Below are 182,246 nucleotides of genomic sequence, written 5' to 3' on the forward strand. Positions count from 1 at the left end.
TTTCGTCGCGCGCTACGAACAGCTCTACGGCCGCGGCGCCGCGCTGCGCGGCGCGCGCCTCGAGATGGTCACGTTCCGCTGCCGCTCCTCGGCGACTTCGCTGAAGCCGAAACTGGTGGCATCCAAGGACCTCACCGAAGTGATACCGGCCGACGCCCAGACCGGCACCCGCGACATCTACTGGGCGGAATGGAAGAAGCTGGCGCCGACGCCGATCTTCAACGGCTACAAGCTGAAACCCGGCAATGCCATCGTCGGGCCCTGCGTGGTCGAAACCACCACGACCTCGATGGTCGTGCATCCGAACCAGCGCATCGCCGTCGATGCGCTGGGCAATTTCTTGATCGATCCCAACTGGGTTTGAGGGGAGACACACCATGCCACGTATCAGCGAAATGACCGATGTCGATTTCAACGGCATCGAAAACCCCTACGTGCCGCCGAAAGAGCTGCGCATTTCTCCCAAGCTGAAACTGCACCGAGCCTGGGACGAGAATGTCGACCCGGTGACCTATGAAGTCATCCGCCACAACCTGTGGCAGATCAACGAAGAGCACGGCGCCACCATCCAGCGCCTGTCGGGCTCGCCGGTGGCGATGTATGCGCTCGATCTCAATCCCTCGATCCTGACCGAGGACGCCGAGTTCGTGTACTTCGGCCCCTACATGCAATACATGTCCGGCGTCACCGACACCCAGGTCAAGTGGACCATGGAGTTCCGCTCCGACAACCCCGGCATCAATGAAGGCGACATGTTCATCGCCAACGATCCATGGGTGGGCGCCGCCCACCAGCAGGACGTCATGCTGTTGTGCCCGGTGTTCTGGGAAGGCGAGCTGTTCTGCTGGGTGACCAACTGCCTGCACCAGTACGACATCGGCGGCATCACGCCCGGCAGCTTCTGCCCGTCGGCCGAATCGGTGTACGAGGAAGGCATCATGCTGCCGCCCCTCAAGATCATCGAGAACTACGAGATCCGCCGCGACATCGAGGCGGTCTACCTGCGCGCGTCGCGCAAGCCGCAGCTGGTGGCGCTGGATTTCCGTGCGCAGGTGGCCGGCAACACCACCGCGCGCGATCGCGTGCTGGAACTCATCAAGCGCTACGGTGCGTCGACGGTCAAGGGCGTGATGAAGCGCGTCATCGACAATTCCGAGAAGTCCTACCTCGAGAAGATGGCGCGCCTGCCCGATGGCGAATGGTACGACCGCACCTACATCGAAGCCTGCCGGCCCGGCGATCGCCGCACCCACCGCGTGGTGCTGGGCATGCGCAAGGAAGGCACCAAGCTGACTTTCTTCAACGACGGCTCGGCCGCGCAGGAAGGCGCCATGAACGCCACCTACTCCGGCTGGCGCGGATCGATCATGGTCGCGATAAACGAGCTGTTGTGCTGGGACCAGTACTTCGCCTGCGGCGGCGCGCTGCGTCATGTCGAGTTCGACCCCACGCCGGGTACGCTCAACTGCGCGAACTTCCCGGCCTCGGTGTCGACCGCGCCGATCCAATCCATGGAGATCTCGCTCTATCCCGCCTACAACGTCATCTCCAAGATGATCTACCCCGACCAGGAGCTGCGCCGCGACATCATGTGCATCGGCGGCACCAGCCAGTGGCCGGCGACCCTGTTCCGCGGCACCGACCAATGGGGTGAGCGTTACGGTTACCTGCTGGTCGACCCGATAGGCGGCGCCATCGGCGCATTCTCGATGGCCGACGGCATCAACACCGGCGGCCAGGCGCGCACGCCCATCTGCCAGTTGCCGAACATCGAGCACACCGAGCAGAGCTTCCCGGTGCTGTTCCTGTATCGCAAGGAGTTGCCGGATTCCGGCGGCGCCGGCCAGTATCGCGGCGGCCTGTCGGCGGAGTCATGTTTCATACCGCACAACACCGACTTCATCACCCAGGACACCCTGTCGTCGGGCAATGCCACGCCGACTTCGCCCGGCATGATGGGTGGCTACCCGTCCACCACCAATGCCTACACCTTCCTGCGCGAGACCAATATCTTCGACAGCATCCAGCGTCGCACCATGCCGGGCGACACCTCGGAGATCAGCGGTCGCGAGGAAGTACTGCAACTGCGCCAGGAAAATTTCCAGCAGCATGCGGCCGACGTCTACGCGGTGCGCTGGACCGGTGGCGGCGGCTTCGGCGATCCCTTCGACAGGGCGCCTGCCGACATCGAGAAGGATCTCGAGGATTACGCCGTCACGCCTGAAGCCGCGCGCAGCATCTACGGTGCGGTGCTCGATGCTGACGGCAATGTCGACATCGAAGCAACCGCCGCCGAGCGCGCGCGCATCCGTCGTGGCCGTTTGAACGGCGGCGCCGGCAAGCGCCGTCCGGGCGAGCTGGTGTTCCAGGCCAGCCCGCTGCTCGATGCACGCCGTGACGGCCAGGGTCAGTACTGGGCATGCAGCAAGTGCTCGGCCGAACTCGGTCCGCTCAGCGACAACTACAAGCATCACTGCATTCGTGAGGACAACCCGGTGTCGAGCTCCAATCCCCTGATTGGCGACCCGGCGCGTTACATCGACGACGCGGTGAGTTTCCGGCAGTTCTTCTGCACCGGCTGCGGCGCGCTCATCGACAACGAGATTGCCGTCAGCAGCGATAGTCTCTTGCACGACGTGGTGCCGGCGTTGTGAATGTGCGAATGAATTCGCACCTACAAGGACCTTTGTAGGTGCGAACTTGTTCGCACGTTCACCCCACCCATTGCCCACAGGAACCCCGCCATGAACTACGAATGCATCACCGTCACGAAAGCCGAGCATGTCACGCGCATCACCTTGAACCGCCCGGCGGTGATGAACGCCATCAACCAGCGCATGCACGATGAACTGCAGGCGGCGTTCGACGACTTCGCGCGCGACGACAGCCAGTACCTCGGCGTGGTGTCGGGCGCCGGCGAGCGCGCGTTCTGCGCCGGCAGCGATCTGAAATCGATCGCGGCTGAAGGCAAGATGCACGTCTATCCACGCAGCGGCTATGCCGGCCTCATCGAACGCTTCGATCTGGACAAGCCGCTGATCGCGGCGGTCGATGGCGTGGCGGTCGGTGGCGGCTTCGAAGTGGCGCTGGCCTGCGACATTATCGTCGCCACGCGTCGCTCACGTTTCGGCCTGCCGGAACCGCTGGTGGGCGCGGTGGCGCTCGGTGGCGGCATGCATCGCCTCGCCCGCCAGGTCGGGCTCAAGCAGGCGATGGGCATGATCCTGAGCGCCGACATGATCGGCGCCGAGCAAGGCTATCGCATGGGCTTCGTCACCGAGCTGGTCGATCACGATGAGCTCGAGGACAGCGTTGCGTCCTGGTGTCAGCGCATCCTGCGCTGCGCACCGCTCGCGATCCGGGCTTCCAAGCACACCGTGATGCGCGGTCTGGACGAAACCAGTCTTGAACTCGCCATGGCCCACCAGCCCGACTACCCGGCCTTCAAGGCCTGGTACGAATCCAGCGATCGCATCGAAGGCGCAGCGGCGTTTGCGGAAAAGCGCCCGCCGGATTGGAAGGGGCGCTGAAGGATTCAGCATCACGCAAAAATGAGCGCGGTTTCCTTTGTGGGTCAGACTTCAGGAAGCTCTGAATAAGCGTAGCGAGCATGCTCGCGCGCTAGGAGCCGCGCAGCGACGAGACATATCAGATAGATAGGCGAGGGGCGGCGCGACCCGGCCAGCAGCGGTAGCTTTTAGGTTCCCCGGCACTACGGGCCGGCGCTCTTACGTGCCTGTCAGACTGAAGTCTGACCCACAAGCGTGCCTGTCAGACTGAAGTCTGACCCACAAGCGTGCCTGTCAGACTGAAGTCTGACCCACAAGCGTGCCTGTCAGACTGAAGTCTGACCCACAAGGCTTAGCAGCTACAGGGAATCCTGCACGCGGTGATGTAATCGCCGCAATCCCAGCCACACCGCCACGGCGATCACGGGAATGCTGAGCGCCACCGCCACCTCCGGCGCGATCTTCACACCATAAGCATGAGCGCCCTTGGCCAGGTAACCGACCAGGCCGCTGCCGTAGTAGGTGACGGCCGCCACGGATAGTCCTTCCACCGCGCTCTGCAGCAGGAGCTGCGCGTGTTGACGGCGGTTCATGGCGTCGAGCAGATCCTTGCTGCTCTGCTGCTGCTCGATTTCGACGCGCGTGCGCAACAGGTTCGAGACCCGCGAGATGCGTTCCGACAAGGCCTGTTGGCGTCGCGCCGCCCACGCGCAGGTCTGCATGGCCGGCAACAGCCGCCGCTCCATGAATTCGCGCAGGGTCTGCAGGTTGGCGGTGCGCTCCTCGCGCAGCTCGTCGATGCGTCTTTGCACGAGTTCGAAGTAGGCGGCGCTGGCCGAAAAGCGCGCGTGGGTACGCGCGTACAGGCCTTCGACATCGGCCGCCAGTTGCGTGAGCTGACGCAGGAGCTCCGGTTCGCCCTCGGCGCTGGCGCTGCGTATGCGTTCCGCGACCGCCGCCAGGTCGCGTTCGGCGGTGGCCAGTGCCGCGCTCACCTCGCGCGCGGCGGGCATGCCGAGCAGCGCCATCATGCGGTAGGTCTCGACTTCCACCACGCGCTGCACGAGCCGTCCGAGCCGTCGTGGCGTCATGTCTTGGGCCACGATCACCCACCGCCCGAAACCGCCGTCACGCAGGCGGAAATCGGTGTAGACCGTGGCGGCCGCTTCCATCGCCGAACAGCCGACCAGGGTGTCGTCATCGAGCTCATGGCGCACGATGGCGGGCAACGCCGCATCGCTGGCGCGGGCCGGCAACACCAGCACATGCAAGCCGATGAGCCAGCGGCCGGGCAGTTCGGCCAGCCACTGGGGCGGCAGTTCGGCGAGCGGCGAGACGCTGAAATTGGCGGCGTCCTCCGGCAGTTCGCGCCAGAAGGTATAGGTCTGGAATTCGGTGTGCTTCTCCCAGCGCAGCTGCACGCCGCCGACATCGAGACTCAAGTGATTGGCATCGTCCGCCGGCAGCGGCAGGTGACGGTCACGCAGCAGCTGGCATAGATGCGCATGCGTATGGGAAGCATCGGCATCGGTCATGCCGATGTGAGTGAGCAACAGTGGCGCGGTCAGCCGCTCATAGGGCCGCGCATGTACCTCGTGGTGCAAGGCCTCGCGCTGGGGATGGACGTGCTTCATGGCGCACAAGCATGGCGCAAGGCGTGTCGCTTGTGTAGGTGCGAATTCATTCGCACATTGGTTTATGCCTTACGAAGCGGCCCCCGGACCCAGAATGTCCGTGATTCGCACCTACTTCAACCGCGCCTCCTTGGCGCGATGGAAGCCGTGGCAGGTGACGCAGGTCGAGGCGAGCTTGCCTTCACCGGCATCGCCGCTGCCATGGCAGGTGCGGCAACTGTCGATGCCGGGCAGCATCACGTCGGCGCTGGTGTCGGACTTATTGGCGTTGGCGTGACAGTCGGTGCAGGCCTGGGTGTCGTGCTGCTTGTGACTGAAATTGGCGCCCGGCAGCCAGGCCTTGGGAATGCGCACCGGGTCGATGTGCCACGCCTCGGCGCCGTTGCCCTTGCCAGTCGGCGTGACCGTATGGCACTTGCCGCAGGTGGTATAGGCCAGCATCTCGGCGGTGGTCATCTCGGCATTGCGCGCCGCCCACGACAGGGCGTCCTGCTTCTCCGCTTCGCTGATCGGCTGGCCCGGCAGGCGGCGCGCCTGCACGCCGCCCGGCGCGAAGGCATTCGGATAGCCGCCGCGCAGCGCCCAGGCCTGGAAATAATCGCTGACGCCGTCGACCGCGGCCTTCAGGTCGCCGTGCGGCACTTCGCGCACCACGTCACCGGGAATGTTGAGCTGGTGACATTCGTGGCAGTTGTTCTCGAAGCTCACCGGCTGCATGCGACCGCCGCCGGGCTCGGTCTGGTGACAGTCGGCGCATTGCAGCTTCACCGTGCCGCGCGTCGGGCTCTCCACGCCCTTGGCATCGAGATGGCCCTGGTGGGAGAACTCGATGCCGGGCGTCTCGCGCAGCGCCTTGCTGTCGGACAGCGCCACGCGCACCGACATCGGCTTGCCGTCGACCTGGTGCACGAGCGTCGGGCGGAATTCCGGGTGGTCTTCGCCGAAATTTCGCACGTCGATGAGCGTGGTGTCCTTGACCTTGTCCTTCAGGTCGCGGTGGCAAGTCACGCACAGGCTCTCGTCGTGACGCACCAGCGAGCTCTTGCCGGTGTGTTCGTGATGACAGGACGCACAGCGTTGGCCCTTGAACAGACCGGTCTTCAGGATCTCGGTGTCGACATGGTGCGGCGTGTTCTGGTGGCAATCCAGGCACGCGCCATTGCGTGTCGGCACGAAGGGAATGGTGTGACAGGAATTGCAGTTCACGCCGAAGTGCGCATGGGCGTCGCTGACCGCGCCGCTCTGCCAGGCGTGATCGGAGGGTAACAAGGGCAGCGCCCGCAGCCACTTGCCGGCGCTCGGCACGGTGGCCGAGATGATCGGCACCAGCAGGAACAGCGCCAGGATGAGGGTGGCCGCGGCCAGCGCCGCCGGGCGCTTGGAGAGGCCCGCGGCGCCGAGGTCGAGACGCGCGCGCTTCAACAGCGCCGCTTCCATCTCGCGGCCGCGGGTCGAGGTGTCCTCGCTAATCTCCAGCGCGAGGTTGCAGCCCGCCGCCTCGCCCACGCGCAGGATGTGCCCGCCGAGTTCGATACGATCGCCGGCCGTCAGCACCGCCGACTGCACGACGTCGCCGTTGTAATGAAAGCCCGCCGCCAGGTGCGATTGCAGGCGCACCTTGCCGTCCTGGCCTTCGATGAGCTCGGCATGGGCCAAGGCCACGCGCAGGTTCGACAGGTGGATGTCCTGATCGGTGCCGCGGCCTATCTTGAGACGCGAGCCGCTGAGCGGCACCTCGTGCAGCGTGTCGTTGAGCTTGCCCTTGTGGGAGACGTAACGGACCAGGATGCGCATCGTCGCCTACCAGTAGAAGAACACGGCGACCACGTGGCAGAACAACGCGGCCACAAGACCAATCGAAAGCGGCACGTGGAGATAGAGCCAGAACGCGAGGCGCGACTGCAGCTGGATGTCACGCTGGATGCGTTCGACCATGGCGCGCTTGCGGGTGATGAGTTCGAACAGGCGCGTGATCTTCTCGAGACGCTCGGGCCCGCCGCCATCGGCGATCATGTGCTCGGCGAGGAAGGAGATCGCGGTGGCGTCCTGGTTCTCGAGGTTTTGCAGCTGCGGCACGCCGCGCGCGACGCGCGCTTCGATCTTCTGTCGCACCGCGTCGAGGCTCTTGTTGATACCGGCGCTGGCCGAGCGTCGCGCCGGGTCACCGAACAGCTGCTCGAAGACCGAGCCACCGAGCACGGTTTCCTCGATCGACTGCAGCACCACCTTGTGTGCTTCCTTGTCGACCTCGTCGGCGAGCGTCAGGCATTCGCGGTCGAGCTCGGCGACTTCCGAGATCATCGCTTCGCGGGTCAGGCCGGCGCGGTTGACCGCCAGTTCGCGCGGATAACCGACATACACGTACAGGCCATAGAAGCCGCTCAGCACCACCAGCACGGTCAGCACGTAGGTCAGCGAGTGCACGTTCCAACCCAGTTGGAAACCGCTGTGCAGGGTGACGATGACGAGCAGGGACGCGCCGAGATAGATATGCGCCGACAGCCAGCCGACCAGGCGCCCGGTCGTACCGGAATAGCGGCGCTTGCGCACGCCGAACCATGCCAGCCAGCCGATCAGCGCGGCGCCCAGCGTGCCCAGCGTGTAGCCCAGCCAGGTGCCGCCGTTGGGCGGCTCGTGCGGTTGATGCAGGCCGTAGACCACGATTGCCAGCGCGCACAGCCCGGCGGCGACCTTGAGGTAGAAGAAGTTGCGGTAACTGACGTAGGACTCGTGCATGGCGGCGCCAGGGTTCAGAGGGGATTGCGCACGTTCAACGCGCGGCTCATCGCGCGATGGCCATGAATTCGGCGGGACTGACGCGTATCGCCGCGCCGGTCGGGCAGGCTCTCACGCAGGCCGGGCCGCCCGACTGGTCCTTGCACATGTCGCACTTGACCGCCTTCTTGGGCAGCGTCTTGTCTTCGCTGTGGAATTCCTCGCCCGGCGCCGGCCCCTGGCCGAACAGCAGCCACTTCCACAACGATGGCTTCTCGGTCTCGCCCTTGACCGCCATCTGGATCACGCCATAGGGACAGTTCTGTTCGCAGTTACCGCAGCCTATGCAGTTGTCGGCGATGTAGACCTCGCCTTCGGGCGTGCGGTGAATGGCATCCGGCGGACACTCCTTCATGCAATGCGGGTGTTCGCAATGACGGCACGAGGTCGGCACGTGCACGCTGGCGAAACTCGGGCCGGCGCGGCGGTCCAGCAGTGACGTGCCCTTGTGCGTATCGGCGCAGGCTTTTTCGCAGTTGTCGCAGCCGACGCACAGCGATTCGTCGATCAGCAGGACGTCGGTCGCTTCGCCGATGCCCTGCGCGACCAGGAATTCGATCATGTTGCCGGCATTGGCCTTGACGCCACGCAGGCGTGCGCTCGCCGACAGGCGCGCCTGCGCCTTGGCCTTCAGATCCGCCTCGAGATCGGGGAAGCAGGCCAAAAGTTCGCGGAACACCACGCCCGGCAATTCGATGGTCTCGGTGGCGACCGCCGCGCGCACCGTGGCGGTACGCGGCGAATCGGTCAGCAAGGCCAGCTCACCGACGTAGTTGCCGGACGGCAGGTAGGCGATGACGATTTCACGCCCGCCGATCTCGTGGGCGATGGTGACCGAGCCCGAGCGCACCAGGTGCAGCGATTCGGCCGCGTCGCCTTCCTTGAACAAGGCGTCACCCGGCGCGAACTGGCGGATGCGTGCGGTGTGCGCGACTTCGATGAGATCGTCTTCCGGCACGTCCGGCGCGATGTGCATGCGGATGGCGCGCAGCAGGAAGGTCTCGTCGACCGTGCGGCGCACCGCTTCGACCGACTGGATGAGCTTGTTCATCGAACGCCTGGGCGTTTCGATCAGCACGCAGTCGTGACCGGCGACGATGGTGGCGGCGCGACGCCGGCCGGAAATCAGGCTCATCTCGCCGAAGAACTTGCCGACCCCGAGCTCGACCGTGTGCGAAGGATCCTCGGGATCGATCTGGATGTGCACCGAGCCGCGCAATATCGAAAAGAAGGTGTTGGTGTAGTCGTTGATCTGCACCACCACTTCGCCCGGCGTCGGCGTGCGGATGTCGGAGTCGAGCAGGAATTCGCGCAGCTGCAACGGCGTCAAGCCGGCGAACAGCGGAATGTTGGAACGGATCTGCACGATCGCGAGGTTGACCTTGGTCAGACCCGGCACGCCGGCGAACTTGGCGCGCAACAGGCCTTCGTCGGCCGGCTCGACGTCACGCCCGCAGATGAACTCGACGACTTCGTAGCCCTGGTTGATGCACTGCTTGATCAGCGGGTAACCGGCCAGCGCACCGATGATGTAGAGCCCCGGCACGTTGGATTCGTAGCGCGGCGACACCGATGGCACGGCCGCCGGATCGTCGCTCGGGAAGACCACGCCGCAACTTTCGACGAAGGCGCGCGGCGGCAAGGCGCCGAGACGCGCGACGATGCGATCGCACAGCACTTCGCTGACGCCGTCCTTGGTCTTGACTTCCAAGCGCAGACGTTTGCGCGACGGATGGCCATCGTCGAGCGCGCTCACGCTCTTGGGGCTGGCGTTGTACATGCAATCGAGCTGGCCGCTCTCGATACCGCGCATGATGTCGCGCAGGTTGCCTTCCTTGGCGCGCGTGAACTCGTCACGGCGGTTGAGAATGATGACGCTGTTGTTGACGGCCAGCGCCAGCGCGTTTTCGATGGCGGCGTCACCGGCGCCCACCACCACGATGGTCTCGCCCGAGTAGGCCTCGGGATCGTCGAGCTGGTACTGCACCTCGGGCAGGGTGTCGCCCGGCACTTCCATGCGTCGCAGGTTGCCCTGCAGGCCGATACCCAGCACCACGTGCTCGGCGCGCACTTCGCTGCCGTCGGCGAGCTTCAAGCGGAACTTGCCCTGCTCGCCTTCAATCGCCACCACTTCCGAGCGATAGCGCACGTTGGCACCGGACTTTTCCAGCCCCTGCTGCCAGGTCTTCAAGATACGTTCGCGCGTGCCGGCCTCGAAACTGATGGCGGCGCGCAAGGGCAGCTGGCCGGGTTCGGCCATCACGTGCTTGCCCTTCTGGTAACGGTAGATGGTGTTGGCGAGCTGCGGCGCGGCTTCCAGCAGGACGTGCGAAGTGCCGGTTTCGGCGGCGCGGGCGGCGGCGCTCAAACCGCCCGGCCCGGCGCCGACGATGGCGATGGTGTAACGTTCGCTGGCCATGCCCGCCTACTTGAGCGCGGCCGCGAGGTTCTGCATCTCGCCGCTGAAGCGTGCTGGCTGGTAGGCGTTCTGATCGGCTAGTACGGTATAGAGCACCTTGATCTGGGCGGCGATGGCGCCGGCCTGGCTTTCGCTCCACTGCTTGGCGTCGGTGAGGCTGTCGGCCAGCGCATGTACGCCCATCACCGCCTGCTCGGCCGCGGCGAAATCGCGATAGTCACCGGCCACGCCGCCCTTCACCAGCGAATCTAGAATGGCGAGCGTTTCATCCTTGCTGAAGTTGTGCGCGCGCACCGCGCCATCGACTTTCTTGACCAGCTCTTTCAAGGCATTGGCGGCGCTCATGGTCGCTTCGCGCGTGTCGGTACTGGCCTTGTGCAAGGCGAGCAGCGACTTGTGCAAGTCTTCCGCCAGCGCCGGTTCAATGGCCCGGGTCAGGTACAGCAACATCAGCACGTGGGCATCGTTGATGCGCGGCACGCCGGGCGGCAGGCCGGTGGTCTCGCGCGGCGCCCAGCGCGGTTCGTTCATGGCGTGATGGCAGGCGTGGCAGTCGAAGAACGCGAACTCCGGCAGCGGCCCCTTGCCAGCCCATTTGTCGCTGGTGAAGAGCTCGAAAGTACGCGCGGCCGCGGCGGTCTGGCCGATCGCCCACACCTGCACGTGGGGCGCGAGATGCTTGCGCTCGCGGTAATCGGCGTCGACACGGTAATGCGCCGGCTGCAACAGGGTATAGGTGTCGAGTTCGAAGGACAGGCGCGGATGGCCGGCGCCCATCAGGCGATGGTTGGCGAACTTGTCCTGGGTGCCGAGATGGCAGGCCAGGCACAGGTTGGCGCGCGTCACCGGTTCTTCGGTGCGCACCATGCCGGCGCGGATGTTGTCTTCGCGGCTGGCTTCGCCGGTGACATGCTGGCCCAGCCACTTGGACGCCGGGCCGTGGCAGGATTCGCAACCGACGCCATCGGACAACTGGAAACGCTTGCCGCGCACTTCGGCGGGCACGAAGGTCGCGTGACAGGTGAGACACTCCGGCGCGTTGGCGGCATTGTCGATGCCGAGATTGCGCGCGATGCGCTGGCCCTTGTCTTCGATCAGCACGCGGTAGGCTTTCGAATGGGCATCGTCACGATGCCAGCTCAAGAACTCGGTCTGGCTGATGCGCGCATCGCCGACCGGGCGGCCGGCGCCGTGGCAGGTGGAACCGGCGCAGGTCACGACGCCGAGGTATTTCGGCGGACCGTCGGGGCTTTCTTCTGCGTACACCGTCAGCGCGCCCAGGCTCAGCAACAGCGTGAGCGCCACGCCCATGCCGCGCAGCGGCGCTCGCGTGGAAAGCCGTGACAAAAATGTTGCTGAACGCCTCATTACTTCAATCCCGTGCGCATTGCGCAATTACCTGGCCACGATGGCGGCGAGCTCGTCGAGCGCGGCGACAAATGTCTTGGCACGATAGCTCCGCTCGTCACCGACGGCGGCATATACCCCATCGAGTGCGTGACTGGCGCGCTGGTATTGCTCAGCGCTCAAGCCCTGTTGTTCGTAGTCGGCCGCGATCAAGGTCGCAAGCGCCATGGCGAGGCTTTCCGCCGCGCCGTAGGCCAGCGGCTGTTCGGCGCGGGCTTCGGCGAACAGGGCGCGCGTCACCGCCGCAAGGTCGCCGCTCTGCTCGCGCCGCGCGTTCATGGCATTAGCGAGCGTTGCCAGCCGAGCTTTAAGTTTTTCGATGGTGGCGTCGCGCTTGGCCGTGTCGAACAGCGCGCCCTGCAGCGCATGGCTGTCTTCGCGCAGGGCCACGACTTCACCCGGCGCGGCGAGCGTCGCCAGCGCGCGCAGCACCACCAGCGGCGCGTCGTTGAGACTGAGCGCGCCCGGCGCGGCGCCGGCACGCGGCTTGTGATCCGCGTCGACGGCTATCGGCCGATGGCAGGTCTGGCAATCGTAGTTGGCCAGCTCCGGGAACATGCCCTGCGCATGCGCGCTCTTGACCTGCGACAACAGCTGCCCGGCCGCATGCAGTTGCCCCGCCGCCCACAGCTCGAGATGCGAAGCCATGGGCTTGCGGCGCTTGTAATCGGCGTCCGCCAGGAAGTGGTATGGCTGCAGGCTGCCATAGGTGTCGAGTTCGAAACGCAGGCGCGGATGACCGGCGCCGTACAGGGTGTGACCGAGCATGCGCTTGTCGTCGCCCTGGTGGCAGGACAGGCACAGGGCGGCACGCGGCGCGGCCTGGTCGGTCGGGTACATGCCCGCCGCGACGTTGCCGGCGTGCTGCGCGGTGGGCTGCACGTGGGCCGACAGGAACTGGCCACCCGGACCATGACAGGATTCACAGCCGACGCCATTTTCGAGGCTGAACTTCGGCCCGCGCTGCGCGGCCGGCACGTAGGTGGTATGACAGGTGAGGCACTGCGGCGCCTGGGTCGCGTCGTCGATACCGAGCTTGTTGGCGATGGCGCGCCCGGCGTCGCTGGTCAGGGACGTGAAAGCCTTGGCGTGTTTGTCGTGGGCCTGCCAGATCAGACGTTCCTTCATCGACACCGTGGCGTTGCGCCAGGCCTCGGGCGAGGCATGACATTCGCTCGAGCCGCAGGTCTCGACACCGACGAAGCGCGCCTCGCGGTCGGCAGGCAAGCTCGGCAGTGCCTCGCCCGCCCGCGCCGGCATTGCCGCCAGCAATACGAGCAGCGCGAGGGCGCCACACTCACGCGCGATGCGAGCTCTCGATTTTGCTTCGGCCACCATGTTCAGAATTTCAGGCGCAACTCGGCACGAATGCCGGCCAGGTCTTGTTCGTGTTCACGGACACCGTAGATGGCGTCGGTGCGGAAGATCCAGGCTTTCGATAGCGGCCGCTGGTAGCGCGCGCCGAAGGCCAGCTGGTGGCCCTTGGCGATGCGATCCGGATCGTTGTCGCGACCGAGCGGATTCAGGCCCGCCACTTCGAACACCACCTGCTGATCGAGATTGAACAGGTATTCCACGCCGATGGCGCCGCCATAGGTATCGTTGGCGGTGTCGTCGAGTTTCGGAAAACCGGTCAGGCCGTCGGTCTCGAAGTTGATGCCGGTGTTCTTGAGCACGCCGCCGGCGCCGAAGTCGCGCGCCAGCGACTGCGGCTTCTTGGAACCGACGAAGAAGTTGGCGTAGGGCACCAGCGTCAGCGGCTTGTGCGTGATCAGCGAGTTCTCCATCAGGAACAGCCAGCCATCGGCGGTCTTGGCGAAGCCCGGTCCCGGGTCCTGGTTGAAGTTGTAGATCACGCGCAGCGAGTTGGAGACCTTGCCGAACCAGCGCTTGGTCACCGCCGCCGTGAGGTTGTGATAGCTGAAGTCGGCGCCGAAGGGATTGCGCGTATCGTCGGTGTAGCCGTAACCCGCCTCGATGTACATGGCGCGGGTTTCGATGAAGACCGCGGTGCCATAGATGTTGACGCCGTGATCGTCCTGCAGCTTGCCCTTCAACTGCGACTTGGTCGTCACCCGGTCGGCGCCGCCGAAAAAGGTGATGTCCATGTTGGAGATGTCGAGCAGGCGGCTGTTGAGGGCCGGCAGCGTGATGGCGCCGCCGAGGATGGCGTCGTCCATCCAGATGCCGTTCTGCAGCACCATGGGCGTCAGGCCAATGGCGATCGGAATATCGTGCAGGTTGTATTCGTCGGTGATGCCGGCCGCGATCTGGCCCAGATCGCCTTCGAAGAACAGCGACTCGGGCGTGGCATCGAGCAGGATCTCGTGATCGCCGAAGCGGTCGCGCTGGTTGCCGCCGAATTCGACGCGCGTCACGCGGCCGACCTTGTTGCGGTCCAGCGGGCGCAGGAAGGCGTGAATGCGCTCGGTGGCGGTGAGGCGCAGATCGATATCGAGATTGAGGCGCGCCGCCATGTTGGCGGTGTCGACCTTGCCGTTGTCGTTGTAGGCGGTGCCGAGGCGGAAATCGCCGTAGACCAACAGCTGCGGCCGCGCCGGGTTCTTGTCGCCGAAGATGGTGATGCCGTTGCCTATCGGGCCCGACTGGTACATGGGGTAACCCCATTCAATCGGCGGGCGCGGGCCGATGACGGCACGCTTGTTGCCGTAGATGGCGAGCTGCGCCTCGACATCGTAGGGTTTGTCGGCATAGCTCGGATCGGGGCCGAACAATTCACGGCTGACCTCGGCGGCCTGCGCCTCGGGCGACATCTCCACCGGCTTTTTCGCTTCGTGGTCCTTGCCGTGGACTTCACCGCCCGCCGGTTCCGGCACCGCCGGCAGGCTGGGGCGCTCGGGTTCGGCGCTGCGACGCGGCAGTTCGGCGTGGGCACTCGCGCCGGCCACGCAGGCGACGAGCGCCATGGCGAGCGCCTTCACGCGCAGCGCTCCAGGAGTGTACTGACGGCTGCTCATTTGACTTCGAACTCCGCCGCCTGCGGATGAATGTCGATCATCCATTCGTTGATCGATTGCTCCATGTCGACGGTCGCGCCGACGAACTTCATGAAATAGATCGGCTCGGCGCGGCTGCGCATGCGCGACTGGATCTTGTACTTGCCAGGCTTGCTCAAGGCCGACGCCGGGATCGTGTAATTCACGTCACGCGCGGCGAGCGGCGGCAGGCTGCGGCCTTCCATGCGGATGAACGGCGGATGGTTGAGCACCGTGGTGGGCACGCCCGGCGGACGGATGTGCGGGATCTGGTCGATATCGAAGTTGACCGGCAGGTACATCTCGCGGTCCGTGCCCTTGACGTTGGTGGTCAGGAACTTGGTCTGCAGGTTGAACAGCTGCTTGTCGAACGGCACCTTGCCCTGCGCCACTTCCAGCGAGTGGATGTCGGCCATGTCGCCATTGCCGTCGACGTAACCCGATTCCCACACGCGCTGGCCATCGGGATCGATGACCGCGACGTTGAACCACAGCTCGGGCTGCGCGCCCAGCGAACCGGATGGCAGGTTGTGGCCCTTATCGACGTTGGTGACGGTGTAATGCAGCTTGAGCTTGCTGCCGGCCTTGAGGTCGCTGTCGAAGAACGGCCCGTCGATCTTCATGGAGTTTTCCATGATCTCGATGCGCGAACGCTTCTTGTCGTTGAGCAGTTTTTCGTTCAGGGAAACGACGTAACGTGCTTCCTCGCGATCGGCGCGCTTGCTCCACTCGGCGGGAAATTCCGCCGAGACTTCGCCCTTCTCGACCTTGTCTTCCCAGGCCGGATCGCCCCACGGCGCGCGGTAATCGAACTTCAGCCAGTCCTTGATAGACCAGCGCTGCGCGCGCGGATTGAAGGGGAAGATGCCGGGGTGGGCAATCGGATAGCCGGGCCCGAACATCATGTGATTGGAATGCTTCTGCTTGGGGTCGCCGACGGTCTGGCCGTTGACCACCGCAATCGGCCAGCTTTCGTAGCCGGCCTCGGCTTCGCCCGGGACCTTGCCCATGTGGCACTGCTGGCAGGTGATGCCTTCCTTGGCGGCCGGCGCGCCGCGGTACTGCTCCCACACCACTTCGAGCTTGATGCCGGGATGCACCGCCACCTGGTGGCAGGACACGCAGAATTCACTCTTGGAGATCTGATCGAACTTGATGGGCGAGGCGTGGATGGGCGTGCCGGGCAGGCCGGGCGCGGTCGACACGCCGTACTCCGCGGGCTTGCTCACCACCTCGCCGTAGTTGCTGCCGACGCCGCTGTTATAGATCGGCGCGTTGATGTCTCCGGGCTCGATATGGCGCTCGCCGTTGACCTTGCCGAACTGCGTCGAGACGCGATGACAGGTGACGCAGGTGATGCCTTCGCGCGAGATGGCCGAGCGCTCCCACAGCGGCGCTTCGCGAGCTTCGCCCATCTGTGTCCCTATCTGTTGATGGCAGCGCACGCAGAAGGTGCCGATGGTGCCCGAGGCCAGGTCGTTGATGGCCTGCTCGAACTTGTGGAACATGGGGGAGATGGACGCGTAGGCGTGGTTGGACACCGCCCATTCCCAGAACACCTTGGGATGACAGCCGGCGCACGCGGTCGCCGACGGGTATTGCGACTCGGCGAATACCGCCGCATGCGGATCCTCGGCTGCGGCGACCCCGGTCACCAACGACAGCCACACACAGCATCCTGCCACCCACGAGTAAATTCGACCGCGCAACCCCTGCACCCTCACTACGGTTTGGGCGGCACGGCAATCGTCCTTGTCAGTGCCCCCCAAGGCGCCGGCATGCCGTGACCCGCTCGCAAGAATCCCGATTAACTGTCGGGACTTGGAGATTAAAGCTTATGTGATTCGAGCGGAATCATCCAGCCCGAATTATGGTAGCGGCCAACCTCCCATGCCGCTGTAGGCCGAATCCTTCGTGGCTGGGCGGCGGGGTGCGACGCCGCCCTCGCCCTCAGTTGTAGCCGGCCGCCTTGAGCTCGCGACGACGTCGATGCAGCACCGGCTCGGTATAGCCATTGGGCTGATGGACGCCGCCGAACACCAGTTCGCAGGCCGCCTGGAAGGCCACCGACTCGTCAAAGTTGGCCGACATCGGCTTGTAGCCCGGCTCGCCGGCGTTCTGGCGGTCGACCACCACCGCCATGCGTTTGAAGGTCTCGAGCACGTGACGGCGCCGTACGTAGTCGTGGCGCAGCCAGTTGGCGATGTGCTGGCTGGAGATGCGCAGGGTCGCGCGGTCTTCCATCAGCCCGACGTCGTGGATGTCCGGCACCTTGGAGCAGCCGATGCCGAGGTCGATCCAGCGCACCACGTAGCCAAGGATGCCCTGGCAGTTGTTGTCGAGTTCGGCCTGCACCTGCTCGCGGGTCAGCGGCGTGTCACCGAGCAGCGGGATGGTCAGGATGTCGTCGAGGCGCGCGCGCGGGCGCTTCTTCAGTTCGTCCTGCACCTGCCACACGTTGATGCGGTGGTAGTGCATGGCATGCAGGGTGGCCGCGGTCGACGACGGCACCCAGGCGATGGTCGCGCCGGCCTTGAGATGGGCGTCCTTGGTCTCGACCATTTCCTTCATGAGGTCGGGCTTGGCCCACATGCCCTTGCCGATCTGCGCCTTGCCCTGCAGACCGCAGGCCAGGCCGATATCGACGTTCCAGTTCTCGTAGGCCTTGATCCAGGTTTCCTGCTTCATCGCCTCCTTGCGCACCATCACGCCCGCTTCCATGGAGGTGTGGATTTCGTCGCCGGTGCGGTCGAGGAAGCCGGTATTGATGAAGATGATGCGATCCTTGGCCGCGCGTATGCATTCCTTGAGGTTGACGGTGGTGCGCCGCTCTTCGTCCATGATGCCGATCTTGAGGGTGTGGCGCGCCAGGCCGAGCTTGTCCTCGACGCGATCGAAAACTTCGCAGGCGAACGCCACTTCCTCGGGCCCGTGCATCTTGGGTTTGACGATGTACATGGAGCCGGCGCGCGTGTTGCGCAACGTGCCTAGACCACGCAGATCGTAGAGCGCGATGGTGGCGGTGATGACCGCGTCGAGGATGCCTTCCGGCACTTCCTCGCCCTTCAAGAGCACCGCTTCGTTGGTCATGAGATGGCCGACATTGCGCACCAGCAGCAGCGCACGGCCGTGCAAGGTCAAGGGCTGACCCTTGGGATCGAGAAACTGGAGATCGGGCGCCAGCGTGCGGGTGACCTGCTTGCCGCCCTTCTCGAAGGTGTCGGTCAGGGTGCCCTTCATGAGGCCCAGCCAGTTGCGATAGACCTCGGCCTTGTCGGCGCCGTCGGCGGCGGCCACCGAATCCTCGCAGTCCTGGATGGTGGTGACGGCCGACTCCAGCACCAGGTCCTTGATGTGCGCGGCGTCGGTCACGCCGACCGGATGTTCGGCGTCGATCTGGATGATGATGTGCAGACCATTGTTACGCAGCAGCACTTCATGCGGCGCATCGACCGTGCCGTTGTAACCGGCGAAGCGCTCGGGATGCGAGAGACCGACCGTCTCGCCGTTGCCCATCACCACCGCCAACTGCCCGTTGACGACCTTGTAGGCCTTGGCATGGGCGTGGGAACCGTCGGCCAATGGCGCGGCCTGGTCCAGCAGCGCGCGACCGTAGGCGATGACCTTGGCACCGCGCACCGGGTTGTAGCCGCCGGCGCGCTGCGCGCCATCGGCCTCGGCGATCACGTCCGAGCCGTAGAGCGCATCGTACAGCGAGCCCCAGCGCGCGTTGGTGGCGTTCAAGGCGTAGCGCGCATTCTTGACCGGCACCACCAGCTGCGGCCCGGCCATGGTCGCGATCTCGGCATCGATATCAACCGGGTTGACGCTGAAGTCCGGCCCTTCCGGCAGCAGGTAACCGATCTTTTCCAGGAATTTCTTGTACTGCGCATGGTCGTGCGGCGCATCGCAACGGGACTGGTGCCAGGTATCGATCGACGCCTGCAGCTTGTAGCGCTTGAGCAGCAGGATGTTGTTCTTGGGCGCGAGCTCGGTGATGACGTCCTCGAGCATGGTCCAGAACGCGGCGGGCTGGATATCGAGGCCCGGCAGCACCTCGTTGATGACGAGGTCGTAGAGCGGCGTGGCGATTTCCATGCGCCCGTTGTTGACCGGCGTATGGGTGGCAAGGGCGGCGGGCGCGGCGCCGGTGCGCGGGCTGGAGGATTCGATGCTGGCAGCGGTCATGGCGGTGTTCGTCGTGTTGCGAAGGGAGTGCAAAGGATACCCGGAGTCGCCGTTCATTGCTTCCCGGCGCGGGCGGAAATGCGGCATGCGGCGCGGCGCGGGCCGCCCCGGACTAGGAGCGCGGCGGCGGTTTCTCGAAGCGGCGCTCGCTGTCCCTTGACGCTCACCAGGCTCAGGCTGTCGATGGTCAGGCGGTCGCGTCCCTCGCGCTTGGAACGGTACAGCGCTTCGTCGGCGCGACGGATGACATCCTGCGCCGAGGCGCGATGGCCGCGCGGATGGAACACCGACACGCCGATGCTGGCACTGATGTGGTTGTTGCCGATGTGGATCTCGCGAATGAGGCCGAGCAGGCGCTCGCCGTATTCGCGCGCCGCCAGCGCGTCGGCATGCGGCATGACGATCAGGAACTCCTCGCCGCCGTAGCGCCCCACCACGTCGGCGCCGCGCACCGATTCGGCGAGCGTCTGCGAGACTTCTTCCAGCACGTGGTCGCCCAACTGGTGGCCGTAGGTGTCGTTGAGCTGCTTGAAGTTGTCGATGTCCACCATCACCGTCGCGATGGGAAACTCGTAGCGCTGGCTCTGATGCAGCAACTGCTCGAGTAATTCGATGGCGGTGCTGTGGTTGTAGAGCCCCGTCAGGCTGTCGCGCACCGCCAGTTCGAGCAGTTCGCGATTGCGCTCTTCGAGTTCGCGCGTGCGGCTCTTGACCATGTCTTCGAGATTGGCGTTGAGCGCGGCGAGATCGGCATTGACCGCGGCGATGTGGGTCTCGCGGGCGCGCTGCAGCTTCCACAGGCGCTCCGACAGGCCGATGGCGAGCGCCACGAATTCACCCAGCGCGCCAAAGTAGACACCGTTGGCCGTCCACTCGGTGGTGGCGATGAGACCGACCACGTCAAGCAGCGTGACGCTCATGCCGAACATGAAGGCCAGCCAGCCGAACAGCAGGTAGCCGGCGATGCGGTCGCCGGCACGCCAGGCCTGCACGCAGCCCCACAGTGCCACCGGGCCCAACACCGCGCTGGTCACCATCATCACCGAGACGCCGAGCGCGCCGTGGTGAAACACGTGCAGCGCCATGCCCGCCGCGCTCGCGAGCGCGCCGAGCGCGTACCACGGTTCACTGGCGGGCGTCACTTCGGGCAGGTTGAGGAAAGTACGCGCGAACAGGGTGCCGGTGACATTGGTCAAGGCCAGCAGCGCGGCCGGCAGGACCTGCTGGGCCAGCGGTGCGTTCGGCCACAGGAACTGCATGGCGTAACCGTCGACCGCGCACAACAGCAGCACGAACGCCACGAGGTACTGGCAGTAATAGGCGTAGGCGACGTTGTGCACCAGCGCGAACAGGGTCAGCGCGCACAGCGCCAAGCCGATCATGAAACCCACGAAAGCGCCGCGCAGGTAATTTTCCGAGGTGCTGTCGGCGCGAAACGTCGCGCTGTCCATCAACTCGATGGGCAGGGAAATCGCGCCGGTTTCGCTGCGCGCCCGCAGGTAATAGGTCACCGTCTCACCCGCCTTGACGTCGAGCAGGAAGGCAAATCCGCGATAGGCGATGGGCCGCGTGCTGAAGGGGTGGTTGTCGCCGGTCGCGACGTGACTGCTACGGCCCGAGGCGTCGACGGCATAGACATCGACGTCGTCGATCAAGGGACGCGGCAGCACCAGCACCGGCGGTGCGCTGTTCGCCGATGTGTAGCGGATGACGAAACGCAGCCACACCTCGGCGTGAGTGAAACCGAAATTGGTGTCGCGACGCGTGGCGGGAATGAACTCGGCGTCGTGGCGACCGGCGAGCACGGCGTCGACGTTCAGCGCGCGCGCGCCGTCGACCAGCACGGCGTAGCGGCCGTCCATGGCGAGATGTCCGGCACTGTCGGCGGGCCACGTCAGCGGCGACAGCGCGCCCGCCCAGGCTTGGCTGACCAGCAGCAACAAGCCGAGCACGAGCAGCCGTCGCCAAGCCGGAACGCGGCCGGCGTTGGAGGTGTAGCGATGCATCTTGTTATGTCACCGGGGACAGCAGTGGTTGGGCTGGCCGCGGTTTATTGTTTAATTTGTGGCCCTAGGGTAAGGCCCGCCCCTCGGAGCGTCCAGTGCAAAGACGCGGCGCTAATGTTCCGGCGCGTATTCGATATATTCGCTATTCCCCGATAGACGGTTCTTGGCCGCGCGACATCGGCGCTAGAGTGCGCGCTGCCCGAGTGCCGCCCATGCACGTGCATGGCCTCGGGTCACCTCCCGCCAACACAAGGAATTCGCCATGATGAGAACGCTCACCGCCGCCCTGCTCATTGCGCTCACGGCCACCGCCGTGGCCGCCGAGCGCAACTCCGCGCCCGACTATCGCGCCCGCGGCAAACAGGCGCTCGATGTCATCACCGGCGGCACCACCGCCCAGGCGCTGGCCGGCGTCGCCGAAACCTCGCCCGATCTCGCGCAGTGGATCACCGACTTCGCCTACGGTCAGGTGGTGTCACGCCCGCAGCTCGACCTGTGCACGCGTGAACTGGTGACGGTGGCCTCGTTGACCACCCAGGGTTTTGCCCAGCGCCAATTGACCGCCCACGTCAACGGCGCCCTGAACGCCGGCTGCAAACCGGAAGCAGTGGTGGAAGTGGTGACGCAGATGGCCGTGTATGCCGGCTTCCCGGCGGCCTTGAATGGTCTGGCGGTGGTGAAGGACGTGTTCGCCGAGAGGAACATCACGCCCGAGCAGGCGAAGCAGCCGTGAAGGCAGTCGCACCGGCATTTGCGGTATGTGAGGTCCTTGTGGGTCAGACTTCAGTCTGACACCTTGAACCTTTCTCTGAAGGCTGTGATTGGATGTCAGACTGAAGTCTGACCCACAATCGATGGCGAGGCGGCCGCAGGAGCGGCCGCCTCGCCAAGAACCTACGCCGCGCGACGCATCTCCTCGCGCAGCTTGTCGGTGGCAGCCTCGTCAACCTTCATGGTCTTGGCATCGACTACCACGCCGTAGTGTTTGCGCGCGGCGTCGACCGAAATGTATTCGTCGAGCACGTCATCCAGCACGCTGGCGACGCTGCGTTCGAGGGCGCTGCCCCAGCCGCCGCCGCCGGTTGATTCGAACATGAAGGTTTCGCCGTAGCTGAACGGCACGCTCGCCAGCAGCGGGCTCTTCCAACCGCCCTTGCCATCGAGACCGCCGATCACTTCGCGCGAACCGTCGGCGTGGATCTTGATCTGGCGTTGCACGTCGGAACGCGCGCCGCCGTTCACACCGGGACTGCCTTCGAGCGTGCGCGCCGATTCCATCGACAGTTCGCCATCGGCGAGGTAACGCACCTTGAACACCGCGCCGAGACCGCCGCGGAAACGCCCGGGGCCGCCGCTGTCGGTGCGCAGTTCGAAAGCCTCGTAGGCAATCGGGAACAAGAGCTCGGCGGTTTCCGCCGGCATGTTCATGCAGTTGCCGAGCGCGTCTTCGGTCACGTTCATGCCATCGCCATAGGGCGTGCCGCCCCAGCCGCCGGCCGGCAGATCGGAGAACACGCTGCTGGCGCCGTCGGGCGCCACCACCGACGACACGAACCAGTTGCACTCGGCGTTGGTCGAGCCGGTGACCTTGTCGGGGCAGGCCTTGGCCAGCGCCTGCCAGATGGCGCTCGTGATCTTCGAAGAGGTGAGCGTGGTGCAGCCGATGGTCGGCGCCGGCCACTTGGCGTTCAGCCAGCAGTCTTCCGGCAGCTTGATGGTGATCGGGTTGAACATGCCCTGGTTCTGCGGCGCGTGGGGCGCGAGGAAGAACTGCAGCGAATAGAGCGTGGCCGAGGCGGTGTTCGCATAGGGCGAATTGATCGCGCCCTTGACCACGCCCGGCGTGCCGCTGAAGTCGACCGTGATGTCGGTGCCCTTGATGATGAGCTTGACCTTGATCGGGATCGGCTTGTCGGAATGGCCGTCGGTATCGGCGTATTCCTCGGCCTCGTATTCACCGTCGGGCATGTCGGCAATCGACTTGCGCACGATCCTCTCGGTGTACTCCTGCAGCTGTTTCATGGCCGCCTTCAAGGTCGCCATGCCGTACTTCTCGGCGGCGCGTTCCATTTCCTGGGTGGCGGCCTTGAGCGCGCCGACGTGGGCCTGGGTGTCACCCTTCACGTAGAACGGCGTGCGCGTGTTGTTCAAGATGATGGCCAGGAGGTCTTCGCGCACCTTGCCCGCCTCGAACAGCTTCAAGGGCGGCAGGCGCAGGCCTTCACCGGCGATGTGGGTGCCGCCGAACGCCTGGCCACCGGCCGCGCCGCCACCGAGATCCATCCAGTGTCCGCGGCTGACGGCGAAGGCGATGATGTCGCCGTCGAAGAAGATCGGCGACAGGAAGGTGATGTCGTTGATGTGCGTGCCGCCCTTGTAGGGGTCGTTCAACACGTAGACATCGCCGGGCTGCATGGTCTCGAGCGGATACTGCGCGACGATGGCCTCGGCGCTGAACTTCATCGCCGCGAGATGTATCGGGCAGTTGGCGGCCTGCGACAACAGCTTGCACTCGTAGTCGTAGATGGCATTCGAGAAATCGACCATGTCGGCGAGAATGGGCGAGAACGAAGCGCGCTTCAGCACCGTCGACATGCGCTCACTGGCGTATTCGAAAATGCTGCGCAGAACTTCGAAGGTCACCGGGTCGACCTTGGTCTGCTCGATGACGGCGGTATCAACTTTTACTTTCTTATCCATCGAAGACTCCTTCAGTCGGTATCACGACTGTTCAGGACAGTGAGATCATCATGTTGCCGTAAGCGTCGATGGTGCCGGAAGCGTTCGGCGGCAGCACGGCGCATGCGTGTTCGAATTCGACGATACAGGGGCCCTGGACCGTGGCGCCCTCGGCCAAGGCATGGCCGTCGTAGATGTTACTCTCGTGCCAGGCACGGTCAAAATAGACCTGGCGGCGGCCCTTGATGGGGTCACGCCCGGCGGCCTCGGGCTTCTTCACCGGCGGCCGCGCGGTCTTGCCGACCACGGTCACGCCGAGCGCCACGATGGCCGGCGCGAAGTCGTCGGAACTGACACCGAACTCCATCTCGTGGCACTTGTGGAAGGCGGTCGCTATGGCCGGCAGGTCGGCCGCCGTCAGGGTGCCCGACGGGATGGGCGTCTCCACCTCGTAGCTCTGGCCGACGTAACGCATCTGCGCCGAGCGGGTGAGCTTGATGTCGGCGGCCTTGAGGCCGTCGGCCTCGAGCAGCGCCAGGGCGTCCTTCTCGAGCTGCGCAAACATGCGGTTGATGGTCGCGACATCGGCGTCGGCCACCGGCGAGAAATAGAAGAGCTCGAGGTCGTGGCGCAAGTCCATGGCGGTGGCGCCGAAGGCCGACGCCACACCGGCCTCGGCCGGCACGATGATGCGCGGGATGTTCATCGAATCGGCGACGAAGCAGGCGTGCATGGCGCCGGCGCCGCCGAAACTGGCGAGGATGAAGTCACGCGGGTCACGACCGCGCGCGACGATGACCTTCTTCACCGCCTGCGCCATGTTCTCGCAGCCGATGCGGATCATGCCGTCGGCGGTCTCGATGGCCGACAGGCCGAATTCCTCGGCGAGGCGCTCCATGGCGGCCTCGGCGCCGGCCTTGTCGAGCTGCATCTTGCCGCCCAGCGTCGGCTCGATGCGGCCGAGCAGCAGGTTGGCATCGGTGATGGTCGGCAGCTTGCCGCCGCGGCCGTAGCACACCGGGCCCGGCTCGGAGCCGGCGCTGTGCGGCCCGACGCGCAGCGAACCGCCCTCGTCCACCCAGCCTATCGAGCCACCGCCGGCGCCGACGCTGTGGATGTCGAGCATCGGCACGATGACCGGGATCTCCCACTCGATTTCGTGGTCGCGCGTGACCAGGCCCTTGCCGTTCTCGACGATCGACACGTCGAAGCTGGTGCCGCCGACGTCGGTATGGATGATATTGGGGCAATCGCCCTTCAGCTCGGAGAGATAGGCCGCGTAGGCCACGCCGCCGGCCGGGCCGGATTCAATCAGCTCCTCGGGATGCAGCTTGGCGTAGTCGACGCCGGTGATGCCGCCGCTGGACTTCAAAATCATGAGACGGCCGATGAAGCCGGCCTCCTTCAAGCTCGCCTCGAGGCGGTTGAAATAGCGCTCCATGACCGGAATGGTGGCGGCGCGAATGGCGGTGGTGGCGAAACGGCCATGTTCGCGGAACACCGGTCGCGTGTCGGCCGAGGTCACGCAGTAGATGCCGGGATTGACCTCCAGCACGATGTCGCGCATCTGGTTCTCGTGCGCGGCGTTGACATAGGAATTGATGAAAGCGATCGCCACCGACTTGATGTCGGCAGCCTTGATCTTCTCGGCGATGGCCAGCGCCTTGGCGCGGTCCAGCGGCCGCACCGGCTTGCCCTTGGCATCCATGCGCTCGTCGATGGTGTAGCGGAAGCGGCGCTTGATGATGGGCTTGGGCTTTTGCTGGTAGGGGTCGTACAGCGCTTCGCGATGCTGGCGCCCGATCTCGATGGTGTCGCGAAAACCGTCGGTGGTGATCATCGCCGCTTCCGGGTAGTCACGCGTGATCAGCGCATTGGTGGCGGTGGTGGTGCCATGCATGAGATGGGAAATGCTGGACGGCTCGATGCCGGCTTCGCGGATCGCGTTCAGCACGCCGACCGCGCGGTCGTGCTTGGTGGTGAGGACCTTGGAAGTCAACTGGCGGCTGCTGCCATCCTCCCAGGCGAAAAGGTCCGTGAACGTTCCACCGACATCAATACCAACACGCCACATGTGACAGCACCCTCCACCGGCCCGTGCGCCGGCCAACGTTATCGAAATATTCCGCGCGGCGAGTGCCGCGCGTGGCGCCATGATAGCGGTAACGGCGCGCCGCGCGCGAACACTGGCGGACGGACATAAACCTGTGATTCCCCACGGTTTGCCGATCAATGTTAAAAGTGTACATTGACGCCAGCCACGGCCCGCAGGGGGATGCCAGACCGCCATGAGAATCAAAGCGCCCACGCTGGAAGACATCGCGCTAATCGCCGAACAATACGGCCTCAACCTGTCGGACGACGACCTCCTGTCCTTCCAGGGTCTCATGCAGGGCTCGCTGGCCGCCTACGAACGCATCGACGACATCGTCGAACCCAAGCCGCCGGTGGCCCATGCGCGCGGCGCGGCGTGGCGCCCCGAGCCGGCCGATAATCCGCTCAATGCCTGGTACTACCGCTGCGCCATCAAGGGCGCCAAGAGCGGCAAGCTCAAGGGTCGCACCGTCGCCATCAAGGACAACATCTGCGTGGCCGGCGTGCCGATGATGAACGGCACCGCGGTGCTGGAAGGTTACGTGCCTGACATCGATGCCACGCTGGTGACGCGTATTCTCGACGCGGGCGGCGAGATCGCCGGCAAGGCAGTATGCGAAAGCCTGTGCTTCTCCGGCGCCAGCCATACCTGCGACACGCCGCCGGTGTTGAATCCGCACAACGTCGCGCGCAGCACCGGTGGCTCGTCCAGCGGCAGCGCGGCGCTGGTCGCGAGCGGCGCGGTGGACATGGCCATCGGCGGCGACCAGGGCGGCTCGATACGCATGCCGTCCGCCTGGTGTGGCATCTACGGGCTCAAGCCCACCCATGGCCTGGTGCCCTACACCGGTGCCTTCCCCATCGAGATCACGCTCGACCACCTCGGCCCGATGACGCGCAGCGTCACCGATTGTGCGACCTTGCTCGAGGTCATCGCCGGTGAAGACGGCATGGATCCGCGCCAGCGCAACGTGCGCGTCGATCGCTACACGCGCGCCCTGACCGGCGATGTCACCGATCTCCGCATCGGCGTGGTGAGCGAAGGTTTCGCCTGGCCGGGCAGCTCGGAAGCCGACAGCGACAACGCCGTGCGCGAATCGGCGGAGCTGTTCAAGCAGCTCGGCGCGGTGGTGGACGAGGTCTCCATTCCCATGCATCGCGACGGCCTTGCCATCTGGAACGGCATCGCCATCGAGGGCGCCACCGCCCTCATGGTCAAGGGCAACAGCATGGGCACCAACTGGAAGGGCTATTACAACGTCGGCCTGCTCGACAGCTTCGCGCGCGGCCGCCTGTCGCGGCCGAACGATCTTTCCGAAACCACCAAGGTCGTGATGCTGCTCGGCCAGTACATGCAGGACCACTACCACGGCCGCTACTACGCCAAGGCGCAGAACCTCGGCTGGAAGCTGCGCGAAGCCTACAACGCGCTGCTCGCCGACTACGACCTGCTGCTGATGCCGACCATGCCGATGAAAGCGACGCCCATCCCGGACAAGCACTGCCCGCGCGAGGAATACGTCGCACGCGCGCTCGAGATGCTGAACAACACCGCGCCCTTCGACGTCACCGGCCATCCGGCCATGAGCGTGCCCTGCGCGATGTCCAATGGTCTGCCCATCGGCATGATGCTGATCGGCCGCCACTTCGACGAGAGCACCATCCTGCGCGCGGCACACGCTTTCGAATCGACCGGCTGCTACACGATTTAATTCATTCCCAAGGAACAGGCATGAGCGACCATCATCGCCACGACGACGACCACGATCACCACGGCGATCATCATCACCCGCACGGCAACCGGCCACTGACCGATCCGGAACTGCGCGTGAAGGCACTGGAGCAGGTGTTGGCCGAAAAAGGCCTCATCGATCCGATCGCGGTCGATGAACTCATCGACACCTACGAGACCAAGGTCGGCCCGCACAACGGCGCGCGCGTGGTCGCCAAGGCGTGGGTCGACCGCGACTACAAGCAGCGCCTGCTCAGCAACGGCACGGCCGCCATCGCCGAGCTCGGCTATTCCGGCATCCAGGGCGAGGACATGGTGGTGGTCGAAAACACCGACACCGTGCACAACGTGCTGGTGTGCACGCTGTGCTCCTGCTATCCGTGGCCGACCCTCGGCCTGCCGCCGGCCTGGTACAAGGCCGCGCCCTATCGCTCGCGCGTGATCAGCGACCCGCGCGGCGTGCTGAAAGAATTCGGCGTCAAGCTCGACGACGACGTGGAAGTGCGGGTGTGGGACAGCACCGCGGAGCTGCGCTACATGGTGCTGCCGCAACGTCCGGCCGGTACCGAGCGCATGAGTGAAGAAGAACTGGCGGCGCTGGTCACGCGCGACTCCATGATAGGCGTCGCCAAGCTGGCGCCGCCCAAGCGTTGAGGCCCGGCCATGAACGGCATACACGATCTCGGCGGCATGCACGGCTTCGGGCCGGTCAATCCCGAAAAGGACGAGCCGGTCTTTCATCATGACTGGGAAGCGCGCGTGTTCGGCCTGTTCGCGCCGCTGTCGGCGACCGGCGCGTTCAACGTCGACGAATTCCGCCACGCCATCGAACGCATGGGCGCGGCCAACTACCTGCAGTCGTCCTATTACGAACACTGGCTGCACGGGTTTGAAACGCTAGCCATGGAAAAAGGCATCCTCACCGCCGAGGAACTGCGCACCGGCCACGCCATCGGTGAGTCGCCCAAGGCGACACCAGCCCTCGCACCGGAAGCGGTGCCGAAAATCGTGCTCATCGGCTCCAGCGTGCGCGTCGACATGGATGTCAAACCCAAGTTCAAGGAAGGCGACATGGTGGTGGTGAAGAACATGAACCCGGTCGGTCACACGCGCCTGCCGCGCTATTGTCGCGACAAGCTCGGCTGCATAGACCGCGACCACGGCGTGTTCCTGTTTCCCGATACCCACGCCCACGGCAAGGGCGAGAAGCCCCAGCATTGCTACAGCGTGTACTTCAGCGCGCAGGAACTGTGGGGCCCGAAGGCCTCGCGCAACGATTCGGTGTACGTCGACCTGTTCGACGATTACCTGATGCCGGCATGAGCGGCGCGTCAGCAGGCGTCCCGCCGGTACGGGACATCCCCCTGGTGCCGACCAACGCCGAGCAGGAAATCGTTTTCAATTTTCCGTGGGAAGCTAAGGCCTTTGCGCTGGTCGTGCACCTGTTCCAGCAGGGCCATTACACCTGGGCCGAGTGGACCGAGCAGTTGAGCAGCGAGATCAAGGCCGCCGGCGCCGAAGACGACGGCAGCCAGTATTATCTCCTGTGGCTGTCGGCCGCCGAGAAGCTGGTGGCCAACAAGGCGCTGGCCGGCGCCGGCGAGATCCGCGGCCGCAAGGTGGCGCTGGAAATGGCCCAGGGCGGGCCGGTCGAGCACGGCAAGGGCGAAAAGAAAAAGGACAAACACAGGAAGCACGATTGAAGCGCCGTGCCAATCCACCGCCGCAAGACATGACCGACAACATCCTCATCGAAACCGTAGACGCGCTCGACCAGGGCGCGGTCCCCGACTGGATCAGCGAGCACGTGCGCCGCTACCAGGAGAGCGGCGGGCGTGAAGGTCATCAGTGGGATTCAACGGCGGTCGGCGGTCAGGGTCTCGTACCTTGCCTGTTGTTGAAGACCGTCGGGCGCAAGTCGGGCAAGACCTATATCCATCCGCTGTTGTACGGCAGCGATGGCGACGCGTTCGTGATCGTCGGCTCCAAGGGCGGCTCGGAAAGCCATCCGCAGTGGTATCACAACCTCCTCGCCACGCCGGATGTCGAAGTGCAGGTCGGGCCGGAAGTCTTCAAGGCGCGCGCGGTGCTGGCCACCGGCGCCGAGCACGAGCGCCTGTGGCAACTCATGACCCGCCACTATCCCGCCTATCGCGACTACCAGGCGCGTACCACCCGCGTCATTCCGCTGTTCCGGCTGGAACGGCGGTAAGCGCCGCGCGGCTTCGTCACACCACCACGAAATCCAGCGCCGACAGCGCGCTCGCGGCCGGATGGCCGCCGTGGCCGTCGAACAAGGTCGCGAAGTGCAGCGGCGCAGCGTTGCCGCTGCCATCGATGTCGTAGCAGAGCGCGCCCGTACGGGTGTTGTAGTTGATGTAGTCGTTGGCGTCGCGCGCGAGGCCGTTGCTGCTCTCGCGGTAATTGACGGCGGCGAGCGCACCGGGCGTGAACAGGCGGGTGAACAGCGCATTGTCGAGACGCAACGTGTCATCGACGCCGCGGAAGTCGAGTACCTGGTCGATACCGCTCACGGCCGTCTTGTCGAATACGAACACATCCTTGCCGCTGCCGCCCGTCAGTTTGTCGGCGCCCATGCCGCCGTTCAGGATGTCGTTGCCCGCCGCGCCCAGCAAGGCGTCGCCGCCCTTGCCGCCGGCGAGACTGTTGGCACCGGCATTACCGCTCAGGCGGTCACCGTAATTCGAACCCGTGAGGTTCTCGATGGCCGTCAAGGTATCGATGCCCGCGCCCTGGGTGTTCTGGGCGACGCCGATGGCGAGGCTCACCACCACCCGCGCGCTGGCGACACCGTAGTCGGCGATATCGCTGGACGCGCCGCCGAGCAGGCGATCGTTGCCGGCGCCCCCTGACAAGAGATCCTTGCCGGCGCCGCCGTCCAACACGTCATTGCCGGCCGCGCCGTAGAGCTTGTCGGCGCCGCCGAGACCGGTGATGTGGTTGGCCAGGGCGTTGCCTATCACGCGGTCGGCCGCCGCCGTCGCCTTGGCGTTTTCGAATTCGCCGTAGAACCAGCGCAGGTTGGGCGGATCGCTGCCGACCAGGTCGAGCTTGGTGAAGTCGGTGAGGCTCATGGCCACCCCGACCAGGTGGGCGGCGCCACTGATGGTCGTACCCAGGTGCAGGTAGGCGCCGCTTTCGAACAGCGAGAGATCGATGGTGTCCTTGCCGCCTCGATCGAAATAGACGCGGTAGCCCGCGGTGCCGGCGGTGAGGGTGTCGTTACCGGTGGTGGTGGTGCCGCTGCCATTGGTTTGCGTGCCGAGTCCTTCGCCATAGGCCTGTTGCAGGGCGATCACGTCGAGGATCATCGGCGTGTGGGCTTCCTGGAAGAAGTTGCCGTCGTCGTAGGACATGATGGAATAATATTCCTTGTACATGTCCTGCGCGGTGGCGGTGCGAAAGCCGAGCTTGTCGAAACCGAGCGTGCGCGTGGCGGCGTAATCAGCGGTGATGACGGGCGCGCCATTGACGAAATCGCTGTGGGGATGGGCGAGGCCCAGCGAGTGCAGCAGTTCGTGCATTAGCGTGGTACGCGCCGGCGAGGCGAGACCGAAAGTGGTGTCGGAAAGGAAGCTGGCGTTGATGAAGACGTCACCGGCCGCGCCCTGGTAACCGAGCGTGCCATCGCCATCACCGTCGGCGAGCCCCACCCAGTCGACGTCGGCGCGGCTGATCAGCGAGATGTTGATGTCCGACAGGTTGGCCGCGCCGACGTCGGCGGGCGACACCACGGTATCGGCGCCGCGGGTGTCGATGTCGCCGCGCCAGTCGAAGCTGATGTTGGCGAACTGCGTGATGATGGCCAGCGTCTGCTCGACGCTGCTCGCCATCGTACCGCCCTGCGGAACGGCCGTGCTCCAATTCACCTCGGCGGCCGCGACGCTGTAGATGTCGGGATAGAAATCCGCGCTGGCTTGTTCGGCCGCGGTGAAGGCATCGGACAGCGATACGCGCACCGTGCCGCTGACGATGTAGTTGCCGGCGCCCACGGCATCGAAGTTGAACAACGCGCGCGTGATGGCGGTGGTGGGCGTGTAGGTTATGAACAAGGCCATGAGTAACGCGCTCGCCGCCGGGCGGATGAAGTCGTGAAGCGTGTCGTCGGCACGCGGCGCGGGACACGCCGCACCGACGGCGCTGTTCTAGACCACGATGAAATCGCTCGCCGCCAGCAGCAGCGCGCCATGGCCGCCCTGCCCATCGAAGAGCGTGGCGAACTGCACCGGCGCAGCGCTGCCGGTGCCGTCGGCGTCGTAGGACAAGGCGCCGGTACGGGTGTTGTAGTTGATGAAGTCGTTGGCGTCGTGCGCGAGTCCGTTGCTGCTCTCGTGGTAGTTGCCGGCGCGCAGCGCGCCTTCGGCGAGGCGCGTGAACAGGCGGTTGTCGAGGCGCAGCACGTCATCGGCGCTGCTGAAATCCAGGACCTGATCGATGCTGCCAAGCGCCGATTTGTCGAAACACGAAGGTGTCCTGGTCGCGGCCGCCGCTGAGCTTGTCGGCGCCCGCGCCGCCGTTCAGCGTGTCGTCGCCGGCCCCACCCCGCAGCGTGTCGAGGCCCTTGCCGCCCGACAGCGTGTTGGCCTCGGCGCTGCCGATCAGGCGATCGTTGAAATTCGAACCGATGAGGCTTTCGACGCCGTTGAGGGTGTCCGTGCCCGCGCCCAGGGTGTCCTGTGCGGCGACGAGATTGAGGTTCACCGTCACCTTCGAGCCGGCGTTGGCATAGTCGGCGGTGTCGTTGCCGATGCCACCCAGCAGTCGGTCGCTGCCCTTGCCACCGGACAGCAGATCGGAACCCGTGCCGCCGGTCAGGATGTCGTTGCCGTTCTCGCCATACAGTTTGTCGGCGCCGTCCATGCCGAAGATCTGATTGGCGCGGCCGTTGCCGACGATGCGGTCGGCGGCGGCCGAGCCGGTCGCGTGCTCGAACTCGCCGTAGAACCAGCGCAGGTTCAAGGGATCGCCACGATCCGCGCTCATGAGCGTGTATTCGTTGAGTGACATCGCCACGCCGACCAGGTGCGCGGCGCCGGTGATGGTGGTGCCCATGTGCAGGTAGGCGCCGGCGGTGAACGCCGACAGGTCGATGGTGTCGTTACCGCCCCTGTCGAAGTAGACCCGGTAACCGGCGGTGCCGGCGAGGATGGTGTCGTTACCGGTGGTCGACGTGCCGCTGCCATTGGTCTGCGTGCCCGGGCCTTCGCCATAGGCCTGCTGCAGGGCGATGACGTCGAGGATCATCGGCGTGTGCGCTTCCTCGAACGGGTTCTCGTCGTCGTAGGACATGATCGAGAAATACTCGCGATACATGTCCTGCGCTGAATCGATCTGGAAGCCGAGCTTGTCGAAGCCGAGCCTGTGGGTCTGGGCGTATTCGCCGGTGATGATCAGTACGCCGTTGATGATGTCGCTGTGCGGATGGGACATGCCGAGCGAGTGCATCAACTCGTGCATGAGTATGGTGCGGCTCGGCGAACCCACGCCGAAACCCGCATCGCTGAGAAAGGCCTTGTTCATGTAGACGTCGCCGGCCGCACCTTCGTATTCGAAGATGTCGTCGGAGCCGACGCCCGAGATGCCGACCCAGCCGACGATGTTGCGACGAACCAGCGAGATGTTGATATCGGACAGGTGCGCCGCGCCGACGTCGGCGGGGTTGATGACCTTGTCGGCGCCGATCGATTCGATCTCGCCCAGCCAGCGGAAATCGAGATTGGCGAATTGCGCCATGACCTCCAGCGTCTGTTCGACATTGCTGGCGAGCGTGGTGCCGGTCGGCAGGGCCGCCGCGTTCCAGTTCACGCGCGCGCCGTCGGCGCTGTAGAGGTCGGGGTAGAAGCCGAGTTTTTCGGCTTCGGCAGCCACGAAGGAATCGGACAGGGAAACGCGGATCGGGCCACGCAGCCGGAATTCGTCCAGCCCCATCACGTCGAAATCGAACAAGGCCTTGGTGATGGTGGTGGTGGGCGTGTAAGGAACGATCTTAGCCATGGTGTTTCACGAATATTCCGTTATGGAGAACAGTACGCAAGCGGCCGGAAAGGCCGGCAGGCGCGCCACATGGTCCAAGCGAGTGTAGCGTATTATGCGCCGCACCCGGCTCGGAACGGTCGGCCACACCCACCATCAATTCATGGCATTGAGAGCGACACCCCATAATTTCCATGAGACTCAGCCCCTCGCTCACCCCGGTGCTGGTCGGCATCGGCGTCACCTCCCGCCGCGAAGATGATTGGACGGCTGCCCTCGAACCCATGGACCTCATGTTGGAGGCCGTGCAAGCGGCCGGCATCGACGCCGGCAGCGCTGAACTCGTGGCCGGCACGCAATATATCGGCGTGCCGCGTGGGCGCTGGAGCTATCGCAATCCGGCCGGCGAGCTGGCCCGCGCCATTGGCGCCCGCCACGCCACCACGGTGCTGGCCAGCGTCGGGGTATTGCAGCAGAGCCTGATTGGCGAGGCCTGCGCGCGCATTGCCCGTGGCGAAGCCCATACCACGCTGCTGGCCGGCGCCGACGCCGGCTATCGCTTGTTGCGCGCGCAGTTGGTCGGCACGCAGGCCACGGAACGGTCACAGGACGACGCGCCGGACATCTACCTGGCGCCCAAGGAAGAGCTGTTTCATGCCGTCGAATCGCAGGCCGGCTTTGAAATGCCGGTCGGCCTGTATGCCATTCTCGAGAGCGCCTATCGCGCCCGCCACGGCTGGTCGGTGGCCGCGCACCGCGAGCGCGTGGCGCGCATGCTGGCCGAATTCAGCGCCATCGCCGCCGCCAATCCCCACGCCTGGACACGCACCGTGCAAAGCGTCGAGGCCATCCGCGACGCCGGCCCACGCAACCCCATGCAGGCCTTCCCCTATACGCGCGCCCATTGCTCGACCTGGAATGTCGATCAGGCGGCGGCGCTGTTGTTCTGTTCCGAAGCGCGCGCGCTGGAACTCGGCATTCCTCGCGCGCGCTGGATCTACCCGCTGGCGAGCGTCGAATCGAATCACATGATGACGGTCAGCGCGCGCGCCGACCTGACGCGCTGCATCGGCGCGCGCGTGGCCGGCGCGGCGGCGCTCGCCGCCGCCGACCTGGCCATCGACGACGTGCCGCTGCTCGAACTCTACAGCTGCTTTCCGATCGCGGTCGAAACCTATGCCGAGGCGCTCGGCATCGCGGACTCAAGGCCGCTCACGCTCACCGGCGGCATGCCCTTCGCCGGCGGCCCGTTCAACAACTACGTGTTCCAGGCGAGCTGTCGCGCCGCCGAGTTGTTACGTGCGCGCGGCAACGGTAGTGCATTGGTCAGCAGCGTGTCCGGCATGTTGACCAAGCAGGGCTTCGGCTTGTGGGCAACAGCGCCGGGGCCGCGCGGTTTCGTGCACGCCGATGTCAGCGCCGCGGTCGCCGCCGAGGCGCGCACCGTCGAGGTGCTCGACACTTTTCACGGCGCGGTCAAGGTCGCGGGCTACACCGTGCTGCGCGGTCGTGACCAGGGCGCGCGCGGCGTGGCCTTGGTCGACACCGCCAACGGCGCGCGCGTGCTGACCCGCAGCGACGACGCGGCGCTGATCGCACGTCTCGAATGCGACGAGTACGTCGGCCGCGTGATGCAGGTCGAAGGCACGCTGCTCAAGGAGCAGTCGGCGTGAGCGCCGCGGCCCGCACGCCGGTCCTGGTCGGCGTGGGCATTGCCACGCGCCGCGAAGACGACCCGCGTCGCGCGCTGGAACCGCTGGACCTCATGCAGGAGGCGGTCGCCGCCGCGGGCCGCGACTGCGGCCAGCCGGCAGCGCTCGCCGGCGTCACGCGCATCGCCGTGCCGCGCGGGCGCTGGCAGTACCGCAATCCGGCCGGCGAAATTGCGCGACACATCGGCGCGAACCAGGTCACCACGGTGCTCTCCACCGTCGGCGTGCTGCAGCAGACCCTGCTCGGCGACGCCTGCGCGGCCATCGCGCGTGGCGAGGCCCACACCACGCTCGTGACCGGCGCCGACGCCGGCTATCGGCTGCTGCGCGCGCAGCTGGCCGGTATCGAATTGCGTGATCGCGAGCAGCACGACGAACCCGATGTGTTCATCGCGCCCAAGGACGAGCTGCGCCACCCGCTGGAACTGCGCGCCGGCCTCAAGATGCCTGTCGGTCTGTACGCGATGCTGGAGAGCGCCTTTCGCGCGCGCCATGGCTGGCGCGTCGATGAGCATCGCGATCTCCTGGCAGCACTCTACGCGCGCTTCAGCGCGACGGCCGCCGCCAATCCCCATGCCTGGCATCGCGAAGCCTGGTCGGCCGCCGACATTCGCGATGCCGGCGCGCGCAATCCCATGCAAGCCTTTCCCTATACACGGCGACATGTGTCGACCTGGAATGTCGACCAGGCCGCCGCGCTGTTGTTCTGTTCCGTCGAACGCGCGACGGCGCTGGGCATTCCGGCGTCGCACTGGGTCTACCCGCTGGCCAGCAGCGAGTCGAACCACATGGTGCCGGTGTCGGCGCGCGCCGACCTGTCGCGCTGTGCGGGCGCGGGCATCGCCGGGCGCGCGGTGCTCGAGCCCTTCGGGCTCAACGCGCAGGACATCGGCCTCATCGAGTTCTACAGCTGCTTTCCGGTCGCGGTGGAAACCTATGCGGAAGCACTGTCGGTGCCGCTGTCGCGCTCGCTCACGGTGACCGGCGGCATGCCCTTTGCCGGCGGGCCGTACAACAACTACGTGCTGCAGGCGACGGCGCGCAGCGCCGAATTGCTGCGCCAACGCGCCGACGGCATGGCGCTGGTGGGCAGCGTATCGGGCGTGTTGACCAAGCAGGGCTTCGGCCTGTGGTCGCGCCGCCCATCGCCGATGTCCTTCTTGCACGTCGATGTGAGCGGCGAAGTGGCGGCGGCGATGGCCACCGTCGAGGTGCGCGCGCACTATACCGGCAGCGCCGAGCTTGCCGGCTACACCGTGCTGCACGGGCGCGACAGCCGGCCACGCGGCGTGGCGCTGCTGAACACCCCCGCCGGACAACGCGTGCTCGCCAGCACCGACGACGCGGCGCTCGTCGCCGCCATGCAAAGCGAGGAATGGGTCGGACGCCGCTGCGAGGTCGACGGCGAGCGTCTCAAACTCCCGTCCGCGTGACGTGGGTCAAGCGCCGACCACGGCCCGCCATGCAGGCTAAGCGCCCATTCCAACGACTGGCCCAGGAGACTTTGCCGTGGCAGGTGAATACGACGTCGCTAGACAATGCATCGCCCAGGCGCTGGACACCGCCGAGCAGGATCGCGGCATGAGTCCGCAATCCATGGCCGATGCGCTGCTCGCCACCCTGCTCGGCCACATGCTCAAGGGCCGCACGCGCAAGGATCTCATGAGCTTCATCGAATTCCAGATCGAAGCCAGCGGCGAGGACGAATTCGTCATCACGCGTGGCTGTTGAGCGCTTGCGCAGTGGTTTGTGCATTTCATTGTGGGTCAGACTTCAGTCTGACACTCACACGGCGCCTGCGGTCACAAGTGTCAGACTGAAGTCTGACCACGATCCACCTACAGGCAACTGCCTCGCCAGCCACTCGCTGATGTCACGGTTCGCGCGCTTGGCGATGGCCGTGCCTGGTGTCAGGCCATCGAAGCCGTGCGGCGCGCCGGGATAGACGTGCAGTTCCACCCGCCACGCCGGCATGGCGTAGACGGTTGGCGTAGTCGATGTCCTCATCGGCGAAGCCGTCCAGCGCGCCGACCGAGATGAAGGTCGGCGGCAGGCCGCCGAGATCGGTGGCGCGCGCGGCGGCCGCATAGCAGGGCACCGCGTCCCCTTTCAAGTCCCCGAGGTAACTGTCCCAGCCATAGCGATTGGCCGCCGGCGGCCACACCGGGTCGTTCCATTGGCTGGATACCGTCACCTGGCGGTCATCGATCATGGGATAGATCAGCGCCTGGAAGGCAACCGGCAGTTCACCGCGATCGCGGGCCAGGAGCGCGAGGCCCGCCGCTAGGCCGGCACCGGCGCTGGCGCCGCCGATGCCGATGCGCGTCGCATCGATACCGAGGCGCGCGGCGTTGGCGTGCAGCCACTGCAAGCCCGCGTAGCAATCCTCCAGCGGTGCCGGGTAGGGGTTTTCCGGCGCCAATCGATATTCCACCGAGGCGCCCACGCAGCCGAGGTGCGGACACCAGCGGTCGAAGCGCAGGTCGTCACCGACATTGGTGCCGAGGACGAGGCCGCCGCCATGCATCCAGTAGATGCATGGCAGGAGCCCGTCGGCCTTGCGCTCGCGATGCACGCGCACACTGACCGGCGCTCGCGCCGGCACGGCGTAGTCGCGTCGTTCGACGGCATCGGACAGCGGCGGCACGGGCTGCGCCGCGCGGCGCCCCTCGCCGCGGGCAGCGTGGCGTCGGACAGCTCACCGAGGCGCAGATCGAGCGCCGCCAGCGCCGCCGCCACTTGCGCGTCGACGAGTGGCGTGACATCGAGCGTGCTGGACATGCGGGCGCCTCGGCGTGGGGGTCGAAGCGCCATTATCGAGGCTGATCGCGCCACGCGGAATCAGCCATACGGAGAATGACGCGCTGCCTAGACGCCGTCGACCTTGGCGGCGAACTGCGCGAGGTCGATGTTCTCGCCGAGCATCAGATCGGTGCGCTTCATGAACTTCGGCTGGATGAACCACACCAGCAACGGCAGCACGATCAGCGACAGCAGCATGTTGATGAGCATCACCGCCACCAGCAGGATGCCCATGTCCGCCATGAATTTCAGATCCGAGAGGAAATACCACGGCAGGATGCCGACCAGCATGATGCTCGAGGTGAACATGATGGCCTTGCCGGTGGTGGTCATGGCGGCGTTGATGGCCTTCTTCACGTCATGGCCGTGGGCGGAATATTCCTCGACGATGCGCGACAACAGGTAGATGCCGTAGTCGATACCGACACCGACGCCCATCACCGCCACGATGCCGGCATTGACGTCGAGACCGACGCCCAGCATCTGCATGGCGGCCACCAGGTAGATGTTGGAGAGGTTGACCGGGATCAACAGGATGATGGCCGCCACCAGCGAACGATAGGCGCAGATGGCGAGCACCATCACCGCCAGGTTCACCATCACCATGATGATGGTGTGATAGCGCTCGACGACGTTGTTCATGGCCTGCTGCAGCGAGATCACGCCGGTCGCGAGGCGCACCTTGAAGTCGGGGTGGTCTTCACCGACCGCCGCCACCGCGCGGCGCGCGGCATCGAGCGCGGCGTCCACCGTTTCCTGCTTGTTGTCCTTGTACCAGGCCGACACCGTCGAATGCTGGAAAGTGAAATTGGCGACGTGCCCGAAGTTGATGGTGTTGGTGCCGAGCTGGGTGGCGAAGCCCACCGAGTGCACGGTGTCCGGGTCGAGATTGAACTGCGCCCACTTGGGATTGCCGCCGGCCACCAGGCGCGTGGTTTCGGACATGTAATCGGTGAACGACAGGGTCGCGCGCGGCGGCATCGTGGCATCGGCTTCCAGCGCGCGCTGCAGCTCGGTGCGCACTTTCACCGCGTCGGGTTGCAGGGCCACGCGGTAGTCGATGTTGTCGGTCTTGGACTCCAGCACGATCTCCAGCGTATTGGAGCCCGGGAAATGCGCATTGACCGCGCGCACGCCGGTGTTGAATTCGGAATCCGGCCACAACAGGTTGCTGCCCTCGACCGGGTTGCCAATCTTGATCTGGCTGCCGAGGTAGCCGGCATAGGCGCTGATGAGGATCACCACCAGCGCCGTCCAGCGCGCGGAGGGTCCGAAGGTCAGACGCGACATGCGATGGAGTAATCGATCCTGCAGCAGGTGGATGCCGGACTCATTGTCCTTGCCGCCGATGATTTCCTCCATGTTGCGCGGCACCGGCAGGTAGGACAGCAGGATGGCGCACATGAACACGCCGGTCGGAATGATCCACAGCGCCCACATGCCGCAGAAGATCGCGTGGTTGATCATGGTGCGTATCGGCGCGATGGCGATGAACACGATGCCGCACACGTCGGTCATGATGCCCAGCACCGAGGGCGCCATCATGAGGCCCATGGTGACCTCGGCGGCCTTGACCCGATCCTTGAGGTGCATCAGCACTTCGTAGTAGCGCTCGATGAACTGCACGCAGTGCGAAAACGAACGCGCCACCAGCAGCAAGGGCACGATCATGAGCAAGGGTTCGATGGGCCTTCCCAGCCAGCCGATGAAACCGAAGCCCCACAGGCCCGCCGCCAGCGTGCACACGATGGGCGTCACCACGCCGGCGATGTTGCGCATGTAGAAGACCAGCGCCAGCACCAACGCGCCGACCGTCACACCGAAGATGGCGTAGGTCTGCTTCTGCAGCTTGTAGACCCAGGCGGTCAGCACCGGCTGCCCGACCAGGTAGACGTCATGATTCTCGTCGCGCGCCGCCTCGACCAGCTTCTGCACGTAGGCGAAGGACTCACCGTATTCGATGGTGTCTTGAAACGCGGCGTTGATCAGCGTCGCGCTCTCGTCCGGCGAGATGAAGTAGGCGCGCGCGTTGATGGACATGTTCACGCGCCGCTTGAAGTCCAGCATCTCGGCGTCGGTGTTCGGCACCCAGTCGTTCATCACCGGCTTGGAGTCGACGCCCTCGGAGGTGGCCTCGGCATAGCGCAGCTTCTCGGTCGCGATGGAAATGATCTGGTCGTGATCGATGCTCGGCGCCTTGTCGATGTCGCGCGTCAGGTTCCACACCTTGTGCAACGTATCGGAGTGGTAGATGTCGCCGTTCTTGCGCTTGACCATGATGGCCATGGTCATCGGGTTGCCGAAGGTCGGATGGGCCAGGTAGAGCTTGACGAAGGGGTCGTCCATCGGCAGCAGGTCTTTGAACACGGTCTTGATCTGGACCGTGGGCAGACCGCCCATGAAGACCAGGGTGAGGATCACGAAGGCAATGCTGACCGCGCCACGGCGCGCCATGATCCAATGGGCAAGACGGAAATTCATGGACGATGAGCCTCTGGCGGGACGTGGGCGGGAACTGTCATGGAACCTGTCGCGGCCGGCACCATAACCGGTCTACCGCCATTTTTCGAGCCGCGACAACTTCGTTTACACATACCTTCCTGTATGGAGCGCAGCGCGTCGCGAACGCGGTCTGGCGTTGCGGCGCCCGGAGCCCTGCGCTTATGCTCGATTCAACTCGACACATGCAACAGGGGAGCTCGGTATGAAAGTCGGTGTGTTTTCCATCCTGCCCGATGCGCTTGCCGATCCGGCGCGGGTCGCCCGTCACGCGGAAGATCTTGGCTTCGCGTCGTACTGGGTGCCCGATCACACCGTGCTGCCGGTCACCTACTCGGTGTCCTATCCCGGCAATCCCCATCCCGACACCGAACCCGATCCCGATTACCTGTGGCAGATGCCCGACCCTTTGATTGCGCTGATGCGTGCCGCCACCGCCACCACCCGCATCGAAGTGGGCACCGCCGTGCTGCTGGTGCCGGAACGCCATCCGCTGCACCTCGCCAAGGAAATCGCCTCGCTCGACAGCTTCAGCGGCGGCCGCTTCCACTTCGGCATCGGCGCCGGCTGGAACCGCGAAGAGGCGGAGCTGTTCGGCTGCGACTTCGACCACCGCTGGACGCAGGTGCGTGAAGCAATTGAAGTCATGAAGTCGTGCTGGACCGCCGACCAATCGGAGTTCCATGGCAAGTATTACGAGGTCGCGCCGGTGCGCTGCTATCCCAAGCCCGCCCAGCGTCCGCATCCGCCCATCTACCTCGGCAGCATCATGTTCAACGACGAATGGGCCAAGCGCGTGTTCCAGCGCATCGTGCGCTACGGCGACGGCTGGTTGCCGGTCGCCAACAGCGTGGCGCAGGTGGCGGACGGTCGGGCGCAGCTGCGCGAGCTTGCGCAGCAGGCCGGCCGCGATCCCGACACGATCCGTGTGACGGTGTTGGGCGCGACAGGACAATGGCGCAAACGACGACATATCGATGAATTCGAACGCATCGGCGCGGAGCAGGTGGTGATCTGGCTCAATACGCGCAGCGCCGACGAGCAATGTCGCGAGCTCGACGAACTCGCGGCCACGCTGCTCGCCTGACGGACGCGCCGGCGACCGGGCAAGGCGATGCTGGAGATGCTCTACAACCACGATGCCGGCCTCATCAGCGCCGGCCTCGCGCTCGGCATGCTGGCGGCATTGGAACTCGGCTACCGGCTCGGCCGGCCCCAGGCCCTGACCACCAGTGATGCGCTGCGCACCCACATCAACTCGGTGCAGGGCTCGTTGCTCGGGCTGTTGGCCTTGATCATGGGCTTTACATTCGCGGTGGCCCTGCAGCATTACGACGCGCGCAGCGTGGCGGTGGTCACCGAGGCCAACGCCATCGGCACCACCTGGTTGCGCACCGCGCTGGTGGCCGAGCCCGAACGCGGCGAACTGCGCACGCTGCTACGCCGCTACGTCGATACGCGCGTCGATGAAGGGCATGAAGCGCTGTCCCAGGGCACCGCTCGCAATGCCAGCCTCGGCGCCGGCAGCGAGCTGCAGGACGCCCTGTGGCAGACCGTCGCGCGGGTGGTCGCCAAGGATCAGAATCCGGTCACTGCCGGCCTGTTCGTCGCCGCGCTCAATGACAGCATCGATGCCTTCGGCAGCCGCAATGCCCACCTTTCGCGACATGTGCCGGAAGTGGTGCTGTGGATCCTGTTCGCAACCTTTGGCGTGACCGCCGGCGTGCTCGGCTACAGTGCCGGCATCGCCGCCCATCGCCCGCCGCTCGCCAGCATGCTGCTGGTGGCGCTGATCGTGCTCGTGACCTATCTCATCATCGATCTCGACCGGCCGCGCCGTGGCCTCATACAAGTGAGCCAGGCGCCGATGCTGGAACTGCGGGCAGTGATGGGGGATGCGGCGAAACCGCACTGAGCATTACGTGTGGGTGAAGATTTTTTTCGCGCATTCAGTGCCTGCGTTGACTGCGCAGGCCTGCCAATCAATGTGCGAATAAATTCGCGCCTGCAATCGAAAAGCACGCCAGATCATCCGTGCAGGAGCAGCCCCATGCCACCCGCCGACAGTCCGCGTCCACCGTTACCACCCTTCGACCTCGCCACCGATGCCGGCCGATGATCATCCCGGCCTGACGGCGCTCGGGCTCTGAACGAAAAACATCGGCGCTTGACCGGGATCATCATGCGACCGGCGCCTTGCCACGAAGCTCAGCGCACACCAACACCGGAGCACCGACCTCGTCGCGGTCGAGCATGAACGCACACGTCGACAGGGATTTCGCGCATCGCATCGACCCCGCTTTCGCGGATTTGGCGGGCCGCTGTTTCAACTGGGACGATCTCGAGCAACACCCATGGCCGGCCGCGGGCCTGTGGCCCGACGGCACGATTGCCTACGTCAATCCGGCCTGGTCCGTATTCGCCCATGCCAACGGTGGTGGCAGCGCGGTGGACAGCCACTGGAGCCTCGGCGCCAATTACTTCGCCGCCATCTCCGACAGCCTGCGGCCGTTCTTCACCGACCTGCTGGAGAACGCGCCGACCACCCAGCAATCGCTCGCGCCCTACACCCACGAATACGAATGCTCGAGCGCCGATGAATTCCGTCGCTTCGCGCTGCAGATCTTCGCCTTGCCCGACAAGCGTGGCTACATGCTCGTACACTCGCTGCTGGTCGCCGCGCCGCACAGCATAACCACGCATCCGATTGCGGCCCCGGACCTCCAGCACTACGAAACCGAAGACGGCGTCATCAAGCAATGCGCGCATTGCCGTCGCGTCGAGCGTCGCAGCCGCGTCGGGCATTGGGACTGGGTGCCGGCCTGGATCAAACATCCGCCGGCGTGCATCTCCCACACCATCTGCGCGCTGTGCGACGCCTTCTATTACTCACACCTCGGCTCGCGCCGACGCGACTGAGCCAACCCGCTCACGCCGCGCGCAGGCGCGCGATCATGCCGCGCAACAGCTCGGCGTCGTGCTCGTTGCGCACCGGAATGCTGAACTCCACGTTGCTGACCAGGCCGCCATAGCGGCGCGCCAACAGCTCGGCGATGTCGTCATAGGTCGCCACGCAGGCGTACTCGTTCAGCACCTCGTCGGAAATGTAACTCGGCATTTGTTCCCAGCGCTGCGCGCGCGACAGGTGCTTGAGTTCGTCCGCCAGGTCGCCCAGACCATGGGCGGCGAACGCCGCGCGGTAGGCCGGGGTGGACGCATAGAACGCCACCCGCGCGCGCACGTCGCGGATACGTTCGGCGAGGGTTTCGGCATCGGGCGCGGTGGCGATGAGCGGCTTGATGCTGAGCGCGAAGTCATCCAGCTTGCGGCCGCGCCGCGCCGCGCCGGCACGCACGGCCGGCCACATCACTTCGCGGATGTAGTGCGGCGTGCATACCGGGTGCGGACGCAGGCCATCGGCCACCTCGCCCGCCACCTGGCACATGTAAGGGTTGACCGCCGCCACGTGGATGGGAATGTCGGGGTGTTCCAGCGGGCCGGGGTCGAACAGCGGCACCGACAGGTTGATTCGATAATGCCGCCCCTCGAAGCGCGGTTGGCGGCCGTGCTGCCAGCCCGCCCACACCGCGCGCACGGCCTCGACATATTCGCGCATCCATGGCCCGGGCGCCGACCACGCCATGCCGTAACGACGTTCGATATGCGCGCGCACCTGGGTGCCGAGCCCCAGCGTGAAGCGGCCGCCGGACAATTTCTGCAAGGTCCAGGCGCTCATGGCGGTGACGGTGGGACTGCGCGGAAAGGCGATCGCGACCGCCGTGCCGATGCCGAGCGTGGTGGTGGCCTGCGCGGCGAGCGCCATCACCACGTAGGGATCGTGCTTGGTCTCCTCGAACATGAGATTGTCGTAGCCCAGCGCTTCCACCAGGCGCGCATCGCCGGCGACGGCGTGGATGTCGAACGGCGTACCCGGCTCGCGTAGTCCCGGGTCGACCTTGCCGAGCGGCAGCAGGGTTTCGAGTTTCATGGGCGCCCTCCTGTATGAGCGGCCATTGTAGGTGCGATTTCAAGTGCAGGTTCCAGACCGGCATGGACACCACGTAGCCACGGCGCGGCGCGAATAAATTCGCACCGGCGGATGGGCTTCGCGATAATGCCCGCCATGCGCTGTTTCCGCCGATTACTCGTGGCTGTGACCCTGGCCCTGCTGGGCAAGCCGCCCGCCGCCCACGCCCTCGAACTGCGCATGCTCATGTCGTGGGATGAAAGCTACCCGGTAGTACGGCAGATGGCCGAACGCTACGCGCGCAAGGTCGACGAGGCATCGGGCGGCGAAGTGACGTTCACCCTCACCGGGCCGGACAGCATCCCGGCCTTCGAACAATTGCCGCCGGTGTCGCTGGGTATTTTCGATCTGCTGTTCACCCACGGCGCCTTTCATCTCGACGTCACCGGCATCGGCCTCGCGCTTGACGCCATCGAAGCCGATCCCGGCACCTTGCACAGCGCCGGCCTGTGGGACGCGGTCGACGCGGCTTATCAGAGGCACGGACTGAAACTGCTCGCGATCCCGGTGGCGAGCAGCGGCTACCAGGTATTCCTGCGCGAACCGCTGACCGCGAGCTGCTCACTGGCAGGCCGCACCATACGTGCCGCGCCCGCCTACGAACATTTGCTCGAAAGCCTGGGCGCGCGGCCGGTGTCGCTGCCCATCGCGGCGGTGCACGACGCGCTGCGCGACAAGACCATCGATGGCGTGGCGTGGTCGACCATCGGCGCGGCGCAATTCAAGTGGTATGAAGTCAACCGCTACATCATGCGCCCGACGTTCGGCGTCGCCAGCCACCTGTTGCTGATGAACCTCGACACGTGGCGGAACCTGCCGCTCGATCTGCAGCGACTGCTGCTCGAACAGGGCGCCAAGCTCGAGCAGAAGGCCGTCACGAGGCTCAAGAAAGTGGCGGCCGCTGAAATGAACGATTTGAACGTCACCGGCATGCAGATCACCTCGCTGTGCGACAAGGGCGCGCGCCAGGTGAAACGCGAATGGGCGCGCGGCGTGTGGGCGCTGGCCGGCGAAAACCCGGGCGACGAAGTGCGCGAGCTGCATGCGCTGGCCTTGAAAGCCGGCGTCACGCCGCCGGACGATGAGGCAGCGGCGCGGCACGACGAGCCGCCGGCCGCCGCGCCCGGCAGCGACAACGCCGGCCCTGCGCCGGCCACGGAGGTCTCACCTTGAACAGCCCCGCGCCGACCACGCCCGCCTACGTCGGCTTCATCATGCGCTGCGTGGCGAGCATCATCGATACGGTGCTGGTGATTGCCATCATCGTACCGCTCGGCTGGTCACAACTGCGCTCGGCCTTTGACCCCGCGCGCCCGCTCAGCATGCAGGGCGACGGCCTGTTGGGCTTCCTGGTCAACTGGGTTCTGCTGCCGGCCGCGGTGGTGTTGTTCTGGCGTTTTCGCGGCGGCACGCCGGGCAAGATGGCAATCGGCGCCGAAATAGTCGACGCCGACACGCTGGGACCAGCGAGCAACGTGCAACTGGTGGTGCGCTATCTCGGTTACTTCGTTTCCACGCTGGTGTTCGGCCTCGGCTTCCTGTGGATAGCCTGGGACAGCCGCAAGCAGGGTTGGCACGACAAGCTCGCCCGCACGGTGGTGATCAAGCGGCGACAAACGGCCCCACCATGACTGCTTTACCTGTGGGTCAGACTTCAGTCTGACATTGCGAATCGACGGCGCGCGAGCGCCCCGGCCGGCCGGACGGAGGCCGGCCCAAAGGCACCTACAAGTGAGCATTCAGCACCGCCAGGAAATCGCTGCCGTAGCGTTCGAGCTTGGCCTGGCCGACGCCGGTGATGTTGAGCATCGCGCTCAAGGTGCTGGGGCGACGCGTGGCCATTTCCTTCAAGGTCCGATCGTGGAATACCACGTAGGGCGGCACGCCGTCGGCGTCGGCCAGGCGTTTGCGACAGGCGCGTAGCTGATCCCACAGCGCTTCGTCCTCGGGCGCCAGGGGCACCTCGCCGGCGACAGCGGCGGCCTTGCGCCGTGGCATCTTGGCGACCGCGATGTCTTCACGCAGGAACAAGCGCGTCTCGCCGCGCAGCAGCGCGCGCGCATCCGCTTCCAGGCGCAGCGCGCCGAAGCGCTCGACGTCCGCCACCAGCACGCCGCGCACCATCAACTGGCGCAACACCGAGCGCCAGTGCAGCACGCTGTGCTCGCTGCCGATGCCGAACGTGCTGAGCTCGCTGTGCTGATGCTGGCGCACCTTGTCGTTGTCGACGCCGCGCAATACGTCGATGACATGCGCGGCGCCGAAACGTTGACCGGTGCGGTAGACACAGGACAAGAGCTTGCGCGCATCCTCGGTGGCGTCGAAGGTGGCCGGCGGCTCCAGGCAATTGTCGCAATTGCCGCAGGGCTCGCCATGGCTTTCGCCGAAATACTCGAGCAGCGGCAAACGTCGACAGCTGGTCGCCTCGCACCAGCCGAGCAGTGCATCGAGCTTGTGCCGCTCGACGCGCTTGTGCTCTTCGCTGGACGGTGATTCGTCGACCATCTGGCGCAGGCGCACCACGTCCTGCAGGCCGTACACCATCCACGCCTCGGCCGCTTCGCCGTCGCGCCCGGCGCGACCGGTCTCCTGGTAGTAGGACTCCACGCTCTTGGGCAGATCGAGATGCGCCACGAAGCGCACATCGGGCTTGTCTATGCCCATGCCGAAGGCGATGGTGGCGACCATGACGAGGCCGTCTTCGCGCAGGAAGCGCGTCTGGTTGTGTGCGCGCAGCTGCGCATCGAGGCCGGCGTGATAAGGCAGCGCATTGAAGCCCGCCGCGCACAGCGCGTCGGCGGTCTCCTCGACCTTGCGACGCGTCATGCAGTAGACGATGCCGGCCTGGCCGCGGAACTGGGCGAGAAAGCTCTCGAACTGCGTGCGCGCATTGCCGCGCGCGCGCACCGTGTAGCGGATGTTGGGACGATCGAAGCCGCCGATGAACCAGTGCGGCGCTTCGAGGCCGAGTCGCGCGGCGATGTCGGCGCGCGTGCGTTCGTCGGCGGTGGCGGTCAGTGCCATGCGCGGCACGCCGGGAAAGTGTTCGGCTAGCGCGCCGAGCTCCAGGTAGTCCTGACGGAAATCGTGTCCCCACTGCGAGACGCAATGGGCTTCGTCGATGGCGATGAGGCAAATGCTGGCGGCGCGCAAGGCTTCCACCGTGCGCGCTTGCAACACCCGCTCCGGCGCCACGTACAGCAAGCGCAACTGGCCATCGCGCAGACGCCGCAGCACCGCCGCCTGTTCGGCGCTGCCCATGCTGGAGTTCAAGCAGGCCGCCGCCACGCCCAGGCGTTCGAGCGCCGCGACCTGGTCCTGCATGAGGGCGATGAGCGGCGACACCACCAGCGCGCAGCCGCCGCTCACCAGGGGCGGGATCTGGTAGCACAGCGATTTGCCGCCGCCGGTCGGCATCAACACCACGCAGTCGACGCCGTTCAGTGCGCAGCCGATGGCCTCGCCCTGGTGGCCGCGAAACGCCGAGTAACCGTAGGTGTCCTTGAGGACGGCGAGCGCGCGTCTCAGCATGGCGGGCGCGGAAATTCTGGGAGCGTCATGGAATCGGCAACGGGCGGCAACATCGGCGCTCATGGTACACGCCCGGCCGCCGCGCGGGGGCGTTCGCACGCGCCCGCTTCGATGGTTTAATCTCCCCGCCACAACGGTCAACCAAGCCAGGGGATTTCAATGCAACGTTTGCACAACAAGGTCGCCGTGATCACCGGCGGCACCGGCGGTATCGGTCTCGCCTCGGCCAAGCTGTTCGCCGCCGAAGGCGCCCAGGTGGTGCTGGTCGATCTGGACCAGGCGGCGCTCGATCGCGCGGTCGCCGAGATCGGCGCCGAGCGCGCCATGGGCGTGGCGGCCGACGTCACCGACCCGGCGCAGGTCGAAGGCTACGTCAAGGCCACGCTCGCCAAGCACGGTCGCCTCGACGTGTTCTTCAACAATGCCGGCATCGAAGGCGCGGTCGGGCCGATCACCGATTACCCGCTCGAGATGTTCGACAAGGTCATGGCCGTCAACGTGCGCGGTGTGTTCCTGGGCCTGAAGTACGCCATCCCGGCCATGGCCAAGAGCGGCGGCGGCAGCATCGTCATCACCTCGTCGCTGGGCGGCCTGCGCGGCGTGCCGAAGATCGGCGCCTACATCGCCTCCAAGCACGCGGTGGTGGGGCTCATGAAGTCGGCGGCGCTGGAATGCGCGGCGCTCAAGATCCGCGTCAACACCATCAATCCCTCGCCGATCGCCACGCGCATGATCGAATCGCTGGAAGCGGGCTATGCGCCGGGCGCGACGGAACTGGTACGCAAGAAGATGGAAGCCGGCGTGCCGCTGCGACGCTACGGCCAGCCCGAGGAAGTGGCGCATCTCGCGCTGTTCCTGGCCAGCGACGAGTCAGCCTACATCACCGGCAACAGCTATCCCATCGACGGCGGCATGTCGGCGGCTTGAGCGGCGCGCCATGAGCGGCACGGCGGCCCCGCCCTTCGAACTCGCGGCGCAACTGCGCGCCGACTGCCATGTGCTGGGTCGCCTGCCGCTCAGCCACGTGCTGCTGCTCGACAAGCGTGAAGTGCCGTGGTTCATCCTGGTGCCGGAGACTGCGGTCATCGAGCTGTGCGACCTCGGCGCGGATGAGCAGGCGCAGCTGCAGCGCGAGGTGAACGCAATATCGCGCCTGCTGCGCGCGCGCTTCACGGTCACGAAATTGAACGTGGCCGCGATCGGCAACATCGTCTCGCAGCTGCATGTGCATGTGATCGGCCGCCATGCCGCGGATCCCTGGTGGCCGAACGTCGCCTGGGGCCAGGCCAGCGCCGGCGGCTACACGGCGGCCGAGGTCAGCGCCATCGCGCAATGCCTGGCGTCCGAGCTCGGCGCCGATTATCGAAGCCTCTGAGGGTCATCGCCATGGGCGACGTCGTTCCATTCCGGCCCGCGCCGAAGAAGAAAAAGGGCGAAGGCCGAACGCTGTGCAAGAGCGGCTTCCACAAGTGGGCCATCGACCAGGCCAAGCAGTTCGATGTGAAACAGGGCAAGCTCGTCACCATCAAGCGCTGCGTGCGCTGCGGGGAAACGAAGACTGTGCTGGCCTGACCGATAGCTGCCACATCATCCTGTAGGTGCGAATTCATTCGCACTTCGGGGGGGGCGGGCCTACCCGGAAGGAGGTGCGAATGAATTCGCACCTACAGGTCACTCCCGGTAGGCCTCCATCGGCGGACAGCTGCATACCACGTGCTTGTCGCCATAGACGTTGTCGATGCGCGACACCGGCGGCCAGTACTTGTCTTCGTTCTGCACTTCCATGGGAAAGAACGCCTCGGCCTTGCTGTAGGGCCGCCGCCATTGTTCGTCAATCAGCAGTTGATGATGATGGGGCGCGTTCCTGAGCAGGTTGTCGTCACGGTCCGCGCGACCTTCGGCGACCGCCGCGATCTCGCCACGGATACGTATCATGGCTTCGCAGAAGCGATCGAGCTCGCGCAGGCTTTCGCTCTCGGTCGGTTCGATCATGAGCGTGTCGGCGACCGGGAAGGACATGGTCGGCGCATGGAAACCGTAATCGGCGAGACGCTTGGCGACATCGTCCACGCTGATGCCGGTGGCGGCCTTGATGGCGCGCAGGTCGATGATGCACTCGTGCGCGACCATGCCGTTGCGACCGGTGTACAGCACCGGGAAATGATCCTTCAAGCGCGTCGCCACGTAGTTGGCCGCGAGGATCGCGACCATGGTCGCGCGTTTGAGGCCGCTCGCGCCCATCATCGCGATATAGGCCCACGAGATGGAGAGGATGCTCGCCGAGCCCCACGGCGCCGCCGATACCGCGCCGATGGTGCCGGCCGCGCCGGCATAGGGGTTCACACCGCCCACCACCGGGTGATCGGGCAGGTAAGGCGCGAGATGTGCCTTCACACCTATCGGCCCCATGCCCGGCCCGCCGCCGCCGTGGGGAATGGCGAAAGTCTTGTGCAGGTTGATGTGCATGACATCGGCGCCGATCTCCGCCGGCCGACAGATGCCGACCAGCGCATTGAAGTTGGCGCCGTCCATGTACACCTGCCCGCCGTGGGCGTGCACGATGTCACACAGCTCGATGATCGAGGGCTCGAACACACCGTGGGTGGAGGGATAGGTGATCATGAGACAGGCCAAGTCCGCGGCGTGCAGCGCGGCCTTGGCACGCAGGTCGTCGAGATCGACATTGCCGTTGTCGTCGCATTCCACCACTACCACGCGCAGGCCGGCCATGGCCGCGCTGGCCGGGTTGGTGCCATGCGCCGAGGCCGGGATCAGGCACACGTTGCGCGCGCCCTCGCCGCGCAACTCGTGGTATTTGCGGATCACCAGCAGCCCGGCGTACTCGCCCTGCGAACCGGCATTGGGCTGCAGGGAAAACGCCGCGAAGCCGGTCAGGTCCACCAGCATCGCGTTCAACTCTTCGAACAGGCGCTGGTAGCCCTGCGCCTGGTCCAGCGGCGCGAAGGGATGCAGGTCGGCGAACTCGCGATAGGACAAGGCCTGCATCTCGACCGCCGCGTTGAGCTTCATGGTGCATGAGCCGAGCGGAATCATGGCGCGGTCGAGGGCGATGTCGCGTCGCGCCAGGCGGCGCATGTAACGCATCATTTCCGTTTCGGAGTGATGACGCTCGAACACCGGGTGCGTGAGGATGGCGCTCGCGCGGCGCAAGGCCGGCGGGATGCATTCGTCCAGCGTGGCGTCGATGGCCTTGAAATCGAGCTCGTCGCCATCGTCGCGGCTGAACACCCGCCACAGCGCCCGTACCGCCGCACGGTTGATGGTTTCGTCGAAGGCGATGCCGAGATGATCGGCATCGACCACGCGCAGGTTGATGCCCGCTTCGCGGGCGCGCGCCGCGAAGTGCCGGGCGCGATTGGGCACGTGCAGGGTGACGGTGTCGAAGAAGGCCGGGTTGACGATGTCGTAGCCGAGACGTGCGAGGCCGTGCACCAGGATCTGCAGCAGGCGGTGCACGCGCCCGGCGATCAGCGCAAGGCCCTTGGGGCCGTGATACACCGCGTAGAAACCGGCAATCACCGCCAGCAGCACCTGCGCGGTGCAGATGTTGCTGGTGGCCTTCTCGCGGCGGATGTGCTGTTCGCGCGTCTGCAAGGCCATGCGCAGCGCCATGCGGCCGTCGCGATCGCGCGATACGCCGATGATGCGGCCCGGCATGGAGCGCACGAAACGCTCGCGGGTGGCGAAGAACGCGGCATGCGGTCCGCCGTAGCCCATCGGCACGCCGAAGCGCTGCGCGCTGCCGACCACGATGTCGGCATCCATTTCGCCGGGCGGCTTCAACATCACCAGGCTCAGCAGATCGCTGGCCACCGTCACCAGCATGCCACGCGCGTGCGCATCGGCGATGAAAGCGCCGTAGTCGACCAGCGCGCCGCCGGAGCCCGGGTACTGAACGAGCGCGCCGAAATACTCGCCGTTGGCGAGCAGCGCAGGTGCGTCGCCCACCACCACCTCGAATTCGAAATGGCGCGCGCGGGTCTTCACCACCGCGATGGTCTGCGGATGACAATCGGCATCGACCAGGAAGCGCGGCGATTTGTTCTTGGCCAGACGATGCGCCATGGCCATGGCCTCGGCGGCGGCGGTCGCCTCGTCGAGCATGGACGCGTTCGCGACCTCCATGCCGGTCAGGTCGATGACCATCTGCTGGTAGTTGAGCAAGGCTTCCAGGCGGCCCTGGCTGATCTCGGCCTGGTAAGGCGTGTAGGCCGTATACCAGCCGGGGTTCTCCAGCACGTTGCGCTTGATGACCTCCGGCATGAGCGTGCCGTAGTAGCCCATGCCGATCATCGAGATGTTGACGCGGTTGCGCTCGCGCATGGCACGCAGGTGATTCAAGATGGCGCGCTCGCTGACCGTTTCGGTCAAGGCCAGCGGGCTCTTCGACACGATGCTGTCCGGCACCGCGCGCTCCACCAGCTGCTCGAGCGAATCGAGGCCGAGACTCGCCAGCATGCGGGTGACGTCGGCCTCGGTCGGGCCGACATGGCGGCGGATGAAGTCACCGCGGGATTCGAGTTCGTAGAGGGACGGGTTGGCGGTCATGGCGAAAGCCCTGTAGGTGCGAATTCATTCGCACATTGAACGGAGCGGCACGCGCTCACTGCATCAGCCTGCAAGCGCGAGTGAATTCGCACCTACAGAGCAACAATGGTCAGCCTACAACTCGGCGATGTAGGCCTGGTAGGCATTGCTGTCCATGAGGCGCTCGAGCAGGCTGGCGTCGTCGAGCTTGACGCGCAGCAGCCAACCGTCGCCGAGCGGCGCGCTGTTGACGAGTTCCGGCGCGTCGGCCAGTTGCTCGTTGACCGCCAGCACCGTGCCGCCGACCGCGAGCTTCACTTCGCCGACCGCCTTCACCGATTCGATCACCACCAGGTTGGTGTCGCCGTCGAGATGGCTGCCAACTTCCGGCAGCTCCACGAACACGATGTCGCCGAGCTGCTCCTGGGCGTAGTCGGTGATGCCGACGGTCACGCTGCCGTCGTCTTCGACACGCAGCCATTCATGTTCCTGGGTGTACTTGGTGACGTTCATGGATGAGGGTCTGCGGTTGGATGGAAGATGGATCAGGCGCGCTTGTAGCGATGCGGCACGAACGGCAGCGCCACCACGTCGAGCTCGTGGCGGGTGTCGCGTATGGTGACCGTGAGCGTGGTGCCGGGCGTTGCCAGCGCGCGCTCGACATAGCCCATCGCGACCGGCGCATCGAGGGTCGGGCCGAAGCCGCCGGAGGTCACGCGCCCGACCACGCGTCCGCTGGCGTCATGGAGTTCGGCGCCGGCGCGCACCGGCACGCGGCCGCGCATGGCGAGGCCGACACGCGCGCGCGCCGCGCCATGGCGCGCTTCGTCGAGGATGCGCAGGTGACCGGGAAAATGCGCGGCGTGTGGCGCCGCGCCGAGGTATTTGCGCGCGATGGTCCAGTTGAGGCCGGCCTCGGCGGGCGAGGTGGTGGCATCGATGTCGGTGCCCGACAGGCACAGGCCGGCTTCGAGCCGCAGCGAATCGCGCGCGCCCAGGCCGCAGGGTTCGACGCCGGGCTGGGCCAGCAGCAGGCGCGCGAGATCCTCGGCGGCGGCGGCGGCGACCGCGATCTCGAAGCCATCCTCGCCGGTGTAACCGCAGCGATGCACCAGCACCGCCATGCCGCCGATGGCGGATCTGCAGCCCTGCATGAAGTTGAGCGCCGCCGCCGCCGGGCACAGCGCCGCCATGACGCCGGCCGCGGCCGGCCCCTGCAGGGCCAACAGCGCCTGGTCGTCCTGCATCGTCAGCTCGACCGCGTCGCCGAGTGCGCGCTGCAGGTGCTCGAAATCGCTGTGCTTGTAGGCCGCGTTCACCACCAGGTGCAGACGATCGGCGAAGCGCGTGATCATGAGGTCGTCGATGATGCCGCCGGCCTCGTTGGTCAACAGCGAGTAGCGTTGCTGGCCGCTCGCCAGGCCGACGACATCACCCGGCACCAGGCGCTCCAGCGCGCCGGGCTCGCCGCGCAGGCTCACCTGCCCCATGTGCGAGACATCGAACAGGCCGGCGTGGCTGCGGGTGTGGAGGTGTTCGTGCTTGATGCCGCCGGCATATTGCACGGGCATGGCATAGCCCGCGAAAGGCACCAGTCGCGCGCCGAGTTGCACATGCAGGTTGTATAGCGGTGTTTGTTTCAGAGATTGCCCGGGTGCGCTCATCGCCGCCCCCCGCAGCGCGCCAAGCTTCGCTTGCACGCGCCGAATCGATACCAGAACATGCGCGCACTATCGCACAAGCTCAGGCCCGATGGTACCCGCGGGTAGCGCGTCGGCCATGTCTTGCAACCCGCCTCTCGAGGAGCGCCCCATGAGCCTACGACTGATCGGCGCGGGTGTCGGCCGCACCGGCACCCTGTCACTGCGCGCCGCGCTGGAAACCCTGCTCGGTCCGCCCTGCTACCACATGTTCGAGGTGCGCGAGCATCCCGAGCACATTCCGCTGTGGCATGCCGCGGCGCGCGGCGAAGCGCTCGACTGGCAAGGCCTGTTGGGTGGCTACCAGGCGGCGGTCGACTGGCCGGCCTCGGCGTTCTGGCCCGAGATCAGCGCGGCGTTTCCCGACGCCATCATCCTGCTCTCGACACGCTCTGCCGAAAGCTGGTGGAAGAGCGCTTCCGAGACCATCTTTCCGGCCACGCTGAGCGCGCCCGACAGCGCGTGGCGACGCATGATCGACGCGATGTTCGCCAATCGTTTCACCACCGCCATCGATGACAAGGACGCCAGCATCGCCGCCTTCGAAGCGCACAACCGCAAAGTGCGCGAGCTGGCGCCGCCCGCGCGGCTGGTGGAATGGCAAGCCGGCGATGGCTGGGCGCCCTTGTGCAAGGCGCTAGGCGTGCCGATCCCGGACCTGCCGTTTCCGCACGTGAACTCCACCGAGGAATTCCGCGAGAAGGTCTTGAAGTCTTCCCGCTGACGACCGGCGCCGGCGCGACGCAATCCCCCGGCGCGCCTTTGCGCGCGGCCCACGGCGCGCCGTTTCCGGCTAGAATCCGCGCTCGTTTACCTGCCCCATTGCGCCTGCCATTCGACCATGAACGATTGCCAACCCGGACAACGCTGGATCAGTAACACCGAGCCGGAGCTCGGCCTCGGCATGGTGTTCGAGGTCGCCAACCGTCGTGTCATCATCAATTTCCCGGCCGCCGATGACCGTCGCACCTACGCGCTGGACAATTCACCGCTGATCCGCGTGCTGTACCGCGCCGGCGACCGCATACGCGGCGAAGACGGCACCGAGTTCATCGTCACCGAGGTCAAGTTCGTCAATGGCTGCGCCTTCTACATCGGCATCAATGCCGAGGGCGGCGACATGAGCATGCACGAGATCGATCTCGACAGCTTCGTGCAGTTCAATCGCCCGCTCGATCGACTGTTCATCGGCCAGGTCGACAAGGCCGCGCGCTTTCGTCTGCGCGCCCAGACCCTCGCCCATCATCATCGCCACCAGGTGTCACCGGCCTATGGCCTGCTCGGCGCGCGCGTGCAGCCCTTGCCGCACCAGTTCTACATCGCCGACGAAGTATCGGGCCGCCACGCGCCGCGCGTGCTGCTGGCCGATGAAGTGGGCCTCGGCAAGACCATAGAGGCGGGCCTCATCCTGCATCGGCAATGGCTGTCGGGGCGCGTCGCGCGCGCGCTGGTGGTGGTGCCGGACAACCTCGTGCACCAGTGGCTGGTGGAAATGCTCCGACGCTTCAACCTGCGCTTCTCGATCCTGGACGAGGAGATCTGCGACGAACTGGCGGACTCCGGCGAAGGCAATCCTTTCGAGTCGGCGCAGCTGGTGCTGACCAGCCTGTCGTTCCTGGTCGGCGACCCGGAACGCCACGCCCAGGCCTGCGCCGCCGGCTGGGATCTGCTGGTGGTCGACGAAGCCCATCACCTGGCCTGGACGCCGGCCGCGGTGAGCCCGGCCTACGCGGCCGTCGCCGCGCTCGCCGAACGCGTTCCCTCGCTGCTGTTGCTGACCGCCACGCCGGAGCAGCTGGGCGTGGAAGGGCATTTCGCGCGCCTGCGCCTGCTCGACCCGCACCGCTACGATGACCTGGAGCGCTACCTCGCCGAGGAAAAACACTACGAGGCGGTCAGCGAGTTGGTGCGTGAACTGCGCGAAGGCGACGGCGTCGCCGGCGGCGCGGTGATGGACGAAGTGGCGCGCTACCTCGGCGCCGAACGCGTGGCCGAACTCGAGTCCGAGCTCGCGCGTGACCGCGACACCGGCACCCAGCGCATCGTGCGCGAACTGCTCGACCACCATGGCACCGGCCGCGTGCTGTTCCGCAATTGCCGTGACAACATCGCCGGCTTCCCCGAGCGCCGGCTCAATCTCCACGAGCTCGACATGCCGACGGTGTACCGTGAACGCGCCGCCCAGGCGTCGCTCGCCGCGCAGCTCATACCCGAGCAGGGCTTGGGCGAAGACTGGCTCGCCTTCGACCCGCGCGCCGAGTGGCTGGCGGGCTGGCTCGCGCAACACCGGCGCGACAAGACCCTGGTGATCTGCGCGCGCGCCGATACCGCGCAAACCCTCGAAGCGTGGCTGCGGCTGCGCAAGGGCGTGCGCTCGGCGGTCTTCCATGAAGGCCTCGATCTGGTCGCGCGCGATCGCGCCGCCGCCTATTTCGCCGACACCGAGGAAGACGCCCAACTGCTGGTGTGCTCCGAGATCGGCAGCGAAGGACGCAATTTCCAGTTCGCGCGCCACCTCGTGCTGTTCGACATCCCGGAGAATCCCGATCTCATCGAACAACGCATCGGCCGACTGGACCGCATCGGCCAGCGCTTCGCGGTCGAGATCCACGTGCCGATGTTTCGCGACTCGGCGCAAAGCGTGCTGGTGCGCTGGCTGCACGAGGGCATCGACGCCTTCGAACACATCTGCCCGGCGGGCCCGGCGCTGCTGGCCGAGTTCCGCGCACCGCTGGAAGCGTGCATGGCCGCGCCGGCGGACGCGGCGGCGCTGACCGCGCTGCTGGCCGGCACCCGCGCGCGCAGCGATGAAATCCGCCAGGTGCTGTCGCGCGGCCGCGATCGACTGCTGGAATTGAATTCCTTCGATCGCGCGCGCGCCGAGGTGGTGCTGGCCAGCGTGTCCGAGGCCGAACGCGCCGATGAACTGCGCGACTACATGGACCACGTGTTCAGCGAATTCGGTGTCGAGCACGAGGACAACGGCGAGCACAGCCTGGTGCTGCAGCCCGGCGATCACATGAGCTGCACCGAGTTCCCGGGCCTGCCGGAAGGCGGCCTGACGGTGACCTTCGATCGTACCCAGGCGCTGGGTCGTGACGACATGCATTTCCTGTCGTGGGAGCACCCGATGGTGGCCGGCAGCATGGACATGGTGCTGGGCGGCGATTTCGGCAACGCCAGTTTCGGCGTGATCAAGGTCGCCGGCGTCGCGCCCGGCAGCCTGTTCATCGAATCCCAGTTCGTGGTGGTGTGCCCGGCCCCGCGCGGCTTGAACGTGCAGCGCTTCCTGCCGCGCTCCAGCCTGCGCGTGGTGGTCGACGGCGCCGGCGAAGATGTCAGTGCCAGGCGCGACGCGGCCTGGTTCGACGCCGCGGTGCGCGACGTGCCGAGCGCCACCGCGCTCAAGGTGGTGACGCGCATGCGCGAACAGGTGACCACGCTCACCGATCACGCCACGCATTTCGCCGAAGTCCAGCAGGAGCAGCTGGTGGGCGTCGCGCTCGAAGCGATGAACGCGCAGCTCGAAGCCGAGACCGCGCGCATGCAGCGCCTCGCCAAGGTCAACCCCAACATTCGCGCCGAGGAAGTCAGCGTGCTCGAGGACACCCGCGAGCAGCTCGCGCGTTACCTCAAGGGCGCACAGCTGAAGCTCGACGCGGTGCGCGTGGTGGTGGCGACCTGAGATTATCGACGCCTCGGCAGCGGGAAATTGTGAGTGAGGTTTCGACCTGACCACATTGGAGGCGCAACCACGCCGGGCGTCGTTCGTCAGACTGAAGTCTGACCCACAGGAAGAGACGAGTCGCCCTCGTCCCGTTAGAATGACTGCCCCGTTTCCGCCCGAGCCCGGTCATGACCGATCTCACCGCCATGCGCGCCGCCCACGGCCCGCGCATCTTCGACAACATCCGCGTGCTCGACTTCACCGCCATCATCGCCGGCGCCTATTGCACGCGCATGCTCGCCGACCTCGGCGCCGACGTGCTGAAGATCGAACCCCCGGGTGGCGAGTTGATGCGTCACATCGGCCCCATGCGCGGCGAATACAGCACCGTGTTCGCGGCCTTGAACAGCGGCAAGCGCAGCTTGAAGCTCGATCTCAAGCAGGCGTCCGCGGCGCAGCTGTGCAAGCGCCTGGTGACGAACTACGACGTGGTGGTGGAGAACTTCAGCCCCGGCGTCATGCAGCGCCTGGGTCTCGATTACGCGGCGCTGCGCGAACACAACCCGCAGCTCGTGATGTGCTCCATCTCCGGCTACGGCCAGGACGGCCCGCAATCGGGGCTGCCGGCCTTCGCGCCCATCGTGCAGGCGCTGTCGGGCTATGAACTGGTCTACCAGACCAGCCAGCCGGGTCTCGCGCGCCCGCTCAACATGGGTCCGCCGGTCGGCGACACCACCGCCGCGCTGCAGGCGTTCGGCGCGATCAACGCGGCGCTCTATTACCGTCAACGCAGCGGCGCCGGCCAATACATCGATATCGCCATGATGGACAGCATGCTGTCCTCCATGCACCGCGATTTCCAAATCGCCTTCAATCCCGATCCCAACCTGCGCGTGTACGGCCCGCTGGAGACGCGCAATGGCTTCATCATCGCCATGCCGGCCACCCAGCCGCAGTTCGAAAAGCTGACGCGCGCCATCGGCCGTCCCGACATGCTGGACGATCCGCGCTTCGCCACCCAGCGCTCGCGCTTCGATCATTACAACGACATCATGGCCTTGACCGAGGCGTGGACGCGCACGCGCACCGCCGACGAAGCGCTGCGCGCCCTGACCGCCGCCGACGTGCCCTGCGCGCGCTACCGGCGCATTGCCGACCTCGCCGACGACCCGCAGCTCGCGCATCGCCACATGATGGCGGAAGTCAGCGATGGCGCCGGCCCGCTCAAGGTGCCGAACGCGCCCTTCCTGTTTTCGGAAACCCATGCGGCGGTACGTCCGCAGGTCGCCGACCTCGGCGCGCACAATGACAGGGTGCTGCGCGAGGAACTGAAGCTCGGCGACGACGACATCGCGGCGCTCACCGCCAGCGGCGCCTTCGGGCGCTGATCGAATGCCAGGAGGCCGACGATGAAGTCACTCGATCTGAAAGATCCCGATCTCTACCTGCACGGCGTGCCCTACGCGCTCATCGCCGACATGCGCCGCGCCGCGCCGCTGCATTGGAACCCGGAAAGCGACGGCGCCGGCTTCTGGTCGGTGCTGCGCTACGACGACATCGTGGCGATTTCCAAGGACCCCGAGACGTTTTCCTCGGCTTACGCCAATGGCGGTCATCGCATATTCAATGAAAACGAACGCGGCGTGGCGGAACTCGGCGAAGCCGGCATCGGCATTCCGTTCATCTCCACCGATCCGCCCCTGCATCGCTGGTACCGCGCGGCGGTGCTGCCCGGTCTGAAACTCGGCCGCGTACGCGAAATGGGCGATCGATTGCGCGCACGCATCGCGCATCTCATCGATGGCCTGCAAGGTCACACCGGCGAGTTCGATTTCGTCGAGCGCATCGCCGCGCCCTTCCCGCTCATGACCCTCGCCGAATTGTTTGGCGTGCCGGTGGACGACATCGACAAGCTCTACAACTGGTCGAACGCGATGGTCGGCGAGGACGATCCGAGCTTGCGCGTGTCACCGGCGCAGATGGCCGACACCCTCGGCGAAATGCTCGACTACGCCAATTTCATTTTCGATGCGCGCAGGAAGGAGCCGCAGGACGACATCCTGTCCATGCTTGCTCACGGCCAGTTGAACGGCGAACCGATCAGCCGCGCCGATTTCCTCGGCACTTTCATCCTGCTGCTGGTCGGCGGCAACGAGACCACGCGCAATTCCATTGCCCATGGCATGGTGGCCTTCACCGAGAACCGCGAGCAATGGCGGCGCCTGCGCGACAATCGCGCGCTGATGCCGGGCGCGGTGCGCGAAATCGTGCGCTACGCGAGCCCGGTGTTCCACATGCGTCGCACCGCCACGCGCGACACCGTGGTCAATGGCCAGGCCGTTGCGCGCGGCGACAAGGTGGTGCTGTGGTACATGGCCGGTAATCGCGACGAGCTGGCGTTCGACGAGCCCGAGCGTTTCGACATCGAACGCGCGGGCCCGCTGCACGTCGGCTTCGGCACCGGTGAACACACCTGTCTCGGCAACCGCCTCGCGGAAGTGCAGATAGGCCTCATGTTCGACGCCCTGCTCGAGCGCATGCCCGGCTTGCGCATCTGCGGTCCCGGCCGCCGCATGCGGTCGAATTTCATCAACGGCTACCTGCACCTGCCGGCCACGCTCGGCTGAAGCGGCACATCACAGCGAGCCACACCTAGGAAGTCCCCACGTCATGAGAATTCTCGTCCTCTCGGTCCTCAGCCTGCTGCTCGCCGCCTGCGTGAACCTCGGCGGCAACAACGTCGCGCGCGTCACCACCGATTACGCGGCGACGGTCAAGAAAGTCGGCCTGTTGTGCCTGGTCGATGACCAGGTCAACGTGAGCTATCTCACCTCCTCGGCGCAGGAGAGCTTCTTTTCGCGCGCCACGCTGCCAGGCTGGGATGTCGACGCGCAGGTGTCCGCCATCATGACGCCCAACATGAAGCGCAAGGGCTTCGAGGTCATTGCCATCCCGCGCAACGACGAACTGCTGGGCCTCTACGACTCCGACTTCAGCTACGCCAGGACCGAGCGCATCCACGAGCAACTGGCGGCGGTGGCGAAATCCCTCGGCCTCGACATGGTGGTGGTGGTGGCGCGCAACGTCGACGCCGACCGGGTCACCAAGACCAACCAGAAGATCCGCGGTTATGGCCTGCAGAAGGCCTTCGACACCGGCGCGTTCGCCTATGGCAGCATCTATGTCGAAGCCTACGACACGCGCAAGTTCTTCGTGGTCGGCAAGGCCACCGGCTTCCAGTCGGCGCCGCTGCCGGAGGGGCTGTGGCAGGGCAGTTTCGAAACCGCCAGGGGCGAGACCACCATTGCGGCGCAAGCGCAGGATGAAATCGTCAAGATATTGAAGAAGGTGCTGGGCGACGCGGTGGCGATCGCGGCGCAGGAGGCTGGCGTCTAGCGCGCCACCCCACCGACCACGGACCCCCTCGCCGCGCCGGCCGCGGCCCCGCTTCCTCTCCGCCACGGGCTGCTATATAGATGGCACAGCCATCAACGCAGGGGAGAGGTCATGAGCTACATCGACGTGGTCGACAAGGTCGAGGTCCCGCGGCCGGCGCGCTATTACACGCCGCCCGCTTTCGTCACCGTTTCCGGCATTCCGCTGGCCTACCGCCGCCAGGGCCAGGGCGAAGCCGTGGTACTGCTGCACGGCGCCGGCTTCACACGCATGTGGATCCCGCTCTACCAGATGATGGCGGAGCGCTGCGACTTCATCGCGCCCGAACAACCGGGCTTCGGCGAGACACCGATGCCGAAGTGGTTTCGCACATTCGACGACCTGACCCTGCTCTACGACGAGCTGTTCGATCGGCTCGGTCTCGAGCGCATCCATCTCATCGGCTTTTCGATGGGCGGCTGGGCGGCCGCCGAGTTCGCCTCGTTCTATCCGAAACGCCTGAAGTCGCTGGCGCTGATCACGCCGGTCGGCCTGCGCCTGCCGGACAATCCCGGTGTCGACATCTTCCAGTTGCCACCGGCCGAACTCATGGACCGCCTGTTCGAAGACAAGGCGGTGATGATGGACTTCTTGCCCGACCCGGACGACTTCGAGGAAGGCATACACCTGTACTCGGAATTCGCGGCTGCCGCGCGTCTCATGTGGGCGCCCCGCTACAACCTCGCACTCGAGAGACGCCTGCAACGCCTGGACTGCCCGACGCTGGTGGTCGGCGCCGACAACGATCGCCTGGTGCCGAATGAAATGTCCGACCGCTACGCCGAAGTGCTGCCCAACTGCCGGCTGTTGCGCCTGCCCGGCACTGGACACGAACCCTGTCTCGAACGTCCACGACAACTGGCCGACGCCCTGCTCGGCCTGGTCGAGGAGGCCAAGTGATGAACAAGCTGCGCTTTTATTTCTTTCATCTCATGCCCTATCCGCACATTCCGCCGAGCACGGAATTCGCGTCGAGCTGGGTGAGCCTGTCGAACAAGCATTACGACCCGCAGCGCGGGCGCTTGCTGTACAACGAGTACATCGAGCAGCTGGTGGCGGCCGAGAAGCATGGCTTCGACGGCGTCGGCGTGAACGAGCATCACGCCAATTTCTACGGCACCATGCCCTCGCCCAACATCATCGCGGCGATGCTGGTGCAGCGCACCAGCCACATTCCCATCGGCGTGATCGGCAATGCCATTCCCCTGCACGGCAACCCGCTGCGGGTGGCCGAGGAGATCGCGATGCTCGACGTGATCTCGGGCGGGCGCATCATCTCCGGCTTCGTGCGCGGCATCGGCTGCGAATACTTCAACAACGGCGTGACGCCGGCCGATTCGGTCGAACGCTTCGACGAAGCGCACGATCTCATCATCAAGGCCTGGACCGACGACGGGCCCTTCACCTGGCAGGGCGATCATTTCTACGTGCCCAATGCCAACATCATTCCCAAGCCCATCCAGCAGCCGCATCCCCCGATCTGGATCCCGGGCCAGGGCTCGCTGGAAACGCTCAAGTTCGTCGCACGCCACCATTACACCTACATGATGGTGTTCTCGCCGCTGTGGTTCACGAAGATGGCGTTCGACGGTCTGCGCGAGGAATGTCATCGCCTCGGCTACGACGCGCCCAAGAGCATGTTCAACGCCTGCGTGCCGACCTACGTGGCCGAGACCGACGAGCAGGCGCACCGCGAGGCGAAGGCGCACTTGTCATGGGTGTTCAACACCGGTCTCAAGATCCCCGACCAGTTGTTCTTTCCGCCGGGCTACATGAGCACCAAGTCGTTCCGCAATTTTGTCGGCCTGCTCAAGAAGGGCAAGGTCAAACCCCAGGCGCAGTTGAGTTACGACGAGCTCATCAAGGATCGCTACATCATCGTCGGCTCGCCGGAGACGGTGAAGAACCAGCTCGGCGAGTACTGCGATGAAGTGGGCGCCGGCGGCATCCTCGCGGTGGGCTCGTCCTATGGCCCGATGCCGAACTGGATGGTGATGAAGAACATGCAGATCTTCGCCGAGGAAGTCATGCCTGAATTCCGCGAGGCGGACGGCAAACCCGATCACCTGCGCGCCGAGCCGCCGGCGCCGGCCACCCACGCCGAATTCGCCGCGCGCTTCGGACGGCCGCCGGAGTCGGCGCGCTCGCTGGTGACAGGGGGCGGCAACCAGCTGGTCGAACATCGCCTCGCGCACCTGCCGGAGATCATCGACAGCACCATGGCCAGGCCCGGCGACGACGAACGGCCCGCCTCGGCGGGCTGAGCGCCCGCGCCTTCACGGCCACACGTCGCGTGGCCGTGAAGGACAGGCTTGCCGGTGAGCGCCAGGCATGGTCTGGTAGCGACGCCTGTCTACATGTCGGGGGACCGTGATGCGTGATTACGATGTCATCATCGTCGGCGCGGGCGTCGGCGGCAGCGCGCTGGCGGCCAACCTCGCCGCTGCCGGCCTCGACGTCGAGCTGCTCGAACGCGAGGCGGCGTTCACCGACAGGGTACGCGGCGAATGGATGGCGCCGTGGGGCGTGGCCGAGGCGAAGGCGCTCGGACTGTACGATCTGCTGATGGCCAATGGCGGCCATCACCTCGAACGTTCCATCACCTACGACGAGCTCATTGCGCCGGCCGACGCGCTGGCCGCGGCACAACCGCTGGCCGCGCTGCACCCGGCAGCGCCCGGGCCCTTGTGCATGGAGCACGTGACCATGCAGAACACGCTGCTGCGACATGCTCGCGCCGGCGGCGCCAAGGTCAGGCGCGGCGTGTCGGCCTTGCGCGTGCGCGCGGGGGCAGCGCCGCGCGTTGAATTCACCCACGATGGCGCCCGTCATGAACACGGCTGCCGACTGCTGGTGGGCGCCGATGGGCGCAGTTCCAGCGTGCGCCGCCAGCTCGGCCTCACGCTCGACGAGGCGCCGGTGGATCACTTGATATCGGGCTTGCTGGTGACCGGCGCCGACGCCTGGCCGGCCGACACCCAGGCACTGGGCAAGGCCGGTGAAGTGATGTTCCTGATCTTTCCCCAGGGCCACGGCAAGGTGCGCCTGTACGTCGAATACGCGCTGGAACATCGTGGCCGATTCACGGGCGAGGCAGGCGCGCGCAACCTGCTCGCGGCGCTGGATACCACGGTGCTGCCGGGCGGCGATGCCTTGAGTCGCGCCACGCCGGCGGGCCCATGCAAAGCTTATCCCAGCCAGTTCGCACAACTGGCGGCGCCCTATTGCGAGGGCGCGGTGCTGCTGGGCGACGCCGCCGGCTTCACCGATCCGATACTCGGGCAGGGCTTGTCGGTGACGCTGCGCGACGCGCGCATGGTGCGCGACATCCTGTTGGCCAGCGACGACTGGCGGCCCCAGGCATTCGCGAGCTACGGGCAGACGCGCCATGAAGGCACGCGACGCATCGCCCAGGCCACGCGCTTCGCGGCGCGCCTGTTCGCGCGTTTCGACGCCGATGGCGTCGGCGCGAGGGCCCGCGCCCTCGCCCGCATGCATCGCGACCCCGGGCTTCGAGCCCTGCTCGCCAGCGCCTATCTCGGCCCCGAACAGTTGCCTGCCGAGATCTTCAGCGAGGCTTTCCAGGAGGCGCTGTTCGCGCCCTGAATCCTGCTCCTCGACGAGTACGGGGCGCCTGCGGCGCTCCGTACTCGTGCTCTCCCCGATCTCAGGCCTGGACGCGGCTGGTGTCGGTCATCACCACCGCGGTGGGGTTGATGCGCGTCAGGTTGGCGGGCACCGAGGCGGCCAGCCCGGCCAGCAGCGCGGCGGTCAGGGCGACCTTCAGCAAGGTGGTCGAAGTGGTCTTGAGGGCGTTGACGGTGCTGGTGGTCATGGCAGGTCTCCAGGTTTGCGATGTGTTTGTTGCCCGGCGCCGGCCCTTCGATGAGGGGCGACTGCCGACCTTGGAGCGCATTCTATTGTTGCCAATTACCACCGATAAGCCGGTAGCATTGGAAGACTGAATTGCAGAATCAACAACAATGGAAGACATCCTCACCCTGCGCCTGTTTCTCGCCATCGCCGACACCGCGAGCTTCACCCACGCCGCGCGCCGCCTGGCCCTGACCCCGGCGGTGGCCTCACGCAAGCTCGCCGCGCTCGAAGCCGAACTCGGTCAGCGCCTGTTCCTGCGCTCGACACGCAAGGTCAGCCTCACCGAGCACGGCGCGTTTCTGCGCCAGCACGCGCAACGCGTGGTCGACGCCGTGGACGAGGCCAGCGAGGCGATGCGCGGCGCGCTGGCGCGGCCGGCCGGCCGCCTGCGCATCAGCTGTCGCGCGGGCCTGGGGGGTTATTTCATCGTGCCCCACATCGGCGAATTCCGTGCGCTCTATCCCGAGGTCACCATCGGTCTCGAACTCATCCACGATCGCCAGGCCGATCTCATGGCCACCGGCTGCGACGTGGCGGTGACCATCGGGCACCTGCAGGACTCCAACCTGGTGGCGCGGCGCGTGGCCGAAACCGACTCGCACATCTATGCGAGTCCCGACTACCTCGCCCGCCACGGCACGCCCGCCACCGCCCAGGACCTGGAACAGCACGCCTGCCTGACCATGTCGGCGGTGACCGGCAACACCGTGTGGCGCCTGTCCAAGGGCGGCGTGCGCTACGACCTGCCGCTACGCTCGCCAATCGCCATCGACGACGCCGACTCGGTGTTGAGCTGCGCCTGCGCCGGCCTCGGCATCGTGCTGCTCGCGGACTGGTTCACCGAGGCCGCGATGCGGCGCGGCGAACTGGTGCGCATCCTCGACGACTACCAGGTGGAACCGCGCGGCACACCCATCAGCCTGCTCTACCAGAGTCGCAGCTACGTACCGCTCAAGGTGCGCGCGTTCATGGATTTCTACGCCGACAAGGCCGCGCACATGTTCAGCGCGGCGCCTTGAACCGGGCGCGGGCGACGACGCTCACCCGCTCATGCGTACGCTGATATTGAGGCCGACGACGCCGAGCGTGATGACGCCGATGGATATGAGCTTGGCCAGCGTGGCCGGCTCCTTGAACCAGGCGATGCCAATCACGGTGATGAGCGTCATGCCGAGCGCCGACCAGATGGCATAGGCGACACTGATGTCGATGTGGCGCACGGCCAGGGTCAACAGACCGATGCTCGCGCCATAGCACACGAACACCGTGACGGATGGCAGCGGATGTTGAAAGCCGTTCGACAGCTTCATGGCGGTGGTGCCGGTCACTTCGAACACGATGGCGAGAACGAGATAGAACCAGGACATGAGAGTCTCCGCAGCGTGCCGTGGGTGTTCGCGGCTCAAGGCCGACGCGCGATGAATCGCCCTTGCGCCAGCTTGCCTGCCTCGGCGAGATCGCGCAGAAACGCCATCTCGGTGCCGATGGCGGCCAGTGCCTCGTGGTCGAAAGCGAGGATGCGCAAGGCATCGTAGCCAAGCTGCATGCTCACCATGTCCATGTACAAGGACGTGTAGCGTGCGAAGCGCCCGGTGTCTTCGGCGCAGATTCGTTGACAGCCGGCGGCGTCGAGCAAGGCCGCGTAGCCCGCAACGCTCTCGAGGTTGGGAAAGCTCATGAACGACAACAGGCGTGCGCGCTCTGTCGATGACATCGGCACCGCGCCCGCCACCCAGTCGGTAAAGGCGATGACGCCGCCAGGCTTGACGATGCGCACCGCCTCGGCAATCAGGCGCGGCTTGTCCAGCACGTAACACCAGGCGTCTTCGCCCCACACGAAATCCGCGCCGTGATCGGGCAGGCCGCTGGCGCAGACATCGGCGTGCACGAAGTCGATGCGATCATCCAGCCCCTCGGCGCGGGACCGGTCGCGGCCGCGTGCGATGACGGCGGCGGTGGCGTCGACACCGATCATGGACGTCACGCCCCGCATGCGCACCAACAGGCGCATGCCGGCGCCATTGCAGCAACACAGGTCGACACCGCGCTGTCCCGCGCCGATGCCGGCCTGCTGCGCGAGTTCGAGCGAGGACTGCATGCCGCCGATGTGGATCTGCTGGCCCATCAGCAGCTCCCACAGGTCACCTTCCGCGCCGCTGTACACCGCGCGCACCGTATCGAGACTCACACCACCCTGCTCGTTCACTTGGCCCCCCTGTTACACACCCGCACACGACAGTTGGCAGTCTACTGAAAAGCCATGCTCGCTTCGCGAGGCGCGGTGAGCTGCCCTCGACACAAAAAAAGGGGGCGCCCCTCGCGGGACGCCCCCTTTGGAATCGCGTGGCTCAGGCGCTGTAAGCGCGTTCGCCGTGGCTGGTGGTATCCAGACCTTCGCGTTCCTCGTCTTCCGGTACACGCAGACCGACCAGGAGATCCGCCACCTTGAAAGAGATGAAGGCGGCGACCGCGGTCCAGCCGACGGTGATCAACACACCCTTGGCCTGGATGAGAACCTGGGTCATGACCGCATTGGAGCCGACCGATGCGGTCACCCAATCGGTGACGAGACCCGGACCACCGAGGGCCTGGTTGTTGAACACGCCGGTCAAGAGCGCACCGAGAATGCCGCCGAGGCCGTGCACACCGAACACGTCGAGTGCATCGTCCGCGCCGATCAGCTTCTTCAGGCCCGTCACACCCCAGAAGCACACCACGCCCGCCGCGAGGCCGATGATGATGGCGCCCATCAGGCCGACGTTACCGCAGGCCGGGGTGATGGCGACCAGGCCGGCCACCGCGCCCGAAGCCGCGCCCAGCATCGAGGGATGCTTGCGCAGCGCCCATTCCACCAAGGTCCAGCTCACGCAGGCGGCGGCCGTGGCGGAGAAGGTGTTGAGGAACGCAAGCGCCGCGAAGTTGCCCGCTTCCAGCGCCGAACCGGCGTTGAAACCGAACCAGCCGACCCACAGCAGCGAGGCGCCGATCATGGTCAGCACCAGGTTGTGGGGCGGCATCGCTTCCTTACCGTAGCCGACGCGCTTGCCGATCATGATGGCGCCGATCAGGCCCGCCACGCCGGCATTGATGTGCACCACCGTGCCGCCGGCGAAATCGAGCGCGCCCATCTGCCAGATGAGACCGGCCTTGGCGTTCATCGCATCGACCACGTCAGGCGCGGTGTAGGCGTCGGGCCCCATCCAGAACCACACCATGTGCGCTATCGGCAGGTAGCCGATGGTGAACCACAGCACCATGAAGATCAGCGCCGCCGAGAACTTCATGCGCTCGGCAAACGCACCGACGATGAGACACACCGTGATGGCGGCGAATGTGCCCTGGAACGCGACGAACACGATCTCGGGAATCACCACGCCCTTGCTGAAGGTCGCGGCATTGGCGAACGCACCGGTGGCCGGGTCGAACACGCCGTTCAGGAACAGGCGCGACATGCCGCCCAGGTAGGCGTTGCCCTCGGTGAAGGCCAGGGAGTAGCCGTACAGGCACCACAACACCACCAGCAGCGAGAAGCCCACCATCACCTGCATGAGAATGGACAGGATGTTCTTCGAGCGCACCAAGCCGCCGTAGAACAAGGCCAGGCCGGGCACGGCCATCATGATCACCAGCAAGGTCGAAACCAGCATCCAGGCGACGTCGCCCTTGTTGGGCGTCGGCGGCGGTGCGGCAGCGGCCGCGTCTTCGGCGCCGGCCACGAAAGGCAGAAACATGAACGCGAGCATGACCAGGAGCGACACCAGGGTGCGGCCATGGCCGAGCTCACGCTTCCCGAGGAGCAAAGCAAGGTTGTTGTTGCGGTTCATGACGATTCCAGTTGTTTAGACGATGAAGGAGGACCGGGAAACGAAGCTCACAATGCGTCCGGACCGGACTCGCCGGTACGAATGCGTATGGCCTGGCTGAGATCGGTGACGAACAACTTGCCGTCGCCAATCTTGCCGGTGCGTGCGACCTTGCAGATCGCATCGATGGCACGACTGACCTGGGCATCGTCGAGGGCTATCTCGAGTTTGACCTTGGGCAGGAAGTCGACCTGGTATTCGGCGCCTCGATAGAGCTCGGTGTGGCCGCGCTGGCGACCAAAGCCCTTGACCTCGGTGACGGTCAGGCCCTGCACGCCGACGTCGGCAAGTGCGAGGCGAACTTCATCGAGCTTGAATGGCTTGATGACGGCGGTGATGAGTTTCATGCACTGAACTCCTTTGGTGAGCGCTAGCGTTTGTCACCGAGGCGTTTGCAGCATGTATGCCAAGCGCATTCACTAAAGCATTTCAATCATTTAGAGTCTCGGCACCCAAGGGGCAACAAAGTCACGCACCAGATCGGGGCGCGGCGGGCGGGCGTGGACGAGAATGGCGCACCGGATTGAAGCGCATCCGCGCCATGCCGCCACGCGCGCGAGAGCCGGCCTGACAACTGGCATGACATGAACTCGCTCAAGCGACGCAAGTCGCAGCGACAAGCAGAATTTCCGCGGAGAAAGCGCATGTTTCGAACGATTACGCGGGTCGCGCTCGCGACCCTTGCCGTGCTGCCGCTGGCGGTGGCCGGCGACGCCATGGCCGCGCCGGACGCCGACCCGGTCGCGCTGCTGGCCGAGATGCAACGCGCGCTGGTGCCGAGCGTCGCCCAGTTCAGTCGCGTGCATGTCACAGCGCGCAGCGATCAGCCGGGCGGCGGCAGCAAGGATTGGGATGCCTTGGTCATCCGTCAGCGCGACGAGCAGGGGCCGCGCACGGCCTTCAGCCTGACCAAGCCGGCCAACCTGAAAGGCGTGGGCATGCTGACGGCGCCCCATCCGCGCAAGCCCGGCCTGGGCCTGTGGCTGGTCACCTCGGAGGAGCGACGCGCGGTGGAGTACTCACCACTGGAAGCCGATCGCCAGTTCCTGAGCACGCGCTTCAATTTCGACGACGTCGCCCTCACCAACCGCGAGACCCAACCGCCGATATTGCTGGGCAGTGAACAGGACAGTACGCATGGCGAGATGTGGAAGATTGAAACGCGCCCGCTGCTCGACCGCTATTACTCGCGCATGCTGACCTGGCTGGACGCCGACACCTACCTGCCGGTCAAACGCGAGTACTACGATCGCGCCGGCAAGCTGTGGAAAGTGGTGAGCTGGGAAACGAAAAAGATTGACGGCATTCCGACCGTGACTTCCATAGAACTGCACGATCTGCAGTCACGGGACACCGCCAGCTGGCGGGTGCAGGCCGTCGCCTATCACCATGACGCCCTGGCCAAGCGGGTGCTGAGCCCGATCGGCATGGGCGAAGTCCAGGCGCATCCGTTCTGGAGTCAGCTCGACGAACTCGCCCACGCCCAGGCCTCGCACGCGCCGTGACGACAGCGGCGGCGCGCGCATCGCATCGCGCACGGCGCGCCGCGTGTCTCGGTTACCGGCCGAAGACGCTGGTGACCAGTTCCGAATCGAGATATTCGCGCACGTGGGCGACCTTGTTGTCGCGCACCGTAACCACGATGCAATAGTTGTTGTTGTACGGCCGACCGTCCTTGGCGCTCGCTTCGCCGCGCGCTTCGATCACCACCCGATCGCCTTCCGCGGTCGCGGTGTCGACGTGCACCTTGATGCCGTCGGCCAGCACCTCGCCGAGCGGCGCGAACAGCTTGGCGACGAGCTCTTCCTTGCCGCGGAAAGTGCCGGCGAAACGGTGCGAGCCGAAGAACGTCCAGGTCACGTCATCGGCGAGGCGCGACATGAATCCATCGATATCGCCCTTGGTAACCGCGCCCCAGGTGTCCAGCACCAGTTGTTTGTTTGCTTCGACGCTCATCGCCCGCTCCCCTCGTCATGGTTGAAAGGCGGAACCATACCAGCGCGCTGCCGTGCCGCCCAGTGATCACCACGCGCTGGGCGACTCGCATTCGCGGGATCGAGGGCTTAAGATGCCGCCCGTCGACCAAGAGATTCGCCGATCCCGCCCAGCGATGCGCCTGCTCCTCCTGCTGCTCGGTTCACTGGCGCTGGGCCAGCCCCATGCCGAGACGCCGACCGTCCCCTACGAAAGCGAATACCAGGCCGCGCGCAAGACCTATCGCGCCCACCGCTACCAAGACTCGGCGCGCATGCTCGAAGCGCTATTGAAAGCCCATCCCGACTGCGCGCGCTGCGCGCACCTGTTGGGCAAGAGCTATGGCCGTCTTGCGCAACGCGCCAACTGGCTGTCGGCGATGGATCTCGCGCGCAAGACCTGCAGCGCGTTCGAGCTCGCGGTGCGGCTCGACCCCAAGGACGAAGGCGCGCTCGAGGATCTGATCCGCTATTACCGCGCCGCGCCTGAATTCCTCGGTGGCGGCGCCGACAAGGCGCGGGTGATGGAACAGCGCTTGAAGGGCCTCAAGGCCGGGCAGTGAGTGAGACTGTCAGCGCGAATGTCAGACTGAAGGGGGGGGGGGGGGGGTTCTGAGGCCTGACCCACAGGCTCATCGCATCAATTGTGGGTCGGACTTCAGTCTGACATTCCGCCTGCACATCGAACCCATCATTCAACGCTTCATGCCCACACCCAGGTTCTGCACCACCATCACCTCGATGAGATGGGGGCCGGGCGTCGCCATCGCTTTCGCGAACGCGCTTTCGAATTCGGCGACGGTTTCAACCTTGCACGCATCGACCTGCATGCCCTCGGCGATGCTGACCCAGTCGATCACCGGGTTGGCGAGGTCGAGCATCGACAGCGTCTTGGCATTGGGCTCGCCGGCCTTGAGGCGCACCAGTTCCACGTTGAGAATGGCGTAGCTGCTGTTGTTGAGCAGCACCACGGTGACGTCGCTGCGTTCGCGCGCCATGCTCCACAGAGACTGCACGGTATACATGGCGCTGCCGTCGGCCTGGAAAGCCACGACCTTGCGATCGGGGCAGGCTACCGACGCGCCGAAACTGACCGGCAGGCCCTGGCCGATGGAACCACCGGTGATCGCCAGCCAGTCATGGGCCGGCGCACCCTGGGTACGCAGGAAAAGTTCGAGTCCGCAGGTGATGCCTTCATCGGAAATGATGGCGTTGTCGGGCAGGCCGGCGCTGATCACATCGCCGATCGCGGCCGGGCTCAGCTCGCCATCGATGAGCGTGGGCTTGATGCGCGCTTGCCGCGGACAGTCCGCGGTCGTCACGCGCTTGGCGAGGGCGGCCACCGCGGCCGGGATGTCGTCATGCACGCCGGCCAGCGCAATCATCCTGCACTCGGGCGGCGCCAACAGGCTCGCCACGCCCGGATAGGCGAAGAACGCCACCGGCTCCTGGGCGCCGATCAGGATCATCTGTTCGAAGTCCTTCAGGAATTCGATGGCCTGTTCGGCGAAATAGGGGATGCGCGCCAGCGGCACGCGCCCGGCGCCGCGCTGCAGGCGCACGGGGAAGGTCTCGCACAGCAGCGTGGCATTGCAGCCGGCGGCGATGCGCCCGATCACTTCCAGCGGCGCTTCACGCATGGCGCCGCCGCCAATGACGATAGCTGTGCGACGACCATTGGCCAAGGCCGCAGCGACTTCATCGATGACACTCGACGCAACCGCGGCGAGGCCCTCGGGCGCGAGACGGTCATAGGATTTGTGCGCCGGCTCCCAGGCGTGGTTGGCGGGCACGATCAAGGTCGCGATGCGTCCGGCGCCACCGCGCGCGGCCTGCACCGCTTCGGCGCCGGCCAGTGCCAGGTCTTCGGCGGATGCCGAGGTGCGCACCCATTCCGATTGCAGGCGCGCATGGCCCGGCACGTCGGAAGTGAGGGGCGCGTTGTACTGGTGATGCCATACCGCGTGATCGCCGACGATGTTCACCACCGCCGAATGCGCCTTGCTGGCGTTGTGCAGGTTGGCCATGCCATTGGCATAACCCGGCGCGAGATGCAGCAAGGTGATGGCGGGCTTGCCGGCCATGCGCGCATAGCCGTCGGCGGCACCCGTCACCACGCCCTCGAACAGGCACAGGATGGGACGCACGGCATCGGTCTTGCCGATGGCGGTGACGAGGTGCATCTCCGACGTGCCCGGGTTGGCGAAGCACACTTCGATGCCGGCTTCGACCAGGGTATCGAGCAAGGTATGGGCGCCGTTCATGAATGCTCCTCGTGTACGTGTGGCGACCGTCCACGAGCGGACAGTCGCTGCCAAGGCCGCATGTTACGTTGCGCTGATCGTGCTCTGCAATTCATGATGCGCAGGGCCGAACGATGCCCTGCATCCTCGTCCTGCCATCGAGTGCGCCGCGTCGCGCGGCCGGGAGCAAACCATGAAGCGGCATCTGCAATTGCTGGCCGACTACCACGTGTGGGCCTTGGAGACACTTTACGAAGCGCTGCTGCCGCTCGACGACACGCGCTATCGCGCCGACCGCGGCCTGTTTTTCTACAGCATCCACGGCACGCTCAATCACCTGCTGGTGGCCGACAGCGTGTGGTTCGGGCGCTTCATCGGCCAGCCGTTCAGCGTCAGCGGTCTGGATGCGGAACTCGAGAGCGATCGCGAGAAACTCGAGCAGCGCCTGTGCGGGCACAGCGCCAACTGGCGCGCGTGGCTGGCCGCGCGCAGCGATGCCGAATTGGTGGCGCCGCTGGTCTACAGCAACATGTCGGGCACGCGCTTCGAACAGGAAACCGCCACGCTGCTGCTGCACGTGTTCAATCACGCCACCCATCACCGCGGTCAGATCTCGGCGGCGCTGACCGCCTATGGCATCGATGCCCCGGAAATGGACCTGATCTGGTACCTGAGGCGTGGGCCCTCGCCGCTAGGCTGAGCGTCTACTCCGCCGGCACGGTCGCCATCAAGGTCGCGCAATCCGGGCCGTAGCGCCGCTCGACGCTGTGGAAATTCTTCCAGTCGGAGTTCATGAGCTTGGTCATTTCTCCCGCCGAGCGCGCCATGAGATCGTCCAGGGATTTGCGTCCGACCAGCTTGATGCCCTCGTTGAAAGCCCGCTCGCCGGCGCCGTACACCTCTTCGTATTCCTTCATCGGCTTGACGTTCACGGCATTGAAATAGAACGCCGCGCAGGTCGCGAAGCGCGCGGCCTGGTCTTGCGCCGCGGAGGGCGTCTCGGCGGCCGCCCCCATGGCAAACGTCAACAGCGTGAGCGCGCAGAGCGCACGCGAAATGGACAGGGTCATGGCCTTACCTTCATCAATCATCGAGCTTGAAGGCGAGCTTGCTCGGCTCGCCGCGTTGCAGTGCGTCGACATGCTCGGCCAGCGTGATCATCGAGATCAAGTCGTGACCGGCGTCGAGGCGCGCACGCACCACGGTCTCGCGCGCCTCGATGGCGCGCGCGGCGGCGAGGAGCGCGCGAAATTCGGCGGCGCTGGCGACGATGAGACCGTCGTCGTCACCCACCACGATGTCGCCGGGCTTGACCGCCACGCCACCGCACACCACCGGTACCTGCAGGGCGCCGAGTTCACGGATGGTGCCGGACATCGGACACAGGCCGCGCGCGTAGACCGGCAAGGCCAGCTTGCGCAGCGTGCTGACATCGCGCACCGGGCCGTCGACGATGATGCCGGCGAGGCCGCGACGGGCCGCTTCCATGGAGAACAATTCGCCGACCACCGCGCGACTGCTGCCCTGCGTGTCGACAACGAGCACCTCGCCGGGCACGGCGGCATCGAGCGCGCGGATCACCGCCAGGAAGTCCTCGTGGCAACGCACGGTGCGCGCCACGCCCACCAGCTTCACGCCGGTATTGATGGCACGCAGCCCGACGTCCATCACGCGCAGCGCTTTGTCGGCGTCGGCCAGCGATGCGCAATCGAGTTCCAGCAGGGCTTGTCTGAGTTCGGCATCCATCACTGTCGTGCTCCGCGCAAAGTGTCGAGCAATTGCCGCGCACCGGCGGCGAATATGGCGATGTCCGCACTGGCGGACACCAGCGTAAAGCCGTCGCGGATGTGCGACAGCAAGAATTCCGGCGTGGCGCCGTGGATGCCCACCGGCATGCCATGGGCGTGACACACGTCGCGGATGTGCCGGATGGCGTCCAGCACTTCCTTGTCCTGCACGCGGCCAATCTTGTTGAAGCTCGCCGACAGGTCGTAGGGCCCGATGAACACCGCATCGACGCCTTCCACCTTGCAGATCTCCTCGATGTTCTCCACCGCGTCGACGTGCTCGGCGAGCACGATGACGGACGTCGCGTCGTTGGCGCGCGCCACGTAGTCCTCGGCGTTCAGGCCGTACATGCTGGCGCGCGACAGGCCGAAGCCGCGGCTGCCCATGGGCGCAAACTTGGCGTAGCTCACGATCAGGCGCGCATAGGCGGCGGAATTGACCTGCGGCACGATGATGCCGGCCGCGCCGGCGTCGAGCGCGCGCTTGATCGATATCTCGTCACCGCGCGACAGGCGCACCACGCACGGCGTGTTGCCGGCGGTCTGCACCATGCGCTGCACCGCCGGCGGCGCCAGCGGCGCATGTTCGGTCTCGATGAACAACCAGTCGTAACCGATGTGGCACAGCGCCTCGACCACCTCCGGCGCTTCGAGGGTGACGATGGTGCCGAGCAACACCTCGCCGGCGCGCAGTCGTTGACGGAAATTGAAATTCATTGCGCTTGCGCTCCGGGTGGCGGCCAGGCGGTCGACGTTCAGGGTGCGGCGACTCGGCTCAGCCCTTGATCTTGAACGTCTCCTGCCAGTGCATGCCCTTCGAATCCTCGACCTCGGCGCGGATCTCGCTCACGCCCTCGGGACGGAAGAAGAAGCGGAAGCTCGGATCCTCGCTCACCGAAAAGCCGGTCTCGGCGGTCATCAAGAGCTTGTCGCCCTCGTAGAGCTTGATGGTCTTGACGTAGTGCTCGGGGCGAATGAGCTGGGTCTTCTGATCCTTCTGCATGCCGGTGACATTGGGATGACTCAGGAGAAACTGGCCGATCATGAGATCGCCATGGGCGTCGTCGCTGACGGCGCGGAATTTCATTTCGCCGATGTGCGCCATGGCCTTTTCGAAGTCGCTGGCGGCCGGCGCCGAACAGCCGCCCTGGGCCTTGACGAAGTTTGTGACCAGGTGATGCTCGCCGGTGTTGAGCACCGCCACCGCGCGGATGTTGGTGTACTGGTCGACGCGCACGCGCAGCGCGAGATCGGCGCGCCCCGAGGCCGGCGTCAGGTGGAAGATGCCGGCCAGCGGCTGCGGATTGTTTTCGACGAAGACGTAGATGTCCTTGATGTAGCGCGCCTCGGTCTGGGCAATGCCGGCGCTGATCGAAACCGGCGTGAAGGCCGCGTCCTCGGAGCGATAGGGCGTCTTCATGTCGATGATGGCGCGCCCTTCGGTGAGCGGCGTGTCACCGAAATAATGGGGCTTGAGCAGCGTCGCCCAGACGTCGACGGCGGACTGCGCGTCACCTTCCGCGGCAATACCGCCGACCGGTGCGCATAGCGCGACGAACAGCAGCAACAATGGAATGAATCGAACCATGGCAACTTCTCCGACCGCCTCGGCATGGCAAGCACACCGCTGGTGAAATCATAGCGCAGGACGGTGGCGGCCTGCCTTGGCGCTCATTCGAAATGTCGATAGCCGCGTGCTGTCGGCGTGAGGTCTCGTCCTTGCGCGTCCACGCAATGCACGCCACTGCCCGCCGTGACGTGGCCTATCTCGGTCAGCGGCACGGCGAGCTGCCGGGCCAAGCCATGCGCGGCGGGCAGCGCGGCCGGCGGGATGCACAGCGCCAGCTCGTAATCATCGCCCCCTGACAGCGCGAACTCGCGCGCGCGCTCGGCGCCGACCGCCGCCAGCAGGGCGGGCGACACTGGCAGGCATGACACATCGACCGCCGCGCCACGGCCGCTGTGGCGCATGACGTGGCCGAGGTCGGCGAGCAAGCCATCGGAGACATCGATGGCGGCATGCGCCAGGGCGCGCAGGCCCTGGCCCAGCGCCAGACGCGGCGTCGGCCACAGGAAGCGCGCGAGCAAGGGATGCTCGGCGCGCGCCGCCGGATCGGCCAGCGCCAGGTCGAGCCCCGCGCGCGCATCGCCCAAGGTGCCGGATACCGCGATGACGTCACCGGTTTGCGCGCCACGGCGGCTGAGCGCGGGACCAGCGACGCTGCCCAGCACCTGCAGGCTCAGGGTCAAGGGACCGCGCGTGGTGTCGCCGCCGACCAGGCTGACACCGGCCGCGCCCAGGGCGCCGGCCAGGCCGCGCGCAAAGGCCGCCAGCCACGCTTCGTCGAGTTCGGGCAAGGTCAGCGCGAGGGTGGCGTAGCGCGGCCGTGCGCCCATCGCCGCCATGTCGCTCAGGTTGACGGCCGCGAGCCGGTGCGCCACCGCGTCGGCGCGCAGGCCGCGCGGAAAATGCACGCCGTCGACCAGGGTATCGACCGCCACGACCACGTGCTCGCCCGGCGGCCACGCCAGCACCGCGGCATCGTCGCCGATGCCGATGATGACGTCAGGAGAGGGGATGTCGAGCGGGGCGAAGTAGCGCGCGATGAGATCGAACTCATCCATGGCGGCGCGCCTTCAGCGCTTCACGGCTGCTGCGATGCGCCGACTTCCACACCGCGCGCGGTGTGCGCAAGGCGATCGAGCACGCCGTTGACGTAACGATGACCTTCGACGGTGCCGAACATCTTGCACAGTTCGACGCCTTCGTTGATCACGACGCGATAGGGGATCTCGAGGCAGTAGCGCATTTCGTAGGCGCCGATCAGCAACACGCTGCGCTCGACCGGGTCGAGCTGCGGCCATTCGCGATCGAGAAACGGCGAGAGGTCGGCTTTCAGGGTATCGAAATGACGCGGCACTTCACTCACGAGGTCGGTGAAGTAATCCATGTCGACGCTGACCAGTTCGCGATCGGAGACGAACTCCTTGACGATGTCGCGCGGTTCCTGGCCGGCCATCTGCCACTGGTAGAGGGCCTGCACGGCGCAGCGCCGCGCACGCACTCGTCCATGGTTGGGGCCGCCGCTGGCTTTGCTCACAGCTGGCGCATCAACGAGATCATTTCGATGGCGGTGACGGCAGACTCCGCGCCCTTGTTGCCGGCCTTGGTGCCGGCGCGCTCGATGGCCTGCTCGATGTTGTCGACCGTCAGCACGCCGAAGATCACCGGCACGCCGGTGTCGGTGGCGACCGCGCCCAGGCCGCGCGAACAGGCGCCGGCGACATGATCGAAATGCGCGGTCGCGCCGCGAATCACCGCGCCGAGCGCGATCACCGCATCGTACTTGCCGGACTTGGCGAGCTTGGCCGCCACCACCGGGATCTCGAACGCGCCGGGGGTACGCGTGACGGTGACGTCGGCCGGCGCCACGCCGTGACGACGCAGCGTGTCGAGGCACCCCGCTTCCAGCGCTTCGACGATGAAGCCGTTGAAACGCGCGCTGATGATCGCCACGCGCATCTTGCCTTCCGCCACCAGGCGGCCTTCGATGATGGTCACGTCCTGCATCGTTCTTTACCTTTTTCCTGAGAGTGTCGCCGCGCGGGCCGGCTTATTTGACGTATTCGACGACTTCGAGGCCGAAGCCGGAAATCGCATGGTATTTGCGCCGATTGCTCATGACGCGCATCTTGCGCACGCCGGCGTCCGCCAGGATCTGCGCGCCGAGGCCGATCTGGCGCCAGTCCATGGCCGGGTTCTCGCGACGCGGCACCGCGCCGTCCTCGCCCTCGTTGTAGAGCCGGACCTGGTGCACCAGTTCGCGATTGGTGACCTGGTTGTTGAGCACCACGATCACGCCCTCGCCCGCCGACGCCACGCGCTGCATGGCATCGCGCAGCGGCCAGCCGGCGTCCTTGCGCAGGCTCGCCGTCAGGTCCTCGAAAGGATTGTAGATGTGCACGCGCACCAGCGTCGGCCGTTCCGGATCGATATCGCCCTTGACCATCGCCATGTGCAGATCGCCATGGATGGCGTCCTCGTAGGCGAGCAGGCGGAAATCGCCGAACTCGGTCGGGATCACCGAATCGGCCACGCGCTCGACGGTCTTTTCGTTGGCGATGCGGAAATGGATGAGGTCGGCGATGGTGCCAATCTTGAGATTGTGTTCCTCGGCGATGCGTTCGAGATCGGGGCGCCGCGCCATGGTGCCGTCGTCGTTGAGGATCTCGACGATCACGGCGGCCGGCTCGAGCCCCGCCAGGCGCGAGAAGTCGCAGCCCGCCTCGGTGTGACCGGCGCGCGTCAGCACGCCGCCCGACTGCGCCATCAGCGGAAAGATGTGGCCGGGCTGGGTGAGATCCGAAGGCTGCGCATCCTTCTTCACCGCCGCCTGCACGGTGCGCGCGCGGTCGGCGGCCGAGATACCGGTGGTGACGCCTTCGGCCGCTTCGATGGACAAGGTGAAGTTGGTGCGATGGGTGTAACGGGTGTCCTGCACCATCAACGGCAGGTTCAGGCGCCGGCAGCGGTCTTCGGTCAGGGTCAGGCAGATGAGGCCACGACCGAACTTGGTCATGAAGTTGATCGTCTCCGGCGTGCAATGCTCGGCGGCAATGATGAAGTCGCCTTCGTTTTCGCGATCTTCATCGTCCATGATGATGATCATGCGGCCAGCCCGAAGTTCGTCGATCAATTCCTGTGTGCTGCTGAGTGCCATGGTGGGTCGCCGGAGTCGCTGCTCGTGAATGGGCTGCCGATTATAAACATTTCGGCCCGCGCGGGGCGGGCCGTGGGCGCGAGGCGAAAGGCCTACCGGATCAGGTGGTGGGGCCGCCGCCGAAGCCGGCCTCGGCCAGGCTCGCGAGCGTGATGCCGCCGCCGGCCGGGGCTTGGGTCTTGCTGAGCATGCGCTCGATGTAGCGAGCTATGAGATCGACTTCTATGTTGACCGCGGCGCCGGCGCTCAAGGCGCCAAGGGTGGTGCGTTCCAGGGTGTGGGGAATGGTCAGCACCTCGAAGGTGTCGCCGTCCACGCCGTTGACGGTGAGGCTCACGCCATCGATGGCCACCGAGCCTTTGAAGGCCAGGTAGTGGGCAAGCTCGCCCGGCACCCGCACCACCCAGCGGATGTAGTCGTTCAAGGTCTCGCGCCGGACCACCGTGCCGATGCCGTCGATATGGCCGCTGACCAGGTGGCCGCCGAGGCGGTCGGTGAGGCGCAGGGCTTTTTCCAGGTTGACCGCATCGCCCACCTGGCGCGCGCCGAGCGTGGTGCGGGCCAGGGTCTCGGTGGAGACGTCGACGGCGAAATGTCGCGCGCCGAACTCGACCACCGTCAGGCACGGGCCGGACACCGCGATCGAATCGCCGAGCGCCACATCGCTCAAATCGAGACCGGCCGAATCGATGGCCATGCGCATGGCGTCGCCGCGACGGGCCAATTGGGTGATGCGACCTACGGTGGCGACGATACCTGTGAACATGATTCTTCCATCAAGGGCATGTGAGAACGACGCGCAGATCATCTCCGATCCGCTCGCAGGCGACCATAGGCAGGGTCAGCGCATCGGCCAGCAGCGCCGGTGACGGTACTTCCAGCGCGGCGCGCGCCGTCAAGCCCAGGATCTTGGGCGCGATGTACAGCGTGAGCTCGTCGAAACAGCGCGCACTGATGAAGGCGCCCGCCAGCCGCGGCCCCGATTCCACCAGCAGTTCGTTGATCTCGAGTGCGCCGAGGCGCGCCACCAGGGCATCAAGATCGATGCGCCCGTCGATGAGCGGCAAGGCCTCGACGCGCGCGCCGGCCGCGCGCAGCGGCGCGGCCTCGGGCAAGGCCTGTTCACCGCAGAAGAGCCAGGTTTCGCCGTCCAGGCCGAGCAGACGCGCGTCGGGCGGCGTGCGCAGGTAACGGTCGAGCACGATGCGATGCGGCTGGCGGCCGTGCATCTCGAAGCGTGGGTCACGCACGTTGAGCGAAGGATCGTCCGCCAGCAGTGTGCCAATCCCGGTCACTATCGCGCAGGACTCCGCGCGCAGGCGCTGCACGTCGGCGCGCGAGGCCTCGCTCGTGATCCATTGACTGCTGCCGTCGGCGAGCGCCGCCGCACCGTCGATGCTCATGCCGAGCTTGATGCGCACGCGCGGTCGGCCGCTGCGCATGCGCTGGAAGAAGCCACGGTTGAGTTCGGCCGCGGCGCGCGCGCCGACGCCGCCCAGCACCTCGATGCCGGCCGCGCGCAGGCGCGCCGCGCCGGCGCCCGCCACGCGCGGATTCGGATCGTCCATCGCGTACACCACGCGCGCCACGCCGGCCGCGATCAGGGCTTCGCTGCAGGCCGGCGTGCGGCCGTGGTGATTGCAGGGTTCGAGGCTCACGTAGGCGGTCGCGCCGCGCGCGGAGTCGCCGGCCCGGGCCAGTGCATCGGCTTCGGCATGCGGCCCGCCGGCGCGACGGTGATGGCCTTCCGCCAGCACCACGCCGTTTTTCACCAGCACGCAGCCGACGCAAGGATTGGGCGAGGTGGAATACTGGCCGAGCGCGGCGAGCGCCACGGCGCGCGCCATGAAATGTTCGTCGTCGTGAGCGGTCATGCGCGTAGCGACAGCGAGCGCCGGCGCTCAGCCGGGCTTCTTGGCGTTCTCGGCCTGCAACAGATCGAGCTGCTGTTCACGCAGATCGGGCGGCAGTTCGTTTTCCAGCCGTTCGATTTCCTCGAGGAAGGCCTTGACGTCCTCGAAGCTGCGATACACCGAGGCGAAGCGCACGTAGGCCACCTGGTCGAGACTGCGCAGCGCGTCCATCACCAGTTCGCCGATGCGTACCGAATCGATTTCACGCTCGCCGCTTTCGCGGATCTGGCGCTTGACGTCGTTGATGGCACTTTCCACGCGCTCCATCGCGACCGGGCGTTTCTCCAGCGCCTTCAGAAAGCCGCTGCGCAGCTTGTCTTCGTTGAAAGTCTCGCGCCGACCGTCGCTCTTGATGATGCGCGGCAGGCTGAGCTCGGCGGTTTCATAAGTGGTGAAGCGCGCCTTGCAGCTAACGCATTCACGGCGACGGCGGATTTGATCGCCCTCGCCGAGCAGGCGCGAATCAATCACGCGCGTGTCGACGTGGGTACAGAACGGACAATGCATGGCGTTCGCTCTCCCTGTGCCTGCTGGCTGGCCGCGCGCGTGGCGCTCAGGCCGCGTACACCGGATGGCGCCCGCATAGTTCGGTGACCTGGCCGCGCACGCGCGCGATCACTGTCGCATCGTCGATGTGATCGAGCACATCGCACATCCATCCCGCCAGCTGCCGCGCTTCGTCGGCCTGCATGCCGCGCGTGGTCATGGCCGGCGTGCCGACGCGGATGCCGCTGGTCACGAACGGCGACTGCGGGTCGTTGGGTACCGCGTTCTTGTTGACCGTGATGTGTGCGCTGCCGAGCGCCGCGTCGGCGGCCTTGCCGGTCAGGCCCTTGCTTACCAGGTCGACCAGGAACAGGTGGTTGTCGGTACCGCCCGACACCACGTTGAAGCCGCGCGACAGGAAGGTCTCGGCCATGGTCCGGGCATTGACCAGGACCTGCGCCTGGTAGGCACGGAACTCGGGTTCCATGGCTTCCTTGAAGGCCACCGCCTTGGCCGCGATGACATGCATCAGCGGGCCGCCCTGGATGCCGGGGAACACCGCCGAGCTGACTTTCTTTTCCAGCGCCTCGTTGCCACGCCCGAGGATGAGGCCGCTGCGCGGGCCGCGCAGGGTCTTGTGCGTGGTGCTGGTGGTGAGATCGGCAATCTGCACCGGGCTCGGATAGAGGCCGGCCGCCACCAGGCCAGCGACGTGGGCCATGTCCGCCACCAGGTAGGCGCCGACCTCGTCGGCTATCTCGCGGAACTTGGCCCAGTCGAGGATGCGCGAATAGGCCGAGAAGCCGGTCATGATCATGCGCGGCTTGTGCTCGCGGGCGAGACGCGCGACCTGGTCGTAATCGATGTAACCGGTGGCCGGGTCCAGGCCGTACTGGGTGGCGTGGTAGGTCTTGCCGGAAAAATTGACCGCCGCGCCGTGGGTCAGGTGGCCGCCGTGGGCCAGGCTCATGCCCAGCACGCCGTCGCCGGCCTCGAGCATCGCGAGGTAGACCGCGCCGTTGGCCTGCGAGCCGGAATGCGGCTGGACGTTGGCATAGCTCGCGCCGAACAGCGCCTTGGCGCGTTCGATGGCGAGGTTCTCGACCACGTCGACGTGTTCGCAACCGCCGTAATAGCGCTTGCCCGGGTAGCCCTCGGCGTACTTGTTGGTGAGCACGGTGCCAGCCGCCGCCAGCACCCTGGGACTGGCATGGTTCTCCGAAGCGATGAGTTCGATATGGGTTTCCTGTCGGGTCTTTTCCGCCTCGAGGGCGCGCCACAGTTCATCGTCGAAACCGGCAATCGACATATCGCGGGAAAACATGCTCGGGAGACCCTCTTGAGATGAAATGCTGCATGGCCATCGGGCAACTCTCACGGGCCCCGCGCCTGCTGCGCGATTATCGACGAATAGCGCCGGCTGCACAATCAAAAATCATTGAATTTACTGGATTTATAGCGACGCCGTGGGCGCTGGCAGACAAGCCGCCGGGGACTGAAGATCCGGCACCGGCGGCCGCTAAGGCATTCCATGCAGATTCATCCCCATGGCGAGCTCACGAAAGGCGAGGAAAACGGCGAGAAACGCTTTCTGGTTTTGAACCGTGATCGTCTCCGCCGAGTCCAGGCCTCACTCACGCCGCGTCAGCGCGATTTCCTCGAAGTCCTGCCGCTGCTGTTCCACATCAACCACCCGCTGTTGCCGGGCTACGTGTCCAAGGACACGCCTGCCGGCATCAACGACTACGGGCCGACCGAGCCGACGCTGCGCGCCGCCAAGCGCATGGTGCGATCATTCGATTACGACCGCCGCTCGGCGGTGCGCTTTCCGATCCGCGCCCTTTACATGATGGGCAGCCCGGGCACCATCGCCTACACGCGCCACAGCGATCTGGATATGTGGCTGTGTCACGACCCGGAGCTGCCGCCCGCCGCGGTCGAACTCATCGCCGAAAAAGCGCGCCGCATCGAACTGTTCGCCGCCGAGATCGGCCTCGAGGTGCACTTCTTCGTGCTCGACGCCGAGCGCTTCCGCAGCGGCGAGATGCTGTCGTTGTCCGATGAATCGAGCGGCTCTTCGCAGCACTCGCTGCTGCTCGACGAGTTCTATCGCTCGAGCCTGCTGGTGGCCGGCCTGCGGCCGCTGTGGTGGCGCGTGCCGTCACGCTTCGAACACCAGTACGACGACTACGTGCGCGAAGCCGTCGCCGCGCGTCAACTCGACCCGCGCGACTACATCGATTTCGGCGGCCTGCCCAGCATTCCGGTCGAGGAGTTCTTCGGCGCCGCGGTATGGCAGCTGTACAAGAGCATCAAGTCGCCCTACAAATCGGTGCTGAAGCTGCTGCTGATGGAAGCCTATGCGGCGGAGTTTCCCAACACCACTTTGTTGAGTCAGCGCTACAAGCAGAGCGTCGAATCCGAGCACGTCAATCTCGACAGCCTCGACCCCTACATACTCATGTACACCAAGGTCGAAGAGCACCTCATGGCGCGCAACGACCCGGTGCGGCTCGACGTGCTGCGTCGCAGCTTCTACATCAAGGCCAACCTGCGCCTGTCGACACGCGGGCCGCTGGCCGCCGAAGACTGGCGCGCCGATGTGCTGAACTACATGGTGCAATCCTGGGGCTGGAGCTGGGAGCAGGTATCGCGCCTCGACCAGCGCGAGGAATGGCGCATCGACACCGCCGTCGAGGAACGCCGCGACCTCATCAACACCCTCAAGGACAGCTACGCGATGCTGTCGCAGTTCGCCCGTGAACAGGCCAATGACCACAAGATCAGCGGTCACGACCTGCATGTGCTCGGTCGCCAGCTGTACGCGGCCTTCGAGAAGAAGCCGGCCAAGATCGAAGTGGTGACACGCGGCATCTGCAGCAATCCGCAGGAAGCGAGCCTGTCGCTGCACGAGGTCAAGCTCGGCGACACCGGCACGGTGTGGATGTTGTTCACCGGCATGGTGCGGCCGGCCGAAGTGCAGTTCCGGCGGCCCTTGAAGCGTTGCGCATCGGCGGCGGAGATCCTGATCTGGTGCCACATGAATCGCCTGAGCGATCCGGCCACCACCTGGCATGTGTTCACGCAGACCACCGATTTGTCGGCACTGGAGATCAAGCGCGTCAACGAAGCGCTGGCCACCAACCTGCATGCCGCCGACGAAGTCGATGGCGATGACGGCCTGCGCGCGCGACCGCGCATCTCGCGCGTGATCCTGATGGTCAACGTCGGCGTGTCGACGTTCTCTTCGAATGCCGCCGGCGTGCTGACCAGCAACCGTACCGATGCCTTCCAGTTCGGCGCGCGGCGCATGAACCTGGTGCGCACCATCGACCTGGTGTTCGTCACCAGTTGGTCGGAAACCTTCACCTATCACTACGAAGGCAACGGCGCGGTGCTGGAAGCGCTGGCCGAATGCCTGCAATGGGCCAACGTCGAGAACCACGAAACCGGCGTGCCACCCATCGAGGCGCACTGTTTCACCTCCGACTACGCCGCCCAGATCGCCGAGCGCGTGGCGCAGACCTTCAGCACTGCCTATCGTTTCCTGATCCGTCACGCCGCCGACGCCACGCCGCATTTCGTGCTCGAAATCGATGACCAGCTGCATCACATCCGCATGAGCAACGGCAAACCGCGCATCGAAGTGCACGGTGGCCAGGTGGTGCTGTTGCGGGCCCTCGGTGATGCCAGCAACGATCGCTTCAACACCGTGCACTTCGACGGCGAATGCGCGCATGCCGGCGTGCTGCCCCACATCTATCCGCACAATCGCGCGGGAAGACTGCAGGTGTTTGCGCGTCAACGTGGCCAGTTCGCCGACATCTTCATCATCGACGAGCGCGGCCTGCTGCTGGTGCATCGCCAGGAATGTCACAACATGGCGGCGCTCCTGCACCACTACCGGCGTTTTCTCGATACCGCCCTGCCGCGCTGCAGTTTCGACGGCAGCAGCGGCGTGACGCTGGACGAGCTGGCCGTCGATACCGTGGAGATCCTCGCCGGCGGCGCGGGGGTGCAGTTGAAGCCCTATACCGATCAGCCGTTGGCCGGCAGTCCTTACCTGTCGATCCAGGTGCTGGCCGACGCCGACGTGCACGGCCACCAGCAGTTCACCATCCATGCCAACCATCGCGAGTTCTCGACCTGGGAACACGGCGGCTCGCTGTTCGTGCAGGTCGCCGAGTTCGTGCTGTCACAGCGCAAAGCCGGCGAGATCTATCCGATCTACATCACCGATCTCGACCTCTCGCCGCGCTTTCGCAAGCAGATCGGCATCGAGTCGTTGCGACCCTTCGATCTGCTCAACTACAAGAAGCGCATCGAGTACCAGTTGACCCGCGCCATGCTGCGCGACGTGGCCGGCGCCACGCCCAACGTCGCCCTCGCCTCCTGAACCGCCGCGCCTCGCGCGCGGCGGACGATGCAGTAGAATGGCGCCCGATTCGAATCGAGTGGACGCCTTCCTTGGGAAAAGCAGACAAATTCTTTCGCCGCGCCGAACAGTTGCTGGAGCGCCTCGAGCGCCTGGTGCCGACGCCGCAGGACGATGACCTCGACGATGCCGTTGCCTGGCGCTGGCGTAAATCCAACGGCGGCGCCGGTCGCCTGGAAGCCATCCGTCGTTTCAACAAGGTGCGCCTCGCCGATCTGCTGCACATCGAGCGACAGAAGGAAGCGCTGGAACGCAATACCCGCCAGTTCCTGGCCGGACTACCCGCCAACAATGCCTTGATGTGGGGCCCGCGCGGCACCGGCAAATCGTCGCTGGTCAAGGCGCTCCTGAACGACTACGCCAATGCCGGACTGCGCCTGGTGGAAGTCGACCGGCTGGATCTCGTCGACCTGCCCGACTTCGTCGACCGTCTGCACGACAGCCGTGGACGCTATGTCATCTACTGCGACGATCTTTCCTTCGACGACAACGACGCCACCTACCGCGCGCTGAAGACCGTGCTCGATGGCTCGGTGCTCGATACGCCGGACAACATCATCATCTACGCCACCTCCAACCGCCGTCACCTGATGCCCGAGCACCAGTCCGACAACCAGGGCGCGCGCATCATCGACGGCGAACTGCACCAGGCGGAGGCGGTGGAGGAAAAGATTTCACTGTCGGAACGCTTCGGCCTGTGGCTGTCGTTCCACCCCTTGAGCCAGGATCGCTACCTCGACATCGCCGAGCATTGGCTGCGCGCCTTCAAAGCCGATCTTTCCGACCTCGCCACCGCGCGTGCCGCCGCGCTGCAATGGGCGCTGCTGCACGGCTCGCGCAGCGGCCGCGCCGCGCACCAGTTCGCACGCGACTATGCCGGCCAGCAGGCGCTGGAGCAGCGGCGATGACCGTGGCGCCGCCGGCCGAACTTGCCGCGGTGCGCGCCGGCGCGCGCTGCCTGGCGACGATGGCGGACGTGCATCGCGCCTGCGATGCGATGGCCGCCAACATCACCGCGCGTCTCGCGAGCGCCAATCCGCTGTTGCTGTGCGTGATGACCGGCGGCGCCATGCCGCTTGGCCTGTTGCTCGAACGCCTGGATTTTCCCCTGCAGGTCGATTACGTGCACTTGACGCGCTACGGCCTCGCCACCAGCGGCGGTGACATCACCTGGATCAAACGTCCGCCCGCGACCATCCGCGGCCGCAGCGTATTGGTGGTGGATGACATCCTCGATCACGGCCTGACCTTGGCCGCGCTGATCGACGAATGCCGCGCACAGGGCGCGGCCGAAGTGCTGAGCGCGGTGCTGGTGACCAAGACCATCGACAACCGCGCCGGTCTTGCCGCCGCGGATTTCTCGGCGCTGACCCTGCCGGACGAATACCTGTTCGGGTGCGGCATGGACTACAAGAGTTACCTGCGCAACGCGCCGGGCATCTACGCGGTGGGAGCAGGCGCATGAAACTCGGCATCATCGGCGGCAGCGGGCTGTACGACCTGCCGGGACTCGCCGACGTCAATCACGTCAAGGTCATCACGGCCTGGGGCGCACCGTCGGCGGCGCTGACGCGCGGCCGCCTGCACGGCGTGGATCTCGTGTTCCTGCCGCGACACGGCAGCAATCACCATCTGCCGCCGCATCTCATCAACTACCGCGCCAACGTCGCGGCGCTGGCCGATGCGGGCGTCACGGCCATCATCGCGACCGCGGCGGTGGGCGGCATCGAGCACGCCGCCGGCACCGGCGTCATCGTCGTGCCCGAGCAGGTGGTCGACTACACCTACGGGCGTGAGCACACCTATTCCGACGGCAGCCAGCCGCACCCGCAGCACGTCGACTTCAGCGACCCCTACACGCCGCGCCTGCGCGCAGACTTGCTCTCCGCCGCCGGCGATGCCGGCATCGCCGTGCGCGCATCGGGTGTGTACGCCGCGACCCAGGGACCGCGTCTCGAAAGCGCCGCCGAGATCGACCGACTGGAACGCGACGGCTGCACCATCGTCGGCATGACCGGCATGCCGGAAGCGGCGCTGGCGCGCGAGCTCGGTATCGATTACGCGAACATTTCGCTGGTGGTCAATCCCGCGGCCGGTCGCGCCAAGGGCGAGATCACGATGGCGGATATCGAGCGCGAGCTCGGACTCGGCATGGGCAGGATCCGCGGCGTCATCGCGGCGCTGGCGGCGCGGCTGGGCAAGGCCTGAAGGTTTCTGTTCATTGTGGGTCAGACTTCAGTCTGACGCCTCAGCTTCAATGTCCGACTGAAGTCGGACCCACAATTCAACCATCAATCCGGCTCCGTCACCGCACCACCGTCGTCCTGCCCGGCACCCTCATCCAGCGGCTCGTCGCTGCCGGCGCCGGCGGCCGGATCTTCCTCGGGCAGATCGAACGGCACGACCTGTACCAGCACGCCGAACAAGGGATGATCGAAGTAATGCAGTTCGCGCAGCTTCATGCCACGTGAGGCCTTGAGCCTGACCGGCGTGCCGTCATGGTCGTAGATGAAATCGATGTCGACGCTCATCTGGCGCGCCACTTTGACCATCACCGTGCCCTCGATACGCGGCGTCAGCGCCACCGCCGCCGTTGAATCGCCCTCGCCGCCCTGGCGGGTCAAGGTCGAACCGCGGGTGTCGACATCGGACAGGTGCACGCGCTTGGCGCCGGCCACACCGAAGCTCGGCTGACGCCATGCGGCCGACAGCAAGGGCGCGTATTCACGACTGTTGCGCAGTCGCCGCTCGACATCGTTGAGGCCGCGTTCATTGCGCTCGAGGGCCTTGAACGCTATCGGCCCGGCGCCCTGGGGGGTCTGCGTGTCGCCGGGCTCGTCGCCCATGGCCGGCAGGTCGGTGATCAAGTCCATGCTGTCGCTGAAGTCCGGCAGTTCGGTCATGGCCGGCCATTGTTCACCGCCCGCGGCCGACTCGACGTTGTGCCGGAACACCACCACCTCGACCTGGTACCAGCGCGCGGCCGCCAGTCCCGGCGCCGCCAGCAACACGCACAGCAGCAGCGCGCGCAGCATCACCTCAGGCCGCCGCCTGTTTGCGCGCGAGACGTTCAAACACGCTCTTGAGCTCGGTGAAGCGTGACTCGGCATCGGGCAGTTCCTTGGTTATGCGCAGTTTCTCGCCGCCATCCAGGCGGTAGGCGCGGTCGCGTTGAATGAGTTCGATGATGCGGATGGGCTCGACGTTGGGCTTGGGGTGAAACTCGATGCGACCGCCGCGGCTGCCGAGATCGATGCGGCGGATGCCCAGGGCTTCGGCTTCGAGTTTGAAAGACGTCACGCGGAACAGGTTGTCCACCGGTTCGCCGAACAGGCCGAAACGATCGATGAGCTCCTCGCGCAGGTCATCGAGCTCCGCCACCGTGCGCGCGCTGGCAACGCGCTTGTAGAGAATGAGGCGCGTGTGCACGTCGGGCAGGTAATCGTCGGGCAGCAGGGCCGGCACATGCAGCTCGACCTCGGTGCGCGCATCCATGGCTTCGTCCAGATCGATGCCGCGGCCACTCTTGAGCGCCGCCACCGTGCGATTGAGCAATTCGCTGTAGAGGCCGAAGCCGATCTCCTGGATCTGCCCGCTCTGCTCCTCGCCGAGGATCTCGCCGGCGCCGCGGATCTCGAGATCGTGCGTGGCGAGGGTGAAGCCGACGCCGAGATCTTCCAGCGACTCGATGGCTTCCAGGCGCTTGACCGCGTCGGCGGTGATCTCCTTGCGATGCGGAATGACGAGATAGGCGTAGGCGCGGTGATGCGAACGGCCGACGCGTCCGCGCAGTTGGTAGAGCTGCGCGAGGCCAAACTTGTCGGCGCGGTTGATGATCATGGTATTGGCGTTCGGCACGTCGATACCGGTCTCGATGATGGTGGTGCACAACAGCACGTTGCAGCGGCCATGGTAGAAGTCGAGCATCACGTGCTCGAGCTCGCTTTCGCGCATCTGGCCATGGGCCACGGCGATACGCGCCTCGGGCGCTATCCGCGCGACGGTCTCCGCCATCTCCTGGATGTTCTCCACTTCGTTATGCACGAAGTAGACCTGCCCGCCGCGGCCGATCTCGCGCAGGATGGCTTCACGCAGCAGCGCATCCGACCACTCGCGCACGAAGGTCTTGATGGCCAGGCGCCGCGACGGCGCGGTGGCGATGATCGACAGCTCGCGGGTGCCGGACAAGGCCATGTTGAGGGTACGCGGGATCGGCGTGGCGGTGAGCGTGAGGATGTCGATGTCGGCGCGCAGCGCCTTGATCTTCTCCTTCTGTCGCACGCCGAAGCGATGCTCTTCGTCGATGATCAAGAGGCCCAGCCGCTTGAACTTGATGTCCTTGCCGAGCAGCTTGTGGGTGCCGACCACGATGTCGACGGTGCCGTCGGCGATGCCGGCGAGCGTGGCCTTGGTTTCCTTGCTGTCACTGAAGCGCGACAGCTGACCGACCCTGACCGGCCAGTCGGCGAAGCGGTCCTTCAGCGACTCGTAGTGCTGGCGCGCGAGCAGCGTGGTCGGCACCAGGATTGCGACCTGGTGGCCATCGTTGACGGCGATGAAGGCGGCGCGCATCGCCACTTCGGTCTTGCCGAAGCCGACGTCGCCGCAGACCAGGCGGTCCATCGGTTGTTCGCGCTGCATGTCCGCCAGCACGCCGGCGATGGCGTTCAGCTGGTCCGGCGTCTCCTCGAACGGGAAGCCCGCTTCGAAAGCCGCGAAACCGGCGCGATCGAGCTTGAAGGCATGGCCCTTGCGCGCCGCGCGACGGGCATGGATTTCCAGCAGTTCGGCGGCGACGTCGCGGATCTTCTCGTGAGCCTTGCGCCGCGCCTTCTCCCATTGGCCGCTGCCGAGTTTGTGCAGCGGCGCGTGGTCGGGGTCGACGCCGGAGTAGCGGCTGATGCGATCGAGCGCGCTGACCGGCACGTAGAGATTGTCGCCGTCGGCGTATTCGATCTTGATGAACTCGTTGGTGACGCCGCCGACGGTCAGCACTTCCAGCCGCACGTAGCGGCCGACGCCATGCTGTTCATGCACCACCGGCGCACCGGGACGCAGTTCGGTGAGGTTGCGGATCACCGCTTCCTGGTCGGTGCTGGCGCGTCGCCGACGCCGCTGTGCCGCGCGTTCGCCGAACAGCTGCCCTTCGGTCAACAGCGACAGGCGTGGCTCGTCGAGCTCGGCGCCGTCGTGCAAGGCCGCGACCGCGATGCCGACCGGCGCATCGGAAGCCAGGAATTCCTGCCACGAATCAAGGCGCGCGGCCGGAACGGCTGCTGCTGGAACAGTTCCAGCATGCTCTCGCGACGGCCCAATGAATCGGCCAGCAGCAATACGCGCCCGTCGCAGCGCGCGATGTGATCGGTCAGCAGGGCGAAGGGCGCGGCGGCGCGCGCGTCTATCGGCACGCGCACCGGCGTACGGGTGGCGAACTCGAGCCCAGCCGCATCGTCGGACGACAAGCCGCTGACCTCGACGCAGGCATGGGCCATCAAACCTTGCAGCAGTTCGGCGGGCTCGGCGAACAGGCGCGCCGGTTTGACCAGCGGCCGTTCGACGTCATGACGCAGCTGTTCATAGCGCTCGGCCACCGCCTCGCCGAAGCGCTCACCCATCGCTTGCGCTGATTCGTCCAGTATCACCAGCGTGTCGCGCGGCAGATAATCAGCGATGAGATCGAGCTGGTCGAAGAACAGCGGCAGGTAGTATTCGATGCCGGCCGGCGCGAGGCCTTCACCGACATCCTGGTAGACCGGGCAGTCCTGCGGCTTGCCTTCGAATTCCACGCGCCAGGCGCGGCGGAATTCACGCGTCGCCGCTTCGTCCAGCGGAAACTCGCGCGCCGGCAGCACGGCGATGGAGTCGACTTCGTCGGTCGAGCGTTGGGTCTCGAGATCGAACAGGCGCAGCGTTTCTATCTCGTCGTCGAACAGGTCGATGCGGAACGGCGAGTCGGTGCCCATCGGGAAGACATCGATCACCGCGCCGCGCACCGCGAAATCTCCGTGCTCGGCGACTTGCGACTGCGCGCGGTAGCCGGCCGCGTCGAGGCGGCGACGGAATGCATCGCGGTCGAGTTTCTCGCCGCGCCGGAGATGGAACGCGCGGCCCTCCAGCCAGGCGCGCGGCGGCAGGCGGTGCAAGGCGGTCTGCACCGCGACAATCACCACGCCGCGTTGCAGGCTCGGTAATGCCGACAAGGTGGCGATGCGCTCGGAGGTGATGTCCTGGTAGGGACTGAAGCGGTCGTAAGGCAGGGTTTCCCAGTCGGGCAGATTGAAGCGCGGCAGGTCCGGCGCGAAAAATCCAATCTCGTGTTCGTAGCGCGCCGCCGCCGCGGCGTCCGCCGCCACCACCAGCACCGGTCCGCGATGCGCGGCGGCCGTGGTGGCAATGGCGAGCGCTCGCGCGCCGCCGTAGAGACGTGACCAGTGGGCAATGCGTCCCGCTGCCGGCGCGACGGCCGCCGTCAGCGGACTCAGGCGTGCGGGCGTGTCAGCCATGACGTCGGGCAGCGGCGATTTCGGCGTTGATGGCCGCCAGCGCCGCCAGCGGATCGGGCGCCTGGGTGACCGGCCGTCCAACCACGAGGAAGGATGCCCCGGCGCCGATGGCGGCGCCGGGCGTCGCCACCCGCACCTGGTCGTCGACGCCGCTGCTGGCCGGCCGTACGCCGGGCGTCACGAGCTTGAACGCGGCGCCGCGCTCGGCGCGCAGCTGGGCTATCTCGAGCGGCGAACACACCACGCCGTCGAGACCGGCGGCTTCGGTCAAGGCCGCGAGGCGCGAGACCTGCGCGGCGATGGTGCCGGCCACGCCGACGCCGTGCAGCGTCGGCTCGTCGAAACTGGTCAACACCGTGACCGCAATCAACAGCGGCCGTTGGGCATCATCGCCGAGCGCGGTACGCGCCGCGCGCATCATCGCTTCGCCGCCGGCGGCGTGCACGTTCATCATCCACACGCCGAGATCGGCGGCGGCACGGCAGGCACCCGCCACGGTGTTGGGGATGTCATGGAATTTCAGATCGAGAAACACCGCGAAGCCGCGCGTCACGAGCTTGCGCACCACCTCGGGGCCCGCACGGGTGAACAACTCCTTGCCGACCTTCACGCGGCACTGCGCCGGGTCCAGTTGATCGGCGAGCGCCAGCGCGGCGCCGGCATCGGCGTAATCGAGGGCAACGATGAGAGGCTTGTCTTGATCTGTCATGAGTCGAATTCTGGAATGAGGCCGGCGTGCACGGCGGCCGACCGACGCGTAGAGTGCTATTCGCCCTCGATACCGTGTATGGGCTTGACCGAGTTCCACGATTTGCAGCTCGGGCAATGCCAATGCAGCGAACGGCCCTTGAAGCCGCACTTGCCGCACATGTAGTTCAATTTCTGCTCGATGAGCCGCGAGGTGACTTCCTTCAGCAGGGTGAGGCTCTCGTGCGCTTCGCCTTCGGCGGTGGCCAGCGAATAGCCAATCAGCCTGTCGATGCCGCGCACCGTCGGGCGCTGTTTCAATTCATCGACCATGCGCTGCTTGGCCGCATCGACACCGTCCAGTTCGCGCAGCATTTCGGCCAGCATCAACACTGGCGTGACACCGGTGCGCAGGGTGCCGAGACGTTCGAGGTAGGCAACCAGTTCGGGCGTGCGGTCGAGCGTGCGATAACACTCGACCAGCGGCACGATGGCTTCCGAGATGAATGCCACGTTTTGCGTTTCGATGCGCTGCAGGTGACGGATGGCAGCCTCGTAGGCGCCGGCCGTCATGGCGAGACGCGCCTGCATGAGGCTCGCGCGCACGCATTTGTCATCGACCGCCAGCGCCTGGCGCAGGCGCGCGCTGGCTTCCTCGACATCACCCTCGGCGAGCAGCGCATCGGCCTGCTCGCACAGGAAATGGGCGCGCCGGTCGCGCAGATCGGTATTGCCGAGCTTTTCCAGGCGTTGGGTGTATTCGAGCGCCTTGTCCCAGTCGCGCTCCTGCTGGTAGATGTCGACCAGGTGATCGATGGCCTGGCGCTGGTGGGCGCCGCTCTCCAGCAATTCCTTGAACAGGCTCTCGGCGCGATCGAGAAGACCCGAGCGCATGTAATCGAGACCGAGTTCGAGCAGCGCGAGCGCACGCTGGTCGAATTCGAGACTGGGTCTCGCCACGATGTTCTGATGGATGCGTATGGCCCTGTCGACTTCGCCGCGACGCCGGAACAGGTTGCCGAGCGCGAGATGGGTCTCGACCGTTTCGCTCTCGACCTCGATGGCCTTGATGAAGACTTCGATGGCCTTGTCGGGACGGTCATTGAGCAGGAAATTGAGACCGCGGATGTAATCCGAGGACAGACCGCCGCTGCTGCCCCGCCCGCGCGTGCCGCGCCGCCCACCGGCGTCACGCCGGCCTATCAGCCACCCCGACAGCGCCGCCACCGGCAGCAGGCATACCACCAGGCCGAAAAGGTACTCAGGGGACATCTTTGGCTGAAATCGCGCGCAGGCTCGCCAGTTCGCGGCCCGCGATCTGCTGACGGCGCTTCAAGCGGCGGATCTCCGCCTTGAGGCGCAGCACGGTGCTTGCCGTCACCAGCGCGCCCAGCAGCACGCCCGCCACCAGCGAAGCGACCACCACCAGCGACAACTCCACCGTGACCGTGCCGGCAAAATAGTCGAGCACGATGTCCTGCTTGTTGCGGATGTGAAATGCGAGGCCGGCCAGGGCCACCAGCACGGCAACCAAGAGATAGATGAGGCGCGTCATGTCAGGATTGATCCCGCCCCGGGGCGCGGGTCCTCGAGTTCAAGGGCAAACGGACACGCATCGGAGACGCGGCCGCGCGACCGCGGCGATGAGGGCGCGGAGCTACGACTCGTCGTCGTAATCGTCCAACAGGTCATTGTCGCCATCGGTATCCGGATCGTAGTCGCGTGCGAGCTTGATCTCGGGCGCGGTTTCGGCGCCCAGGTTGACACGCTCACGCAGCTCCTTGCCCGGTTTGAAGTGCGGCACATACTTGGCCGGCAGGGATACCGGATCGCCGGACTTGGGATTGCGTCCCACGCGCGGCGGCCGGTAGTGCAGAGAGAAACTTCCAAAGCCACGAATTTCTATGCGCTCGCCGGTTGCCAGGGTCTGGCCCATGTGTTCGAGCATGGTCTTGACGGCCAACTCAACGTCACGATAGCCCAGCTGCGACTGTTTGCGCACCAACGATTCGATCAGTTCAGACTTCGTCATTATTGTTCTCTGTTTTCCTGCGGTCAGGACGCGCGTTCCTCCGGGTCGAGGAACGCGCGCGCAACGACTATCGGTCGAGCTGCTCCTTCAGCAGATCGCCAAGCGTCGTGCGAGTGCCGTCGTTGTCGGCACTGTATTCCTGCAGAGCGGCCTGCTCTTCCTCGCTCTCCTTGGCTTTGATCGACAGGTTGACGACGCGACGCTTGCGGTCGACGCCGACAATCAGCGCTTCCACTTCTTCGCCTTCGCGCAACACCTTGCGCGCATCGTCGACCGGGTCGATGGAGATCTCGGAGGCACGCAGCGAGCCTTCGACACCCTCGGCCAGATCGATGGTCGCGCCCTTGGCATCGACCGCGACAATCTTGCCGGTCACGATCACACCCTTGCCATGCTGGGCGAGGTAGGTCGAGAACGGATCCTGCGCGAGCTGCTTGACGCCCAGCGAAATACGTTCGCGTTCGGCATCCACCGCCAGCACCACGGTTTCCAGTTCGTCGCCCTTCTTGTAGTTGCGCACCACTTCTTCGCCGGGCAGGTCCCACGACAGATCCGACAGGTGCACGAGACCGTCGATGCCGCCGTCCAGGCCGATGAAGATGCCAAAGTCGGTGATCGACTTGATCTTGCCGACCACGCGCTCACCCTTGTTGTGGGTGGCGGCGAATTCTTCCCAGGGATTGGAACGGCACTGCTTCATGCCGAGCGAGATACGGCGACGCTCTTCGTCGATGTCGAGCACCATGACTTCGACTTCTTCGCCGAGGTGCACGACCTTGGACGGATGCACGTTCTTGTTGGTCCAGTCCATTTCGGACACGTGCACCAAGCCTTCCACGCCCTCTTCGATCTCGACGAAGCAGCCGTAGTCGGCGATGTTCGAGACCTTGCCGAACAGGCGCGAATGCTCGGGATAGCGGCGCGCGATATCGACCCACGGATCGTCGCCGAGCTGCTTGAGGCCGAGCGACACGCGCTGACGATCGCGATCGAACTTCAGCACCTTCACTTCGATCTCGTCGCCGATATTGACCACTTCGGACGGATGCTTGACGCGGCGCCAGGCCATGTCGGTGATGTGCAGCAGGCCATCGATGCCGCCGAGGTCGATGAACGCACCGTAGTCGGTGAGATTCTTGACCAGGCCCTTGATGGTCGCGCCTTCGTTCAGGCCCTCGAGCAGCGCTTCGCGCTCGGCCGAGTTCTCGCTCTCCACCACCGCGCGGCGCGAAACCACCACGTTGTTGCGGCGACGGTCGACCTTGATGACCTTGAATTCGAGCGGCTTGCCTTCGAGGTAGCTGGTGTCGCGCACCGGGCGCACGTCGACCAGCGAGCCGGGCAGGAAGGCGCGGATGGTGCTGATGTCGACGGTGAAACCGCCCTTGACCTTGTCGCTGATGATACCGATGACGGTTTCGTTGGTTTCGCAGGCCTTCTCGAGTTCTTCCCAGGCCTTGGCACGCTTGGCCTTGTCGCGCGACAGGCGGGTTTCGCCATAGCCGTCTTCGACCGCGTCCAGGGCGACGTCGATCTCGTCGCCTACCTTGACGTCAACGTCACCGGCATTGTTGCGAAACTGTTCGAGCGGAATGACACCCTCGGACTTGAGTCCGGCATTCACGACCACGAAATCCGAACGGATCTCGACGATGATGCCCTTGACGATGGTGCCGGGCCGCATCTTGGCAGCGACCTGACTCTCTTCAAATAATTCTGCGAAACTTTCCGCCATATGTTTGTTTAAACGAAAGCCTGACGCGCCACAGCCATCTCGGCTGGGCTTCTTGCAGACCTTTCCGTCTCCTAGCTGTGTGTTGTTGATCGGATGGGCTGAAACCCGGCGTGTCGCTCAGGACGTTGCGCCGCTGGCCAGGCCCGCTTCCCGCACCAGACGTTTGACATGCAGGACCACGGCGGCGATATCGCTATCGGTCGTATCGAGAATGATGGCGTCGGTTGCTGGCTTAAGAGGGGAGATGGAACGCTGTTCGTCGCGACGATCCCGCTCGGCGATGTCCCCTAAAAGCTGCGGGAGGTTAACACCCATTCCTTTTTCATTCAATTGCTTGTAGCGCCTCTGGGCGCGTTCCTCGACACTCGCCGTGAGGTAGATCTTGAGGTCGGCGGCGGGAAACACCACGGTGCCCATGTCGCGTCCGTCGGCGACCAGTCCGGGGCCTGGGCGAAGGCATGCTGGCGAGCGAGCAGTGCCGCGCGCACCGGCCCCAGGGCCGCCACCTGCGAGGCGCGCGCGCCGGCTTCCTCGCTGCGGATGAGGTCGGTGACGTCCCGGCCTTCGAGCAGCACGCGGGTATCGCCCTCGCCTTCGACGAACTCGACCGGCAGGCAAGCGGCCAGCGCGGCGACCGCCTCGGCATCGTCGAGGGCCACGCCACGGCCCTGGGCGAAATGCGCCGTGACGCGATAAAGCGCCCCGGAATCAAGCAGATGCCAGCCGAGCCAGGCGGTGATGAGGCGCGCCAGCGTGCCCTTGCCGGTGCCGCTCGGGCCGTCGATGGTGATGACGGGCGCGACGCCGGCCGCCATCAGGGCGCAATCCTGAGACCGCAGGCGCGGGCCGCAGCTACGAAGGTCGGAAAAGAAGTCGCGATGTTGGCGGCGTTGCGTATGGTGATGGGGCCGGCAGCGCGCAGCGCCGCGACCGCAAAGGCCATGGCGATGCGGTGGTCGCCCTGGGCATCGATCTCGCCGCCCTGCAGGGCGCCGCCGTCGATGGCGATGCCGTCGTCGTACACCTCGGTGCGGATGCCGAGCGCATTGAGACCTTCGGCCATGACCGCGATGCGGTCGCTTTCCTTGTGACGCAGTTCCTCGGCGCCGCGCAGCACGGTGCGGCCCTCGGCGCAGGCGGCGGCGATGAAGATCGCCGGGAATTCGTCGATGGCGAGCGGTACGGCGGCCTGCGGAATGTCGATACCGCGCAATGCCGAGCCATGCACGGTCAGATCGGCGACCGGCTCGCTGCCGACCCGGCGCGGCGCGCCATGATCGATGCGCGCCCCCATCGCCGCCATGATGTCGAGCACGCCGGTACGGGTCGGGTTGACGCCCACCGCCGGCATGGTCAGGCGGCTGCCGGGTGCGATGGCGGCGCCGACGATGAAGAACGCTGCCGAGGAGATGTCGGCCGGCACGGCAATGTCGAAAGCCTTGAGGCGCTGGCCGCCGCGCAGGCTGACGGTGCCGCCGTGGCTGTCGAGTTCCACGCCGCAGGCGCGCAGCATGAGTTCGGTGTGGTCGCGGGTCGGCGCGGGCTCGGTCACGCGCGTCACGCCGTCGGCATAGAGGCCGGCCAGCAATACCGCCGATTTGACCTGGGCGCTGGCGACCGGCAGCTGGTAATCAATGGCCGTCAGATGTCCACCGCCAGCCAGGCTCACCGGCGGCGTGCCACCCTCGGCGGTGGTGAGGCGCGCGCCCATGCGGTTCAAGGGTTCCGCCACGCGTCGCATCGGACGGCGACTCAGGGACGGGTCGCCGGTCAAGGTGGCGGGCAGTCCGGCGCCGGCCAGGATGCCGCACAAAAGGCGCATCGAGGTACCGGAATTGCCGAGGTAGAGCGGCGCCGCCGGTGCGCGCAAGCCGTCGACGCCGACACCGTGCACGGTCAGTCGCCCGTCACCGTGATTGTCGACCGTGACGCCGAGCGCGCGAAACGCGTCCATGGTCGCGAGCACGTCTTCGCCGAGCAGGCAATCCGACACCTGGCACACGCCATCGGCCAGTGCGCCGAACATCACCGCGCGATGGGAAACGGACTTGTCGCCAGGAATGACGATGCTGCCGGTCAGCGCGCCCCCGGGCGCGACGATGAGATCATTGGCGACGTGCATTGGCTTCCGGTACTACGCAGCGATCGCGCGCCTGTTTGGCGCGCTTGAAGGATAGTTCGAGGGTCGCGCCATCGCCGTCGCGCAACGCCTGCATCAGGCGTTCGAGACGCGCCGCGTAGGCGCCACAGATAGTCAGCAGCGCATCGCGATTGGCGAGCGCGATGTCGCGCCACATCTCGGGATTGCTGGAGGCGATACGGGTGAAATCACGAAAGCCGCCGGCCGCGAAGGCAAAGATGTCGTCGGCATCGGAGGCTTCCGCCAGCAGGTCGACCAGGGTGAAGGCCAGCATGTGCGGCAGATGCGAAGTGGCGGCCAGCACGCGATCATGATCGGTCACCGACATCTGCGTCACGCGCGCGCCGGTGGCCTGCCACATCGATTGCACGGTGGCGAGGGCTTGGGCATCGGTGTCGGCCTCCGGCGTCAGGATCACTCGGTGCCCGACGTAGAGTTCCGCGAACGCCGCCTGCGCGCCGCTGTGCTCGGTGCCGGCAATCGGATGGCCGGGCACGAAGCGCGAGAATTGCGCGCCGAGCGCGGCGCGCGCCGCCGCCACCACGCTGGCCTTGGTGCTGCCGACGTCGGTGACGATGGCGTGGGGCTCGAGCGCCGGCGCGATGCGCGCGAGGATGTCGGCGGTCGAGCCCAGGGTCGCGCCGATCACGACCATGTCGGCATCGGCGACCGCCTGGGCCGCGTCCTGGCTGTAGCTGTCGATGACGCCGAGGGCGACCGCCTGCTCGAGATTGGCAATACCGCGCCCGACGCCGACCACGCGTTCGACCTTGCCCGCCTTGCGCAACGCGCAGGCCAGCGAGCCACCGATCAGGCCAACGCCGATCACCACCAGCTTGGAAATCATGCTGTCACCTTAAAGAACCGCGCAGCGCTCAGAGAATGGCGCGCGGATAACTGCCGAGCAACTTGAACAGGCTTGCGCGACTTTCGATCTCGGCCAGCGCCGCCGCCACCACCGGGTCGTCGCTGTGGCCCAGGAGGTCGACGAAAAAAAGATAGTCCCAGACGCCATTGCGGGCGGGACGCGATTCGATGCGCGTCATGCTGATGCCGCGCTCGGCCAGCACGCTCAGGATCGCATGCAGGGCGCCCGCCTTGTTGGGCAGGCCGAACATCACGCTCGTGACGTCGTCGCCACTGTCACGCGGAATGGTGCGCCCCAGCACCGCGAAGCGCGTGGTGTTGTGCGGAAAATCCTCGATATTGGCCGCCAGCGCGGTCAAGCCGTAGCGCAGTCCGGCGTCGACGCTCGCGATCGCGGCGCTGCCGCTTTCGGCGCGCGCACGCTGCGCGGCGGCGGCGTTGGAACTCAAGGCGATGCGCTCGGCGCCGGGAAGATGCAGATCGAGCCAGCCGCGACATTGCGCAAGGGCCTGCTCATGGGCGTACACGCGCTGCACTTCCTGCAGGCTGGCGACCGTGCTCAACAGCTGGTGATGCACGGCCAGCACGATCTCGGCGCAGATGCGCAAGGACGATTCGGCCAGGCAATCGAGCGTCTGGTTGATCGAACCACCGACCGAATTTTCTATCGGCACCACGCCGTAGTCACAGGCGCGCGCCTCGACTTCACGAAACACTTCGCCAACGCTGGTGCTCGCCACCGGCTCGATGGCGCCGCCGAAATGCTTCATCACCGCGGCGTGGGTATAGGTGCCTTCGGGGCCGAGATAGGCGACCCGCAAGGCATGTTCCAGCGACAGACAGGTGGAGATGATCTCGCGCATCACGCGCACCAGGTCCTCGTCCGGCAACGGGCCGGGATTGGACTGAAGCAGGCGGCGCAGGATGCGCGCTTCGCGCTCGGGGCGGTAGAACTCGGTGGCGGTACCGCTGGCGCGTTTGACCTCGCCGACTTCCATGGTCAGCGCCGCGCGGCGATTGAGCAATTGCAGTAGCTCGTCGTCGACCGCGTCTATCATGACGCGCAATTCGCCTATGCGCTGTTCGGTCGACATGCCTGACTCAATCCATGAGCCGTGGCGCAAGGCTGCGACGCCAACGCGCGGGCTTTCGCTTGGACGGGGTCACGCCAGCCGCGCCCTCGCGCGCTATTCGGTGGCGGCGCCGTCGGCGCCGTCGCTGCTGTCGTCGTCGGCAATGCCATCATCGCCGTCCACGCTCTCGCCGTTGTCGAGTTCACCGCCGTCGGCGGCGATGCCGGCGAGATCGGCAATCTGTTCAACGCCGACCAAGGCCTCCCCCTCGGCCAGCGCGATCAGGCGCACGCCCTGGGTGTTGCGGCCGATCACCGAGATGCCGGCGACCGGCGTGCGCACCAGGGTGCCCTTGTCGCTGATGAGCATGATTTCGTCGTCATCGGACACCGCCACAGCGCCGATCACCGAACCATTGCGCTCACTTTCCTGGATGGCGATGACACCGAGGCCACCACGGCCCTTGACCGGGAATTCCTCGAAGCGCGTGCGCTTGCCGTAGCCCTTGGTGGTCGCGATCAGCACCGTGCCGTCGCCTTCCATCGAGATCAGCGCAATCACTTCCTGGCTTTCACCCAGGGTGATACCCCGCACGCCGCGCGCCAGCCGCCCCATGGGCCGCACATGGCGCTCGGAGAAACGCACCGCCTTGCCGGCGCTGCTGACCAGCATGAGATCCGCCGCACCTTGCGTGAGCGCCACGCCCACCAGGCGGTCGCCCTCGTCGAGATCGACCGCGATGATGCCGGCGCTGCGCGGGCGCGAGAAATTGTCCAGCGAAGTCTTCTTGATCACGCCGCTGGCGGTCGCCATCACCACGTAGAGCTCGGCGTCGAATTCCTTGATCGGCAGCACCGCGGTGATGCGCTCGCTCTCGACCAGGGGCAACAGGTTGACCAGCGGCCGGCCGCGCGCGGTGCGCCCGGCCTGCGGCACTTCGTAGACCTTCAGCCAGTACAGCTTGCCGTGATTGGAGAAGCACAACATGGTGTCGTGGGTATTGGCCACGAACAGCTTGTCGACGAAATCCTCGTCCTTGGTGGTGGTGGCGGTCTTGCCCTTGCCGCCGCGGCGCTGCGAACGGTAGACCTCGATGGGCTGCGACTTCGCGTAGCCGGCGTGGGACAGCGTCACCACCACGTCTTCCTGCGAGATGAGATCTTCCAGCGACAGGTTCTCGTGGGTCTCGACGATCTGCGTGCGTCGCGCGTCGCCGAACTGCTCGCGGATCTCCATGAGCTCGTCGCGGATGACCTGCATCAGGCGCTCGGGACGATGCAGGATGTCGAGCAGGTCATCGATGCGCGCCAGCACCTCGCGGTATTCCTCGAGGATCTTGTCCTGCTCGAGCGCGGTCAGGCGCTGCAGGCGCATGTCGAGAATTTCCTTGGCCTGGCGCTCGGACAGGTGATAGCCGTCGTCCTTCATGCCGAACTGCGCGGGCAGATCCTGCGGCCGCGAGACGTCGGAGCCGGCGCGTTCCAACATCGCCATCACCACGCCCGGCGCCCACGCGGTCGCCATCAAGGCTTCACGCGCCTCGTTGGGATTGGGCGAGGCCTTGATCAGCTCGATGATCGGGTCGATGTTGGCCAGCGCCACCGCCAGGCCTTCCAAGATGTGCGCGCGTTCGCGCGCCTTGCGCACTTCGAACAGCGTGCGCCGCGTCACCACTTCGCGACGATGACGCAGGAAGCAATCGAGCAGGTCCAGCAGGTTGAGGGTGCGCGGCTGCCCATCGACCAGCGCCACGGTGTTGATGCCGAACACCGACTGCATCTGCGTGTGGCGATACAGGTTGTTGAGCAACACCTCGGCGCTCTCGCCGCGTTTCACTTCGATGACGATGCGCATGCCGTCCTTGTCGGACTCGTCGCGCAGACCGTCGGGACGGATGCCCTCGATCTTCTTTTCCTTGACGAGCTCGGCGATTTTCTCGATCAGGCGCGCCTTGTTGACCTGGTAGGGCAACTCGGTGATGACGATGCTGGAAAAATCGGTGTCGCCGTTCTCGATGTCGGCGCGCGCCCGCACGTAGATGCGGCCGCGCCCGGTGCGGTAGGCCTCACGGATGCCGGCCGAGCCGTTGATGATGCCGGCGGTGGGGAAATCGGGGCCCGGGATGTAACGCATCAAGGCGTCGACATCGAGGCTTGGCTCGTCGATCAGCGCCACGCAGGCGTCGATCACTTCGCGCAGGTTATGCGGCGCGATGTTGGTCGCCATGCCGACCGCGATGCCGCTGGAACCATTGACGAGCAGGTTCGGAATGCGTGACGGCAGCACCGTCGGTTCCTGTTCCTTGCCGTCGTAGTTGGGCACGAAATCGACGGTGTCCCTGTCGATGTCGGCCAACAGTTCATTGGCGATGCGATCGAGGCGGCACTCGGTGTAACGCATGGCGGCCGGCGGATCGCCGTCGACCGAGCCGAAGTTGCCCTGGCCGTCGATGAGCGTGTAGCGCAGCGAGAAATCCTGCGCCATGCGTACCAGGGTGTCGTAGATGGCGCTGTCGCCGTGCGGGTGGTATTTACCCATCACCTCGCCGACCACGCGGGCGCATTTGACGTACGGCCGGTTCCAGACGTTGCTGGTTTCCTGCATCGCGTACAGCACGCGGCGATGCACCGGTTTGAGCCCGTCGCGGGCATCCGGCAGTGCGCGTCCCACGATTACGCTCATGGCGTAATCCATGTAGGACTGGCGCATTTCGTCCTCGATGTTGACAGGCACCAGCTGGCGCGCGAAATCGGCCATGGGAAATAAAATAACTTATTGAATTTTTATGAGAATTTCCCGGCGACGGGAAGCGCGCAGTATAACACGCTGATTTCGATCAAGGCACCCCTGTAGCGGGCCGCGTTCAGGCGCCGCAGAGCGCCGCGATGCTGGCCGCGTCGGGACGCTCGATGACGCCCTTCTCGGTGACCAAGGCGTCGATGAGATGGGCCGGCGTCACGTCGAATACCGGGTTCAATGCACGCACGCCCGGGGCCGCCACTTCGAGGCCGCCGAGTTGGGTCAATTCGCGCCCCTCACGATGTTCGATGACGATGTCGGCGCCGCTGGCGGTGGCGATATCGACGGTCGACATCGGCGCCGCGACCATGAACCGCACGCCGTGCGCGCGCGCCAGCGTGGCGAGACCATAGGTGCCGATCTTGTTGGCCGTGTCGCCATTGGCGGCCACCCGGTCGGCGCCGGTGATGACCCATTGCACGCGCCCCTCGGCCATGAGCCAGGCGGCGGCGCTGTCGGCAATGAGGGTGGCGTCGATGCCGTCCTGCATGAGTTCCCACACCGTCAGGCGCGCGCCCTGCAGCCAGGGACGCGTCTCGCCGGCATAGACCGCGGTGATGCGACCGTCGCGCCAGGCGCTGCGGATCACACCGAGCGCCGTGCCGTAACCGGCGGTGGCGAGCGCGCCGGCGTTGCAATGGGTCAGCACGCCCGAGCCGGGCGCGATCAGGCGCGCGCCAAAGTCGCCCATGGCGCGATTGGCGGCCAGATCCTCGTCGTGCAGGCGCAGCGCCAAGGCCAGCAGCGCGGCGTAGGGGTCGCCTTCGAGGTCGACACAGGCGGCCGCCATCACGTCCAGCGCCCACATGAGGTTGACCGCGGTCGGGCGTGTTTCGCGCAGCATGGCAAGATCGCTTGCCACCGCCGAACGCCACTCGGCGCCGAGGCGCGCGAAATGGCTGCGCGCCGACAGCGCCACCGCGTAGGCGGCGGTGATGCCGATGGCCGGCGCGCCGCGCACCACCATGCTGCGTATCGCATCGGCGGCGCTGTCGGCGTCATGACAGGCGATGTAGCTCACTTCCTTGGGCAGCAGACGCTGGTCGAGCAGCAGCAGATGATCGTCACACCAGCGTATGGCCTGGGTGGCTTCGCGGTTCGTCGACATGCGTGGGTTCCCTTGAATTGCTGTGGTACTTTAGACCGAAATCGACGCCTGCTTAAGTTCTCCATGCCGCCATCCGTCCAGGCCATCCACGCGCGCTGGGTCATCCCGGTCGAACCTGCCAATACCGTGCTCGATCATCACACCGTGGTGCTGGAGGATTCCCTCATCGCCGCCATCGTGCCGACCGCGCAATGGCGCAGCGCCGGCCCGCACGTCGAAGAAATCCCGCTGCCGGAGCACGCGTTGATCCCGGGCCTGGTCAACGCCCACACCCACGCGGCCATGAGCCTGTTTCGCGGCATGGCCGACGATCGGCCCTTGATGGACTGGCTGGAGAATCACATCTGGCCGGCCGAAGCGCGCAGCATCAATCGCGAGTTCGTGCGCGACGGCACGCGCCTCGCCGCCGCCGAGATGCTGCTCGGCGGCACCACCTGTTTCAACGACATGTACTTCTTCGGCGACGAGGCGGCGTCGGCCGCCATCGAGGCCGGCATACGCGCCGTCATCGGCATGATCGTGATCGGCTTCCCGAGCGCCTGGGCGGCCGACGTCGACGAGTATTTCCGCAAGGGCCAGGCGGTGCACGACACCTTCCGCGATCATCCGCTCATCACCAGCGCCTTCGCGCCCCACGCGCCCTACACGGTCGACGACCATGCGCTGCGCCGTATCGCGACGCTGGCCGAGGAACTGGACGTGCCGGTGCACATGCACGTGCAGGAAACCCAGGATGAAGTGGAGCGCGCCATCGCCGTCAGCGGCGTGCGGCCGCTGCGGCGCCTGCAGGGCCTGGGCCTGGTCACGCCGCGCCTGGTCGGCGTGCACATGACCTGCCTCGACGACGACGAACTCGATCTGCTCGCCCACAGCGGCGCGACGGTCGTGCATTGCCCGGAATCGAATTTGAAACTTGCCAGCGGCTTTTGCCCGGTGGACAAACTGCTGGCGCGCGGGGTGAACGTGGCCTGCGGCACCGACGGCGCGGCCAGCAACAACGATCTCGACATGCTCGGTGAGATCCGCACCGCCTCGCTGCTGGCCAAGGGCGTGGCCGGCGATCCGTGTGCGCTGCCCGCTGCCCAGGCACTGCGCATGGCCACCTACAACGGCGCGCTGGCGCTCGGCCTCGAGCGCAGCATCGGCTCGCTGGAAATCGGCAAGCAGGCCGACATGGTCGCCATCGATCTCGGCGACGCACGCGCACGGCCGGTGTACGACCCGGTTTCGCAGATCATCTACAGCGGCCACCGTGACCAGGTGGCGCAGGTGTGGGTGGGCGGACGGCGCGTGGTGCGCGACCGTCAGCTCATGACGCTGGATCTCGGCGACCTGCGTGCCGCCAGCGACGACTGGGGCCAGCGCATCCGCCAACCCTGAGCGCGCGAGTCAGTCCTGCGGAATACCGATGGCCTGGTCCCACTTGTTGACGATGGAACAGAACAGGTCGGCGGTACGCTCCGCATCGTAGATGGCGGAATGGGCGGCTGACGGGTCCCACTTGAAGCCCGCCGCACGCACCGCGCGCGCCAGCACCGTCTGCCCGTAGGCGAGACCCGACAGGGCCGCGGTATCGAAGGTGCTGAAATTGTGGAACGGCATGTCCTTGATGCCACAGCGCTCGGCGGCGGCCTTGACGAAGGACAGGTCGAAGGCCGGATTGTGGCCCACCAGCACCGCGCGCGTGCAGCCGTGTTCGTTGATCTGCCGACGCACGGCCGTGAAGATCTCCTTCATGGCCTCGGTCTCCTCCACCGCCAGTCGAAACGGGTGGAAGGGATCGATCTTGTTGAACTCCAGCGCACGACGTTCGAGATTGGCGCCGGGAAAGGGCCGCACGTGAAACGCGAACGTGGCCTGACGACGCCAGCCGACGTCGGCGTCGACCTCCAGGGTGACCGCGGCGATTTCCAACAACGCATCGGTGCGGGGATTGAAGCCGCCGGTCTCGACATCGACGATGACCGGCAGGAAGCCGCGAAAGCGATTGGCGATGACGTTCTCGGTCATGGGCGGCACGGCACGCACGGAGCGGCCCATGACGCCGCCGCAAGCCATCCGATGGGCTCATGCGTGAGTGCTGCGTAACTTGATTTCAATGGAAAAGTCCAGGCTAGGAAACACGGATCTCGAGGTCAGCCGCTTCGCGCTCGGCACCATGACCTTTGGCGCACAGAATAGCGCAGCCGAGGCCCATGCCCAATTGGACGCGGCCTGCGCCGCCGGCATCAACCTCATCGACAGCGCCGAACTCTATCCGGCGCCCGCCGCCGCCGCGAGTTATGGCGACAGCGAACGCATCATCGGCCGCTGGCTGGCGAACTCGGGCAGGCGTCAGCACCTGTTGATCGCGACCAAGGCCGCCGGCCCCGCCGCCTTCGTGCCGTGGATTCGCGGCGGACGCTCGCGTCACGATCGTGACAACCTTGAAGCCGCGGTGAACGGCTCGCTGGCGCGTCTCGGTATCGAATGCATCGATCTCATGCAACTGCACTGGCCCGATCGCGCCACCCACTTCTTTGGTCAACGCGGCTTCAAGCCGGCGCGCGACGAAGCGCCGTTCGACATCGAGGCAACATTACGCGCGCTCGCCGCGCTGATCACGGCCGGCAAGCTGCGGCACATCGGCATCGCCAACGAAACGCCGTGGGGCATGGGCGAATTCCTGCGACTCGCGGCGCTGCATGGCCTGCCACGCATCGTCACCGTGCAGAACCCCTACAACCTGCTCAATCGCGGCGTCGAAAGCGGGCTGGCCGAGGTAGCATGGCGCGAACGCTGCGGTGTGCTCGCCTACAGCCCGCTCGCGGGCGGGCTGTTGAGCGGCAAGTACGCCACCGGCGAGGTGAGCGAGGATGCACGCCTGCGCCGTCATGCGCGTCATTACCGGCAGTTCACCTCGCCGGCCGCCCACGCCGCCAGCGCCCGCTATGCCGCCATCGCGCGCGCCGCCGGGCTCGAGCCGGCGGCCATGGCACTGGCCTACATCGCGTCGAAACCCTATGTCACCAGCGTTATCATAGGCGCCACCACCGCCGCGCAACTGAGCACCAATCTCGGCGCGGCCACGCTCAAACTGCCCCGCGACGTCGTGCGCGCCATCGACGCCGTGCATGAGGAGATCCCCAACCCGTGTCCGTGACCGTTCCCGTCGTTCCGCCATTGTCGGAACTCACCGCCCTGTCGCCGCTCGACGGCCGTTATGCCCGCCACACCGGCGCCTTGCGCAATACCTGTAGTGAATACGGCTTGATTCGCTACCGCGTGCTGGTCGAAGTCGAGTGGCTGAAGGCACTGGCCGCGGCCGGCGGCATCGCCGAACTGCCGGCCTTCGAGGCCGCGACCGTGGCCCACCTGGACGCCATCGTCGACGGCTTCAACGTCGAGCACGCGGCGCGCATCAAGGCCATCGAGCGCACCACCAATCACGACGTCAAGGCGGTCGAATATTTTCTGCGTGAACAGTTTGGCGAGCAGGCGGCGCTGGCCGGCGCCATTCCCTTCATCCATTTCGCCTGCACCTCGGAAGACATCAACAATCTCTCCTATGGCCTGATGTTGCGCGATGCGCGCGACACGGTGGTGGCGCCGGCGCTGCATGCCATCAACGAGGAACTGCGCAAGCTCGCGCATGCCTTTGCCGACGTGCCGATGCTGGCCCGCACCCACGGCCAGACCGCCACGCCCACCACCATGGGCAAGGAGATGGCCAACGTCAGTGCCCGTCTCAAGGCCCAGCTCGCGCAGTTCGAAGCGGTGGCCATGCTCGGCAAGATCAACGGCGCGGTGGGTAACTACAACGCCCACGTGGTGGCCTATCCCGAAGTCGATTGGCCGGCGCTGGCGCGCGGCTTCGTGGCGGCGCTGGGTCTCGAATTCAATCCCTACACCACGCAGATCGAACCGCACGATTGCGTGGCCGCGTATTGCGACGCGCTGGCGCGCGTCAACACGGTGCTGATCGATCTCTCGCGTGACATCTGGAGCTATATCTCGCTCGGCTATTTCCGCCAAAAGAAGCTCGAGCACGAGGTCGGTTCCTCGACCATGCCGCACAAGGTCAATCCCATCGATTTCGAAAACGCCGAAGGCAACCTCGGCCTCGCCGATGCGCTGCTCGGCCACTTCGCGCGCAAGCTGCCGATTTCGCGTCTGCAGCGTGACCTCACCGACTCCACCGTGTTGCGCAATCTGGGCGCGGCGCTGGGCTACACGCTCATCGCCTGTCGTTCGCTGGCGCAAGGCCTGGCCAAGCTCGAAATCGATCGCGACACGCTGGCGCGCGATCTCGACCAGGCCTGGGAGATCCTCGCCGAGCCGGTGCAGACCGTGATGCGGCGCTATGGCATCAACGATTCCTACGAGCAGCTGAAACAGTTGACGCGCGGTCAGCGCATCGAGCGCGACGGGCTGCATCGTTTCATCGATGGTCTCGCCATCCCGGCCGAGGCGCGCGCGGCGCTGAAGGCGCTGACACCGGCGAGCTACATCGGCCTCGCCACCGAGCTCGCGCGCGACATCTGACATGCACGACGGAGCCGCGCCGACCGCCATGCATGTGCTGGGCGTCAGCGCCGCGCCGTTCGAGGTGGCGACGCGTGACGCGCTGGCCGAGGTGTGTCTCGCCATGGCCAGCCAGGCGCGGCGCACACTCGACATCGTCAGCCGCCATCTCGACGCGCCGCTGTTCGACAACGAGCCCTTCGTCGCCGCCGTCAAGCAGATGACGCTCGGCCATCGCAGCGCGCGGGTGCGGCTGTTCATCCTCGAGCCGCGCCCGCTGGTCGGCCAGGGCCACCGCCTCGTCGAGCTCGCCACCCGCCTCACCACCTTCATCGAGATCCGCACGCCCGCCCCACAGCACAAGAGCTTCAACGAAGCGCTGCTGATTGCCGATAACGTCGGTTACGTGCGTCGCCAGTTTTCCGACCGCTACGATGCGGAAGTCGATTTCGCCAGCCGGCGCGGCGCCACCGCCCTCTGCGAGCGCTTCGAGCAGCTCTGGCAGCGCGGCCAGCTGGATTCGAATTTCAGGAGACTGCATCTATGACGCGACTGGCGACGGCCCTGCTGCTGTGCATGCTGTGTAGCGCCGCGCTGGCCGATTTGCTGGTCATGGAAGTCATCCCGCTCAAACATCGCCTGGCCAACGATCTCGTGCCGACCCTGCGCGAACTGGTGGCCGAAGGCGGCACCGTCACCGGCCTCGACAACCAGGTCATCATTCGCAGCACGCCGGCCAACCTGGCCGATCTGAAACAGGTGCTGGCGGGACTGGACACGCGCCAGCGGCAGCTGCGCATCACCGTGCGCCAGAACGTCGGCAACGCCAGTCAGGGCGCGGCCGATGCCTTGGCGGCGCGCCTGCGTGCCGGCCAGGCCGACGTCGCGGCCGGTCTCGGCGGCCCCGGCGACGCGCCCGGCGCGGCCGTGCGCTACCAGGGGCGAACGCGCTGACGCGAGCGTCGAGAGCTATCGCACCCACGACCAGGACGCGCGCGCCAGCAGCCATTTCGTGCTGGCCATCGAAGGCACGCCGGCCTATATCGCCACCGGGCGCTCGGTGCCGCTGCCGCAATCGTCGGCGCTGCTGACGCCTTACGGCGCCAACGTCCAGCAGTCACTCGAGTATCGCAAGGTCGGCAGCGGCGTGTACGTGACGCCGCGCCTGGCGGGCGACGAGGTGACGCTCGAGATCTCGCCCTACAACGACCAGCTGGCGCGCGAGGGCGGCGGCATGACAGCCGAGCGCGGCGTCGACACCGTGGTGCGCGGACGGCTCGGCGAATGGTTGCCGCTGGGCGGCGCGACCAGCGCCAGTCACGACAGCAGCAACAGCGAATTGACCCGCACCGAGCGTCGCGATGACCAGGCCTACGACGTGTGGGTAAAAGTGGAAGTCGCCCCCTAAGTCCACGACAATAGCGGCCTCACGCGCGGCGCCCCCGGCGCCGGCCCAGGCCACAGGATTTTTTCTCGATGCTCTTACTCCGCGGCACCCGCGCGCTCTCGCCATTCCGTCTCGACAAACTGCTGGCCGCCGGCCGCGCCCTGTGCCCCGGACTGACGGGACTCGAAGCCGAACATGTCTACGTCGCGTGGTTGAACGACGCCGACGACGACACGTCGGCGCTGCGTGACAGGCTGCTGGCCATGACCCGCGCGGTCGCCGTCATCGAAGCCGGCGTCGACCGCGCGCCGGACCTGCTGGTGGCGCCGCGCCTCGGCACCATCTCGCCGTGGTCGAGCAAGGCCACCGACATCGCGCGCAACTGCGGCGCGCCGGTCGAGCGCATCGAACGGGTCACGGCCTGGCATTGCGCGGGTGTGAACGCCGTCGAGCGCGCCACGCTGCTGCCGGTGCTGCACGATCGCATGACCGAAACCGTGCTGGAGGATTACGCGCATCTCGAGCGCCTGCACAGCGACGCCCAGCCGCGACCCTTGCGTCATATCCCGCTCACGCGCGCAGGCCGCGCGGCGCTGGTCGAGGCCAACCGCAACCTGGGTCTCGCGCTGGCCGACGACGAGATCGATTATCTCGTCACGCGCTTCACCGAACTGGCGCGCGATCCCAGCGACGTCGAGCTCATGATGTTCGCGCAGGCCAATTCCGAACATTGCCGCCACAAGATCTTCAACGCGAGCTGGATCATCGACGGCGTGGCGCAGGACAAGAGCCTGTTCGGCATGATCCGCAATACCTTTGCCAGCCATCCCAACGACGTGCTGTCGGCCTACCGTGACAACGCCGCGGTCACGCGTGGCTACCACGCACCGCGTTTTCATGCCGATCCCGTCAGCGGCGAATACCGCGACGAGGCACAGGACATCCACATCCTGATGAAGGTCGAGACGCACAACCATCCGACTGCCATCTCGCCCTATCCCGGCGCGGCCACCGGCGCCGGCGGTGAAATTCGCGACGAGGGCGCGACCGGCCGCGGCGCCAAGCCGAAGGCCGGCCTCACCGGCTTCAGCGTTTCGCACCTGCGCATCCCCGGTCTCCCCGCGCCGTGGGAAGCGTCGCGCCCCCTCAACCCGCGCCTCGCCACCGCCTTCGACATCATGATTGACGGCCCGCTCGGCGCCGCCGCCTTCAACAACGAATTCGGGCGGCCGGCCTTGAACGGCTACTTCCGCAACTTCGAGCATCGCGTGACAGACACGCAAGGCCTGCTGCGCGGCTACGACAAGCCCATCATGCTGGCCGGCGGCCTGGGCAATATTCGCGGCGACCATGTCGAGAAACTGCCGATGTGCGACGACGCCGCCATCATCGTGCTGGGCGGCCCGGCCATGCTCATCGGTCTCGGCGGCGGCGCCGCCTCGTCGGTGGGCTCGGGCGCGATCGACGCGGAACTGGACTTCGCTTCCGTGCAGCGCGACAACGCCGAAATCGAGCGCCGCGCGCAGATGGTGATCGATGCCTGCTGGGCATGCGGCGAAGACAATCCCATCCTCATGATTCACGACGTCGGCGCCGGCGGCCTGTCCAATGCCATCCCCGAGATCCTGCACGACGGTGGTCGCGGCGGTGACATCGCGCTGCGCGCGATCCCGAACGCCGAGCCCGGCATGGCGCCACTCGAGATCTGGTGCAACGAAGCGCAGGAGCGCTACGTGCTGGCGCTGCGTCCGCAGGACGTGGCGCGTTTCGCTGCGATCTGCGAACGCGAACGTTGCCCGTACGCGGTGGTCGGCCATGCCAGCGCCAACGAACATCTCAGGCTGCGCGACGCATTGGCCACCGACGCCAGCGCGGGTTCGCCCATCGACCTGCCCATGGACGTGATCTTCGGCAAGCCGCCGCGCATGGAACGCACGGCCGTGCACGTGGCGCCGCGCAGCGAGGCTTTCGACACGCGCGGCATCTCCGTCGCCGAGGCGCTCGACCGCGTGCTGCGTTTTCCGACCGTGGCCGACAAGCGCTTTCTCATCACGATCGGCGATCGCAGCGTCGGCGGCCTGTGCGTGCGCGACCAGATGGTCGGACCCTGGCAGGTGCCGGTCGCCGATTGCGCCGTCACCGCCAGCAGTTTCCGCGAGCGTTGCGGCGAAGCGATGGCCATCGGCGAACGCACGCCGGTGGCCTTGCTGGATGGCCCGGCGGCGGCGCGGCTCGCCATCGCCGAAGCCATCACCAACATCGCCGCGGCGCGCATCCGGCGCATCGAAGACATCGTGATCTCGGCCAACTGGATGAGCCCGGCGGGCTTCGAAGGCGAGGACGCCCGGCTCTATGACATGGTGCGCGCGGTCGGCATGGAATTGTGTCCGGCGCTAGGCATCAACATCCCGGTCGGCAAGGATTCGATGTCCATGCAGTCGTCATGGCGTGCCGACGATGGCGACTGGCGCACCGTGTCGCCGGTGTCCCTCATCGCCAGCGCGTTCGCGCCGGTGACGGACGTCGGCGCCAGCCTCACGCCGCAGTTGCAACGGGATGAAGACACGCTGTTGCTGCTGATCGATCTCGGCCGCGGTCGCCAGCGTCTCGGCGCCTCGATACTCGCGCAGTGCTACCAGGCACTCGGCGATACACCGGCCGACTGTGACAGCGCCGAGGATCTCGCCGACCTGTTCCGCGCCGTTCAGGCCTTGAACGATGCCGGCCTGCTGCTCGCCTATCACGACCGCTCCGACGGTGGCCTGGTGGTGACGGTGGCGGAAATGGCTTTCGCCGGCCGCTGCGGCGTGGAACTCGACATCAGCGCGCTGGAAGGCGATGACCTTGCGTGCCTGTTTGCCGAGGAACTCGGCGCGGTGCTGCAGGTGCGCGCGGTCGATGTCGATGCCGTGATGGGCTATCTCAATGACAGTACCCGGCTCGGCACCTGCACCCACCTCATCGGCCAGCCGCGCGCCGCGCGCACCCTGCGTATCGTGCGTGACGGCCGCGAAGTGCATCGCGCAAGCCTCAAGGATCTGCTGGCGGCCTACAGCGCCACCACCCACGCCATGCAAAGGCTGCGCGATAACCCGCGCTGCGCCGATGAAGAACTGGCCACCATCCTCGACGATGACGACGCCGGCCTCGGCGTGCACTTGCCCGCCGCCGGCTTCACGCGCCATCGGCCACGCAGCCACGGCGGCACGCGGCCGCGCGTCGCCATCCTGCGTGAACAGGGCGTCAACGGCTACGTGGAAATGGCGGCGGCCTTCGACCGCGCCGGCTTCACGGCGGTCGACGTGCACATGACCGACATCATCGCCGGCCGCCATACCCTGGAGGACATGCAGGGCCTCGCCGCCTGCGGCGGCTTCTCCTATGGCGACGTGCTCGGCGCCGGTCGCGGCTGGGCCGGCACCATCGCCTTCAATGACCAGGCGCGCGCGCGCTTCGAGGCCTTCTTCAAGCGACCGGACACCTTCACGCTCGGCGTGTGCAACGGTTGCCAGATGCTGGCCAATCTTGCCGACAGCATTCCGGGCGCCGGCCATTGGCCGCGCTTCGAACGCAATGCCTCGGAACAGTACGAAGCACGACTGGTGATGGTCGAAGTGACGGACTCGCCGTCCGTCCTGATGCGCGGCATGAGCGGACTGCGCGCGCCGATCGTGGTCGCCCATGGCGAAGGCCGCGCCGAGTGGCGGAACGGCGCCGCGCCGGACCTGCGCGGTGCGTGTCTGCGCTACGTCGACGGCGATGGCGCGCTGGCGACGACCTACCCGCACAATCCCAATGGTTCGCCGCTGGGTCTCGCCGGGCTCACCAGCGACGATGGTCGCGTGACCATCATGATGCCGCACCCGGAGCGCGTGTTCCTGCGCCAGCAATATTCGTGGTTCCCGCCTGAATGGCAGGACGCGGAAGGTCCGTGGCTGGCCTTGTTCAACAATGCGCGGGCGTGGTTGGCGGGGGAATAGGCCCCCCTGCATCACCCTGTAGGTGCGAATTCATTCGCACATTGAAGGGCGCGCCGGCCTGAATGTGCGAATGAATTCGCACCTACACGGTAACCACCATGAGTGACGACAGCCACCAGCCACCGCGCGAAAAATCCTTCCGCGAACTCATCGGCAAGGTGCGACCGCTGGTGGTCGACACCATCGAGCCCGAACGGCCGCGCACGCCGGCGCGCCGCCGGCGTGTCGAGCCCGAACGCGACGACTCCCTGCTCGAACCGGCCACGCCCCATCGCCTCGGCAGCGACAGCCACGATGCCGCCGCCGGCCAGGACTACCATCGCCCGGGCCTGCAGAACTCGGTGTTACGCAAGCTGCGGCGTGGTCAATTCCCGGTGCAGGACGAGCTCGACCTGCATGGCATGACGGTGCGCGAAGCGGGCATACGTCTCGGTGACTTCCTGCTGCACGCACGCGGCCGGCGCCTGTCCTGCGTGCGCATCATCCACGGCAAGGGCCTGAGCTCACCGGACCGCAGCCCGGTATTGAAACCGCAGGTGGCGCGCTGGCTGCGCAGTCATGATGGCGTGCTGGCATTCACGCCAGCGCGGATTGAAGACGGCGGCAGTGGCGCCTTGTACGTGTTGTTGCGTAGTCGACGAGATTGATAAGCGCGTAGCGAATTTCAATGTGCGAATAAATTCGCACCTGCAAATCACTCGAGCAGGCACACCGCGCTCGCGGCGATGCCTTCACCGCGGCCGGTGAAGCCCATCTTCTCGGTGGTGGTGCCCTTGACGTTGACGGCCTCGATGGCGAGACCGGTGTCTTCGGCGATGTTGGCGCGCATGGTTTCGACGTGGGCCGAGATGCGCGGCCGCTCGCAGATCGCGACGGCGTCGATGTTGACTATCTGCAAGCCCGCTTCGTCCAGCAGCTCCTTCACGCGGCGCAACAGCACGCGGCTGCTGACGCCCTTGTAGGCCGGGTCCGAATCCGGGAAGTGGCGGCCGATATCGCCAAGCGCGGCCGCGCCCAGCAGCGCATCGCAGATCGCATGCAGCAGCACGTCGCCATCGGAATGCGCCGCGAGTCCCTGGTCGAACGGGATCTCGACACCGCCCAGCACCACGTGGTTGCCGTCCTTGAATCGATGGGCGTCGTAGCCCTGCCCTACTCTCATTGCGTGTGCCCTCCCCGGGCGGCTTGCGACTGCGCGGCGAGGATCATGCCGGCCAGCGCGAGGTCTTCAGGATGAGTGATCTTGAGATTGTCGGCGCTGCCCGCCACCACGCGCGGCGTGAGGCCTATGCGTTCGATGGCCTGCGCCTCGTCGGTCACGATCACGCCATCGGCGAGCGCGGTCTCGATGGCTTGGGTGAGCGTGCCGAGCCGGAACATCTGCGGCGTCAGCGCATGCCATAGCTGCGTGCGATCGACAGTCGCGATGATCGCGCCGTCGGCGTCGCAGCGCTTCAGGGTGTCGCGCACCGGCGCGGCGAGTATGCCGCCCACTTCGTGGTCGCCCAGGGTCTCGAACATGCGATCGAGATCGGTCACGCGCACACAGGGCCGCGCCGCGTCATGCACCATCACCCAGTCGTCGGGCGCGGCGTGGGCCGACAAGGCATGCAGCGCCGACAGCACCGAGTGGCAGCGCTCGGCGCCGCCCTGCGCGGTGCCTATCTTGCCCGGCAGTTTTGCGCGCAGGTCTTCGAAGTATTCATCGCCGGGGCTGATGGCGACCACCACCTTCTGGACCAGGGCGTGGCCGGCGAGCCGCCACAGCGTGTGCTCCAGCACCGTGCGGCCTGCGAGTTCGAGATATTGCTTGGGTACCGCCGAACCCATGCGCTTGCCCGCGCCGGCGGCCGGCACCACCGCGTAAACCGCGCCGTTCATTCCACCGGCACCGCTTTACGGGGCGCCGGCGCGACGGCGGGCGCCTTGGCCGCGGGTCGCGGCGGAACGGCGGGACTGGTGGTCTTGGCGACGGTCGCGGCCGGCGCGGGCGCGCTGCCACGGGGCTTGATGGCGGAGGTCGCCGGTGTGCTCGCCTTGTTGATGGCGGTCGTGCTCTTGGTAGTGGTAGTGGTGGTAGGCCTGACCGGGGCGGCCGGTCTGGCCAGCGGCTTGGCGGCACCGGGCGTCACCGTGCTGGCCTTGGGCGCTGCCTTGGCAGCGGGCTTGGTGGCATTCGATGCGGGCGCGGGCTTGGCCGCCGGCATGCCACCGCCCTTGGCGGTCGCCGCGCTCTTGGCGGCGGCAGCGCCGACGATGGCTTTCGCCAGCGGCTTGGCCGCCATCGCCTTGTCCTCGGCCGGCGGCGGCGAGGGCGGCGCGTCGTTCAGCGCCGCGTCGCCCGGCGCCAATGGATCGAGCGGAGGCTCCAACGGCGTTTCCGCGGCCTTGGCGAGACTGCTTGCGCTCTGCGGCTGGTCATGTTCGCGGTTCGGATCGGTGATGCGGAAGAACACCTCGCCGCTCTTGATCATGCCCATCTCGCTGCGCGCGCGCTCCTCGATGGCTTCCAGTCCCTGCTTGAGATCCATCACTTCCGCGGCCAGCGAGCGATTGCGTTCCTTCAAGCGCGCAATCTCGTCCTTCTGCTCTTCGACCGAGACTTTCAACTTCTCGACGTCGTGCTTGCCGCCCCGCGTGTACCAGAGCCCATACTGCAGGTACATCGTGAGCAGCACCAGGACAATGATGACCAGGCGCACTTACGATCCGGCGGCACGGCGCGTCAGGCTCACGCGGGACAGGACTCTCACCGACCTGCTAGCCGAGCTTCAAGTTGTAGAACGCCTTGCGGCCCGGGTAGACGGCGCGCGAACCGAGCAGGTGTTCGATCACCAGCAGGCGGTTGTACTTGGCGATGCGATCGGAACGCGACATCGAGCCGGTCTTGATCTGGCCGGTGCCGAAGGCCGCGGCGATGTCGGCGATGGTCGAATCCTCGGTTTCGCCGGATCGATGCGACACCACCGCCGTGTACTTGTTGCGCTTGGCCAGTTCAATGGCGTCGAAGGTCTCGGACAAGGTGCCAATCTGGTTGACCTTGATGAGGATCGAGTTGGCGACCTTCTGGTCGATGCCACGCTGCAGGGTTGCGCTGTCGGTGACGAACAGGTCGTCGCCGACCAGCTGCACGCGCTCGCCGAGCGTCGCGGTCAGATGCTGCCAGCCGGCCCAGTCGTTCTGGTCCATGGCGTCTTCGATGGTGATGATGGGGTAACGCTTGCACCAGTCGGCAAGCATGTCGGTCATCTCGACCGCGCTCAGCACACGGCCTTCCGATTCGAGGTCGTACTTGCCGTTCTTGTAGTATTCCGAGCTCGCGCAATCGAGGCCGAGAGCGATGTCGTCGCCGAGCTTGTAGCCGGCCTTTTCGATGGCGCGCACGATCAACTGCAGCGCCGCTTCGTTGGACGGCAGATCAGGCGCGAAGCCGCCTTCGTCACCCACCGCCGTGCTCATGCCGTCGGCATTCAGCAGCGACTTCAGGGCATGGAACACTTCCGCGCCATAGCGCAGCGCCTCGCGAAAGGTCGGCGCGCCGACCGGCAGGATCATGAACTCCTGCAAATCGACGCTGTTGTTGGCATGCGCGCCACCGTTGATGACGTTCATCATCGGCACCGGCAACACGTACTCCGGGTTGTCGCGCAGCGACTGGAAGAGCGGCTTGTTGGCGGCGTTGGCGGCGGCGTGGGCGGCGGCCATCGACACTGCCAGCATGGCATTGGCGCCGAGCTTGCCCTTGTTGGGCGTGCCATCGAGTTCGATCATCTTCTTGTCGAGGCCGGCCTGGTCGGCGACATCGTGGCCCTTCAATGCCGCGGCGATGGCGCCATTGACGTTGGCGACGGCCTTGGTCACGCCCTTGCCCAGGTAGCGGGTCTTGTCGCCGTCGCGCAGTTCCAGCGCTTCGCGCTCACCGGTGGATGCGCCGGACGGCACCGCCGCGCTGCCGCGCGCGCCATTGTCGGTGACGATTTGCGCGTAGACCGTCGGGTTGCCGCGCGAGTCGATGATTTCAAGGGCGTCGATGCTTGCGATTTTGCTCATGGGTTCAGCCGTTCAATTTGAAAAAATTCAGTGGGTGTCGCGCTTGATGGCGCCGTCCAGCGTCTTCAGGGTCTCGAGCAGGGCGCGCATGTCGGCCAGCGGCAGCGAGTTCGGGCCATCGGACAGGGCGCGCGCCGGATCGGGATGGGTTTCCATGAACACGCCCGCCACGCCCACCGCCACCGCCGCGCGCGCCAGCGCCGGCACGAATTCACGCTGACCGCCGGAAGCCTTGCCCTGCCCGCCCGGCAGTTGCACCGAGTGGGTGGCGTCGAACACCACCGGGCAGCCGGTGTCGCGCATGATCAAGAGCGCGCGCATGTCCGACACCAGGTAGTTGTAGCCGAAGGACGTGCCGCGTTCGCACACCATGATCTGCTGGTTGCCGACCGCGCGCGCCTTCTCGACCACGTTGGTCATGTCCCAGGGCGCGAGGAACTGCGCCTTCTTGATGTTGACCGGCTTGCCCTGGCGCGCGACGTTCTGGATGAAATTGGTCTGGCGACACAGGAAGGCCGGCGTCTGCAGCACGTCGACCACCGCGGCGACTTCGTCTAGCGGCGTGTCTTCGTGCACGTCAGTCAGCACCGGCACGCCGAGTTCGCGCTTGACCCGCTCCAGTACGCGCAGGCCGGCCTCGATGCCGGGCCCGCGGTAGCTGTCGTGGGAGGTGCGGTTGGCCTTGTCGAACGAGGCCTTGAAGATATAGGGAATGCCGAGTTCGGCGGTCACGGCTTTCAGCGTCGAGGCCACCTCCAGCACCAGCGCCTCGGATTCGATGACGCAGGGCCCGGCGATCAGAAAGAAAGGTTCCGACGCGCCGACCTCGAAATCACACAGCCGCATTACTGACCTCGGCGGCCGGCTGCTTCTGATGGCGCAGCGCCGCCTGCAGGAACGCCGTGAACAGCGGGTGGCCATCGCGCGGCGTGGAGGTGAACTCGGGGTGGAACTGCACGCCGACGAACCACGGATGGGTGGGGATCTCGACAATCTCGACCAGGTTGCCGTCCATCGAGCGACCGGCGATGCGCATGCCGGCGGCTTCGAGGTCCATGGTGTAGGTGTTGTTGAACTCGTAACGGTGGCGATGACGCTCGTTGATGAGATCCGTGCCATAGGCGCGCGCCACGAAGCTGTTGGGCGCGAGCCGGCAGGCTTGGCCGCCGAGCCGCATGGTGCCGCCGACATCGGCGTCGGCGCTGCGCACTTCGACCGCGCCATCGGCGGTCTTCCACTCGGTGATGAGGGCGATGACCGGGTTCGGCGTGCGACTGTCGAACTCGGTCGAATGGGCGCGTTCGAGATTGGCCATGTGACGTGCGAATTCGATGACCGCCGCCTGCATGCCGAGACAGATGCCGAGATAGGGCACACGGTTCTCGCGCGCGTAGCGCACCGCCAGCACCTTGCCCTCGATGCCACGCTCGCCGAAACCACCAGGCACCAGGATGGCGTCCATTTTTTCCAGGGCCGCGCAGCCGTCGGTTTCGAGCCGCTCGGAATCGACGTAGTGGATGTTGACGCGCGTGCGGGTGTGGATGCCGGCGTGGGTCAGGGCTTCCGACAACGACTTGTAGGACTCGGTGAGATTGACGTACTTGCCGACCAGCGCGATGTCGACCTCGTGCTCGGGATGCTGCAGGGCGTAGACGACATTGTTCCATTGCGTCAGATCGGCCGGCGGCACCTTGAGGCCGAGTTTCTCGACCACGATGTCGTCCAGCCCCTCTTCGTTGAGCAGCATCGGGATCTTGTAGATGGTGTCGGCGTCGCGCGCGGTGATCACGGCGCGTTCCTCGACGTTGGTGAACAGCGCAATCTTGCGCCGCTCCGAGGGCGGCAGCGCGCGGTCCGCGCGGCACAGGAGAATATCGGGCTGGATACCGATGGAGCGCAGTTCCTTGACCGAATGCTGGGTCGGCTTGGTCTTCATCTCGCCGGCCGAATTGATGTACGGGATCAGCGTGAGATGGATGTACAGGGTATTGGCGACGCCGAGTTCCACCCGCATCTGGCGGATGGCCTCCAGGAACGGCAAGGATTCGATGTCACCGACCGTGCCGCCAATCTCGACCATCGCCACTTCCGCGTCGCCGGCGCCCTGCTTGATGCAGCGGATGATCTCATCGGTGATGTGCGGGATGACCTGCACCGTCGCGCCGAGATACTCGCCGTGGCGCTCCTTGCGAATCACGTTGGCGTAGATGCGGCCGGTGGTGTAGTTGCTCTGCGAGGACGTGCGCTGGCGAATGAAGCGTTCGTAATGGCCGAGATCGAGGTCGGTCTCGGCGCCGTCATCGGTGACGAACACTTCACCGTGCTGGAACGGGCTCATGGTGCCCGGATCGACGTTGATGTACGGGTCGAGCTTGACCATCGAGATCTCGAGGCCGCGGGCCTCGAGTATGGCCCCGAGCGAGGCGGCAGCAATGCCTTTCCCCAACGAGGACACGACGCCGCCGGTAACGAATATGTATCGCGTCATGCAGAATTGAGTGAGTGCCAGGAGCCTAAAACAGAACGGCCGTGCGGCGAGTCGCGCGGCCCGTTCGGGTGCGGTGAAAGTTACCAGATCGGCCGCCCTGCCTCAATCGCGGCAAGCCGCCGCACGCGCGCTGTTGACCCCGCGCAAGTGCCACGCACGGGCCACGCGGCGGCTGCCACGGCCGATGGTAATATGCCGCCCGCCCGCGGGCGGCGCAGCGCCATGCCCACTTCCGCCACGACCCGCGCCGTGCCCAGAATTCTTGCTTTACCGAGGAACGAGCATGTCGGACATCGAAATCGCCCAGGCCGCCACCATGCGACCCATCGTCGAACTGGTGGGCAGCCGTTATGGCATCGCGCCGCAGCACCTGGTGCCCTACGGCCATTACAAGGCCAAGCTGTCGCTGGACTACATCCGCGAACTGGAGAACCGTGCCGATGGCAAGCTGGTGCTGGTGACCGCCATCAGCCCGACGCCGGCCGGCGAAGGCAAGACCACCACCACCGTCGGTCTCGGCGATGCGCTGAACAAGGGCGGCCGGCGCGCCATCATCTGCCTGCGCGAGCCATCGCTCGGCCCGTGCTTCGGTGTCAAGGGCGGCGCGGCCGGCGGCGGCTATGCGCAGGTCGTGCCGATGGAAGACATCAACCTGCATTTCACCGGCGACTTCCACGCCATCGGCGCCGCGCACAACCTGCTGGCGGCGATGCTCGACAACCACATCAATCACGGCAACGCGCTCGACATCGATCCGCGCCTCATCACCTGGAAGCGCGTGGTCGACATGAACGACCGCGCGCTGCGCGACATCGTGGTCGGCCTCGGCGGCACCGCCAACGGCTATGCGCGCGAAGACGGCTTCGATATCACGGTGGCCTCGGAAGTGATGGCGATCTTCTGCCTCGCGACCTCGCTCGCCGACTTGAAAGCGCGGCTCGGTCGCATCGTGGTCGGCTATACCCGCGAGCGTAAGCCGGTGACGGCGGCGGATCTGAAAGCCCACGGCGCGATGGCGGCGCTGTTGAAGGACGCCATCAGTCCCAACCTCGTACAGACGCTGGAGAACAACGTGGCCTTCGTGCACGGCGGTCCGTTCGCCAACATCGCCCACGGTTGCAACTCGGTGACCGCCACTCGCACCGCCTTGAAGCTCGCCGACTACGTGGTGACGGAAGCGGGCTTCGGCGCCGACCTCGGCGCCGAGAAATTCATCGACATCAAGTGCCGCATGGCCGATCTGAAACCGAGCGCCGTGGTGCTGGTCGCCACCATCCGCGCCTTGAAGTACCACGGCGGCGTGGCGGTGCCGGAGTTGAACAAAGAGAACCTCGCCGCGCTGGAAGCGGGCTGCGTGAACCTGGAACGGCATTTGAACAACATCCAGCACCACTACGGCCTGCCGTGCGTGGTCGCCATCAATCATTTCACCGCCGACACCGACGCCGAAGTCGAACTGCTGCGCAAGCGCGTGGCGGCGCTCGGCGCCACGGTGGTGGTGGCCAGGCACTGGGCCGAAGGCGGCGCCGGCGCGATGGATCTCGCCGACGCGGTGGTCGGCTTGATTGAAGCCAAACCCGCCACGCATCGCTACGTCTACGAAGCGGACGACAGCCTGTGGGACAAGATCAACGCCGTCGCGACCAAGGTCTATGGCGCGGCCGGCATCAGCGCGCCGGCCAAGGTACGCGATCAGATCAAGGATCTCGGCAGTCGCTATCCGGACTTCCCGGTGTGCATGGCCAAGACCCAGATGTCGTTCTCGACCGATCCCACCTTGCGTGGCGCGCCCAGCAATCACACCGTCGAGATCAGCGAAGTGCGCGTGTCGGCCGGCGCCGGCTTCATCGTCGCCATCGCCGGCAACATGATGACCATGCCCGGCCTGCCGAAATCCCCGGCGGCGGAGCGCATCGATGTCACGGACGAGGGGAAGATCGTAGGGTTGTTCTGATCCGTAGGTCTCCTTGTGGGTCAGACCTCAGTCTGACATTCAACGTCTCGGCCGCGACTACAGTCCAAGATCGAATGTCAGACTGAAGTCTGACCCACAGGGCCCCGGAAATTTATCTACGGCGCCAACTCGATGGTGCCGTTGATCACCACTTCCACCGACTGCGTGCCGGCCTCGATGGCGGGGTTGGCGACTTCGGCCTTCATCGCCATCGCGCGGCCGGCGTACATCATCGGCTGCGGCAGGTTGCCGCGCTGGTCGAGATTGGCATTCACCAGCGTGTAGCCCTTGCGGCCGAAACTCGCGGCGACTTTTTGCGCCCGTTCAGAGAAACGCTTGATGGCCGCATCGGTGAGGCGCTCCGTCACCGCTTCGCGCAGGCTGTCGGAGATCTCGTAGCTGACCGCTTCGATGGCGAGACCGCCCTGCAGACTGCCGAGCAGCGCGGTCAAGGTGTCATGCTGCGCGCTTTCCAGGCGCAAGCCCTGGTGCACGCGCCACGAAGCGATTTTCTGCTGTTCGTCGTAAATCGGGTCGCTGCGGTAATCGAGGGTCTGGGCCTTCACGCCCTTGGTCTGTCTCGCCGTCGCGAGGGCCTTGGCCATCGCCTGGTTGACCGCGTCGGCCGCCTTGGCCTGCTCGCGCGCGTCCTGCTCGACGAACAGGCGCGCCACCAGCACATCGCTCGCGACATCTTCCTTGGCCGAGGCGCTGAAACTCACCAGGTTGCGGTTGGGTGTGTTGTCGGCGGCGTGGGTCGACACGGTGAACGCCAGAAACAGCGCACAGTACAGAAATTTCATGACACCTCCTGTAGGTGCGAATTCATTCGCACATTGTTCGGTCCGTGACGCCATCGAATGTGCGAATGAATTCGCACCTACACCGCGCTTATCAATTTCCAGGCGGCCGATACATGCTCGCGCGTGGTGTAGGTCTGTCCCACACAGAATCGCAGCGTGTACTTCCCGCGAATCACGGTATGGCTCATGAACAGGCGGCCGCTGTCGTTGAGGCGCTTGAGCAATGCCTGGTTGGCTTCATCACTGCCGCGCAGCCGGAAGCACACCAGGTTCAGCGAGCGCGGCACCACCAGTTCGAAGCGCGGGTCGTCCGCCACCCACTGCGCGAATTCCTCGGCCAGGGCGAGATGCTGACGGATGAAGCCACGCAGCGCTTCGAGGCCATAGGAGCGCAGCACGAACCACAGCTTGAGCGCGCGAAAGCGCCGCCCCAGCGGGATCTGCCAGTCGCGATAGTCGATCGCTTCGCCGCCCGCGCTGGCTTCGTTGCGCAGGTATTCGGGCAGCACCGTCAGCGCACGGATCAGCGGTTCGCGATCGGCGACGAAGAAGCAATCGCAGTCGAAATTGGTCAACAGCCACTTGTGCGGATTGAAGCAATAGCTGTCGACGCCGTGCATGCCGTCATTGAGATGGCGGTATTCCGGACACAGCGTCGCGCTGCCCGCCATGGCGCCATCGACATGCAGCCACAAACCCTCGGCGCGGCACAGCTCGGCGATGGCCGGCAGCGGGTCGATGGCGAGCGACGAGGTGGTGCCGATGGTCGCGCACACGAAGAACGGCGTGAGGCCGGCGGCGCGGTCGGCGGCGATGGCCGCGGCCAATGCGTCGACACGCATCGCGAGCTGCTCGTCCGTCGCTATCTTGCGCAGGCGCGCGCGACCGATGCCGGCGATGCTGACGGCCTTGTCCAGCGAGGAATGGGTTTCCTCCGAGCAATAAGCGACGAGACCGGGCGCGAGTCCCTGTTGGCGCACGCTGTAGTTCGACACGCGCTCACGCGCGGCGAGCAAGGCGCACAGCGTGGCGCTGGACGCGCTGTCCTGGATCACGCCGCCGCCGGCGCCGCTGGTCTTGAAGCGTTCGGGCAAACCCAGCGCATCCACCAGCCAGTCGAGCACATGGCTCTCGAGCTCGGTGCAGGCGGGACTCGTCAGCCACAGCATGCCCTGCACGCCGAGGCCGGCGCTCAGGAGCTCGCCCAAGATCGACGGCGGCGAGACATTGGCGGGAAAGTAGCCGAAGAAATTCGGGCTCTGCCAATGCATGAGACCGGGCACGATGATGCGCTCGAGATCGGCGAGGATGGCCTCGAAGCCGGTGCCCTGCTCCGGTGCCGCGGGCGGCAATTGCGCACGCACATCGCCGGGCGCGAGCGGTGATTTCACCGGCAGCTCGGCGACCCGCGCGCGGTAATCCACCAGCCAGTCGATGAGGGCGTAGCCAGCCTCGCGAAATTGTTCCGGGGAGAGATGTTCGGGTGGGGAATCGCTCATGGTGGAGCGATGGTGACGCAAGGCAGGCGATGGGCGCAAGGCGCCCATCGCCCCGCGATTACAGGTTGGCGAGGATGTTCTCGGCCGAGCTGGCCTTGACGTCCGACGCCGCAGCTTCGCGATGAACCTGCTTCACCACGCCGTCTTCGACCACCAGCGCAAAGCGCTCACCGCGGGTGCCCATGCCGAAGCCGCTGGCATCGAGCGACAGGCCGAGCGCCTTCACGTATTCGGCGTTGCCGTCGGCCAACAGCGTGACCTTGTCGCCCGCGCCCTGCTCCTTGCCCCACGCGCCCATCACGAACACGTCGTTGACCGACATGCAGGCGATGGTGTCGACGCCCTTGCCCTTCAAGGCGGCGGCGTTCTGGATGAAGCCCGGCAGGTGCTTGGCCGAGCACGCCGGCGTGAAGGCGCCGGGTACGGAAAACAACACGACCTTCTTGCCTTTGAACAGGTCATCGCTGGAGATCTTGTTCGGTCCCTCGGCGGTCATCACGCCGAAAGTACCGCTGGGCATCTTGTCACCTGTCTTGATAGTCACGTTCCAACCTCCGAATGAATATTGCTGTGCCTGCGAACGTCTTGCACCGTGCATGCCGTCCATGGCCGGCATTGTGCCACCCTGCTGTCGGCGCTGGGTAGGGTCAGGCGAGATCCCGCGCGTCGACTACGGGAATCGACGCGCGCATTCACACCACGCGATCGCGCGGCACGCGCCCTTCGAAGAAGTCATCGAGATTGTCGATCACGCGCATGCCCATGGCGATGCGGGTTTCCTCGGTGGCGCTGCCGAGATGCGGCAGCAGCACCACGTTGTCGAGACCGAGCAGGGCGGGCGGCACCCGCGGTTCGCCGACGTAGACATCGAGGCCGGCGCCGGCGATGTGCCGCTCGCGCAGCGCTTCGACCAAGGCGTCGTGGTCGACCACGTCACCGCGCGCGGTATTGATGAGGAAGGCATGCTTGCGCATGGCCGCGAGGCGCGCGCCGTTGATGAGATGGCGCGTCGCCGCGCCGCCCGGACAGTGCAGGGACACGAAGTCGGAGGCGGCCAGCATGTCGTCGAGTTGCGCGAAGGACGTCGCGCCCAAGGCCTTGCAGATCTCGGCGGGCGGCGGGGTGCGCGTGTGGAACACGATGCGCATACCGAAACCAAAATGCGCCTTGTGCGCCATGGCGCGCGCAATGCGCCCGAAACCGACCAGGCCCAGGGTCTTGCCCGTCACCTTGGCGCCGAGCATGTGGGTCGGCCGCCAGCCTTGCCACGCGCCGGCACGCAGCTCGCGTTCGCCTTCACCGGCGCGTCGCGCCGCCATCAACAGCAGCGTCATGGCCAAATCGGCGGTGCAATCGGTCAAGGCATCGGGCGTATTGGTGACGGTGAGACCCTGGGCGCGTGCGGCGGCGATGTCGATGTGATTGAAGCCGACGCCGTAGTTGGCAATGAGTCGGGTACGCCTGGGTGCGGTGTCCAGCAGTTCGGCCGTGATGGCGTCGGTGACGGTCGGGCACAGCGCATCGGCTTCACGCAGCGCCTGCTGGAGTTCGGCGAAGCTCATCGCCACGTCGCGCTCGTTGAGCTTGACGTCGAAGCGGCGCTGCAATATCTGCTCGACCGCCTGCGGCCAACGCCGCGTCACGATCACTCTCGCTTTGTCCATTGCTTGCGCTCCGAAATATTCAGCGCAGCCGCGCGGCGATGGCGTCGGCCTGCCGCACGAGATTCTCGGCCATGTGCGCCGAGGCCGCGTCGATCGTATGACCATCGAGTTGCGCGACGCCACGGCCGGCGTGCACCGCTTCCTCGATGGCGGCGAGAATGCGCCGCGCGCATTCGACATCCACGTCGGGCGGCGTCATCACTTCGTTGGCCAGGCTCACCTGCACTTCGTGCAATGCCCACTTGCCTTCGAAGCCGAGCGCCGCGCCGCGTCGCGCCGCCGCCCGGTAGCCATCGGCGTCCTGCACATCGCCGTAGGGCCCGTCGATGGCGCGCAGGCCGTGGGCTCGACAGGCGACCAGCACGCGCTGCATGGCGGCATGCCACTGGTCGCCGGGGTAATCGGGGTTGAGGCCGCCCACCGACACCGTGCGCGCACGACAACTCGCGGCAAGGTCCGCGCTGCCGAAATGCAAGGCCTCGAGTCGTGGACTGGCGCGTGCGATTTCTTCAACGTGGGACAGACCCAAGGTGGTTTCGATCGACGCCTCGATACCAATGCGCTCGCTCAGATCGCAATTCATTTCAATCTGCGTCAACAGGCAATCGAGCATGTACAGATCGGCCGCCACGCCGACGCGCGGCACCAGCAGGGTGTCGATATGCGCACCCGCCTGTTCAAGCAGTTCGATGACGTCGCGATACATGTAGCGCGTGTCGAGACCGTTGATGCGCACGCACAGGGTCTTGCCATGCGCGCGCCAATCGAACGACGTCAACGCGCCGATGATATTGGCCCGCGCCGCGAGCTTGTCGCCGGGCGCGACCGTATCGGCACAATCGAGCAGCACGTAATCGGCTTCGGAATGCAGCGCCCCCTCGAACCACTGGGGACAGCTGCCGGGAATGACCAATACGCTGCGCGCGAGCCGTGCCGGCACGCTGGGAAAATAGGTAAAGCTCAAACGGCAACTCCGGAGTGGCAGCGACAGGGACCGCGCCATTGCAGGTGCGAATTCATTCGCACATTGAAAGTGCACCGCCACACCTGGAGCGCGCGAATGAATTCGCACCTACGAGGCGTCTGAGGTGGCGACGGCGCGGCAGGTTTCGCCACGCCGATCCCGGTCGACGGTTATTCAGCGGCTCAGGCGGACTTGTACGTAGTCCGCAGGAACTCCGACGCGGCGCCGACGCCGCTGCCCGGCACCACGTCGATGCCGCTGTCTCGCAGCGCCATCTCGGTACCGGCCAGCGCCGACAGCACCATGATCTCGTTCAAGTCGCCCATGTGACCGATGCGGAACACCTTGCCCGCCACGTCACCGAGGCCGCCGCCCAGCGACAGGTTGTAACGCGCGTAGGCGTTCTTCACCACGTCGTTGGCGTTCTTGCCTTCCGGCACCACGATGGCGCTGACGGTATTCGAATAGCTGGCCGGGTCACGCGCGCAAAGCGAAAGGCCCCACGCTGCCACGCCCTTGCGCACCGCCTCGGCGTAACGCGCATGGCGCGCGTAGACATTCGGCAGGCCTTCTTCGAGCAGCATGTTGATCGATTCGCGCAAACCGCGAATCAAGGTCATGGCCGGCGTGTAGGGGAACCAGCCGTCGGCATTCATGCGCAGCTGGTCGTCGAAGTCGAAATAGGCGCGATGACACTTGGCGGTCTTGCGCCATTCCAGCGCCTTCTGGCTGACGCCGACCAGGCCCAGGCCGGTAGGCAGCATGAGGCCCTTCTGCGAGCCGGACACCGCGATGTCCACGCCCCACTCGTCCATGCGGAAATCGATGCAGCCGATGGCGCTGACGCCGTCTACCATGAGCAATGCCGGATGCTTGAGATCATCGAGTATCCTGCGCACGCGCTTGATGTCGCTGGTTACACCGGTGGCGGTCTCGTTGTGCGTGACCAGCACCGCCTTGATGCGGTGCCCCTTGTCGTTGGCGAGGATCTCGGCGTAACGGTCGTAGGGCACCGCTTCGCCCCACGGCGCTTCGACCAGCGTCACTTCCATGGCGTGCTTGCGACACAGCTCCGCCCACAGGTGGCTGAACTGGCCGAAGCGCGATTGCAACACGCCATCGCCCGGCGACAAGGTATTGGTGATGGCCGCTTCCCAGCCACCGGTGCCGGAGGCATTGAAAATGAACACCTGGCCGGCCGTGGTCTGGAAGATCTTCTTGATGTCCTCGAACAGGGGCTTGGCGAAATCCGGGAAGTCGCCGGCACGATGATCTTCGAGCGGTACGTCCATGGCGCGACGGATGCGCTCCGGGATGTTGGTCGGTCCGGGCACGAACAGGTGATTTCTTCCAGGCACAGGGAATCCTCCGGTTGGCGTCCGCTGGCGGAAACCGCTCTCTAGCAACTACAGAGTATTTCGGGGCGGGCAGATTGGGTTGAAAGGCGCGGCGCAAGCCGTGCCGCGCGCCGACACTCTACACGGCCGGCCCCACCGCAACAAGGCAAGTGCGGGGGCTAGGGCAGGGAGGCCAGCGCCTGCGCGAGATCGGCCACCAGGTCATCCGCGTCCTCGAGTCCGATCGACAGGCGTATCAAGCCCTCACGTATGCCCATCTCGTCCCGTTCGGCCTGGCTCACGCGCCCGTGGGTGGTGGTGGCGGGATGGGTGACGATGCTCTTGGCGTCGCCGAGGTTGGCCGTGATGGAAAAGAATTTCAGCGTATCGATGATGTGCCAGGCCGCCGCGCGGTCGGCCACCTCGAAGCTGACGATGCCGCCGAAATCCTTCTGCTGACGCCGCGCGAGTGCGTGCTGAGGGTGACCGGCGAGCCCCGGGTAATGCACGCGCGCGACCTTGTCATGCTCGTTCAACCAGGCCGCGACCCGCGCCGCGCTCTGGCTATGACGCTGCATGCGGATGGCCAAGGTTTCCAGTCCCTTCAGGAACACCCAGGCATTGAACGGGCTCATGGTCGGACCGGCGTTGCGCAGGAACGGAAAGACCTTGTCGTTGATGAGCTTTTCCGCACCGACGATGGCGCCGCCGAGGCAACGGCCCTGGCCATCGAGATACTTGGTGGCGGAATGAATGACGACATCGGCGCCGAGCTTGAGCGGCTGTTGCAGCACCGGCGTGCAGAAACAGTTGTCGACCGCGAGCAGCGCACCCTGCTGTTGCGCGAGCGTGGCCAAGGCCGCGATGTCGCACACTTCCGTGAGCGGATTCGACGGCGTCTCGGCGAACAGCATGCGCGTATTGGGCTGGAGGGCATCACGCCACGCCTCGACCGATGTCATGTCGACGAACGTGGTGCTGATGCCGAAGCGACCGAGCACGTTCTTGAACAGGTTGACGGTGGTGCCGAACACGCTGCGCGAGGCGACCACGTGATCGCCGGCCGACAGCACCGACATCGCGAGACTCAAGATGGCGCTCATGCCCGAGGCGGTCGCCACGCAGCGTTCACCGCCTTCCATCGCCGCCAGACGCTGCTCGAAAGTGCGCACCGTGGGGTTGGTGAAGCGGCTGTAGACATTGCCGTCCTCGGTGCCGGCGAAACGTGCCGCGGCCTGTGCGGCCGATTCGAAACAAAAACTCGATGACAGGAACAGCGCCTCACTCTGCTCCATCTCGGCGGTGCGCAGGCGGCCGGCATGACAGGCCAGCGTCGCCAGTCCAAGCTCGTCGTCGTAATCCACCATCTTGACCTCGACATGACTGACAGGTGGGCGCCGCGCCGCGGGCAACCCCAAGGGGCGGGCAAAAAAAAACCCGCCATGGCGCGGCCAAAGCAGGTTGTGCTTCGCTTTAGCCGCTTTTCTAACGCGCCCGCAAGCTGATTCAAATCGGCGCAGAGGGGCGCACCGTAATCAATGCCGTCGGCGGAGTCAATCGATGGACGGCGCGCCGCGCCAAATCCGCGAAGTTACACGGCCGCCGCGCAGTTGCCGGTATTGATCACGGGTTCCATGGCGCGCGCCGCGCGCAGCGGGATGTCGAGTTTCAAGCGTTCGAACTCGACGCAGGCCTGCGACAGCGCGGCGCGCGCCGCCGCGATATCGCCCTTGAGATGAAATACCTCGGCGGCGCACAGGGCATTGCAGGCCGCTTGCACCGGCGAGCCGAGACGCACGGCGAAGTCACGCGCGCATTCGAGGTAATGCTCGGCATTGGACAGGCAGGGCGGCCGCGCGCGGGCCGCGGCCCGCGCCAAGGCGCGCGCTGCCACCGCCGAGCCGAGATGTTCGCCTTCCGCACCGCGCTGCTCGACGCTGCGCCGATAGATGGCCGCGGCCTCGGCATAGCGTCCGCTGTCGGCCAGCGCCTCCACCATCCAGCCGTAGACCAGCGACAGGTAGAGGCCGATGCCCCAGCCTTCCAGCCATTCGACGGCGCGACCGAGGGCATCGACGTGCCGTGGATTGGCATCGAGCTTCCAGCGCGCATAGGCGCTCATGGCGCTCGCCATGGCGAAGATGTACGGGCCGTTGACCCTTTGCCCGACGCGTCGCGCGGCTTCCGCCGCCGCCAGCGCGTCGGCCCAGCGCTCGGTCCACATCAACACCGCGCTGTGGAAGCAACGAATCGAACCTTCTATCTGGTGATTGGAATCGCGCACCAGGGTCAGCCCGCGCGAGATCAAGGTGAGCCCGCCGTCGAAGTCGCCGAGGTCGGCGCTGATCATGCCCTTGCAGTTCAAGGTGTAGGCCGGTCCGACCGGCAAGCCGCGCGGTGAAGGCTCGGCGGACCACAGTTCCAGCGCGCCGTCCAGATGCGCGAGCGCTTCACTGTTGTCGCCGCGCGCACTGGCGCTATGGCCGAGCGCGCCGACAATCTCGGCGCACAGGTTGCCCATGTTCAGCCGTGACGCGAGCTGGTAGGCGAGCATGAGTTCGGTGCGTGCATCGTTGTGGCGGCCGAGCGTGTAGCAGAGGTAGCCGACGAAATAACGCCCGCGCGCCGCCGCTTCCTCGTCGCCAATCTCGAGGGCATAGGCCACCTGCTGCTTGAAACGCTCGACCTGGCCCGCCGCCGGACCATACATGCACACCAGCGCCCAGTGACGACACAGCGCACTGCGGCGCGCCTCGGTGGCGGGGCCCTGCTCGAGCCGGTCCAGCAGGTCGAGCGCCGCCTGGTAGTGCAGTCGCGCGCTGTCCAGCGCCGCGCGCACGCGCGCCTTGTCCGCCGCCAGCACCGCGTATTCGACCGCCTCGTCGAGGCTCTCGGCGCAACGATGGTGATACGCCAGCGCCTCGAAATATTCTTCGCGCTGCTCGGGCGCGATCTCGGTTTCGATGGCCTTGGCCGCGCGCAGGTGCAAGCCACGCCGCCGCTCGAGACCGAGCAACGAATAGATCACGTCGCGCGTGATGCCGTGTTTGAAATGGATGGGTTCGCGCGGGCCGTCGGTATACAAGAGACCGGCGTCGGCGAGCTCCGCCAGGAGCTGTTCATCGGGTGGGCTGCCCGCCAGGTTTTCCAACAGCCAGGCCGGTACCACCGTGCCGATGGTGGCGGCCAGCGACGCCACTTCCTGCGCAGCCTCGCTCAACCGATCGAAACGACTCTCGATGAGACGCGCCAACCAGTGCGGCACGCCCTCGAGCGGTTGCGCGGCCTGGCCGTCGTGTTCCAACACCAGCAGGTTACCGGCCTGGCACAGTTCCTCGATATACAGCGGCACGCCGCCGGTCTGGCGAAATATCGATTCAATGTGACCGAGGTTGGGCGCGTCCGGCAACAAGGCCTTGACCACCGCGCTCACCTCCAGCGCCTTCAATCCTTCGAGTTCGATTTTGACTTGTGGCGCGTCGATGCCGGCGCCGAGCCCGCGTTCGCGCGAAGCGATGAGCAGCATGATGCGCGCGGCGTCGGCACGCGCCTTGAGCGCGGCCACCACCTGGCCCGATGATTCATCGGCCCACTGCCAGTCATCGAGGAACAGCACCAACACCTGGCGCTCGGCGAGACTCAGCAGCATCGCCACCAGCGCCTCGACCATGGCCCGACCGCGACTCTCGTCGGCGGGCGTGGCGTCCGCATCCGCCTCGTCCAGCGACAACAGTTCGAGCAAGGTGTCGGCGTGCGCGCTGAGTGTCGGCAGGCGCGCGGCGAGGCGCGCGCTGACCTGGGTCGGGCGATCCTCGAAGGCGAGCTCGTCCACTTCCAGCAGGTCACGCAGGATCTCGAGAAACGGTTCGAGCGGCGTCGACTGGCGCAGCCCGCTGCAATGGCCGCGCAGCACACGCACGTTGGCGGCATAGGTGCGACTCAAGGCTTCTTCGGCCAGACGCGTCTTGCCGACACCGGCCATGCCGACGATGCCGGCCAGGTGCACGCCGCCTTTGACGGTGGCATCGAACAGCGTGTCGAGACTGTGCAGGGCATGCTGGCGACCGATGAACGGCGACAAGCGTCGGCGCAGGCGAGCATCGAACGGCCTGCGCACCGGGGAACGGCGCGTGACGCTGACGGTGGACACCGCGCCTATGGTCGGAATGTCGAGGTGCTCGCGCGGCCGGGTTTCGAAGAACTCGCCGACGCCCTCGAGGGAACTCGCGCTCACCACCACCTCGCCCGGCGTGGCGGCGTCGGACAGGCGCGCGGCCACGATCATGGCGTCACCGGTGACGCGGTACAGACGATTGTCGCGCGTCGCGCGGCGCACCAGCACCAAGCCGGAATGGATGCCGGAATGCAACATCAGCGAGCCCATGCCGCCCAACGCGCCGCTGTCGGACAACTGCTGCACAGTGCGATGCAGTTCGAGCGCGGCGTCGACCGCGTCGCGCACGTCGAACTCGCCATGGCCGGGCAGGCCGAACAGCGCCACCACGCCGTCGCCGCGCACTTCGTTGACGATGCCGCGGTGCTTGCTGACGATGCGATGCGCGACCTGCTCGAGCATGTCGCTCATGCGGTCCACCGCTTCCAGGTCGCCGCGCATGCGCGCCACCAACTCGGAATAACCGCTCAGGTCCAGAAACAACACGGTCGCGTGACGGAACTGGCCGTCCGCCGTCGACTGCTGTGCCCGCTGCGCTTCGTTCATCGCCCCACCGTTGACCCCACTGCCCGCGCACGGCGTGCACGAGCCCAAGGCTCGCGGCGCGCCAGACCAGGTTCAGGGCATGCTAACGCTATTCGCCGGGCAGCGCAGCGCGGGCGATGCTCAGCGTTTGAGCATCACCACCCGGGGGTCGGCCGTGACCGCGAGTTCACCGGCGCGCAGCAGTGCCGCGGCAACCCCCAGCATGGCGCCCATCGCCATGCCGTAGCCCGGGCAGGCATGGGGCGCGTACAGCGGGTGTTGGCGCTGACGCGTGCCGCCGAACATGAGGTAGTGCGGATCGTCATAGGCCTCGAGCGCTGGGTCGCGCATCGCCGAGGCGAGGCCCACCACCACCGGGCATCCCACGCCGTCCCGCGCCGACAGGGGATTGGCCGGCGCGGTGCGGCGCCACACCGCGTAGGGCGCGGGTGCCAGCGCCATGGCGTCGAGCAAGGGCTGGCGCAGCACCTGGTTGGCGAGGTCGAAGGTCGCGCGTGGATAATCGGCGCCGGCCGGCACCGCCAGGCGCTGCTGCAAGCGGCCGAGCTCACGCGTCGTGCTCCAGTTCACCAGCACCGCGGCCAGTGAGCCGATGGTCGGCGCCGGGAAACCCAGCATCACGCCCGCCACCAGCGCCGCCTGGCGACGTGCATCGCCGGGCGCCAGTTGCATGATGTCCCGCACCAGCGGTTTCTGACTGGCCATCGGGCGCGCCACCAACGCGGCGAAGGCGGCCTTGACGCGCGCGCCCAGCAGCCGCGCGCGGCTCGCGACCGGCTCCTCGAGCGGATGCGGGCCGAACACGTAACGCGAGATCGCCATGAGGTCGCCCGGACAATGGGCCTTGCCGTCGTCGCTATCGAGGTCGCGCAAGTCATCGGCGCGTCCGCCGTAGCGCATGAGTTCACCATCGGGCAGACCGAACCACGCGCTGCACAGGCTCGCCATCACGTAGCGCGCGAGTTCGATCAAATCAACGCTCGCGCCTTCGCGGCGCGGCAGTACCTCGTTGGCGGCATACAGCCGATCGAGATAGGCCAGCGCGTTGTCGCGCGCCAGTTGGTAGGCGATGCGCTCGTCGCCGAGATGCTTTTCGACCGCGTCATTGACCGCCTGGCCGAGTTCGGCATGACCGGCATAGGGCCCGACATCGTCCTGACCGAGAAAGAAGGTGCCGACAGTTTCCGCCATGCGCGGACCATAGCCGGCCGCCGAATAGTGCTGGCCGTCGTCCTTCAGCACCATCATGACCTTCTCGGCCGAACCGACCAGCAAGCCATAGGCGCCCTCGTGACGCAGGCCACCGGCATCACGCACCGCGGCCCAGTGCAAGGCGCGCACCGTTTCGTCTTCATACTTGAGACGGCCCGCCATCTTTTCGATGTCCAGCGGGCAGGCCTTGCCGAGCGTCGCGCGCGGCGCTGAAGCCGGCGTCGCGTGACGCGCGGCCTCTTCGTCCCACAACGTGGCTATGGCACGCAGCGCGGCGCGCGAGGGCGCGAAAGCATACAGGCCCCACTCCAGCGTGACCAGCGCCGTATCGCCGAGATCGACGCGCAACACTTCACCCTCGTGCATGAAACGATAGACGCGCGAGCGGCCGGGCGCCGGCACGCCGAGCAAGGGATCGTGTTGCGACGACGGCAGGCCGGTGCTGCTGCCGCCGGCCACCCAGTTCTGGATCACTTCGAACTGTTCGGCGATGCTGGCGTTGTAGGCCATGAACAGCAGGCCGTGCGGCTCATCGCCTTCACCGGCGGCGGGTCGCGGCCCGTAGGACATGCCGCGACGCGCGATGCGGGGCGGCGGCGTCATCAGCGGCGGCACCGCCTCGCGCGGATTGGTGCGGCGGACATGCGACTGCAACGGACAGTGTTCGCCGTGCACGTCGTCGCGGTAGTTGAAGTCGTTGTCGTGCTGACCGCTTTGCGTGGTGAGCGGCTTGCCGTTCGCATGGCGGCCCATCAGTTTGGCCATCAACATCTCGTGCAAGCGCGCGCGTGCGGCCTTGTCGCCCTTGGGCAGCAGGCTTTTCACCGCCAGCTTGAGGCGCGCCTCGAACAGTTCGGTGTGTTGGCGCAGCTTGCGCACCACGAGAAAGCTGCCGTTATCCAGCACGGCATCACCGCCATGCGGCGCATCGCCGCGATTGTTGGCGTATCCCAAAAGGATTTCACCGGGCTCGACCTTGTCGCGCCAGTACTGTGCGTCCGCCTGTTCGGCCTCGAGGCTGGGCTGGCTCACCCCGTCAACATAGCCGAAATGATCTCGCCCCAGCGCTTCGCCGGCACGCCGCGGATGATGACGCATGGCTTCGACGCTCAAGACCTCGACGCCGTTGTCGCGCGCTGCGTCGATGGCGCGGATGCGGGCCTCGAGCGCCGCCGCGAGCCGATGCGCGGTGCGCGCCACCTCGTCTTCGCTGAGCGCCACGCGCAACTGCAGCACCAGGTCGATGCTGTTGATGTCTAGCGGCGGCGCGCCGCGATGCTCGCCGCTGGCCTGCATCGCGCTCGGCCAGTTGCGCTGCGGACGGCGCCAGTGATCCGGATGATTGCCATGCAGGTCGCCGAGCACACCGGCGCGCGCCGCCATGCCGTCGATGAATTCGCGCGGCAAGCCCGCCAGCCACGCGCGCGGCGCGCCGAGTTGTTTCATGCCATCGCAGGTGATGGCGATGGTCTGGTAGATCTCGCCTTCGCCGAGCACCTCGACACCATTGCTGAAGCCTTCGTGCGACAGCCAGCGCCGCGCCAGCGCGGCGTCGCTCACGCGCAGCAACACCAGTGCGCCGTGGGAGACATCGGCCGGAAACGGCCGCGCGATACCGGCTTGCAGCGCCTCGAGGCTGAAACGCGGCGCGACCTTGCCGGCCGATTCAGCGGCGGGCGGCGGCGCCAGCGCCAGCCACGCCATGTCCGCTTCGAACATCTGGCGCAGCACCTGCCATGCCGGCGTGTCCGACAGTTGGCCAGGCTCGAGACACCAGCGGCGCACGTCGGAAAACAAGTCCTGGGCAAAACGCCGCAGCACATGTTCCTGGTTGAACGGCTTGCGTGCCGAGCCGGTCATCGCTCTCGGGAAAATATTCGCGCAGTCCCGCCACCGCGTGCAGCGCGCGCAGGCCGATGTCGGCGGCGCGCGCGCTGCGCTCGGGGTTGGCTTCGCGCGGCGCTTCGGCCAGCCGCGCGGCCCGCGCGTCGAAATCGTCGGCGTGGCCGTGGTCGAGTACGAGATCGGTCAGGTGCTTGTGGAAATGGCTGTCAGCGGCGGTGGCGCCGGAGTCGGCGAAGAAAAAGCGCCCGACCACTTCGTGATCACGCACCCACGCGATGTAGTCGGCAAAGCTCGTCAGGCGCGCCAGCGGATAGTCGTCGCAGTGGCAGAAGATCAAGTCGAGCATCGAACCCATGGGCTTCCAGATGAAGCGCATGTAGGGCTCCCAGCCGCCGTCGACCGTGACGTTGAGCAAGAGCTGCGGGCGGCTGTCGGCATCGTTGGCCGGCAGGATGGCGAAGCGGAAGAAATGCACGGTGCGAAAGCGCGCCACCGAGTCGGGAAACGGACTCGCCTCCAGCGCCGCTTCACGGCTCGCCTGGCGAATGCCGTTCAGCACTTTCAACACCCGCCGCAGGCGGTCGACGTAAGTGAAGGTATTGAGAGCGCCCGGCACCGCGCCCTGCTTGATGCGCGCCACCACCGTGAGATCGGTCACGCCCTGCAGTTCGGTGCTGCGATAGTCCAATTCCATGCTTCGTCTCCCGTGTCCGCGGGTGCGAGGGGATCCGCACCGACGGGGGAGAATATACATTTGAGCGCGACGGCTGAGAGCGCCACGCGCAATTGTGTGCATATGCCACGCGCCGTCGGCGCGCGGCGCTCAGGCGTCGATGGAGACGTTGCCGGCGTTGTTGAACAGGTCGCGCAGCGAATCCTCGTCACGCGCGCGTTCGGCCTTGGCTTCGTCGGCGCGCGCGCTGCCGACCTGGCGCAGGTAGACATCGCTCACGTCGCCGGTTACGTAGTGACCGCTGAAGCAGGATTGTTCGAACTCGGTGATGCGCCGGTTGCCGCGCCGGGCCGCATCCACCAGCGCATCGAGATCCTGGAAGATGAGGCCGTCGGCGCCGATCAGACGGCACACCTCTTCCTCGGTGCGGTTGTGGGCGATCAGTTCCTCGGCGGTCGGCATGTCGATGCCATAGACATTCGGATAGCGCACCGGCGGCGCGGCCGAAGCGAAATAGACCTTGCGCGCGCCGGCGTCGCGCGCCATCTGGATGATCTGGCCGGACGTGGTGCCACGTACGATGGAGTCATCCACCAGCAGCACGTTCTTGCCTTCGAATTCGAGATCGATGGCGTTCAGCTTCTGGCGCACGGATTTTCGCCGCAGGGCCTGGCCCGGCATGATGAAGGTGCGCGGGATGTAGCGGTTCTTGATGAAGCCTTCGCGGTAATTGACGCCGAGGGTATGGGCCAGCTCCAGCGCCGCGGTGCGCGCGGTGTCGGGAATGGGGATCACGACATCGATGTCATGCCCCGACCATTCGCGCTTGATCTTCTCGGCCAGCGCTTCGCCCATGCGCATGCGCGCCTTGTGCACCGAAATGCCGTCGATGATGGAATCGGGCCGCGCGAAATACACATGCTCGAAAATGCACGGCGCGTAATGCGTGACCTTGGCGCACTGCTGGGTGGCGAGCTCGCCGGCCTTGCTGATGAACACCACTTCGCCGGGCGCGACGTCGCGCACCAGCTCGAAGCCCAGCGTGTCGATGGCGACCGATTCCGAGGCGACCATGTATTCGCGGCCCTGCTCGGTGTCACGATGGCCATAGACCAGCGGACGGATGCCGTAGGGGTCGCGGAACGCGACGATGCCGACGCCGCTGATCATGGCCACCACCGCGTAGCCGCCCGAGCAGCGTTCATGCACGCGCGCGACGGCGCGAAACACGTCGTCGGCGTTGATGCGGAACTTGTGCAGGCTCTGCAGTTCGTGGGCGAACACGTTGAGCAGCACTTCGGAATCGGATTCGGTGTTGATGTGACGCAGATCGTCTTCGAACAATTCCTGCTTGAGCTGCGCGGCGTTGGTCAGGTTGCCGTTGTGCGCGAGCGCGATGCCGTAGGGCGAATTGACGTAGAACGGTTGCGCCTCGGCGGTGGACGACACGCCGGCAGTCGGATAGCGCACATGACCGATGCCCATGCGACCGCGCAGGTTGACCATGTGACGGGTGTGGAACACGTCGCGCACCAGGCCATTGGACTTGCGCAGGTACAGGCGGCCGTCTTCGTAGGTGGCGATGCCGGCGGCGTCCTGGCCACGGTGCTGGAGCACGGTCAGGCCGTCGTACAACTGTTGATTGACGGCGGTCTTGGTGACCATGCCGATGATTCCGCACATGCTAGGTACCGCGCTTGGAATAACTGAAGTGTTTGCCGAACTCGGGCGGCAGTTGACCGATGGCGAGTTGCGCAGCGGACTGGAAGCCGACCAGCATGCGCGACTGCGACCACGACGGATCGCCCGGCAAGGGCGTGAGACCGGCCAACACCACCAGCACCGTGACGATGGCGGCGCCGCGCAGGATGCCGAACAAGGCGCCGAGCAGCCTGTCGGGGCCGGACAGGCCGGTGCTCGCAAGCAGCCGCCCGACGATGAAATTGATGATGCCGAACACCAGCAGCACGCCGATCAGGATGGCGAGAAAGGACAGCACCATGCGCGCGAACTCGATGGCGAGATAGGGTTCCATCATGACCGACACGCGGTGCCAGAACGCCATCGCCGCCCAGAACGCCACCACCCACGCGATGAGCGACATCACTTCGCGCACGAAGCCACGGAACAGGCTCAGCACCGCCGACAGCACGATGATGGAGATAATGGTGATGTCCGCCCAGTTCATGCCTGGCAGGCCTGGCGAGCCCGCAGGTGGATAAGCGCGAAGTCTAGCAGACCACCCCTGGCGGGGGCAGCGATGGCGTGGGTGTCAGCGCGATGGCACGAGCATGCCGCGGGCTTCGAACTGGGCCTCGATGCGCTGACGCAGGCGCTCGGCCTCGGCCTTGCCCGGGGTCGGACCGACCCGCACTTTGAACACCGTCACGCCCTGTTCGAGACGGGGCTCGGTATAGGCCTTGTAGCCGGCGGCCTTGAGCTTGTCGACCAGCTTCTTGGCGTTCAGATCGCTGGAGAAGCTGCCGAGTTGCACGGTCCAGGCGCCGACCGTCGGCACCGCGGGTTTGCTCGCGAGCGGCGCTTTGGCTTCGGCGCTCCTGGTCTCGACGGCCTTGCTTTCGGTGGGCTTGGGCGTCGCCTTGGGCTCGACCGGTTTGCTGACCGGCTTGCTCTCGGCGCGGCTGTCGCTGGCCTCGGGCTTGCTCTCGGCGCTCTTCGTCACCGGCTTCGGCGCCGGCGGCTTGCTGACGGCCTTGCTCTCCACGGCCTTCACCGGCGCCTTGGGCGCCGGCTCGCTGACGGGAGCGACGGGCATAGGCGGCGCTTCGAGCGCCGGCGGCGTCTCGCTGCGCGGCGCGGGCGGCTGCATGCGTGGCGCGAGCATTTCCGTCGCGCCATCCGCGGCCGGCACGGCGGCGTCGGACTCGACGGCCGCGCCCTCCTCCAGGGTTTCGATCACGGCCGGTGCTTCGCCGCTGGCCGACGGCATCGCGAGCGGCGCGGGCTCGGCGTTGCTGCCCTCGCCGCTTTGCACGCGCGAAGGCGGCAGTTCGACATCCTCGTCGGCCTGCGCTTCCATCTCGGCCACCGCGTCCTCGCCCAGCGCCGGCGCGCGCTGCGAGACGTCTTCGGTGGGCGCCGGCGGAATGTTCATGGACGGCGGCACCGGCGATTCCACGCCGCCGTTGTCGAGAAAGATCGGAATGAAGATCACGCCGAGCGCGACCAGCAGGCCGGCGCCCACCACGCGCTGTTTGAGTTGACGGTCCATCATGACAGGCTCGGTCGCGCCGCGAGTTGTTCGAGCATTGCGCCGACGGTCAGGAACGAGCCCAGCACCAGCACCCGCGCGCCGGGCTCGGCGCTGGCGAGTATCGCGGCATGGGCCGCCGCGACATTGTGGTGGCAATGGATCTCGGCGCGCGGCGCGAGTTCGCGCAGGCAGGTCGCGAGATCCTCGGCACGTGCGCCGGTAGTCCCGCCCAAGGTCGCGAAATGCCAGTGCTGCACATGGGGCAGCAGCGGCGCGAGGAAGCCGCGATGATTCTTGGTGTTCAACATGCCGATCAGCGCGTGGGTGTGCGGCACGCGCGGCAGACGCGCGAGGGTGGCGGTAAAGATCTCGGCCGCCTGCGGGTTGTGGGCGACGTCGATGACGTAATCGAGCGTGCGCGTGACACGATGAAAACGTCCCGGCAAGGCGACCGTGCGCAGCCCGTCGGCAATCTGCGCGACGTCGACCGGCAGGCGCGGCTGCAGGCTGTCGATGACTTTCAGCACGCCGGCCGCGTTGCGCAATTGGTGCGCGCCGCTCAAGGCCGGATAGGGCAAATGCTCGAGCACCGTCTCACCCGACCACCAGGTCCAGTCCGCGCCGTCGTCTTCGAACGAGAAATCGACGCCCAGGATCGCCGGCAGCGCGCCGCAATGCGCGGCGTGATCGAGCAGGGTGTGCGGCAAGTCGTTGTCGGAACACACCGCCACGCGTCCCTTGCGCATGATGCCGGCCTTCTCGGTCGCAATCTGTTCGCGCGAGTTGCCGAGCCAGTCCTCGTGATCGAGACCGATGGCGGCGATCAGGGCGACATCGGCGTCGACGATGTTGACCGCGTCGAGACGACCGCCGAGTCCGACTTCGAGCACCACCACGTCGAGACCAGCCTCGGCGAATATGCACAGCGCGGCCAGCGTGCCGAACTCGAAATAGGTCAGCGCCACCGACTGGCGCGCCGCCTCGATGCGGGCGAAGGCAGCGCTGATGCGCGCGTCGTCGACCGCCACGCCGTCGATGCGGATGCGCTCGTTGTAACGCAACAAATGCGGCGAGGTGTAGGCGCCGACCCGGTAGCCGGCGCCGCGCCAGATGTTGGACAGCAGAGCCACGCTGGAGCCCTTGCCGTTGGTGCCGGCCACCGTCACCACCACCGGCGCGGGGCGCGACAGTTCGAGACGGGCCGCGACTTCGATGCAACGTTCGAGGCCGAGATCGATGTGCTCTCCGCGCGCCGCTTCCAGCCACGCCAGCCACTCGGCGAGTGGCGCGGTCGCGGCCGGCGTCATGGCGGACAGAACGTCGCTCCCGCGCGCAACCATCAGGCGCGGGCAGGCGCCGGCGCCGGCGTGCGTTCAGCGCTGGGCGCGGGTGGGGCGGGCGGCGGCTGATGGGTCATGATGGCGAGCATCGAGGCGATGGTATGACGCATCTCGCGACGGTCGACGATGACATCGACGGTGCCATGCTCGAGCAGGAATTCGCTGCGCTGAAAGCCTTCCGGCAACACCTGTCGCACGGTCTGCTCGATGACACGCGGGCCGGCGAAGCCGATGAGGGCATTGGGCTCGGCGATGATCACGTCGCCGAGCATGGCGAGACTGGCCGACACGCCGCCGGTGGTCGGGTCGGTCAGCACCACGATGTACGGCAGGTGCGCTTCGCGCATTTCGGCGATGGCGGCCGAGGTCTTGGCCATCTGCATGAGCGAAGTCAGGGCTTCCTGCATGCGTGCGCCGCCGCTGGCGGTGAAGCACACGTAGGGCAGGCGCGCATCGAGACAGCGGCGCACGCCGCGCACGAACTTCTCGCCGACCACCGAGCCCATCGAGCCGGCCATGAACTGGAAGTCGAAACATGCCGCCACCAGGGCGATGCCCTCGACACGCCCTTCCATCACCACCAGCGCATCGCTCTCGCCGGTTTCCTTTTGCGCGGCGGTGAGGCGGTCCTTGTAGCGCTTGCTGTCCTTGAACTTGAGAAAGTCCAACGGCGCGACGCCGGTTGCCAGCTCCTTGGGGCCGTCGTTGTCCAGGAAGCGCATGAGGCGACGCCGCGCGGTCAGGCGCAGGTGATGATCGCACTTCACGCACACATCGAAATTGCGTTCGAGTTCGGCGCGATACAGCACCGCCTTGCATTCCGGGCAGCTGGTCCACAGGCCCTCGGGAATGGAGCGCTTGACCGTGCCCTCGGTGCGGATGCTGGCCGGCAGCAGGCGCTTGAACCAGCTCAGTTTGCCGTCGCCGCTCATGCCGCGTGCGCCTTGCCGTCGATGGCGTCACGCAGGCTGCGCACGAAGATCTCGAGAGCGCTGGCGGCGGCGTCGATGTGCTTGCCATGCTGTTCGATGATTTCGACCAGGGCGCTGCCGACGATGATGGCATCGGCGCTGGCGGCGGACGCCGCCGCCGACTGCGGCGTGCGTATGCCGAAGCCGATGCCGACCGGCAGGCTGGCCAGGCGCCGCGTTTCGGCGATGCGCGCATTGATCAGCTCGACGTCGACGGCCTTGTCGCCGGTCACGCCCTTCACCGCCACGAAGTACACGAAGCCCGAGGCGTAGTTGCAGATCATCTTCACGCGCTCGCTGCTGGTGTTGGGCGCCACCAGGAACACCTGGTCGACGCCAGCGGCCTTGACCACGCGGTTGAAATCTTGCGCTTCCTCGGGCGGCAGGTCGACCACCAGCACACCATCGACGCCGGCGCTGTGGGCGCGCTCGGCGAAGCTCGCCGCGCCGACGTGTTCGAAGGGATTGAGATAGCCCATCAACACCACCGGCGTGGTTTGATCCTGCTCGCGAAACTTCGCCACGCAACGATAGACATCGTCGAGCGAGGTGCCCGCCGCCAGCGCCCGTTCACTGGCGCGCTGGATGACCGGGCCATCGGCCATCGGATCGGAAAACGGCACGCCGAGTTCGATGATGTCGGCGCCGCCTCGCACCAGCGCGTGCATCAGCGCCGGCGTGGCATTGGGCTCGGGATCACCGGCGCTGATGAAGGTCACCAGGCCTTTGCCGCGACGCGCGGCCAGACGTTCGAAACAGGCACTGATACGGCTCATGTCTTTCCTCGTGCGCAGCGCGCTTACAGCGTGATGCCGTCGATGGTGGCGACGGTATGCATGTCCTTGTCGCCACGACCGGACAGGTTGACCACGATGAATTGATCGCGCTTCATGTCGCGCGCCAGCTTGGCGGCATGGGCCAGCGCGTGACTCGATTCGAGCGCCGGAATGATGCCCTCGGTACGCGTCAGGTGGCGGAACGCGGCCAGCGCTTCGGTATCGGTGATGGTCTCATATTGCGCGCGGCCGCTGTCCTTCAGCCACGCATGCTCGGGACCGACGCCGGGATAATCGAGGCCGGCGGAAATCGAATGGGTCTCTTCGATCTGGCCGCACTCGTCCTGCATGAGGTAGGTGCGATTGCCGTGCAGCACGCCGGGACTGCCAGCCGACAGCGGCGCGGAATGGCGACCGGTGGCGACGCCATCGCCGCCTGCTTCGACGCCGATGAGCTTCACGTCCTTGTCGTTGATGAACGGGTAGAAGAGCCCGATGGCGTTCGAGCCGCCGCCGACGCAGGCCACCAGCGCATCGGGCAGACGGCCTTCGCGCTCGAGCGACTGCGCCCGCGTTTCGCGGCCGATGATGGCCTGGAAATCACGCACCATCGCCGGGTAGGGATGCGGGCCCGCCACCGTGCCGATGATGTAGAAGGTATCGTCGACATTGCTCACCCAGTCGCGCATCGCCTCGTTCAAGGCGTCCTTCAGGGTGCGCGAGCCGGACGACACGCCGACCACTTCGGCGCCCAGCATCTTCATGCGAAACACGTTCATGGACTGGCGCTTGATGTCATCGACGCCCATGTACACGCAGCAGCGCATGCCGAGGCGCGCGGCGATGGTGGCGGTGGCCACGCCATGCTGGCCGGCGCCGGTTTCGGCGATCACGCGCATCTTGCCCATGCGCTTGGCGAGCAGCGCCTGGCCGACGGTGTTGTTCACCTTGTGCGCGCCGGTGTGATTGAGATCCTCGCGCTTCAGATAGATGCGCGCGCCGCCCAGTTCTTCCGACCAGCGCCGCGCGTAATACAGCGGCGACGGACGACCGACGTAATGGGTGAGATCGTCGTCGAGCTCGGCGAGAAACTCCGCATCGCCGAGATAGCGGTGATAGGCGGCCTCGAGTTCGGCCAAGGGTTCCATCAGGGTTTCGGCGACGAAGCGCCCGCCATAGGGACCGAAATGCCCGCGCGCATCGGGCAAGGAGGTTTCGTGGCCGATACCGGCCAGCGCGGTGAGATCAGGTTTCGCATTCACAGCGCTGCACCTCGGCAATGAACAATCGCATCTTGTCGTGATCCTTGATTCCCTTGGCGGCTTCTATGCCGCCGCTGACGTCGACCGCGTAGGGCGCGGTGCTGCGTATCGCCGCGCCGACATTGTCCGGCGTCAGGCCACCCGCCAATATGATCGGGCGTCGATGCTGCTGCGGCAGCAGGCGCCAGTCAAACGCCTTGCCGCTGCCGCCGTACAGCTTCTCGTCGAAAGTATCGAACAGCCACGCACTCGCCGCGGCGAAGCGCAGGCATTCGCCTGCGATATCCAGCTCCGGCCGCACTCGTATGGCCTTGATCCATGGTCGCGGCGTCTGGGCGCATTGTTCGGGCGTCTCGTCGCCATGGTATTGCACGACATCCAGGCCGACCGCGCGACAGGTGCTTTCAATCTCGCCCGCCGCCGCGTTGACGAACAGCCCGACCTTGGTCACGAATGGCGGCAGTTCGCATGCGATGTCGCGTGCCTGGGCGACGCTCACGCAGCGCGGACTCGGCGCATGGAACACGAAGCCCAGGGCATCGGCGCCGAGCGTCACCGCCGCCAGCGCGTCTTCGGCACGGGTGATGCCGCAAAACTTGATTCTGACGGACATGGGCGCGGTGTACGGACTCAAAAACGGCGAATCGCGGGATTATCCCATCTCAATACGCCGACAGGTAGCCGCGCGGTTCAATCGAAGGCGGGACCGTCGTAACAGGCGAGCACCGAACACTGCGTGGGCGGCGGCGGCAGACCGTAGTGCGGCGCATAACGCACGCCGGTCAGGTACAGGCCATCGGGCGGCGCGGTCATGCCGGCCAGGCGTCGATCCCGTGCCGCCAATACCTCTGCCACCCATTCCGGCGGCTGGCGGCCGCGTCCGACCTCGAGCAAGGTGCCGACGAAGTTGCGCACCATGTGTTGCAGGAAGGCATTGGCTTCGACACGGAACACGATACAGGGCGGCATCGCCAGCACCTCCAGCCGGTGCAGGGTGCGTACCGGGTGTTTGGCCTGGCAGCCCTGCGCGCGGAACGCGCTGAAATCGTGTTCGCCCAAAAGGTGACGGGCGGCGGCGGCCATCGCCGTCACGTCGAGCTCACGACACTCCCAACTCACCTTGCCGCGCCACAGCGCCGGCCGCGTGCGGCGGTTGCTGAGTATGTAGTCGTAGCTGCGCGCGTGCGCTGAAAAGCGGGCGTGAAAATCGTCGGGCACCGGCAAGGCCCACAGCACGCCGACATCAGCCGGCAGGTTGGCGTTGGCGCCGAGGATCCACGAGCGTGCGTTGCGTACCGCGTGGGTGTCGAAATGGATGACCTGGTAGGTGGCATGCACGCCGGTGTCGGTACGACCCGCGCAATGCACCGTGACAGGGTGGGCGGCGACCTGGCCGAGCGCCGCTTCGACCACCGGCTGGACGGCGCGGATGCCGGCGGCCTGGGTCTGCCAGCCGCAGAATTCCGTTCCGTCGTACTCGATGCCAAGGGCGATGCGCATGGCCGTCACGGGAAACCCTGCGCTCCGGCACGCCGCCGGAGCGCCGACTCAGGGCTTGAGACGACCGAGCAGGGTCCTGGCTTCGGCCTGCTGCGCCGGCGTGCCTTCGACCGCCACTTCGTCGAGGATGGAGCGCGCGCCGTCGGAGTCACCGAGTTCGATGTAGGCCTTGGCCAGGTTGAGCTTGGTGTCGGCCTCGTCAGCCGCGCTTTGCCGCTCGATGGTGTGATCGACCGGCATGACGATGGTTTGCGAAGCGCCGAGGTCGACCGGGTCGTCGCTCTCGATGTCCAGCGAATCGAGTGACAAGGTCTCCAGGTGACTGTTGTCACCCGGCTTGCCGAGCGCTTCGTCCAGTTCCAGCGTGAGTTCGTCCAGCGCTCCGTCGTTGTCGCCCCCGGACGCCAGGTTGAGGCCGGCACCGCGCAGCGCGGTCGCACTCGCCATGTCGACGGTCTCGTCGCCAGCGATGGAATCAATTTCAGCGGTGCCATCGAGATCGAAATCCAGGTCGCCGTCGAGCGACAAATCATCGTCGCCGTCCAGGGCGATGGCATCGAGTTCATCGCCCTTCAGCGACAACTCCCCATCGAGTCTGGAACTCGCGCCCATGGTGATCTCGAGATCGCCGCCCTCGCCTTCCGCTTCGCTGATGTCGAAGGCATTGTTCAATTCGTCGGCGCCCGCGGCGATGTCGAAATCGAGCTCCGAACTGCCGCCGCCGGCGGTCAGGTCGAGGTCGAGGCCGCTGGCCTTGGCAGCCGACGGCAATTCCATTTCGACCGTCGGATGGTCTTCGATGTCGAGACCGCCGATGTCGAATTCGAGGTCGTCGTTGCCGGCGCCCGCCGCCAGGTTGCCGCCCGTGATATCGAGGATGTCGTCTTCGTCGATGTCGTCCTTGGTGAAGACCGGCGCGACCGTATCGCTGATATCGAAAGTCGAAGCCTCGGGCGCCGCCGGCGCGGCTTCGAGTTCGGCGTCGAGATCGAAATCCAGCGCACCCGCATCCGGCTCGGCGTCCACCGCCTGAACGTTCGACGCCACGCCCGAAGACGTGACGTTCAAAAGATCGAGGTCGTCGACCATCGACACGTCGCCGGTCTTGGTCACGTCGAGCAGATCGCTGCCGCCACCGCTCAAGTCGAGGAAATCACTGTCGCTGGCCGTGTCGGCCGCACCGCCGGTGATGTCGAGCAGGTCGCCGCCGACGTCTCCGCCGGTGATGTCGAGCAGCTCGTTGCCTTCGCCCGCGCCTTCGGTGATGTCGAAAACGCCGCTCGCGCCGATGTCGAACTGGGCTTCGTCCTGACCGCCGGTCAGGTCGAGCATGCTGCCCATGTCACCGGTCTCGGCGAGTTCGGACGTCGCCGTGAGATCGACGAACTCGCCGTCGGCGCTGCCGCCGTCTTCGGCTGTCAAATCGAGCACGTTGTTGGTGCCGGTGTCGGTCGCTTCACCGACCAGGTCGAAATCCACCGCGCCCTCGTGGCCGCCCGGTGCATGGGTGAGCGTTGCCTCGGTGGCATCGGCATCGCTGCCGGTGATGTCGACGAAGGCGCTGGAGGCCGGCAACAGGGTCGCCGCCAATGCGCCGCCTTCGGCGAACAGGGCGCGCTCGGGAGACATTTCGGCCCACATCGCCAATGCGCTTTCCCACAAGGGATGGTTGTCGCCGACCGCATCGTGGAGTTCGCGCGCGGCGTTTTCATAGGCCACGCGGTCGTTGGACGAGTAATACACCTCGAGCAGTCGCAGCTTGTACTCGTGGCGATTCGGATACTGCGCAATGACGCGCTTGACCAGCTCTTCGGCCTGGTCGAAACGCTCGTAGGCGAGATAGACGTTCACTTCCTCCAGCGGGTCGCTCTCGGGCGCGCCCGGCTGCACGGTGGCGTCGCTCGCGGCATCCACGACCGTGGCATTGGGATCGAAGGCCGGCAGGCTCGGCGTGGTGGCCAGCGGGTCGAAATTGGTCGGCGTTTCGGTACGGTCGTCCGCCGCCGCCTGGGTCGAGGCCTGGGTGACGTCTTCGCTACCCACCGCGGGAGTGGTGCTCAAGGGCACGGCCACCGACTCGGCCGCTTCGCCGCGCCCTTTCAACACCGTGCGTGCAATGACCGCACCGATACCAATGAGGGCCAGCAGCGCGAGACCGATCACGCCCAGCGCACCGCCCGGCACCATCTCGGCGATGGCGGGCGGCACCAGGCTGGCCGGGAAACCGGGCGCGTTCGGCGCGCTTGCCGGCAGGTCGATTTCGGGTTCTTTCTCGGCGCTCGCCGCCGCCGGCTCGGCAGGCTTGGCGGCTTCCGGTTCCGCGGCGGATTTACCGCCGTCGACATCGATTTCGGGCTCGGCCTCGGGCGCCGCGGGCGTTTCGGTGGCCGCCGTGGCGGCCGGGGTTTCGCTGGCAGCCGGGGTTTCGGCCGGCGTCTCGGGTACGACTTCGGTGGTGGCGGCCGGCGTTTCGGCCGCGGGCTTTTGCTCTTCGGCGGGCGCGGCGCCGGTGGCGGTGCCTTCGGCCGGCTTGCCCAGTTCGCCCGGCTTGACGCCGAGCTCGGCCAGACGCGCCTGCAGCGCGGCCAGCTCCTGGTCCTTGATGTTCACCTGCCGCTGCAGGATGTTGATGATTTCTTCCGCTTCCGACAGGCGGTCCTTCAGATCGCCCGCCTGCTGCGTGGTCGAATCGAGCGCCTCGTCCTGCACGAGCTTGGCGTCGCCCGCGGCGGTGCCGGTGGCGCCGGGTTTGCCGGCTTTGCCATCGGCCGCGCCGGCGGCGCTGCCGCCCGGCGCCACCAGTTCGAGCTTGGCCGCGGAATCGCCGGCCGCGGCAGCGGCGGGTTCGCTGGGCTCAGGCGCGGGCGCGACAGCCGCGGCGGCGGCCGGCGTGCCCAGCGGCTGGGCGGCGGGCGCTGCGCCCGCGTGCTGCCGGTACTCCTCCCACAGCTGGTGCTGGTGACGGATCTCGGCGGCCGCTTCCTTGGCCGACACCGAGCGGATGGCGGCGTCGTCCGGCACGTGAAGAACGGCGCCACGGCGCAGCATGTTGACGTTGCCGTTGCGGAACGCTTCGGGGTTCTGGCGCAGGATGGCCAGCATCATCTGCTGGATGGAAACCGAATCGTCGGTGCGGGCGCTGCGCGCCAACGACCACAGGGTGTCGCCGGCACCGACCGGGCCGAGTTCGCCGCTCGCGGCGGCGCGCGGAGCGGGCGCCGCGGAGGCAGGGGCTGCGGCACGCGCGACAGGTGCCGCGGAGCCGCTCGGCGGCGCGACCGGCGCGGTGGTCGGCCTCACCGGCGCCGGCATGGCCGCGGCGCGCGGCGCGGCAGCGGCCGGTGCCGCCATGCGGCGATTGGGATCATAGAGCGGCGGGTCCAGCAGCACGGTGTACTCGCGCAGCAGGCGGCCGTTGGCCCAGTTGAGTTCGAGCAGGAAATTCAGGAACGGCTCGCGTATCGCGTCTTTCGACGTGACGGCGATGTAGTCCTTGCCATCCTGCGTGTCGGAGACCGAAAACTTGAGTTGGAACAGAGCCGCTGCGCGCTCTATGCCGGCACGATGGAATTGTTCCTCGCCCGCCAGCCCGACGGTCAAGGCATCGAAGTCCTCGGCCTTGGCGCCGAGCACTTCGATGCGTCCTTTGAACGGTTCGTTGAGGGCCGAAGTGGCCTCCAAAGGTCCCAGGCCCAGCGCAAAAGCCACACGGCTCGCCAGAGCGCACAGCAAGAAGGCGACGGCTCGATTCCGTAGCATGGACGTCATTCCTTAGTCGGTTTCCCCACGATGGAAAAAGCACCCGCGTGGCGGCATGCGCACAGCGCCGTATGCCCTACTCACCCGGCAGCATGTCCCAAAGCTTCTAAGATTCTTTATAAATCGTGAGTAACTATAGCTTACAAATGACTTTTTACCAACATCTCCGCGATCTGGATGCTGTTCAGGGCGGCGCCCTTTCGAACATTGTCCGAGACCACCCACAGGTTGATACCCCGCGGATGGGAGATGTCCTCGCGAATTCGCCCGACAAACACCGGATCCTGGTTGGCCGCCTCGGTCACGGCAGTCGGGTAGCCGCCGTTCTCGTGCCGGTCGATGACCGTCACGCCGGGCGCCTTTTCGAGCAGGGCGCGGACTTCGGCGGCACTGATCTTGGCGCGGGTTTCGATGTGCACGGCCTCTGAGTGCCCGTAGAACACCGGCACGCGCACCGCGGTCGGATTCACCTGGATGCTGTCGTCACCCATGATCTTGCGGGTCTCCCACACCATCTTCATTTCTTCCTTGGTGTAGCCGTTGTCCATGAACACGTCGATGTGCGGCAACACGTTGAAAGCGATCTGCTTCGGATAGACCTCGGCCTCGATGGGCTTGGCATTGAGTAGCGCCGCGGTCTGGTTGGCGAGTTCGGTGATGGCCTCCTTGCCGGTGCCCGACACTGCCTGGTAGGTACAGACGTTGATGCGCTCGATGCCCACCGCGTCATGGATCGGTTTCAAAGCCACCAACATTTGAATGGTCGAGCAATTCGGGTTGGCGATGATGTTGCGGTTCTTGTACTGGGCGAGCGCGCCCGGGTTGACCTCCGGCACGATCAGCGGGATGTCGTCGTCGTAGCGGAACTGCGAGGTGTTGTCGATCACCACGCAGCCGGCCGCTCCTGCACGCGGCGCGTGGATCGCGGACACCGAGGCGCCCGGCGAGAACAGGCCGATTTGCACCTTGCTGAAATCGAACGTATCCAGATCCTGGACCACCAGCATGCGGTCGCCGAAGGCGACGCGCGAACCGGCGGAGCGCGCGCTGGCCACGGCATGGACTTCACCGACCGGGAAATTGCGCTGGTGCAGGATCGCCAGCATGGTTTCGCCGACGGCGCCGGTGGCGCCGACGACCGCGACGTCGTACTTCTTGCTCATGTTTGCTGTCCGTTAATCCTGTTGCACGCTATTGCAGGGCGGCGATGACCGCCGCGCCCATTTCCCGGGTGCCGACCGTGCGGCAGCCGGCAGTGGCGATATCGGCCGTGCGCAGCCCCTGCTCCAGCACGCGCGATACCGCGGCCTCGACCTTGTCGGCGAGCGCCGCCTCGTTGAGGGTGTAGCGCATCATCATGCTCGCCGACAGGATGGTGGCGAGCGGATTGGCGACATTCTTGCCGGCGATGTCCGGCGCCGAGCCATGGATCGGCTCGTACATGCCCTTGTTCTGCGCGTTCAAGGACGCCGAGGGCAACATGCCGATAGAGCCGGTCAGCATCGAGGCGAGATCCGAGAGGATGTCGCCGAACATGTTGTCGGTGACCAGCACGTCGAACTGCTTGGGCGCGCGCACCAGTTGCATGGCGGCGTTGTCGACATACATGTGCGAGACCTCGACGTCGGGATATTCGCTCGACATGTTTTGCACGATTTCACGCCACAGTTCGGTGACTTCCAGCACATTGGCCTTGTCCACCGAACACAGTTTGCGATTGCGCTGACGCGCCACTTCGAAGCCACGCCGCGCGATGCGCGAGATCTCGTCCTCGGTGTAGGCCAGGGTGTTATAGCCTCGGCGTTTGCCGTCGGCGCTGGTCTCGATGCCGCGCGGCTGACCGAAATAAATGCCGCTGGTCAATTCGCGAATGATCATGATGTCGAGGCCCGACACCACTTCAGGCTTCAAGGTCGACGCGTCGGCCAACGCCGGGAACAGCACCGCCGGGCGCAGATTGCAGAACAGGTCGAGTTCCGAGCGCAGCTTCAACAGACCACGCTCCGGGCGGATGGCACGCTCGACCTTGTCCCACTTGGGCCCGCCCACGGCGCCGAGCAGAATGGCATCGGCAGCGCGCGCACGGTCAAGCGTCACATCGGGCAGCGCGGTGCCATGGGCATCGATCGCGCAGCCACCCATCAATGCATGTTCGGTCTCGCAGTTGAAACCGAAGCGGCTGCGCAGGGCGTTGATGACGTCCTCGGCCGCGCCGACGATTTCAGGACCGATGCCGTCCCCCGCGATGAGGAGAATCTTGTGCGTCATAGCTCTGTTCCGAGGCGAAAAAAGGCCGCAAGGATACAGCAAGAGCGGAGCGCCTTGAACCACGCCAAATGCCGCGCACCTTTCCGGTTATACTCCGCCGCTCCACGGCAGCCAGCCCCTAGCCCATGAACTTAGGATTGCTCGAACTCAAGCCCTATCCTTTCGAACAGCTCGCCGCGATCCGGGCCCGGGTTGCACCGCCCGCCGGGCTGCCCTTGATCAACCTCTCGATCGGTGAGCCCCAGCATCCGACGCCGCCGCGCGTGCATCAAGCCCTCATCGCCCATCTGGATGGCACCGCACGCTACCCGGCGACGCGCGGCATCGTGGAACTGCGCCAGGCGATCGTGGCGTGGGCCAATCGCCGCTTTCATCTCGCCGACGGTCTGCTCGACGCCGAGCGCCACGTGCTGCCGGTCAATGGCACGCGCGAAGCCCTGTTCGCCATCGCCCAATGCGTGGTCGCGGCCGCGAGCGAACGCAACCTGGTGGTGATGCCGAATCCCTTCTACCAGATCTACGAAGGCGCGGCGCTGCTGGCGGGCGGCACGCCCTATTTCCTGCACTGCCCGGCCGATCTCGATTTCCGACCCGACTGGGACGCGGTACCGGACAGCGTCTGGCAACGCACCGCGCTTGTCTACGTGTGCTCGCCCGGCAACCCGTCTGGCGCCATCCTCACCAGCGACGACTACGCACGCCTGACCGCGTTGGCCGACAGGCACGGGTTCGTGATCGTCGCGGACGAGTGCTACAGCGAACTCTATTACGACGAGCGGCAGCCGCCGCTCGGCCTGCTCGAATGGTGCGCCGCCCATGGCCGCGCGGACTTCCGCCAGTGCCTGGTGATGCACAGCCTGTCCAAGCGTTCCAACGCACCGGGCCTGCGCTCGGGATTCGTGGCCGGCGACGCTGCCATCATTGAGCCGTTCTATCGCTATCGCACCTACCAGGGCGGCGCCATGCCGGTGCATGTCCAGCACGCCAGCATCGCAGCCTGGAGCGATGAAGAGCACGTCGTCACCAATCGCGCCTTGTACCGCCGCAAATTCGACGCGGTGGTGCCGCTATTGGCCGAGGTCGCCAAGCTCACGCAGCCGGCGGCCGGCTTCTACCTGTGGCCGGAGCTCGCCACCGACGATCTCCTCGCCTGCGAACGACTGCTGGGCGAAGCTGGCGTGCTGGTGCTGCCGGGCAGCTTCCTGGCCCGCGACAGTCAACACGGCAATCCCGGCAAACACCGTCTGCGCATCGCGCTGGTGGCCGACCAGGACGAATGCGTCCAGGCCGCGCGGCGCATGCAACCCGTACTTCGCCAACTGCAAGGACTCTAAAGCCATGAGTGATCTGGCCACCATCATCAATGACGCCTTCGAGCGTCGCGCCGATATCGATGCCAAGAACGCCAGCGCCGAGCTGCGCGACGCCATCGCCAGCACCCTGGCGGCGCTCGACGCCGGCACGCTGCGCGTGGCCGAACCCACCGACAGCGGCTGGAAGGTCAATGAATGGGCCAAGAAAGCCGTGCTGCTGTCGTTCAAGCTGGCCGGCAACGAAGTCATGCCGAGCGGCGCGACCAATTACTTCGACAAGGTGCCGCTGAAATTCGCCGGCATGGAACAGGCTGAATTCGAGAAGATCGGCGCGCGCGTGGTGCCGCCGGCGGTGGCGCGGCGCGGCTGCTTCATCGCGCCGGGCGTGATCCTCATGCCGAGCTACGTCAACATCGGCGCCTACGTCGACAGCGGCACCATGGTCGACACCTGGGCGACCGTCGGCTCCTGCGCGCAGATCGGCAAGAACGTGCACCTGTCAGGGGGCGTCGGTATCGGCGGCGTGCTGGAACCGGTGCAGGCCTCACCGACCATCATCGAGGACAACTGCTTCATCGGCGCGCGTTCGGAGATCGTGGAAGGTGTGATCGTGGGCGCGGGCTCGGTGATCTCGATGGGCGTCTACATCGGCCAAAGCACCAAGATCTACGATCGCGAAACGCGCACCGTCAGCTACGGTTACGTACCGCCGGGATCGGTGGTGGTGTCAGGCAACCTGCCGGCGGAAGACGGCAGTCATAGCCTCTACTGCGCGGTGATCGTAAAGAAGGTGGATGCCAAGACCCGCGCCAAGACCGGCATCAACGAACTGCTGCGGGTCTGAGCCCGCAGCGCTTCGAAGTCGCGGTCTGAACTCAGGCCGCGACTTCGGCAATCGCGACGCGCGCCGCGCTTTCCACTTTCTGCGCGATGTCGTTGGCCATCTCCTCGACCAGCGCTGAATCCCTGCCCTCGACCATCACGCGGATCACCGGCTCGGTGCCCGACGGACGCAGCAGCACGCGGCCACTGTTGGCAAGACGCGCTTCGGCCTGGGCCACGGCACGCTGCACGTCGGGCAGCGACATCACGTCGACCTTCTTTTCCATGCGCACGTTGACCAGCGTCTGCGGGCACTTCTGCATGCCGCTCTTCAGATCGTGCAGCGACTGCTCACCACCGATCATCGCTTCCAGCACCTGCAGCGCGGAGATGATGCCGTCGCCGGTGGTGGTGAGATCGAGACAGATGATGTGGCCCGAGGACTCACCGCCCAGGGTCCAACCGCCGTCACGCAGTTTTTCGAGGATGTAACGGTCACCGACCTTGGCACGTTCGAAGCCGAGACCGATGGTGCGAATCGCCTGCTCGAGTCCCAGGTTGCTCATCTGCGTACCGACCACGCTGCCGCGCAGCTGGCCGGCCTGCTGACGCCGGCGCGCGATGATGAACACCAACTCGTCGCCATCGACGAGTTCGCCCTTGTGATCGACCATGATCAGGCGGTCGCCGTCACCATCCAGCGCCACGCCGACATCGGCGCCGTGCTTCAGCACCGCCGCCTGCAGGGCGCTCGGATCGGTGGCGCCGCATTCGTGATTGATGTTGAAACCATCGGGCGTATTGCCGAGCGTGATGACCTGCGCGCCCAGTTCCGAGAACACCGCCGGCGCGATGTGATAGGTCGCGCCGTGGGCGCAATCGACCACCATCTTCAGGCCCGCGAGGCTGATGCTGGAGCGCACCGTACCCTTGCAGAATTCGATGTAACGTCCGGCCGCGTCTTCCACGCGCCGCGCCTTGCCGAGTTCGCGCGAGGCGACGGTCTCGAGCGGCCGATCGAGCTCCGCTTCGATCTCGAGTTCGATCTCATCGGGCAGCTTGGTGCCCGCATGGGAGAAGAACTTGATGCCGTTGTCGTCGAAAGGATTGTGCGAGGCGCTGATGACGATGCCGGCCTGCGCATGAAAAGTGCGGGTGAGGTAGGCGATGCCGGGCGTCGGCATCGGCCCGAGCAGGTGAATGTCGATGCCAGCCGCCGACAGCCCGGCTTCCAAGGCGGATTCGAACATGTAGCCCGACACGCGGGTGTCCTTGCCGATCAGCACCTTCTGGCGACCCGGCGCATGGGCGCTCAATACGCGGCCTGCGGCCCAGCCCAGCTTCATGACGAAATCGGGCGTGATCGGATGTTCGCCGACCGTGCCACGAATCCCGTCGGTACCAAAATACTTGCGCTTGCGCTCGCTCATGAAATGCACCTCGCCCAGCCGCAGGCCAGAAATCGTTTGAAGCGTTTTTTGAAAAGTAGCAGTAGCGCGGGAGTGGCGGCCGTGATTCCCATCACAGCCGCACTACCGGTTCGAGGTCTTATAGCGGCAACAAGTTAACAAGCGTTAACTCGAGGCACTCAATGCAGGCTGGCGGGCCCACCGATTTTGCCATCCTTGCCTTTGTCGGTGGTGGGCTTGTCTTCGACGTCGGGCCCACGGGCGCCGCGCGAAGAATCGTCGTCCATCCAATCTTCCGGCGGTCGCGGTGTGCGCCCCATCATGATGTCGTCGATCTGTTCGACACCGAGCGTTTCGTACTTGATCAACGCCTCGGCCATCACGTTGAGCTGCTCCATATTGGTTTCGAGCAGCGTGCGCGCGCGCTGGTAGTTGCGATCGACGATGTCACGCACCTCCTCGTCGATGAGGTGCGCGGTTTCATCGGACACCATCTTGTGCTGGGTGACCGAGCGCCCGAGAAACACTTCTCCCTCGTCATCGCTGTAGGTCATCGGACCGAGCTTGGCCGACAGGCCCCAGCGCGTGACCATGTTGCGCGCGATGTCGGTGGCGCGCTCGATGTCGTTCGACGCGCCGGTCGTGACGGCGGTCGGCCCGAATACCAGTTCCTCGGCGATGCGGCCGCCGAACAAGGTCGAGATGCGGCTTTCCAGCGATTCCTTGCTGGAGCTGTAACGATCTTCCTCGGGCAGGTACATGGTGAGGCCGAGGGCCCGACCGCGCGGAATGATGGTGACCTTGTAGACCGGGTCGTGCTCGGGCACCAGGCGACCGACGATGGCATGGCCGGCCTCGTGGAACGCGGTCAGGCGCTTTTCCTTGTCGCTCATCACCATCGAGCGGCGCTCGGCGCCCATCATGATCTTGTCCTTGGCCTTCTCGAATTCCTCCATGTCGACCAGCCGCTTGTTGGAGCGCGCCGCGAACAGCGCCGCCTCGTTGACGAGGTTGGCGAGGTCTGCGCCCGAAAAGCCGGGTGTGCCGCGCGCCAGGATGGCCGGCTTGACGTCCTCCGCCACCGGCACCTTGCGCATGTGCACTTTCAAAATCTGCTCGCGGCCGCGGATGTCCGGCAGCGGCACCACCACCTGGCGGTCGAAACGGCCGGGTCGCAGCAGCGCCGGGTCGAGTACGTCCGGGCGGTTGGTGGCGGCGATGATGATGATGCCTTCGTTACCGTCGAAGCCATCCATCTCGACCAGCAACTGGTTCAGGGTCTGCTCGCGCTCGTCGTGACCGCCGCCGAGGCCGGCGCCGCGATGGCGACCGACCGCGTCGATTTCGTCGATGAAGATGATGCAGGGCGCGTGCTTCTTGGCCTGCTCGAACATGTCGCGCACGCGCGAGGCGCCCACGCCGACGAACATTTCCACGAAATCCGATCCGGAGATGGTGAAGAACGGCACCTTGGCCTCGCCGGCGATGGCCTTGGCGAGCAGGGTCTTGCCGGTACCGGGCGAGCCGACCATCAGCACACCACGCGGGATCTTGCCGCCGAGCTTCTGGAACTTGCCGGGGTCCTTCAGGAAGTCGACCAGTTCCTTGACCTCTTCCTTGGCCTCGTCGACGCCGGCGACATCGTTGAAAGTGATGCGGATCTGGTCTTCGCCAAGCAGCCGCGCGCGACTCTTGCCGAAGGACATGGCGCCGCGGCCACCAGCGCCGCCCTGCATCTGGCGCATGAGGTAGATCCACACGGCAATCAGCAGCAGGAAGGGGAACCAGGAAATGAAGATCTGCATCAGCAGGCCCTGGCGGTCCGGGGCCTGGGCCTCGATGCGGACGTTGTTGTCGAGCAGGGTGCCGATCAGGGGACCGTTGTCGGATTCCGGGCTGTAGGTAAACAGGCGAGAACCGTCATGCATCTCGATTTCGATGGTCTGGCCATCGAGCAGCACCTTGGACACCCGGCCGCTCTTGGCCTCGGTGACAAAATCGGAATAGTCGATAGCCCGCGAGGCGCCGTGGCGGGGCGTGAAGTTCTGGAATACCAGCATCAGCACCAGGGCGATGACGATCCAGAGGACGAGATTTCTAGCCATATGAGCCTTGATTACTTCCGGTAAGCCCGTGCCGTTCCACAGCGCGTGCCTGCGGAGAATGCAGCCCTAGGGGCAGAAAAACTATATACCATATTGTTTTGCCACGACATAAAACTCCCGAGACTCGGCCCGCGAAGCTTCGGGCTTGCGTCGCGAAACGTGACCGAAGCACCCCTTGATACGCTTCACGAGCAGTTCTGTATCGGCAAACTGAAAGAGTTTTATGAGCAGACTGCCGCCGGGTCGCAAGAGTTCATCGGCGAGGTCGAGGGTAATCTCCGCCAGTTCCACCATGCCGGCCTCGTCACGGTCCTTGAGCCCGGTGATATTGGGGGCCATGTCGGACATTACAAGGTCGAGCTTGCCGCCGACCGCGGCGATCACTTGCGACCGCACGGCCGGGTCACGGCAATCGCCGTGGATGAAGGTCGCGCCCGGCACCGGTTCCATGTCGAGGATGTCGAGCGCCACCACCTTGCCGCGCGGGCCGGCGAGTTCGACCGCGACCTGGGTCCAGCCGCCGGGGGCCGCCCCCAGGTCCAGCACCGACGCGGCGCCCCGGATCAGTTGATCCTTCCTGGCCAGTTCCTGGAGTTTGTAGGCGGCGCGCGACCGGTAGCCGTGCTGGTCGCGCTGTTTGACGAACGGATCCTTGTCCTGGCGTTGCAGCCAGCGGCTGCTGGAACCGCGGCGCGCCACTTCAGCGGCCTAGCAGGCTGGTGAAAAACGTAGCGAGCGAAGGCAGTTTGCGTTCCGCCGGCGCGCAGGAACCGCAGCGTATATGGAAATACGTGAGGATTGTGCTGAAGTGTCCGAGCACCGACGGGACGCAAAATGTCGAGCGCAGTAGTTTTTCACCAGCCTGTCAGATGTACTGAACGCTGAGCACTTCATACTCGATGTCGCCGCTCGGCGCCTTGACCACCACGGTGTCGCCCTCGCTCTTGCCAATCATGGCGCGCGCGATCGGCGAGTTGACCGAAATCATGCGCGCCTTGACGTCGGCCTCGTCCTCACCGACGATTTTCCACGTCACTTCTTCGTTGGTCTCGACGTTCAGCAGTTCGACGGTGGCGCCGAACACCACCTTGCCTTGGGCGTTGAGCTTGGTGACGTCGATGATCTCGGCGTTGGACAGCTTGCCTTCGATGTCGTTGATGCGCCCCTCGTTGAAGCTCTGCTGCTCGCGGGCGGCATGGTACTCGGCGTTTTCCTTGAGGTCGCCATGGGCGCGCGCCTCGGCGATGGCCTGGGTGATGCGCGGGCGGTCCTCGGTCTTGCGGCGCTGCAATTCCTCGCGCAGGCGCTGCGCGCCTTGAGCGGTCATCGGCGTCTTGTTCATGCGTTGCACTCCCGATGCAGGTCCTGCAGGCGGCGGACGTCCCCGGTGCCGGTGTCGGCCAGGGCCATCACCGCGGCATGGGCGCCCGCCATGGTGGTGGTATAGGCGACGCGATGATTGAGCGCATTGGTGCGAATCATGTAGGAATCGCCAATCGCCTGCTTGCCTTCCGTGGTGTTGATGATGAGATCGATTTCATCGCTCTTGATCATGTCGACGATGTGCGGCTGGCCTTCGCCGACCTTGTTCACGCGCTGGCAATCCACGCCCGCCTCGCGCAACGCGGCGGCGGTGCCTTGCGTGGCGATGATGCGGAAGCCCTGGTTGATCAACAGGTGGCCCAGTTCGATGGCGGCCGGCTTGTCGGCATCGCGCACGCTCAGGAATGCATTGCCGGTGCTGGGCAGCGCCATGTTGGCGGCCTGCTGGGCCTTGCCGAAAGCTTCGCCGAAGGTCGCGCCTATGCCCATCACCTCGCCGGTCGATTTCATTTCCGGGCCGAGCAAGGGATCGACGCCGGGGAACTTGACGAACGGGAACACCGCTTCCTTGACCGAGTAATAGGGCGGCGTGCGTTCCTGGTCGGCGTTCTGCGAGGCGAGTGACTCGCCGAACATGCAGCGCGCCGCGACATAGGGCAGCGACAGGCCGATGGCCTTGGACACGAAGGGCGCGGTGCGCGAGGCGCGCGGATTGACTTCCAGCACGTAGATGTCGTCGCCCTGGATGGCGAACTGGGTGTTCATGAGGCCGATCACGTTCAGACCGCGCGCCATGGCCGCAACCTGGCGGCGCAGTTCGTCCTGCATGGCCGGCGTCAAGGTATGGGGCGGCAGCGCGCAGGCCGAGTCGCCGGAATGGACGCCGGCCTGTTCGATGTGCTCCATGATGCCGCCGATCAGCACGTCCTTGCCGTCGCAGATGGCGTCGACATCGACCTCGATGGCGGCTTCCAGGAAATGGTCGAGCAGCACCGGCGAGTCATTGGAGACCGCCACCGCCGCCTGCATGTAACGCTCGAGGTCGCGATCGTTGTAAACGATTTCCATCGCCCGACCGCCCAGCACATAGGACGGTCGCACCACCAGCGGGTAGCCGATCTCGGCGGCGCGCGCCGTGGCTTCGCCGGTCTCGCGCACGATGCGGTTGGGCGGCTGGCGCAGACCTTCGCGTTCCAGGAACTGCTGGAAGCGCTCGCGATCCTCGGCCAGGTCGATGGAATCGGGCGAGGTGCCGATGATCGGCACGCCGGCCGCTTCCAAGGCGCGCGCGAGTTTCAACGGCGTCTGGCCGCCGAACTGCACGATGACGCCGCGCGGCTTTTCGACGTGCACGATTTCGAGCACGTCTTCCAGCGTCAGCGGCTCGAAATAGAGGCGGTCCGAAGTGTCGTAGTCGGTCGACACCGTTTCCGGGTTGCAGTTGATCATGATCGATTCAAAGCCAGCGTCACGCGCCGCCATCGAAGCCTGCACGCAGCAGTAGTCGAACTCGATGCCCTGGCCGATGCGGTTCGGTCCGCCGCCCAGCACGATGATCTTCTGGCGATCGGTCGGCCGCGATTCGCACTCTTCCTCGTAGGTCGAGTACATGTAGGCGGTGGTGGCATCGAACTCGGCGGCGCAGGAATCGACGCGCTTGAACACCGGCCGCACGCCCGCCGCGTGACGGCGCGCGCGCAAATCGTTTTCCGTCACGCCCACCAGCGTGGCGAGACGCGCGTCGGAGAAGCCCTTGCGCTTCAAGGCGCGCAGCCGCGGCGCATCGAGCGCAGCAGCGCCGCCGGCGGCCACCGCCACTTCTTCGTTGACGATGTCGGCGATGGCAGTCAGGAACCACATGTCGATGCGCGTCATCTGGTGCACATCGGCCAGCGAATAGCCGGCGCGGAACGCCTCGCCCACGTACCAGATGCGCTGCGCGCCGGCGGCGGTCAGTTCGCGGCGCAGGCGCACGTCGGTCAATTCAATCTTGCTGGTGTCGATTTCATCGAGCCCGGTAGCGCCGGTCTCGAGACCGCGCAGCGCCTTCTGAAACGATTCCTGGAAGGTGCGGCCCATGGCCATCACCTCGCCCACCGATTTCATCTGGGTGGTGAGCCGATCCTCGGCCTGCGGGAATTTCTCGAAGGTGAAACGCGGGATCTTGGTCACCACGTAGTCGATGGTCGGCTCGAAGGACGCCGGCGTCGCACCGTCGGTGATTTCATTGCGCAGTTCATCGAGCGTGTAGCCGACCGCGAGCTTGGCGGCGACCTTGGCAATCGGAAAGCCGGTGGCCTTGGAGGCCAGCGCCGAGGAACGCGACACGCGCGGGTTCATCTCGATGACGATCAGGCGGCCGTCGTCGGGATTGACCGCGAACTGCACGTTGGAGCCGCCGGTATCGACGCCGATTTCGCGCAGCACCGCGATCGAGGCGTCGCGCATGATCTGGTATTCCTTGTCGGTCAGCGTCTGCGCCGGCGCGACGGTGATCGAGTCACCGGTATGAATACCCATCGGATCAAGGTTTTCGATCGAGCACACGATGATGCAGTTGTCGGCGCGATCGCGCACGACTTCCATCTCGTATTCCTTCCAGCCCAGCACCGATTCCTCGAGCAGGATCTCGGTGGTGGGTGAAGCGTCGAGACCGCGGCGGCAGGCCTCGTCGAAGTCTTCCTTGTTATAGACGATGCCGCCGCCCGAGCCGCCGAGCGTGAAGGACGGACGGATGATGACCGGGAAGCCGAGCTCCTTCTGCGCGGCGCGGCAATCCTCGAGATTGTGCGCGATGAAGGAGCGTGCGCATTCGAGACCGATGCGGCTCATGGCTTCGCGGAACTTGGAGCGATCCTCGGCCTTGTCGATGGCTTCCTCGGACGCGCCGATCAGTTCCACGCCGAATTTCTCCAGCACGCCTTCACGCGCCAGATCGAGCGCGCAGTTGAGCGCGGTCTGGCCGCCCATGGTCGGCAGCAGCGCATCGGGGCGTTCGCGTTCGATGATGGACGCGACGGTCTGCCAACGGATCGGTTCGATGTAGGTGGCGTCCGCCATGCCGGGGTCGGTCATGATGGTGGCCGGATTCGAATTGACCAGCACCACGCGGTAGCCTTCGTCGCGCAGCGCCTTGCACGCCTGCGACCCCGAATAGTCGAATTCGCAGGCCTGGCCGATCACGATGGGCCCGGCGCCGATCAGCAGGATGGTCTTGATGTCGTCACGACGCGGCATGGTTCAGCGTCCCGCGCGCGCACGCGCAATCTGCGAGATGAAACGATCGAACAGCGGCTGCACGTCGCGCGGTCCGGGGCTGGCCTCGGGGTGGCCCTGGAAGCTGAAGGCCGGCAGCTCGCGATGGGCGATGCCCTGCAGCGAGCCGTCGAACAGCGAGCGATGGGTGGCGCGCAGGCTGGCCGGCAGGCTGGCCTCGTCGACCGCGAAGCCGTGGTTCTGGCTGGTGATCAACACCCGTCCGTCGTCCAGATCCTTGACCGGATGGTTGGCGCCGTGATGGCCGAACTTCATCTTCACCGTGCGCGCGCCGCAGGCCAGCGCCAGCAGCTGGTGACCGAGGCAGATGCCGAACACCGGGATGCCGGTGGTCAGCAGTTCGCGGATGGCGTCGATGGCGTAGGTGCAGGGCTCGGGGTCGCCCGGGCCGTTGGACAGGAACACACCGTCGGGTTTGCGCGCCAGCACCTCGCCGGCCGGCGTGGTGGCGGGCACCACTTCGACTTCGCAGCCGCGGTCGGCCAACAGGCGCAGGATGTTGTGCTTGACGCCGAAATCGTAGGCCACCACCCGGTAGGGCGTGGCGCCCGGCGCGCGATGCGCATTGGTTTCCAGCACCCAGCTGCCTTCGCGCCAGGTGTAGGCTTCATCGGTGGTCACGACCTTGGCGAGATCGGCGCCGGCGAGGCCCGGAAAGCCACGCGCGGCGGCGATGGCGGCGGCGTCGGTCGCCTCCGGGCCGGCGGCGATGCAGCCGTTCTGGGCGCCCTTCTCGCGCAGCACGCGGGTCAGCTTGCGGGTGTCGATGTCGGCGATCGCGACCACGCCCTGGGCGCGCAGGAAATCGCTCAAGGACGCGCTGGAACGCCAGTTGCTGACCGCCGCCGAGGAGTCGCGCACCACCAGGCCGCTGGTGAAGGCGCGGCGCGATTCGAGATCCTGGAGGTTGACGCCGGTGTTACCGATGTGGGGATAGGTCAGGGTGACTATCTGCTGGGCGTAGGAGGGATCGGTGAGGATTTCCTGGTAGCCCGTGATGGCGGTGTTGAATACCACCTCGCCGATGCCGAAACCGGCAACGCCGATGGAACGGCCGTGAAAAACAGTGCCGTCGGAAAGCGCTAATACAGCTGAATCGCTCACAATCTTACCCACATATGCAAAGCGGGAGGCAGCCACATGACTGCTCCCGCTCGATGCCCGGCATTGTACTTGACCGGCCAGATCCAAGGAAGGACCATCGACCGTTGCCTCGCCCATGAGCCGCGCCATGGACATCGTTTTACTGAGCCCCGCCACCGCCCACGACGCGCTTGTCGAAGGCGAAACCCGCGTCTGCACGGTCACGACCGACGTCGGAGCGCGGTCGCTGCTGCTGGTGCGCTGGACCGGCGAGACCCGCGCCTACCTCAACAGCTGTCCGCACCAGGGCGTGCGCCTCGACTGGCAACCGGGCGTGTTCCTCGATGTCGAGGGCCGGCATCTCATGTGTTCGATGCACGGCGCGCTGTTCGCGCCGCGCGACGGCCACTGCGTGAGCGGGCCCTGCCAGGGCGCCGCCCTGCTGGCGGTGCCGCTGTTCGAGCAAGACGGGCTGCTGGGCGTGGCGGCCGACGTCGCGCTGCCGGCCAGCGCACGCGGCTTCAGTTCTGCTGGGGGTCGGGACTCGGTGCCATCGCCGCGCGATAGCGCTTGATGCGGTGGCTGATCTCGATGGCGACTTCCAGCGCGCGCTTGCCGTCCTCGCCCGTCACTTCCGGCAGGCCACCGTGGCGCACCGCGTCGACGAAGGAACCGATCTCCGCCTTCAGCACGTCGGTGCTGCCGACCGTCGCGGTCTCGAACGTCACTTCGCGTTGTTCCTGCGCTTCGCGGCCGTCGGTGACGGTGCCGATGCGCAATTCGTGGTTGGCGTAGTCGATGGAGAGGTAGCCGCCGCGCTGGTAGACCTTCATGACCCGCGCCGGCTCCTGCGAGACGCGGCTGGCGGCGAGTTCGGCGATGCAGCCACTGGCGAATTCGAGGCGCGCGTGGGCGATGTCGATATCGTCGGTCACCACCGCCGTGCCCGAGGAATGGATGGCGCGCAGCGGGCTGCCGACGATGCTGAGCACGATGTCGATGTCGTGGATCATGAGATCGAGCACCACGTCGACCTCGGTGCCGCGCTTCTTGTAGGCGGCGAAGCGCTGGGCCTCGATGAGACGCGGCGTGTCGACGCGCTCGCGCAGCGCGCGCACCACCGGGTTGAAGCGTTCGAGGTGGCCAACCTGCAGCACCAGCTGACGGCTGGCGGCGATCTGGATGAGGGTTTCGGCTTCGGCGACGGTCGCGGTCAGCGGCTTTTCGACCAGCGCATGCACGCCGGCCGCGAGGCAGTCATGGGCAATCGGGAAGTGGCGCGCCGGCGGCACCACGATGGAGACGAGGTCGACTTCGCCGAGGATGTCGCGGTAGTCGGTGACGGAGCGCGTGCCGTACTTGGCGGCGACTTCAGCGCCGCGCGCGGCGTCGGTATCGGCCACGGCCACCAGTTCCACGCCATCGAGCTGCGTGTACTTCTGTGCGTGGAAATTGCCGAGGTATCCGACCCCGATGACAGCGGCCCGCAATGCTCGCATATGCTCACCCGCGACGCCGGTGGCGCCCAACGGCCCCGGCTTTGGCGCGAGTATACCCGAGCGCGGCTCAGTCTTTCAGGCCCAGCACGTCCTGCATGTCGTAGAGCCCGGGCCCCTGCGCCGCCAGCCAGCCGGCCGCGCGCAGCGCGCCGGCGGCGAAGGTCGAGCGGTCGGAAGCCTTGTGGGTGATCTCGATGCGCTCGCCGTCACCGGCGAACAGCACGGTGTGATCGCCGACGATGTCGCCGCCGCGGATGGTCTCGAAACCGATGGTCTTGCGATCGCGGGCGCCGGTGCGTCCTTCGCGGCCATAGACCGCGCAGGTCTTGAGGTCTCGGCCGAGCGCGGCCGCCAGCACTTCGCCCATGCGTACCGCGGTGCCCGACGGCGCATCGATCTTGTGGCGGTGATGGGCTTCGATGATCTCGACGTCGAAATCATCGCCCAGCACGCGCGCCGTGAGATCGAGCAGCTTGAAGCACAAGTTCACGCCGACGCTCATGTTGGGCGCGAACATGATGGGCACGTCGGCCGCCGCTTGCCTGATCTTCGCCACCGCGTCGCCGAAGCCGGTGGTGCCGATGACGATGCGCGTGCCGCTCTTGCGACACAGTTCGAGATGGGCGAGCGTCGATTCGGGCACCGTGAAATCGATCAGCACATCGGACGCCGCCAGCGCCGCGACGGGGTCGGCCGTGATCGCGACGCCACTTGCCTTGACACCGGCCAGCAGGCCGGCATCGGCGCCGAGATGGGGTGACGAGGGATGCTCGAGGGCGGCGCTCAACACCAGGCCCGGGTGCTCGGCCAGCAGCGTGACCAGCATGCGGCCCATGCGACCACCGGCGCCGGCAATGGCGACGCGCGTTCTGTTATCCGGCATGTCGCCTTCTCCTTGTGATTGATCGGGCCGGTTTTCAGGAAAACTTCATTTCCTCGAAGAACTTCTTCACGCCGTCCAGCCACGAACTCGCACGCGGGCTGTGGGTGTTGCCTTCGCCGTTCAGCGATTCGCCGAACTTGCGCAGCATTTCCTTCTGTTCCTTGTTGAGGTTGACCGGCGTCTCGACCGCCACGCGGCAGATGAGATCGCCCACCTGCCCGCCACGCACCGAGCGCACGCCCTTGCCGCGCAGGCGGAACATGCGGCCGGTCTGGGTCTCGGGCGGGATCTTGAGCATCACGCGCCCCGACAGGGTCGGCACTTCGAGTTCGCCGCCCAGCACCGCGGTGACGAAATCGATCGGCACTTCGCAGCGCAGGTCGGTTTCCTCACGGGTGAAGATCGGATGGTCCTTGACCACCACGTTGACATACAGATCGCCCGGCGGCCCGCCGTTCTGTCCCGGTTCGCCCTCGCCCGACAGGCGAATGCGATCGCCGTTGTCGACGCCGGCCGGCACCTTGACCGAGATGGTCTTGTTGCCGCGCGTCTTGCCATTGCCATTGCAAGTGCCGCAGGGGTCGGAAATGGTCTTGCCGCTGCCGCGGCACTTGGGGCAGGTCTGCTGGACGGAGAAGAACCCTTGCTGCATGCGCACCTGGCCGGCGCCGCCGCAGGTGCCGCATTGGTCGGGCGCCTTGCCGCTGCGCGAGCCCTTGCCGCCGCAGGTTTCGCAGCCGACCAGGGTCGGCACGCGGATCTTGATCTCGCTGCCGGCGACTGCGTCTTCGAGCGTCATCTCGAGGTCGTAACGCAGATCGGCGCCGCGATAGGCGCGCGAACCGCCGCCGCGACCGCCGCCGAAGATGTCGCCGAACACGCTGTCGAAAATGTCACCGAAGCCCGCGCCGCCGAAGCCGGCGCCAGCCTGCTGATCGACACCGGCATGGCCGAACTGATCGTAGGCCTGGCGCTTCTGCCGGTCGGACAGCATCTCGAACGCTTCCTTGACTTCCTTGAAGCGTTCCTCGGCCTGGGGATCGTCCGGGTTGCGGTCCGGATGGTATTTCATCGCCAGGCGGCGATAGGCCTGTTTGATCTCCGCCTCGCTCGCCTTGCGCTCGAGGCCGAGAACTTCGTAGTAATCACGCTTGGCCATCGCGTTCCATATCCGTAGTGAAAAGAACTCTTATCAAAACGCGGGCCCGGCGAGGCTCATCGCCAGGCCAGGCCCGTCGCCGCACGTCGTGGGGAAGACTTACTTGTCGTCTTTGACTTCTTCGAAGTCGGCATCGACGACGTTGTCGGCCGCGCCGCCTTCGGGGCGGGCGCCGCCGCTCGGACCGGCACCGGGAGCCTGCTGGTCGGCCTGGTAAGCCTGGCCGGCAATCTTACCCGAGACTTCCCCGAGTTGCTGCGTCTTGGCCTCGATGTCGGCGACGTCCTCGCCGGCCATCGCCGCCTCCACCGCCTTGATCGCGTCTTCCATCTGCTGGCGGTCGGCGTCGGAGATCTTGTCCTTCAGATCTTCCAGCGACTTCTTCGATGCATGCACCAGGGAATCAGCCTGGTTGCGTGCGCCGACCAGCGCCTGGAACTTGCGGTCTTCCTCGGCATGGGCCTCGGCATCCTTCACCATCTGCTGGATTTCCTCGTCCGACAGACCGCTGGAAGCCTTGATGACGATCGACTGCGCCTTGCCGGTCGCCTTGTCCTTGGCCGACACGTTCAAGATGCCGTTGGCGTCGATGTCGAACGCGACTTCGATCTGCGGCACGCCGCGCGGCGCCGGCGGAATGTCGGCCAGGTCGAAACGGCCCAGCGACTTGTTGGCCGAGGCGCGTTCGCGCTCACCCTGCAGCACGTGCACGGTCACCGCGGTCTGGTTGTCGTCGGCGGTCGAGAAAGTCTGCGAGGCCTTGGTCGGGATGGTGGTGTTCTTCTCGATGAGCTTGGTCATGACGCCGCCCAGGGTCTCGATACCGAGCGACAGCGGCGTGACGTCGAGCAGCAGCACGTCTTTCACGTCGCCGCCCAGCACGCCGGCCTGGATGGCCGCGCCCACCGCCACCGCCTCGTCGGGGTTGACGTCCTTGCGCGGCTCCTTGCCGAAGAAATCCTTCACCACCTGCTGCACTTTCGGCATGCGGGTCTGGCCGCCGACCAGGATCACGTCATCGATGTCCTTGGCGCTCAAGCCCGCGTCCTGCAGCGCGATGCGGCAGGGCTCGATGGTGCGGTTGATGATTTCATCGACCAGCGACTCGAGCTTGGCGCGCGTGATCTTGACGTTCAAATGCTTGGGACCGGTGGCATCGGCCGTGATGTAGGGCAGGTTGACGTCGGTCTGCATGCTGGACGACAGCTCAATCTTGGCTTTCTCGGCCGCTTCCTTCAGGCGCTGCAGGGCGAGCGGATCGTTGTGCAGGTCGATGCCCTGCTCCTTCTTGAACTCGTCGGCCAGGAAGTCGATGAGACGCAGGTCGAAGTCCTCGCCGCCGAGGAAGGTGTCGCCATTGGTCGACAGCACTTCGAACTGGTGCTCGCCGTCGACCGACGCGATTTCGATGACCGACACGTCGAAGGTACCGCCGCCCAGGTCGTAGACGACAATCTTGGCGTCGCCGCCGCGACGGTCCATACCATAGGCGAGCGCGGCCGCGGTCGGCTCGTTGATGATGCGCTTGACCTCGAGGCCGGCGATGCGGCCGGCATCCTTGGTGGCCTGGCGCTGCGAGTCATTGAAATATGCCGGCACCGTGATGACCGCCTCGGTGACCGCCTCGCCGAGATAATCCTCGGCGGTCTTCTTCATCTTCATGAGCACGCGCGCCGAGATCTCCGGCGGCGCCATCTTCTTGCCCTTGACCTCGACCCAGGCATCGCCGTTGTCGGCCTTGGCGATCTTGTAGGGCACCATGTTCTTGTCTTTCTGCACCACGTCGTCGGTGAACTTGCGCCCGATCAGGCGCTTGACGGCGAACAGGGTGTTCTTGGGGTTGGTGACCGCCTGGCGCTTGGCGGACTGGCCGACCAGCACTTCGTCGTCACCGCTGAAGGCCACGATCGAGGGCGTGGTACGCGCGCCTTCGCTGTTTTCGATGACCTTGGCCTTGCCCGCTTCCAGTACCGCGACGCAGGAGTTGGTCGTGCCTAAATCGATTCCGATGATCTTGCCCATGGTGTGCCTCTATTTCTGAACCTGTTGCCGAGCCCGCCGCGCGGACCCCGAATTGCCAATCAAAGTGGGGCGAGCCGCCCCGAATTCAAGCCTTGCTCAGGCGTCCGCGCTCTTGGCCACCACCACCAGCGCGGGCCGCAGCAGGCGCTGGTTGAGCAGGTAGCCGCTCTGCATGACGCGGGTCACGGTGCCGGGGGCGACGTGGCTGGCCTCTTCCATGGTCATGGCCTGGTGGAATTCGGGGTCGAAACGCTCGCCCTCGGGGTGGATCTGCTTGATGGACAGCTTCTCGAAGAAGTCGTCGAACATCTTGATGGTCATGGCCATGCCCTCGGTGAGGGTCGCGACCTCGGTGGCGGACATCGCCGCCTTGAGCCCGAGATCGAGGCTGTCCTTGACCGGCAGCAATTCGTGGATGAAGCGCTCGAGGCCGTACTTGTGGGCCGATTCGAGGTCGCGCTCGGCGCGCTTGCGCTGGTTGTCCATGTCGGCGCGGCCGCGCAGGACCTCGTTCTTCAGTTCATCGACCTGGGCGCGCAGGCGGCTGACTTCGGCCGCCAGTTCGTCGGCGCTGGCGAGGCTTTCGCCCTCATGGGTGGCATCGTCGGCGGTGGCCAGGTTGTCGCTGTCGGCCCGGGATTCTTCAGTCACGCTCATAACCTTATCTGCTGGAAATTGGAACAAATCGACCCCTCGCACGCAGTCGCGCGCGCTCCGGGGCCCGCTCGGCCCCGGCGAGTCGAGGGTCAAATGGGGATCAGCTGCGGGAATTCAAGGCGGTGCTGAGCATCTTCGCCGTGAGGTCGACGATGGGGATGACCCGCTCGTATTCCATGCGCGTCGGCCCGATCACCGCCAGCACGCCCAGCGTGCGGTGGCTGTCGGCATAGGTCGAGGTCACCACGGAGCACTGGTCCAGCACCTCGTAGCCCGATTCCTCGCCGATGAAGATCTGCACGCCGGAGGCGGACAGGGCCTGGTCCAGGAGGTGCAGGATATCGCGTTTCTGGTTGAAAGCCTCGAACAATGCGCGCAGGCGCTCGATGTCCGACAGCTCGTTGATCTCCATGAGATTGGTCTGGCCGGCCAGCACGTAGTCCTTGTGCGTCTCGTTGTCGACGAAGACCTTCTGCGTCATCTCGATGACCAGCGCCATGAGATTGTTCATTTCGTCGCGGGCGGCGGCCATTTCCTTGATGAGGCGCGCCTTGACCGCGTCGATGTCGCGCCCGGCGAACATGCTGTTCAAGTAGTTGGCGGCCTGCGTCAGCTCCGACTGGCCGTAGGTGCGGTTGGTCTTGATGATGCGATTCTCGACCTCGCGGTCGTTGGTCACCAGGATCGCCAGCACGCGGTTGTCGTTCAGCGACAGGAATTCGACCTGGCGCAGCGCGCGCCGGTCCGACACCGGGATCATGACGAGGCCGGCCAGGCGCGTGACGTCCGACAGCATTTTCGAGGTGTTGCTGAGCAGGCCCTGGATGTCGTCGTCGCTTTCGAGACTCGACTCCATGTGCCGGATCTCGTTGTGGCTCAAATTGCGGAACGTCACCATCGAATCGACGAACAGGCGGTAGCCCTTGACCGTCGGCACGCGGCCGGCCGAGGTATGCGGCGCCATGATCAGGCCCATGTCCTCGAGATCGGCCATGACGTTGCGGATGGTGGCCGGGCTCAAGTCCAGTTTCGCGTCGCGCGCCAGGGTGCGCGAGCCCACCGGCTGCCCGTCGGCGATATAGCGCTCGACCAGCAATTTGAACAGGTACTGCGAGCGCTCACCGAGCTTCATGTCTGTGTTGATGCGTGCCATGGTGCGGTCGGTGATCCAGGCTGGTTGCCGGAAATCTAACACCCTCGTGTGGGTCATGCAAAACCACGTTGCCGGTGAAATCGGCAAAGTGCTAAGTTCCCCGCCACTATCATGAGCGGGCCACAGCAAACCATGTTCACGCGCATCGGGATCGTGACGCGAACGCACGAACCGGCGGTCAAAGGTGCGCTAGAGCGCGTTATCGCGGTGTTGAACCGGCGCGGCGTCGAAACCCTGATAGACACCGTCGCCGCCGGCCACGACCCGGGCGGCAACTATCGCGTGGTGCCCAGTCCCGAACTCCCGGATTTCTGCGACCTGGTCATTTCCATCGGCGGCGACGGCACCCTCTTGCAGTGCGCCGGCCTCATCTACCCGCGGGACGTGGCGCTGGTCGGCATCAACCTCGGGCGCCTCGGCTTTCTGACCGACCTCTCGCCGACCGACATCGAGGGCGGCCTGGACGCCGTGCTGAACGGCGATTTCCTGTCGGAGGAGCGCGCGGTGCTGGGTTGCGAGGTGGTGCGCGACGGCGAAGTCATCGCCACCACTGACGGCTTGAACGACGTGGTCGTGCAGAAATGGAACACCGCGCGGCTCATCACCCTCGAGACCTATGTCGATGGCCAGTTCCTGCACGCGCAGCGCTCCGACGGCATGATCGTCGCCACCCCCACCGGCTCCACTGCCTACGCGCTGTCGGGCGGCGGCCCGATACTCGATCCGCGCACCCACGCGCTGGCGCTGGTGCCAATCTGCCCGCACACCCTCACCAACCGGCCGATCGTGGTCAGCGACGCGGCGCACATCGAGATCCATGTCGCGACCGACCGCGAAGACGAGTCGCGCGTGACCTGCGACGGCAACTCGATACTCGATCTGCTGCCGGGCGATTGCGTGCGCGTGGCGCGCCGCGCGCGCTCGGTGCGCCTGCTGCATCCGGCCAACCACGATCACTTCGCCACCCTGCGCGCGAAGCTCAACTGGGGGGCGTGAGGCCTTGCTCAAAACCCTCACCGTGCAGAACCTCGTCGTGGTGCGTCATGTCGACGTCGAATTCGGCGCGGGCCTGTCGGTGCTGTCGGGCGAGACCGGCGCCGGCAAGTCGATCCTCATCGAGGCGCTGGGCCTTGCGCTCGGCGAGCGCGCCGACAGCAAGCTGGTGCGCGCCGGCGACGATCGCGCGACGGTCACCGCCGTGTTCGATATCAGCAAGGCGCCCGGCGTGCGCGCCCTGCTCGCCGAACACGCGCTCGACAGCGACGACGAATGCGTCCTGCGCCGCATCGTGCTGCGCGACGGCGGCTCGCGCGCGTTCTGCAATGCCAGTCCCATTCCCGTGCAGCTCATGCACGACATCGGTACGCAGCTGGTCGATGTGCATGCCCAGCACGCCAGCCAGCAACTCATGAAGCGCGACGTGCAACGCGAGTTGCTGGACGCCTACGGCGGCCACCACGCCGCCCGCGAAGCAACCCATTCCGCCTGGCAGCAATGGAAAGACGCCCACGAACACTTGCTGGCGCTGGAGCGCGCCGGCCAGGACCGCGATCGCATCGAACTCGTGCGTTACCAGCACCAGGAGCTCGAACAGGCCAAGGTCGACGCCGGCGAAATCGAAAAGCTGGAGAGCGAGCATCGTCGCCTCGCCAACGGCGCCGCCAACCTCGAGCAATACGCTGCGCTGCGTGGCCTCATCGCCGATGACGAGGACGGCGCGCTGTCACGTCTGCGCGCCGCGGCCGGCCGCGCGCGCAATCTCGCCAAGCGCAGCGAGCACAGCGCGGGCCTGGTCGAATCGCTGGAACAGGCGCTGGTGTGCGTGGAAGAAAGCGTGGCCGAACTCGAACGCCTGGAAGGCGGCGTAGAAATCGATCCGGCACGCCTCGCCAGGCTCGACGACCGCATCGCCGCCCTGCACGCGCTGGCGCGCAAGCATCAGCTCGGCCTCGCCGAACTGCCGGCCTTGAAAGCGCGCCTGGAAGCTGAGCTCGCGGCCTTCGACAAGGGCGCGGCCGCGCGCGACGCGCTGGAGGCGGCCTGCGCCGCGGCCCTGGCGGCCTACCACGATGCGGCGGCGGCCCTGGCCAAGGCGCGCCGCGCCGCCGCCAAGCGCATGAACACCGAGATCACGCGCCGCATGCGCGAACTGGGCCTGCCCCACGCCGAGTTCAGCGCCACCCAGAGCGTCGCCGGCGATGCCAGCCCACAGCCGCACGGCAGCGATCGCATCGAATTCCTGGTCACCACCAACCCCGACCAGACGCCGGGCCCAATCAACAAGGTGGCGTCGGGCGGTGAACTGTCACGCATCGGCCTCGCCATCCAGGCCGCCACCGCTCGCCATGCCGGCATCCCGGTGGTGGTCTACGACGAAGTCGACACCGGCATCGGCGGCACCACCGCCAACATCGTCGGCCGCACCCTGCGCGCCGTGGCGCGCGAATGCCAGGTGATCTGCATCACCCACTCGCCGCAGGTGGCGAGCGCCGGCGATCAGCACCTGGTGGTCAGCAAATCGGTACAGGGCGGCATCACCGAGACCCAGATCCGGACCTTGGACAGGAAAACCAGGGAACAGGAGATTGCGCGCATGCTGGGCGCGGCCGAGGCGACGGCGGCCAGCGTGGCCCACGCCAGGGATTTGATTAAGACCGCGACGGGGGGTGGATGAGCGCCACGCTTTCGAATGTCGGATGTCAGACTGAAGTCTGACCCACAAGGACGGGCAACTTCTTTTGTGGGTCAGACTTCAGTCTGACACTCGCAACGTCCCCCGCTTACGCGGCCCCGCCCTTCGGCCGCACGTACAGCACCAGGCTGTGATCCTTCAGCTCGTAACCGTGCTTGGCGCAGATCTCGCGCTGGCGGCGCTCGATTTCCTCGTCGAAGAACTCGATGACCTCGCCGGTATCGAGCCGCACCATGTGATCGTGATGAGCGTCCTGCGCCATTTCGAACACCGCGTGGCCGCCGTCGAAGTTGTGGCGTTGCACGAGGCCGGCGGCTTCGAACTGCGTCAGCACCCGGTAGATGGTGGCGAGACCGACGTCTTCCCCAGCGTCGATGAGCGCCTTGTAGACGTCCTCGGCGCTCATGTGCCGGTCGGTGTTGCCTTCGAGGATTTCCAGGATGCGCAGCCGCGGCAGGGTCGCCTTCAGGCCCGCTTTCTTCAGTTCCTGCGTATCCATGACCTGTCGGCGCTCTCATCACTGGGGATAGGCGAAGGATAGCATCTTCGCGTCGGCGCGAGCCGCTGTGCTAGGATGCGCCAGCCCGCCGCGACGGCGACATCCGTGCAGTAATCCGGCATCGAGGATGGTCCATCCCGGCAGACGCGTGGTGACCGTCGGGTTCCGACAGCCGCGCCCGTGATCCTCAGCAAGCGACCTTCCATGGCCAAAACCTTATTCATCGTAGCGCTGTTCCTGCCCCTGCTTGCCGGCTGCTCGGCGCCGCGCGTGCGGGCACCATCAGTCGGCGACCTGCCCTTCGTGCACAAAATCGATGTGCAGCAAGGCAACGTCATCACCCAGGAGATGGTCGCGCAGCTGCGCAAGGGCATGGACAAGAAGAAGGTCCAGTTCATCATGGGCACGCCCATCATCAAAGACACCTTCAACGACGAACGTTGGGATTACGTCTACACCTTTCAGCACCGCGGAGGCACGGTGGAAAAGCGCCGCATCACGCTGGTGTTCGCCGACGACAAGCTCGACCGCGTCGACGGCAATGTCAAAGCCGCCGCGGGCGAGATCGAAGTCGAGTTGCACCAGGACACCACGGTCGACGTGCCCAAGAACCGCGGCCGCGGCGTGATGGCGCGCATCAAGGACACCATCCCCTTCACCGGCGACAAGGACGACAAGGACGACAAGAACGAAGGCAAGGACAAGGACGCAGCCAAGGACAAGGACGGCGCCGACAAAACCGCCAAGGGCGGCGAGAAGCCGGCGAGCGGCGACAAGTTGGCCGCCGCCAAGACGCCGGGAGTCGCGGTACCGGAAGACCCGGATGCCGAAAAAGCGCTGCCCGCGCCGATCGAGAATCCCTACGAGAACATCCAGGCCGCGCCCGGCGAGGGCGTGGTGGTGCCGCCGGACGCTCCCCGTTACCGGCAGAAGCGTGGCCTCGGCACCCGCGTGCTGGGCGTGTTCGGCCTCGGCGATTCCGACTACGTGCGGCCCACACCGCCTGAGAAGCCGCCGGAACCGCTGGTCAAGCGTCCGGAGCCGGAAGACGAGTAAAATTTCCTACGGCCCGGCGTCGCGCGGCGGCTTGCGGCGCACGCCGCGACGGCGGCGAATGGCCTTGGGGTCGTCGGCCAGCGGCCGATGGATCTCGACGCGGTCTCCTTCACCGAGCACGGCGTCCATCCCACACGGCACGCCGAAGATGCCGTAGCGGAATTCCCGCGTCACCTCCGCCGGCCAGCGCTCGAACACCCGTGCCCGCTCCAGGGCGCCACGCACGGTGGTGCCCTGCGGCACATCCAACGAAACCATCCACTGTTCGCCCGGCGCGGCGTACACCACGTCCACGTGGACGCGCTCAACGCCCATAGACGGCGTAGGCGCGGGCCTTGAAGGCTTCCACCAGCGAATCGGCTATCGGCTTGAAGGCGGTCGCGAAGACCTTGCCGAGCAGCTTGCCGCTGAATTCGAACTCGAGTTCCAGACGCACCATGCTGCCGCCGTCGGCCGGTTCGAACTGCCAGTGTCCGTGCAAGCGCGAGAACGGCCCGTCGACCAGCGCCAGGGTGATGGCGCGGCCCGCTTCGAGGCGGTTTTCAGTGGTGAAACTCGCGTCCAGCGGGCCCTTTTTCAAACGCAGACGGGCGCGCATGCGTTGCGCATCCTGGCTGAGGATCTCGCTGCCGGCGCACCAGGGCAGGAATTGCGGATAGGCCGCGACATCGTTGACCAGCGCGAACATCTGCTCGGCGGAAAACGGCACGAAGGCCATGCGTCGCACCGTCGTCATGCCGGCCGCCGGTGACCCGGACAGGAATTGGGGAAATGGGGATGACATGCCGAGGCTGTCGGCCACAGAACAAAAATCTTCATCGGCTGCCATTTTCGAAGATCGGGGCCGTGCCGACAAGAACTCAAGGCGAGGGCCGCGACGGCCGTTAATCAAAAGGTCCATTCCAGGCCCCGTTCATGGCAAGTTCGCCACAGACCGCTACTTCATTGCCGTCAGCCATCGGCCGCTTCCAGCCCATCCGAGTGCTCGGCCATGGCGGGCAGGGCGTGGTGTACCTGGCGTTCGACCCCAAGCTCGATCGCGAAGTCGCACTCAAGGTGCTCAATCATCGCGCGCGCGACCCGGCCAAGCTGCTCAACGAAGCGCGCAACGTCGCCAAACTCGATCATCCGAACATCGTCGGCATGTTCGAAATCGACCTCGACGCGCAACCGCCCTACCTCGTTTACCAGTTCGCGCCCGGGCGACCGCTGGCCGAATTCGTCGGCGGCGGCGGCGAGTCGATGCCGACCAAGCGCGTGGTGGAGGTCATGATCCGCGTGCTGGACGCCATCCACTACGCCCATGGCCAGAACGTCCTGCACCGCGATCTCACGCCGGCCAATATCCTGCTCGACGACAGCGACCAGCCGCGCATTCTCGATTTCGGCATCTCGGTCGCGCTCAACGACTCCACCGGCCGCCACGACATCGCCGGCACGCCCAATTACCTGGCGCCGGAAATTCTCAACAATCAACCCGCCGGGCCGGGCTCCGACCTGTTCGCGCTGTGCGTGGTGATGCACGAGATGCTGACCGGCAAGCGGCTGTTTCACGCCGACAGTTCGATGGCGGTGATCTACAAGATCATCAACGAGCGCATCCTGCCGCCGTCGATGAGCCGCGAGGGCATCGATGCGGCGCTCGACGCGGTGGTGATGAAGGGCCTGGAAAAAGATCCGACGCAGCGTTTCCAGAGCGCCGGCGCGATGCGCGACGCGCTCAAGGATTACCTGCAACCGCAGACCGCGAACGCTCCCGCCGCGCCGGCCACCGGCAGCAACGATGTCAAGGGTGCGATTGCCTTCCTGCAACGACGCATGACACGCAAGCCGGATTTTCCGGCGGTGTCGCGCCATATATCCGAGATCAACAGCAAGGCCGACGCGCGCGCGCAAAGCCACGTGAACGACCTGGCCGGCACCATCCTCAAGGACTATGCCCTGACCACCAAGCTGCTGAAGGTGGTCAACTCGGCGGTCTACGGCCAATACGGCGGCTCGATCAGCACCGTCAGCCGTGCCGTGGTAATCCTGGGCCTCGAACAGGTGCGCGCCATCGCGCTCGGCATCATCATTTTCGAACACATGCGCAACGGCGACCAGGCCGCGCAGCTCAAGGATGCCGCCTGCACCTCGTTCCTGAGCGCGATGCTCGCGCGCAGCATCTGCCAGGGCGAACAACCGCGCTTCAATTCCGAAGAAGCCTTCATCGGCGCGATGTTCCATCGCCTCGGCCGTCATCTGGCCATCTACTACTTCCCCGACGAGTATCGCGAAGTGCAGGCTTTGATCGAAAGCCGCGGCATGGACGAAGCGGCCGCAGCGCGCGAAGTGTTCGGCGCGGACTTCCACGAGTTCGGCGTCGCCATCGGCCGCGAATGGAACCTGCCCGACAGCATCCTGCAGGCCATGCGTCCGCAGCGTGCGGGACGGGTGCGCGCCGGCGCCACACCCGAACAGCTGATTGCGCAGTTTTGCGTGTTCAGCAACGAGGCCGCCGAAATCGCCAGCGGTGACGGCCGCGACATGGAGCAGCAGCTCAAAAGCCTGCTCGAGCGCTACGGCGATTGCGTGAAGATAGACACGCCCAAGCTCAAGGCCACCGTCATCGACGCCGTCAATGCCACGCGCGAATACGCGGGCATGATACGTACCGAACTCGCCACCGCGCCGCTGCTCGGCAAGGTCGAACGCGCGATGCGCGACAGCCGCGACGACAGCGCGGCGCCGTTGGACGAGGAACCCGGCGACGCGCCGCTGGATGCGCAGGCCACGCAACGCTTCCTGGTGGAATCCGAGGCCGAACGCGGCGTGCGCCGTCATTCCTTCCTGACCAACGCCATCGCCGAACTGACCAACGCCATCATCGAGCGCGCCTCGGTCAACGACATGTTCACCATGGTGCTGGAAGCCTTGTTCCGCAGCATGGGCTTCGACCACGTGGTGCTGATGATCCGCGACCCGGCGCGCAAGTCCTTCGTCGCGCGCTTCGGCTTCGGCACCGACATCGAAGCCCTGAAGCCGAGCTTCGAATTCCGCGCCGAGGGCGGCGACGACATCTTCACTGCGGCCGTGCAGAAAGGCCGCAACGCGGTGATCGTCGATACCAACGATGAACGCTATCGCGACTCCATCCCCGAATGGTGCCGCAAGCTCACCCAGCCGCGTTCCATCCTGGTGTTCGCGGTGCTGGTCAACAAGGTCTGCATCGCCGTCATCTATGCCGACTGCTGCAGCGACACCATCCGGGTGAACGCCCAGGAAGTGCAGTTGCTGAACACCCTGGTCAAACAGCTGACCCTGGGCGTGCGTCAGCGCTGACCGCAACGGCCGTGGCGAGCGCCGATGGGGCTATAATGCCGCCCCCAGAGCCACGCCACAGCCGACAGCCAGCGCGACCATGAGCGGTAAATCCAGCAAAGCAAAGCAGCAGCCGAGTTCGATCGCGCAGAACCGCAAGGCGCGCCACGACTTCACCATCGAAGATACCTTCGAGGCCGGCCTGGTGCTCGAAGGCTGGGAAGTGAAAGCCGCGCGCGCCGGCAAAGTGCAATTGCGCGACGCCTACGTGCAGTTCAAGAACGGCGAAGGCTTCCTGTTCGGCGCCCTCATCAACCCCTTGCCGTCGGCCTCGACCCACGTCAATCCCGACCCCGGCCGCTACCGCAAGCTGCTCATGCATCGCGTCGAACTCGACCGCATGATGGGCGCCATCGAGCGCAAGGGCATGACCGCGGTGGCGCTGGCCATCTACTGGAAGAACGGCCGCATCAAGGCCCAGATCGGCCTCGCCCGCGGCAAGAAGCAGCACGACAAGCGCGCCGCCGAGAAGGACCGCGACTGGGGCCGCGAAAAGGGCCGCATCTTGAAAGGCGGGAGGTAATCCCCATCTTCCTGTACACTCACCTTTCCCCGGGGGCGTCACGGTTTCGACGTGGGTATGAAACCCAAGGGGCATGCCGAGGCGCAGAACACCTCGTAAATCCATCTGCAGCCAATTTAGTTGCCAACGACGACAACTACGCACTCGCTGCTTAAAACCCAGTAGGGTGCCGTCTGACCGGAGCCGTGCTTGTGCGTCCGTCCTCAGGCGTCATATCTCACAAGATCGCGACGGAAGCTCGTCCAGGGCAGAAGCGCTAAAAAAACACTGGACTCGCTGTCTGTCTTCCCTGCCGGTCGGGTAGCAGCCAGTTAAATCAATGATTCGGCTAAGCATGTAGAACCGACGGCAGAGGACTTGCGGACGCGGGTTCGACTCCCGCCGCCTCCACCATAAATGGATAAGCCAATGATTGAATTGATTGGCTTTATCCTGCCTTCTTCGATGCTATTGCGACTCGCCTAGTACAACGTTTTGGGTGCGGAGCGAGGTCGCCGTCACCAGAGGCCCCCCCCCTCCTCATCTTCAGCATCCGCCGATGGAGGATTCAATTTTCGGATTTCCGTCCGAAGCCCTCCTGCGCCCATACTTCGGGCAACGAGAAATTAAAAAATCGCTGGATGCCGAGCGCTTGTCCGAGGCCTTTGGAAATCTTCAATCCGTCATTGACGAATACGTCGCTGAGAAGCTCACGCCACCATCTTGCTGGACGGCCAAGACGCACGAGGAGAACAAGGCCATCTTCGAGCTATTGGTTGCACTCGTTGGCGATGTGCCTGTGAGCACAATTGATGGGGCTGTTGCACGCCACGTTAAGCAAACTGTTCAGAAGCTCCCTCCCAACATGAACAAGTCCCCGCTCTACCGGAATAAGTCGGTGAGCGAGGTTGTCGCCATGAATCCAGCCGACACGCTGGCAGTAAACTCAGTTAACAAATATCTCAATCGGATTTCGTCGCTTTTTGATTGGGCTTTTGAACCAGCGCTACGTTTCGTTTAATCCGTTTTCTGGCCTTGGTCTCAAGAAATCCAAAAGAGCACATGAGGAGAAAGACGAGTTTAGCCAAAGCGACTTGGCAGCTCTTTTCGGATCTGAGATTTTTGCCCAAGGTGAATTTCGACATCCCTACTATTACTGGCTCCCCCTACTCGGCCTGTACACGGGCGCTCGCCTGGAAGAAATCTGCCAGTTGCACCGACGACATTCGGAAAGAAGGAGGAAGTCTGGGTTATCGACATAAACGACCAGGACGAGAAACGCATCAAGACGGGCGCTGCACGGAGACTTGTTCCTATTCACTCTGAGCTACAACGGTTAGGCCTTTTTGGAATATGTGGACGAGCTTCGTAGCAAGGGCGAAACGCGACTCTTTCCAGAACTCAAACGCCAGCGGGACGGCTACTCTCAAGCCGCCGGAAGTGGTTTAACGGACGCTACCGTCATGTTTTGGTGTTTCGCATTGCAAGAGGACGTTCCATAGTTTCCGGCATACGTTCATCAACTACCTAAAGCAGAAGGACCAGGACGAAAAGAAAAATTGGAGGGCTCGTGGGCCAGTCTGATTCCTCGGTGACGACGGGACGGTACGGCAAGCCCTACCCTCCAGAAACTCCTGATTGAACTCGTGAAGATAGTTCGATTTCGGCT

147 protein-coding genes, 1 other RNA gene and 4 pseudogenes (1 of these 152 cut by a window edge) are annotated in these 182,246 nt (G+C 65.9%); 55 read left to right on the forward strand and 97 right to left on the reverse strand.

The window, feature by feature from the left end; translation table 11 throughout:
- The 3 genes from IPM80_08325 to IPM80_08335 all read left to right on the forward strand — a co-directional run.
- Nucleotides 1-364: the final stretch of a hydantoinase/oxoprolinase family protein gene (locus tag IPM80_08325; GenBank protein ID MBK8958432.1), read on the forward strand. The gene continues 1,745 nt to the left of window position 1, outside the view; only the last 364 of its 2,109 coding nucleotides appear in the window; its start codon lies beyond the left edge, outside the window; the stop codon is at nucleotides 362-364.
- Nucleotides 365-377: 13 nt separating this feature from the next.
- The gene (locus IPM80_08330; protein MBK8958433.1) at nucleotides 378-2,654 is read left to right on the forward strand and encodes a hydantoinase B/oxoprolinase family protein; all 2,277 of its coding nucleotides are present in this window, start codon (nucleotides 378-380) and stop codon (nucleotides 2,652-2,654) included.
- A gap of 90 nt (nucleotides 2,655-2,744) precedes the next feature.
- Nucleotides 2,745-3,530 (forward strand): enoyl-CoA hydratase/isomerase family protein, encoded by a 786-nt coding sequence (locus tag IPM80_08335; GenBank protein ID MBK8958434.1) that lies wholly within the window; start codon nucleotides 2,745-2,747, stop codon nucleotides 3,528-3,530.
- A 338-nt stretch (nucleotides 3,531-3,868) separates the two neighbouring features.
- Here the strand turns inward: IPM80_08335 and IPM80_08340 are convergent, their stop codons facing one another.
- The 10 genes from IPM80_08340 to IPM80_08385 all read right to left on the reverse strand — a co-directional run bounded on the left by IPM80_08340 (nucleotide 3,869) and on the right by IPM80_08385 (nucleotide 20,934).
- Nucleotides 3,869-5,143: a DUF3422 domain-containing protein gene (locus tag IPM80_08340; GenBank protein ID MBK8958435.1), complete on the reverse strand. Its 1,275-nt coding sequence runs from the start codon at nucleotides 5,141-5,143 to the stop codon at nucleotides 3,869-3,871.
- A gap of 111 nt (nucleotides 5,144-5,254) precedes the next feature.
- Nucleotides 5,255-6,937 (reverse strand): hypothetical protein, encoded by a 1,683-nt coding sequence (locus tag IPM80_08345; GenBank protein MBK8958436.1) that lies wholly within the window; start codon nucleotides 6,935-6,937, stop codon nucleotides 5,255-5,257.
- Between the two features lie 6 nt (nucleotides 6,938-6,943).
- Nucleotides 6,944-7,879: a hypothetical protein gene (locus IPM80_08350; protein MBK8958437.1), complete on the reverse strand. Its 936-nt coding sequence runs from the start codon at nucleotides 7,877-7,879 to the stop codon at nucleotides 6,944-6,946.
- 46 nt (nucleotides 7,880-7,925) lie between these two features.
- Nucleotides 7,926-10,337 (reverse strand): cyclic nucleotide-binding domain-containing protein, encoded by a 2,412-nt coding sequence (locus IPM80_08355; protein ID MBK8958438.1) that lies wholly within the window; start codon nucleotides 10,335-10,337, stop codon nucleotides 7,926-7,928.
- A 6-nt stretch (nucleotides 10,338-10,343) separates the two neighbouring features.
- Nucleotides 10,344-11,684 carry a hypothetical protein gene (locus tag IPM80_08360; GenBank protein MBK8958439.1) on the reverse strand — a complete coding sequence of 447 codons (1,341 nt, stop codon included), beginning with the start codon at nucleotides 11,682-11,684 and terminating at the stop codon, nucleotides 10,344-10,346.
- A 48-nt stretch (nucleotides 11,685-11,732) separates the two neighbouring features.
- A complete protein-coding gene (locus tag IPM80_08365; GenBank protein MBK8958440.1) occupies nucleotides 11,733-13,082 on the reverse strand; it encodes a hypothetical protein in 1,350 nt (449 codons plus the stop codon).
- A gap of 2 nt (nucleotides 13,083-13,084) precedes the next feature.
- Nucleotides 13,085-14,722 carry a hypothetical protein gene (locus IPM80_08370; GenBank protein MBK8958441.1) on the reverse strand — a complete coding sequence of 546 codons (1,638 nt, stop codon included), beginning with the start codon at nucleotides 14,720-14,722 and terminating at the stop codon, nucleotides 13,085-13,087.
- Nucleotides 14,719-16,410: a cytochrome C gene (locus IPM80_08375; GenBank protein MBK8958442.1), complete on the reverse strand. Its 1,692-nt coding sequence runs from the start codon at nucleotides 16,408-16,410 to the stop codon at nucleotides 14,719-14,721. The genes IPM80_08370 and IPM80_08375 overlap by 4 nt, the downstream gene beginning before the upstream one ends.
- A gap of 280 nt (nucleotides 16,411-16,690) precedes the next feature.
- Nucleotides 16,691-18,928: a malate synthase G gene (locus IPM80_08380; GenBank protein ID MBK8958443.1), complete on the reverse strand. Its 2,238-nt coding sequence runs from the start codon at nucleotides 18,926-18,928 to the stop codon at nucleotides 16,691-16,693.
- A gap of 53 nt (nucleotides 18,929-18,981) precedes the next feature.
- On the reverse strand, nucleotides 18,982-20,934 hold the full coding sequence (locus IPM80_08385; protein ID MBK8958444.1) for a GGDEF domain-containing protein: 1,953 nt from the start codon (nucleotides 20,932-20,934) through the stop codon (nucleotides 18,982-18,984).
- A 265-nt stretch (nucleotides 20,935-21,199) separates the two neighbouring features.
- Here IPM80_08385 and IPM80_08390 point away from each other — a divergent pair, with 265 nt between their 5' ends.
- A complete protein-coding gene (locus tag IPM80_08390; protein ID MBK8958445.1) occupies nucleotides 21,200-21,667 on the forward strand; it encodes a carboxymuconolactone decarboxylase family protein in 468 nt (155 codons plus the stop codon).
- Nucleotides 21,668-21,828: 161 nt separating this feature from the next.
- Here IPM80_08390 and IPM80_08395 read toward each other — a convergent pair whose 3' ends face one another.
- Together IPM80_08395 and IPM80_08400 are read right to left on the reverse strand one after the other, a co-directional pair.
- The gene (locus IPM80_08395) at nucleotides 21,829-23,634 is read right to left on the reverse strand and encodes a hydantoinase B/oxoprolinase family protein (protein ID MBK8958446.1); all 1,806 of its coding nucleotides are present in this window, start codon (nucleotides 23,632-23,634) and stop codon (nucleotides 21,829-21,831) included.
- A gap of 31 nt (nucleotides 23,635-23,665) precedes the next feature.
- Nucleotides 23,666-25,687, reverse strand: coding sequence for a hydantoinase/oxoprolinase family protein (locus IPM80_08400; protein MBK8958447.1), 2,022 nt, complete (start codon nucleotides 25,685-25,687; stop codon nucleotides 23,666-23,668).
- Between the two features lie 214 nt (nucleotides 25,688-25,901).
- Here IPM80_08400 and IPM80_08405 point away from each other — a divergent pair, with 214 nt between their 5' ends.
- The 5 genes from IPM80_08405 to IPM80_08425 are packed head-to-tail and all read left to right on the forward strand — an operon-like array spanning nucleotide 25,902 to nucleotide 29,651.
- Entirely contained in the window at nucleotides 25,902-27,419 is a 1,518-nt protein-coding gene (locus IPM80_08405; GenBank protein MBK8958448.1) for an amidase, read from the forward strand.
- A gap of 20 nt (nucleotides 27,420-27,439) precedes the next feature.
- The gene (nthA, locus tag IPM80_08410) at nucleotides 27,440-28,093 is read left to right on the forward strand and encodes a nitrile hydratase subunit alpha (protein MBK8958449.1); all 654 of its coding nucleotides are present in this window, start codon (nucleotides 27,440-27,442) and stop codon (nucleotides 28,091-28,093) included.
- 9 nt (nucleotides 28,094-28,102) lie between these two features.
- Nucleotides 28,103-28,762, forward strand: a complete 660-nt coding sequence (gene nthB / locus IPM80_08415) for a nitrile hydratase subunit beta (GenBank protein ID MBK8958450.1) — start codon at nucleotides 28,103-28,105, stop codon at nucleotides 28,760-28,762.
- Nucleotides 28,759-29,142, forward strand: coding sequence for a nitrile hydratase accessory protein (locus IPM80_08420; GenBank protein ID MBK8958451.1), 384 nt, complete (start codon nucleotides 28,759-28,761; stop codon nucleotides 29,140-29,142). Before nthB ends, IPM80_08420 begins: the two co-directional genes overlap by 4 nt.
- Nucleotides 29,143-29,171: 29 nt before the next feature.
- Complete coding sequence (locus tag IPM80_08425) at nucleotides 29,172-29,651, forward strand: nitroreductase family deazaflavin-dependent oxidoreductase (protein ID MBK8958452.1); 480 nt, start codon at nucleotides 29,172-29,174, stop codon at nucleotides 29,649-29,651.
- 16 nt (nucleotides 29,652-29,667) lie between these two features.
- Here the strand turns inward: IPM80_08425 and IPM80_08430 are convergent, their stop codons facing one another.
- The 3 genes from IPM80_08430 to IPM80_08440 all read right to left on the reverse strand — a co-directional run bounded on the left by IPM80_08430 (nucleotide 29,668) and on the right by IPM80_08440 (nucleotide 33,454).
- Nucleotides 29,668-31,518, reverse strand: a complete 1,851-nt coding sequence (locus tag IPM80_08430; protein ID MBK8958453.1) for a hypothetical protein — start codon at nucleotides 31,516-31,518, stop codon at nucleotides 29,668-29,670.
- Between the two features lie 87 nt (nucleotides 31,519-31,605).
- Nucleotides 31,606-31,860, reverse strand: a complete 255-nt coding sequence (locus IPM80_08435) for a hypothetical protein (protein ID MBK8958454.1) — start codon at nucleotides 31,858-31,860, stop codon at nucleotides 31,606-31,608.
- Nucleotide 31,861: 1 nt separating this feature from the next.
- Nucleotides 31,862-33,454 carry a hypothetical protein gene (locus tag IPM80_08440; GenBank protein MBK8958455.1) on the reverse strand — a complete coding sequence of 531 codons (1,593 nt, stop codon included), beginning with the start codon at nucleotides 33,452-33,454 and terminating at the stop codon, nucleotides 31,862-31,864.
- 173 nt (nucleotides 33,455-33,627) lie between these two features.
- On the opposite strand from IPM80_08440, the gene IPM80_08445 reads away from it, so the two are divergent.
- The 3 genes from IPM80_08445 to IPM80_08455 all read left to right on the forward strand — a co-directional run bounded on the left by IPM80_08445 (nucleotide 33,628) and on the right by IPM80_08455 (nucleotide 36,876).
- Nucleotides 33,628-35,106 carry an acetyl-CoA acetyltransferase gene (locus IPM80_08445; protein MBK8958456.1) on the forward strand — a complete coding sequence of 493 codons (1,479 nt, stop codon included), beginning with the start codon at nucleotides 33,628-33,630 and terminating at the stop codon, nucleotides 35,104-35,106.
- A complete protein-coding gene (locus IPM80_08450) occupies nucleotides 35,103-36,578 on the forward strand; it encodes an acetyl-CoA acetyltransferase (protein MBK8958457.1) in 1,476 nt (491 codons plus the stop codon). Before IPM80_08445 ends, IPM80_08450 begins: the two co-directional genes overlap by 4 nt.
- 76 nt (nucleotides 36,579-36,654) lie before the next feature.
- Nucleotides 36,655-36,876: a hypothetical protein gene (locus IPM80_08455; GenBank protein ID MBK8958458.1), complete on the forward strand. Its 222-nt coding sequence runs from the start codon at nucleotides 36,655-36,657 to the stop codon at nucleotides 36,874-36,876.
- A 54-nt stretch (nucleotides 36,877-36,930) separates the two neighbouring features.
- On the opposite strand, the pseudogene IPM80_08460 reads toward IPM80_08455, so the two are convergent.
- Together IPM80_08460 and IPM80_08465 are read right to left on the reverse strand one after the other, a co-directional pair.
- Nucleotides 36,931-37,672, reverse strand: a pseudogene (locus tag IPM80_08460) (alpha/beta hydrolase).
- A gap of 341 nt (nucleotides 37,673-38,013) precedes the next feature.
- A complete protein-coding gene (locus tag IPM80_08465; GenBank protein MBK8958459.1) occupies nucleotides 38,014-40,428 on the reverse strand; it encodes an MMPL family transporter in 2,415 nt (804 codons plus the stop codon).
- Nucleotides 40,429-40,651: 223 nt separating this feature from the next.
- Between IPM80_08465 and IPM80_08470 the strand changes: the two genes are divergently transcribed.
- From IPM80_08470 to IPM80_08480, 3 genes are all read left to right on the forward strand, one after another.
- Entirely contained in the window at nucleotides 40,652-41,533 is an 882-nt protein-coding gene (locus IPM80_08470; GenBank protein MBK8958460.1) for an LLM class F420-dependent oxidoreductase, read from the forward strand.
- A 27-nt stretch (nucleotides 41,534-41,560) separates the two neighbouring features.
- On the forward strand, nucleotides 41,561-42,361 hold the full coding sequence (locus IPM80_08475) for a hypothetical protein (GenBank protein MBK8958461.1): 801 nt from the start codon (nucleotides 41,561-41,563) through the stop codon (nucleotides 42,359-42,361).
- A gap of 338 nt (nucleotides 42,362-42,699) precedes the next feature.
- On the forward strand, nucleotides 42,700-43,365 hold the full coding sequence (locus tag IPM80_08480; protein MBK8958462.1) for a hypothetical protein: 666 nt from the start codon (nucleotides 42,700-42,702) through the stop codon (nucleotides 43,363-43,365).
- A 10-nt stretch (nucleotides 43,366-43,375) separates the two neighbouring features.
- Here the strand turns inward: IPM80_08480 and IPM80_08485 are convergent, their stop codons facing one another.
- Nucleotides 43,376-44,434, reverse strand: coding sequence for a TIGR03617 family F420-dependent LLM class oxidoreductase (locus tag IPM80_08485; GenBank protein MBK8958463.1), 1,059 nt, complete (start codon nucleotides 44,432-44,434; stop codon nucleotides 43,376-43,378).
- A gap of 159 nt (nucleotides 44,435-44,593) precedes the next feature.
- Here IPM80_08485 and dctP point away from each other — a divergent pair, with 159 nt between their 5' ends.
- Together dctP and IPM80_08495 are read left to right on the forward strand one after the other, a co-directional pair.
- Nucleotides 44,594-45,646: a TRAP transporter substrate-binding protein DctP gene (gene dctP / locus IPM80_08490; protein ID MBK8958464.1), complete on the forward strand. Its 1,053-nt coding sequence runs from the start codon at nucleotides 44,594-44,596 to the stop codon at nucleotides 45,644-45,646.
- 41 nt (nucleotides 45,647-45,687) lie between these two features.
- On the forward strand, nucleotides 45,688-46,104 hold the full coding sequence (locus IPM80_08495) for an RDD family protein (protein MBK8958465.1): 417 nt from the start codon (nucleotides 45,688-45,690) through the stop codon (nucleotides 46,102-46,104).
- 94 nt (nucleotides 46,105-46,198) lie between these two features.
- On the opposite strand, the gene recQ is transcribed toward IPM80_08495, so the two are convergent.
- Entirely contained in the window at nucleotides 46,199-48,004 is a 1,806-nt protein-coding gene (gene recQ, locus IPM80_08500) for a DNA helicase RecQ (GenBank protein MBK8958466.1), read from the reverse strand.
- A 159-nt stretch (nucleotides 48,005-48,163) separates the two neighbouring features.
- On the opposite strand from recQ, the gene IPM80_08505 reads away from it, so the two are divergent.
- Genes IPM80_08505 through IPM80_08515 form a run of 3 tightly spaced genes read left to right on the forward strand, consistent with a single transcriptional unit; the run spans nucleotide 48,164 to nucleotide 49,576 of the window.
- On the forward strand, nucleotides 48,164-48,931 hold the full coding sequence (locus IPM80_08505; GenBank protein ID MBK8958467.1) for an SDR family oxidoreductase: 768 nt from the start codon (nucleotides 48,164-48,166) through the stop codon (nucleotides 48,929-48,931).
- 10 nt (nucleotides 48,932-48,941) lie between these two features.
- A complete protein-coding gene (locus IPM80_08510) occupies nucleotides 48,942-49,379 on the forward strand; it encodes an HIT domain-containing protein (protein MBK8958468.1) in 438 nt (145 codons plus the stop codon).
- Between the two features lie 11 nt (nucleotides 49,380-49,390).
- On the forward strand, nucleotides 49,391-49,576 hold the full coding sequence (locus tag IPM80_08515; GenBank protein MBK8958469.1) for a hypothetical protein: 186 nt from the start codon (nucleotides 49,391-49,393) through the stop codon (nucleotides 49,574-49,576).
- Nucleotides 49,577-49,675: 99 nt separating this feature from the next.
- Here IPM80_08515 and gcvP read toward each other — a convergent pair whose 3' ends face one another.
- The 3 genes from gcvP to gcvT all read right to left on the reverse strand — a co-directional run bounded on the left by gcvP (nucleotide 49,676) and on the right by gcvT (nucleotide 54,216).
- A complete protein-coding gene (gene gcvP / locus IPM80_08520; protein MBK8958470.1) occupies nucleotides 49,676-52,573 on the reverse strand; it encodes an aminomethyl-transferring glycine dehydrogenase in 2,898 nt (965 codons plus the stop codon).
- Between the two features lie 114 nt (nucleotides 52,574-52,687).
- Complete coding sequence (gene gcvH, locus IPM80_08525; protein ID MBK8958471.1) at nucleotides 52,688-53,065, reverse strand: glycine cleavage system protein GcvH; 378 nt, start codon at nucleotides 53,063-53,065, stop codon at nucleotides 52,688-52,690.
- Nucleotides 53,066-53,097: 32 nt separating this feature from the next.
- Nucleotides 53,098-54,216: a glycine cleavage system aminomethyltransferase GcvT gene (gene gcvT, locus IPM80_08530; GenBank protein MBK8958472.1), complete on the reverse strand. Its 1,119-nt coding sequence runs from the start codon at nucleotides 54,214-54,216 to the stop codon at nucleotides 53,098-53,100.
- Nucleotides 54,217-54,364: 148 nt separating this feature from the next.
- Here gcvT and IPM80_08535 point away from each other — a divergent pair, with 148 nt between their 5' ends.
- The 8 genes from IPM80_08535 (at nucleotide 54,365) to IPM80_08570 (ending at nucleotide 64,960) form a co-directional block, all read left to right on the forward strand.
- Nucleotides 54,365-54,976, forward strand: a complete 612-nt coding sequence (locus IPM80_08535; GenBank protein MBK8958473.1) for a sulfotransferase family protein — start codon at nucleotides 54,365-54,367, stop codon at nucleotides 54,974-54,976.
- 117 nt (nucleotides 54,977-55,093) lie between these two features.
- On the forward strand, nucleotides 55,094-57,937 hold the full coding sequence (rapA, locus tag IPM80_08540) for an RNA polymerase-associated protein RapA (GenBank protein MBK8958474.1): 2,844 nt from the start codon (nucleotides 55,094-55,096) through the stop codon (nucleotides 57,935-57,937).
- Between the two features lie 170 nt (nucleotides 57,938-58,107).
- Nucleotides 58,108-59,307, forward strand: coding sequence for a CoA transferase (locus tag IPM80_08545; protein MBK8958475.1), 1,200 nt, complete (start codon nucleotides 58,108-58,110; stop codon nucleotides 59,305-59,307).
- Between the two features lie 21 nt (nucleotides 59,308-59,328).
- The gene (locus IPM80_08550) at nucleotides 59,329-60,546 is read left to right on the forward strand and encodes a cytochrome P450 (GenBank protein MBK8958476.1); all 1,218 of its coding nucleotides are present in this window, start codon (nucleotides 59,329-59,331) and stop codon (nucleotides 60,544-60,546) included.
- Between the two features lie 43 nt (nucleotides 60,547-60,589).
- Nucleotides 60,590-61,315, forward strand: coding sequence for a hypothetical protein (locus IPM80_08555; GenBank protein ID MBK8958477.1), 726 nt, complete (start codon nucleotides 60,590-60,592; stop codon nucleotides 61,313-61,315).
- A 111-nt stretch (nucleotides 61,316-61,426) separates the two neighbouring features.
- Nucleotides 61,427-62,254 (forward strand): alpha/beta hydrolase, encoded by an 828-nt coding sequence (locus IPM80_08560; protein ID MBK8958478.1) that lies wholly within the window; start codon nucleotides 61,427-61,429, stop codon nucleotides 62,252-62,254.
- Nucleotides 62,254-63,618, forward strand: a complete 1,365-nt coding sequence (locus tag IPM80_08565; protein MBK8958479.1) for an LLM class flavin-dependent oxidoreductase — start codon at nucleotides 62,254-62,256, stop codon at nucleotides 63,616-63,618. The genes IPM80_08560 and IPM80_08565 overlap by 1 nt, the downstream gene beginning before the upstream one ends.
- A gap of 109 nt (nucleotides 63,619-63,727) precedes the next feature.
- Entirely contained in the window at nucleotides 63,728-64,960 is a 1,233-nt protein-coding gene (locus tag IPM80_08570; protein ID MBK8958480.1) for an FAD-dependent monooxygenase, read from the forward strand.
- Between the two features lie 61 nt (nucleotides 64,961-65,021).
- Here the strand turns inward: IPM80_08570 and IPM80_08575 are convergent, their stop codons facing one another.
- Complete coding sequence (locus tag IPM80_08575) at nucleotides 65,022-65,189, reverse strand: hypothetical protein (GenBank protein ID MBK8958481.1); 168 nt, start codon at nucleotides 65,187-65,189, stop codon at nucleotides 65,022-65,024.
- Nucleotides 65,190-65,337: 148 nt separating this feature from the next.
- On the opposite strand from IPM80_08575, the gene IPM80_08580 reads away from it, so the two are divergent.
- On the forward strand, nucleotides 65,338-66,249 hold the full coding sequence (locus tag IPM80_08580; GenBank protein MBK8958482.1) for a LysR family transcriptional regulator: 912 nt from the start codon (nucleotides 65,338-65,340) through the stop codon (nucleotides 66,247-66,249).
- Between the two features lie 21 nt (nucleotides 66,250-66,270).
- On the opposite strand, the gene IPM80_08585 is transcribed toward IPM80_08580, so the two are convergent.
- The 4 genes from IPM80_08585 to IPM80_08600 form a co-directional block, all read right to left on the reverse strand.
- Nucleotides 66,271-66,597: a multidrug efflux SMR transporter gene (locus tag IPM80_08585; protein MBK8958483.1), complete on the reverse strand. Its 327-nt coding sequence runs from the start codon at nucleotides 66,595-66,597 to the stop codon at nucleotides 66,271-66,273.
- A gap of 35 nt (nucleotides 66,598-66,632) precedes the next feature.
- Nucleotides 66,633-67,436, reverse strand: a complete 804-nt coding sequence (locus IPM80_08590) for a methyltransferase domain-containing protein (GenBank protein ID MBK8958484.1) — start codon at nucleotides 67,434-67,436, stop codon at nucleotides 66,633-66,635.
- Between the two features lie 142 nt (nucleotides 67,437-67,578).
- On the reverse strand, nucleotides 67,579-68,877 hold the full coding sequence (gene amt / locus IPM80_08595; protein MBK8958485.1) for an ammonium transporter: 1,299 nt from the start codon (nucleotides 68,875-68,877) through the stop codon (nucleotides 67,579-67,581).
- A 224-nt stretch (nucleotides 68,878-69,101) separates the two neighbouring features.
- Entirely contained in the window at nucleotides 69,102-69,440 is a 339-nt protein-coding gene (locus IPM80_08600) for a P-II family nitrogen regulator (GenBank protein ID MBK8958486.1), read from the reverse strand.
- Between the two features lie 297 nt (nucleotides 69,441-69,737).
- On the opposite strand from IPM80_08600, the gene IPM80_08605 reads away from it, so the two are divergent.
- Complete coding sequence (locus tag IPM80_08605; protein MBK8958487.1) at nucleotides 69,738-70,598, forward strand: outer membrane lipoprotein-sorting protein; 861 nt, start codon at nucleotides 69,738-69,740, stop codon at nucleotides 70,596-70,598.
- Between the two features lie 52 nt (nucleotides 70,599-70,650).
- Here IPM80_08605 and IPM80_08610 read toward each other — a convergent pair whose 3' ends face one another.
- On the reverse strand, nucleotides 70,651-71,049 hold the full coding sequence (locus tag IPM80_08610) for a nuclear transport factor 2 family protein (protein MBK8958488.1): 399 nt from the start codon (nucleotides 71,047-71,049) through the stop codon (nucleotides 70,651-70,653).
- Between the two features lie 154 nt (nucleotides 71,050-71,203).
- On the opposite strand from IPM80_08610, the gene IPM80_08615 reads away from it, so the two are divergent.
- A complete protein-coding gene (locus IPM80_08615; GenBank protein ID MBK8958489.1) occupies nucleotides 71,204-71,629 on the forward strand; it encodes a hypothetical protein in 426 nt (141 codons plus the stop codon).
- Between the two features lie 132 nt (nucleotides 71,630-71,761).
- Here the strand turns inward: IPM80_08615 and IPM80_08620 are convergent, their stop codons facing one another.
- Nucleotides 71,762-73,330: an acetolactate synthase large subunit gene (locus IPM80_08620; GenBank protein MBK8958490.1), complete on the reverse strand. Its 1,569-nt coding sequence runs from the start codon at nucleotides 73,328-73,330 to the stop codon at nucleotides 71,762-71,764.
- A 172-nt stretch (nucleotides 73,331-73,502) separates the two neighbouring features.
- On the opposite strand from IPM80_08620, the gene IPM80_08625 reads away from it, so the two are divergent.
- Nucleotides 73,503-74,009, forward strand: a complete 507-nt coding sequence (locus IPM80_08625) for a DinB family protein (GenBank protein ID MBK8958491.1) — start codon at nucleotides 73,503-73,505, stop codon at nucleotides 74,007-74,009.
- Nucleotides 74,010-74,013: 4 nt separating this feature from the next.
- Here the strand turns inward: IPM80_08625 and IPM80_08630 are convergent, their stop codons facing one another.
- The 12 genes from IPM80_08630 to IPM80_08685 form a co-directional block, all read right to left on the reverse strand.
- Nucleotides 74,014-74,379: a hypothetical protein gene (locus tag IPM80_08630; GenBank protein MBK8958492.1), complete on the reverse strand. Its 366-nt coding sequence runs from the start codon at nucleotides 74,377-74,379 to the stop codon at nucleotides 74,014-74,016.
- Nucleotides 74,380-74,392: 13 nt separating this feature from the next.
- Nucleotides 74,393-75,055, reverse strand: coding sequence for an RraA family protein (locus tag IPM80_08635; GenBank protein MBK8958493.1), 663 nt, complete (start codon nucleotides 75,053-75,055; stop codon nucleotides 74,393-74,395).
- Nucleotides 75,055-75,813 carry a 2,4-dihydroxyhept-2-ene-1,7-dioic acid aldolase gene (locus tag IPM80_08640; protein MBK8958494.1) on the reverse strand — a complete coding sequence of 253 codons (759 nt, stop codon included), beginning with the start codon at nucleotides 75,811-75,813 and terminating at the stop codon, nucleotides 75,055-75,057. Before IPM80_08640 ends, IPM80_08635 begins: the two co-directional genes overlap by 1 nt.
- A gap of 58 nt (nucleotides 75,814-75,871) precedes the next feature.
- Nucleotides 75,872-76,684, reverse strand: a complete 813-nt coding sequence (locus IPM80_08645; GenBank protein MBK8958495.1) for a quinoprotein dehydrogenase-associated SoxYZ-like carrier — start codon at nucleotides 76,682-76,684, stop codon at nucleotides 75,872-75,874.
- Nucleotides 76,685-76,767: 83 nt separating this feature from the next.
- Nucleotides 76,768-77,721 carry a thiamine-phosphate kinase gene (gene thiL, locus IPM80_08650; protein ID MBK8958496.1) on the reverse strand — a complete coding sequence of 318 codons (954 nt, stop codon included), beginning with the start codon at nucleotides 77,719-77,721 and terminating at the stop codon, nucleotides 76,768-76,770.
- A gap of 20 nt (nucleotides 77,722-77,741) precedes the next feature.
- Entirely contained in the window at nucleotides 77,742-78,197 is a 456-nt protein-coding gene (nusB, locus tag IPM80_08655) for a transcription antitermination factor NusB (protein ID MBK8958497.1), read from the reverse strand.
- Nucleotides 78,194-78,667 carry a 6,7-dimethyl-8-ribityllumazine synthase gene (gene ribE, locus IPM80_08660; GenBank protein MBK8958498.1) on the reverse strand — a complete coding sequence of 158 codons (474 nt, stop codon included), beginning with the start codon at nucleotides 78,665-78,667 and terminating at the stop codon, nucleotides 78,194-78,196. Before ribE ends, nusB begins: the two co-directional genes overlap by 4 nt.
- Before the next feature lie 43 nt (nucleotides 78,668-78,710).
- Nucleotides 78,711-79,817: a 3,4-dihydroxy-2-butanone-4-phosphate synthase gene (gene ribB / locus IPM80_08665; GenBank protein ID MBK8958499.1), complete on the reverse strand. Its 1,107-nt coding sequence runs from the start codon at nucleotides 79,815-79,817 to the stop codon at nucleotides 78,711-78,713.
- Nucleotides 79,818-79,917: 100 nt separating this feature from the next.
- Complete coding sequence (locus tag IPM80_08670) at nucleotides 79,918-80,583, reverse strand: riboflavin synthase (GenBank protein ID MBK8958500.1); 666 nt, start codon at nucleotides 80,581-80,583, stop codon at nucleotides 79,918-79,920.
- Nucleotides 80,584-80,593: 10 nt separating this feature from the next.
- Nucleotides 80,594-81,664: a bifunctional diaminohydroxyphosphoribosylaminopyrimidine deaminase/5-amino-6-(5-phosphoribosylamino)uracil reductase RibD gene (gene ribD / locus IPM80_08675; protein ID MBK8958501.1), complete on the reverse strand. Its 1,071-nt coding sequence runs from the start codon at nucleotides 81,662-81,664 to the stop codon at nucleotides 80,594-80,596.
- Nucleotides 81,665-81,718: 54 nt separating this feature from the next.
- Nucleotides 81,719-82,237 carry a transcriptional regulator NrdR gene (gene nrdR / locus IPM80_08680; protein MBK8958502.1) on the reverse strand — a complete coding sequence of 173 codons (519 nt, stop codon included), beginning with the start codon at nucleotides 82,235-82,237 and terminating at the stop codon, nucleotides 81,719-81,721.
- Between the two features lie 46 nt (nucleotides 82,238-82,283).
- Complete coding sequence (locus tag IPM80_08685; GenBank protein MBK8958503.1) at nucleotides 82,284-83,540, reverse strand: serine hydroxymethyltransferase; 1,257 nt, start codon at nucleotides 83,538-83,540, stop codon at nucleotides 82,284-82,286.
- Between the two features lie 207 nt (nucleotides 83,541-83,747).
- On the opposite strand from IPM80_08685, the gene IPM80_08690 reads away from it, so the two are divergent.
- The 4 genes from IPM80_08690 to IPM80_08705 all read left to right on the forward strand — a co-directional run bounded on the left by IPM80_08690 (nucleotide 83,748) and on the right by IPM80_08705 (nucleotide 88,859).
- Entirely contained in the window at nucleotides 83,748-86,612 is a 2,865-nt protein-coding gene (locus tag IPM80_08690) for a class I adenylate cyclase (GenBank protein MBK8958504.1), read from the forward strand.
- Nucleotides 86,613-86,683: 71 nt separating this feature from the next.
- The gene (locus tag IPM80_08695) at nucleotides 86,684-87,559 is read left to right on the forward strand and encodes an ATP-binding protein (protein MBK8958505.1); all 876 of its coding nucleotides are present in this window, start codon (nucleotides 86,684-86,686) and stop codon (nucleotides 87,557-87,559) included.
- On the forward strand, nucleotides 87,556-88,116 hold the full coding sequence (locus IPM80_08700) for a hypoxanthine-guanine phosphoribosyltransferase (GenBank protein MBK8958506.1): 561 nt from the start codon (nucleotides 87,556-87,558) through the stop codon (nucleotides 88,114-88,116). The genes IPM80_08695 and IPM80_08700 overlap by 4 nt, the downstream gene beginning before the upstream one ends.
- The gene (locus IPM80_08705; protein ID MBK8958507.1) at nucleotides 88,113-88,859 is read left to right on the forward strand and encodes an S-methyl-5'-thioinosine phosphorylase; all 747 of its coding nucleotides are present in this window, start codon (nucleotides 88,113-88,115) and stop codon (nucleotides 88,857-88,859) included. Before IPM80_08700 ends, IPM80_08705 begins: the two co-directional genes overlap by 4 nt.
- Before the next feature lie 83 nt (nucleotides 88,860-88,942).
- Here the strand turns inward: IPM80_08705 and IPM80_08710 are convergent, their stop codons facing one another.
- From IPM80_08710 to mtnA, 13 genes and pseudogenes are all read right to left on the reverse strand, one after another.
- Nucleotides 88,943-89,689 (reverse strand): hypothetical protein, encoded by a 747-nt coding sequence (locus IPM80_08710; GenBank protein ID MBK8958508.1) that lies wholly within the window; start codon nucleotides 89,687-89,689, stop codon nucleotides 88,943-88,945.
- A gap of 1 nt (nucleotide 89,690) precedes the next feature.
- A pseudogene (gene mfd / locus IPM80_08715) lies at nucleotides 89,691-93,154 on the reverse strand (transcription-repair coupling factor).
- The gene (pyrF, locus tag IPM80_08720; GenBank protein ID MBK8958509.1) at nucleotides 93,147-93,863 is read right to left on the reverse strand and encodes an orotidine-5'-phosphate decarboxylase; all 717 of its coding nucleotides are present in this window, start codon (nucleotides 93,861-93,863) and stop codon (nucleotides 93,147-93,149) included. The pseudogene mfd and the gene pyrF overlap by 8 nt, the downstream one beginning before the upstream one ends.
- A 56-nt stretch (nucleotides 93,864-93,919) precedes the next feature.
- Nucleotides 93,920-95,113, reverse strand: coding sequence for a lipopolysaccharide assembly protein LapB (lapB, locus tag IPM80_08725; GenBank protein MBK8958510.1), 1,194 nt, complete (start codon nucleotides 95,111-95,113; stop codon nucleotides 93,920-93,922).
- Nucleotides 95,103-95,396, reverse strand: a complete 294-nt coding sequence (locus IPM80_08730) for a LapA family protein (GenBank protein MBK8958511.1) — start codon at nucleotides 95,394-95,396, stop codon at nucleotides 95,103-95,105. Before IPM80_08730 ends, lapB begins: the two co-directional genes overlap by 11 nt.
- Before the next feature lie 102 nt (nucleotides 95,397-95,498).
- Nucleotides 95,499-95,873, reverse strand: coding sequence for an integration host factor subunit beta (locus IPM80_08735; GenBank protein ID MBK8958512.1), 375 nt, complete (start codon nucleotides 95,871-95,873; stop codon nucleotides 95,499-95,501).
- Nucleotides 95,874-95,940: 67 nt separating this feature from the next.
- The gene (gene rpsA, locus IPM80_08740) at nucleotides 95,941-97,608 is read right to left on the reverse strand and encodes a 30S ribosomal protein S1 (GenBank protein MBK8958513.1); all 1,668 of its coding nucleotides are present in this window, start codon (nucleotides 97,606-97,608) and stop codon (nucleotides 95,941-95,943) included.
- A 117-nt stretch (nucleotides 97,609-97,725) separates the two neighbouring features.
- Nucleotides 97,726-98,423: pseudogene (locus IPM80_08745) on the reverse strand ((d)CMP kinase).
- Nucleotides 98,423-99,730 (reverse strand): 3-phosphoshikimate 1-carboxyvinyltransferase, encoded by a 1,308-nt coding sequence (gene aroA / locus IPM80_08750; GenBank protein ID MBK8958514.1) that lies wholly within the window; start codon nucleotides 99,728-99,730, stop codon nucleotides 98,423-98,425. Before aroA ends, IPM80_08745 begins: the two are co-directional and overlap by 1 nt.
- On the reverse strand, nucleotides 99,714-100,595 hold the full coding sequence (locus tag IPM80_08755; protein MBK8958515.1) for a prephenate dehydrogenase/arogenate dehydrogenase family protein: 882 nt from the start codon (nucleotides 100,593-100,595) through the stop codon (nucleotides 99,714-99,716). Before IPM80_08755 ends, aroA begins: the two co-directional genes overlap by 17 nt.
- 28 nt (nucleotides 100,596-100,623) lie before the next feature.
- On the reverse strand, nucleotides 100,624-101,709 hold the full coding sequence (gene pheA, locus IPM80_08760; protein MBK8958516.1) for a prephenate dehydratase: 1,086 nt from the start codon (nucleotides 101,707-101,709) through the stop codon (nucleotides 100,624-100,626).
- 93 nt (nucleotides 101,710-101,802) lie between these two features.
- Entirely contained in the window at nucleotides 101,803-104,445 is a 2,643-nt protein-coding gene (gene gyrA / locus IPM80_08765) for a DNA gyrase subunit A (GenBank protein ID MBK8958517.1), read from the reverse strand.
- A 106-nt stretch (nucleotides 104,446-104,551) separates the two neighbouring features.
- A complete protein-coding gene (mtnA, locus tag IPM80_08770) occupies nucleotides 104,552-105,595 on the reverse strand; it encodes an S-methyl-5-thioribose-1-phosphate isomerase (GenBank protein MBK8958518.1) in 1,044 nt (347 codons plus the stop codon).
- A 63-nt stretch (nucleotides 105,596-105,658) separates the two neighbouring features.
- Here mtnA and IPM80_08775 point away from each other — a divergent pair, with 63 nt between their 5' ends.
- Entirely contained in the window at nucleotides 105,659-106,975 is a 1,317-nt protein-coding gene (locus IPM80_08775; protein MBK8958519.1) for a TRZ/ATZ family hydrolase, read from the forward strand.
- Between the two features lie 9 nt (nucleotides 106,976-106,984).
- Here IPM80_08775 and rnt read toward each other — a convergent pair whose 3' ends face one another.
- The gene (rnt, locus tag IPM80_08780) at nucleotides 106,985-107,605 is read right to left on the reverse strand and encodes a ribonuclease T (GenBank protein ID MBK8958520.1); all 621 of its coding nucleotides are present in this window, start codon (nucleotides 107,603-107,605) and stop codon (nucleotides 106,985-106,987) included.
- A gap of 88 nt (nucleotides 107,606-107,693) precedes the next feature.
- Between rnt and IPM80_08785 the strand changes: the two genes are divergently transcribed.
- The 7 genes from IPM80_08785 (at nucleotide 107,694) to IPM80_08815 (ending at nucleotide 116,112) form a co-directional block, all read left to right on the forward strand.
- Nucleotides 107,694-108,737, forward strand: coding sequence for an aldo/keto reductase (locus tag IPM80_08785; protein ID MBK8958521.1), 1,044 nt, complete (start codon nucleotides 107,694-107,696; stop codon nucleotides 108,735-108,737).
- Nucleotides 108,738-108,757: 20 nt separating this feature from the next.
- Nucleotides 108,758-110,119 carry an adenylosuccinate lyase gene (purB, locus tag IPM80_08790; GenBank protein ID MBK8958522.1) on the forward strand — a complete coding sequence of 454 codons (1,362 nt, stop codon included), beginning with the start codon at nucleotides 108,758-108,760 and terminating at the stop codon, nucleotides 110,117-110,119.
- 1 nt (nucleotide 110,120) lies between these two features.
- Entirely contained in the window at nucleotides 110,121-110,645 is a 525-nt protein-coding gene (locus IPM80_08795) for a hypothetical protein (protein ID MBK8958523.1), read from the forward strand.
- Nucleotides 110,642-111,052, forward strand: a complete 411-nt coding sequence (locus tag IPM80_08800; protein ID MBK8958524.1) for a hypothetical protein — start codon at nucleotides 110,642-110,644, stop codon at nucleotides 111,050-111,052. The genes IPM80_08795 and IPM80_08800 overlap by 4 nt, the downstream gene beginning before the upstream one ends.
- Nucleotides 111,053-111,110: 58 nt before the next feature.
- On the forward strand, nucleotides 111,111-111,506 hold the full coding sequence (locus IPM80_08805) for a hypothetical protein (GenBank protein MBK8958525.1): 396 nt from the start codon (nucleotides 111,111-111,113) through the stop codon (nucleotides 111,504-111,506).
- A gap of 68 nt (nucleotides 111,507-111,574) precedes the next feature.
- On the forward strand, nucleotides 111,575-115,465 hold the full coding sequence (gene purL, locus IPM80_08810) for a phosphoribosylformylglycinamidine synthase (protein MBK8958526.1): 3,891 nt from the start codon (nucleotides 111,575-111,577) through the stop codon (nucleotides 115,463-115,465).
- 98 nt (nucleotides 115,466-115,563) lie between these two features.
- Nucleotides 115,564-116,112, forward strand: a complete 549-nt coding sequence (locus tag IPM80_08815) for a Smr/MutS family protein (protein MBK8958527.1) — start codon at nucleotides 115,564-115,566, stop codon at nucleotides 116,110-116,112.
- A 47-nt stretch (nucleotides 116,113-116,159) separates the two neighbouring features.
- Here IPM80_08815 and ispF read toward each other — a convergent pair whose 3' ends face one another.
- From ispF to IPM80_08845, 6 genes and pseudogenes are all read right to left on the reverse strand, one after another.
- Nucleotides 116,160-116,627 carry a 2-C-methyl-D-erythritol 2,4-cyclodiphosphate synthase gene (gene ispF, locus IPM80_08820; GenBank protein ID MBK8958528.1) on the reverse strand — a complete coding sequence of 156 codons (468 nt, stop codon included), beginning with the start codon at nucleotides 116,625-116,627 and terminating at the stop codon, nucleotides 116,160-116,162.
- On the reverse strand, nucleotides 116,624-117,346 hold the full coding sequence (gene ispD / locus IPM80_08825) for a 2-C-methyl-D-erythritol 4-phosphate cytidylyltransferase (protein MBK8958529.1): 723 nt from the start codon (nucleotides 117,344-117,346) through the stop codon (nucleotides 116,624-116,626). Before ispD ends, ispF begins: the two co-directional genes overlap by 4 nt.
- Before the next feature lie 536 nt (nucleotides 117,347-117,882).
- A pseudogene (ftsB, locus tag IPM80_08830) lies at nucleotides 117,883-118,167 on the reverse strand (cell division protein FtsB).
- Between the two features lie 58 nt (nucleotides 118,168-118,225).
- Nucleotides 118,226-119,515 carry a phosphopyruvate hydratase gene (eno, locus tag IPM80_08835; protein ID MBK8958530.1) on the reverse strand — a complete coding sequence of 430 codons (1,290 nt, stop codon included), beginning with the start codon at nucleotides 119,513-119,515 and terminating at the stop codon, nucleotides 118,226-118,228.
- A gap of 27 nt (nucleotides 119,516-119,542) precedes the next feature.
- Entirely contained in the window at nucleotides 119,543-120,361 is an 819-nt protein-coding gene (gene kdsA, locus IPM80_08840) for a 3-deoxy-8-phosphooctulonate synthase (GenBank protein ID MBK8958531.1), read from the reverse strand.
- Complete coding sequence (locus IPM80_08845; protein ID MBK8958532.1) at nucleotides 120,348-122,003, reverse strand: CTP synthase; 1,656 nt, start codon at nucleotides 122,001-122,003, stop codon at nucleotides 120,348-120,350. The genes kdsA and IPM80_08845 overlap by 14 nt, the downstream gene beginning before the upstream one ends.
- A gap of 283 nt (nucleotides 122,004-122,286) precedes the next feature.
- On the opposite strand from IPM80_08845, the gene IPM80_08850 reads away from it, so the two are divergent.
- Nucleotides 122,287-123,957 (forward strand): formate--tetrahydrofolate ligase, encoded by a 1,671-nt coding sequence (locus tag IPM80_08850; protein ID MBK8958533.1) that lies wholly within the window; start codon nucleotides 122,287-122,289, stop codon nucleotides 123,955-123,957.
- Between the two features lie 116 nt (nucleotides 123,958-124,073).
- On the opposite strand, the gene IPM80_08855 is transcribed toward IPM80_08850, so the two are convergent.
- The 21 genes from IPM80_08855 to leuB form a co-directional block, all read right to left on the reverse strand.
- Entirely contained in the window at nucleotides 124,074-124,760 is a 687-nt protein-coding gene (locus IPM80_08855) for an SIMPL domain-containing protein (protein ID MBK8958534.1), read from the reverse strand.
- Between the two features lie 77 nt (nucleotides 124,761-124,837).
- Nucleotides 124,838-126,259: an aspartate aminotransferase family protein gene (locus IPM80_08860; protein MBK8958535.1), complete on the reverse strand. Its 1,422-nt coding sequence runs from the start codon at nucleotides 126,257-126,259 to the stop codon at nucleotides 124,838-124,840.
- Nucleotides 126,260-126,317: 58 nt separating this feature from the next.
- Nucleotides 126,318-126,803, reverse strand: a complete 486-nt coding sequence (locus tag IPM80_08865) for a peroxiredoxin (protein MBK8958536.1) — start codon at nucleotides 126,801-126,803, stop codon at nucleotides 126,318-126,320.
- A 148-nt stretch (nucleotides 126,804-126,951) separates the two neighbouring features.
- On the reverse strand, nucleotides 126,952-127,923 hold the full coding sequence (locus tag IPM80_08870) for a D-glycerate dehydrogenase (protein MBK8958537.1): 972 nt from the start codon (nucleotides 127,921-127,923) through the stop codon (nucleotides 126,952-126,954).
- Between the two features lie 19 nt (nucleotides 127,924-127,942).
- The gene (locus IPM80_08875) at nucleotides 127,943-128,926 is read right to left on the reverse strand and encodes a CoA ester lyase (protein ID MBK8958538.1); all 984 of its coding nucleotides are present in this window, start codon (nucleotides 128,924-128,926) and stop codon (nucleotides 127,943-127,945) included.
- A gap of 143 nt (nucleotides 128,927-129,069) precedes the next feature.
- Nucleotides 129,070-130,179 (reverse strand): aminotransferase class V-fold PLP-dependent enzyme, encoded by a 1,110-nt coding sequence (locus tag IPM80_08880; protein MBK8958539.1) that lies wholly within the window; start codon nucleotides 130,177-130,179, stop codon nucleotides 129,070-129,072.
- A 224-nt stretch (nucleotides 130,180-130,403) separates the two neighbouring features.
- Nucleotides 130,404-131,591, reverse strand: coding sequence for an O-succinylhomoserine sulfhydrylase (locus tag IPM80_08885; GenBank protein MBK8958540.1), 1,188 nt, complete (start codon nucleotides 131,589-131,591; stop codon nucleotides 130,404-130,406).
- 224 nt (nucleotides 131,592-131,815) lie between these two features.
- The gene (locus IPM80_08890; GenBank protein ID MBK8958541.1) at nucleotides 131,816-134,944 is read right to left on the reverse strand and encodes an AAA family ATPase; all 3,129 of its coding nucleotides are present in this window, start codon (nucleotides 134,942-134,944) and stop codon (nucleotides 131,816-131,818) included.
- A 120-nt stretch (nucleotides 134,945-135,064) separates the two neighbouring features.
- Nucleotides 135,065-138,016 carry a Dyp-type peroxidase gene (locus IPM80_08895; GenBank protein MBK8958542.1) on the reverse strand — a complete coding sequence of 984 codons (2,952 nt, stop codon included), beginning with the start codon at nucleotides 138,014-138,016 and terminating at the stop codon, nucleotides 135,065-135,067.
- 808 nt (nucleotides 138,017-138,824) lie between these two features.
- Entirely contained in the window at nucleotides 138,825-140,357 is a 1,533-nt protein-coding gene (gene purF / locus IPM80_08900) for an amidophosphoribosyltransferase (protein MBK8958543.1), read from the reverse strand.
- Between the two features lies 1 nt (nucleotide 140,358).
- Entirely contained in the window at nucleotides 140,359-140,862 is a 504-nt protein-coding gene (locus tag IPM80_08905) for a CvpA family protein (protein ID MBK8958544.1), read from the reverse strand.
- Nucleotides 140,863-140,946: 84 nt separating this feature from the next.
- The gene (locus IPM80_08910; GenBank protein MBK8958545.1) at nucleotides 140,947-141,909 is read right to left on the reverse strand and encodes an SPOR domain-containing protein; all 963 of its coding nucleotides are present in this window, start codon (nucleotides 141,907-141,909) and stop codon (nucleotides 140,947-140,949) included.
- Complete coding sequence (folC, locus tag IPM80_08915; protein ID MBK8958546.1) at nucleotides 141,906-143,195, reverse strand: bifunctional tetrahydrofolate synthase/dihydrofolate synthase; 1,290 nt, start codon at nucleotides 143,193-143,195, stop codon at nucleotides 141,906-141,908. The genes IPM80_08910 and folC overlap by 4 nt, the downstream gene beginning before the upstream one ends.
- Before the next feature lie 32 nt (nucleotides 143,196-143,227).
- Nucleotides 143,228-144,142 carry an acetyl-CoA carboxylase carboxyltransferase subunit beta gene (locus tag IPM80_08920; protein MBK8958547.1) on the reverse strand — a complete coding sequence of 305 codons (915 nt, stop codon included), beginning with the start codon at nucleotides 144,140-144,142 and terminating at the stop codon, nucleotides 143,228-143,230.
- Nucleotides 144,143-144,156: 14 nt separating this feature from the next.
- Nucleotides 144,157-144,975 (reverse strand): tryptophan synthase subunit alpha, encoded by an 819-nt coding sequence (locus tag IPM80_08925; protein ID MBK8958548.1) that lies wholly within the window; start codon nucleotides 144,973-144,975, stop codon nucleotides 144,157-144,159.
- Nucleotides 144,976-144,998: 23 nt separating this feature from the next.
- Complete coding sequence (gene trpB / locus IPM80_08930; protein MBK8958549.1) at nucleotides 144,999-146,201, reverse strand: tryptophan synthase subunit beta; 1,203 nt, start codon at nucleotides 146,199-146,201, stop codon at nucleotides 144,999-145,001.
- Nucleotides 146,202-146,220: 19 nt separating this feature from the next.
- Nucleotides 146,221-146,850 carry a phosphoribosylanthranilate isomerase gene (locus IPM80_08935; GenBank protein ID MBK8958550.1) on the reverse strand — a complete coding sequence of 210 codons (630 nt, stop codon included), beginning with the start codon at nucleotides 146,848-146,850 and terminating at the stop codon, nucleotides 146,221-146,223.
- 77 nt (nucleotides 146,851-146,927) lie between these two features.
- Nucleotides 146,928-147,737: a tRNA pseudouridine(38-40) synthase TruA gene (gene truA / locus IPM80_08940; protein MBK8958551.1), complete on the reverse strand. Its 810-nt coding sequence runs from the start codon at nucleotides 147,735-147,737 to the stop codon at nucleotides 146,928-146,930.
- A gap of 48 nt (nucleotides 147,738-147,785) precedes the next feature.
- Nucleotides 147,786-151,445 carry a hypothetical protein gene (locus IPM80_08945; GenBank protein MBK8958552.1) on the reverse strand — a complete coding sequence of 1,220 codons (3,660 nt, stop codon included), beginning with the start codon at nucleotides 151,443-151,445 and terminating at the stop codon, nucleotides 147,786-147,788.
- A 191-nt stretch (nucleotides 151,446-151,636) separates the two neighbouring features.
- Entirely contained in the window at nucleotides 151,637-152,659 is a 1,023-nt protein-coding gene (locus tag IPM80_08950; GenBank protein ID MBK8958553.1) for an aspartate-semialdehyde dehydrogenase, read from the reverse strand.
- Nucleotides 152,660-152,687: 28 nt separating this feature from the next.
- A complete protein-coding gene (leuB, locus tag IPM80_08955) occupies nucleotides 152,688-153,764 on the reverse strand; it encodes a 3-isopropylmalate dehydrogenase (GenBank protein MBK8958554.1) in 1,077 nt (358 codons plus the stop codon).
- A gap of 125 nt (nucleotides 153,765-153,889) precedes the next feature.
- Here leuB and dapC point away from each other — a divergent pair, with 125 nt between their 5' ends.
- Nucleotides 153,890-155,098 (forward strand): succinyldiaminopimelate transaminase, encoded by a 1,209-nt coding sequence (gene dapC / locus IPM80_08960; protein ID MBK8958555.1) that lies wholly within the window; start codon nucleotides 153,890-153,892, stop codon nucleotides 155,096-155,098.
- Nucleotides 155,099-155,102: 4 nt separating this feature from the next.
- Nucleotides 155,103-155,921, forward strand: a complete 819-nt coding sequence (gene dapD, locus IPM80_08965; protein ID MBK8958556.1) for a 2,3,4,5-tetrahydropyridine-2,6-dicarboxylate N-succinyltransferase — start codon at nucleotides 155,103-155,105, stop codon at nucleotides 155,919-155,921.
- A gap of 31 nt (nucleotides 155,922-155,952) precedes the next feature.
- Here the strand turns inward: dapD and glmM are convergent, their stop codons facing one another.
- The 6 genes from glmM to carA all read right to left on the reverse strand — a co-directional run bounded on the left by glmM (nucleotide 155,953) and on the right by carA (nucleotide 165,116).
- Nucleotides 155,953-157,329 (reverse strand): phosphoglucosamine mutase, encoded by a 1,377-nt coding sequence (glmM, locus tag IPM80_08970; protein MBK8958557.1) that lies wholly within the window; start codon nucleotides 157,327-157,329, stop codon nucleotides 155,953-155,955.
- A gap of 158 nt (nucleotides 157,330-157,487) precedes the next feature.
- Nucleotides 157,488-159,413 (reverse strand): ATP-dependent zinc metalloprotease FtsH, encoded by a 1,926-nt coding sequence (gene ftsH, locus IPM80_08975; protein ID MBK8958558.1) that lies wholly within the window; start codon nucleotides 159,411-159,413, stop codon nucleotides 157,488-157,490.
- Nucleotides 159,414-159,494: 81 nt separating this feature from the next.
- A complete protein-coding gene (locus tag IPM80_08980; GenBank protein MBK8958559.1) occupies nucleotides 159,495-160,112 on the reverse strand; it encodes an RlmE family RNA methyltransferase in 618 nt (205 codons plus the stop codon).
- A 166-nt stretch (nucleotides 160,113-160,278) separates the two neighbouring features.
- The gene (gene greA, locus IPM80_08985; protein ID MBK8958560.1) at nucleotides 160,279-160,755 is read right to left on the reverse strand and encodes a transcription elongation factor GreA; all 477 of its coding nucleotides are present in this window, start codon (nucleotides 160,753-160,755) and stop codon (nucleotides 160,279-160,281) included.
- Nucleotides 160,752-163,973, reverse strand: a complete 3,222-nt coding sequence (carB, locus tag IPM80_08990; protein MBK8958561.1) for a carbamoyl-phosphate synthase large subunit — start codon at nucleotides 163,971-163,973, stop codon at nucleotides 160,752-160,754. Before carB ends, greA begins: the two co-directional genes overlap by 4 nt.
- Before the next feature lie 3 nt (nucleotides 163,974-163,976).
- Nucleotides 163,977-165,116, reverse strand: a complete 1,140-nt coding sequence (gene carA / locus IPM80_08995; protein MBK8958562.1) for a glutamine-hydrolyzing carbamoyl-phosphate synthase small subunit — start codon at nucleotides 165,114-165,116, stop codon at nucleotides 163,977-163,979.
- Between the two features lie 127 nt (nucleotides 165,117-165,243).
- Between carA and IPM80_09000 the strand changes: the two genes are divergently transcribed.
- A complete protein-coding gene (locus IPM80_09000) occupies nucleotides 165,244-165,669 on the forward strand; it encodes a Rieske (2Fe-2S) protein (GenBank protein MBK8958563.1) in 426 nt (141 codons plus the stop codon).
- Here the strand turns inward: IPM80_09000 and IPM80_09005 are convergent.
- From IPM80_09005 to hrcA, 6 genes are all read right to left on the reverse strand, one after another.
- A complete protein-coding gene (locus tag IPM80_09005) occupies nucleotides 165,617-166,594 on the reverse strand; it encodes a Gfo/Idh/MocA family oxidoreductase (GenBank protein MBK8958564.1) in 978 nt (325 codons plus the stop codon). The genes IPM80_09000 and IPM80_09005 overlap by 53 nt on opposite strands.
- A 67-nt stretch (nucleotides 166,595-166,661) precedes the next feature.
- Complete coding sequence (gene dapB, locus IPM80_09010) at nucleotides 166,662-167,477, reverse strand: 4-hydroxy-tetrahydrodipicolinate reductase (protein ID MBK8958565.1); 816 nt, start codon at nucleotides 167,475-167,477, stop codon at nucleotides 166,662-166,664.
- A 34-nt stretch (nucleotides 167,478-167,511) separates the two neighbouring features.
- The gene (gene dnaJ / locus IPM80_09015) at nucleotides 167,512-168,636 is read right to left on the reverse strand and encodes a molecular chaperone DnaJ (GenBank protein ID MBK8958566.1); all 1,125 of its coding nucleotides are present in this window, start codon (nucleotides 168,634-168,636) and stop codon (nucleotides 167,512-167,514) included.
- 99 nt (nucleotides 168,637-168,735) lie between these two features.
- On the reverse strand, nucleotides 168,736-170,658 hold the full coding sequence (gene dnaK, locus IPM80_09020; protein ID MBK8958567.1) for a molecular chaperone DnaK: 1,923 nt from the start codon (nucleotides 170,656-170,658) through the stop codon (nucleotides 168,736-168,738).
- 96 nt (nucleotides 170,659-170,754) lie between these two features.
- Nucleotides 170,755-171,309, reverse strand: coding sequence for a nucleotide exchange factor GrpE (gene grpE / locus IPM80_09025; GenBank protein MBK8958568.1), 555 nt, complete (start codon nucleotides 171,307-171,309; stop codon nucleotides 170,755-170,757).
- A 106-nt stretch (nucleotides 171,310-171,415) separates the two neighbouring features.
- Nucleotides 171,416-172,468 carry a heat-inducible transcription repressor HrcA gene (hrcA, locus tag IPM80_09030; GenBank protein ID MBK8958569.1) on the reverse strand — a complete coding sequence of 351 codons (1,053 nt, stop codon included), beginning with the start codon at nucleotides 172,466-172,468 and terminating at the stop codon, nucleotides 171,416-171,418.
- Nucleotides 172,469-172,600: 132 nt separating this feature from the next.
- On the opposite strand from hrcA, the gene IPM80_09035 reads away from it, so the two are divergent.
- Both IPM80_09035 and recN read left to right on the forward strand, forming a co-directional pair.
- Entirely contained in the window at nucleotides 172,601-173,464 is an 864-nt protein-coding gene (locus tag IPM80_09035) for an NAD(+) kinase (protein MBK8958570.1), read from the forward strand.
- A gap of 4 nt (nucleotides 173,465-173,468) precedes the next feature.
- A complete protein-coding gene (gene recN / locus IPM80_09040) occupies nucleotides 173,469-175,142 on the forward strand; it encodes a DNA repair protein RecN (GenBank protein ID MBK8958571.1) in 1,674 nt (557 codons plus the stop codon).
- Between the two features lie 106 nt (nucleotides 175,143-175,248).
- Here the strand turns inward: recN and fur are convergent, their stop codons facing one another.
- Nucleotides 175,249-175,659, reverse strand: a complete 411-nt coding sequence (fur, locus tag IPM80_09045) for a ferric iron uptake transcriptional regulator (protein MBK8958572.1) — start codon at nucleotides 175,657-175,659, stop codon at nucleotides 175,249-175,251.
- A gap of 204 nt (nucleotides 175,660-175,863) precedes the next feature.
- On the opposite strand from fur, the gene IPM80_09050 reads away from it, so the two are divergent.
- Nucleotides 175,864-176,715 carry an outer membrane protein assembly factor BamE gene (locus IPM80_09050; protein MBK8958573.1) on the forward strand — a complete coding sequence of 284 codons (852 nt, stop codon included), beginning with the start codon at nucleotides 175,864-175,866 and terminating at the stop codon, nucleotides 176,713-176,715.
- A 6-nt stretch (nucleotides 176,716-176,721) separates the two neighbouring features.
- Here IPM80_09050 and IPM80_09055 read toward each other — a convergent pair whose 3' ends face one another.
- Nucleotides 176,722-177,009: an RnfH family protein gene (locus IPM80_09055; protein ID MBK8958574.1), complete on the reverse strand. Its 288-nt coding sequence runs from the start codon at nucleotides 177,007-177,009 to the stop codon at nucleotides 176,722-176,724.
- Nucleotides 177,010-177,019: 10 nt separating this feature from the next.
- The gene (locus IPM80_09060; GenBank protein MBK8958575.1) at nucleotides 177,020-177,451 is read right to left on the reverse strand and encodes a type II toxin-antitoxin system RatA family toxin; all 432 of its coding nucleotides are present in this window, start codon (nucleotides 177,449-177,451) and stop codon (nucleotides 177,020-177,022) included.
- A 179-nt stretch (nucleotides 177,452-177,630) separates the two neighbouring features.
- Between IPM80_09060 and IPM80_09065 the strand changes: the two genes are divergently transcribed.
- The 4 genes from IPM80_09065 (at nucleotide 177,631) to IPM80_09080 (ending at nucleotide 181,598) form a co-directional block, all read left to right on the forward strand.
- Nucleotides 177,631-180,036 carry an HDOD domain-containing protein gene (locus tag IPM80_09065; GenBank protein ID MBK8958576.1) on the forward strand — a complete coding sequence of 802 codons (2,406 nt, stop codon included), beginning with the start codon at nucleotides 177,631-177,633 and terminating at the stop codon, nucleotides 180,034-180,036.
- A gap of 79 nt (nucleotides 180,037-180,115) precedes the next feature.
- Nucleotides 180,116-180,598, forward strand: coding sequence for an SsrA-binding protein SmpB (gene smpB, locus IPM80_09070; protein ID MBK8958577.1), 483 nt, complete (start codon nucleotides 180,116-180,118; stop codon nucleotides 180,596-180,598).
- A gap of 31 nt (nucleotides 180,599-180,629) precedes the next feature.
- Nucleotides 180,630-180,991: a transfer-messenger RNA gene (ssrA, locus tag IPM80_09075) on the forward strand.
- 145 nt (nucleotides 180,992-181,136) lie between these two features.
- Nucleotides 181,137-181,598, forward strand: a complete 462-nt coding sequence (locus IPM80_09080; protein MBK8958578.1) for a hypothetical protein — start codon at nucleotides 181,137-181,139, stop codon at nucleotides 181,596-181,598.
- The last annotated feature ends 648 nt before the right edge of the window (nucleotides 181,599-182,246 follow it).

The sequence above is a fragment of the Pseudomonadota bacterium genome (assembly GCA_016719885.1).
Taxonomy (GTDB): domain Bacteria; phylum Pseudomonadota; class Gammaproteobacteria.

Coding starts and splice junctions, on each gene's coding strand:
- IPM80_08330 (MBK8958433.1), top strand. CDS start 378: ATGCCACGTATCAGCGAAATGACCGATGTCGATTTCAACGGCATCGAA.
- IPM80_08335 (MBK8958434.1), top strand. CDS start 2,745: ATGAACTACGAATGCATCACCGTCACGAAAGCCGAGCATGTCACGCGC.
- IPM80_08340 (MBK8958435.1), bottom strand. CDS start 5,143: ATGAAGCACGTCCATCCCCAGCGCGAGGCCTTGCACCACGAGGTACAT.
- IPM80_08345 (MBK8958436.1), bottom strand. CDS start 6,937: ATGCGCATCCTGGTCCGTTACGTCTCCCACAAGGGCAAGCTCAACGAC.
- IPM80_08350 (MBK8958437.1), bottom strand. CDS start 7,879: ATGCACGAGTCCTACGTCAGTTACCGCAACTTCTTCTACCTCAAGGTC.
- IPM80_08355 (MBK8958438.1), bottom strand. CDS start 10,337: ATGGCCAGCGAACGTTACACCATCGCCATCGTCGGCGCCGGGCCGGGC.
- IPM80_08365 (MBK8958440.1), bottom strand. CDS start 13,082: ATGGTGGCCGAAGCAAAATCGAGAGCTCGCATCGCGCGTGAGTGTGGC.
- IPM80_08370 (MBK8958441.1), bottom strand. CDS start 14,722: ATGAGCAGCCGTCAGTACACTCCTGGAGCGCTGCGCGTGAAGGCGCTC.
- IPM80_08380 (MBK8958443.1), bottom strand. CDS start 18,928: ATGACCGCTGCCAGCATCGAATCCTCCAGCCCGCGCACCGGCGCCGCG.
- IPM80_08385 (MBK8958444.1), bottom strand. CDS start 20,934: ATGCATCGCTACACCTCCAACGCCGGCCGCGTTCCGGCTTGGCGACGG.
- IPM80_08390 (MBK8958445.1), top strand. CDS start 21,200: ATGAGAACGCTCACCGCCGCCCTGCTCATTGCGCTCACGGCCACCGCC.
- IPM80_08395 (MBK8958446.1), bottom strand. CDS start 23,634: ATGGATAAGAAAGTAAAAGTTGATACCGCCGTCATCGAGCAGACCAAG.
- IPM80_08400 (MBK8958447.1), bottom strand. CDS start 25,687: ATGTGGCGTGTTGGTATTGATGTCGGTGGAACGTTCACGGACCTTTTC.
- IPM80_08405 (MBK8958448.1), top strand. CDS start 25,902: ATGAGAATCAAAGCGCCCACGCTGGAAGACATCGCGCTAATCGCCGAA.
- nthA (MBK8958449.1), top strand. CDS start 27,440: ATGAGCGACCATCATCGCCACGACGACGACCACGATCACCACGGCGAT.
- nthB (MBK8958450.1), top strand. CDS start 28,103: ATGAACGGCATACACGATCTCGGCGGCATGCACGGCTTCGGGCCGGTC.
- IPM80_08420 (MBK8958451.1), top strand. CDS start 28,759: ATGAGCGGCGCGTCAGCAGGCGTCCCGCCGGTACGGGACATCCCCCTG.
- IPM80_08425 (MBK8958452.1), top strand. CDS start 29,172: ATGACCGACAACATCCTCATCGAAACCGTAGACGCGCTCGACCAGGGC.
- IPM80_08430 (MBK8958453.1), bottom strand. CDS start 31,518: ATGGCCTTGTTCATAACCTACACGCCCACCACCGCCATCACGCGCGCG.
- IPM80_08440 (MBK8958455.1), bottom strand. CDS start 33,454: ATGGCTAAGATCGTTCCTTACACGCCCACCACCACCATCACCAAGGCC.
- IPM80_08445 (MBK8958456.1), top strand. CDS start 33,628: ATGAGACTCAGCCCCTCGCTCACCCCGGTGCTGGTCGGCATCGGCGTC.
- IPM80_08465 (MBK8958459.1), bottom strand. CDS start 40,428: ATGAATTTCCGTCTTGCCCATTGGATCATGGCGCGCCGTGGCGCGGTC.
- IPM80_08470 (MBK8958460.1), top strand. CDS start 40,652: ATGAAAGTCGGTGTGTTTTCCATCCTGCCCGATGCGCTTGCCGATCCG.
- IPM80_08475 (MBK8958461.1), top strand. CDS start 41,561: ATGCTGGAGATGCTCTACAACCACGATGCCGGCCTCATCAGCGCCGGC.
- IPM80_08480 (MBK8958462.1), top strand. CDS start 42,700: ATGAACGCACACGTCGACAGGGATTTCGCGCATCGCATCGACCCCGCT.
- IPM80_08485 (MBK8958463.1), bottom strand. CDS start 44,434: ATGAAACTCGAAACCCTGCTGCCGCTCGGCAAGGTCGACCCGGGACTA.
- IPM80_08495 (MBK8958465.1), top strand. CDS start 45,688: ATGCGCTGCGTGGCGAGCATCATCGATACGGTGCTGGTGATTGCCATC.
- recQ (MBK8958466.1), bottom strand. CDS start 48,004: ATGCTGAGACGCGCGCTCGCCGTCCTCAAGGACACCTACGGTTACTCG.
- IPM80_08505 (MBK8958467.1), top strand. CDS start 48,164: ATGCAACGTTTGCACAACAAGGTCGCCGTGATCACCGGCGGCACCGGC.
- IPM80_08510 (MBK8958468.1), top strand. CDS start 48,942: ATGAGCGGCACGGCGGCCCCGCCCTTCGAACTCGCGGCGCAACTGCGC.
- IPM80_08515 (MBK8958469.1), top strand. CDS start 49,391: ATGGGCGACGTCGTTCCATTCCGGCCCGCGCCGAAGAAGAAAAAGGGC.
- gcvP (MBK8958470.1), bottom strand. CDS start 52,573: ATGACCGCCAACCCGTCCCTCTACGAACTCGAATCCCGCGGTGACTTC.
- gcvH (MBK8958471.1), bottom strand. CDS start 53,065: ATGAACGTCACCAAGTACACCCAGGAACATGAATGGCTGCGTGTCGAA.
- gcvT (MBK8958472.1), bottom strand. CDS start 54,216: ATGAGCGCACCCGGGCAATCTCTGAAACAAACACCGCTATACAACCTG.
- IPM80_08535 (MBK8958473.1), top strand. CDS start 54,365: ATGAGCCTACGACTGATCGGCGCGGGTGTCGGCCGCACCGGCACCCTG.
- rapA (MBK8958474.1), top strand. CDS start 55,094: ATGAACGATTGCCAACCCGGACAACGCTGGATCAGTAACACCGAGCCG.
- IPM80_08545 (MBK8958475.1), top strand. CDS start 58,108: ATGACCGATCTCACCGCCATGCGCGCCGCCCACGGCCCGCGCATCTTC.
- IPM80_08550 (MBK8958476.1), top strand. CDS start 59,329: ATGAAGTCACTCGATCTGAAAGATCCCGATCTCTACCTGCACGGCGTG.
- IPM80_08555 (MBK8958477.1), top strand. CDS start 60,590: ATGAGAATTCTCGTCCTCTCGGTCCTCAGCCTGCTGCTCGCCGCCTGC.
- IPM80_08560 (MBK8958478.1), top strand. CDS start 61,427: ATGAGCTACATCGACGTGGTCGACAAGGTCGAGGTCCCGCGGCCGGCG.
- IPM80_08565 (MBK8958479.1), top strand. CDS start 62,254: ATGAACAAGCTGCGCTTTTATTTCTTTCATCTCATGCCCTATCCGCAC.
- IPM80_08570 (MBK8958480.1), top strand. CDS start 63,728: ATGCGTGATTACGATGTCATCATCGTCGGCGCGGGCGTCGGCGGCAGC.
- IPM80_08575 (MBK8958481.1), bottom strand. CDS start 65,189: ATGACCACCAGCACCGTCAACGCCCTCAAGACCACTTCGACCACCTTG.
- IPM80_08580 (MBK8958482.1), top strand. CDS start 65,338: ATGGAAGACATCCTCACCCTGCGCCTGTTTCTCGCCATCGCCGACACC.
- IPM80_08585 (MBK8958483.1), bottom strand. CDS start 66,597: ATGTCCTGGTTCTATCTCGTTCTCGCCATCGTGTTCGAAGTGACCGGC.
- amt (MBK8958485.1), bottom strand. CDS start 68,877: ATGCTGGTTTCGACCTTGCTGGTGATCATGATGGCCGTGCCCGGCCTG.
- IPM80_08600 (MBK8958486.1), bottom strand. CDS start 69,440: ATGAAACTCATCACCGCCGTCATCAAGCCATTCAAGCTCGATGAAGTT.
- IPM80_08605 (MBK8958487.1), top strand. CDS start 69,738: ATGTTTCGAACGATTACGCGGGTCGCGCTCGCGACCCTTGCCGTGCTG.
- IPM80_08610 (MBK8958488.1), bottom strand. CDS start 71,049: ATGAGCGTCGAAGCAAACAAACAACTGGTGCTGGACACCTGGGGCGCG.
- IPM80_08615 (MBK8958489.1), top strand. CDS start 71,204: ATGCGCCTGCTCCTCCTGCTGCTCGGTTCACTGGCGCTGGGCCAGCCC.
- IPM80_08620 (MBK8958490.1), bottom strand. CDS start 73,330: ATGAACGGCGCCCATACCTTGCTCGATACCCTGGTCGAAGCCGGCATC.
- IPM80_08625 (MBK8958491.1), top strand. CDS start 73,503: ATGAAGCGGCATCTGCAATTGCTGGCCGACTACCACGTGTGGGCCTTG.
- IPM80_08630 (MBK8958492.1), bottom strand. CDS start 74,379: ATGACCCTGTCCATTTCGCGTGCGCTCTGCGCGCTCACGCTGTTGACG.
- IPM80_08635 (MBK8958493.1), bottom strand. CDS start 75,055: ATGGATGCCGAACTCAGACAAGCCCTGCTGGAACTCGATTGCGCATCG.
- IPM80_08640 (MBK8958494.1), bottom strand. CDS start 75,813: ATGAATTTCAATTTCCGTCAACGACTGCGCGCCGGCGAGGTGTTGCTC.
- IPM80_08645 (MBK8958495.1), bottom strand. CDS start 76,684: ATGGTTCGATTCATTCCATTGTTGCTGCTGTTCGTCGCGCTATGCGCA.
- thiL (MBK8958496.1), bottom strand. CDS start 77,721: ATGGATGAGTTCGATCTCATCGCGCGCTACTTCGCCCCGCTCGACATC.
- ribE (MBK8958498.1), bottom strand. CDS start 78,667: ATGCAGGACGTGACCATCATCGAAGGCCGCCTGGTGGCGGAAGGCAAG.
- ribB (MBK8958499.1), bottom strand. CDS start 79,817: ATGGCACTCAGCAGCACACAGGAATTGATCGACGAACTTCGGGCTGGC.
- IPM80_08670 (MBK8958500.1), bottom strand. CDS start 80,583: ATGTTCACAGGTATCGTCGCCACCGTAGGTCGCATCACCCAATTGGCC.
- ribD (MBK8958501.1), bottom strand. CDS start 81,664: ATGGCGCGCGCCGTGGCGCTCGCCGCGCTCGGCCAGTATTCCACCTCG.
- nrdR (MBK8958502.1), bottom strand. CDS start 82,237: ATGCATTGTCCGTTCTGTACCCACGTCGACACGCGCGTGATTGATTCG.
- IPM80_08685 (MBK8958503.1), bottom strand. CDS start 83,540: ATGTTTTCCCGCGATATGTCGATTGCCGGTTTCGACGATGAACTGTGG.
- IPM80_08690 (MBK8958504.1), top strand. CDS start 83,748: ATGCAGATTCATCCCCATGGCGAGCTCACGAAAGGCGAGGAAAACGGC.
- IPM80_08700 (MBK8958506.1), top strand. CDS start 87,556: ATGACCGTGGCGCCGCCGGCCGAACTTGCCGCGGTGCGCGCCGGCGCG.
- IPM80_08705 (MBK8958507.1), top strand. CDS start 88,113: ATGAAACTCGGCATCATCGGCGGCAGCGGGCTGTACGACCTGCCGGGA.
- pyrF (MBK8958509.1), bottom strand. CDS start 93,863: ATGACAGATCAAGACAAGCCTCTCATCGTTGCCCTCGATTACGCCGAT.
- lapB (MBK8958510.1), bottom strand. CDS start 95,113: ATGTCCCCTGAGTACCTTTTCGGCCTGGTGGTATGCCTGCTGCCGGTG.
- IPM80_08730 (MBK8958511.1), bottom strand. CDS start 95,396: ATGACGCGCCTCATCTATCTCTTGGTTGCCGTGCTGGTGGCCCTGGCC.
- IPM80_08735 (MBK8958512.1), bottom strand. CDS start 95,873: ATGACGAAGTCTGAACTGATCGAATCGTTGGTGCGCAAACAGTCGCAG.
- rpsA (MBK8958513.1), bottom strand. CDS start 97,608: ATGGCGGAAAGTTTCGCAGAATTATTTGAAGAGAGTCAGGTCGCTGCC.
- aroA (MBK8958514.1), bottom strand. CDS start 99,730: ATGCACGTCGCCAATGATCTCATCGTCGCGCCCGGGGGCGCGCTGACC.
- IPM80_08755 (MBK8958515.1), bottom strand. CDS start 100,595: ATGATTTCCAAGCTGGTGGTGATCGGCGTTGGCCTGATCGGTGGCTCG.
- pheA (MBK8958516.1), bottom strand. CDS start 101,709: ATGTCGACCGAACAGCGCATAGGCGAATTGCGCGTCATGATAGACGCG.
- gyrA (MBK8958517.1), bottom strand. CDS start 104,445: ATGGCCGATTTCGCGCGCCAGCTGGTGCCTGTCAACATCGAGGACGAA.
- mtnA (MBK8958518.1), bottom strand. CDS start 105,595: ATGTCGACGAACCGCGAAGCCACCCAGGCCATACGCTGGTGTGACGAT.
- IPM80_08775 (MBK8958519.1), top strand. CDS start 105,659: ATGCCGCCATCCGTCCAGGCCATCCACGCGCGCTGGGTCATCCCGGTC.
- rnt (MBK8958520.1), bottom strand. CDS start 107,605: ATGACCGAGAACGTCATCGCCAATCGCTTTCGCGGCTTCCTGCCGGTC.
- IPM80_08785 (MBK8958521.1), top strand. CDS start 107,694: ATGGAAAAGTCCAGGCTAGGAAACACGGATCTCGAGGTCAGCCGCTTC.
- IPM80_08795 (MBK8958523.1), top strand. CDS start 110,121: ATGCACGACGGAGCCGCGCCGACCGCCATGCATGTGCTGGGCGTCAGC.
- IPM80_08800 (MBK8958524.1), top strand. CDS start 110,642: ATGACGCGACTGGCGACGGCCCTGCTGCTGTGCATGCTGTGTAGCGCC.
- purL (MBK8958526.1), top strand. CDS start 111,575: ATGCTCTTACTCCGCGGCACCCGCGCGCTCTCGCCATTCCGTCTCGAC.
- IPM80_08815 (MBK8958527.1), top strand. CDS start 115,564: ATGAGTGACGACAGCCACCAGCCACCGCGCGAAAAATCCTTCCGCGAA.
- ispF (MBK8958528.1), bottom strand. CDS start 116,627: ATGAGAGTAGGGCAGGGCTACGACGCCCATCGATTCAAGGACGGCAAC.
- ispD (MBK8958529.1), bottom strand. CDS start 117,346: ATGAACGGCGCGGTTTACGCGGTGGTGCCGGCCGCCGGCGCGGGCAAG.
- eno (MBK8958530.1), bottom strand. CDS start 119,515: ATGAGCAAAATCGCAAGCATCGACGCCCTTGAAATCATCGACTCGCGC.
- kdsA (MBK8958531.1), bottom strand. CDS start 120,361: ATGCGGCTGTGTGATTTCGAGGTCGGCGCGTCGGAACCTTTCTTTCTG.
- IPM80_08845 (MBK8958532.1), bottom strand. CDS start 122,003: ATGACGCGATACATATTCGTTACCGGCGGCGTCGTGTCCTCGTTGGGG.
- IPM80_08850 (MBK8958533.1), top strand. CDS start 122,287: ATGTCGGACATCGAAATCGCCCAGGCCGCCACCATGCGACCCATCGTC.
- IPM80_08855 (MBK8958534.1), bottom strand. CDS start 124,760: ATGAAATTTCTGTACTGTGCGCTGTTTCTGGCGTTCACCGTGTCGACC.
- IPM80_08860 (MBK8958535.1), bottom strand. CDS start 126,259: ATGAGCGATTCCCCACCCGAACATCTCTCCCCGGAACAATTTCGCGAG.
- IPM80_08870 (MBK8958537.1), bottom strand. CDS start 127,923: ATGGACAAAGCGAGAGTGATCGTGACGCGGCGTTGGCCGCAGGCGGTC.
- IPM80_08875 (MBK8958538.1), bottom strand. CDS start 128,926: ATGGCGCGGTCCCTGTCGCTGCCACTCCGGAGTTGCCGTTTGAGCTTT.
- IPM80_08880 (MBK8958539.1), bottom strand. CDS start 130,179: ATGGACGTACCGCTCGAAGATCATCGTGCCGGCGACTTCCCGGATTTC.
- IPM80_08885 (MBK8958540.1), bottom strand. CDS start 131,591: ATGGTGGATTACGACGACGAGCTTGGACTGGCGACGCTGGCCTGTCAT.
- IPM80_08890 (MBK8958541.1), bottom strand. CDS start 134,944: ATGAACGAAGCGCAGCGGGCACAGCAGTCGACGGCGGACGGCCAGTTC.
- IPM80_08895 (MBK8958542.1), bottom strand. CDS start 138,016: ATGACCGGCTCGGCACGCAAGCCGTTCAACCAGGAACATGTGCTGCGG.
- purF (MBK8958543.1), bottom strand. CDS start 140,357: ATGTGCGGAATCATCGGCATGGTCACCAAGACCGCCGTCAATCAACAG.
- IPM80_08905 (MBK8958544.1), bottom strand. CDS start 140,862: ATGAACTGGGCGGACATCACCATTATCTCCATCATCGTGCTGTCGGCG.
- IPM80_08910 (MBK8958545.1), bottom strand. CDS start 141,909: ATGATGGACCGTCAACTCAAACAGCGCGTGGTGGGCGCCGGCCTGCTG.
- folC (MBK8958546.1), bottom strand. CDS start 143,195: ATGACGCCGGCCGCGACCGCGCCACTCGCCGAGTGGCTGGCGTGGCTG.
- IPM80_08925 (MBK8958548.1), bottom strand. CDS start 144,975: ATGAGCCGTATCAGTGCCTGTTTCGAACGTCTGGCCGCGCGTCGCGGC.
- IPM80_08935 (MBK8958550.1), bottom strand. CDS start 146,850: ATGTCCGTCAGAATCAAGTTTTGCGGCATCACCCGTGCCGAAGACGCG.
- truA (MBK8958551.1), bottom strand. CDS start 147,737: ATGCGCATCGCCCTTGGCATCGAGTACGACGGAACGGAATTCTGCGGC.
- IPM80_08950 (MBK8958553.1), bottom strand. CDS start 152,659: ATGAGCAAGAAGTACGACGTCGCGGTCGTCGGCGCCACCGGCGCCGTC.
- leuB (MBK8958554.1), bottom strand. CDS start 153,764: ATGACGCACAAGATTCTCCTCATCGCGGGGGACGGCATCGGTCCTGAA.
- dapC (MBK8958555.1), top strand. CDS start 153,890: ATGAACTTAGGATTGCTCGAACTCAAGCCCTATCCTTTCGAACAGCTC.
- dapD (MBK8958556.1), top strand. CDS start 155,103: ATGAGTGATCTGGCCACCATCATCAATGACGCCTTCGAGCGTCGCGCC.
- glmM (MBK8958557.1), bottom strand. CDS start 157,329: ATGAGCGAGCGCAAGCGCAAGTATTTTGGTACCGACGGGATTCGTGGC.
- ftsH (MBK8958558.1), bottom strand. CDS start 159,413: ATGGCTAGAAATCTCGTCCTCTGGATCGTCATCGCCCTGGTGCTGATG.
- greA (MBK8958560.1), bottom strand. CDS start 160,755: ATGAACAAGACGCCGATGACCGCTCAAGGCGCGCAGCGCCTGCGCGAG.
- carB (MBK8958561.1), bottom strand. CDS start 163,973: ATGCCGCGTCGTGACGACATCAAGACCATCCTGCTGATCGGCGCCGGG.
- IPM80_09000 (MBK8958563.1), top strand. CDS start 165,244: ATGGACATCGTTTTACTGAGCCCCGCCACCGCCCACGACGCGCTTGTC.
- IPM80_09005 (MBK8958564.1), bottom strand. CDS start 166,594: ATGCGAGCATTGCGGGCCGCTGTCATCGGGGTCGGATACCTCGGCAAT.
- dapB (MBK8958565.1), bottom strand. CDS start 167,477: ATGCCGGATAACAGAACGCGCGTCGCCATTGCCGGCGCCGGTGGTCGC.
- dnaJ (MBK8958566.1), bottom strand. CDS start 168,636: ATGGCCAAGCGTGATTACTACGAAGTTCTCGGCCTCGAGCGCAAGGCG.
- dnaK (MBK8958567.1), bottom strand. CDS start 170,658: ATGGGCAAGATCATCGGAATCGATTTAGGCACGACCAACTCCTGCGTC.
- hrcA (MBK8958569.1), bottom strand. CDS start 172,468: ATGGCACGCATCAACACAGACATGAAGCTCGGTGAGCGCTCGCAGTAC.
- IPM80_09035 (MBK8958570.1), top strand. CDS start 172,601: ATGTTCACGCGCATCGGGATCGTGACGCGAACGCACGAACCGGCGGTC.
- fur (MBK8958572.1), bottom strand. CDS start 175,659: ATGGATACGCAGGAACTGAAGAAAGCGGGCCTGAAGGCGACCCTGCCG.
- IPM80_09050 (MBK8958573.1), top strand. CDS start 175,864: ATGGCCAAAACCTTATTCATCGTAGCGCTGTTCCTGCCCCTGCTTGCC.
- IPM80_09060 (MBK8958575.1), bottom strand. CDS start 177,451: ATGACGACGGTGCGACGCATGGCCTTCGTGCCGTTTTCCGCCGAGCAG.
- IPM80_09065 (MBK8958576.1), top strand. CDS start 177,631: ATGGCAAGTTCGCCACAGACCGCTACTTCATTGCCGTCAGCCATCGGC.
- smpB (MBK8958577.1), top strand. CDS start 180,116: ATGAGCGGTAAATCCAGCAAAGCAAAGCAGCAGCCGAGTTCGATCGCG.
- IPM80_09080 (MBK8958578.1), top strand. CDS start 181,137: ATGGAGGATTCAATTTTCGGATTTCCGTCCGAAGCCCTCCTGCGCCCA.